The sequence below is a fragment of the Paracoccus aerius genome (assembly GCF_014656455.1).
GTDB lineage: Bacteria > Pseudomonadota > Alphaproteobacteria > Rhodobacterales > Rhodobacteraceae > Paracoccus > Paracoccus aerius.
Map to the genome: position 1 here is coordinate 55632 of NZ_BNCL01000002.1, position 224586 is coordinate 280217.

The 224586-nt window shown below is 66.4% G+C and carries 222 protein-coding genes, 1 tRNA gene and 1 riboswitch (1 of these 224 cut by a window edge); of the genes, 109 read left to right on the plus strand and 114 right to left on the minus strand.

What is annotated here, in order from left to right; all coding sequences use genetic code 11:
- Positions 1-288, plus strand: the end of a protein-coding gene (locus IE224_RS02425; protein ID WP_191307791.1) for an ABC transporter ATP-binding protein. It extends 633 nt beyond the left edge of the window; the window shows 288 of its 921 coding nt (coding positions 634-921); its start codon lies beyond the left edge, outside the window; the stop codon is at positions 286-288.
- Complete coding sequence (locus IE224_RS02430) at positions 285-1019, plus strand: ABC transporter permease (protein ID WP_191307794.1); 735 nt, start codon at positions 285-287, stop codon at positions 1017-1019. The genes IE224_RS02425 and IE224_RS02430 overlap by 4 nt, the downstream gene beginning before the upstream one ends.
- A 16-nt stretch (positions 1020-1035) precedes the next feature.
- Here the strand turns inward: IE224_RS02430 and IE224_RS02435 are convergent, their stop codons facing one another.
- From IE224_RS02435 to IE224_RS02455, 5 genes are all read right to left on the minus strand, one after another.
- Positions 1036-3420 (minus strand): glycogen/starch/alpha-glucan phosphorylase, encoded by a 2385-nt coding sequence (locus IE224_RS02435; RefSeq protein WP_191307796.1) that lies wholly within the window; start codon positions 3418-3420, stop codon positions 1036-1038.
- 161 nt (positions 3421-3581) lie between these two features.
- Positions 3582-5666 carry a glycogen debranching protein GlgX gene (glgX, locus tag IE224_RS02440; RefSeq protein WP_191307798.1) on the minus strand — a complete coding sequence of 695 codons (2085 nt, stop codon included), beginning with the start codon at positions 5664-5666 and terminating at the stop codon, positions 3582-3584.
- Complete coding sequence (gene glgA / locus IE224_RS02445) at positions 5663-7090, minus strand: glycogen synthase GlgA (protein ID WP_191307800.1); 1428 nt, start codon at positions 7088-7090, stop codon at positions 5663-5665. The genes glgX and glgA overlap by 4 nt, the downstream gene beginning before the upstream one ends.
- Positions 7087-8343, minus strand: coding sequence for a glucose-1-phosphate adenylyltransferase (glgC, locus tag IE224_RS02450; RefSeq protein ID WP_370528920.1), 1257 nt, complete (start codon positions 8341-8343; stop codon positions 7087-7089). The genes glgA and glgC overlap by 4 nt, the downstream gene beginning before the upstream one ends.
- Entirely contained in the window at positions 8343-8573 is a 231-nt protein-coding gene (locus IE224_RS02455) for a hypothetical protein (protein ID WP_191307802.1), read from the minus strand. Before IE224_RS02455 ends, glgC begins: the two co-directional genes overlap by 1 nt.
- A gap of 120 nt (positions 8574-8693) precedes the next feature.
- Here IE224_RS02455 and IE224_RS02460 point away from each other — a divergent pair, with 120 nt between their 5' ends.
- The gene (locus tag IE224_RS02460; protein WP_191307805.1) at positions 8694-10295 is read left to right on the plus strand and encodes an alpha-glucosidase; all 1602 of its coding nucleotides are present in this window, start codon (positions 8694-8696) and stop codon (positions 10293-10295) included.
- Between the two features lies 1 nt (position 10296).
- Here the strand turns inward: IE224_RS02460 and IE224_RS02465 are convergent, their stop codons facing one another.
- Positions 10297-10479 (minus strand): hypothetical protein, encoded by a 183-nt coding sequence (locus tag IE224_RS02465; protein WP_191307807.1) that lies wholly within the window; start codon positions 10477-10479, stop codon positions 10297-10299.
- A gap of 66 nt (positions 10480-10545) precedes the next feature.
- Entirely contained in the window at positions 10546-11442 is an 897-nt protein-coding gene (locus tag IE224_RS02470) for a LysR family transcriptional regulator (protein WP_191307809.1), read from the minus strand.
- Positions 11443-11565: 123 nt separating this feature from the next.
- Between IE224_RS02470 and IE224_RS02475 the strand changes: the two genes are divergently transcribed.
- The 3 genes from IE224_RS02475 to IE224_RS02485 all read left to right on the plus strand — a co-directional run bounded on the left by IE224_RS02475 (position 11566) and on the right by IE224_RS02485 (position 13977).
- On the plus strand, positions 11566-12507 hold the full coding sequence (locus IE224_RS02475) for a ring-cleaving dioxygenase (RefSeq protein WP_191307811.1): 942 nt from the start codon (positions 11566-11568) through the stop codon (positions 12505-12507).
- A 48-nt stretch (positions 12508-12555) separates the two neighbouring features.
- Positions 12556-13095: an NADPH-dependent FMN reductase gene (locus tag IE224_RS02480; protein ID WP_167623177.1), complete on the plus strand. Its 540-nt coding sequence runs from the start codon at positions 12556-12558 to the stop codon at positions 13093-13095.
- A 120-nt stretch (positions 13096-13215) separates the two neighbouring features.
- Positions 13216-13977, plus strand: coding sequence for a VOC family protein (locus IE224_RS02485; protein WP_229849219.1), 762 nt, complete (start codon positions 13216-13218; stop codon positions 13975-13977).
- A 54-nt stretch (positions 13978-14031) separates the two neighbouring features.
- Here the strand turns inward: IE224_RS02485 and IE224_RS02490 are convergent, their stop codons facing one another.
- Positions 14032-14340 (minus strand): GNAT family N-acetyltransferase, encoded by a 309-nt coding sequence (locus tag IE224_RS02490; RefSeq protein WP_191307814.1) that lies wholly within the window; start codon positions 14338-14340, stop codon positions 14032-14034.
- The gene (locus IE224_RS02495) at positions 14333-15856 is read right to left on the minus strand and encodes a VOC family protein (RefSeq protein WP_191307816.1); all 1524 of its coding nucleotides are present in this window, start codon (positions 15854-15856) and stop codon (positions 14333-14335) included. The genes IE224_RS02490 and IE224_RS02495 overlap by 8 nt, the downstream gene beginning before the upstream one ends.
- 165 nt (positions 15857-16021) lie before the next feature.
- Between IE224_RS02495 and IE224_RS02500 the strand changes: the two genes are divergently transcribed.
- The 5 genes from IE224_RS02500 (at position 16022) to IE224_RS02520 (ending at position 19270) form a co-directional block, all read left to right on the plus strand.
- A complete protein-coding gene (locus tag IE224_RS02500) occupies positions 16022-16963 on the plus strand; it encodes a pirin family protein (protein ID WP_191307819.1) in 942 nt (313 codons plus the stop codon).
- A gap of 3 nt (positions 16964-16966) precedes the next feature.
- Positions 16967-17512, plus strand: coding sequence for a DUF924 family protein (locus IE224_RS02505; RefSeq protein ID WP_191307821.1), 546 nt, complete (start codon positions 16967-16969; stop codon positions 17510-17512).
- 39 nt (positions 17513-17551) lie between these two features.
- Complete coding sequence (locus tag IE224_RS02510) at positions 17552-18175, plus strand: GntR family transcriptional regulator (protein ID WP_191307824.1); 624 nt, start codon at positions 17552-17554, stop codon at positions 18173-18175.
- Positions 18176-18263: 88 nt separating this feature from the next.
- Positions 18264-18827 carry a biotin transporter BioY gene (locus IE224_RS02515; protein WP_191307826.1) on the plus strand — a complete coding sequence of 188 codons (564 nt, stop codon included), beginning with the start codon at positions 18264-18266 and terminating at the stop codon, positions 18825-18827.
- On the plus strand, positions 18824-19270 hold the full coding sequence (locus IE224_RS02520; protein ID WP_191307829.1) for a DUF1284 domain-containing protein: 447 nt from the start codon (positions 18824-18826) through the stop codon (positions 19268-19270). Before IE224_RS02515 ends, IE224_RS02520 begins: the two co-directional genes overlap by 4 nt.
- Here IE224_RS02520 and IE224_RS02525 read toward each other — a convergent pair.
- Positions 19246-20868 carry an acyl-CoA synthetase gene (locus IE224_RS02525; RefSeq protein ID WP_191307831.1) on the minus strand — a complete coding sequence of 541 codons (1623 nt, stop codon included), beginning with the start codon at positions 20866-20868 and terminating at the stop codon, positions 19246-19248. The genes IE224_RS02520 and IE224_RS02525 overlap by 25 nt on opposite strands.
- 22 nt (positions 20869-20890) lie before the next feature.
- The gene (hmuQ, locus tag IE224_RS02530; protein WP_103172507.1) at positions 20891-21211 is read right to left on the minus strand and encodes a heme-degrading protein HmuQ; all 321 of its coding nucleotides are present in this window, start codon (positions 21209-21211) and stop codon (positions 20891-20893) included.
- 138 nt (positions 21212-21349) lie between these two features.
- Here hmuQ and IE224_RS02535 point away from each other — a divergent pair, with 138 nt between their 5' ends.
- Positions 21350-22165 (plus strand): MBL fold metallo-hydrolase, encoded by an 816-nt coding sequence (locus IE224_RS02535; RefSeq protein ID WP_191307834.1) that lies wholly within the window; start codon positions 21350-21352, stop codon positions 22163-22165.
- A gap of 54 nt (positions 22166-22219) precedes the next feature.
- Positions 22220-22909 carry a fumarylacetoacetate hydrolase family protein gene (locus tag IE224_RS02540; RefSeq protein ID WP_191307837.1) on the plus strand — a complete coding sequence of 230 codons (690 nt, stop codon included), beginning with the start codon at positions 22220-22222 and terminating at the stop codon, positions 22907-22909.
- 78 nt (positions 22910-22987) lie between these two features.
- Here the strand turns inward: IE224_RS02540 and IE224_RS02545 are convergent, their stop codons facing one another.
- Genes IE224_RS02545 through IE224_RS02555 form a run of 3 tightly spaced genes read right to left on the minus strand, consistent with a single transcriptional unit; the run spans position 22988 to position 28678 of the window.
- On the minus strand, positions 22988-24340 hold the full coding sequence (locus tag IE224_RS02545) for an efflux transporter outer membrane subunit (RefSeq protein ID WP_191307839.1): 1353 nt from the start codon (positions 24338-24340) through the stop codon (positions 22988-22990).
- Positions 24337-27447 (minus strand): efflux RND transporter permease subunit, encoded by a 3111-nt coding sequence (locus IE224_RS02550; RefSeq protein WP_191307842.1) that lies wholly within the window; start codon positions 27445-27447, stop codon positions 24337-24339. The genes IE224_RS02545 and IE224_RS02550 overlap by 4 nt, the downstream gene beginning before the upstream one ends.
- Positions 27448-27451: 4 nt before the next feature.
- Positions 27452-28678, minus strand: coding sequence for an efflux RND transporter periplasmic adaptor subunit (locus IE224_RS02555; protein WP_191307845.1), 1227 nt, complete (start codon positions 28676-28678; stop codon positions 27452-27454).
- A 107-nt stretch (positions 28679-28785) separates the two neighbouring features.
- On the opposite strand from IE224_RS02555, the gene IE224_RS02560 reads away from it, so the two are divergent.
- Positions 28786-29379: a TetR/AcrR family transcriptional regulator gene (locus IE224_RS02560; RefSeq protein ID WP_191307848.1), complete on the plus strand. Its 594-nt coding sequence runs from the start codon at positions 28786-28788 to the stop codon at positions 29377-29379.
- 21 nt (positions 29380-29400) lie between these two features.
- Here IE224_RS02560 and IE224_RS02565 read toward each other — a convergent pair whose 3' ends face one another.
- The 3 genes from IE224_RS02565 to IE224_RS02575 form a co-directional block, all read right to left on the minus strand.
- A complete protein-coding gene (locus IE224_RS02565) occupies positions 29401-29544 on the minus strand; it encodes a hypothetical protein (RefSeq protein WP_191307851.1) in 144 nt (47 codons plus the stop codon).
- Positions 29545-29633: 89 nt separating this feature from the next.
- Positions 29634-30233, minus strand: coding sequence for an RBBP9/YdeN family alpha/beta hydrolase (locus IE224_RS02570; RefSeq protein WP_191307853.1), 600 nt, complete (start codon positions 30231-30233; stop codon positions 29634-29636).
- 93 nt (positions 30234-30326) lie between these two features.
- Entirely contained in the window at positions 30327-30800 is a 474-nt protein-coding gene (locus tag IE224_RS02575) for an Lrp/AsnC family transcriptional regulator (protein ID WP_167623194.1), read from the minus strand.
- 141 nt (positions 30801-30941) lie between these two features.
- Here IE224_RS02575 and IE224_RS02580 point away from each other — a divergent pair, with 141 nt between their 5' ends.
- Positions 30942-31394: an RrF2 family transcriptional regulator gene (locus tag IE224_RS02580; RefSeq protein WP_167623195.1), complete on the plus strand. Its 453-nt coding sequence runs from the start codon at positions 30942-30944 to the stop codon at positions 31392-31394.
- On the opposite strand, the gene IE224_RS02585 is transcribed toward IE224_RS02580, so the two are convergent.
- The 4 genes from IE224_RS02585 to msrC are packed head-to-tail and all read right to left on the minus strand — an operon-like array spanning position 31391 to position 33483.
- On the minus strand, positions 31391-32041 hold the full coding sequence (locus IE224_RS02585; RefSeq protein WP_167623196.1) for a pseudouridine synthase: 651 nt from the start codon (positions 32039-32041) through the stop codon (positions 31391-31393). The two genes, IE224_RS02580 and IE224_RS02585, sit on opposite strands and share 4 nt — an antisense overlap.
- On the minus strand, positions 32038-32664 hold the full coding sequence (locus tag IE224_RS02590) for a LysE family translocator (protein WP_191307856.1): 627 nt from the start codon (positions 32662-32664) through the stop codon (positions 32038-32040). The genes IE224_RS02585 and IE224_RS02590 overlap by 4 nt, the downstream gene beginning before the upstream one ends.
- Positions 32661-33038 carry a GFA family protein gene (locus IE224_RS02595; RefSeq protein WP_191307858.1) on the minus strand — a complete coding sequence of 126 codons (378 nt, stop codon included), beginning with the start codon at positions 33036-33038 and terminating at the stop codon, positions 32661-32663. The genes IE224_RS02590 and IE224_RS02595 overlap by 4 nt, the downstream gene beginning before the upstream one ends.
- Complete coding sequence (msrC, locus tag IE224_RS02600; protein WP_191307861.1) at positions 33031-33483, minus strand: free L-methionine (R)-S-oxide reductase MsrC; 453 nt, start codon at positions 33481-33483, stop codon at positions 33031-33033. Before msrC ends, IE224_RS02595 begins: the two co-directional genes overlap by 8 nt.
- An 86-nt stretch (positions 33484-33569) precedes the next feature.
- On the opposite strand from msrC, the gene IE224_RS02605 reads away from it, so the two are divergent.
- From IE224_RS02605 to IE224_RS02625, 5 genes are read left to right on the plus strand one after another with little or no spacing between them, the layout of a single operon-like run.
- Positions 33570-34892: an ATP-binding protein gene (locus IE224_RS02605; RefSeq protein WP_191307863.1), complete on the plus strand. Its 1323-nt coding sequence runs from the start codon at positions 33570-33572 to the stop codon at positions 34890-34892.
- Between the two features lie 13 nt (positions 34893-34905).
- Positions 34906-35529, plus strand: coding sequence for a response regulator (locus IE224_RS02610; RefSeq protein ID WP_167623201.1), 624 nt, complete (start codon positions 34906-34908; stop codon positions 35527-35529).
- 5 nt (positions 35530-35534) lie between these two features.
- Entirely contained in the window at positions 35535-36047 is a 513-nt protein-coding gene (locus tag IE224_RS02615) for a DUF2478 domain-containing protein (protein WP_191307866.1), read from the plus strand.
- Positions 36044-36322: a sulfurtransferase TusA family protein gene (locus tag IE224_RS02620; protein ID WP_308434835.1), complete on the plus strand. Its 279-nt coding sequence runs from the start codon at positions 36044-36046 to the stop codon at positions 36320-36322. The genes IE224_RS02615 and IE224_RS02620 overlap by 4 nt, the downstream gene beginning before the upstream one ends.
- 9 nt (positions 36323-36331) lie before the next feature.
- A complete protein-coding gene (locus tag IE224_RS02625) occupies positions 36332-37258 on the plus strand; it encodes an AEC family transporter (protein WP_191307871.1) in 927 nt (308 codons plus the stop codon).
- Between the two features lie 18 nt (positions 37259-37276).
- Here the strand turns inward: IE224_RS02625 and IE224_RS02630 are convergent.
- The 3 genes from IE224_RS02630 to leuB all read right to left on the minus strand — a co-directional run bounded on the left by IE224_RS02630 (position 37277) and on the right by leuB (position 39484).
- Positions 37277-37353, minus strand: a tRNA-Pro gene (locus tag IE224_RS02630).
- A gap of 47 nt (positions 37354-37400) precedes the next feature.
- Positions 37401-38360 (minus strand): DMT family transporter, encoded by a 960-nt coding sequence (locus IE224_RS02635; RefSeq protein ID WP_191307874.1) that lies wholly within the window; start codon positions 38358-38360, stop codon positions 37401-37403.
- The gene (leuB, locus tag IE224_RS02640) at positions 38360-39484 is read right to left on the minus strand and encodes a 3-isopropylmalate dehydrogenase (protein WP_191307877.1); all 1125 of its coding nucleotides are present in this window, start codon (positions 39482-39484) and stop codon (positions 38360-38362) included. The genes IE224_RS02635 and leuB overlap by 1 nt, the downstream gene beginning before the upstream one ends.
- 151 nt (positions 39485-39635) lie before the next feature.
- On the opposite strand from leuB, the gene IE224_RS02645 reads away from it, so the two are divergent.
- From IE224_RS02645 to IE224_RS02655, 3 genes are read left to right on the plus strand one after another with little or no spacing between them, the layout of a single operon-like run.
- Complete coding sequence (locus tag IE224_RS02645; protein WP_191307879.1) at positions 39636-40826, plus strand: MFS transporter; 1191 nt, start codon at positions 39636-39638, stop codon at positions 40824-40826.
- Positions 40827-40830: 4 nt separating this feature from the next.
- Positions 40831-41868 (plus strand): glycosyltransferase family 4 protein, encoded by a 1038-nt coding sequence (locus IE224_RS02650; RefSeq protein ID WP_191307880.1) that lies wholly within the window; start codon positions 40831-40833, stop codon positions 41866-41868.
- Positions 41865-42479, plus strand: coding sequence for a glycosyltransferase family 29 protein (locus IE224_RS02655; RefSeq protein WP_191307881.1), 615 nt, complete (start codon positions 41865-41867; stop codon positions 42477-42479). The genes IE224_RS02650 and IE224_RS02655 overlap by 4 nt, the downstream gene beginning before the upstream one ends.
- Here the strand turns inward: IE224_RS02655 and IE224_RS02660 are convergent.
- Both IE224_RS02660 and IE224_RS02665 read right to left on the minus strand, forming a co-directional pair.
- Positions 42476-42943: a DUF6644 family protein gene (locus IE224_RS02660; protein ID WP_229849221.1), complete on the minus strand. Its 468-nt coding sequence runs from the start codon at positions 42941-42943 to the stop codon at positions 42476-42478. The genes IE224_RS02655 and IE224_RS02660 overlap by 4 nt on opposite strands.
- Positions 42944-42949: 6 nt before the next feature.
- Positions 42950-43333 carry a DUF6152 family protein gene (locus IE224_RS02665; protein WP_191307883.1) on the minus strand — a complete coding sequence of 128 codons (384 nt, stop codon included), beginning with the start codon at positions 43331-43333 and terminating at the stop codon, positions 42950-42952.
- Between the two features lie 166 nt (positions 43334-43499).
- Here IE224_RS02665 and IE224_RS02670 point away from each other — a divergent pair, with 166 nt between their 5' ends.
- Together IE224_RS02670 and IE224_RS02675 are read left to right on the plus strand one after the other, a co-directional pair.
- Positions 43500-44522 (plus strand): aspartate-semialdehyde dehydrogenase, encoded by a 1023-nt coding sequence (locus IE224_RS02670; protein WP_167623212.1) that lies wholly within the window; start codon positions 43500-43502, stop codon positions 44520-44522.
- 4 nt (positions 44523-44526) lie between these two features.
- On the plus strand, positions 44527-45126 hold the full coding sequence (locus IE224_RS02675; protein ID WP_191307884.1) for a DedA family protein: 600 nt from the start codon (positions 44527-44529) through the stop codon (positions 45124-45126).
- A gap of 26 nt (positions 45127-45152) precedes the next feature.
- Here IE224_RS02675 and IE224_RS02680 read toward each other — a convergent pair whose 3' ends face one another.
- Positions 45153-45800, minus strand: coding sequence for a carbonic anhydrase (locus IE224_RS02680; protein ID WP_167623214.1), 648 nt, complete (start codon positions 45798-45800; stop codon positions 45153-45155).
- 141 nt (positions 45801-45941) lie between these two features.
- Here IE224_RS02680 and IE224_RS02685 point away from each other — a divergent pair, with 141 nt between their 5' ends.
- The 4 genes from IE224_RS02685 (at position 45942) to serB (ending at position 49489) form a co-directional block, all read left to right on the plus strand.
- Positions 45942-46319 (plus strand): hypothetical protein, encoded by a 378-nt coding sequence (locus IE224_RS02685; RefSeq protein WP_191307885.1) that lies wholly within the window; start codon positions 45942-45944, stop codon positions 46317-46319.
- A gap of 61 nt (positions 46320-46380) precedes the next feature.
- Positions 46381-47745, plus strand: coding sequence for a leucyl aminopeptidase family protein (locus IE224_RS02690; protein WP_191307886.1), 1365 nt, complete (start codon positions 46381-46383; stop codon positions 47743-47745).
- Positions 47742-48584 carry a C40 family peptidase gene (locus IE224_RS02695; RefSeq protein ID WP_191307887.1) on the plus strand — a complete coding sequence of 281 codons (843 nt, stop codon included), beginning with the start codon at positions 47742-47744 and terminating at the stop codon, positions 48582-48584. Before IE224_RS02690 ends, IE224_RS02695 begins: the two co-directional genes overlap by 4 nt.
- A 26-nt stretch (positions 48585-48610) precedes the next feature.
- On the plus strand, positions 48611-49489 hold the full coding sequence (gene serB, locus IE224_RS02700; RefSeq protein ID WP_191307888.1) for a phosphoserine phosphatase SerB: 879 nt from the start codon (positions 48611-48613) through the stop codon (positions 49487-49489).
- Here serB and IE224_RS02705 read toward each other — a convergent pair.
- Positions 49479-50480: an NAD(P)H-dependent flavin oxidoreductase gene (locus IE224_RS02705; RefSeq protein ID WP_191307889.1), complete on the minus strand. Its 1002-nt coding sequence runs from the start codon at positions 50478-50480 to the stop codon at positions 49479-49481. The two genes, serB and IE224_RS02705, sit on opposite strands and share 11 nt — an antisense overlap.
- A gap of 99 nt (positions 50481-50579) precedes the next feature.
- Between IE224_RS02705 and IE224_RS02710 the strand changes: the two genes are divergently transcribed.
- Complete coding sequence (locus IE224_RS02710) at positions 50580-51338, plus strand: TSUP family transporter (protein ID WP_191307890.1); 759 nt, start codon at positions 50580-50582, stop codon at positions 51336-51338.
- Here the strand turns inward: IE224_RS02710 and IE224_RS02715 are convergent.
- Positions 51335-52321 carry an asparaginase gene (locus IE224_RS02715; RefSeq protein ID WP_191307891.1) on the minus strand — a complete coding sequence of 329 codons (987 nt, stop codon included), beginning with the start codon at positions 52319-52321 and terminating at the stop codon, positions 51335-51337. The genes IE224_RS02710 and IE224_RS02715 overlap by 4 nt on opposite strands.
- Positions 52322-52476: 155 nt before the next feature.
- Between IE224_RS02715 and IE224_RS02720 the strand changes: the two genes are divergently transcribed.
- The 3 genes from IE224_RS02720 (at position 52477) to IE224_RS02730 (ending at position 55266) form a co-directional block, all read left to right on the plus strand.
- Positions 52477-53001 (plus strand): invasion associated locus B family protein, encoded by a 525-nt coding sequence (locus IE224_RS02720; protein ID WP_167623221.1) that lies wholly within the window; start codon positions 52477-52479, stop codon positions 52999-53001.
- A gap of 189 nt (positions 53002-53190) precedes the next feature.
- Positions 53191-54363, plus strand: a complete 1173-nt coding sequence (rlmN, locus tag IE224_RS02725; protein ID WP_191307893.1) for a dual-specificity RNA methyltransferase RlmN — start codon at positions 53191-53193, stop codon at positions 54361-54363.
- Between the two features lie 180 nt (positions 54364-54543).
- Positions 54544-55266, plus strand: coding sequence for a TylF/MycF/NovP-related O-methyltransferase (locus IE224_RS02730; RefSeq protein ID WP_191307895.1), 723 nt, complete (start codon positions 54544-54546; stop codon positions 55264-55266).
- 42 nt (positions 55267-55308) lie between these two features.
- Here the strand turns inward: IE224_RS02730 and IE224_RS02735 are convergent, their stop codons facing one another.
- Positions 55309-56145, minus strand: coding sequence for an LOG family protein (locus IE224_RS02735; protein ID WP_191307897.1), 837 nt, complete (start codon positions 56143-56145; stop codon positions 55309-55311).
- 86 nt (positions 56146-56231) lie between these two features.
- Here IE224_RS02735 and dapD point away from each other — a divergent pair, with 86 nt between their 5' ends.
- The 3 genes from dapD to carB all read left to right on the plus strand — a co-directional run bounded on the left by dapD (position 56232) and on the right by carB (position 61110).
- Positions 56232-57053 carry a 2,3,4,5-tetrahydropyridine-2,6-dicarboxylate N-succinyltransferase gene (gene dapD / locus IE224_RS02740; RefSeq protein WP_191307899.1) on the plus strand — a complete coding sequence of 274 codons (822 nt, stop codon included), beginning with the start codon at positions 56232-56234 and terminating at the stop codon, positions 57051-57053.
- On the plus strand, positions 57050-57502 hold the full coding sequence (locus IE224_RS02745; protein ID WP_191307901.1) for a YaiI/YqxD family protein: 453 nt from the start codon (positions 57050-57052) through the stop codon (positions 57500-57502). Before dapD ends, IE224_RS02745 begins: the two co-directional genes overlap by 4 nt.
- Positions 57503-57771: 269 nt before the next feature.
- Positions 57772-61110 carry a carbamoyl-phosphate synthase large subunit gene (carB, locus tag IE224_RS02750; RefSeq protein ID WP_191307903.1) on the plus strand — a complete coding sequence of 1113 codons (3339 nt, stop codon included), beginning with the start codon at positions 57772-57774 and terminating at the stop codon, positions 61108-61110.
- Positions 61111-61362: 252 nt separating this feature from the next.
- Here carB and IE224_RS02755 read toward each other — a convergent pair whose 3' ends face one another.
- The 6 genes from IE224_RS02755 to IE224_RS20940 all read right to left on the minus strand — a co-directional run bounded on the left by IE224_RS02755 (position 61363) and on the right by IE224_RS20940 (position 64577).
- On the minus strand, positions 61363-62139 hold the full coding sequence (locus IE224_RS02755; RefSeq protein WP_191307906.1) for a DUF1217 domain-containing protein: 777 nt from the start codon (positions 62137-62139) through the stop codon (positions 61363-61365).
- Between the two features lie 7 nt (positions 62140-62146).
- Complete coding sequence (locus IE224_RS02760; RefSeq protein ID WP_191307908.1) at positions 62147-62551, minus strand: flagellar biosynthesis repressor FlbT; 405 nt, start codon at positions 62549-62551, stop codon at positions 62147-62149.
- The gene (flaF, locus tag IE224_RS02765; protein ID WP_191307910.1) at positions 62548-62910 is read right to left on the minus strand and encodes a flagellar biosynthesis regulator FlaF; all 363 of its coding nucleotides are present in this window, start codon (positions 62908-62910) and stop codon (positions 62548-62550) included. The genes IE224_RS02760 and flaF overlap by 4 nt, the downstream gene beginning before the upstream one ends.
- Before the next feature lie 68 nt (positions 62911-62978).
- Positions 62979-63821: a flagellin N-terminal helical domain-containing protein gene (locus IE224_RS02770; RefSeq protein ID WP_191307912.1), complete on the minus strand. Its 843-nt coding sequence runs from the start codon at positions 63819-63821 to the stop codon at positions 62979-62981.
- Positions 63822-63993: 172 nt separating this feature from the next.
- Positions 63994-64311 carry a hypothetical protein gene (locus IE224_RS02775; protein WP_167623232.1) on the minus strand — a complete coding sequence of 106 codons (318 nt, stop codon included), beginning with the start codon at positions 64309-64311 and terminating at the stop codon, positions 63994-63996.
- A complete protein-coding gene (locus tag IE224_RS20940) occupies positions 64308-64577 on the minus strand; it encodes a rod-binding protein (RefSeq protein ID WP_229849222.1) in 270 nt (89 codons plus the stop codon). Before IE224_RS20940 ends, IE224_RS02775 begins: the two co-directional genes overlap by 4 nt.
- A gap of 356 nt (positions 64578-64933) precedes the next feature.
- Between IE224_RS20940 and IE224_RS02785 the strand changes: the two genes are divergently transcribed.
- The 3 genes from IE224_RS02785 (at position 64934) to rpe (ending at position 67369) form a co-directional block, all read left to right on the plus strand.
- Positions 64934-65560: a flagellar hook-length control protein FliK gene (locus tag IE224_RS02785; protein ID WP_191307915.1), complete on the plus strand. Its 627-nt coding sequence runs from the start codon at positions 64934-64936 to the stop codon at positions 65558-65560.
- A gap of 12 nt (positions 65561-65572) precedes the next feature.
- Positions 65573-66241: a flagellar hook capping FlgD N-terminal domain-containing protein gene (locus IE224_RS02790; protein ID WP_229849223.1), complete on the plus strand. Its 669-nt coding sequence runs from the start codon at positions 65573-65575 to the stop codon at positions 66239-66241.
- Positions 66242-66670: 429 nt separating this feature from the next.
- Positions 66671-67369, plus strand: a complete 699-nt coding sequence (gene rpe / locus IE224_RS02800) for a ribulose-phosphate 3-epimerase (RefSeq protein WP_191307918.1) — start codon at positions 66671-66673, stop codon at positions 67367-67369.
- Here the strand turns inward: rpe and IE224_RS02805 are convergent, their stop codons facing one another.
- On the minus strand, positions 67370-68284 hold the full coding sequence (locus IE224_RS02805) for an HNH endonuclease (RefSeq protein WP_191307920.1): 915 nt from the start codon (positions 68282-68284) through the stop codon (positions 67370-67372).
- Between the two features lie 155 nt (positions 68285-68439).
- Between IE224_RS02805 and IE224_RS02810 the strand changes: the two genes are divergently transcribed.
- Positions 68440-69219 (plus strand): SDR family oxidoreductase, encoded by a 780-nt coding sequence (locus IE224_RS02810; RefSeq protein WP_167623237.1) that lies wholly within the window; start codon positions 68440-68442, stop codon positions 69217-69219.
- Here IE224_RS02810 and IE224_RS02815 read toward each other — a convergent pair.
- Positions 69216-70904 (minus strand): glycosyl transferase family 90, encoded by a 1689-nt coding sequence (locus tag IE224_RS02815; RefSeq protein WP_191307922.1) that lies wholly within the window; start codon positions 70902-70904, stop codon positions 69216-69218. The two genes, IE224_RS02810 and IE224_RS02815, sit on opposite strands and share 4 nt — an antisense overlap.
- A 118-nt stretch (positions 70905-71022) precedes the next feature.
- Positions 71023-71112: riboswitch (glycine riboswitch) on the plus strand.
- A gap of 142 nt (positions 71113-71254) precedes the next feature.
- Here IE224_RS02815 and gcvT point away from each other — a divergent pair.
- The 3 genes from gcvT (at position 71255) to gcvP (ending at position 75660) form a co-directional block, all read left to right on the plus strand.
- On the plus strand, positions 71255-72394 hold the full coding sequence (gcvT, locus tag IE224_RS02820) for a glycine cleavage system aminomethyltransferase GcvT (protein ID WP_191307924.1): 1140 nt from the start codon (positions 71255-71257) through the stop codon (positions 72392-72394).
- Between the two features lie 7 nt (positions 72395-72401).
- Positions 72402-72761, plus strand: coding sequence for a glycine cleavage system protein GcvH (gcvH, locus tag IE224_RS02825; RefSeq protein WP_191307927.1), 360 nt, complete (start codon positions 72402-72404; stop codon positions 72759-72761).
- Between the two features lie 64 nt (positions 72762-72825).
- Positions 72826-75660 carry an aminomethyl-transferring glycine dehydrogenase gene (gcvP, locus tag IE224_RS02830; RefSeq protein ID WP_191307929.1) on the plus strand — a complete coding sequence of 945 codons (2835 nt, stop codon included), beginning with the start codon at positions 72826-72828 and terminating at the stop codon, positions 75658-75660.
- A gap of 40 nt (positions 75661-75700) precedes the next feature.
- Here gcvP and argC read toward each other — a convergent pair whose 3' ends face one another.
- From argC to IE224_RS02890, 12 genes are all read right to left on the minus strand, one after another.
- Complete coding sequence (gene argC, locus IE224_RS02835; protein WP_191307931.1) at positions 75701-76612, minus strand: N-acetyl-gamma-glutamyl-phosphate reductase; 912 nt, start codon at positions 76610-76612, stop codon at positions 75701-75703.
- A gap of 68 nt (positions 76613-76680) precedes the next feature.
- On the minus strand, positions 76681-77010 hold the full coding sequence (locus IE224_RS02840) for a DUF779 domain-containing protein (RefSeq protein ID WP_167623242.1): 330 nt from the start codon (positions 77008-77010) through the stop codon (positions 76681-76683).
- Positions 77007-78065 (minus strand): DNA topoisomerase IB, encoded by a 1059-nt coding sequence (locus IE224_RS02845; RefSeq protein WP_191307934.1) that lies wholly within the window; start codon positions 78063-78065, stop codon positions 77007-77009. The genes IE224_RS02840 and IE224_RS02845 overlap by 4 nt, the downstream gene beginning before the upstream one ends.
- A gap of 105 nt (positions 78066-78170) precedes the next feature.
- Positions 78171-79697, minus strand: a complete 1527-nt coding sequence (gene adh, locus IE224_RS02850) for an aldehyde dehydrogenase (protein WP_191307936.1) — start codon at positions 79695-79697, stop codon at positions 78171-78173.
- A 130-nt stretch (positions 79698-79827) separates the two neighbouring features.
- Positions 79828-80775: a GAF domain-containing protein gene (locus tag IE224_RS02855; RefSeq protein ID WP_191307938.1), complete on the minus strand. Its 948-nt coding sequence runs from the start codon at positions 80773-80775 to the stop codon at positions 79828-79830.
- 67 nt (positions 80776-80842) lie between these two features.
- Positions 80843-83293: a membrane-bound PQQ-dependent dehydrogenase, glucose/quinate/shikimate family gene (locus IE224_RS02860; protein WP_202380080.1), complete on the minus strand. Its 2451-nt coding sequence runs from the start codon at positions 83291-83293 to the stop codon at positions 80843-80845.
- A gap of 78 nt (positions 83294-83371) precedes the next feature.
- Entirely contained in the window at positions 83372-84520 is a 1149-nt protein-coding gene (locus IE224_RS02865; protein WP_167623247.1) for an ABC transporter ATP-binding protein, read from the minus strand.
- Positions 84521-84541: 21 nt separating this feature from the next.
- Positions 84542-86077, minus strand: a complete 1536-nt coding sequence (locus IE224_RS02870) for an alpha-amylase family glycosyl hydrolase (RefSeq protein WP_191307942.1) — start codon at positions 86075-86077, stop codon at positions 84542-84544.
- 3 nt (positions 86078-86080) lie between these two features.
- Complete coding sequence (locus IE224_RS02875; RefSeq protein ID WP_167623249.1) at positions 86081-87214, minus strand: carbohydrate ABC transporter permease; 1134 nt, start codon at positions 87212-87214, stop codon at positions 86081-86083.
- A complete protein-coding gene (locus tag IE224_RS02880) occupies positions 87214-88209 on the minus strand; it encodes a carbohydrate ABC transporter permease (protein WP_167623250.1) in 996 nt (331 codons plus the stop codon). The genes IE224_RS02875 and IE224_RS02880 overlap by 1 nt, the downstream gene beginning before the upstream one ends.
- A 53-nt stretch (positions 88210-88262) precedes the next feature.
- On the minus strand, positions 88263-89618 hold the full coding sequence (locus IE224_RS02885; protein WP_191307944.1) for an ABC transporter substrate-binding protein: 1356 nt from the start codon (positions 89616-89618) through the stop codon (positions 88263-88265).
- Positions 89619-89702: 84 nt separating this feature from the next.
- Positions 89703-90755 carry a quinoprotein relay system zinc metallohydrolase 2 gene (locus IE224_RS02890; RefSeq protein ID WP_191307946.1) on the minus strand — a complete coding sequence of 351 codons (1053 nt, stop codon included), beginning with the start codon at positions 90753-90755 and terminating at the stop codon, positions 89703-89705.
- Positions 90756-90893: 138 nt separating this feature from the next.
- Between IE224_RS02890 and pqqA the strand changes: the two genes are divergently transcribed.
- The 12 genes from pqqA to IE224_RS02950 all read left to right on the plus strand — a co-directional run bounded on the left by pqqA (position 90894) and on the right by IE224_RS02950 (position 99838).
- Positions 90894-90986: a pyrroloquinoline quinone precursor peptide PqqA gene (gene pqqA, locus IE224_RS02895; protein ID WP_076522366.1), complete on the plus strand. Its 93-nt coding sequence runs from the start codon at positions 90894-90896 to the stop codon at positions 90984-90986.
- A gap of 72 nt (positions 90987-91058) precedes the next feature.
- A complete protein-coding gene (gene pqqB, locus IE224_RS02900) occupies positions 91059-91940 on the plus strand; it encodes a pyrroloquinoline quinone biosynthesis protein PqqB (protein ID WP_191307948.1) in 882 nt (293 codons plus the stop codon).
- Positions 91937-92689, plus strand: coding sequence for a pyrroloquinoline-quinone synthase PqqC (pqqC, locus tag IE224_RS02905; protein WP_103172591.1), 753 nt, complete (start codon positions 91937-91939; stop codon positions 92687-92689). The genes pqqB and pqqC overlap by 4 nt, the downstream gene beginning before the upstream one ends.
- Entirely contained in the window at positions 92686-93003 is a 318-nt protein-coding gene (gene pqqD, locus IE224_RS02910; protein WP_191307950.1) for a pyrroloquinoline quinone biosynthesis peptide chaperone PqqD, read from the plus strand. The genes pqqC and pqqD overlap by 4 nt, the downstream gene beginning before the upstream one ends.
- Complete coding sequence (gene pqqE / locus IE224_RS02915; protein WP_191307952.1) at positions 93000-94136, plus strand: pyrroloquinoline quinone biosynthesis protein PqqE; 1137 nt, start codon at positions 93000-93002, stop codon at positions 94134-94136. The genes pqqD and pqqE overlap by 4 nt, the downstream gene beginning before the upstream one ends.
- A 2-nt stretch (positions 94137-94138) precedes the next feature.
- Complete coding sequence (locus IE224_RS02920) at positions 94139-94915, plus strand: quinoprotein dehydrogenase-associated SoxYZ-like carrier (RefSeq protein WP_191307954.1); 777 nt, start codon at positions 94139-94141, stop codon at positions 94913-94915.
- Between the two features lie 10 nt (positions 94916-94925).
- Positions 94926-95486: a cysteine hydrolase family protein gene (locus tag IE224_RS02925; RefSeq protein WP_191307956.1), complete on the plus strand. Its 561-nt coding sequence runs from the start codon at positions 94926-94928 to the stop codon at positions 95484-95486.
- A gap of 109 nt (positions 95487-95595) precedes the next feature.
- Positions 95596-96303: a response regulator gene (locus IE224_RS02930; RefSeq protein ID WP_191307958.1), complete on the plus strand. Its 708-nt coding sequence runs from the start codon at positions 95596-95598 to the stop codon at positions 96301-96303.
- The gene (locus IE224_RS02935) at positions 96303-97466 is read left to right on the plus strand and encodes an FIST N-terminal domain-containing protein (protein WP_191307960.1); all 1164 of its coding nucleotides are present in this window, start codon (positions 96303-96305) and stop codon (positions 97464-97466) included. Before IE224_RS02930 ends, IE224_RS02935 begins: the two co-directional genes overlap by 1 nt.
- A gap of 5 nt (positions 97467-97471) precedes the next feature.
- On the plus strand, positions 97472-98794 hold the full coding sequence (locus IE224_RS02940) for an ATP-binding response regulator (protein ID WP_191307962.1): 1323 nt from the start codon (positions 97472-97474) through the stop codon (positions 98792-98794).
- 85 nt (positions 98795-98879) lie between these two features.
- Positions 98880-99500 (plus strand): hypothetical protein, encoded by a 621-nt coding sequence (locus IE224_RS02945; RefSeq protein WP_229849224.1) that lies wholly within the window; start codon positions 98880-98882, stop codon positions 99498-99500.
- A complete protein-coding gene (locus tag IE224_RS02950) occupies positions 99497-99838 on the plus strand; it encodes a hypothetical protein (RefSeq protein ID WP_167623261.1) in 342 nt (113 codons plus the stop codon). Before IE224_RS02945 ends, IE224_RS02950 begins: the two co-directional genes overlap by 4 nt.
- Positions 99839-99950: 112 nt before the next feature.
- Here IE224_RS02950 and ubiB read toward each other — a convergent pair whose 3' ends face one another.
- The gene (gene ubiB / locus IE224_RS02955) at positions 99951-101489 is read right to left on the minus strand and encodes a 2-polyprenylphenol 6-hydroxylase (protein WP_191307966.1); all 1539 of its coding nucleotides are present in this window, start codon (positions 101487-101489) and stop codon (positions 99951-99953) included.
- Positions 101489-102235 (minus strand): bifunctional demethylmenaquinone methyltransferase/2-methoxy-6-polyprenyl-1,4-benzoquinol methylase UbiE, encoded by a 747-nt coding sequence (gene ubiE / locus IE224_RS02960; RefSeq protein ID WP_167623263.1) that lies wholly within the window; start codon positions 102233-102235, stop codon positions 101489-101491. Before ubiE ends, ubiB begins: the two co-directional genes overlap by 1 nt.
- A gap of 75 nt (positions 102236-102310) precedes the next feature.
- Here ubiE and mutM point away from each other — a divergent pair, with 75 nt between their 5' ends.
- From mutM to IE224_RS03000, 8 genes are all read left to right on the plus strand, one after another.
- The gene (gene mutM, locus IE224_RS02965) at positions 102311-103156 is read left to right on the plus strand and encodes a bifunctional DNA-formamidopyrimidine glycosylase/DNA-(apurinic or apyrimidinic site) lyase (protein ID WP_191307968.1); all 846 of its coding nucleotides are present in this window, start codon (positions 102311-102313) and stop codon (positions 103154-103156) included.
- Positions 103157-103224: 68 nt separating this feature from the next.
- The gene (locus IE224_RS02970; RefSeq protein WP_167623265.1) at positions 103225-104001 is read left to right on the plus strand and encodes an enoyl-CoA hydratase; all 777 of its coding nucleotides are present in this window, start codon (positions 103225-103227) and stop codon (positions 103999-104001) included.
- A gap of 170 nt (positions 104002-104171) precedes the next feature.
- Entirely contained in the window at positions 104172-104441 is a 270-nt protein-coding gene (gene rpsT / locus IE224_RS02975) for a 30S ribosomal protein S20 (protein WP_167623266.1), read from the plus strand.
- 564 nt (positions 104442-105005) lie between these two features.
- Positions 105006-106391, plus strand: a complete 1386-nt coding sequence (dnaA, locus tag IE224_RS02980; protein ID WP_167623267.1) for a chromosomal replication initiator protein DnaA — start codon at positions 105006-105008, stop codon at positions 106389-106391.
- Positions 106392-106864: 473 nt separating this feature from the next.
- Positions 106865-107983: a DNA polymerase III subunit beta gene (gene dnaN, locus IE224_RS02985; RefSeq protein ID WP_167623268.1), complete on the plus strand. Its 1119-nt coding sequence runs from the start codon at positions 106865-106867 to the stop codon at positions 107981-107983.
- Positions 107980-109056: a DNA replication/repair protein RecF gene (gene recF, locus IE224_RS02990; RefSeq protein WP_191307970.1), complete on the plus strand. Its 1077-nt coding sequence runs from the start codon at positions 107980-107982 to the stop codon at positions 109054-109056. The genes dnaN and recF overlap by 4 nt, the downstream gene beginning before the upstream one ends.
- Before the next feature lie 94 nt (positions 109057-109150).
- Positions 109151-111589: a DNA topoisomerase (ATP-hydrolyzing) subunit B gene (gene gyrB / locus IE224_RS02995; protein ID WP_191307972.1), complete on the plus strand. Its 2439-nt coding sequence runs from the start codon at positions 109151-109153 to the stop codon at positions 111587-111589.
- 156 nt (positions 111590-111745) lie between these two features.
- Positions 111746-112495: an outer membrane protein gene (locus IE224_RS03000; protein ID WP_191307973.1), complete on the plus strand. Its 750-nt coding sequence runs from the start codon at positions 111746-111748 to the stop codon at positions 112493-112495.
- A 53-nt stretch (positions 112496-112548) separates the two neighbouring features.
- Here IE224_RS03000 and pdeM read toward each other — a convergent pair whose 3' ends face one another.
- The 7 genes from pdeM to IE224_RS03035 form a co-directional block, all read right to left on the minus strand.
- Complete coding sequence (gene pdeM / locus IE224_RS03005; RefSeq protein ID WP_167623272.1) at positions 112549-113223, minus strand: ligase-associated DNA damage response endonuclease PdeM; 675 nt, start codon at positions 113221-113223, stop codon at positions 112549-112551.
- Positions 113220-115592: a ligase-associated DNA damage response DEXH box helicase gene (locus tag IE224_RS03010; protein ID WP_191307975.1), complete on the minus strand. Its 2373-nt coding sequence runs from the start codon at positions 115590-115592 to the stop codon at positions 113220-113222. Before IE224_RS03010 ends, pdeM begins: the two co-directional genes overlap by 4 nt.
- Complete coding sequence (locus IE224_RS03015; protein ID WP_191307977.1) at positions 115589-117139, minus strand: cisplatin damage response ATP-dependent DNA ligase; 1551 nt, start codon at positions 117137-117139, stop codon at positions 115589-115591. Before IE224_RS03015 ends, IE224_RS03010 begins: the two co-directional genes overlap by 4 nt.
- A complete protein-coding gene (locus IE224_RS03020; RefSeq protein ID WP_191307979.1) occupies positions 117136-118128 on the minus strand; it encodes a ligase-associated DNA damage response exonuclease in 993 nt (330 codons plus the stop codon). Before IE224_RS03020 ends, IE224_RS03015 begins: the two co-directional genes overlap by 4 nt.
- Positions 118129-118192: 64 nt before the next feature.
- Positions 118193-119098, minus strand: coding sequence for a DMT family transporter (locus tag IE224_RS03025; RefSeq protein WP_191307981.1), 906 nt, complete (start codon positions 119096-119098; stop codon positions 118193-118195).
- Between the two features lie 120 nt (positions 119099-119218).
- Positions 119219-119518, minus strand: a complete 300-nt coding sequence (locus tag IE224_RS03030; RefSeq protein ID WP_167623277.1) for an HU family DNA-binding protein — start codon at positions 119516-119518, stop codon at positions 119219-119221.
- Positions 119519-119667: 149 nt separating this feature from the next.
- On the minus strand, positions 119668-121146 hold the full coding sequence (locus tag IE224_RS03035) for an AMP nucleosidase (protein WP_167623278.1): 1479 nt from the start codon (positions 121144-121146) through the stop codon (positions 119668-119670).
- A 93-nt stretch (positions 121147-121239) separates the two neighbouring features.
- Between IE224_RS03035 and IE224_RS03040 the strand changes: the two genes are divergently transcribed.
- Both IE224_RS03040 and IE224_RS03045 read left to right on the plus strand, forming a co-directional pair.
- Entirely contained in the window at positions 121240-122151 is a 912-nt protein-coding gene (locus tag IE224_RS03040) for an SDR family oxidoreductase (protein WP_191307983.1), read from the plus strand.
- Positions 122144-123364, plus strand: a complete 1221-nt coding sequence (locus tag IE224_RS03045; RefSeq protein ID WP_229849225.1) for a UbiH/UbiF/VisC/COQ6 family ubiquinone biosynthesis hydroxylase — start codon at positions 122144-122146, stop codon at positions 123362-123364. Before IE224_RS03040 ends, IE224_RS03045 begins: the two co-directional genes overlap by 8 nt.
- Before the next feature lie 41 nt (positions 123365-123405).
- Here the strand turns inward: IE224_RS03045 and IE224_RS03050 are convergent, their stop codons facing one another.
- Positions 123406-124815, minus strand: coding sequence for a UdgX family uracil-DNA binding protein (locus IE224_RS03050; RefSeq protein WP_191307985.1), 1410 nt, complete (start codon positions 124813-124815; stop codon positions 123406-123408).
- Positions 124812-126044 (minus strand): putative DNA modification/repair radical SAM protein, encoded by a 1233-nt coding sequence (locus tag IE224_RS03055; protein ID WP_191307987.1) that lies wholly within the window; start codon positions 126042-126044, stop codon positions 124812-124814. The genes IE224_RS03050 and IE224_RS03055 overlap by 4 nt, the downstream gene beginning before the upstream one ends.
- 137 nt (positions 126045-126181) lie before the next feature.
- Between IE224_RS03055 and IE224_RS03060 the strand changes: the two genes are divergently transcribed.
- The 3 genes from IE224_RS03060 (at position 126182) to IE224_RS03070 (ending at position 128883) form a co-directional block, all read left to right on the plus strand.
- Positions 126182-126775 (plus strand): LolA family protein, encoded by a 594-nt coding sequence (locus tag IE224_RS03060; protein ID WP_167623282.1) that lies wholly within the window; start codon positions 126182-126184, stop codon positions 126773-126775.
- 116 nt (positions 126776-126891) lie between these two features.
- Positions 126892-128139: an MFS transporter gene (locus IE224_RS03065; RefSeq protein ID WP_191308270.1), complete on the plus strand. Its 1248-nt coding sequence runs from the start codon at positions 126892-126894 to the stop codon at positions 128137-128139.
- Between the two features lie 54 nt (positions 128140-128193).
- Positions 128194-128883, plus strand: coding sequence for an HAD family acid phosphatase (locus IE224_RS03070; protein WP_191307989.1), 690 nt, complete (start codon positions 128194-128196; stop codon positions 128881-128883).
- On the opposite strand, the gene IE224_RS03075 is transcribed toward IE224_RS03070, so the two are convergent.
- The 6 genes from IE224_RS03075 to pedA1 all read right to left on the minus strand — a co-directional run bounded on the left by IE224_RS03075 (position 128880) and on the right by pedA1 (position 133888).
- A complete protein-coding gene (locus IE224_RS03075; RefSeq protein WP_167623284.1) occupies positions 128880-129473 on the minus strand; it encodes a hypothetical protein in 594 nt (197 codons plus the stop codon). The two genes, IE224_RS03070 and IE224_RS03075, sit on opposite strands and share 4 nt — an antisense overlap.
- Entirely contained in the window at positions 129470-130291 is an 822-nt protein-coding gene (gene pedC / locus IE224_RS03080; protein ID WP_191307991.1) for a lanthanide ABC transporter permease protein PedC, read from the minus strand. The genes IE224_RS03075 and pedC overlap by 4 nt, the downstream gene beginning before the upstream one ends.
- Positions 130288-131007, minus strand: a complete 720-nt coding sequence (gene pedB / locus IE224_RS03085) for a lanthanide ABC transporter ATP-binding protein PedB/LutE (RefSeq protein ID WP_191307993.1) — start codon at positions 131005-131007, stop codon at positions 130288-130290. The genes pedC and pedB overlap by 4 nt, the downstream gene beginning before the upstream one ends.
- Before the next feature lie 101 nt (positions 131008-131108).
- On the minus strand, positions 131109-131675 hold the full coding sequence (locus tag IE224_RS03090; protein WP_191307994.1) for a cupredoxin domain-containing protein: 567 nt from the start codon (positions 131673-131675) through the stop codon (positions 131109-131111).
- A gap of 36 nt (positions 131676-131711) precedes the next feature.
- Positions 131712-132677 carry a YVTN family beta-propeller repeat protein gene (locus IE224_RS03095; RefSeq protein ID WP_191307996.1) on the minus strand — a complete coding sequence of 322 codons (966 nt, stop codon included), beginning with the start codon at positions 132675-132677 and terminating at the stop codon, positions 131712-131714.
- Between the two features lie 17 nt (positions 132678-132694).
- Positions 132695-133888, minus strand: coding sequence for a lanthanide ABC transporter ABC transporter substrate-binding protein PedA1 (gene pedA1, locus IE224_RS03100; protein WP_202380079.1), 1194 nt, complete (start codon positions 133886-133888; stop codon positions 132695-132697).
- A 163-nt stretch (positions 133889-134051) separates the two neighbouring features.
- Between pedA1 and IE224_RS03105 the strand changes: the two genes are divergently transcribed.
- Together IE224_RS03105 and IE224_RS03110 are read left to right on the plus strand one after the other, a co-directional pair.
- Positions 134052-134606 (plus strand): SRPBCC family protein, encoded by a 555-nt coding sequence (locus IE224_RS03105; RefSeq protein WP_191308274.1) that lies wholly within the window; start codon positions 134052-134054, stop codon positions 134604-134606.
- Positions 134603-135535, plus strand: a complete 933-nt coding sequence (locus IE224_RS03110) for a YncE family protein (protein ID WP_191307998.1) — start codon at positions 134603-134605, stop codon at positions 135533-135535. The genes IE224_RS03105 and IE224_RS03110 overlap by 4 nt, the downstream gene beginning before the upstream one ends.
- On the opposite strand, the gene IE224_RS03115 is transcribed toward IE224_RS03110, so the two are convergent.
- The 11 genes from IE224_RS03115 to hrcA all read right to left on the minus strand — a co-directional run bounded on the left by IE224_RS03115 (position 135510) and on the right by hrcA (position 145261).
- Positions 135510-136040, minus strand: a complete 531-nt coding sequence (locus tag IE224_RS03115; protein WP_191308000.1) for a PQQ-dependent catabolism-associated CXXCW motif protein — start codon at positions 136038-136040, stop codon at positions 135510-135512. The two genes, IE224_RS03110 and IE224_RS03115, sit on opposite strands and share 26 nt — an antisense overlap.
- Entirely contained in the window at positions 136037-136849 is an 813-nt protein-coding gene (locus tag IE224_RS03120; RefSeq protein ID WP_167623291.1) for a substrate-binding domain-containing protein, read from the minus strand. Before IE224_RS03120 ends, IE224_RS03115 begins: the two co-directional genes overlap by 4 nt.
- A gap of 1 nt (position 136850) precedes the next feature.
- Positions 136851-137513, minus strand: a complete 663-nt coding sequence (locus IE224_RS03125) for a c-type cytochrome, methanol metabolism-related (RefSeq protein WP_191308002.1) — start codon at positions 137511-137513, stop codon at positions 136851-136853.
- 115 nt (positions 137514-137628) lie between these two features.
- Entirely contained in the window at positions 137629-139506 is a 1878-nt protein-coding gene (locus IE224_RS03130; RefSeq protein ID WP_167623293.1) for a methanol/ethanol family PQQ-dependent dehydrogenase, read from the minus strand.
- A gap of 168 nt (positions 139507-139674) precedes the next feature.
- Positions 139675-140508: an S-formylglutathione hydrolase gene (gene fghA, locus IE224_RS03135; protein ID WP_167623294.1), complete on the minus strand. Its 834-nt coding sequence runs from the start codon at positions 140506-140508 to the stop codon at positions 139675-139677.
- On the minus strand, positions 140498-141016 hold the full coding sequence (locus IE224_RS03140) for a GNAT family N-acetyltransferase (protein ID WP_167623295.1): 519 nt from the start codon (positions 141014-141016) through the stop codon (positions 140498-140500). Before IE224_RS03140 ends, fghA begins: the two co-directional genes overlap by 11 nt.
- Positions 141013-141651 carry an ATP-dependent Clp protease proteolytic subunit gene (locus tag IE224_RS03145; protein WP_167623296.1) on the minus strand — a complete coding sequence of 213 codons (639 nt, stop codon included), beginning with the start codon at positions 141649-141651 and terminating at the stop codon, positions 141013-141015. The genes IE224_RS03140 and IE224_RS03145 overlap by 4 nt, the downstream gene beginning before the upstream one ends.
- A 76-nt stretch (positions 141652-141727) precedes the next feature.
- The gene (locus IE224_RS03150; protein WP_191308004.1) at positions 141728-142858 is read right to left on the minus strand and encodes an S-(hydroxymethyl)glutathione dehydrogenase/class III alcohol dehydrogenase; all 1131 of its coding nucleotides are present in this window, start codon (positions 142856-142858) and stop codon (positions 141728-141730) included.
- 103 nt (positions 142859-142961) lie between these two features.
- Complete coding sequence (gfa, locus tag IE224_RS03155; protein ID WP_191308006.1) at positions 142962-143546, minus strand: S-(hydroxymethyl)glutathione synthase; 585 nt, start codon at positions 143544-143546, stop codon at positions 142962-142964.
- A 122-nt stretch (positions 143547-143668) separates the two neighbouring features.
- Complete coding sequence (locus IE224_RS03160; RefSeq protein WP_167623299.1) at positions 143669-144199, minus strand: nucleotide exchange factor GrpE; 531 nt, start codon at positions 144197-144199, stop codon at positions 143669-143671.
- Positions 144200-144205: 6 nt separating this feature from the next.
- Positions 144206-145261, minus strand: coding sequence for a heat-inducible transcriptional repressor HrcA (gene hrcA / locus IE224_RS03165; protein ID WP_191308008.1), 1056 nt, complete (start codon positions 145259-145261; stop codon positions 144206-144208).
- 70 nt (positions 145262-145331) lie between these two features.
- Here hrcA and rph point away from each other — a divergent pair, with 70 nt between their 5' ends.
- The 6 genes from rph to IE224_RS03195 are packed head-to-tail and all read left to right on the plus strand — an operon-like array spanning position 145332 to position 149118.
- Positions 145332-146045, plus strand: a complete 714-nt coding sequence (rph, locus tag IE224_RS03170; RefSeq protein WP_191308010.1) for a ribonuclease PH — start codon at positions 145332-145334, stop codon at positions 146043-146045.
- A complete protein-coding gene (locus IE224_RS03175; RefSeq protein WP_167623302.1) occupies positions 146042-146650 on the plus strand; it encodes a non-canonical purine NTP pyrophosphatase in 609 nt (202 codons plus the stop codon). Before rph ends, IE224_RS03175 begins: the two co-directional genes overlap by 4 nt.
- On the plus strand, positions 146643-147017 hold the full coding sequence (locus IE224_RS03180; RefSeq protein ID WP_202380078.1) for a RidA family protein: 375 nt from the start codon (positions 146643-146645) through the stop codon (positions 147015-147017). The genes IE224_RS03175 and IE224_RS03180 overlap by 8 nt, the downstream gene beginning before the upstream one ends.
- Positions 147014-148198 (plus strand): radical SAM family heme chaperone HemW, encoded by a 1185-nt coding sequence (hemW, locus tag IE224_RS03185; RefSeq protein ID WP_229849226.1) that lies wholly within the window; start codon positions 147014-147016, stop codon positions 148196-148198. Before IE224_RS03180 ends, hemW begins: the two co-directional genes overlap by 4 nt.
- A gap of 1 nt (position 148199) precedes the next feature.
- Positions 148200-148553 (plus strand): YbaN family protein, encoded by a 354-nt coding sequence (locus IE224_RS03190; protein WP_191308012.1) that lies wholly within the window; start codon positions 148200-148202, stop codon positions 148551-148553.
- A 37-nt stretch (positions 148554-148590) separates the two neighbouring features.
- Entirely contained in the window at positions 148591-149118 is a 528-nt protein-coding gene (locus IE224_RS03195; RefSeq protein ID WP_373305502.1) for a DNA-3-methyladenine glycosylase, read from the plus strand.
- Here the strand turns inward: IE224_RS03195 and tpa are convergent.
- Positions 149115-150494, minus strand: a complete 1380-nt coding sequence (gene tpa / locus IE224_RS03200) for a hypotaurine--pyruvate aminotransferase Tpa (protein ID WP_191308016.1) — start codon at positions 150492-150494, stop codon at positions 149115-149117. The two genes, IE224_RS03195 and tpa, sit on opposite strands and share 4 nt — an antisense overlap.
- A 173-nt stretch (positions 150495-150667) precedes the next feature.
- Between tpa and IE224_RS03205 the strand changes: the two genes are divergently transcribed.
- Entirely contained in the window at positions 150668-151237 is a 570-nt protein-coding gene (locus tag IE224_RS03205) for a cupin domain-containing protein (protein WP_167623305.1), read from the plus strand.
- Positions 151238-151245: 8 nt separating this feature from the next.
- Here the strand turns inward: IE224_RS03205 and IE224_RS03210 are convergent, their stop codons facing one another.
- The 4 genes from IE224_RS03210 to IE224_RS03225 all read right to left on the minus strand — a co-directional run bounded on the left by IE224_RS03210 (position 151246) and on the right by IE224_RS03225 (position 153815).
- Positions 151246-151893 (minus strand): phosphoribosyltransferase, encoded by a 648-nt coding sequence (locus IE224_RS03210; RefSeq protein WP_191308018.1) that lies wholly within the window; start codon positions 151891-151893, stop codon positions 151246-151248.
- A gap of 2 nt (positions 151894-151895) precedes the next feature.
- Positions 151896-153203 carry an erythromycin esterase family protein gene (locus IE224_RS03215; RefSeq protein ID WP_191308020.1) on the minus strand — a complete coding sequence of 436 codons (1308 nt, stop codon included), beginning with the start codon at positions 153201-153203 and terminating at the stop codon, positions 151896-151898.
- A 3-nt stretch (positions 153204-153206) separates the two neighbouring features.
- Positions 153207-153362 carry a hypothetical protein gene (locus IE224_RS03220; RefSeq protein ID WP_167623308.1) on the minus strand — a complete coding sequence of 52 codons (156 nt, stop codon included), beginning with the start codon at positions 153360-153362 and terminating at the stop codon, positions 153207-153209.
- 207 nt (positions 153363-153569) lie between these two features.
- Entirely contained in the window at positions 153570-153815 is a 246-nt protein-coding gene (locus IE224_RS03225; protein WP_167623310.1) for a hypothetical protein, read from the minus strand.
- A gap of 123 nt (positions 153816-153938) precedes the next feature.
- Here IE224_RS03225 and IE224_RS03230 point away from each other — a divergent pair, with 123 nt between their 5' ends.
- Both IE224_RS03230 and IE224_RS03235 read left to right on the plus strand, forming a co-directional pair.
- Positions 153939-154562 (plus strand): phosphatase PAP2 family protein, encoded by a 624-nt coding sequence (locus tag IE224_RS03230; protein WP_191308022.1) that lies wholly within the window; start codon positions 153939-153941, stop codon positions 154560-154562.
- The gene (locus IE224_RS03235) at positions 154552-154857 is read left to right on the plus strand and encodes a hypothetical protein (RefSeq protein ID WP_191308024.1); all 306 of its coding nucleotides are present in this window, start codon (positions 154552-154554) and stop codon (positions 154855-154857) included. Before IE224_RS03230 ends, IE224_RS03235 begins: the two co-directional genes overlap by 11 nt.
- 3 nt (positions 154858-154860) lie before the next feature.
- Here IE224_RS03235 and IE224_RS03240 read toward each other — a convergent pair whose 3' ends face one another.
- Positions 154861-155124 carry a hypothetical protein gene (locus tag IE224_RS03240; protein WP_167623313.1) on the minus strand — a complete coding sequence of 88 codons (264 nt, stop codon included), beginning with the start codon at positions 155122-155124 and terminating at the stop codon, positions 154861-154863.
- Positions 155125-155285: 161 nt separating this feature from the next.
- Here IE224_RS03240 and IE224_RS03245 point away from each other — a divergent pair, with 161 nt between their 5' ends.
- From IE224_RS03245 to IE224_RS03265, 5 genes are read left to right on the plus strand one after another with little or no spacing between them, the layout of a single operon-like run.
- Entirely contained in the window at positions 155286-155810 is a 525-nt protein-coding gene (locus tag IE224_RS03245; protein WP_191308025.1) for a 2Fe-2S iron-sulfur cluster-binding protein, read from the plus strand.
- On the plus strand, positions 155807-156775 hold the full coding sequence (locus IE224_RS03250) for an FAD binding domain-containing protein (RefSeq protein ID WP_191308027.1): 969 nt from the start codon (positions 155807-155809) through the stop codon (positions 156773-156775). Before IE224_RS03245 ends, IE224_RS03250 begins: the two co-directional genes overlap by 4 nt.
- 2 nt (positions 156776-156777) lie before the next feature.
- On the plus strand, positions 156778-158952 hold the full coding sequence (locus IE224_RS03255) for a xanthine dehydrogenase family protein molybdopterin-binding subunit (protein ID WP_191308280.1): 2175 nt from the start codon (positions 156778-156780) through the stop codon (positions 158950-158952).
- Positions 158952-159875: an XdhC family protein gene (locus IE224_RS03260; RefSeq protein WP_191308029.1), complete on the plus strand. Its 924-nt coding sequence runs from the start codon at positions 158952-158954 to the stop codon at positions 159873-159875. The genes IE224_RS03255 and IE224_RS03260 overlap by 1 nt, the downstream gene beginning before the upstream one ends.
- Positions 159872-160393: a nucleotidyltransferase family protein gene (locus IE224_RS03265; protein ID WP_191308031.1), complete on the plus strand. Its 522-nt coding sequence runs from the start codon at positions 159872-159874 to the stop codon at positions 160391-160393. Before IE224_RS03260 ends, IE224_RS03265 begins: the two co-directional genes overlap by 4 nt.
- Positions 160394-160411: 18 nt before the next feature.
- Here the strand turns inward: IE224_RS03265 and IE224_RS03270 are convergent, their stop codons facing one another.
- The 7 genes from IE224_RS03270 to IE224_RS03300 all read right to left on the minus strand — a co-directional run bounded on the left by IE224_RS03270 (position 160412) and on the right by IE224_RS03300 (position 167651).
- Positions 160412-161302 (minus strand): ParB/RepB/Spo0J family partition protein, encoded by an 891-nt coding sequence (locus IE224_RS03270; protein ID WP_191308033.1) that lies wholly within the window; start codon positions 161300-161302, stop codon positions 160412-160414.
- The gene (locus tag IE224_RS03275; protein WP_167623320.1) at positions 161302-162084 is read right to left on the minus strand and encodes a ParA family protein; all 783 of its coding nucleotides are present in this window, start codon (positions 162082-162084) and stop codon (positions 161302-161304) included. The genes IE224_RS03270 and IE224_RS03275 overlap by 1 nt, the downstream gene beginning before the upstream one ends.
- The gene (rsmG, locus tag IE224_RS03280) at positions 162074-162667 is read right to left on the minus strand and encodes a 16S rRNA (guanine(527)-N(7))-methyltransferase RsmG (RefSeq protein WP_191308035.1); all 594 of its coding nucleotides are present in this window, start codon (positions 162665-162667) and stop codon (positions 162074-162076) included. Before rsmG ends, IE224_RS03275 begins: the two co-directional genes overlap by 11 nt.
- A complete protein-coding gene (mnmG, locus tag IE224_RS03285) occupies positions 162664-164532 on the minus strand; it encodes a tRNA uridine-5-carboxymethylaminomethyl(34) synthesis enzyme MnmG (protein WP_191308037.1) in 1869 nt (622 codons plus the stop codon). Before mnmG ends, rsmG begins: the two co-directional genes overlap by 4 nt.
- Positions 164533-165798, minus strand: coding sequence for a tRNA uridine-5-carboxymethylaminomethyl(34) synthesis GTPase MnmE (gene mnmE, locus IE224_RS03290; RefSeq protein WP_191308039.1), 1266 nt, complete (start codon positions 165796-165798; stop codon positions 164533-164535). It abuts the gene before it with no gap.
- Positions 165799-165808: 10 nt separating this feature from the next.
- Positions 165809-167080 carry a transcription termination factor Rho gene (gene rho, locus IE224_RS03295; protein WP_126153462.1) on the minus strand — a complete coding sequence of 424 codons (1272 nt, stop codon included), beginning with the start codon at positions 167078-167080 and terminating at the stop codon, positions 165809-165811.
- 127 nt (positions 167081-167207) lie between these two features.
- Entirely contained in the window at positions 167208-167651 is a 444-nt protein-coding gene (locus tag IE224_RS03300; RefSeq protein ID WP_167623324.1) for a CopD family protein, read from the minus strand.
- A 462-nt stretch (positions 167652-168113) separates the two neighbouring features.
- On the opposite strand from IE224_RS03300, the gene IE224_RS03305 reads away from it, so the two are divergent.
- From IE224_RS03305 to IE224_RS03320, 4 genes are read left to right on the plus strand one after another with little or no spacing between them, the layout of a single operon-like run.
- Positions 168114-168965: a shikimate dehydrogenase gene (locus IE224_RS03305; RefSeq protein WP_191308041.1), complete on the plus strand. Its 852-nt coding sequence runs from the start codon at positions 168114-168116 to the stop codon at positions 168963-168965.
- Positions 168962-169549: a dephospho-CoA kinase gene (gene coaE, locus IE224_RS03310; RefSeq protein ID WP_191308043.1), complete on the plus strand. Its 588-nt coding sequence runs from the start codon at positions 168962-168964 to the stop codon at positions 169547-169549. The genes IE224_RS03305 and coaE overlap by 4 nt, the downstream gene beginning before the upstream one ends.
- Positions 169542-170243: a DNA polymerase III subunit epsilon gene (gene dnaQ / locus IE224_RS03315; RefSeq protein ID WP_191308045.1), complete on the plus strand. Its 702-nt coding sequence runs from the start codon at positions 169542-169544 to the stop codon at positions 170241-170243. Before coaE ends, dnaQ begins: the two co-directional genes overlap by 8 nt.
- Before the next feature lie 59 nt (positions 170244-170302).
- Entirely contained in the window at positions 170303-171193 is an 891-nt protein-coding gene (locus IE224_RS03320; protein WP_167623325.1) for a YihY/virulence factor BrkB family protein, read from the plus strand.
- A 33-nt stretch (positions 171194-171226) separates the two neighbouring features.
- On the opposite strand, the gene IE224_RS03325 is transcribed toward IE224_RS03320, so the two are convergent.
- Positions 171227-172033 (minus strand): response regulator, encoded by an 807-nt coding sequence (locus IE224_RS03325; RefSeq protein ID WP_167620781.1) that lies wholly within the window; start codon positions 172031-172033, stop codon positions 171227-171229.
- 97 nt (positions 172034-172130) lie between these two features.
- Here IE224_RS03325 and IE224_RS03330 point away from each other — a divergent pair, with 97 nt between their 5' ends.
- Genes IE224_RS03330 through IE224_RS03360 form a run of 7 tightly spaced genes read left to right on the plus strand, consistent with a single transcriptional unit; the run spans position 172131 to position 178748 of the window.
- On the plus strand, positions 172131-172277 hold the full coding sequence (locus IE224_RS03330) for a NepR family anti-sigma factor (protein ID WP_167620782.1): 147 nt from the start codon (positions 172131-172133) through the stop codon (positions 172275-172277).
- 44 nt (positions 172278-172321) lie between these two features.
- Positions 172322-172888: an RNA polymerase sigma factor gene (locus IE224_RS03335; protein WP_167620783.1), complete on the plus strand. Its 567-nt coding sequence runs from the start codon at positions 172322-172324 to the stop codon at positions 172886-172888.
- A 9-nt stretch (positions 172889-172897) separates the two neighbouring features.
- Positions 172898-174679 carry a sensor histidine kinase gene (locus IE224_RS03340; RefSeq protein ID WP_167620784.1) on the plus strand — a complete coding sequence of 594 codons (1782 nt, stop codon included), beginning with the start codon at positions 172898-172900 and terminating at the stop codon, positions 174677-174679.
- 39 nt (positions 174680-174718) lie between these two features.
- Positions 174719-175396, plus strand: coding sequence for a paraquat-inducible protein A (locus tag IE224_RS03345; RefSeq protein WP_191308282.1), 678 nt, complete (start codon positions 174719-174721; stop codon positions 175394-175396).
- 5 nt (positions 175397-175401) lie between these two features.
- The gene (locus tag IE224_RS03350; protein ID WP_167623326.1) at positions 175402-176064 is read left to right on the plus strand and encodes a paraquat-inducible protein A; all 663 of its coding nucleotides are present in this window, start codon (positions 175402-175404) and stop codon (positions 176062-176064) included.
- A 7-nt stretch (positions 176065-176071) separates the two neighbouring features.
- Positions 176072-178114: a PqiB family protein gene (locus IE224_RS03355; RefSeq protein ID WP_191308047.1), complete on the plus strand. Its 2043-nt coding sequence runs from the start codon at positions 176072-176074 to the stop codon at positions 178112-178114.
- Between the two features lies 1 nt (position 178115).
- The gene (locus IE224_RS03360) at positions 178116-178748 is read left to right on the plus strand and encodes a PqiC family protein (protein ID WP_191308050.1); all 633 of its coding nucleotides are present in this window, start codon (positions 178116-178118) and stop codon (positions 178746-178748) included.
- A gap of 66 nt (positions 178749-178814) precedes the next feature.
- Here IE224_RS03360 and IE224_RS03365 read toward each other — a convergent pair whose 3' ends face one another.
- The 4 genes from IE224_RS03365 to IE224_RS03380 form a co-directional block, all read right to left on the minus strand.
- Positions 178815-179279: a hypothetical protein gene (locus IE224_RS03365; RefSeq protein WP_191308052.1), complete on the minus strand. Its 465-nt coding sequence runs from the start codon at positions 179277-179279 to the stop codon at positions 178815-178817.
- A 339-nt stretch (positions 179280-179618) separates the two neighbouring features.
- Positions 179619-180398, minus strand: coding sequence for an inositol monophosphatase family protein (locus tag IE224_RS03370; protein ID WP_191308054.1), 780 nt, complete (start codon positions 180396-180398; stop codon positions 179619-179621).
- Positions 180385-181734, minus strand: coding sequence for a TldD/PmbA family protein (locus IE224_RS03375; protein WP_191308056.1), 1350 nt, complete (start codon positions 181732-181734; stop codon positions 180385-180387). Before IE224_RS03375 ends, IE224_RS03370 begins: the two co-directional genes overlap by 14 nt.
- A 71-nt stretch (positions 181735-181805) precedes the next feature.
- Positions 181806-183407 (minus strand): DUF2125 domain-containing protein, encoded by a 1602-nt coding sequence (locus IE224_RS03380; RefSeq protein ID WP_191308058.1) that lies wholly within the window; start codon positions 183405-183407, stop codon positions 181806-181808.
- Between the two features lie 76 nt (positions 183408-183483).
- Here IE224_RS03380 and IE224_RS03385 point away from each other — a divergent pair, with 76 nt between their 5' ends.
- Positions 183484-184098, plus strand: coding sequence for an enoyl-CoA hydratase/isomerase family protein (locus IE224_RS03385; protein ID WP_373305493.1), 615 nt, complete (start codon positions 183484-183486; stop codon positions 184096-184098).
- Here the strand turns inward: IE224_RS03385 and IE224_RS03390 are convergent.
- The 3 genes from IE224_RS03390 to IE224_RS03400 are packed head-to-tail and all read right to left on the minus strand — an operon-like array spanning position 184095 to position 186841.
- The gene (locus tag IE224_RS03390) at positions 184095-185384 is read right to left on the minus strand and encodes a TRAP transporter large permease (RefSeq protein WP_191308062.1); all 1290 of its coding nucleotides are present in this window, start codon (positions 185382-185384) and stop codon (positions 184095-184097) included. The two genes, IE224_RS03385 and IE224_RS03390, sit on opposite strands and share 4 nt — an antisense overlap.
- Positions 185377-185871: a TRAP transporter small permease gene (locus tag IE224_RS03395; RefSeq protein ID WP_167620794.1), complete on the minus strand. Its 495-nt coding sequence runs from the start codon at positions 185869-185871 to the stop codon at positions 185377-185379. The genes IE224_RS03390 and IE224_RS03395 overlap by 8 nt, the downstream gene beginning before the upstream one ends.
- 4 nt (positions 185872-185875) lie before the next feature.
- On the minus strand, positions 185876-186841 hold the full coding sequence (locus tag IE224_RS03400; RefSeq protein WP_191308064.1) for a TRAP transporter substrate-binding protein: 966 nt from the start codon (positions 186839-186841) through the stop codon (positions 185876-185878).
- Positions 186842-187100: 259 nt separating this feature from the next.
- Here IE224_RS03400 and IE224_RS03405 point away from each other — a divergent pair, with 259 nt between their 5' ends.
- From IE224_RS03405 to IE224_RS03415, 3 genes are read left to right on the plus strand one after another with little or no spacing between them, the layout of a single operon-like run.
- Positions 187101-187862, plus strand: coding sequence for an amino acid ABC transporter substrate-binding protein (locus IE224_RS03405; RefSeq protein WP_167620796.1), 762 nt, complete (start codon positions 187101-187103; stop codon positions 187860-187862).
- The gene (locus IE224_RS03410) at positions 187859-188533 is read left to right on the plus strand and encodes an amino acid ABC transporter permease (protein ID WP_167620797.1); all 675 of its coding nucleotides are present in this window, start codon (positions 187859-187861) and stop codon (positions 188531-188533) included. Before IE224_RS03405 ends, IE224_RS03410 begins: the two co-directional genes overlap by 4 nt.
- Positions 188530-189270: an amino acid ABC transporter ATP-binding protein gene (locus IE224_RS03415; RefSeq protein ID WP_191308066.1), complete on the plus strand. Its 741-nt coding sequence runs from the start codon at positions 188530-188532 to the stop codon at positions 189268-189270. The genes IE224_RS03410 and IE224_RS03415 overlap by 4 nt, the downstream gene beginning before the upstream one ends.
- Here the strand turns inward: IE224_RS03415 and IE224_RS03420 are convergent.
- Positions 189267-189698, minus strand: coding sequence for a hypothetical protein (locus tag IE224_RS03420; RefSeq protein WP_167620799.1), 432 nt, complete (start codon positions 189696-189698; stop codon positions 189267-189269). The two genes, IE224_RS03415 and IE224_RS03420, sit on opposite strands and share 4 nt — an antisense overlap.
- A gap of 153 nt (positions 189699-189851) precedes the next feature.
- Between IE224_RS03420 and IE224_RS03425 the strand changes: the two genes are divergently transcribed.
- From IE224_RS03425 to IE224_RS03440, 4 genes are all read left to right on the plus strand, one after another.
- Positions 189852-190778, plus strand: a complete 927-nt coding sequence (locus IE224_RS03425) for a glucokinase (RefSeq protein ID WP_191308069.1) — start codon at positions 189852-189854, stop codon at positions 190776-190778.
- A 112-nt stretch (positions 190779-190890) separates the two neighbouring features.
- Positions 190891-192753, plus strand: coding sequence for an autotransporter assembly complex protein TamA (locus IE224_RS03430; RefSeq protein ID WP_167620801.1), 1863 nt, complete (start codon positions 190891-190893; stop codon positions 192751-192753).
- Entirely contained in the window at positions 192753-197237 is a 4485-nt protein-coding gene (locus IE224_RS03435) for a translocation/assembly module TamB domain-containing protein (RefSeq protein ID WP_191308071.1), read from the plus strand. Before IE224_RS03430 ends, IE224_RS03435 begins: the two co-directional genes overlap by 1 nt.
- 220 nt (positions 197238-197457) lie before the next feature.
- On the plus strand, positions 197458-198714 hold the full coding sequence (locus tag IE224_RS03440; protein WP_191308074.1) for a CAP domain-containing protein: 1257 nt from the start codon (positions 197458-197460) through the stop codon (positions 198712-198714).
- A 294-nt stretch (positions 198715-199008) separates the two neighbouring features.
- Here IE224_RS03440 and cysN read toward each other — a convergent pair whose 3' ends face one another.
- The 3 genes from cysN to IE224_RS03455 all read right to left on the minus strand — a co-directional run bounded on the left by cysN (position 199009) and on the right by IE224_RS03455 (position 203223).
- Positions 199009-200928 (minus strand): sulfate adenylyltransferase subunit CysN, encoded by a 1920-nt coding sequence (gene cysN / locus IE224_RS03445; protein ID WP_167620804.1) that lies wholly within the window; start codon positions 200926-200928, stop codon positions 199009-199011.
- Between the two features lies 1 nt (position 200929).
- Entirely contained in the window at positions 200930-201856 is a 927-nt protein-coding gene (gene cysD, locus IE224_RS03450) for a sulfate adenylyltransferase subunit CysD (protein WP_167620805.1), read from the minus strand.
- A 131-nt stretch (positions 201857-201987) separates the two neighbouring features.
- A complete protein-coding gene (locus IE224_RS03455; protein WP_191308076.1) occupies positions 201988-203223 on the minus strand; it encodes an Hsp70 family protein in 1236 nt (411 codons plus the stop codon).
- Positions 203224-203404: 181 nt separating this feature from the next.
- On the opposite strand from IE224_RS03455, the gene IE224_RS03460 reads away from it, so the two are divergent.
- Together IE224_RS03460 and nhaA are read left to right on the plus strand one after the other, a co-directional pair.
- The gene (locus IE224_RS03460; protein WP_229849236.1) at positions 203405-204499 is read left to right on the plus strand and encodes an AI-2E family transporter; all 1095 of its coding nucleotides are present in this window, start codon (positions 203405-203407) and stop codon (positions 204497-204499) included.
- 113 nt (positions 204500-204612) lie between these two features.
- On the plus strand, positions 204613-205800 hold the full coding sequence (nhaA, locus tag IE224_RS03465; RefSeq protein WP_191308078.1) for a Na+/H+ antiporter NhaA: 1188 nt from the start codon (positions 204613-204615) through the stop codon (positions 205798-205800).
- Here the strand turns inward: nhaA and IE224_RS03470 are convergent, their stop codons facing one another.
- From IE224_RS03470 to IE224_RS03490, 5 genes are all read right to left on the minus strand, one after another.
- On the minus strand, positions 205801-207576 hold the full coding sequence (locus tag IE224_RS03470) for an SLC13 family permease (protein WP_191308080.1): 1776 nt from the start codon (positions 207574-207576) through the stop codon (positions 205801-205803).
- Positions 207577-207732: 156 nt separating this feature from the next.
- A complete protein-coding gene (locus IE224_RS03475; RefSeq protein WP_191308082.1) occupies positions 207733-208536 on the minus strand; it encodes an ABC transporter ATP-binding protein in 804 nt (267 codons plus the stop codon).
- Positions 208533-209561, minus strand: a complete 1029-nt coding sequence (locus tag IE224_RS03480; RefSeq protein WP_191308085.1) for a FecCD family ABC transporter permease — start codon at positions 209559-209561, stop codon at positions 208533-208535. Before IE224_RS03480 ends, IE224_RS03475 begins: the two co-directional genes overlap by 4 nt.
- Positions 209558-210580, minus strand: coding sequence for a FecCD family ABC transporter permease (locus IE224_RS03485; protein ID WP_191308087.1), 1023 nt, complete (start codon positions 210578-210580; stop codon positions 209558-209560). Before IE224_RS03485 ends, IE224_RS03480 begins: the two co-directional genes overlap by 4 nt.
- On the minus strand, positions 210577-211563 hold the full coding sequence (locus IE224_RS03490) for an iron-siderophore ABC transporter substrate-binding protein (protein ID WP_191308089.1): 987 nt from the start codon (positions 211561-211563) through the stop codon (positions 210577-210579). Before IE224_RS03490 ends, IE224_RS03485 begins: the two co-directional genes overlap by 4 nt.
- Positions 211564-211849: 286 nt before the next feature.
- Here IE224_RS03490 and IE224_RS03495 point away from each other — a divergent pair, with 286 nt between their 5' ends.
- Entirely contained in the window at positions 211850-214006 is a 2157-nt protein-coding gene (locus tag IE224_RS03495; RefSeq protein ID WP_191308091.1) for a TonB-dependent siderophore receptor, read from the plus strand.
- Between the two features lie 6 nt (positions 214007-214012).
- On the opposite strand, the gene IE224_RS03500 is transcribed toward IE224_RS03495, so the two are convergent.
- Positions 214013-214906: a helix-turn-helix domain-containing protein gene (locus tag IE224_RS03500; protein ID WP_191308093.1), complete on the minus strand. Its 894-nt coding sequence runs from the start codon at positions 214904-214906 to the stop codon at positions 214013-214015.
- 108 nt (positions 214907-215014) lie between these two features.
- Between IE224_RS03500 and IE224_RS03505 the strand changes: the two genes are divergently transcribed.
- Positions 215015-215986, plus strand: a complete 972-nt coding sequence (locus tag IE224_RS03505) for a siderophore-interacting protein (RefSeq protein ID WP_191308094.1) — start codon at positions 215015-215017, stop codon at positions 215984-215986.
- A gap of 84 nt (positions 215987-216070) precedes the next feature.
- On the opposite strand, the gene IE224_RS03510 is transcribed toward IE224_RS03505, so the two are convergent.
- The 5 genes from IE224_RS03510 to IE224_RS03530 form a co-directional block, all read right to left on the minus strand.
- Entirely contained in the window at positions 216071-216559 is a 489-nt protein-coding gene (locus IE224_RS03510; protein ID WP_191308097.1) for a hypothetical protein, read from the minus strand.
- A gap of 171 nt (positions 216560-216730) precedes the next feature.
- Positions 216731-218431 carry an ABC transporter ATP-binding protein gene (locus IE224_RS03515; protein WP_191308099.1) on the minus strand — a complete coding sequence of 567 codons (1701 nt, stop codon included), beginning with the start codon at positions 218429-218431 and terminating at the stop codon, positions 216731-216733.
- Between the two features lie 117 nt (positions 218432-218548).
- Positions 218549-219847 carry a glycolate oxidase subunit GlcF gene (glcF, locus tag IE224_RS03520; RefSeq protein WP_191308101.1) on the minus strand — a complete coding sequence of 433 codons (1299 nt, stop codon included), beginning with the start codon at positions 219845-219847 and terminating at the stop codon, positions 218549-218551.
- Between the two features lies 1 nt (position 219848).
- Positions 219849-220943: an FAD-binding protein gene (locus IE224_RS03525; RefSeq protein WP_191308103.1), complete on the minus strand. Its 1095-nt coding sequence runs from the start codon at positions 220941-220943 to the stop codon at positions 219849-219851.
- Positions 220940-222382 carry an FAD-linked oxidase C-terminal domain-containing protein gene (locus IE224_RS03530; protein WP_202380083.1) on the minus strand — a complete coding sequence of 481 codons (1443 nt, stop codon included), beginning with the start codon at positions 222380-222382 and terminating at the stop codon, positions 220940-220942. Before IE224_RS03530 ends, IE224_RS03525 begins: the two co-directional genes overlap by 4 nt.
- Positions 222383-222482: 100 nt before the next feature.
- On the opposite strand from IE224_RS03530, the gene IE224_RS03535 reads away from it, so the two are divergent.
- Together IE224_RS03535 and IE224_RS03540 are read left to right on the plus strand one after the other, a co-directional pair.
- On the plus strand, positions 222483-223262 hold the full coding sequence (locus tag IE224_RS03535; protein ID WP_191308107.1) for a FadR/GntR family transcriptional regulator: 780 nt from the start codon (positions 222483-222485) through the stop codon (positions 223260-223262).
- A complete protein-coding gene (locus IE224_RS03540; RefSeq protein WP_191308110.1) occupies positions 223259-224530 on the plus strand; it encodes a glycerate kinase type-2 family protein in 1272 nt (423 codons plus the stop codon). Before IE224_RS03535 ends, IE224_RS03540 begins: the two co-directional genes overlap by 4 nt.
- The last annotated feature ends 56 nt before the right edge of the window (positions 224531-224586 follow it).

Sequence of the window (224586 nt, forward strand, 5' to 3'; positions counted from 1 at the left end):
GGCAAGCTGCTGCAATACGACGCGCCCGCCCGCATCCTGACCGACCCTGCGACGCCCTTCGTGCGCGACCTGATCGGCACGGCGGACCGGGCGCTGCGGCTGCTGTCACTGGCCCGCGTCGGCGACATCGCCGCCCCTGGCCAGGCCGAGGGCCCCGCCATCGCCCCCGGCGCATCCCTGCGCGACGCGCTGGCCGAATGCCTGTGGAGCGGGCGGGACGCCCTGCCCGTCGAAGGCGGAGGCATTGTCACGCTGAACGCGCTGCGGGCAAAGGCCCGGCCGCGATGACCGGCCGCATCCTTCTGGGGCTGGCGGGGCTGGTCCTGCTGGCCTTCCTGGCCGCGCCCTCTGCCTTTGCGCCGCTGTTCCAGCCCTTCACCCGCAACAATGCGCCCGCGATCTATACCCAGACCAGCCTTCTGTCGCTGACCCTGTCGCATCTGGCGATCGTGGCGGTGGCGGTCGCGGCCTCGACCCTGGTGGGGCTGGTGCTGGCGGTCCTGGTCACGCGCGGTGCGGGGCGCGAGTTCCTGCCCCTGGCGCGCACGGTGACTGCCGTGGGCCAGACCTTTCCGCCGGTCGCCGTGCTGGCGCTTGCCGTGCCGGTGATGGGCTTCGGCACCGGCCCGACGCTGGTGGCGCTGTTCCTTTACGGCCTGCTGCCTGTCTTCGAAAACGCGCTTGCGGGCCTGACCGGCCAGACCGCGCAGGTCACCGAGGCCGCGCGCGGCATGGGCCTGACGCCCCGGCAGCGGCTGTGGCAGATCGACCTGCCGCTGTCCCTGCCGCTGCTGCTGGCGGGAATGCGGCTGACGGCCGTGATCTCGCTGGGGACGGCCACCATCGGCTCGACCGTGGCCGCCCGCACCTTGGGCGAGGTGATCATCGCGGGGCTGCTGTCATCAAACACCGCCTTTGTCCTGCAGGGCGGGCTGGTGGTCGGCATCCTTGCGGTGCTGATCCACCAGGGCTTCCAGGCCTTGGAACGGCGCATCCGCGGGCGGATGGGCCTGGCCTAGCGTTTAGGCCCCACCCTCAGATCGCCACGGGCCGCACCTGCCAGATGTCGTTCATATAGCCCCGGATCGTCCGGTCGGACGAAAAGAAGCCCGACCGCGCGATGTTGAGCGCCGCCATCCGGTCCCAGGTCGCGCTGTCGCGATAGGCCGCGTCGATACGCCTCTGCGTGGCGAAGTAATCGTCGAAATCGCTGGCGACCAGGAAGGGGTCGTCGTTCCAGGTCCGGTCCAGCAGCGCGTAATAGGACTCGGCCCGCCCGAAGCGCCCTTCCGAGATCAGGTGCAGCGCGTTCTTCAGATCCTGGCTTGCCTCGATCGCGCGGCGGGCATGGCCGGGGGTCGCGGCCTCGGTCGCGGCGCGGCCGGCGGTCAGGCCGAACAGGAAGAAGTTCTCGGGGCCGACCAGATCGCGGATTTCGACATTGGCCCCGTCCAGCGTGCCGATGGTCAAGGCGCCGTTCATGGTGAACTTCATGTTGCCGGTGCCCGAGGCTTCCTTGCCGGCCGTGCTGATCTGCTCGGAGAGATCCGCGGCGGGGATCAGATCCTCGGCCATCGAGACGTTGTAGTTGGGCGGATAGGCGATCTGCAGAAAGCGCCGGGTCACCGGGTCGTTGTTGATCGTGGCCGCGACGTCGTTGATCAGGTGGACCACCGATTTCGCCAGCCAGTATCCCGGCGCGGCCTTGCCGCCGAAAATCTTGACCCGCGGGGTCCAGTCGCCGTTCGGATCGTCGTGGATGCGCTGCCACAGCGCGATGGCTTCCAGGATGTTCAGAAGCTGGCGCTTGTATTCGTGGATCCGCTTGACCTGGATGTCGAAGATCGCGTCGGGATCGGCCTTCACCCCCAGATCGGCCAGTAGCCCGTCGGCCAGCCAGACCTTGTTCGCGCGCTTGACCTCGCCCAGCTTCTCGCGGAAGGCCGCGTCATCGGCATGGGGTTCCAGCCGGCGAAGCTGTTCCAGATCCGTGGTCCAGCCCTCGCCGATGCTGTCGTCCAGAAGCTGCGCCAGGCCGGGGTTCGACATGCGCAGCCAGCGGCGCGGCGTCACCCCGTTTGTCTGGTTCACGATCCGGTCCGGGTGCAGCCGGTGCAGGTCGGCGAAGACCGTGTCCTTGACAAGGTCGGTGTGCAGCGCCGACACGCCGTTCACCTTGCTGGCCATGATGAAGGCCAGTTCCCCCATCTGGACCTGGTCGTGCTGCACGATCCCCACATGGGGCGGTCGGCCCGTGGCCCTGCGGTGATCTTCGTCGATCATCTGGATGATCTGCATGTGGCGCGGCAGCACGCCCCCCATCAGCCAGGTGGACCAGCGTTCCAAGGCCTCGGGCATGAGGGTGTGGTTGGTATAGTTCAGCGTCCCCCGTGCCAGGTCGCGCGCCTCCTCGAAGGGCAGGCCGTGGTCGTCCATCAGCAGGCGGATCAGTTCCGGCCCGGCGATGGCGGGATGGGTGTCGTTCAACTGCATCGCCACCTTTTCCGGCAGCAGCCGCAGGTCGCCATGTTCCTGGAGGAACCGGCGCAGGATGTCCTGAAGCGATGCCGAGGTCAGGAAATATTCCTGCTTCAGCCGCAGTTCCTTGCCGGCATCGGTCGTATCGTCGGGATAAAGGACGCGCGACAGGGTCCGGGCCAGCGCCTCGGGCTCGGCCGCGGCGGTGTGGTCGCCCGCGTTGAAGCGGTGCAGGTCCAGAAGCGTCGTCGGATGCGCCCCCCACAAGCGCAGGGTATTGGCCCAGTTGCCGCCCCAGCCGATCACCGGCGTGTCATAGGCCCGCGCGATCACGCTTTCGCCGGGACGCCAGACGGCCTTGCCGTCCACGGTCTCGACATGGCCCTTGAAACCGATCGTATAGCTGTAATCGACCTTCACGAACTCCCAGGGATGGGGCTGGTTCAGCCAGTCCTCGGGGGTTTCGACCTGCTGGCCGCCTTCGAACCGCTGGCGGAACAGCCCGTGCTCGTAGCGGATGCCATAGCCGAAGGCTGGGCAGCTCAGCGAGGACAGCGATTCCATGAAGCAGGCCGCCAGACGCCCCAGCCCGCCATTGCCAAGGGCGGCATCGGGTTCGTTGTCCAGGATCTGCTGCTTGTCCAGGCCCAGCATCTGCAGCGCCTGGTCCATCGGCTGTTCCAGGCGCAGGTTGATGATCGCGTCGCCCAGCATCCGCCCGATCAGGAACTCCATCGACAGATAGCAGACCCGCTTGGCCCCCTGGTCGCGGGCCGCGCGGAAAGCATCCACCCAGGTGCCCGCCATCAGGTCGCGCACGGCATAGCTTATGGCCATCCGCCAGTCGAAGGGCGTGGCGAATTCCGGGCCGCGTCCCTGGCTGTGGGTCAGGTGGTGAAGAATCTGGTCATGCAAGTCTTGGGCCGAGGGAATGTTCTGCAACGTCGAGCCTCTTGGGGCTGTGAGAAATGGGAATCACCCTCGGGCTGCAGGAATACCGCCCGCGGTTGATTTCTGTTGCCAGCTTTCAAGGGGGTTGAAAAGGGCTGGCCCCCCGTGCTGGCAGGCAATGATGCCGCGATGCCCACCCGGCAGGCGCGGGATCAGCCTTTCGCGTGACAGCAAAGCACGAAGGCCACGACGCTTTCGGCCGCGATCGGTTCGACCGCCGCGGCGGGATGGTCGGGCGTCCGATCCTGCGCGCTGTCAAGTCGCCTGCGCCAGTGCCCGCCCTGTGTCGGCTGCGGCAGGGCCACGGCGCTGTCCGCGCCATTGTTGAAGACCAGAAAGACCGCCCCCGGCAGCGCCGCGTAGGTGGGTGTCCCCGAGGCCATGCGCATTTCGGCCGCGAGAAGGCGCAGATGGGGATCGGACCAATCCTCGGGCTCCATCGGCCGGCCGTCGGCGCGGCGCCAGAACAGGTCGGGCAACCCGTCCTCGTCCCGCGGCTGGCTGTGCAGGAACCGGCGCTGCCGCAGGATCGGATGGGCCTTGCGAAAGGCGATCACCCGGCGGCAGAAATCCAGGAAACCGGGATCCGCGCCGTCCCATCGCACCCAGCCGATGGGATTGTCCTGGCAATAGGCATTGTTGTTGCCGTCCTGCGAATTGCCCAGTTCATCCCCTGCCAGCAGCATGGGCGTGCCCTGGCTCAGCATCAGGGTGGCGATCAGGTTGCGGCGGCGGCGGTCGCGGCGGGCGGTGATGGCCGGATCATCCGTCGGCCCCTCGACGCCCATGTTGTCCGAGATGTTGTGGTCATGGCCGTCGCGGTTGCCTTCGCCATTCGCCTCGTTGTGCTTGTGGTCGAAGCTGACGCTGTCCATCAGCGTGAAGCCGTCATGGGCCGCGACGAAATTGACGCTGGACGTTGCGGCCCGACCGTCGTGGTCGAACCGCGCCGCCGATCCGGCGATGCGCTTGGCCAGGCGGCCGACATGGCCCGCATCCTCCCGCCAGAAGCCGCGCACCCCGTCGCGGAAGCGGTCGTTCCATTCGCAGAAGGGCGCGGGATAGGCACCCAGCTGATAGCCGCCCCGGCCCAGATCCCAGGGCTCGGCAATCAGCTTGATGCGGTTCAGCACCGGATCCTGCTGGACCACGCGGAAGAACGGCCCGTTGCGGTCAAACATCCCGCGCGTTCGGCCCAGGACGGAACACAGGTCGAAGCGGAAGCCGTCCACATGCATCGCCTCGACCCAGTATCGCAGGCTGTCCATCACCAGCCGAAGGGCAAAGGGGCTGTCCAGGTCCAGCACATTGCCCGTGCCCGCGTCGTTCACATAGAAGCGGCGATCCTCGGCCAGGCGGTAATAGGAGGCGTTGTCGATGCCGCGCAGGGACAGGGTCGGCCCCAATTCGTCCCCCTCGGCGGTGTGGTTGTAGACCACGTCCAGGATCACCTCGATCCCGGCCTTGTGGAAGCGGGCGACCATCTGCTGGAACTCGGCGATGTCGCCCTCTTGCAGATAGCGCGGGTCGGGCGCGAAAAAGCCATAGGACATGTAGCCCCAGTAGTTCGACAACCCCCGCCGCGCCAGGAAGCGGTCGTCGGCAAAGGCATGGACGGGCAGCAGTTCCACGGCGGTGACGCCCAGCCGGTTCAGGTGGTCCAGGATCGGGTCCGAGGCCATCGCAAGAAAGCTGCCGGGCCGGTCCACCCCCGGATGCAGCATGGTCAGGCCCTTCACATGCGCTTCGTAGATGACGGTATCCGTCAGGGGGCGACGCAGGGGGCGGTCATCGCCCCAGTCGAAGACAGGGTCCGCCGCCACCACGCAGCGCGGCATGAAGGGGGCGCTGTCGCGGCGGTCGAAGGACAGGTCCGCATCGGCATGGCCCGCCCGGTATCCCAGCAGCGCGTCATGGATGCGGGGGCTCCCGGTCAGGCTGCGGGCATAGGGGTCGACCAGCAGCTTGTTGGTGTTGAAGCGGTGCCCGTCGCGGGGGCGATAGGGGCCCTGCACGCGGTAGCCGTACCGCTGCCCCGGCCCCAGTCCGGCGATGTGGCCGTGCCAGACATAGCCTTCGCGTTCGGGCAGGGGGATCCGCGTCTCGCGGCCCGCCTCGTCGAACAGGCACAGCAGCACCTGTTCGGCGTGCCGGGAAAAGAGGGCGAAGTTGACGCCGTCCCCGGCGACACTGGCGCCCAGGGGAAAAGGATGCCCGGCCGACAGCGGATAGGTCATCGGCCCGTCGAAAGCCTTGCGTAAAGCGCGGCATAGGCCCGGGCCGACTGGTCCCAGCCGACCGGGTGGGACATCCCGTTCGCCACAAGGCGCGACCATGTGTCCCCGTCCCGGTAAAGCTGGCAGAGGCGCGTCAGCGCGCCGCGCAAGGCCTCGGCCGTCACGGGCGAGAACTGCACCCCCGTCGCCGCCCCGCGCGCAAGCGCCGCGGGCGAGGCGTTGATGACCGTGTCGGCCAGCCCCCCGGTCAGCGCCACCACCGGCACCGTGCCATAGCGAAGCCCATACATCTGCGTCAGCCCGCAGGGTTCGAACCGCGACGGCACCAGGATGGCGTCGCCTCCGGCGATCATCCGGTGCGACAGCCCCTCGTCATAGCCGATGCGGACGGCGACGTGCGGGTTCTGGTCGGCCGCCTGGCGGAAGGCCTGTTCCAGCCCCGGATCGCCCGATCCCAGCACCGCTAGTTGCCCGCCGTGATCCAGAAGCGCGAGCAAGGCCTCCAGCACCAGATCCAGCCCCTTCTGGTGGCTCATCCGGGACACGATCACGCAAAGCGGGCCATCGGTGTCGGGCAGGCCCATCTCCGCCCGCAGGGCGGCCTTGTTCGCGCCCTTTCCTTCCTGATCGCGATAAGGCCGGATGGCCGGATCCGCGCCGGGATCCCAGGCATCCGCGTCGATGCCGTTCAGGATCCCCGTCAGCGCCTCGCGCCGATGGCGGATGACCCCGTCCAGGCCCATGCCATATTCGGGCGTCATCAGTTCGGCGGCATAGGTGGGTGACACGGTGGTCAGCGCATCCGCCCCCATCAGCCCGGACTTCAGGGCCGAGATGCCGCCATAGAATTCATAGCCTTCGGGGTGGAAATGCCAGGGATCCAGGCGCAGTGACTGCACCCGCCCCGGATCCGTGGATCCGGTAAAGGCGATGTTGTGGATGGTCAGCACCGTGGCCGGGCCACCGCCCATCTGGCGCAGGTATTGCGGCACGAAGCCCGCCTGCCAGTCATGGCCATGCAGCACCTGCGGATGCCAGCCCGCCACGCCGTGGATGCCCAGATGCGCGCCGATCCAGGACAGCGCGGCAAAGCGTTCGGGATTGTCCGGCCAGTCGCGCCCGTCCGGCGCCATGTAAGGCGACCCTGCCCGCGCATAAAGATGCGGCGCGTCGATCACCACCAGATCCAGGCCCGCGGCCCGGCCCGACAGGATCCATGCCTGGCCGCCGAACAGGTCATGGAAATGCGCGACTTCGGCCCGGTCATGCAGCGCATCCATCACCGCCGGATAGCCGGGCAGCAGGGTCCGCATCTGCACCCCCTGGGCCCCAAGCGCGGCGGGCAGCGCGCCCGCCACATCGGCCAGCCCGCCGGTCTTGACCAGCGGCGCGCATTCGGATGCGATCGACAGAACCCGCGTCAAAGGCTTGCCGCCCGCCTGTCAAGCATGTCCTGGGTGATCAAGGTGATGCCTCCTTCGCTGACGCGGAACCACTTGGCGTCTTCCTGCGGATCCTCGCCCACGACAAGGCCATCGGGAATGACCACGCCCCGGTCGATGACCGCGCGGGTCAGCCGCGCCCTCCGGTTCACCGTCACATAAGGCAGCGCCACGACATGATCCAGCGATGCATAGCTGTTCGTATGCACCTGCGTGAACAGCAGCGAATTGCGGATTTCCGTCCCCGAGATGATGCATCCCCCCGACACCATCGAGGATATCGCGATCCCGCGCCGGTCCTTCTCGTCATGGATGAACTTGGCGGGCGGGGCGCTTTCGGAATAGGTCCAGATCGGCCATTCCTGGTCCCACAGGTTCAATTCCGGGGTGAAATCGGTCAGGTCGATATTGGCCTTCCAGAAGGCATCCACCGTTCCCACGTCCTTCCAATAGGCGGGGGCGCCCGCGTCCCGCACGCAGGACACGTCGAAGCGGTGCGCCATCGCCTTGCCGTTGCGAACGATCTCGGGGATCAGGTCATGACCGAAGTCATGGCTGGAATTGGGATCCTGGGCATCCCGCAGCAGCAGATCGCGCAGGAAGGGCCAGCTGAAGACATAGATCCCCATGGATGCCAGCGCGCTGTCGGGATCATCGGGCATTCCCGGCGGATCGGCGGGCTTTTCCAGGAACGAGGTGATGCGCCCGGTTTCATCGACCGCCATCACGCCAAAGGCGGTTGCGTCCATCCGGGGCACGGTCAGGCAGCCGATGGTCACGTCGGCGCGGCTTTCGCAATGCTCGCGCAGCATGATCTCGTAATCCATCTTGTAGATGTGGTCGCCCGCCAGGATCACGATGTAATCCACGTCATAGCTGTCCACGATGTCGATGTTCTGGGTCACCGCATCTGCCGTGCCGCGATACCAGTGGTCTTCCGACATCCGCTGGCTGGCGGGCAGGATGTCCATGAACTCGTTGCGCTCGGCGCGAAAGAAGTTCCAGCCCCGCTGCACGTGGCGGATCAGGCTGTGGGCCTTGTATTGCGTGGCGACCGCGATCTTGCGGATGCCCGAATTCATCGCATTCGACAGGGCAAAGTCGATGATGCGGGTCTTGCCACCGAAATAGACCGCCGGCTTCACCCGGCGGTCGGTCAGTTCCCTCAATCGGCTTCCGCGTCCTCCGGCCAGAACAAAGGCCATCGCGCGCCGGGTCAATCTCAGTTCGCTCATCAACCATCCTCCCCCATATCACCATCGCCTGCGACAAGGATCACCGCCGACTTGCGCAACGGATTGATGCCCCGCGCCAACCGCCTCCTGGCCCCTGCGGCGCCACCGCCGACGCGGACGGTCATCCAGCTGTCATTGAATTGCGGAATGCCCGGCCCGCTGCCTCGTCCCCCGACCAGGGCCGGGATTTCGTCATTCGTCAGTGATGACACATCAGGCACCTGTCCCATGATCCCACTCTAGCCCGCCGTTTGATCAGGGCAATCCATCACTTAACGCCCGAACCGCCTTTATGTTGCCCGCCCGGATGTGTTCTATCGCCCCGAAGCCCGACCAAGCAGGAGAGTCTCATGACGGAATGGTGGCGCGACGCGGTGATCTATCAGATCTATCCCCGCAGCTTTCAGGACAGCAATGGCGACGGGATCGGCGACCTGCCGGGCATCACCCGGCGGCTGGACCATGTGGCCTCGCTGGGGGTGGACGCGATCTGGCTGTCGCCCATCTTCACCTCGCCCATGAAGGACATGGGCTATGACGTCAGCGACTATTGCGACATCGACCCGCTGTTCGGCACGCTGGACGATTTCGACGCAATGGTGGCGCGCGCGCATGAATTGGGGCTGAAGGTCATCATCGACCAGGTCATCAGCCATTCCAGCGACCGCCACCCCTGGTTCGCCGAAAGCCGCGCCAGCCGCGACAACGACAAGGCCGACTGGTATGTCTGGGCCGACCCGAATCCCGACGGCACGCCCCCCAACAACTGGCCTTCCGTCTTTGGCGGCCCCGCTTGGGAATGGGAACCGCAGCGGCGGCAATATTACCTGCACAACTTCCTGATCGAGCAGCCCGACCTGAACCTGTGGAACCGCGAGGTGCAGGACGCGCTTCTGGGCACCATGCGCTTCTGGCTGGAACGCGGCGTGGACGGCTTCCGGCTGGACACCGTCAACTTCTATTTCCACGACGCCCGGCTGCGGGACAACCCGCCCAATCCCGACAGCACCGCCCCCGACACCTACAACATGCAACGTCATGTCTATTCCAAGAACCGTCCCGAAAACATCGCCTTCCTCAGGCGGATGCGCAGGCTGACCGACGAATACGACGCCCGCATGATGGTGGGCGAGGTGGGCGAAAGCGGCGACACCTCGATCCGGATCATGGCCGAATACACGGCGGGCAGCGACCGGCTGCACATGTGCTACAGCTTCGAGATGCTGAGCCACGATTTCACCGCCCGGCATTTCCGCCACACGATCGAGGGCGTCCACAAGGGCGCGCCCGATGCCCATGCCTGCTGGTCCTTTTCCAACCACGACGTGTTCCGGCACGTGACCCGGTGGATGCCCCATGCCGAAGCGTCCGAAGCCCTTGCCCGGCAGGCGGCGGCGATGCTGCTGTCCTTTCCCGGCACCATCTGCCTTTACCAGGGCGAGGAACTGGGCCAGACGGAAACCGAACTGGTCTATGACGAACTGACCGACCCCCCGGCGCTGCGCTTCTGGCCCCAGATCAAGGGCCGCGACGGCTGCCGCACGCCGATGGTCTGGGACGACAGCCCAAACGCGGGCTTTTCCGCGGCAAAGCCCTGGCTGCCGGTCAAGGAACCCCAGGCCGCCCGCCATGTCGCGGGCCAGCAGGGCGACAATGACAGCGTGCTGTCGGCCTATCGCGCCACTCTGGCCTTTCGCAAGGCGCAGATGCCGCTGCGGCGGGGCGAGACCTCGTTCCTGGACCTGCCCGAACCGATCCTGGCCTTTCATCGCGGCATCGGGGGCGAGGCGCTGACCTGCGTCTTCAACCTATCGCCCAAACCCGCGCGGCTGACCCTGTCGGACGACGCGGCGCTTGCCGGGCCGTCGCGGGGTTCGCTGAATGGCAGGGTGCTGGACCTGCCGCCCAACGGCTTTGCCTGGCTGGACCGCGCGGTCCGCCTGTCGCTCTAGGTCAGTCCGGCTTGCGGCGCAGGAACAGCTCGAAGGCCAGGTAAAGCCCGGCAGCCCCCGAGATCGCCGCCCAGAAGGGGTTGCCGGTGTAAAGCTCGACCCCGGCCCAGGCCAGGGGAACGATCACGCACAGGATCCGCACCCAAAGGTGGCGGAAGAAGGGGGCGTTCGGGTCAACCAGCATGTCCTGCCTCGTGTCTTTCGCTTTGGTCCAAATATCCCGGGGTCCGGGGCAGCGCCCCGGCCTTGCCTACAACCCCGCAAGCCAGGGCGGCTCTCCGGCGAAGGCGGCGGCGACATGGTCGATGAAGGCGCGGGTCTTGCGCGGCATCGGGCGGATCGGCGGCCAGACCAGGCTGACCGGCAGCGGATCCTGCGGCAAGTGGGGCAGCAGCCGCACCAGCCGCCGGTCGCGCAGCGCGTCATGGACGATGAACATCGGCAGCAGCGCCAGCCCCAGCCCGCCGATCGCCATGTCGCGCATCGCCTCGCCATTGTTGGCGGTGATGCGGCCCAGGGGCGGCTGCGCCACCCCCGCAAAGGGCCAGATGTCGCCAAGCCGCGCGTTCAGATAGCCGATGGCGCTGTGGCGCGCCAAGTCGGCCGGGTCGTCAAGGCCTCCATGCACCGCCAGATAATCCGGGCTCGCCACAAGGGCGCGCGGATCGGCGCAGACCCGGCGGGCCATCAGGCTGCTGTCGCGCATCTGCCCGATCCGCAACCCCACGTCGAAACCCGCCCGGCCCAGGTCAGTCAGTTGGTCGTCGTAGTCCAGCACCACCTCCAGTCCCGGATGGGCGCGGGCGAAACCTGCGATCACCGGGCCCATGTGACGGATGCCGAAGCTCATCGGCGCGGCGATGGCCAGCCGCCCGCGCAGATCGGCCTGCCCGCCCAGGCTTTCGGTCGCGGCCACCAGTTCGGCCAGGGCGGGCCGCACGCGGTCGGCCAGGGCCAGGGCGTTGTCCGTGGGGGCGATGCGGCCCGCGTGACGGGTGAACAGGGCCACGCCCAAGGCGGCCTCGAAATCGCTGATCCGCTTACTGACCACGGATTTTGACAAATCCGCCCGCGCCGCGGCGCCGGAGATGCTGCCCGCATCCAGCACCGCCAGAAATGTCCGAATGTCGCTGATCGACCAATCCATTCCGCGACCATAGCCAAGGGCCGGCCGTTCGCAAGAACCGAACGCCGCATTGCCCGCACGGCGGGTGCCACGAACGGTCGCCTTGGGCCATATTGTCGGCAAGCAAGGAAAGGATCGGCACCCATGCAACTGACCGGCATTCACCACCTGACCGCGATCACCGCCGACGCGGCAGGCAACAACCGCTTCTACACCGACACGCTGGGCCTTCGCCGCGTGAAGAAGACCGTGAACCAGGACGACACCTCGGCCTATCACCTGTTCTTCGCCGATGGCGCGGGCACGCCCGGCACCGACATCACCTTCTTCGACTGGCCCGCCCCGCGTGAACGTCGCGGCACCCATTCCATCAGCCGCACCGGGCTGCGGGTGTCCGGGGACAGCCTTGACTGGTGGGCCGCGCGCCTCTCCGACCTGGGGGTGTCGACCGGGCGGATCGAAACGCTGGACGGCCGCGCCAGCCTCGATCTCGAGGATCCCGAAGGGCAGCGCCTGCGCCTAGTCGCGGCACCCGAACCCGCGGGCCAGCCCTGGGATCAAAGCCCGGTTCCCGCGCCGCACCAGATCCACGGCCTTGGCCCGATCACGATCTCGGTCCCCGAACTGGCCCCGACCCAGGCCGTGCTGACGCAGGTCATGAACATGGCGAAGGTGCGCGACTATGCCAGCCCAGACGGGCAGGGCCAGGTCCATGTCTTTCAGATGGGTGAAGGCGGGGCGGCGGCCGAACTGCATGTCGCGGTCCAGCCCGGCCTGCCCGCCGCCCAGCAGGGCGCGGGCGGGGTCCATCACGTGGCCTTCCGCGTGCCCGACACCGCCGCGCTGACGGAATGGACAAACCGCGTGCGAGGCTTCCGCGTCCCGAACTCGGGCGAGGTGGAGCGCTTCTACTTCCGCTCGCTTTACTTCCGCGAACCGGGCGGCAACCTGTTCGAACTGGCGACCGACGGTCCCGGCTTCGACGTGGACGAACCGCGCGACACGATGGGCCAAGGCCTGTCGCTGCCGCCCTTCCTGGAACCCCGCCGCGCCGCGATCGAGGCCGGGCTGAAACCTCTGGACTAGGCGACACGCCGGGGGCACCCTGCCCCCGGTTCTTCCACGGAGATGCGCATGACCACCATCCTCGGCCTGTCGGGCAGCCTGCGCCGCGCCTCGATCAACGGCGGCCTGCTGCGCGCCGCCCGCGACACCGCGCCCCAAGGCGTGACGGTCGTGATCGGCGATATCGCGGACGTGCCGCTGTATAACGGAGATGACGAGGCCGCGCACGGCACGCCGCCTGCCGTCGCGCAGCTGAACCAGCAACTGGCCGCGGCCGACGGGCTGCTGCTGGTGACGCCTGAATACAACAACGGCATCCCCGGCGTCTTCAAGAATGCCATCGACTGGATGTCGCGGGGCGAAGGTCTGGGGCTGTTTGTCGGCAAGCCGGTCGCGGTCATGGGCGCCTCCCCCGGCGGCTTCGGGACGACCCAGGCGCAAAGCCATTGGTGGCCCGTCCTGCGGACGCTGAAGATGCGCCCCTGGTGGGACGGGCGGCTGATGGTGTCGCGCGCGGGCGGGCTGTTCGACAGGGACGGCAACCTGACCGACAACAAGACCCGGCAGGCGGTGGCCGATTTCATGTCAGGATTTGCAGCCAGCCTTTGACGATCGTGCATCTGCGCACAGAGCCCCTGCGCCGGCGGGGCTTTTCGTAAGGCGGGCGGGGCTCCATCTTGAGCCCAAAGGGGGGCGGCACGCCCGACCCTGAAGGAAAGGACCGGCCCCGTGACCGACAAGACCATCGACCATGTCGCGCTGACGGTGCGCGACCTGCCCGGCATGACCGGCTTTTACCGTGACGCGATCGGGCTGGACCACCTGGGCGGCGACGGCGAGACCGCGCGCCTTGGCGCGGGGAACCGCCCCCTTCTGGAATTGCGCCGCGACAGTGCCGCCCGCCCGCGCGATCCTCGCCAGGCCGGGCTGTTCCACACCGCCTTCCTGTTGCCCCGCCGCGCCGATCTGGCCCGCTGGCTGCGCCACGCCGCCGACACGGGCACGCGCTTGACCGGCGCCAGCGACCACGGCGTCAGCGAGGCCCTGTATCTGGACGATCCCGAAGGAAACGGCATCGAGATCTATTGGGACCGTGCGCCCGACCGGTGGACCCGCAACGGCGACCGGATCGAGATGTTCACCCGCCGCCTGAACCTGGATGACCTGCTGTCGATGGCCGATGGCCCGTGGCAGGGCGCGCCCGATGGTAGCAGCCTGGGCCATGTCCACCTGCAGGTGGGCGACCTGGATCAGGCTGATGCTTTCCTTGTGGGCGAGTTGGGCCTGACCCAGACCTTCGACGCGCCTGGCGGGGCCTGGTACGGCTGGAACGGCTATCACCACCACCTGGCGGGGAACACCTGGAACAGCCGGGGCGCGGGGATGCGCGAAAAAGGAATGACGGGCCTGGCCGAGGTGGTGATCCGGGACCTTGGCCGGGCAAGCCAGACCATAACCGATCCGTGGGGAACACCGTTCCGGTTCCTGTAGGGTGCGTGCTTGCACGCACCAAGCTGCCTGCCAAGGTGCGTGCAAGCACGCACCCTACGGGCGTTCGACCGCAAAGGCATCCGCCCAGTCGGGGTTCTTCGCCAGCCGGTCCGCGACATAGGAACAGGCCGGGATGATCCGGAAGCCTTCCTTGCGCGCATCCGCCACCATCGCCTCGACCAGGGCGGCCGCCGCGCCGGTGCCGCGCAGGGCATGGGGGGCACCGGTATGGTCGGCGCTGACCCGGTCATTGCCCCGGCGGGTGAAGGTCAGTTCGGCCTCGGCGTCGATGCCCGCGATCCGCGCCACATAGCGGCCGTGGCGCGGGTCGGCCTGTTCCCTTGTGATGGTGATCTCAGCCATTTGTCCTCTCCTTCATCCAGTCGATCGCGGCCGCCAGGTCGTCGGCGGTCAGGTCATGTCCCGCCTGCACGACCCGCGCATCCAGGTCCGCCCCCTGGCGGGCCAGCCAGTCGTTCAGGCGCGGCGCGTGAGGGCCGTATGGATCGCGCGCGCCGGTCAGCGTCAGCACCGACAGGCCGGACAGGTCAGGTGCGGGCAGATCCTCCAGCACGGCCATCGGCCGCATCAGGATCGCGCGCCGGATCAGCCCGGGATGCAGGCCCATCACGGCGGCGGCGAAGTTCGCGCCGTTGCTGTAGCCCATCACCGTGATCCGCGCCGGTTCCAGCCCATAGGCGGCAACCGCGCCCTGCCAGAAGGCCGCAAAGGCCCCGGCCTCGGCCCGGATGTCGTCCTGGTCGAAGCTGGTCATCGAGGTGCGGCGGAAGAACCGCGCCACTCCTTCCTCGGTTGACCGGCCGCGCAGGCCCAGAAGCGTCGCATGGGGCGCGATGCGATGGGCCAGGGGCATCAGGTCGGCTTCGTTGCCGCCGGTGCCGTGCAGCAGCAGCATGGTCTGGCCGTCGGGTTTGTCGGGCTGGCGCAGGCGGTGAACGAAGGGCAGATCTCTCATCACGGTCCTTTCCTCGCCCGGCCGGGCGAATTGCGGCAGAAGCAGGGGCAGGTCCCCGGTCTCCGCGACATGCGGGGGAAACATCAGCACCCGGCCCAGGGCATCGGCGGGTTCGTCAATGGCCATGCCAGGGCCATCCGTCGCCAGTTCGATCAGCGTATCGCCCGGCTCGCGGACGTAAAGCGAGGCGAAATACGTGCGGTCGTGAACCGTCACATCGCCCGCATTTCGCCGCGCCAGGGACTGGTGATGGTCCTGCAGTGCCGCAAGATCGGGCAGCCGCAGCGCCACATGGTCGATGACCCCCGTCCCCGGGATGCCCGGCACGAAGCCCGATGCGTCGCGGATGTCGACGGCGTCCGTGTCCGACACGAGCCGCGTCAGGCCCCCCTCGGTCCCGCCGTGCCGATAGCCGAAGGGGACAAGGAAGGCCGCAGTCTGTTCGGGCACCGCGGACCAGATCGTCACGGCGCGCAGGCGGGCGGGCGCGGCGGGCCAGCCGGTATCGGGCGCGTCCGTGCCCACCAGCTTGACGATGATGCCGTCGGGATCCTTCAGCCGCAGCACAGGCTCGGCCCATTCGCGCACCGGCCCCTCGACCCGCAAGCCGCGCTGCATGGCGCGGGTCAGCCAGTCGCCGATCCGGGCACGCGGCACGGCCAGGGCAATTTCAGCCACACGGCCATGGCCGACCCGTCCCGGCGCGCCGTCCTGCCACACAAGGAAGCTGACAAGGCTGCCGGGGCTGCCCTGTGGGTCGCCATAGAACAGGTGCAGTTGCTCGGCATCCTCGAAGCCCGCCGTCTGCTTGACCAGGGACAGGCCCAAAAAGCCCATCCAGAAGTCGACATTGGCCTGCACGTCGCGGGTGATCGCCGTCACATGATGGATTCCGCTGGTCATCGCGCACCTCTGGGTCGTGAAACATCTGGCTGGAAGATGCGGTTCCTGCACCGCCTGGGCCAGCCGGCGGCCAGTCAATCCGGCGTTCGCAATTCCAGAACGCCTTTTGTCTTTGCGTTCGGCCCGGGCAGACATACCCTTTCAGCCAGCAACAGGAGGAACACTATGAGTTGGAACCCCGCCCTTGCGCCCGGCTGCCCCGACGAGATCGGCCCGGACGCCATCGAGACGCTGATCATCCCCCGCGCCCGCGACCTTGGCGGGTTCGAGGTGCGCCGCGCCCTGCCCGCGCCCAAGCGCCAGATGGTCGGTCCCTTCATCTTCTTCGACCAGATGGGCCCGGCCGAGTTCCTGACGAACCAGGGGATCGACGTGCGTCCCCATCCCCATATCGGGCTGGGCACGGTCACCTATCTGTATCGCGGCAGCTTCCAGCATCGTGACAGCACCGGCGCCGACCAGATCATCACGCCTGGCGCGCTGAACTGGATGGTCGCCGGACGCGGCGTCACCCATTCCGAGCGCAGCCCCGAGGCGGTGCGCCAGGGGCCCAGCAGCCTTCTGGGCATCCAGACCTGGATCGCCCTGCCCGACAGCCACGAGGACATGGCACCGGCCTTCGAGCATCACGGCAAGGATGCGCTGCCCGTGATCCGCGACACAGGCATCGAGGCCCGGCTGATCCTGGGCCGCGCCTATGGCGAAACCGCGCCCGCGACGATGTATTCGGACACCTTCTACCTGGACGTGACGCTGGACCCCCGCGCCCGCTTTCCCCTGCCCGCCGATCACGAGGATCGCGGCATCTATGTCACCGAAGGCTCCATCCGCATCGCGGGCCAGGACTTCGAGGCCGGGCAGATGATGGTCTTCCGCCCCGGCGACGCGATCACCGTGCAGGCGGGCGACCGGGGCGCGCGGCTGATGGCCCTGGGGGGCGAGACCCTGAACGGGCCGCGCCATATCTGGTGGAACTTCGTGGCCTCCTCGCGCGAGCGCATCGAAGAGGCGAAACGCCAATGGCAGGCGGAACGTTGGGGCCAGGGGTGGTTCGACCTGCCGCCCACGGACCGGGCCGAACACATCCCCTTGCCCGAAAGGAACTGACCCATGACGATCAAGACCGCGCAGGACGTGCTGGACTTCTGGTTCTCGCCGCAGATGGAGCCGATGTGGTTCGCCAAGTCCGACGACGTGGATGCCCAGATCCGCGACCAGTTTGCCGCCACCTACGAGGCCGCGCACCGTCGCGAGTTCGACGACTGGGCCGAAACCGCCGAAGGCGCGCTTGCCTTGGTGATCGTGCTGGACCAGTTCCCGCGCAACCTGTTCCGCGGCAGCGGCCGGGCCTTCGAATCGAATGATCTGGCCTTGGAGCACGCCCGGGCCTCGTTGGACGCCGGATTCGACACCCAGGTCGATCCGCAGCGGCGGCAGTTCTTCTATCTGCCCTTCATGCACAGCGAGGATCTGCCCGACCAGACCCGCTCGGTCGAGCTTTACGAGGCCCTGGGCAACGATAACAGCCTGCGCTTCGCGATCGCGCATCGCGACATCATCCAGCAGTTCGGCCGATTTCCGCACCGCAACGCGGCCCTGGACCGGCCCAATACGCCGGACGAGGCCGAGTTCCTGAAGACGCACAAGGGTTTCTGAACGCTGGACCTTTGGGGGCGGTCGGATTATCTACAATCCATGCCGCCCGAACCCCTTGCCCATCGCATCAGCCGCGAACTTGCCGCGCGCATCGTTTCCGGCCGGATCGCGCCGGGCGAGCGGCTGCGGCAGGATCACGTCGCCGCCGAATTCGGCGCAAGCCATGTTCCCGTGCGCGAGGCGTTTCGCCACCTGGAAAGCCGCGGCCTTGCCGTCAGCGAACCCCGCCGCGGCTTTCGTGTGGCGGGATTCTCGCTGGCCGAGGTGCGCGAGGTGGCCGAGATGCGCGCCGCGCTGGAGGTGCTGGCCCTGCGCCATGCCGCGCCCCATCTAACCCCTGCGATCATGGACCGGGCCGAGGAAGCGACGCGGGCAGGCGACTGCGCGGGCGATGTGGAAACCTGGGAAGAGGCCAACCGCCACTTCCACCGCCTGATCCTCGATCCCTGCGGGATGCCGCGCCTGCTGAAATCCATCGCCGATCTGCATACCGCAAGCGCCCGCTTCCTGTTTTCGGGCTGGCGCGCGGAATGGGAGGCGCCGACCGACCGCGACCACCGCGCGATCCTGCACGCGCTGCGGTCGGGCGATCTGGACCGCGCCTGCGCCGTGCTGGCGCGGCATGTCCAATTCAGCGGCCAACGGCCCCGGACGCGGCGCTAAACGATCCCACTTGATCCGATAGATAATTCATGGACTATCCTCGCACGACGAATCCATAATTATCTATAATTCAGGATAGGGACGATCAATGACGCCAACTCCAGCCTTCAGCCCCGTGAACCCGCACAGCCTGTCCCTGCCCATCCGCCTGCTGGCGGTCGCTTTCGGCACGGTCCTGCTGGCCATTTCCTCGCGGATCGAGGTGCCGATGGTGCCGGTGCCAGTCACCATGCAGACCTTCACTGTGGCGATGATCGGCGCGCTTTACGGCTGGCGGCTGGGGACGCTGACGGTGCTGGCTTGGCTGGGACAGGCGGCCTTGGGCCTGCCGGTGCTGGCGGGCGGCGCGGGGGGCCTTGCCCATTTCGCGGGACCGACCGGCGGCTACCTGGTAGCTTTCGCGGTCATGGCCACGCAGATCGGCTGGCTGGCGGAACGCGGCTGGAACGGCGACAGGGCCGGGCTGGCCTTCCTATCGATGCTGGCGGGCAACCTGATCTGCCTGGCCATGGGCGCGGCCTGGCTGTCGCGCGGCATCGGCTGGGATGCGGCGATCGTCCACGGCGTCACCCCCTTCCTGATCGGCGCGGTCTTGAAATCCGCCGTGGGCGCGCTTGCGCTGCGCCAGCTGGGCCGCCCGCGCCGGGCATGACGATCCGCCTTCGCGCGCATCACCTGCTTTGCCTGCTGACTTGGGCGGGCAAGGGCTACAGCCCCGCCTTCACGGCGGGGTTCACCGCCATCGCGGGCCGTATCGCTGCGGGCGAGGCGGTGGCGATGGTCGAAGGCCCCGACGATGTCTGCGTGCCGATGCTGGCCGATCCCGGCTGCCATTGCCGGGGCGGCAGCGTCGCCCGTCGCGACGCGCAGGCCGCCCGCGACCTGGCCGCGCTTCTGGGCCGCCCGCTGGCGCCGGGGCAGCGGCTGGTGCTGGACCCCGCGACCCTGGCCCGGATGCGCCGCGCCTTCGCGGGCGGGGCGATCCGGACGGCCTGCGCAGGCTGCGAATGGTCCGGCCTGTGCCGCGACATCGCCGATGACGGCTTTGCCGGGACGGTGCTGCCCGCCCCTCAGCCGGGCAGGCTGCGGGCCTGATCGCGCAGCACGAACTTCTGGATCTTCCCGGTCGAGGTCTTGGGCAGCGGCCCGAAGACCACCGTCTTCGGCGCCTTGTAATGGGCCATGTGGTCGCGGCAGAAGGCGATGATATCGGCCTCGGACGCGTCCTTGCCGGGCCGCAGGTCCACGAAGGCGCAGGGGGTTTCGCCCCATTTCGCATCCGGTCGCGCGACCACCGCCGCCTCGTTCACCGCCGGGTGGCGGTACAGCACATCCTCGATCTCCACCGACGAGATGTTTTCCCCGCCCGAGATGATGATGTCCTTGCTGCGGTCCTTGATCTCGACATAGCCGTCGGGATGCATCACGCCCAGATCGCCCGTGGCGAACCAGCCGCCGCGAAAGGCCTTGGCGGTGGCCTCGGGGTTCTTGAGGTAGCCGCGCATCACGTTGTTGCCGCGCATGAAGATCTCGCCCAGCGTCTGCCCGTCATGGGGGACGGGGGCCAGCGTCTGGGGATCGGCCACCATCAGCCCGCCAAGCGCCGCGTTGCGCACCCCCTGCCGCGCCTTCAGACGCGCCCTTCGATCCGGCGGCAGTTCGTTCCATTCCGGCTTCCAGACGCAGACGACCGAGGGGCCATAAACCTCGGTCAGGCCATAGACATGGGTGACCTCGACGCCCATGTCCTCCATCGCCTGGATCACCGCGGCGGGGGGCGAGGCGCCGGCGGTCATCACCTTCACCGGGTGGTCGAAGCGTTTCAGATGCGCGTTCTGGGCCAGCATGTTCAGCACGATGGGCGCGCCGCAGAAATGCGTGACGCCTTCGCCCGCGATCAGTTCGAAGATCGGCTCGGCCCGCACCGCGCGCAGGCAGACCGAGGTGCCGGCATTCGCGGCCATGGCCCAAGGGAAGCACCAGCCGTTGCAGTGAAACATCGGCAGCGTCCACAGATAGACCGAATGCGCGGGCATCCCCCAGTCCTGCAGCTGAGAGATTGCGTTCAGCGCCGCCCCCCGGTGGTGATAGACCACGCCCTTGGGATTGCCGGTTGTCCCCGAGGTATAGTTCAGCGCGATCGCGTCCCATTCGTCGGCGGGCGGCTGCCAATCGAATGCGGGATCGCCTTCGTCCAGCAGGGCCTCGTAATCCAGGTGGCCTATGGGATCGCCATGGGTGATCGTGGGGTCCAGAATGTCCACGACCAATCCGATGTCGCATCCCTTCAGCGCCTCTCGCGCAAGGGGGGCGAATTCGCTGTCCACCAGCAGGGCCTTGGCCTCTCCATGCTGCAGGATGAAGCGCACGGTGTCCGCGTCCAGCCGCGTGTTGATCGCGTTCAGCACCGCCCCCAGCATGGGGATGCCGAAATGTGCCTCGTAAAGCTCGGGGATGTTGGGGGCGATCACCGCCACCGTGTCGCCCCGCCCGATCCCGCGCGCCGACAGCGCGCTTGCCAGCCGGCGACAGCGATCCTGGGTTTCCGCCCAAGTCCTGCGGACCGGGCCGTGGACCAGGGCCAGCCGGTCGGGATGGATCGTCGCCGTGCGGGCCAGGAAGTCCAAGGGCGTCAATTGCGCGAAATTGGCCGCGCAGGCGTCAAGGCCCTGGTCGTAGATCGTGTTCGTCATGTCCCCCTCCCCTTTTTCGCGATCAGCCGGCCCGGCCGATATGCTGGATCGCGGTGAAGCCTTCGAAGCGGGGGCCGCCTTCGTACAGCTTCTTCGTCTCGCCCGCCCTCGCATGGGCGTCGCGGAACTGCTGGCTGCGGGTCCAGCCGATGAAGTGATCCTCGGACTCCCAGACCGTGTGCGAGGCATAAAGCCGCCGCCCGTTCTCCTCGGGGCCCTTCAGCATGTGAAATTCGACAAAGCCCGGCAGGCTGTCCAGCTTGCTGTCGCGCGACAGCCACAGGGCCTCGAACTCGGCGGCGTTTTCGACGGGGACGGTGAAACGGTTCATGGCGATGAACATGGCGCAACTCCTCTTTGCCGGCGATCCTGCCGATCCTGCAGCCATGGATAAGCCCCGGCCCGCCCCCTGTCACGCGCTTGTGACGGGGGTTCCGGGCGTTCCGGGTTACGCTTCCGCCGATCTTTCCGGGGGACGACCATGCGCCTTGCCCTTGCCACCGCCGTGATCGCCGTTCTGCCGCTGGCCGCGCAGGGCCAGGAACGCAGGCCCAGCCATTGTATCGCCATCGCGGGCGGACCCGAACGCATCCAGCAGGCCGCTTGGTCCGACCCGGTGCCGGAACGGTCGGTCAGGCTGTCCTTTCTGGGACATGCCATGTTCCTGATACAGACGCCGGGGGGCCTGGACATCGTCACCGACTTCAACGGCAACCTGCATCCCGACGCGCCGGTGCCGGACGTGGTGACCATGAACCGCGCCCATTCCAGCCACTGGACCGAGCGGGTGGACGGGATCCCCCATGTCCTGCGCGGCTGGTCCGAACAGTTCGGGGTTGCTGCCGACCACTACCTGACGCTGGGCGACGCGCTGATCCGCAACGTGCCGACCGACATCCGGTCCTTCGGCACGGTCGAGGAAAGCGGCAATTCCATCTTCGTCTTCGAGGCGGGCGGCCTTTGCATCGCGCATCTGGGCCACCTGCATCACGAACCCACCGACGAGGATTACGCCCGCCTGGGCCGCGTTGACGTGCTGCTGGTCCCGGTCGACGGCAGCTACACGATGGAGCAGGCAGCGATGATGCGGGTGGTCAGCCGCCTGAACAGTTCGGTGGTGATCCCCATGCACTGGTTCGGCCCCGCCCGGCTGGAGGCCTTCCTGACCGGCATGTCGGGCCAGTTCGACATCCAGCGGCCGGGTGGCAGCGAATATCTGGCGTCCTTGCGGGGGCTGCCGGACCGGCCGACGGTGGTGGTGCTGGAACCGGCCTCGATGGGGCGAAGCTGGCCTTGACGGGGCATTGCGGGCGCGGGACAGTCCGCCGCAACCCAGCGAAAGCCCCCTCCCATGTCCGACTTCGTCATCCCGCCCGCTGCCCTTCCGTCCCTGCCCGTGGTAGGCGACAGCCGCCGCTTCCCGGTGCGGCGCATCTATTGCGTCGGCCGCAACTATGCCGACCACGCGCGAGAGATGGGACATGACCCTGACCGCGAACCGCCCTTCTTCTTTTCAAAGCCCGCCGACACGCTGCTGGCGGGGGATGCCGACCTACCCTATCCGCCGCAGACCGGGGATCTGCATTTCGAGGCCGAACTGGTCGTGGCCCTTGGCGCGGGCGGCACGGACATCGCGCCCGCCGACGCGCAGGGTCTGATCTGGGGCTATGCCACCGGCAACGACTTCACCCGGCGCGACCTGCAGGCGGCGGCGAAGAAGGCAGGGCGGCCCTGGGATCTGGCCAAGGGCTTCGACCTGTCGGCGGCCTGCGGGCTGCTGCATCCGGTCGGCCAGACCGGCCCGCTGAACGCAGGCCGGATCGCGCTGTCGGTCGACGGCGCGTTGCGCCAGGAAGCGGATCTGTCGCAGATGATCTGGCCTGTGGCCGATGTCATCGCCCATCTGTCGCAATCGGTGCGGCTTCAGCCGGGCGACCTGATCTTCACTGGCACCCCGGCAGGGGTTGGCGCGGTCACACGCGGGCAGGCCGTGACGGTCGAGATCGAGGGGCTGACGCCGCTGGTGACGCGGATCGTCTGACGGGCGGGCGCAGGGTGCGTGCAAGCACGCATCCTACGGTCGTGGCGGCGTAGGGTGCGTGTTCACACGCACCATGCCTTACCGCGATCCTGCCCCCGTGGCGATCTGCAGCGTCGCCCATTCCTTGGCGGCAGCATTCCGGGCCTGGGCGGCGGCAAGCCGGGCGCTTGCACGGGACCGGTCAGCCTCCAGCAAATCAACCAATGCCAGGGCGCCTGCCTCGAAGTTCTGGCGGGCCAGCGCATAGGCGCGGTCATACGACGCCGCAGCCCCTTCCAGGGTCGCGGCCCGCTGGCGGAAGCGGCGCAGGTTCGACTGGGCGGTCTGCACATCCTCGACCGCCGCGGCGATGGCGGATTTCCAGGCGATCTCGGCCCCGCGCGCTTCGGACAGGCGGCGGGACCGGGTGGCCTGCAGCGCGCCTTGGTTCAGGACCGGCAGCGACAGGCCGGGGCCGAAACCCCAGGCGGTGGCCCCGCCCTGGTCCGTGACCCGCCCGGTCAGCGAGATCGCGGGCAGCAGGTCGGCCGTAGCCACCCCCACCGCCGCAAGCGCGGCCGCATAGTCGGCCTGGGCCACGCGGATGTCGGGGCGCGAGCGCAGCAGGTCGGCGGGAACGCCGGTGCCGGGACCGGGGGGCGTGCGCAACTGGGCCGATCCACCGCGCATCTGCCCCATCAGCGGCGCGGCCTGCAGGTTCAGCAGCGTGGACAGGCGATAAACCTGGGCGTTGAACTGCGCTTCGTAATTCGGAAGGTCTGCGCGGGCCGTTTGCAGCAGCGCCTCGGTCTGGGCCACGTCATATTCGGTGGCGATGCCCACCGACTGGCTGTTGCGCGTCACGTCCAGCGTGCCTTCGCGCGTGCGGATCGTGTCGCGGGTCAGGGCCAGGGCCTGCTGGAAGAAGCGCGCGTCGGCATAGGCGGCGATCACCTCGGCCAGCCAGGCCAGGCGGACGGTCTGGGCTTGGGCCTCGGCCGACTGCAAGCCGGCCGCTGCGCCTTCCCGGGCGCGCCGCGCGCCGCCAAACAGGTCGAAGACGAAGCTGGCCGACAGGGCGGCGGTGTTGGCGGTGCCGGCGGCGATGCCGTCGCCGCCCGTGCGTTCCCGCCCGGCCGTGGTGGTGCCGCCGATCTGGGAAGCCCAAGGCTGGGCCGCCCGCACATCGGCCTGAGCCGCGCGGATGCGTTCGTTGGCGGCCATGATGTCGAAGCTTTGGCCCATGCCCTGGCCGATCAGGCGGTTCAGTGTGGCGTCGTTGTAGCCCGACCAGAAGGCGGTTTGCGCAGGCGTCGCCGCCCCCTCGCTCTCGTCGAAACCGGCAGGGACGGCGGGGGTCGGCAGGGCGTTCGGATCAGGTCCGACCGCCGCGCAGGCCCCAAGCGCCAGAACGGAACCAAGCATCGCGCGGCGGTGCAATCGGAAACTCATGCGGGTTTTCCCCTTCTTTTCTTGACCAGCTCGACCGCCTTCAGCACGGCCACATAGAAGACCGGCACCAGGAAGATCCCGATCACGGCCGACGAGGCCATGCCGCCCAGAACCCCGATCCCGATCGAGTTCTGCGCCCCCGCCCCCGCGCCGCTGGCAATGGCCAGGGGCAGCACGCCCAGCATGAAGGCGAAGGTGGTCATCAGGATCGGGCGCAGGCGCATCTTGGAGGCCTCGATTGCGGCTTCCAGAAGCGGACGGCCCTGCGCCACCAGCGATTGCGCGAATTCCACGATCAGGATGGCGTTCCGCGCGGCCAGGCCGATGGTCGTCAGCAGGCCCACCTTGAAATAGACATCGTTCGTCTGCTCGAAGAACAGCGCGGCAGCCAAGGCCCCCAGAATGCCCACCGGCACGGTCATCATGACCGCCAGGGGAACGGTCCAGCTTTCGTAAAGCGCGGCAAGGGCCAGGAACACGACCAGGGCCGACAGCGCGAACAGCAGGGGCGCCTGGTTGCCTGACAGCCGTTCCTGGTATGACAGGCCCGTCCAGGCGCTGCCATAGCCGCCCGGCAGTTCGGCCACCATCTCCTCCATCGCGTCCATGCCGGCACCCGACGACAGGCCCTGGGCCGCGGCGCCCGACAGTTCCAGCGCGCGGGTGCCGCCATAGCGGGCCAGGGCCTGCGGCTCCTGGTCCCAGACGCGGGTGGTGAAGGCGCCGAAATTGACCATGTCGCCTTCGGCATTGCGGGCAAACCAGCGGTCGATATCCTCGGGCTGGGACCGGGCATCGGCCTCGCCCTGGACGATCACAGGACGCAGTTCCGTGCCAAGCGCAAAGTCGTTCACGTCGCGCCCCGAGAAGATCACCGACAGCATCGCGTTCACCTCGGATATCGACAGGCCGAAGGCCGCTGCCTTCTGCTGGTCGATGTCCAGCCGCAGCGAGGTCTCGAAGGGCGCATCGTTGCCGCGCAGGTTGGTGACGCGGCCGTCTTCCTGCGCGGTGGCGACAAGCTGGTCGGCTGCGGCCGTCAGCGCCTCTTGCCCGCGGCCCGACTGGTCCACGAGATACATCGAGAAGCCCGAGGACGCGCCCATGCCGGGAATGGCCGGCGGTTGCAGGAAATAGGCCTGGCCTGCCCGATTGTTCATGAAGAAATAGCCGTTGGCGCGCGTAACCAGGGACGCCACGTCCAGGTCCGGCCGTTCGTCATATTCGCGCAGCTTGGCAAACAGCATGGCCTGGTTCTGGCCCGAGCCGCCGAAGCTGAAGCCCAGGACCGAGAAGGTCGATTCCACCGTCTCGGCTTCCTGGACGCGCAGGTATTCCTCGACCTTCTCGACCAGGGCCTGGGTCTGGGCGGTGGTCGATCCCTCGGGGGTTTCGATCATCACCAGCATCACGCCCTGATCCTCGTCGGGCAGAAAGGATCCGGGCAGGCGTTCGTACAGCGCGGCGGCGCCGAAGCCGATCGCCACCAGCACGATCAGCATGCGGAACGGACGGCGCACCAGCCGGGCCACTGCATTGCCATAGCCGTTGGTGGCGCGGTCCAGGTTGCGGTTGAACCAGCGGGCGGGCGCGATCCCGTCGCCATGCTTGCGCGGCCGCAGAAGGCTTGCGCACATGGCGGGGGTCAGGATCACGGCCACGCCCAGCGACAGGACCATCGCCGTGATGATCGTCAGCGAGAACTGTCGATAGATCACCCCCGTCGCGCCCGACATGAAGGCCATGGGCAAGAACACCGCCGACAGCACCATGACGATGCCGACCAGGGCCGAGGTGATTTCCCCCATGCTCTTCTCGGTCGCTTCGACAGGGCCGAGGCCCTCCTCCTCCATCACGCGTTCCACGTTTTCGACCACCACGATGGCGTCATCGACCAGCAGGCCGATGGCCAAGACCAGGGCGAACATGGTCAGCGTGTTGATGGAAAAGCCCGCCGCCGCCAGCACGCCAAAGGTGCCCAGCAGCACGACCGGGATGGCGACGACCGGGATGATGGTCGCACGCCAGCTTTGCAGGAAGGCCAGGATCACCAGGAAGACCAGTACCACGGCCTCGGCCAGGGTGTGGTAAACCTGGTTGATCGATTCCTCGACAAAGGGGGCCGTGTCATAGGGATAGACAACCTCGACGCCCGCAGGCAGCGAGGGCGCGATGCCGTCGATGACCTCGCGCACGGCATGGGCGGTATCGACGGCATTGGCCCCCGTCGCCAGGTTCACGCCAAAGCCCGCCGCCGGATTGCCGTTATAGCGCGCGGCCCCGCCATAGGATTCCTGCCCGATCTCGATGCGGGCGACATCGCCCAGGAAGACCGTCGAACCGTCCGGGTCCACCCGCAGCAGGATCCGCTCGAACTCGGGGACCGAGGAGAACTGCGACTGCGCCGACAGGGTCAGGGTCAGCCGCTGGCCTTCGGCACTGGGTTCGGCACCCAGATCGCCCACCGTGACGTTGGTGTTCTGTTCGGACACGGCGGCGGTCACGTCGGCGGGCGTGACCTGGTATTGCGCCATCTTCATCGGATCCAGCCAGATGCGCATCGCGTAGCCCGACCCGAAGGTGTTGATGGATCCCACGCCGGGCGTCCGCTTGACCGGATCCTCGATCATCTGGGACACCAGGTCGCCCAGCTCCACGGTCGAATGGCTGCCGTCGCTGCTGGTGAGCGCCCCCACCAGCAGGATCGAGGAGGTGGACCGCGAGACGTTCACGCCCTGCTGCTGCACGATGTTGGGCAATTGGCTGGTCACCAGTTGCAGCTTGTTCTGCACCTGCACCTGCGCGATGTCGGCATCCACCGTGTCGTCGAAGGTCAGCGAGATCGAGGCCGAACCCGGCGTCGAGTTCGAGGTCATGTATATCAGCCCGTCGATCCCGGTCATCGCGTCCTCGATGACGGTGGTGACCGAGTTCTCGACGATCTCGGCCGAGGCGCCTGTATAGGTCGCGCTGATGCGGACGGTGGTGGGGGCGATCTGGGGATATTGCTCGATCGCCAGGGTCTGCAGGCCAAGGCCGCCGACCAGCATGGTCACGAAGGCCAGAACCCAGGCGAAGACGGGGCGGTGGATGAAGAAACGGGCCATGCGCTTACTCGGCCGGGGCGGCGTCGGCGGGGGCCGGATCGGCCCCGGTTGCGGCGTCTGGTCCGGCGTCTGGTCCGGCGGCAGTTTCGGCGGGCTGTTCGCGCACCACGCCGTTCTCGTCCAGCGTGACGGGCACGGTTGTCACCGTCGCGCCGTCGGACAGCGCCGCAAGGTTGTCCACTGCCAGCAGCTCGCCCGGTTCCAGCCCGTCGGTCACGATCCAGTGGTTCTGATAGGTGCCGTCATCGACCAGATCCACCTGCGTGGCCTTGCCGTCGCGGATCACCCAGGCCGTCAACTGGCCGGTCTTGCTTCGGGTCGCGGCGTTCTGGGTGACCAGGAAAGCCTCGGTCGTGCCCAGGTCGATCTGGCCGCGCAGGAACATTCCGGGCAGGATCAGGCGGCGCGGGTTGTCAAAGCGGAAGCGCGTGTCCACCGCCCCGGTCGAGGTCGAGACGGTGAAGCCGGGCGCCACCAGTTCGCCCGTGGCGGCATAGGTTTCGCCCGTTTCCAGCGTCAGCGTGGCCTGCAGGGTTTCCTTCAACTGCAACCGGCCCTCGCTGATGTCGTCGCGCAGGGACAGCAGGCGGGCCGAAGGCTCGTACATGTCCACGTCGATGGGATCCAGTTGCGTCACGGTCGCCAGCGGGTCGGCCTGCCCCGCCGTCACCAGATCGCCTATCGACACGGCCGCCACGCTGGCCAGGCCGTTGATGGGGCTGGTCACGGTGGTCCAGTCCAGTTCGGATTGCGCCAGGGTCAGCGCGGCCTCGGCCGATTGCAGGGCGGCCTCGGCCTGTTCAAGGGCGGCGCGCGATTCGTCGACCTGCGCCTGGGTGGTCCCCGATCCCAGCAGCCGTTCCGTCCGGCCGAACGAGGTGCGCGCCTGGGTCAGGGCCGCATGGGCCGAAGTGACCTGGGCTTGGGCGCTTTTCAGGTTCGCCTCGTAGGTGGTGGGATCGATGCGGAACATCGGCGCACCGACATCAAGCGCCGCACCCGGTTCATAGAGGATCTCGGTCACCAGGCCGGTCACGCGGGGCCTGATCGCGGCTTCGGACTGCGCAATGGCGCGTCCGGGCAAGGTCACGATGCGCGGGACGGACTGCGGCTGCAGCGTGACGACGCCCACCTTGGGCGGCGGCATCTGCGCGTCCTGGGACAAGGCAGGCAAGGACAGGAACCAGAGCGCCAGAAAAGACAGGCACACCACCGGGCGAATACGATACATCAGAGATTCCTACAAAGATGGCCGCCGGGACGACGGTGCTTGGCAGGCTTGTTGCACAATAATGCATTCTGTGCAATATTTGCTTGTAATGAATTGCGAGGGCTGACATGGCTTTGAAATCAACGCTTCGTGACCGCAGGCGACTGCAAACCTCGCGAGAGATCCAGCGGGCTGCCCTGTCTCTGGCGCTGAGCCAAGGCTACGAGGGCTTGACGACCGAGATGATCGCGGCCGAGGCCGGGATCAGCCAGCGGACCTTCTTCAACTATTTCCTGAACAAGGAAGCCGCGATCATCGGCGAGACGGTATCCTTCGACGAGGAAACCGTGGCCTGGTTCCGCGAATCGTCGGGGCCGCTTGTGCCGGACCTTCTGCAGGCGCTGCGCAGGCTGTTGTGCAGCAGCGACCTGGACCGGGGGATGTCGCAACTGATCGACCGGCTGCTGAACAAGGCGCCCGAACTGGTGCCGATCTTCTATGGCTCGCTGAAGCGGCTGTCGGATCAGTTGTCGGACCTGGCCGTGCTGCGCTTGGGCCAGGACGCCCGCGCCGACGCGGATCTGCTGGCCGAGGCGATCTCGCACGCCTTGGCGGACACGTTCCGCATCTGGGCCAATGACGACGCCATGGCGCCCGACAGCATCGTGGACGTGACAACCGCGCGGCTTCTGGTTCTGCGCGGCTTTCTTGATCAGCTTTGACGGTCAGGCCAGCCTTGATCGTCAGGTCAGCGCGGCGGCAAGCAGGGCCAGGCCCGTTACATTGGCCAGGACCAGCAGCATCCGGCCGTGGCCGGGCCGGGCGCCGCAAGCCTGGTCGTCCCGGCCCGCGCGACGCAAGTGCATTTCAGTCTGAAGATCGAACATGCAGGGCACTCCGAAATCAATGATCGGGCAGGGTTCGGTCCGCTGATCGGCGCTGCGGCCGGATCCGCGTCCAAAGCCGGGGGCGGGCATCACGCGCCTGGCCGCCGCGCGGCCGGGGTCTGCCCCAACAGCCTGCGCAGGATCGACGGGCGCGCGGTCTGGTCCATCAGCCGGTCGCGGATGACCTTGCCGCCGGGCCAAGGCCCGAAGCCCGAGGCGACGTTGATATGGCCCGCATGGCCCATGTCGATCAGGTCGGCACCCAGATCCTCGGCCAGGATCTGGCTGCGGTCAAAGGACATCCAGGGGTCGTTCCGGCTGGCTACAAGCACTGCCGGCACGTCCAGGGGCCGGTCCGGCAGGCGGCCGAACCGCCGGATGCGGTGGCAGTCGCCGGTCGAGGCCTGGGGATCGGCCGGGGCCACCAGAACGGCACCGCGCACCCGCAGGCCGGTCCAATGGGTCAGCATCTGCGCGATCAGAACCGCGCCCAGCGAATGGCCCACAAGGATGCTGTTCGGATGGCGCAGGATCATCACCGCCAGGGCGGCCTCCCATGCCTCGCGGACAGGGCGGCGCGGATCGGGCAGGTCGACCAGCATGGCCTCGGGATCGGTCCGCGCCCACCAGTCCTGCCAGTGGGGCGCGGGGGATCCGTCCAGGCCGGGAACGATCAGGGTCTTCGACATGTTGCGATTCCTTTTCCTTCTGTTCCGATAACACTACTAGGTTAGTCGTGATTTAGTTCCCAAAGATCCCCGTTGCAGGAGAAGATCAATCTCTCAGCGGTCACGGGTATTGATGGGATAGGCCGTGGTGTGGCGCAGCCGCTCCATCGCGAAATGCGAGGTCAGGTTCTTGATCGGCACGGCGTCGGTCAGGCGGCGGTAGAAGTCGTCATAGGCTGCCATGTCGGGCACCGCGACGTGCAGCAGGTAATCCATCTCTCCGGCCATGCGATAGGCTTCCATGATCTCGGGAAAGCTGCGGATCGCGGCCATGAAGGCGTCGCGCCAGGTCGCGCCGTGATCCGCAGCCTCGATCCCGACGAAGACGGTCAGGCCGAATCCCAGCTTGGCGGGATCGGCCAGGGCCACGCGCCCGGTCAGAACGCCCGCCGCTTCCAGCTTCTGGATGCGTTTCCAGCACGGGGTCTGCGACAGGCCCACGCGGTCCGCGATCTGCGCGATCGGCTGGGTCGCATCCTGCATCAGGGCGGCGACGATCTTTCGGTCGATCAGGTCCAGGGTGGTCATGCATGTCCTCGAAAGCAGTTCCCGCATCCAGAGTGACAGATAAACAGCAAATGTCCACCGTCTTAGTCGTATATATTGGAACGGCCGGCTTGCCTTAAATCTCGACCTTGATGTGGGTATTTTACCAGCATAGGGTGGGCCATGATCACGCAGAAGATGAAATACGCGCTGAAAGCGATGCTGGTGCTGGGGGACGAGGCTGCCCAGCCCAACCCCGAGGCCTTGACCATCGAAAAGATCGCCCGGCGGTCGGACACGCCGAAACGCTTTCTGGAACAGATTCTTCTGGAGATCCGCAACGCGGGCATGGTCAGTTCGATCCGCGGCCGGTCGGGCGGCTATCTGCTGATCAAGCGGCCCAGCGACATCTCCATATCGGAACTGCTGCGTCTGATCGACGGCCCGATTGCCCCCCTGCCCTGCCTGTCGCGCCGCGCCTATCAACGCTGCGAGGACTGCCGGGACGAGGCGTCCTGCCGCATCCGCAAGGTCTTCGCCGAAATCTTCTGGTCCTACCTCATCCTAATCGAATCGCTGACGCTCGAGGACATGCTGCGGTCCGAACAGGTCGCCGAACAGGTGATCGGCGCCTAGAACGGCGCGGGCTGGCTGAAGGTGACCTGCACGCCGCTGTCGGGATGGCGCAGGCGCAGGCTTTCTGCGTGCAGCATCAGGCGCGGATGATCGGCGGCGGCACCGGTCGCGTAAAGCGGATCGCCCAGGATCGGATGGCCGGTTTCGGCCATGTGGACGCGCAACTGGTGGCTGCGGCCGGTCAGCGGGAACAGCCGGACCCGCGTTTCGGCGTCCGTGGCGCGGATCACCCGCCAGTCAGTCTGCGCCGGGCGGCCCTGCTCGTGGTCGACTTTCTGGCGCGGCCGGTTCGGCCAATCGACGATCAGCGGCAGATCGACGGTGCCGGCCTTGGGTTCCAGCCGTCCGGCCAACCGGGCGAGATAGGCCTTCTTGACGCGGCGTTCCTCGAACTGCCGGGACAGGGTCCGCTGCGCGTGGGGCGTCAGCCCGAAGACCATCACGCCCGAGGTGTCCTGGTCCAGCCGATGGACCAGCAGCACGGTCGGGAAGGCGCCGCGCAACCGGTTGATCAGGCAGTCGTCCTTGCCCTCGCCCCGGCCCGGCACGGACAGAAGGCCGGCGGGCTTGTCGACCACCAGGATCTCGTGGTCGGCGTGCAGGACCTTCGGTGCCTCGGACGGCGGGGCATAGGGAAAATCGCTCACTTCGCGACCAGCCGGAACGCCAGGCCCGCGAACATCACCGCGGCGATCTTGTTGATCAGCCCCAGGCGCTTGCCGATCACGTGGCCCGCATAGCCCGCGACGATGCCATAGCCCATCGTGACCAGCGTGCCGGTAAAGGTGAAGATCAGCCCCAAGCCCAGGATCTGCTGCCAGACCGGGCCCCAGGCGGGATTGGTGAACTGCGGCAGGAAGGCCAGCAGGAACAGCACCGGCTTGGGGTTCAGCGCATTGGACAGGAAGCCGCGCCGGATGATGGTCCAGGGCCGGACGCTGCCCCGCGCCGAAGGATCCGCCGGACCCGCCCGCCAGCTTCTCCAGGCCAGCCACAGCAGATAGGCCGCGCCTGCATACTTGACTGCCAGCAGCGCCTCGGGATGGGCGGCGACGACCGCGCCCAGGCCCACGGTCGCCAGCGTCACATGCATCAGGACGCCCAGGCCCACGCCAAAGCCCGCAAGAGCGCCCGCCCGCGGCCCGCCCTGGATGCCGCAGGCACTGGCGAAGAACACGTCCTGCCCCGGCGCCACGTTCAGCATCAGCCCGCCCGCGACAAAGGTCGCCAGTTGCGCCAGGGGGATGTTCGCGACGGTGTCCCAGATCATCCCTGCGGATCCTGCGGCAATCCGTCGGCAATGTCGTAGTAGTCGCCCTTGTCGGCAACGAAGATATGCCCCGCCATCCGCAGGCCGGTGGGGCTGTCCACGGCGCCCGGCGCGACCTCGATCCCGCCGCGGTCCCGCCTGCGCCAGAACAGGCTGCTGCCGCATTCGGGGCAGAAGCCGCGCTCGGCCTCCTCCGAGGATCGGAACCACTTCACCTCGCCCCGGATCGTCAGGTCGGCGGTCTCGGCCGCGGCCCAGACATGGCCCGACCAGCGGCGGCACTGGCTGCAATGGCAGGCGCGCAGGTCATCGCCGCCCCAGCGGCCCGCAAAGGTGACGGCGCCGCACAGGCAGCGCCCGGTGAAGTCAGACATGGGCAAAGACCTCCTCCAGGATGGCGGCCAGACGGGCGGCGTCTTCGTCGGTGAAGGCGTCCGGCTGGTCGCTGTCGATGTCCAGCACGCCGATCAGCCGCCCGTCCTTGCCCCAGAAGGGCAGCACGATCTCGGACCGGGTGGAACTGGCGCAGGCGATATGACCGGGAAAGGCGTCCACGTCGGGGACAAGCTGCACCTGACCCGTGCGCGCCGCAGCCCCGCAGACCCCGCGCGAGAAGGGGATCACCAGGCAGCCGTGGCCGCCCTGGTAGGGACCGATCTTCAGCAACTCGGGCGCGACCACGCGATAGAAGCCGGTCCAGTCGAAGCGGTCGTCGGACTGGTGGATTTCGCAGGCCAGCGTGGCCATCAGCGCGACCTCGTCGGTCTCGCCTTCGGTCAGGGCGCGGATTCGGGCGGCAAGGGCGTCGTAGTCGGTCATGGCTTCCTTCTATGCCGGGCGCGCGGGCGCGAAAAGCGGCGATTGCGGCATTTACGCGACCGGGCCGCTCGGCCAATCTGCGCGCCATGAACCGGCTTTCCCTGACGCAGCGCATTCTTCTGGTGATCCTGGCCGTGCAGGCGGCGCTGTTCGCGGCGCTTGCCGCGGCCAGCCTGGAAGGCGCGCGCCGCGACATCGCCACGGAAACCCGGCTGGCGGTGGACACGGCGCGCGCCCTGGTGCTGGCGACGGTCGGGACCATGCATGGCGCCGTGCCGCCCGACCGGATCATGCAGCTTCTGCCCGAACGCCTGGTCGTGCCCCGCCACGTGACCCTGGGCACGGTGGACATCCTGGACGGCGTCGTGCGCCGCGCCCCCGCGCCCGCCGCCGCGCATCGGTCGGCGCCGGGATGGTTCGCCCTGCTGGTTGCGCCGGATCTGCTGGAAACGCGGCTGCCGGTGGTGATCCAGGGCCGCCCGCGTGGCTATGTCTTCATCGCCACGGACCCCGCCGAGGAGATCGCCCTGGCCTGGCGCAACCTGTCGGCCTTCCTGGGGTTGGCCGCACTGGCATCCGTGGTGCAAGGGCTGCTGATCCTGCTGGCGACGCGGCAGGCGCTGCGCCCGGTCATGGCCATCGCCAGCCGCTTGGCCGACCTGCGCCGCGGAGACCTTGCGGCGCGCGTGGGGCCGGTGGCACAGCGCGACCTGACCCCCATCGCGGCAGGTGTGGACGACCTGGCGCAGGCCTTGCAACAGGCGCAGGCCGACCGCGCCCGGCTGCAGCGCCGCGTGGTGACGCGCGGCGACGAGGAACGCAAGGCGGTCGCCCGCGACCTTCATGACGAGATGGGCCCCTGCCTGTTCGGCCTGCGGGTCGAGGCCGACGCCCTGCGCCAAGCCGCAACCACGCCCGCCATCGAGGCCCATGCCCAGGCCATTGCCCAGATCGCCGAGGAAATCGCCCGCGTGAACCGCGCCCTGCTGGGCGACCTGCGGCCGATGGCGATCGGGCAGTTGCCGCTGGCCACGGTCCTGGGGGATTACGTGGCCGACCTGGGGCGGCGCTTCCCGGATCTGGATATCGACCTGGACCTGGCCCCCGGCATGCCCGAACCGGATGAGGCGACTGCCCTGACCCTGTTCCGCATCCTGCAGGAAGGCACCACCAACGCCCTGCGCCATGCCGGGGCGGAACGCGTCATCGTACGGTTGTGGACAGATCCCGCGCATTGGCGGATGGTGCTGTCCGACGACGGCCGTGGCATGGCGCCGGGCAGCCGCGAAGGCACCGGCTTGACCGGGATGCGCGAACGCATCACCCTGCTGGGCGGCGATTTGACCTTGTCCTCGGGGGCGGGGGGAACCACCATCAGCGCCAGCCTGCCCCTGCCGCAGGCGGAATGAAGGCCAAGACCAGATGAAATCCGCGCTTGTCATCGACGACCACCCGATCACCCACCTGGGCGCGAACCGCCTTTTGCGCGACCTGGGATACGACCGGATCGGCCAGGCCATGTCGGGCGAGGATGCCCTTGCACAACTGTCGGACGGCGAGGCGCCGGACCTGATCGTCCTGGACATCAGCCTGCCGGGGGCGGGGGGGCTGGACCTGGTGACGCCCTTGCGCGACGCCGCGCCCGATGCGCGGATCCTGATCTTCTCGATGAACGACCAGACCGGCTTTGCAGCCCGTGCCCTGCAGGCCGGCGCGCAGGGTTTCCTGTCCAAGAACGCGCCCCCCGCCGATTTCCGCGAGGCGGTGCGGGTTCTGGAAACGGGTGAATTCTATCTGTCGCCCAAGCACGCGATGGCGCTTGCCACGCTGCGGGCGGGGGCCTCGGCCGATCCGCTGGGGGCGTTGTCGGACCGCGAGCGGCAGGTTCTGGCGCTGATCGGCCGGGGCTTCAGCCTGCAGGCCATCGCGGACGAGCTGGAGGTCAGCTACAAGACGGCAGCCAATACCTCGTCGGCGCTGAAGAAGAAGCTGGGCGTGGACGGTATCAACGGGCTGATGAAATTCGCCCTGGACAGCGGGGTATGACGGCCATGCTGGGATGGTTCAGCCTTGAAGACGACGCCCCGCCCGGCGAGGCCGACCGGATCCTCGCCCGCCTGACCGCCAGCCTTGCCGATGCGGGGCTGCGGCTGGCCGGGGCCGTGCAGGTAAACACGGATCGTGGCGCCGACTGCGCCTGCGACATGGACGTGCTTGTCATCGGCGAGGAGGACATGCCGATCCGCATATCCCAGTCACTGGGGGGCGGGTCCAGCGGTTGCCGGCTGGATCCCGGTGCGCTGGAAGTGGCAGCGGCGCGAGTCTCGGTCCGGCTAGCGGGGGCGGAACTGCTGATCCTGCCCAAGTTCGGCCGGCAAGAGGCCATCGGCCGCGGCTTTCGCAGCGTGATCGCGCAGGCCGTGGCACAGGACGTGCCGGTCCTGCTGCATGTGCCCCCTGAACAGCGCGAGGATTTCGCCCGCTTTTGCGACGGGATGGGCCAGCATGTCGCCCCGGGGGCCCTGGCTGAATGGTGCCTGGATCAGGTCACGGGCGTGCAGTGACCGAAGACCCGGTGATCGATGCGCGCGGGCTGTTGTGCCCGCTGCCGGTGCTGCGGCTGCGCAAGCTGCTGCTGGACCAGCCGCCGGGGGCACGGGTGCGGCTGTGGGCCACCGATGCCATGGCGCAGGTCGATGTTCCGCATTTCTGCGACACCGGCGGGCACCGTCTGGTCAGTCAGAGCGACATCGGCGGCGGCGTTCGCGAATTCACCGTGGAAAGGGGGACTTCCGCCCCCGCGGCTGCCGTGGCGGCCTCACCCCCCGAGGATGTTTAGGCACAGAAGATGCTGGCGGTCTTTCTGAAAACCCTGCCCTTCTTCGGGCTGATCGGGCTGGGCTGGCTGGCCGCCCGCACGCGGTTCTTTCCGCAGGAAGGCGCGGCATGGCTGACGAAGTTCGTCTTCTATTTCGCGCTGTCGGCGATGCTGTTCCGCTTTGGCGCCCGGCTGGATCTGGCGGCGCTGTTCGACGGGCGGTTCGTCCTGGCCTATCTGGGGGGGTCGCTTGCGGTCTGGATGATCGGCCTGGCCGCCGCCCGGGCCCGCGGCCTGCCCGTGGCCGAGGCGGCGATGGAGGCGCAGTGCTGCATGATCGGCAACACCGGCTTTCTGGGGGTGCCGATGCTGGTGGTGCTGCTGGGCGAACAGGCCGTCGGGCCGGTCCTGATGGTGCTGACCATCGACATGCTGGTCTTTTCCACCCTGATCACCCTGATCATCCATGCCGGCCGCAGCGGCGGGCTGCGTTTGGCGACGGTGATCCCGATCCTGCGGGGCATCGTCGCCAACCCGATGATCCTGTCGATGGTTGCGGGCCTGGCTTGGGCGCAGATGCGCCTGCCCCTGCCCGTCCCCCTGGACGAGTTCCTGGCCATGCTGGGTGCTGCGGCCACGCCCGGCGCGCTGTTCGCCATCGGCGCCAGCCTGGCGGGGCGGCGGATCGGGCGACTTGCGGCCTCGGCCTGGCTAAGCGGAGCCAAGCTGGTCCTGCATCCGCTGGCCGTGGGACTGGCAGCCTGGGCGCTGCGCGTCGAGCCGGTGGCGGCAGGCGTCATGGTCGCGGCGGCGGCCCTGCCGGTGGCGGGCAATGTCTATATCCTGGCGCAGTATTTCGGCGTGGCCCAGCAGAGGGTATCGGCGGCAATCCTGATTTCGACCGCAGCCAGCATCGTGACGATACCGCTGGTGATGCTGCTGATCGGGCAGGCCTGAGGGGATTATCGGGATAAATGGTCGGAGCGAGAGGATTCGAACCTCCGACCCCCTGCTCCCGAAGCAGGTGCGCTACCAGGCTGCGCTACGCTCCGACCGTGACGGGGCAGGTAGCGCGGGGCCGGGCGGATTGCAAGCCCCGTCAGGGCCGCGGCGGCCATATTCTTTGCAGAAGCGTCGTGCGTGGCGCCGTTACCGTTTCCGCCCGGATGCGCGAGGCGATTACCGGGCGGTTGGCCGAATTGCCGCCGCGCCCCTCGCGCCAGACGATATAGATGCCCGATGCGATGATGATGGTGGCGCCCCCGAAGGTGGGCAGGTCCAGAACCTCGTTGAAGAAGATCCAGCCATAGGCGGTGGCCCAGAGGATCTGGGAATACTGCATCGGCGCGACGATCGCGGCCTCTCCGGCCCGGTAGGCCAGGATCAGCAGGAAGCCCGCGACAAGGCCAAGGCAGGCGATCACCCCTGCAAGCGCCAGATGCGCCAGTTCCATCGGCCGGTAATCAACCGCAAGCGAGGCGCCGGTGGCCAGGAAGTTGCCCAGCATCGGCCACATCAACAGCACCAGCGGGCGTTCCGACCGGCCCAGCTTGCGCAGGATCACCGCCGTCGTGGCCGAAGCGATGGCCGAGGCGAGCGCCGCAAGGTGGCCCCATTCCAGCGGCTGTGCGCCCGGGCGCAGCACGACCAGCACCCCCAGAAGGCCGATCACCACCGCCGCCCAGCGATGCAGGCCAACCTTTTCCCCCAGGATCGGGATCGACAGGATCGTGACCAGCAGCGGCGCCGCGAACAGGATCGAATAAACCTGCGCCAATGGCAGTCGGGAAAAGGCGAAGAAGCTGCCCATCCCGGCGATCACCCCCACCACCGTGCGCACCGCGACCCAGCCGGGATTGGCGGGACGCAGCGTGCCGGGCGTCGGGTCGCGCATGATGATGACCATCACCAGCGGGAAGGACAGCAGGGACGAAAAGAACAGCACCTGCAGCGCAGGATACTGCGCCCCAAGCACCTTGATGACCACGTCATGCGTCGCATAGATGCCCATCGCCAGCAGGGCCAGGGCCGCGCCGCGGACGTTGGACGCGGTTTCCATCAGGCTTGCGACAGGGCCGCGACGATCCGGTCGCCCATCTCGGCGGTGGACACGGGCGTGCCGCCTTCCGGTCCCATCAGGTCTGCGGTCCGCACGCCGTCGGCCAGCACCTTTTCCACCGCCCGTTCCAGATCAGAGGCGGCCTGGCCCTGGTCGAAGGAATAGCGCAGCGCCATGGCGAAGGACAGGATGCAGGCGATGGGGTTGGCCTTGCCCTGGCCCGCGATGTCGGGGGCGGATCCGTGGACGGGTTCGTACATCGCCTTGGGCCGGCCATTCGCCATCGGCGCGCCCAATGATGCCGAGGGCAGCATTCCCAGGCTGCCGGTCAGCATGGCGGCGGCATCCGACAGAAGGTCGCCGAACAGGTTGTCGGTCACGATCACGTCGAACTGGCGCGGGTTGCGCACCAGCTGCATCGCGCCGTTGTCGGCATACATGTGGGTCAGGTCCACGTCGGGATATTCGTTGTCATGGACCCACTGCACCTCCTCGCGCCAGAGGATGCCGGATTCCATCACATTGGCCTTCTCCATCGAGCAGACCTTGTTGTTGCGGCGCCGCGCGAGTTCAAAGGCCGAACGGGCCACGCGGCGGATTTCGCCGGATGTGTAACGCTGGGTGTTGATGCCGACGCGGCCGCCCTCGTTGTCGGGATTGTTGTCATCGGAATGGATGCCGCGCGGTTCGCCGAAATAGACGCCCGAAGTCAGTTCCCGCACGATCAGGATGTCGAGGCCCGCCACCACCTCGCGCTTGAGGCTGCTGAAATCGGCAAGCGCGTCAAAGCACTGGGCGGGGCGCAGGTTGGCGTAAAGGTCCATTTCCTTGCGCAGGCGCAAAAGGCCGCGTTCGGGTTTGACGCTGAAATCCAGCAGGTCGTATTTCGGCCCGCCGACCGCGCCCAGCAGCACCGCGTCCACCACCTGCGCCTTGACCATCGTCTCGTCCGTCAGGGGCGTTCCATGCGCGTCGTACGAGGCGCCGCCGACCAGGCCTTCGCTGATGTCGAAGGACATGCCGCGATTGGCCCCGAACCAGTCGATGACCTTTACGACCTCGGCCATGACTTCGGGGCCGATCCCGTCGCCGGGCAGGATGAGAAGCGAATAGCTGTCGGACATGGTTCCTCCGGTCCTTGGTCGCGCCGTCGCGTTTGGTGCTAGTCCGCTGGCCGGGGCTGGTCAAGTTGACGCGCGGGGACGATTGCACATCTTGCACCTTTTGCGGCGATCGCACAGCCTGCGCCCGAAACGCGAGCGGAGAGCGCAAAGAATGCCGGTCCTATCCCTGGGCATCGTCAGCCTGGTGCTGGCCTATGTCCTCAGCCAGTTCTACCGCGCCTTCCTGGCGGTCCTGACGCCGGTCCTTGGCGTGGAACTGGGGGCCAGGCCGGGGGATCTGGCGCTGTCGTCGGGGCTGTGGTTCGCGGCCTTTGCGGCCATGCAGATCCCGGTGGGGCGGATGCTGGATCGGATCGGGCCGCGCCTGACGGTGGCCCTGCTGCTGGGCGGGGCGGGCGGCGCAGGGGCAGCGGTCTTTGCCCTGGCCCAGGCGCCGTGGCACCTGCATCTGGCGATGGCGCTGCTGGGCGTGGGTTGCGCCCCGGCGCTGATGGGGTCCTATTACATCGTCGCGCGGGAATATCCGGCCTCGGCCTTTGGGGCGATGGCGGGGATGATCGTGGGCTTCGGCTCGCTGGGCAACATCCTGGGCGCGACGCCGCTGGTCTGGGCAATCGACACGCTGGGCTGGCGCGCCAGCATCGCGGGCCTTGGCCTTGCCACAGTCGGCGTGGCGCTGCTGATCCTGGCAACCGTGCGCGATCCTGCGAAGCTGGGCGCCGGTCATCCGCAGGGGTCGCTGGCCGAGGTGCTGCGCCTGCGCGCCCTGTGGTTCATCCTGCCGCTGTTCTTCGTGAACTACGCGGCTTCGGGCGCGATCCGGGGGCTTTGGGCGGCACCCTACCTGGAACGGGTCTTCGACGCGGATGCGATCCTGATCGGGCGGGCGACGCTGGCCATGGGCGTGGCGATGATCCTGGGCAATTTCCTGGTGGCCCCGGCCGTGCGGCTGGTGGGCAGCCTGCGCCGGACGGTGCTGATCTTCACCGGCTGCACGCTGGCGGTGATGGGGTTCCTGGTCATGAACCCCGATCCGGGGCTGGGGCTTGCGGTGGTGATGCTGGCGCTGATCGGGCTGTCGGGGGCGGGCTATGTGCTGCTGATGGCGCATGGGCGGTCCTTCCTGCCGGATCACCTTGTGGGGCGGGGGGTGACCTTCCTGAACATGATCTCGATCGGCGGCGTCGGCGTGATGCAGTTCGCTTCCCGGCCCGTGTTCCAGGCAGCCGCTGCGGCCTATGCCCCGCCGCAGGCTTTCGCTATGCTGTTCGGGTTCTTCGCGGTCCCGCTTGCCATCGGGTTCGCCCTGTACTTCCTGACGCCCGAGGCCCGGAATGCCTGATCCGATGACGGACCCGCTGGTCGTCGCCCCCAACCTCAAGCGCCGCCTGTCGGGCGTCACCGCGACCGTGGTCCGGCTGATCCCGGTGCAGGCCCGCACCATCGCGATCCGCGCCACCGGCCCCGGCCTTCCGCCCGAGGTGCCGCACATCCCCCTGGCCCGCGCCGCACTGATGCCGCGCGACCGCTGGCGGGTCTGGCACGCGCGGCGCAACACGGAAATGGCGCTTGGCCTGATCCTGCGCCACCTGCTGCGGCGCAAATACCGGCTGCTGTTCACATCCGCCGCGCAGCGCCGCCATACGGGCTTCACCAAATGGCTGCTCCGCCGGCAGGACGCGCTTGTCGCGACATCGGACAAGGCGGCCAGCTATCTGGACCGGCCCGCGACGGTGGTCATGCACGGGGTGGATACCACGGTCTTCCAGCCACCCGCCGACAAGGCCGCGCTGCGGCGCGAACTGGGCCTTGACCCCGATGCGGTGCTGATCGGCTGCTTCGGCCGGGTGCGCGCGCAGAAGGGCGTGGATCTTCTGGTCCGCGCGGGGCTGCGGCTGCTGCCGGACCGCCCGCGCGTGAAGATCGTCTTCACCGGCCGCATCACGCCCGACAACCGCGCCTTCGCCGACGAATTGCTAAGTGAAATCCGCGCGGCGGGGCTGGAAGACCGCATCCGCTTCCTGGGCGAACTTCCCTGGGACCAGGTGGTGCGCCATTACCAGGCGCTCGACCTGTTCGCGGCCCCCGCCCGGTGGGAGGGCTTCGGCCTGACGCCCCTGGAGGCAATGGCCTGCGGCGTGCCCGCGGTCGCCGCCCGCGTCGGCGCCTACGAGACGCTGATCCGCGACGGCGTGACCGGCAGCCTTGTGCCGCCGGACGATCTGGATGCGCTGACAGAAGCACTGCAGCACTGGCTGGATGACGAGGGCGCGCGTCAGGCGGCGGGCCGCGCCACCCGTGAGCATGTCGCCACCAACCACGCGATCGAAGGCGAGGCCCGTGCCCTGGTGGCAATCTACAACGATTTGCTGGCCCGGCCATGAACAAGCTGTTCTTCTATTCCGCCCGCCTGATGCGCGATGAAACCGCGCTGCAATCCCTGTCGGTCCCGCAGGGCAACCTGCTGGCGGATCTGGAAGGCAAGCGGGTCGCGCTGATCGGCAATGCCCGGTCTCTGGCGCAAACCCGTCACGGCGCGGCCATCGATGCCGTGGATCTGGTGATCCGCATCAACCGTGCGCCGATGCCCGGCCCCGACAGCCACGGCACCCGCACCGACTGGCTGGCCCTGGCGGTCCGCCTGGCGGACGAGGATCGCACCCGGCTGAACCCCTCGCGCCTGTTGTGGATGTCGCCCAAGCGCAAGAGGCTGGGCTGGCAGGTCGCCAGCAGCCCCGGTTTCTATCTGCATCCCCTGCCCGACTATCACGCGCTGAAGGACAGGCTGGCCGCGCCGCCCACCACGGGGGCGATGCTGATCGACCTGCTGCTGCGGTCGTCGCTGGCAAGCCTGACCCTTTACGGCTTCGATTTCTTCGCCAGCCAAAGCCTGTCGGGCCGGCGCACCGCCGATCAGGTGCCCCACGACTTCGGCGCCGAAGCCGCCTGGGTCGCGGATCTGCGCCGCAGAGACGCCCGCCTGACGCTGGCCTAAAGAAACCCGATCCAGCGACCCGCCAGCAGCACCGACAGCCAAAGCCCCGCCGAGATCCCGGCCAGCACCCGCATGGCCGTGTCGGCAACCCCGGTGACCACGACCCTTTGCCAGCCCAGCCGGTGCAGCAGGGCGACATTGCCAAGCGCCGCCACCAGCAGGACCAGCTTCCAGCGGAAGGCGGCGTTGCCCAAGTATTCCGTCGCGCCGACCGACCACAGGCAGAACCCCGTCAGCATCGCCAGGCCAAGCCCCGCGCCCGCCATGCGCGACAGGAAGGGGCCGATCACGGCCAGGGACGGCCCGCGCAGCACGCCCAGCATCCGCAGGTCCAGCGGCAGGATCGCGCCCAGCAGCAGCCCGATCCCCAGGATATGCGTGGCGTTCAGGACCATGTAGACGGTGCCGGACCCGCGCAGCATCCGGGCCAGGCTTGACGCCTCGATCCAGGCCGCAAGCTCCATCACCCGTCAGTCAGACCGGATGCGTTCGGGATACATGTCATAGTTCCGGCCGTCGATGACGATGCGGACGGCCTTGATATGCGCCTCGGCCCGGTCGCGGTCGCGGTTGCCGATCACGGTGACGGCGTCGCCCACGGCGGCGGTGTCCGGCCCGAAACCCGACCGCGTCGTCCGGCCCGGATTGCCCAGTTCCACGAACCAGACGGTGCCGTCGGCCGCCCTGACCCGCAGGCTGGGATGGGGCGGAGCCATCGAGATCTCCTCGATCACCCCTTCCAGGCGCGATTGCTCGGGCTCGGCCCAGGACCAGCCGTGATGGGCCAAGGCTGGGTGCGCCGCAGGAACCATGACCGCAAGGGCCAGAAGCGCGGGGCGAAGGATGCTGAACATGAGCCGGCCTTTCCCGTTTGACCGGCCAAGGATAGCGCGCCCTGCCCGGCCGGCGGATGACATTGGCGTGACCCCGGCGCCGGTCCGGCTGCCGGGCCTTTCCCCTTTCCTTGCACCCCCCCATGCGCTAAACGCAGCCGACCGCCAGAAAAGGAGTCCCAAGGAGATGGGCTACAAAGTCGTCGTCGCCGGCGCCACGGGGAATGTGGGCCGCGAAATGCTGAACATCCTCGAGGAACGCATGTTCCCGGTGGACGAGATTGCCGCACTGGCCTCGCGCCGGTCGCAGGGCACCGAAGTCAGCTTTGGCGACAAGACCATCAAGGTGAAGGACATCGAGCAGTTCGACTTCACCGGCTGGGACATCGCGCTGTTCGCGATCGGATCGGACGCGACCAAGGTCCATGCCCCCCGCGCCGCCCAGGCCGGCTGCGTGGTGATCGACAACTCGTCGCTGTATCGCTATGACCCGCAGATCCCGCTGATCGTGCCCGAGGTGAACCCCGACGCGATCCACGACTACAAGAACAAGATGATCATCGCGAACCCCAACTGCTCGACCGCGCAGATGGTGGTGGCGCTGAAGCCGCTGCACGATCGCGCGCGCATCAAGCGTGTCGTCGTGTCCACCTACCAGTCCGTGTCCGGCGCCGGCAAGGAGGGCATGGACGAGCTGTGGGACCAGACCAAGGGCATGTATGTCCCGGGCCAGGAAGTCGCGGCCAAGAAGTTCCAGAAGCAGATCGCCTTCAACGTCATCCCGCAGATCGACGTCTTCCTGGACAGCGGCGACACCAAGGAAGAATGGAAGATGACGGCCGAGACGAAGAAGATCCTCGACCCGTCCATCAAGGTCACCGCGACCTGCGTGCGCGTCCCGGTCTTCGTCGGCCATTCTGAATCCATCAACGTCGAGTTCGAGGATTTCCTGGACGAGGACGAGGCCCGCGACATCCTGCGCGAGGCGCCGGGCATCCTGGTCGTCGACAAGCGCGAGCCGGGCGGCTACACGACGCCGGTCGAATGCGTGGGTGATTTCGCCACCTTCGTCAGCCGCATCCGGCAGGACGTGACGGTCGAAAACGGCCTGAACCTGTGGTGCGTCAGCGACAACCTGCGCAAGGGCGCGGCGCTGAACGCGGTGCAGATCGCCGAACTGCTGGGCAACCGCGTCCTGAAGAAGGGCTGACCCGGTGTTCGACTGGATCACCAGTTTTCTGGACAGCGGCGGGGCCCTGGCCATCGCCGCGCTGATGCTGCTGGAAAACGTCTTTCCGCCGATCCCGTCGGAACTGATCATGCCGCTGGCGGGCTTCAACGCCGCGCGCGGCGGCACGCCCTTGTGGCTGGCGATCCTGGCCGGTGGCCTGGGATCGCTGGCGGGCGCCTATTTCTGGTACCTGGCGGGCCGCGCCTTTGGCGCCCACCGGCTGCGCCGCCTGATCGCAAGCCACGGCCGCTGGCTGACCCTGACCCTGTCCGAGTTTGAGGCGGCCGAGGGCTGGTTTCAGCGCCACGGTCGCGCGGTCGTCTTCTTCGGCCGCTTCATCCCGACGGTGCGCACGCTGATCTCGATCCCCGCCGGGATCGAACGGATGCCGCAGGGTCAGTTCCTGCTGTTCACCGCGCTTGGCAGCTTCATCTGGTCGGGCGGGCTGGCGCTTGCAGGCTATCTGCTGGAAGACCAGTACGAAAGCGTGGAACACTGGATCGACCCGCTGTCCACGGCGGTGGTGATCGGGATCATCGCGCTTTATCTGTGGCGCGTGATCCGCTGGAAGCCCGACGCCTGAAGGGCGCCGGGCGACCTTCTTCCCGATCAGACTTCCACCCAGTTGCGGCCGCCTTCGACGGCCTGGACCAGGGTGCCTTCGCTGATGTCGTGGACAAGCCCGTGAATCGACATTTGGCCGGATTCGACCGCCTGCTTCACGAAGGGGAAGGTCATCAGGTTCTCGATCGAGACCAGCACCGCCTCGCGTTCCAGGGCCGCGACCTGCTGGTCCTCGGGCAGGTCCTTCACGCGGTCATAGCCGGGGCGCAGCACATCCATCCAGCGGCCGACGAAGCTGGTCTTCTCCTCCAGCTCGGGGGCGCGGCCCGAACACATCGCGTGGCATCCCGCCACGCCACCGCAGCTGGTATGGCCCACCACGATCAGATGGGCGACCTTCAGCGCCGTCACCGCATATTCGACCGCAGCCGAGGTGCCGTGCTGCAACCCGTCGGGCGCATAGGGCGGCACCAGGTTGGCGATGTTGCGGTGGATGAAGAACTCGCCCGAATCCGCGCCGAAGATGCTGGTGACATGGACGCGGCTGTCGCAGCAGGAAATCACCATGGCCCGCGGCCTCTGGCCGTCGGTCGCCAGGCGGCGATACCAGGCGCTGTTTTCCGAATAGGACGTGGCCCGCCAGCCGTGAAAGCGGCCAACAAGATATTGCGGCAGAGGACGGATGTTGTGCATGTCTCACCCCTTTGATCCCGCGTTTGATAGGCGGAGATTGAGATAAATTCGAGAGGTTTCTTTCGGCGCCATCAAGGCTTTTTTCACGGCAAAAGGCCATCTTGCCGGGACTGGACGTGCAAGAAGGCAAGGGTAAGGCAGATGGCACAGATCATGGCGTTGGCCGTATCGGAACCGGTCCGGGTGGATTCCCGCCGGCTGGGCGACATCGTCACCGAATTGGGCGAAACCGCGGCGCAGAACGTCATTGGCCTGGCCCTGGAACAGTTGGCCACGGCACTGACCCTGGCCGACAACGCAATCCGCGCGAACAACCTGCCCGAGGCCGTGCGGCAATGCGACCTGCTTGCGCGGCTGGCCTGGCAGATCGGGCTTCTGTCGCTGGCCGGGGTGGCGATGGATCTGGGCTTCTGCGCCGAACGGGGCCAAGCCGTGCCGATCGGGGCGGTCCATGCGCGGCTGATGCGGGTAGGCAATCGCTCGCTGACGGCGATCTGGGACCGCAGCCAGTTGGCCTGAGGCCGGGGTTGCGGGTGAGCATCCAGCCTGTAATCTCGGCCCGACAGATCAAGGACAGGCCATGACACCCGATTTCGCGCCCGATTCACCCGATGCCCTGCCGCTCTGGGCGGTGTGGAAAGGCGATCCGCTGGCCGAACAAGCCGGCCCCTGGCCCGCGGCCAGCGGCTTTTCGGGCAAGCTGGGGGAAATCTGCCTGCTGCCCGATGCGTCGGGCGGGCTGTCCGGGGCGCTTCTGGGCCTGGGGGACCGGGCGCAGGCCAGCCGCCACCGCTTCGCGATGGCCCATGCGGCAGGCCTGCCCAAGGGCCTGTGGCGGCCATTCCTTCCGGACGACCTGGACCCGGACGAGGCCGCGCTCGCCCTGCTGCTGGGTCAGTACCGCTTCACCCGCTACAAGGGCACGCCCCATGACGGGGCGCGTTTCATCTGCCCCCAGGGCGCCGACGCGCACAGGATCGCGGCCCAGGCGGCAGGAGAGTTCCTGACCCGTGACCTGATCAACACCCCGGCCAATGACATGGGCCCCGACGCCCTGGAAGCCGCAGCCCGCGCCCTGGCAGGAGAAGCGGGCGCCAGCGTCGCCGTCACGACCGGCGGGGATCTGCTGGACGCGAACCTGCCGATGATCCATGCCGTGGGGCGGGCGGCGGAACAGGCCCCGCGCCTGATCGACATCCGGCTGGGCGATGCCGGGCCGCGGCTGACCATCGTCGGAAAGGGGGTCTGCTTCGACACGGGCGGGCTGGACATCAAGCCCTCGGCGTCCATGCTGCTGATGAAGAAGGACATGGGCGGCGCGGCGACCGCGCTTGGCCTGCTGAAGATGCTGGCCCTGACTGGCGCAGCGGACCGGATGCGGATTCGCGTGCTGCTGCCGGTGGTCGAGAACAGCGTCGCGGGCAACGCCTTCCGACCGGGCGACGTGCTGACCAGCCGCAAGGGCCTGACGGTCGAGGTGAACAACACCGATGCCGAAGGCCGCCTGATCCTGGCCGATGCCCTGACCCTGGGGGCCGAGGAATCGCCCGACCTGATGATCTCGCTTGCGACGCTGACGGGGGCTGCGCGGGTGGCGCTTGGGCCCGATCTGCCGCCCTTCTATTGCGACGACGATGCGACGGCGGATGCCCTGTCCCGCGCCGCGATGGCCGCGCGCGATCCCCTGTGGCGGATGCCCTTCTGGGACGGCTACGAATCGCAGATCGAGCCGCCGATCGCGGATCTCGACAACGCCCCCTCGGGCGGGATGGCAGGGTCGATCACCGCCGCGCTGTTCCTGCGCCGCTTTGCCCAAGGCGCCGGGCGCTATGTCCACATGGACATCTACGGCTGGCAGCCGGTCCTGGCCCCAGGCCGTCCCAAGGGGGGCCTGGGCCAGGGCGCGCGCGCGATCCTGGCCGCCCTGCCCCGGATCCTCGCATGACGCTGGACCGCCGCCTGACCCCTGCGACCGACCGCGTTGCGCTTGAATGCCTGGCGGGCGTGCTGGAACGTCCCGCCTACACGCCGGGCCATGCCGCGCGGCTGACCGTGCCGCTGGCCGACCTGATGACCGCCCCCGAGGGCCGCCGCGACCGGCAGGTCAATTTCGGCGCCGACGTGACTGTGATCGAGACCCGGGGCGACTGGTGCTTCGTGCAGGCAGCCCTTGACGGCTATTGCGGCTGGCTGCCCGCAGCGTCTCTGGGCCGGGACCTGCCGCCGATCACCCACCGCGTCACCGCCCCCGCCACCCATGTCTATCCTGCACCGGACATGAAGCAGCGGGAACTGGCCAGCCTGTCCATCGGCGCGCGCCTGTCCGTGACGGGGGCCGAGGGGCGCTTTGCCCGCCTGGCCACCGGCGGCTTCGTCCCCGCCCAGCATGTGGGCGACGGACCCGCCACGGACCCAGTACCCGTCGCCGAAAGCCTGCTGGGCACGCCCTATCTGTGGGGTGGCAACGGCCGCTGGGGGATCGATTGTTCGGGCCTCGTGCAGGCCGCGCTGACCGCCTGTGGCATCCCCTGCCCCGGCGACAGCGATCTGCAGCGCGATGCCTTCCCTGCGGCGGATGACATCCGGCGCGGCGACCTGCTGTTCTGGCCGGGCCATGTCGCGCTTGCGATGTCGCCCGACCGGATGATCCACGCGACGGCCTTCGCCATGGCGGTGATCGCGGAACCCATCGCGGGCGCCCTCGCCCGGATCGACGCGGGCGGCGACGGGCCCTTCCTGGGCATCCGCCGCCCGCCTCTGGCGCAGCCTGCCGCCTTGGCCTAGACCCCGCCGAAAAGGAGGCCCGGCCCATGTTCACCGTTTCGCTGATCGCATCGCCCCTGCGCGCCAACCTGGCCCGGGATGTGGCGCAAGCCCTGGCCGATCGCTGGGGCGGCGGGCCGCTGCGGTGGCTGAACCCCGGCGTCGCGGCCGAATTCGACGTCGAAGCCCGTCCAGCCGATACCGAAGCCGCCTGGGCTGCGCTTCAGCAGCAGACGCTGGATCTGGCGGTCCAGCCCGCGCAGGACCGGCGCAAGCGGATCCTGCTGGCGGACATGGATTCGACCATGATCGGCCAGGAATGCATTGATGAACTGGCCGACATGGCGGGCGTCGGTCCCCGCGTGGCCGATATCACCGCCCGCGCCATGAACGGCGAACTGGACTTCAACGGCGCCCTGACGGAACGCGTCTCGCTGCTGGCCGGGCTGAAGGACAGCGTGATCGCGGATGTGCTGGCGTCGCGCATCACCATGGCATCGGGCGGCGCTGAACTGGTGGCGACGATGCGGGCGAATGGCGGCTATGCCGCGCTTGTGTCGGGCGGCTTCACCGCCTTCACGGAAGCCGTGGCCGCCCGCCTGGGCTTCGACGAACACCGCGCCAATACCCTGCTGGCCGAAGGGGGCCTGCTGACCGGGCAGGTGGCGCTGCCGATCCTGGGTCGCGAGGCCAAAGTCGAGGCGCTGATCCAGATCGCCATGGCACGCGGCCTGACGCCGTCGGATGTCATTGCCGTGGGCGACGGGGCCAATGACCTGGGGATGATCCAGATGGCCGGAACCGGCGTCGCGCTGCACGCCAAGCCCGCCGTCGCCGCGCAGGCGCCCATCCGCATCAACCACGGCGACCTGACCGCGCTTCTATATCTTCAGGGCTATTCCGCCGCCGAATTCGTCACGGGCTGATCGCCAGAACCGTGTCCGCCGCAGGCCGCGCGAGGCTGGCCGCGGCACCCGTCCCGGCCCAGAAGGCGCCGTATCCGTGATGCCCTTGTGCCGATGCGGCAGCGTGCAGCGCCTTGCCGATGCCATAGGCGACCGGATAATCTGCGGCCGCCGCATCCGCGATGGCCGTAAAATCGTTGACCAGGCATCGCGCAGGACGTCCCGAAATCGCGCGCGTCATCACGGTCCGGCCGCCCGACAGCGCGGCGCGATGCGCCGGGGGCGTTGCGGCCTCGGGCGCGCGCAGGAAGGCGGTGCCGCATTGCACGGCCGCCGCGCCCGCATCCATCGCCGCCCGCGCCGCGCCGCGGTCCATGATCCCTCCCGCCGCCACGACCGGAAGTCCCAGCGGCAGCAGCGCCCGCGCCAGGGCCAGATGACCCAGCCGTTCGTCCGGGCCATCCGGTTCGAAGATGCCCCGATGCCCGCCCGCCTCGAAGCCCTGCGCCACGATCACGTCGAAGCCCGCATCGACGATCGCCTTCCCCTCGGCCAGCGAGGTTGCCGTCGCCCAAAGCGCGCAGCCCGCAGCCTTTAGCGCCACGATCTGGTCGGGGCCGGGCAGCCCGAAGTGACAGCCAACGATGGCAGGCCGTTCGGCCAGCAGGACCGACAGCATCGCGTCATTACCACGGAAGCTGGGGTAAATCTCGGCCAGTTCACGCGGCGGGCTGGCGCCGAACCGGGCGAATTCCGGTTCAAGGGTCTGAATCCAGGTCGCTTCGCGCGCAGCATCGCGGCGGGCAGGGGCATGGCAGAACAGGTTGACGCCAAAGTCCCTTTCCGTGCCCTGCCGAACGGCGCGGATTGCCTTGGCCGCGCCCACAGCATCCAGGGCACCCAAAGCCAGAAAGCCAAGCCCGCCCGCTTCGCAGACCGCCACCGCCATCTCCGGCGTCGAGGTTCCCGCCATGGGCGCCTGCACCACGCGATGCGTCAGGGTGTTTAACATCGGCCGCCTCCATCTTCTGTGCGCAAGTATCCCACGGGGGTCCGGGGGTGTGATACCCCCAGCTTTACAAACGCCTGCCAAAGGCGCATGGCGCGGATCATGCTGAACCTTTCCCTTGAGCTTGTTGTTCTTCTGGCCGCCGCGGGCTTTGCGGCGGGCTTCATCGACTCCATCGCGGGCGGCGGCGGGCTGATCACCCTGCCCGCGCTGATGCTTGCCGGCATTCCGCCTGCACAGGCCCTGGCCACGAACAAGGTCCAGGGGGTCTTCGGGGCCGCCACGGCGGCGATCAGCTATGCCTCGCGCGGGCTGGTGGATCTGCGCAGCCAGTGGAAATCCGCATTGATCGCGGGGGCTGCCGGGGCAGCAGGGGCAGGCCTTGTCAGCTTTTTGCCGACCGACCAGTTGCGGCTGGTCCTGCCGGTGATCCTGATCGGCATCGCCGCCTTTTTCGCGCTGAAGCCGGGCCTGAACGACCTCGACCGCGTCCAGAGGGTCGCGCCCGCGGTTTTCGCGGCAACAGCCGTTCCACTGGTCGGCTTCTATGACGGCGTCCTGGGGCCGGGTGCGGGATCGTTCTACATGATCGCCTTCGTGACCCTGGCGGGCTACGGCGTGCTGAAGGCGACCGCCCATACGAAGCTTCTGAACTTCGCCTCGAACCTGGGCGGCCTGCTGGCCTTCGCGCTTGTGGGCCAGCCCCTTTGGGTGGTGGGGATCGTGATGGGCGCCGCGCAGATCGCCGGGGCGACGCTGGGGTCGCGGCTGGCCTCGCGGATCGGGGCGCGGCTGATCAAGCCGCTGCTGGTCGTCACCTCGACCGCGCTTGCGCTGCGGCTGATCTGGCAGATGATCTAGGCGGGAAAGCCGGGCGAGGTCCGCATCTCTCCGGTGACGATGCCGCGCCAGTTGCGGATCGGGTCCGTCAGGAAGCGGCCGACCGCGGGGTCGTTGTCGCCCAGCACGCCCAGATGGACCAGCAGCGCGGTGATCGCGGCCTCGGCGGCGCGGGTGCCGCCGTCACGGATCTTCAGCGCGACGCCCAGGCCCTGGTCGGGAAGGATGGCGACGAAGACCGCCTCGGCCCCGGTCTTGGCGGCGACGCGGCCGCCCATGGCACGCATCAGGATCGTGCAGGCCCGCCCTTCGCCCGCGACCATCTCGGGATGGGTGCGCATGGCATCCACCAGCCGCCGCATCGCCTGGCCGCGCCGATCCTGGCCCGGATCGGCAAAAGCCGCCATCGCCCGGCCAAGCCCCGCCAGCGAACAGGACCAGTTCGGGGCCGAACAGCCGTCGATGCCGTAGCCGGGGCTGACTTCACCCGTGACTTCCTCGAAGGCGGCCTTCACGGCGGTCTGGACCGGATGGTCCGGCTCCACGTATTCCGGCCCGCCCTGCAGATGCCGGTTCAGCGTCAGGAAGCCAGCGTGCTTGCCCGAGCAGTTGTTGTGCAACTGGCAGGGGCTTTCGTCGCCGCAGGTCAGGCGGCGGTTTTCATCCGCGTCGCGGGGCATGTGGCAGCCGCAGCGCAGGTCAGGCTCGCCCAGATCCAGCCCGCGCAGCCACTGGTCCACCGCATCGACATGGATCCGCGCGCCGCTGTGGCTGGCGCAGGCAAGGGCAAGCTGGCGGTCGGTCAGCCCCGCCGCGTCGGCCGCGCCGCTTTCGATCAAGGGCAGCGCCTGGATCATCTTGCAGGACGATCGCGGAAAGACGATCCGGTCGGGCCTGCCCCAGGCTTCGACCACGCCCTTGGTGTCGCAGATCACCGCATCGCCGCGGTGCAGGCTTTCGCGCTGACCGCCGCGCCACAGTTCGATCAACTCGGCTGAACGCATCGCCTGTCCTTCCCCTGACAATTGCGCGATTTCCTGCCTTGCGCTCTTTCTCGCGCAATGATTTTGGCTATCCTGACCGCAGAAGGTTGAAAAGACCACAGCAATCGGGAACAACGCCCGCAGATGAGGCGAAACCCATGGCAGGAGGCCAGAGCATGACCAACACCACGCTGCGCGGCATGACCGCCGCCCTTGTCCTGATGGCCGGACTGGGGACAGCAGTGGCGCAGGAATCCACCAACGTCGTCGCGACCGAAGGCGACTGGACCGTCTTTGCCGCCGAAAATCCCAAGGAATGCTGGGCCGTGTCGCCGCCCAAGGCCACGCAGAACACCGACGCCAATGGCGCCCCGCGCGAGGTGACGCGCGGCGACATCCGCCTGTATGTGGCCTATCGCCCCGGCCAGAACGGCGAGGTCAGCTTCAGCGGCGGCTATCCCTTCGCTCCTGACAGCACGGTCGAGGTCGATATCGGCGGCAACAAGTTCAACCTGTTCACCGAAGGCGAAAGCGCCTGGACCGGCAGCGCATCCGATGACGAACGCCTGATCACGGCCCTGCGCGGCGGATCGAATGCGGTCATTACCGGGCGGTCGTCGCGCGGCACCGTGACCAAGGATACGTTCAGCCTGGCGGGCATCACCGCGGCCACCAATACGGCCCGGTCGCGCTGCCAGTAAGGCATGGGGGCGCTGCCCCCGTCCCTTCGCTGGGCTTCGCCCGTTCATCCCTGAAAAAAGGTCCCCTGGACCTTTTTCCTGGTGCTCCTCACCCCGGGATATTTGAACACAGAAGATGCAGCGGGGCCGGGTTGATTTTCGGCCTCGTTTCGCTTATCTGCGGGTCTTTCGCCCCAGATCGGTAATGCCATGAATGCGCCCATCACGCAGGACGTCCTGACCCTTCCCCGCAAGCTGCCCGACAGCGGGCGGGTGAACATCGTCGGGCTGACGCGCGACCAGTTGCGCCAGGCGCTGATCGACGCGGGCACGCCCGAGAAGCAGGCCAAGATGCGGGTGGGCCAGGTCTGGCAGTGGGTTTATCACTGGGGCGTGCGCGATTTCGCGCAGATGTCGAACCTTGCCAAGGATTACCGCGCGCTGCTGGCCGACAGGTTCGAGATCACCCTGCCCGAGATCGTCACCCGCCAGATCAGCAGCGACGGCACCCGCAAGTACCTGGTCCGCATTGCCGGGGGCCACGAGGTCGAGACCGTCTATATTCCCGAGGAAGGGCGCGGCACGCTGTGCGTGTCCAGCCAGGTCGGCTGCACGCTGACCTGTTCCTTCTGCCACACCGGGACGCAGAAGCTGGTGCGCAACCTGACCGCCGGGGAAATCGTCGGCCAGTTGATGCTGGCGCGCGACGACCTGGGCGAATGGCCCGAGCCCGGCGCGCCGAAGGACGAGACCCGCCTTGTCAGCAACATCGTCCTGATGGGCATGGGCGAGCCCCTCTACAACTTCGACGCCGTGCGCGACGCGATGCGCGTCTGCATGGACAACGAGGGGCTGTCGCTTTCGCGCCGCCGCATCACCCTGTCCACCAGCGGCGTGGTCCCCGAGATCGCGCGGACGGCCGAGGAGATCGGCTGCCAGCTTGCCGTCAGCTTCCACGCCACCACCGACGAGGTTCGCAACATCCTGGTGCCGATCAACAAGCGCTGGAACATCGCAACGCTGCTTGACGCGCTGCGCGATTATCCGCGGCTGTCCAACAGCGAGCGGATCACCTTCGAATATGTGATGCTGGCCGGCGTGAACGACAGCGACGAGGACGCGCATCGCCTGGTGGATCTGATCCGCGGCATCCCCGCCAAGATCAACCTGATCCCCTTCAATGAATGGCCCGGCGCGCCCTACAAGCGATCCAGCAACAACCGCATCCACGCCTTTGCCGACATCATCTACAAGGCGGGCTATGCCAGCCCGATCCGCACGCCCCGGGGCGAGGACATCATGGCCGCCTGCGGGCAGTTGAAGTCGGCGACGGAGCGGGGGCGCAAGTCGCGGGCCGAGATCGCGGCAGAGGCGGCGGGCTGATCGGGTTTCCATTTCCCGTCCACTAGCTCGGCGCCGCCGAGCCTTGGGATCGTCATGACCTGGTCCCTTGGCCAGGAAGCCATTTCCTCGGCCGTTTGGCCATGTTGACAGGTTCGCGACCGTCGGCAACCCTCGTCCAGTCTGATTTCAAGGACCGGGGTCCGGCGGGACGTGGGCAACATGAACATCCTGAGGTCTGCACGCCTTCATGCGTCCCGGATCCGGTCCGCCGCGAAGCTCCGCTCGACCGACCGACTGGATGTGGTCCCAAAAGTCAGGAAGAGGCGCCTGAGCTATCTGGCCGATGACAAGCTGAGGAACCTGATCTCTTCGCTGGACGAGATCGGAAGGAAAGGTGTCCAGGGGCAGGTGATCGAAGCCGGTTGCGCGCTTGGCGGATCGCTCGTGGTCATCGCGGCCTATGCCCAAGGCAGGATCATCAACGAATACGACACGTTCGAGATGATCCCGCCTCCGGGTCCGGAGGATCCGCCGGATGTTCACGAACGCTACGCGATCATCGCAAGCGGCAACAGCAAGGGCATCGGCGGCGACGAATATTACGGCTACAGGCAGGATCTGCTGGCATTCGTCAGGTCGCAGGTCGCCGAGATCCTGGGCGACGAGGCGCTGGACAGCATCCTGTTCCACAAGGGCCTGTTGCAGGACACCATGAAGATCGACGGCCCGGTCGCCTTCGCCCATATCGACGTCGACTGGTACGATCCCGTAAGCTTCAGTATTTCCAGGATCTGGCCCGTCCTCTCGACCGGCGGCATCCTCATCTTCGACGATTACTTCGACTGGGGTGGATGCAGGAAGGCCGTTGATGAGTTTTTCGGTTCGAGAACGGATTGCCGCCTCGAGACGGCCTGCGGGCACCTGAAGGTCACCAAGATCTAGCGCCTTCGCTGCCTTTGCGCAAACCGCCCGGAACGCTGGGTATCAGCGCGGCTTTTCCCACCCGTCGATGATCTCCACCGCCTCCTGCGCCGTTTCGACGTAATGGATCAGGCCAAGGTCTTCTTCCGAGATCGTGCCCGACTCGGCCAGGGCCTTCCAGTTGATGATGCTGTCCCAGAACTCGGCCCCGAACATCAGGAAGGGGACGCGGGCCATGCGGCCGGTCTGGATCAGGGTCAGGGCCTCGAAGGTTTCGTCCAGGGTACCGAAGCCGCCGGGGAAGATGGTGATGGCCCGCGCTCGCATCAGGAAATGCATCTTGCGGATCGCGAAATAGTGGAAGTTGAAGCAAAGCTCGGGCGTCACATAAAGGTTCGGCGCCTGTTCGTGGGGCAGCACGATGCCCAGGCCGATGGACTTGCCGCCGACCTCGTGCGCGCCCAGGTTGCCGGCCTCCATCACGCCCGGGCCTCCGCCGGTGGTGATGACGAAGTCGCGCCCGCCGGTTTCCAGGCTGCGCCGGGTCATCTCTCGCGCGAAGAGGCGCGCTTCCTCGTAATAGGCGGACAGCTTGGCCAGCGCCGGGGTGCGGGCGGTCGCGGCGTTTTCCGGCGAAGGGATGCGCGCGCCGCCGAACATCACCACCGTCGATTCCACCCCCGCTTCGTCCAGCAGCATCTGCGGCTTCAGCAGTTCCAGTTGCAGGCGGACCGGGCGCAGTTCCTCCCTCAGCAGGAAATCGCGGTCGGTGAAGGCCAGCTGGTAGGAAGGCGATCGGGTCTGGGGCGTGTCGGGGATCTGGCTCGCGCGCGCCGCGTCCTCGTCACTGTGCGGAAAGGGATGGGCGCGGTCTTCGGCGGTCTTGCTGGCGTCGTTCATCGGATCCTCTGATTGCACGGGCCTTGTCCCAGGCTTATAGCCCCGGGGTGACAGTTTCCACCCGCCGCAGTGATCCAGGAGAGGCCATGACCCAAGCACTTGAGACCGCCATCGAGGCCGCGTGGGAGGCCCGCGCCGATATCGACAGCGCCACGACCGGCTTCGTGCGCGAGGCGGTCGAGGAAACCTTGGCGCAATTGGACAGCGGCGCCCTGCGCGTGGCCGAAAAGCGCGGCACCGACTGGCACGTGAACCAGTGGGCGAAAAAGGCTGTGCTGCTGTCCTTCCGCCTGAACGACATGGAACAGATGTCGGGCGGCCCGCAGGGGTCCAACTGGTGGGACAAGGTGCCGACCAAGTTCGAAGGCTGGGGCGACAACCAGTGGCGCGCGGCCGGCTTCCGCGCCGTGCCGGGCGCCATTGTCCGCCGGTCCGCCTTTATCGGCAAGGGGGCGGTGCTGATGCCCTCTTTCGTGAACTTGGGCGCCCATGTGGGCGAGGGCACGATGGTCGATACCTGGGCCACCGTCGGCTCTTGCGCGCAGATCGGAAAGAACGTCCACCTGTCGGGCGGCGTGGGCATCGGCGGCGTGCTGGAACCCCTGCAGGCCGGCCCCACCATCATCGAGGACAACTGCTTCATCGGCGCCCGGTCAGAGGTGGTCGAAGGCTGCATCATCCGCGAGGGTTCGGTCCTGGGGATGGGCGTCTTCATCGGCCAGTCCACCAAGATCGTCGATCGCGAGACCGGCGAGGTGATGTATGGCGAGGTTCCGGCCGGATCGGTCGTCGTCGCGGGGTCGATGCCGTCCAAGAACGGCGTCAGCCTGTATTGCGCGGTGATCGTCAAGCGGGTGGATGCGCAGACGCGGTCCAAGACCTCGATCAACGAACTGTTGCGGGATTGACGACGCTTTATATCGACGCCGACGCCTGCCCGGTCAAGGCCGAGGCCGAGCGCGTGGCGACGCGCCTGCGGGTGCCGATGGTGCTGGTGTGCAACGGCGGGCTGCGGCCGCCAGCCAATCCGCTGGTCACGCTGAAGGTCGTCGCCGAAGGCCCGGACGAGGCCGACAAGTGGATCGCCGAACAATGCGGGCCGGGCGATGTGGTGGTGACGGCCGACCTGCCACTGGCCGACCGCTGCCTCAAGGCCGGGGCGCGGGTCGTCACCCATGACGGCGAGGTGCTGAGCGTCGCCAATATCGGCCCCCGGCTGGCCACGCGCGACCTGATGGCGGATCTGCGGGCCTCGAACCCCTTCATGCAGGGCGGGGGCGCGGGCTTCTCGAAGGCTGACCGGTCGCGGTTCCTGCAGGTGCTGGACCGCGAACTGGGCGCTGCCCTGCGCGGCTAGGCACCGGGGATCCGGGTGCTGTGGTCGATCCGCTGACGCCCCTGCCCTCCACGTCCCTTGCAGAAACCACGGCCGGCCTTCCGGCAGCGGAATGCCTGTCGGGGCGGGTTGTCCACCCGTCAGGGATTTGCCATCCTGCTGTCGATTGGCTGCGGCCTGTTCTGGTTTCTGCAACAAACGGGCAAAAGCCCGTTGTCTTGCCTTGCGGTCCCACCGCGCATGGCTATAACCCCGGACGATTTGCAAGCCGCCAGCCCCGAGGGACCACCATGCCGAAAAGAACCGATATCAAGTCGATCCTGATCATCGGCGCAGGCCCCATCGTGATCGGCCAGGCCTGCGAGTTCGATTATTCCGGCGCCCAGGCCTGCAAGGCCCTGCGCGAGGAAGGTTACCGGGTGATCCTGGTCAACTCGAACCCCGCGACCATCATGACCGACCCGGAAATGGCCGACGCGACCTATATCGAGCCGATCACCCCTGAAATCGTCGAAAAGATCATCGCCAAGGAACGCCCCGACGCGCTGCTGCCCACGATGGGCGGGCAGACCGGGTTGAACACGGCCCTGGCCCTGGCCGACATGGGCGTGCTGAACCGCTATGGCGTCGAACTGATCGGCGCGCAGCGTGCCGCCATCGAGATGGCCGAGGATCGCAAGCTGTTCCGCGAGGCGATGGACCGGATCGGGCTGGAAAACCCCAAGGCCACCATCGTCGCCGCGCCGAAGCTGCCCAGCGGCAAATACGACGTCAACGCGGGCGTCCAGCAGGCGATGGACGCGTTGGAGGAAATCGGCCTGCCCGCGATCATCCGTCCCGCCTTTACCTTGGGCGGGACCGGCGGCGGCGTCGCCTATAACCGCGACGATTACGAACGGATCGTGCGTTCGGGCCTGGATGCCAGCCCTGTGGCACAGGTTCTGGTCGATGAAAGCCTGCTGGGCTGGAAGGAATACGAGATGGAGGTGGTGCGGGATCGCAACGACAATGCCATCATCGTCTGCTCCATCGAGAACGTGGATCCGATGGGCGTTCATACGGGCGATTCCATCACCGTGGCCCCGGCGCTGACCCTGACCGACCGCGAATACCAGATCATGCGCAACGGAAGCATCGCCGTGCTGCGCGAGATCGGCGTGGAAACCGGCGGATCGAACGTGCAATGGGCGATCAACCCGGCTGACGGCCGCATGGTCGTGATCGAGATGAACCCGCGGGTGTCGCGGTCCTCGGCCCTTGCATCCAAGGCCACCGGCTTCCCCATCGCCAAGATCGCCGCCAAACTGGCCGTCGGCTATACGCTGGACGAGCTGGACAACGACATCACGAAGGTCACGCCCGCCTCGTTCGAGCCGTCCATCGACTATGTCGTCACCAAGATCCCGCGCTTTGCATTTGAGAAGTTCCCCGGCTCCAAGCCCGAACTGACCACGGCCATGAAATCGGTGGGCGAGGTGATGGCGATCGGCCGCAGCTTCCACGAATCGCTGCAAAAGGCGCTGACCTCGATGGAGAACGGCCTGACGGGGCTGGACGAGATCGCCATCGAGGGGGCGGCCGAACAAGGCAAGCCCGCCGTGATCGCCGCGCTGTCCCGCGCCACCCCGGACCGCATCCGCATCATCGCCGAGGCCATGCGCTTTGGCATGAGCAATGACGAAATCCAACGCGTCACCAGCTTCGACCCCTGGTTCCTTGCGCGGATCCGCGAGATCGTCGATGCCGAGCATGAGGTCCGTCACCAAGGGCTGCCCACCGATCCCGAGGGGCTTCGCCGTCTGAAAATGATGGGCTTCACCGACGCCCGGCTGGCCCATCTGACCGGGCGCGACGAGGCCGAAATCCGCCGCGCCCGCCGCAATGCCGGCATCTTGCCGGTCTTCAAGCGCATCGACACCTGCGCCGCAGAATTCGAGGCTCAGACCCCCTATATGTATTCCACCTATGAAGCCCCGGCGATGGGCGACGTAGAATGCGAATCGCGCCCAACGGCGGCCAGGAAGGTCGTCATCCTGGGCGGCGGGCCGAACCGCATCGGCCAGGGGATCGAGTTCGACTATTGCTGCTGCCATGCCTGCTTTGCCCTGACCGAGGCGGGCTATGAAACCATCATGGTCAACTGCAACCCGGAGACGGTCTCGACCGACTATGACACTTCGGACCGTCTCTACTTCGAGCCGCTGACCCTGGAGCATGTTCTGGAAATCCTGCGCGTCGAGCAGGAGAACGGCACCCTGCATGGCGTGATCGTGCAGTTCGGCGGCCAGACGCCCTTGAAGCTGGCCAATGCATTGGAAGCCGAAGGTATCCCGATCCTGGGCACGACCCCCGACGCCATCGACCTGGCCGAGGATCGCGAGCGGTTCCAGAAACTGCTGAACGACCTTGAATTGAAGCAGCCGATCAATGGCATCGCCAGCAGCGACGAACAGGCCATCCGGATCGCCGAGCGCATCGGCTTTCCGCTGGTCATTCGCCCCTCCTATGTGCTGGGCGGGCGCGCGATGGAGATCGTGCGCGACATGGACCACCTGCGCCGCTACATCACGGACGCGGTCAGCGTTTCCGGCAAGAATCCCGTCCTGCTGGACAGCTATCTGTCCGGCGCGATCGAAGTCGATGTGGACGCGCTGTCGGATGGCGAGAATGTCCATGTCGCCGGCATCATGGAACATATCGAGGAGGCTGGCGTCCATTCGGGCGATTCGGCCTGCTCACTGCCTCCGCACACGCTGGATGCCGCCACCATCGAGGATCTGAAACGCCAGACGGTCGCAATGGCCCGGGCGCTGAGGGTCAAGGGCCTGATGAACGTGCAGTTCGCGCTGAAGGACGGCGCGATCTATGTGCTCGAGGTGAACCCGCGCGCGTCGCGCACCGTGCCCTTCGTCGCCAAGGCCACCGACAGCGCCATCGCCAGCATCGCAGCACGGCTGATGGCGGGGGAACCCTTGTCGAACTTCCCGCTGCGCGATCCTTATCCCGCGGGCGTCGGCCCCGAAACCGACCTGCCATTCGCCGATCCGCTGACGCTGGCAGATCCGATCACACCCTGGTTCTCGGTCAAGGAGGCGGTGCTGCCCTTCGCGCGCTTCCCCGGCGTCGATACGCTGCTGGGCCCGGAGATGCGTTCGACGGGCGAGGTCATGGGCTGGGACCGCAACTTCGCCCGCGCCTTCCTCAAGGCGCAGATGGGGGCGGGCACGCAACTGCCCTCCGAAGGCCGGGTGTTCATCTCGGTCAAGGATACCGACAAGACCGCCGCCCTGGCCGATGCCGCCCGCGATCTTGTCGCCATGGGCTTCACCCTGGTCGCGACCAGCGGCACCGCCGATTTCCTGGCCGACGCCGGTGTCGCGGCTGTGCGCGTGAACAAGGTCTATGAAGGCCGTCCGAACATCGTCGACCGTCTGAAGAATGGCGATATAGCGATGGTCCTCAACACGACCGAAGGCGCCCAGGCGATCGCCGACTCGCGGGAAATCCGTGCCGTAGCCTTGTACGACAAGATCCCTTACTTCACGACCGCAGCCGGCAGCATCGCCGCCGTTGCCGCGATCAAGTCGCGCGAGGAAGGGGAAGTGGGGGTCCGCAGCCTCCAAGCCTGACGGGCCAGAGGGCGGTCTGCTTGTTCAGGTCGCCTCCGCCATATTCAGCCCTGGACCATCGCGGGGTCCGAGTTGACCAGGTCAGACTCGGACGTTTCCTCGCGCGGGACCACCTGCCCAAATCACTGGCGGCCGCCGCCCAGCCGCCACCCGCGGCTTGGGGCATCTACAGTTCGCCCTTGCAGTGCCGATGCCTGACAGGGGAAGCGAAGTCCTGCTGGCAGACATTTCGTTCCTGCCACCGTCGTTCCATCATCTTTGACGGGACAACAATGTCATGGCAGCGGCATAGCGGTTGCTGGAGGTATTGGCCTGTACCTGGGACAGGGCAAGATAGCGCGTCACCAGCTTGTCAATCGAGGCCTCGTCGGCGATCTTGGAAAAGCTGCTGCTTCCGAGCACCCGCTCTGATGCCGACATGAACAGTTCCAGTTGCCGATCAACGGGAAGGTTGGCGACCGCCTTGTTCAGGCCGAAGGCCCCGGCAAACACCGTCCGCAAAGGTTCGTTGCCCAAAACCTCGAACCACATTGTCCGGTCGCTGGACGCGCGAGCAGCAAAGGCCTTCACCTCATTGCGGGCGTTCAGCGCCAGGCGATATGTTTCATTACCCTCGCCTACCCGCTTTTCGAACTGCCGCTGGACATAGGCCTCGGCTATGGCTTGGCTTGCTGCCCCTGCGTTGCTGCGGCCTTGGAAAGCCTTGGCAAGCTTGAGGTATCGCTTGTCCCCCAGACGATTGGCAAGGGACGCCGTATCGGCCAAGTCGGATTCCAGGACCTTCCGAATGAAGGCCTTGTTCGCGGCGTCCTTGTCCAACCCGAAAGCGCCCAGGGCGACCTGCAGCATCTTGTAGTCGCCCACAAGATCCTCGGCCGAGGTCGCGGCAGTCAGGTTTTCGCGGAAATAGCCGGTGGCTCGCTGGACAAGGGGATCCTTTGCCGTGGTTTCGACATGCCGCGCCTCCATTCGCTGCAGGACACGCCAACCGGCCAGCCCCCCCAATCCCACCGCGATCGCTGCGCTCATGATGTTCTCATGAGCGGCGCGCCTGGATCAGCAGATCTTCCTGCGGCAGCAGATCGCGCAGCCTTCGCAAAGCCGGATAGATTGCGCCGTCTTCGGCATAGCTGCGGGCTTCCTGCAGGATGGCATGGCTGGGGCCATCCGCGAAAACCATTGAAAGCTGGGCCATCGACAGCAGCAACTGGCGTTTGCCCTCGGCCAGATCGGCATCGCCGGACAGGATCAACTGGGCGATATAGCAGGCCCTGCCGACAGGGGTATTTGCCCGGTCCGGATGGATCGCATCCTTGAGCCGAAGGACATTTGCATTGGGCGTGCGAATGGCAATCTTGGTCCGACGATCGCCGTTTTCGACGACTGCACCATTGATAAGCACCCGCTCGTTCGGGGCCAGCTTCAACACAAGGCCGCTCATGTCGCAGCCTCTTGGCGCAAGCCGCGCATGACGGCCAGGTTGATGTCGATCAGCGGGGCAAGTTCCGCGCCGTTCGCCAAGGCGCGGTGGCCGTGACGCAACGCAAATCCGGCAAGCGACAGCAGCCCGGCGCGAAGCTGGTCAGGCAGGCTGTTCCCGTCGCTGGCCAGGTCCGAGGCCAGAATGGTCCAAAGTTCATTGTTCTTGTGGACGGCCTGGATCAGGTCGGTGTGACTTCCCCCTGCTGCATGGCGCAGCATCCGGGTGACACGAGAGAAGACGTCATATTCCGCATCCCGCGCAGTGCGAAGGATGCCGTTTCCATATCGGGGGGTGGAAAAAGACGAAACCGCGTTCAAGGTGGATCATCCTGATCTGAAGGCAAGCAAGCAGGGGCGCCGCCAGGGCGCCCCCATGAGCCGGTCGATTAGCGGAACAGGCTGAGGATCGCCGAAGGCGCCTGGTTGGCGATCGACAGCGCCTGGATGCCCAGCTGCTGCTGGGTCTGCAGGGCCTGCAGGCGGGCCGAGGCTTCCTCCATGTCGGCATCGACCAGCGAACCGATACCCTGCTTGAGCGAGTCCGCAAGCTTTCCGACGAAGTTCGACTGGTCAGCGATCCGCTTTCCGGCCGCGCCGAGGGCCGCAGCTCCGACTACTGCGACGTTGATCAAGGCTTCGATCTCGCCCAAAGCCGTAGCGGCCGACGCCCGGTCGGTTACTGCGGTGACGGTCGCCGCCTCGATCGAAACTTCAAAACCTGCCGACGCTACCTCGATGTTGTTTTTCGAGGTAGCAACAGTGCCGTTCGTGCGGTCCAGCGAACCCAGCACGGTGAAGTTGGTCTGGCCCGGAACAGGGTTCGTCTTAAGCAGTTGGACACCGTTCATCTGCGTCCCGTCGATGATCGCCGTGATCTGGTTCTTCTTGTTGACAATGTCGGTGTTGATCTTGGCGAAGTCGGCGCTATCGCTGTCAGCGCCAATGGCTAGGGTCTTCATCTCGTTCAGAAGCTTCGTGATCTCCTCCGCGCCAACCCGTGCCGTGGCCACGGTGGCCTCGGCGACGTTCAGCCCGGCCTGGATTGCCTTGAAGGACGACTGGTCAGTTTCCATGATCTTGGAAACAGCCCAGATCGCGGCATTGTCCTGGGCGTTGTTGATCGACTTGCCGGTCGAAATCTCCGACTGCGCCTTGTTCAGGCTGGAGTTCACGTTCTTCAGGGTCTGCAGGGCAACAATGGCGCCGTTGTTGGTCAGAATACTGGACATCTTATCCTCGTGAATAATGGATGCTTTGCATCCGTGATTGTGACGATCGGCCTTCTGACCTTGGGCGTTTATCCCTGTGCCGCTTTTGGCATGACCACAGTCCTAGCAGTCGGTGATTTACGGATAGTGAATATCGCCCCCTGCCTCAAATCCTTAGAACAAAGGATTTTATCTAAAACCGTTGCGGCAGCACGGCATTGGTTGGCGTGCTTTGGCGATGTCCCGCATGGTCATAGGTCTGCAGGCTGCGCGCGTTCCGCACGATCTCGCGGATCTGGTCGATGGCCCGCTGCGTGCCGCGTGCCGAATCCTGGGCCAAGCGCAGCAGGTGTTGCAAGGATTGGTCGATCTGGGCCTTGGCGTCGGCGTCCAGGCCGTCACGCTCGAATCGTTTGGCAAGGGCGTCGATCCGGCCAAGGGCCAGGCCGCCGTCGCCCGCGATGATCGCCTGGCCGATGCCATCCAGCAGTTCACGATGCCTGGGTTTCATTGACTTACCCATTTCCCGAAGCCCAGGTCGATCCGGCTGGCGAGGGCCGCCGCCTGTTCCTGGATCATGAAGGAAGAAAACTGATCCTCGCCGATGCCACCGCCGAACGACCCAGAAAGCGACTTGGGGCCGCAATACTTCAACATCTCCTCGAGAAACGCCTGCTCCAGCTGTTTGCCGGGTGAAGGCGGGACCGGAGCCGGAGTGCTCACCGTAAATCTTGAATTAACCTGCATGAATGTTTTCCCAATGGCGATGATTTCCACTGCTATCCGTTTGCGGTAAATAATTCGTAATGACTTCCCTTTATTTATGCGGTCATCACGAGGGGAATCGGGATATGTCAGAAAGTTTTTGTTTACCGATTGCAGGCATGGTTCATGCCGCAATTCCCGCCGAACCCGTTCAGGAGGGGGAGGAGGCGGGCACAGAATTCACGATCGAGGAGGAACCGGACATACTGGTTGCAGAGGATGTCGCACCCGACCTGCCGGTCGAAGCGCGCGCGCAACCGGACCGGCTGCAGATGTTGATCGAAGAGTTGTCAGGGATCACGAGTGCCGTGGCTCCGTCGCCGCAGACTGGGCCCAAGGCAACGCCGGCGACCCTGCCGGAGCCTCGCATGGTTGCAGAAGCAAAGGCCGCGGTCACCACGGCCATTCCCGCCGAGCCCGCCACTACGCCGGCTGCATTGCCTGCATCGCCCGCCCCCATCCCCTTGCCCGACCCGGGCCTTGCTGCGGATCCGGGCGCCATCCAGATCGACATGCCGGTTTCAGACCCGGCACCCCCCCTGCCCATTGCGGCGCGCGAGGCGAATGGCGCCCCGCCGGACCAGCCGGTCCGCAGGGTTCCCGTGGCGGCCATCGTGCGCCAGATCGCCGAGGCAGTGGTCACCGCGCGCGAGGACCGGATCGAGATCGCCCTCGCCCCTGAGGAACTTGGCCGGATCCGCATGGTGATGTCCGGTCCCGATCACAATCCGCATGTGGTGATCTGGGCCGAACGGCCCGAGGTGCTGGACCAGTTGCGCCGCAATTCGGCGTTCCTGCAGGAATGCCTGGGCGATGCCGGCATGGCCGAGGCTTCGTTCGAGTTTCAAGGCGACGGCGGGACCGGAACCGGACCGGACGACCGGCAGCGCCTGCCTGATTCGGCCGGGCCCGGCGCCGATATCACCGACATGATCCCCGCACCGCCAACCTGGACGCCCCTAGCGATCCCGGCCCGGCTGGACATCCGCATCTGAAAGGAAAGCACCTTGGTTTCATCAATCGGCAACATGCCGGCCACCAACGCCACTGCGGCCTTCGGCTCACCGGCCTCGGCTGCCGGGGCTGCGGCCTCGGCAAATTTTGACACCTTCCTGAAGATGCTGACCACGCAGCTGAAAAGCCAGGATCCCTTGAACCCGATGGAGGGCAGCGACTTCGCGGTCCAGCTTGCGACCTTTTCCGGGGTCGAACAGCAGGCCCAGACGAACAAGCTGCTGGAAATGATGATCATGCAGACCGGCAGCAGCCTGGGCCAGGTCGCCGACTGGATCGGGAAAGAGGTTCGCACCGCCCGTCCCGTCTGGTTCGGCGACAAGCCCCTGACGCTGGACATCGCCCCCGACAGCCGCGCCGACAGCGTCACGCTGGTCACGCTGAACGAATCGGGCCGAGAGGTCCTGCGAGAGGAGATCGGCACCGGGGAAGGGCAGATCGACTGGCTGGGCCGCGACGACATGGGGCAAAAGCTGGCCGATGGCCGCTATTCCTTCGTGATCGAAAGCAGCCGCGCGGGCGAGGTCATCGCCAAGGCGCCCGTGGGCGCCTATGTCCGCGTGGCCGAAGCCGAAGTCGGGCCCATGGGGATCGAGCTGATCTTCCAGGGCGGCGGCTCGGCCTTGGCCAGCGAGATCGAGGCGCTGCGCGACCCGGGCTAGGACTGCCCGCCGCCGAAACAGGCGCTGGATGTTTGGAAGGTCGTGTCCTTCAACCATGCCTCGGCCGACGCTCCCTCTTCGCGCCCGGCTCGCGGTGTCGATGCGAAACTGAAAGAACATCCCCATGAAACTGGGCCAAGGACAGTTCAGCTTTCTTCCGGATCTTTCGGATGACGACGTCCGCGGGCAGGCCCACTTTGCTAGCGACAAGGGCCGGGTGGTATCCGTGGAACGCCCGGACGACCCGCATCCCCGGAACACCTGTGGAAATCGCCTGTTCAACGAAGCCACAGGCCGACCGCATGTCCCTGATCTCTGACCCCGGCATCAACGCCAGCCGCGTCTTGCGGGAAGTCTGGATGTGGACAGGCTTGACGGACGGAACGCAAAGCGCCAATCCGCTGCCGAATGATTGGGAAAGGGACTGCCATGACCTTCGACCGCAGCATCAAGATCGCACCGTCGATCCTGTCCGCCGACTTCGCCGATTTCGGGCGAGAGATCCGGGCGATCGAGGATCAGGGCGCAGACTGGGTCCATGTCGATGTGATGGACGGGCATTTCGTGCCGAACCTGACCTTCGGCCCCCCCGCCGTGAAGGCCTTCCGCCCGCATGTAAAGACCTTCATGGACGTTCACCTGATGATCGCACCCGTGGATCCCTATATCGAGGCCTATGCCGAGGCCGGCGCCGACATGATCACCGCCCATGTCGAAGCCGGGCCGCATCCCCACCGCACCTTGCAGGCCATCCGCGCGACAGGGAAGAAGGCCGGCATCGCGCTGAATCCTGGCACCCCGGTGGAAGCTGTCGAATACCTGCTGGATCTGGCCGACATGGTGCTGGTGATGACCGTGAACCCCGGCTTCGGCGGGCAGAAGTTCATCCATTCCCAGGTAGACAAGATCGCCCGCCTGCGCGGCATGATCGGCGACCGGCCCATCCATATCCAGGTGGACGGCGGCGTGGATCCCAGGACCGCGCCCATCGTGGCGAAAGCCGGGGCCGATGTGCTGGTGGCGGGATCGGCGGTGTTCAAGGGCGGGTCGGTCGGGCAGCCGGGGGTCTATGGCAGCAACATCCGCGCCATCCGCGAGGCGGCACAGGGGCTGGCGCTGTCTGCCTGATCACCAAGCCACGTCGCCCGGTGCGGTTTGGCCAAAGATGTTTTCCCGATGCCAGCGCAGGTTTTCGGGATGGGGCGCATCTGTTGGGTCGCGAGGCGGAATCAACTTGCCGCCGGGCAAGAGCAATCGGTCGACAACATCGGCCGGAACCTTGTTGCGCGAGACAAGGATGGAACAGTCTTCCGCAACAGAAATCAGACCGCGGTCGAACATCCAGTGCAGCGTCCCGGACAGGGCAAGTCCGTTGCGAACGGAATCGCTCCCCCCATGCTCGACAGGACGGATATGGGCCGCCTGAACCTCGGGTCGGCCGCCGCCGTTGCGCAGCCGCAACCCCGAAATGGCGCAGCGATAGTCATAGGCGTCGCGAACCTTACGGCGGAAGGCGATGTCCCGATAGGATCTGCGCAACAGACGCTCGACCACCGGGCGCTCGAACGCTTGGGCGCCTTCGGCCATGTCGAAGGAACGGGGATCGTAGCGCCTGGCCTCGATCTCCTCGAGTTGCTGCGGCAGGCCAAGGTCGACTATCCTTGCAAAGTCTGGTTCGGGAATGCGGCGGACAGCCGACTGGTCAAGCCCTCCCGTTAGCGGCGTTCCGTCAAGGGCTGTCAATGCCGACTCCAGCGGGCTACCGTCAAGCAGCCGCGGCACCTCTCTGTCGAAAGGCAAAAAGCTGCCGGGGCGGATCAGTGCAAGAAAGCGCCCGTCCTGATCCGGCTTCGGAATGACCCGGTCGATCTGCGCGGTGGCAAAATAGCCGCGTGGTCCCGCCTTCACCGGCTCGTAGTAAACGATCCAGTCGCCAACAGCCTCTTTCATGGCCTTAAGATACTGCCGCGGGAAATCGTAAACCTGGTCGGGCAGATCGTCATAGATCGACCCCGCCTTGTGCATCAGGACCAGCTTGACCATTCTTCCCCCCGCGCCAGCCTCGCAGCCCGTCCCTGAACCGCCGCTTTCCAGAAGACAGGGGACGAGGCGACGGGATGCCACTCAACCCTTATGGCGGGCAATGTTTGACATTCCCCATTCCACGCGCATCCTGCGGCCAGCAACAGGAGATGGCAATGGATCTGGGCATCAGAGGAAAACGCGGGCTGGTCTGCGCGGCGTCGAAGGGCTTGGGACGCGGCTGCGCCGAAGCGCTGGCCGAGGCAGGCGTGGATCTGGTCATCAACAGCCGGACCGAGGCTGACATCACCCGCACCGCCGATGAAATCGCGGCAAGATACGGCGTCAGCGTTACCCCCGTCGCCGCCGACATCACCACGGACGAAGGCCGCGCCAGGGTGCTGGAGGCGGTAGGCCAGGCCGATATCCTGGTGACGAACGCAGGCGGCCCGCCGCCGGGCGACTGGCGCGACTGGAACCGCGACGACTTCATCCGCGCCATCGACGCCAACATGCTGTCGGCCGTGGCCCTGATGCAGGCGCTTGTGCCGGGCATGATGGACCGGGGCTGGGGCCGGGTGGTCAACATCACTTCGCAATCCGTCCGCTCTCCCATCGCGGTGCTGGGGCTGTCAAACACGGCGCGGGCCGGGCTGACCGGCTTTGTCGCCGGCATGTCGCGGCAGGTGGCGGGGCACGGGGTTTGCGTGAACAACATCCTGCCCGGCATTCACGCCACTGACCGGGCTGACAGCCTGGACAAGGGCGTGTCGGACAAGCAGGGCATCAGCATCGAGGATGCACGCCGCCAGCGGCAGGCGGGCATTCCCACCGGCACCTATGGCACGGCCGGCGATTTCGGCGCGACCTGTGCCTTCCTGTGCAGCCAGCAGGCCCGTTTCATCGTGGGCCAGAACATCCTGCTGGACGGCGGCGCCCTGAACGTGACGATCTAGGCCCCCTGCCCGGTCGCCAGGCGATAATGGCGCAGGATCCGCGCAAGCTGGTCCTGCCGCGCCCGGCGGTCGCCCAGCAGCCTGCACAGCGCCCGGGCGCGGGCAGAGATTTGCTGGCATTCGCCAGGGTTTGCCCGCGCCCAGGCCAGCCTTTCGGGCAAATCGCCCCCACCTGGGCGCAGGGGGATGTAATGCTGCCAGGGCTTGAACAGTGCCCGGGAAAACATCTCCCACCCGTCCTCCTCCAGCAGGACGACAGAATGGCTGTTGGCAAGCGGCAGGAAATCCTCGGGGCCCGAGGTCGCGCCCAAGCAGACCAGATAGCGGTGCGACAGCAGGAAATCGTCGCCCCCGCGGGCTGCGATCAGATGCGACAGGCCCGCGCGATGCATCGCCCTTTCCCCGCGTGCGTCGGGGGTCAGGCCGATGTCGATATCCGCCGCCCCTGCATGGCGCAGGGCCAAGGCCACCCGCGTCACCGCGCGCAGATCGGCTTTCGATGCGCCTGCCAACACGTCCCCCACTACCTCATGCGCGGGCCGCAATGGCTGGCCTTCGGGATCAAGCGCATACCCCGACAAGCCGCCGCGAAAGACCGCGCGATCCTGCTTTGCGGGGAAGGGCGGATCTGCGCGGCCGGGGCGACCCAGATGCCCGTCATTGCCCAGCCGGTGGATCCAGGGCATTGGACACAGGAAGACATTGGCAGCGCCCGCCCGGCGGCATCCTGCCAGCAGCGGCCCATCCTGATCGCCCGGAAAGCCCGGCGTCATGTCGATGTGGTAGATGCCCCGGTCCGCAGCCTGCGCAATGTCGTTGGCGGCGGTCGCGATCCGCAACAGGCGCGGGAACGCGGGATCGGCATGGAAGAAGCCGTCAGGACCCCGCCGCAGCGGCAGGGCCGCGCCGCCCGGATCACGGACCTCGTCCCGGTCGAGATCGACCACCGCTGCCTGGGGCGAGGCATGGCGATGCACCGCCGCGGCAAGGCGCGCCGGACAGGCGGCCGCGACCACCGCGTCGGACATCGCGTCACGCTCGTCCGCCGCGATTGCGGGTTCGTCGGCGGTCAGCATCCTCGCCAGCCCCGGCAGATAGGACGCGCGGTTGGCGCGCGCTTTGGCGTCGGGCCGCGGCGGGCATTGCGGCAGGTGGAACCAGGGCGCAAGCGCGTCACGATAATCGCCGGGGGCAGCGCGGTCGATGTCGATTTCGACGAACTCGGCCCGGCCCGCGAAATAGGTCCGGCAATCAGCCAGGTGACTTTCCCATTCCGCGGCCCAGATGTCGGCAAGATCGCCCAGGGCCACGCCGCGGATCTGGGCCTGAGCGCGGGCATAGCTGCCGCCGCGGTGACTGTAGCGGCTGATGATCCAGTCCTCGACACGGCGTGTGTTGAGCAGGAAGACCGAGCCCGGATAGCTTTCGTCAAGCAGGCGGAACTCTCGGAAGCCCTGGACGATGGGCATGTTCAGGTAGCGCACCGATTCCATGTCGGTAAAGGCCACCGTGTCGCCGGCCCAGGGTTGCAAGGGCTTGCGCCCGACCAGCTTGGAATAGCCGATGTCCTCGGCCAGGGCGCCCTCGGCCCAGTGGACAGCAGAATAGCCGTTCATCTGGAACAGTTTGGCGATAAAGGTCGTGCCGCATTTGTTGAAGCCGATCTGAAAGAATTTCCGCGCCACGCCGCCCCCCTTGCTGCGCGGCGACCCTGCGGCGGGTGCGGCGGGCTGTCAATCGCGCCAAGGTTGCCGGCTACGACAAAAGGCTTGCCTTGGAATCGGCGCCCGGATAGCTGTCAGCCATCGGAACTCGGGAGAAGCTGGCCCCGCGCCAGTGCCGAAGGAGCAGCCGCCCCGGCGAACTCTCAGGCAGAAGGACCGTTTTCCGTCAGAACTCTGGAGAGTGGCCGATCCGGCCCGCCGAAGGGATAACGATCTCAGGCGCCCCGCGGGGGCAGGGACAGAGGGGGCATCGAACGGGCATCCGCCCGCAATCCGATGCCGGCTGTCCGGCTGTTTGAGAAGGAGGTCACATGACCGACGATCCGCGCCGGACCGAGAGCCGCAAGACAGGGCTTTACGATCTGCATGTTTCGCTGGGGGCCCGCATGGTGCCCTTTGCGGGTTGGGACATGCCGGTGCAGTTTCCGATGGGCGTCATGGCCGAGCATCTGCACACCCGCGCCCAGGCCGGGTTGTTCGACGTCAGCCACATGGGACAGGTGCTGGTCACGCCCAGGGACGGCAACCTGGAAACTGCCGCCCTGGCCCTGGAAAGCCTGATCCCCGCCGATGTGCTGGGCTTGCCGGAGGGGCGGCAGCGATACGGGCTGTTCACCAATGATGCCGGCGGGATTCTGGACGACCTGATGTTCGCCAACCGGGGCGATCATTTCCTGCTGGTGGTGAATGCGGCCTGCGCAGACCAGGACATCGCGCATCTGCAGACGATGGAGGGGGTCGTGGTGACGCCGGTGACCGACCGCGGCCTGCTGGCGCTTCAAGGCCCCCTTGCGGCTGAAGTGCTGGCGCGACTGGTGCCTGCCGTGGCCGACATGCGCTTCATGGACAGCCAGATCCACGGCTGGGACGGGGCCGAACTGTGGATTTCGCGGTCCGGCTATACGGGTGAGGACGGGTTCGAGATCTCGGTCCCCGAGGCGCGGCTTGCGGATTTTGTCCGGGCGCTTCTGGACCAGCCGGAAGTGGCCCCCATCGGCCTTGGCGCCCGCGACAGCCTGCGGCTGGAGGCGGGGATGCCGCTTTACGGGCATGACATGGACGCGGCCGTGACCCCGGCGCAGGCCGCGCTTGGTTGGTCCATTCCCAAGGCCCGCCGCACGGGTGGCGCGCGCGCGGGCGGCTTTCCCGGTGCCGATGCGGTGCTGGCGGAACTGGCTGCTGGGCCTGCAACGACACGGCGCGGACTGCGCCCCGAGGGTCGCGCGCCCATCCGCGAAGGCGTCGCGATCTATGCCGAGGCCGCGGGCGGCGCATCTATCGGCCAGGTGTCGTCGGGCGGCTTCGGCCCCTCGGTCGGCGGTCCCGTCGCCATGGCGCGCCTGCCCGCCGATCTGCCGGAAGGCGCGACCGTTTATGCCGAGCTGCGTGGCAAGCGCGTTCCCGTCGCCATAGCCGCCCTGCCCTTCGTCACCCCGTCCTACAAACGCTGAGGATCCCATGCTGAAATATACCGAAGACCATGAATGGCTGCGCGCCGAGGGTGACGAGATCGTCGTCGGCATCACCCCCCATGCCAGCGAGCAACTGGGCGATGTTGTATTCATCGAACTGCCCGACGAGGGCCGCGAGGTCGAGGCGGGCGAGGAGGTCGTGGTGATCGAATCGGTCAAGGCCGCATCCGACATTTCCGCACCGATCGCGGGCGTCATCACGGCGGTCAATGCGGCCCTGGCCGATGCGCCGGGCAGCGTGAACGACGACCCCCAAGCCGCCTGGTTCTTCCGCATCAAGCCCGCCGATCCGAAGGCCATCGAGGGCTTCATGGATGAGGCCGCCTATCAGGCGCTGATCGGCTGATGTCGCCCGGGGGCTGTCTGCCCCCGGACCCCCGAGGATATTTTAAACAGAAGATGTGGCGCGCATGACCCGCTGGAAACCGACCGATTATAACCCCGACGATTTCGCGAACCGCCGCCATATCGGCCCTTCGCCCGCCGAGATGGCCGAGATGCTGAAGGTCGTGGGCGCCCCAAGCCTGGACGCGCTGATCGACCAGACCGTGCCCGCCGCGATCCGGCAGGACAGCAGCCTGGACTGGCCCGCGCTGTCTGAAGCGGCGCTGCTGGACCGGATGCGGCAGGTGGCCGCCAAGAACACCGTGATGACCAGCCTGATCGGCCAGGGCTATTACGGCACGGTGACGCCGCCCGCCATCCAACGCAACATCCTGGAAAACCCGGCCTGGTACACGGCCTATACCCCCTACCAGCCCGAGATTGCCCAAGGACGGCTGGAGGCTTTGCTGAACTACCAGACCATGGTGGCAGACCTGACCGGGCTGCCGGTTGCCAACGCGTCCCTGCTGGACGAGGCGACTGCGGCGGCCGAGGCGATGGCGATGGTCCGGCGGCAGTCGAAATCCAAGGCCGACGCCTTCTTCGTGGCCCATGACCTTCATCCCCAGACCATTGCCGTGATCGAGACGCGGGCCGCGCCGCTGGGCATCCGCATCGTCAAGGCCTCCATCGACGATCTTCAGGCCGATCAGGTCTTCGGCGCGATCTTCCAGTATCCGGGCACCTATGGCCACATCCGCGACCTGACGCCCGAGATCGAGGCGCTGCACGCGGCAGGCGCGCTTGCCGTCGTGGCCACCGACCTGCTGGCCCTGTGCCTGCTGAAGGAGCCGGGCGCGATGGGCGCCGATATCGCTGTGGGATCGGCGCAGCGTTTCGGCGTGCCGATGGGTTATGGCGGGCCACACGCGGCCTTCATGTCCTGCCGGGACGAGTTGAAGCGGGCCATGCCGGGCCGCATCGTCGGCGTGTCGATCGACGCAAAGGGCAACATGGCCTATCGCCTGTCGCTGCAGACGCGCGAACAGCATATCCGGCGCGAGAAGGCCACATCCAACGTCTGCACGGCGCAGGCGCTGCTGGCGGTGATGGCGTCCTTCTATGCCGTCTTCCACGGGCCGGTTGGCCTGCGCGCTATTGCGCAGCGGGTGCATCTGCACGCGGTCACCATTGCCGATGCACTGCGCGCGGCGGGGGCCGAGGTTGCACCCGAGGCGTTCTTCGACACGATCACCGTCAAGGTGGGCGTGGGACAGGCGGGCATCATGGCCGCCGCGCGCCATCGCGGCATCAACCTGCGCAAGGTGGGCCGCGACCGGGTCGGCATCAGCGTGGACGAGACCACAGATGCAGGCGTCATCGCGCGGCTGCTGGACGCCTTCGGCATAACCGAGGCGGCGGCTGCCGCGACCGGCCCGGCGATTCCCGATGACTTGCTGCGGGAAAGCGACTACCTGACCCACCCGGTCTTCCACATGAACCGCGCGGAATCCGAGATGATGCGCTACATGCGCCGCCTGTCGGACCGGGACCTGGCGCTTGACCGGGCGATGATCCCGCTGGGGTCCTGCACCATGAAGCTGAACGCGGCGGCCGAGATGATGCCGATCACCTGGCCAGAATTCGGCGCGCTGCATCCTTTCGCGCCCGCCGACCAGGCCGCAGGCTATGCAGAAGCGATCGGCGATCTGACCGACAAGCTGTGCCAGATCACCGGCTATGACGCGTTCTCCATGCAGCCCAACAGCGGCGCGCAGGGGGAATATGCAGGGCTTCTGACGATTGCCGCCTATCACAGGTCGCGCGGCGAGGATCGCGATGTCTGCCTGATCCCGGTTAGTGCCCACGGCACCAACCCGGCCTCGGCGCAGATGTGCGGGATGAAGGTGGTCGTGGTCAAATCGGCCCCGAACGGCGACATCGACCTCGAGGATTTCGCGGACAAGGCGGCCAAGGCCGGTGACAAGCTGGCGGCGGTGATGATCACCTATCCTTCCACCCACGGCGTCTTCGAGGATACCGTGCGCGAGGTTTGCGACATCACCCACAAGCACGGCGGCCAGGTCTATATCGACGGGGCCAACATGAATGCGCTTGTCGGGCTGGTGAAACCGGGCGAGATCGGCGGCGATGTCAGCCACCTGAACCTGCACAAGACCTTTGCCATCCCGCATGGCGGCGGCGGTCCGGGCATGGGGCCGATCGGGGTCAAGGCGCATCTGGCGCCCTTCCTGCCGGGCGACCCGCAGACGGGCGAGGGCGCGGTTTCGGCGGCGCCCTATGGCAGCGCCTCGATCCTGCTGATCTCCTGGGCCTATTGCCTGATGATGGGTGGGGCGGGGCTGACGCAGGCGACGCGGGTGGCGATCCTGAACGCGAACTATATCGCGTCGCGCCTGGCCGGGGCCTATCCGATCCTGTTCATGGGCAATCGGGGCCGGGTGGCGCATGAATGCATCATCGACACGCGGCCCTTTGCCGATCACGGCGTGACGGTGGACGACATCGCCAAGCGGCTGATCGACAACGGCTTCCATGCGCCGACCATGAGCTGGCCGGTCGCGGGCACGCTGATGGTGGAACCCACGGAATCGGAAACCAAGGCCGAGATCGATCGCTTCATCACCGCCCTGCTGGCAATCCGGGACGAGATCACGGACGTGGCCGAAGGACGCATCGCCGCCACCGACAGCCCGCTGCGCCATGCGCCGCACACGGTCGAGGATCTGGTGGCCGATTGGGACCGCCCCTATTCGCGCGAACAGGGCTGCTTCCCGGCGGGTGCCTTCCGCGTGGACAAGTACTGGCCGCCGGTGGGCCGGGTTGACAATGCCTATGGCGACCGCAACCTGATCTGCACCTGCCCGCCCCTGGAAAGCTATGCCGAGGCGGCGGAATAAGATGGCAGGCACCGGCGTTCAGCCGGTGCCGCCTTGGGCATTACAGGCTGAGGCCTTCGTCCACGCCCAGCATGATGTTGAGGTTCTGGACCGCCGCGCCTGACGCACCCTTGCCCAGGTTGTCCAGCACCGCCACCACCGTCGCGCAGCCGTTCTGGGCATCGCCCTGCACGGTGATGCGCAGGCAGTTTGTGTTGTTCAGATCCGTCGGCACGATGCGTGCGCCAGATCCCTGCGCCACCTCCACGAAGCGCTGCCCGGCATAGTGGTCATCGAGGGCGGCGGTCAGGCCGTCAATCGTGCGGCGTTCGTTCAGGAACAGCGGCACCTGCACGGCCATGCCTTGCGCGAAATTGCCCACCGCGGGCGCGAAGATCGGCTGCCGGTCCAGGCCCGCATGGACCATGATTTCCGGGATGTGCTTGTGCCGCTGGGTCAGGCCATAGACGAAATGCGCCGGAGCCTCGCCACTGTCGTATTCCGCGATCAGAGCCTTGCCGCCGCCGGTATAGCCGCTGACGGCGTTGATCGTCAGTCCCTCGTCCGGCGCGATCAGGCCGGCGGCGACCAGGGGCGCAATGATGGCGATGGCGCCGGTCGAATAGCAGCCGGGATTGCTGACCAGCTTCGCCCCGGCAATGCGGTCGCGCGCGCCAGCATTCAGTTCCGGAAAGCCGAAGGCCCAATCGGGATCCACCCGGTGCGCGGTGGACGCGTCGATGATCCGCGTGTCCAGATCCTGCGCCAGGGCCACGGCCTCGCGCGCGGCGTCGTCGGGCAGGCACAGGATCGCGACGTCGGCCGCGGCAAAGGCTTCGCACCGGGCATCGGCATCCTTGCGTCGTGCCGGGTCGATCCCGATCAGGCGGATGTCGCCGCGCGTTTCCAGCCGCTCGCGGATCTGCAGGCCCGTTGTGCCTGCCTCGCCATCGATGAAAACGCTGTATGCCATGGTCCTGTCCTCTGCAGAATGTGCAGGGGTTATAGGGGAGCCCTGGCCCCCTGCCAATCGGCGCGGAGTCAGATCTGGCAGATTTCCGACCGGGTGAGGAAGCGCTTTTCGCGCCCGTTGTCCAGGCTGAACATGCCGCCGCGCCCCGGCACCACGTCGATGATCAGGTCGGTATGGGCCCATGCCGCGGCCTGCGATGCGCTGATATAGAAGGGCGCGCCGCCGATCTCGCCCAACTTCACGTCGCGCTCGCCCACCCGGAAATCGCCCTGCGGATAGCACATGGGCGAGGATCCGTCGCAGCAGCCGCCGGACTGGTGGAACAGGACGGGGCCGTGATCGGCCACGATCTCGGCGATCAGGTCCAGGGCGGCGGGGGTGGCGGAAACCGTGCTCATGCCTTCAACCTCTTTTTCAGGAACTCCAGCACCTGCCGTTCCTCGGGACGCAGGCCGGATCGTTGCAGATCGTCCTCGATTTCTTCGCGCAATTCCAGCTTCAACTCGTCGGCCAGATAGGCGTCGATCACCTGCGGGTGGACATAGCATTTGCGGCAGATCGTGGGGGTGTTGCCCAAGCGGCTGGCGACGCGTTCGATCGCCTCGCGGATGTTTCGCTTGGCGGCGGCCTGGCTGTCGCATTTCTCGTATTCCATCAGCGCCAGCGCCGCCAGCACGGTCCCCGTCCAGGTTCGGAAATCCTTGGCGGTGACGTTCCGGCCCGAGATTTCGCGCAGATAGGCGTTCACCTCGGTCGAGGTGACCTTCTGCCGCTGCCCCTCGTCATCCAGATACTGGAACAGGTGCTGGCCCGGAATGTCCTGGGCCGCGCGCACGATCCCGGCGACGCGGCGGTCGCGCAGTCCCAGCTTCCATTCCTTGCCGGACTTGCCCTTGAAGCGGAACCGGACCTCGTTGCCTTCAAAGGTCACGTGGCGGTCGCGCAGCGTGGTCAGCCCGTGGGACTTGTTCTGCTTGACGTAATCGGCATTACCCACGCGGATCATGGTGTTTTCCAGCAGATGGACAACGGTGGCCACGACCTTTTCGGCGGGCATTCCGCGCCGCGACATGTCCTGGTCCACCCGTTCGCGGATCTGCGGCAGCACATGGGCAAATTCCAGCATGTGGTCGTATTTGGCACTGTCGCGGACCGCGCGGAAGTCGGGGTGATAGCGGTATTGCTTGCGCCCCTTGTCGTCGCGCCCCGTGGCCTGGATATGGCCGCGCGGATCGGGGCAGATCCAGACGTCGGTGTAGGCCGGCGGGATCGCGAGGGATGCCAGGCGCTGGCGTTCGGCCTTGTTGGTGATCGCGCGCCCGTCGGGGCCGCGATAGGAAAAGCCCTTGCCCGATTTCCTGCGCGTGATGCCCGGCATGTCGTCGTTGACATAGACCAGCCCTGCCTCCTTGGCGGCGTCGCGCGGGTCCGAGATGACGGCATCCTTGGGCATGATGGCTGTTCCGAAAGCGGGATGGGCTTTGGGATCAACGCTGCAGGCGGTGGTTGGTTGCGCGGACGGGGCGGGCCTCGGCGGCCCGCCCCTGCTTGTGCCGGATCAGAAGAAGCCCAGCTTCTTCGGGCTATAGCTGACCAGCATGTTCTTGGTCTGCTGATAATGGTCCAGCATCATCTTGTGGTTCTCGCGCCCGATGCCCGACTGCTTGTAGCCGCCAAAGGCCGCATGGGCCGGATAGGCGTGATAGCAGTTGGTCCAGACCCGGCCCGCCTTGATCGCGCGGCCGAAGCGGTAGCAGGTATTGGCCTCGCGCGACCAGACGCCCGCGCCCAGGCCGTAAAGCGTGTCATTGGCGATCGACAGCGCCTCGTCCTGGTCCTTGAAGGTGGTCACCGACACCACGGGGCCAAAGATTTCCTCTTGGAAGACGCGCATCTTGTTGTTGCCGCGGAACACGGTCGGCTTGATGTAATAGCCGTTTGACAATTCTCCGCCGTGATCCGCAGCCTCGCCGCCGATCAGAACCTCGGCGCCTTCCTTGCGGCCGATGTCGAAGTAGGAAAGGATCTTTTCCTTCTGTTCCGACGACGCCTGCGCGCCGACCATGGTCGCGGCGTCGCGCGGGTCGCCCAGCTTGATCGCCTCGACGCGCTTGAGTGCGCGTTCCATGAAGCGGTCATAGATCGATTCGTGGATCAGCGCGCGCGACGGGCAGGTGCAGACCTCGCCCTGGTTCAGCGCGAACATCACAAAGCCCTCGATCGCCTTGTCGAAGAAATCGTCGTCCTCGCGAACGACATCCTCGAAGAAGATGTTGGGGGACTTGCCGCCCAGTTCCAGCGTGACCGGGATCAGGTTTTCCGACGCGTACTGCATGATCAGCCGGCCGGTGGTGGTTTCCCCGGTGAAGGCGATCTTGGCGATGCGCGGATTGCTGGCCAGCGGCTTGCCGGCCTCAAGGCCGAAGCCGTTGACGACGTTCAGCACACCCGGCGGCAAGAGGTCGGCGATCAGGTTCACGAAGACCATGATGCTGGCCGGCGTCTGCTCGGCGGGCTTCAGCACCACGCAGTTGCCGGCGGCAAGCGCAGGCGCCAGCTTCCACACCGCCATCAGCAGCGGGAAGTTCCAGGGGATGATCTGGCCCACCACGCCCAGCGGTTCGTGGAAGTGATAGGCGATGGTGTCGTGGTCGATTTCCGAGATGCCGCCTTCCTGCGCCCGCAGGACACCGGCGAAGTAACGGAAATGGTCGATGCCCAGCGGCAGGTCGGCTGCCATCGTCTCGCGGATGGGCTTCCCGTTGTCCCAGGTCTCCGCCGTCGCCAGCAGTTCCAGGTTCTGCTCCATCCGGTCGGCGATGCGCAGCAGGACCAGCGAGCGTTCGGCGGCCGAGGTGCGGCCCCACTTGTCCTTGGCGGCATGGGCCGCGTCAAGGGCAGCCTCGATGTCGTCGGCGTTCGACCGGGCAATCTCGCCGATGGCGGCGCCGGTGATGGGGGTCGTGTTGGTGAAGTACCTGCCCGATTTCGGCGCAGTCCACTGCCCGCCGATGAAGTTGTCGTAGCGCTTGGCAAAGGGCATCACGCCCACGCCCTTGAACTCGTGCGTCTGGTCGTTCGGCATCGTTTCCTCCTCTGGATAGACCCCGGAGTCTCTCCCTCTCCGGGCATGGAAGAAAGCTTGGCAAGCGCGCGATTCGTTGCAACAGGGCTTCGCCGCGCCCGGCCTTCACACTGTCTCACGTTTGAGACAGTCAGCCGGATTTTTCGGCCAGACCCAGCTTCGCCATGCGCCGATACAGCGTCGCGCGCCCGATCCGCAGCGCCCGCGCGGCGGCCGAGACGTTACCATCTGCCCGCGCAAGCGCCCGCGCCACGGCGGCGCGTTCCGCATTGTCGAAACCCGTCAGGTCGTCGTCGCGGCCCAGCAGGTCGGCGGCCGGGCGCGGGCGGATCGCGCCCTCGCGTTCCAGGCCCAAGGCGCGGCGGGCGGCGCGGGTCGCGCCGATGGCCAGGTCGTCCTTGTCCACCGCCAGCAGCACCGTCGCGTCGCAATTGTCCTCGGAGGCGACGATGATCCGCGCCTCGGGGAAGCTGGCGCGGAAGAACACCGCCTCGATGGCACGGGCGGTCTGGGCTACCTGGGCGCCGATCAGGCGGTTGTAACGCTCGGTCTGGTCGGCGCGGGCCGAACTGACATCAAGCGCCGCCAGCAGCCGCCCGTCCGGTCCCCAGATCGGCGCGTCCATGCAGGACATGGCGGTGTTTCGGGTGTGGAAATGTTCGTCGCGGTGGATCGTCACCTGCCGACCTTCAGCCAGGCAGGTGCCGATGCCGTTGGTGCCCTGCGCGGCCTCGGACCAGTTGGCCCCCTGCCAAAGGCCCCAGTCCCGAAACTGCTCGGCATCGGCGCCGTTCACCCGCTGGTCCAGGACCACCCCGTCGGCATCGGTCAGCAGGACATTGCATCCCGACAGGCCGACCAGGCTGAACAACTGGTCCAGCTGCGGGCCGGCCACGCGCAGGAACTGCTCCATCGCCTGGCGGCGGCGGGCAAGTTCCTCGAAGGTCAGGCGTTCGGGGCGACGCCCGTCCGACGGGTCCAGCCCGTGCTTCAGAAGCGATCGCCGCCATGACGCGGCAAGGGCAGAGGTCGCGGAATTGGACTGCGACTCTCTGGCGACGTGATCTGCGTGACGCATACCGGGCCGGCTCCTCCTCGGTCGGTAGCTGGCACTATAGCACGCGTCAGTGCAATTCGACCAAGGGCTAATTGGCCCCCCTGGCATCAGGCAGCCGCCAGGCCAGCACGTGATCGCCCAGATCCGTTCCTATGGACCCGTGACCCCCCGCCACCAGCACGACCATCTGGCGCCCCTGGCTGTCCAAATAGGTCATCGGCGTCGCCTGCCCGCCAGCCGGCAGGCGGCCGCGCCAAAGTTCCTGTCCAGTGGTCAGGTCATAGGCGCGGAGGTAGTTGTCCACCGCGGCCGCCATGAAGACCACGCCCGATCCGGTGATGATCGGCCCGCCGATCCCGGGCATCCCCAAGGGCAGCGGCAGGGGCAGCGGCGTCATGTCCATGGTCGTGCCGTTGCGGTGCTTCCAGGCGATTTCGCCCGTGCGCAGGTCCGCGCCCGCCACGAAACCCCAAGGCGGCTGCTGGCATGGGACGCCCAGGGGCGACAGGAACGGCCCCATCTCGATCGCATAGGGCGCCCCCGCGTTCGAATTGAGCCCCTGTTCGCCCGAGTTCGTGGCGCGGCCGGCGATCTCCTCGGCCGGAACAAGCCGAGAGGTGAAGGCCAATTGCAGCGGCATCCCGAACATCACCTGCCGGCGCGGATCGACAGCGATGCCGCCCCAGTTGAAGACGCCGAAATTGCCGGGATGGACAAGCGTGCCTTCCAGCGACGGCGGGGTATAGCGCCCTTCATAGCGCAACTGGCGGAACTGGATCCGGCACATCATCTGGTCGATCAGCGTGGCGCCCCACATCTGCGATTCGGTCAGCGGCTCGGGTTCGAAGGACAATGCGGACACGGGCTGGGTCGGTGCCGCGAAATCCTCGGGGATGGTGCCCTGGGGCGCGGGACGTTCCGTGATGGGCAGGATCGGCTCGCCGGTTTCGCGGTTCAGGACGTAGATGTCGCCCTGCTTGGTAGGAACCACCAGGGCCGGCACGCGGCCTCCCGGCATGTCCAGGTCCAGCAGCGTCGGCTGTGCAGGCGTGTCCATGTCCCACAGGTCGTGGTGGACGAACTGCTGGACCCAGCGGGCCTGGCCCGTCGCCGCATCCAGGGCCACGACGGAACTGGCATAGGTTTCCTCGGCCTCGTTGCGGAACATGCCAAGCTGGTCCGGCGTGCGGTTGCCCATCGGCACATAGACCAGCCCCAGGCCGGGATCGGCCGACAGCGGCGCCCAGCTGTTGGGCGAGGAGGGCGTGTAGGTCTGGTTCGGGTCGTTCACGTCGAAAGGTTCGGTGGCCTCGGGATTGCCGGAATCCCAGTTCCACAGCAGCCGCCCGTCCCGCACGTCATAGGCGCGGATCACGCCCGACGGTGCGTTGACGCTGTAATTGTCGTTGACCGCGCCGCCGACGACCAAGGCGTTGCCGACGATCACCGGGGGCGAGGTGGAATAATAGAACCCTTCCTGCCGGAAGGGCATGTTGTGGATCAGGTTCAGGATGCCGTTGTCGGCGAAGTCGCTGCACAACTGGCCCGTCTGCGGGTTGACCGCCAGCATATGCGCGTCCGAGGTCGGCATGAAGATCCGGTCGGTGCAGGGCCCCGAGGACTGGGTGTCCGCGCTGACGGCGGGGCTTTGGGGGTGCTCGGTGTCGGCAGGCAGCACGGCCGGGGCCGGTGCTGGCGCAGGGGGTGCGGCAGGGGCGGCATCGGGGGCCGCGGGAACGGCGGCCTGCGCCGCAGCCGGGGCCGCGCCCTCGCCGGGCCAATAGCTGACGCCGCGGCAGGTCTGGTGCTGACGCTGGGCCAGCGGGCCGATGGCGGCCTTGTAGACCCAGCGTTCCGCCCCCGTGTCGGCATCAAGCGCCACCAGCCAGTTGTGCGGCGTGCAAAGGTAAAGGGTGTTGCCGACCTTGATCGGGGTAGCCTGATAGGTTGTCTCGTCCGTGTCTTCTGGCAGACGGACGTCGCCCGTCTGATAGGTCCAGGCCGCCTCGAGCGAGGAGACGTTCTCGGCCGTGATCTGGTCTACGGGCGAAAAGCGTTGGCCGAAGCTGGTCCGGCCATAGGCCAGCCAGTCCTCGGGGCCGCCGGGCGGACCCATGGCGGGTTCGGCATTGGCGACCTGTTCGGGAAGCGCGCCCTCGATCCGGTGCGGGTCGGTGGTGATGCTGCCCAAAAGGGCCAGGCCGGTGACCGCCGTTACGGCGAACAGGCCCAGCCGGCTGGATCGCTGGTTCCGCGCCCCGAAGGGCAGAAGCAGCAGCAGGCCCAGGACGAGGAACAGCCCCATGCGCGAGGCAAGCGCCCACCAGTCGTATCCGGCATCAAGCCAGGACCAGACCGCCAGGACGACCAGGAAGGCCGCATAGATCCAGCGCGCCACCGGGTTGCGCCGGAAGACCAGCACCGCGACCGCCAGCAGGGCCAGACCCGAAAATCCGAAAAAGAGGCTTCCGCCAAGGGTCGCCAGATAAACCCCGCCCCCCAGCAAAACGGCCCCGATGATGCCAAACAGCAAGGTCATGAAAATGCGCATGGTCCTGTCCCCTTTCGGTCACCGAACCGTGTGCGGTCAGCATTGTTCCCCGAAAACGCCTTGGGGCTATGCCGGAAGGCGCGCAGCCTGCCCGGCGACGCGGGGTTGATAGGGCGGCAGGTCGACCCCTGCCCGATAAAGCAGCGACTGCCCGTCGTGGAACAGGTGCAGCGCCGCGGGGTCGGCCGTCAGGCGGACTGACCGGCCGTCCAGGCCCGGATGGATGCCCGGCAGCTTGGCGATCACAGGGGCCTTCTCGCCCCGCGTGCCGAAATACAGCAGCGTGACCTCGCCCAGGGCCTCGGTCAGGTCAACCGTCCCCTCGAAGATCGCTGGACCGTCGGTTTCGCGCATATCCTCGGGGCGGACGCCCAGGTTGACGCGCATCCCCTCGTCCCCGGGGCGGGTCGGTATGGCAACCTGGGCGCTGCCGCCGCCCGCCAGCTCGACCGTTGTCACCGGGCCGATGCCGGTGACGCGTCCGGGCAGCAGGTTCATGGCGGGGCTGCCGATGAACTGGGCCACGAATTCGTTGACGGGCCGTTCGTAAAGCTCCAGCGGCGCGCCGACCTGGGCGATGCCCCCGCCCGCCAGCACGACGATGCGGTCGGCCAGGGTCATCGCCTCGGTCTGGTCATGGGTCACATAGATCATCGTGCGGTCGGGCATCGCGGCCTTCAGTTGCGCGATCTCGATCCGGGTCGCCACGCGCAGCGCGGCGTCCAGGTTCGACAGGGGTTCGTCGAACAGATAGACCTTGGGATCGCGCACGATGGCCCGGCCGATGGCGACCCGCTGGCGCTGCCCGCCCGACAGGGCCTTGGGCAGGCGGTCCAGATAAGGGGTCAGTTGCAGCATCCGGCCCGCGCGGTCGGTGGCCTCCTGCACCTCGGCCTTGGACTTGCCGGCGATCTTCAGGGCAAAGGCCATGTTGTCGCGCACCGTCATGTGCGGGTACAGCGCATAGGACTGGAACACCATCGCGATGCCTCGCTGGCTGGGCGGGATGTCGTTCATCCGTTGCCCGTCGATCTCCAGCGTGCCGCCGCTGATCCGTTCCAGCCCCGCGATCATCCGCAGCAGCGTCGACTTGCCACACCCCGAGGGGCCGACGAAGACGATGAACTCGCCGGACCGGATATCCAGGTTGATGTCCCGAAGCACGTTCACCTCGCCATAGGACTTGGCGACATCGGTCAGTTTCAGATCGGCCATCGGCGTCCCCCCTGTTGAACCCTATCCCTCGATGATCTGCACCTGCCAGGGGCGGAGGCCCCCTGCCTCTTCGGCCGACAGGTTTGCCCGGATCTGCAGCGATTGCTGGCTGTCGGCGCGGTTGAAGGTCAGGACCGGCCCTTCGGCATGGATGTCGGTCATGTCGCCCCCGCGCAGCGCCGAATGCTTGCGCCGCAGCCCGATGGCCCACCGGTAATGGTGCAGCATCGACTGCGCGTCGGCTTCCTGGCCCACGACGGTGCGTTGCAGATGGGCATGGGGCACCGGCAGCCAGGGCTTGGCCGTCGAGAAGCCGCCGTTCACGCCCATGTCCCAGACCATCGGCGTCCGGCAGCCGTCGCGGCCCTTGAACTCGGGCCAGAACTCCTTGCCATAGGGATCTTGCAGATCATCATAGGAAATGTCTGCCTCGGGCAGGCCCAGTTCCTCGCCCTGGTACAGGCAGACGGACCCCTTCAGGCACAAAAGCACCGTGGCATAGGCCTTGGCGGCCTGGTCGGTCAGGTTCCAGCGGCTGATATGGCGCACGACGTCGTGGTTCGACATCGCCCAGCAGGGCCAGGAATTGGGCGCCACCGCGTGCAGGCTGTCGAAGACCTCGCTGATGCGGGCTGCGGCCAGGTCGTTGCCGGACAGGAAGTCGAAGACATAGGACATCTGCATCCGGCCCGCGACGCCGGTATATTCCTCCAGCAGCTCCAGCGATCGTTCGCTGTCGCCGATCTCGCCGATGACGGCGGCGCCATATTGGCGCAGCAGCGCCGCGAAGCGTTCAAGGAAGGCGATGTTCTCGGGCTGCGACTTGTCGTATCTGTGGCTTTGGTGGTTGTAGGGGTTCACGGCAGGCGCGGTGTCCGCCTTGCGCAATTCCCTGGGCAGGGGCGGGTTGTCGCGCAACTGAGCGTCGTGGAAATAGAAGTTGACCGTGTCCAGGCGGAACCCGTCCACGCCCCGGTCCAGCCAGAAGCGCGCCATCTCCAGCAGCTCGTCCTGAACGGCCGGGTTGTGGAAGTTGAGGTCGGGCTGCGAGGCCAGGAAGTTGTGCAGGTAATACTGTTCCCGCCGCGCATCCCATTGCCAGGCCGGTCCGCCAAAGATCGACAGCCAGTTCGTGGGCGGCGTGCCGTCCGGTTTCGGGTCGGCCCAGACATACCAGTCGGCCTTGGGGTTGTCGCGGCTGGCGCGGCTTTCGACGAACCAGGGGTGCTGGTCCGAGGAATGCGACATCACCAGGTCGATCATCACCTTCAGGCCCAGTTCATGGGCACGGGCGATCAGGGCGTCGAAATCCTCCATGTCGCCGAACAGCGGGTCGATCCCGCGGTAATCGGACACGTCATAGCCGAAATCCTTCATCGGCGACGTGAAGAAGGGCGAGATCCAGACTGCATCCACGCCCAGCGACGCGACATAGGGCAGGCGCTGCGTGATGCCCGGCAGGTCGCCGATGCCATCGCCCGTCGTGTCCTGGAAACTGCGCGGATAGATCTGATAGATGACCCCACCCTTCCACCAGTCGATTTTCACTTCCGTCAAGTCTCATCCACCTTTCACGGACCCGGCCAAAAGGCCGCGGACCAGATATTTCTGCATCGCGAAGAACACGATCAGCGGCACCGCGATGGAAATGAAGGCCGAGGTGGCAAGGATTTCCCATTCACCGCCCTTGGATCCCATCAACTCGCGCAAGACGCCGGTCATGACCAACTGTTCGCGTGTATTGCCAAGGAACACGGTCGCGACAAGCAGGTCGTTCCAGACCCAAAGGAACTGGAAGATGGCGAAACTGGCCAGGGCCGGGAAGGACAACGGCAGGATGATCTTGCGGAAGATCTGGAACTCGGTCGCGCCGTCCACGCGGGCGCTCTCGATCACCTCGCGCGGCAGGCCGACCATGTAGTTGCGCAGCAGGTAGATTGCCAAGGGCAGGCCGAAGCCCGTATGGGCCAGCCAGATCCCCAGATATCCCTTGCCGATGCCCAGTTCGTTGTGCAGCCGCAACAGCGGAATCAGCGCCACCTGCAAGGGCACGACCAAGAGGCCAACCACGGCGGCCGTCAGCAGGGCACGCCCCGGAAACTCCATCCAGGCCAGGGCATAGGCCGCGAAGGCCGCGATCAGGATCGGGATCACGGTGGCGGGGATGGTCACGGTCATGGTGTTCATGAAGGCCCGGCCTAACCCCTCGGCGGTCAGGACGCGGTTGTAGTTTTCCGTGGTCAACCGGGCGGGCGCGCCGGTCGTGACGAAGATCCGCTCTCCCCTCCGCATCTCGAAGGGCGTGTCCGAGGTCAGGCGATAGCTGCCGTCCTCGGCCACGGTCAGTTGCCAGCCGTCCTCGATCTCGGTCGTCTCGCCGGGCTGGAAGGCGGCCGGTTCACGGGCGCGGATGCCCCAGCCGATCAGGCTCTGGCCTTCCTCCAAGACGGTGCCCTCGATGACATACTGGCCGTCCTCTTGGACCGCGTCGTCGCCGGTGCCGGTGCGCACGAAGCCCGTCGCCTCTTGCGCGGAAAAGGATTGCCACCAGCCCGAGGTCAGGATCTGGTCGCGGTCGCGGAAGGACGACACAAGAAGCCCCAGCGTCGGGATCGTCCACAGCAGCACCAGCAGGAAGGCGGCGATGTTGACCGCCCAGACCAGCGAGGATTTCTGTCCGGCCATGCCTTCCATCAGCGAACCTCTCGACGCGCGTTGACGATGTTCCAGATCATGATGGGGGTGACCAGCAGCATCAGGATGATGGCGATGGCCGATCCGCGGCCATAGTCGGGCGTGCCGCGGAACATCCAGTCATACATCAGGTTCGCCAGCACCTGCGTCCCCCACTGCCCGTTGGTCATCACGAAGACGATGTCGAAGACCTTCAGGACCACGATGGTGATGGTGGTCCAGACCACCGCGATGGTGCCCATGATCTGCGGCACCTTGATCTTGAAGAACACCTGCCAGGGGGATGCGCCGTCCAGGATCGCGGCCTCGATGGTTTCCTCGGGGATGCCGCGCAGGGCGGCGGACAGGATGACCATGGCAAACCCTGTCTGGATCCAGACCAGCACGATCATCAGGAAGAAGTTGTTCCAGGGAATCAGCGTCAGCCACAGTTGCGGATCGCCGCCAAGCGCCTGCACGATGGCGTTCAGAAGCCCGATCTGTTCTTCGCCGGGCGCGCGGTATTCATAAATGAACTTCCAGATTACGCCAGCGCCCACAAAGCTGATCGCCATGGGCATGAAGATCAGCGACTTGCCGATATTGCCCCATTTCAGCCGGTCGGTCAGCTGCGCCGCGATCAGCCCGAACAGCGTGGACAGGGCCGGTACCACCAGCAGCCACAGCATGTTGTTGCGCATGGATTCGCGGAACTTGCCGTCGCCCATGTGCCAGGCATAGTTCGACAGGCCCACGAATTCGCTGCCCCTTGCGTTATGCATGGACCGCCACAGGCTGTCGAAGATCGGATAGACCAGGTAAACGCCCAAAAACAGGATCGCCGGCCCCAGGAACAGCCAGGGCCGGATCTGGTTGGCCTTGCGGATATTGTCGCCCGCGTTGGGGCCGCGCGGCGGATAGACGCGGTCCAGGATCATGTTCGATCCCCAGAACCACGCCACGCAGCCGAAGACGCCGACGACGATCGTGCCGATGGCCAGCCAGAACAGTTCCATCCTCACCCCTCACCCATGATGGAAGGCGGCGGAAGATCCGCCGCGCCCGGCCGTCAGTTCAGCGCAGCCCAGGTTTCCTGGACGCGATCGGCGACATCCTGTGCCGAGGCGCCGCCCACGAAATCCACCATGGCCGTCCAGAAGGCGCCCGCGCCGATGGCGCCCGGCATCAGGTCGGACCCGTCAAAGCGGAAGGTCGTGGCATCCAGCAGGATCTGGCCCATCTTGCGGCGGGTGTCGTCGGCATAGGCCTCCATGTTCACGCCGGTATGGGGCGTGGTAAATCCCGACTGCGCCATCCACAATTCATGCGCGGCGGGCGTCTTCAGGAACTCGATAAAGGCCGTGGCGACCGGATTTTCCGAAAAGACCGCGAACAGCGTGCCCCCGCCCAGGACCGGCTGGCCCAGGCTGCCATCGGCCGGCGCCGGGAAATAGAAGAAGTCGAAATCCTCGCCCACCATCATGTCTTCGGGGAAGAAGGACGGGATGAAGCTGGCCTGCCGGTGCATGTAGCAGGCGGGCGGGCTTTCAAAGAGACCGTTCGGGCTTTCGCGGAAATCGGTCGAGGAGACCGAGGCCGGCCCGCCCGCCACGTAGTCCTCGTTCTTGGCGAACCAGCCGAACTCCTCGATGGCGGCCACCACCTTGGGGTCGTTGAAGGGCAGCGCGTTGGTGGTCCAGGCGTCGTAATCCTCGGGGCTGTTCAGGCGCAGCATCAGGTCCTCGACCCAGTCGGTCGCGGGCCAGCCGGTCGCGCCGCCCGACCCCAGGCCGATGCACCAGGGGGTTTCCCCGTCGGCAGCGATCTGTTCGGTCAGTGCCTTCAGATCCTCGTAGGTTTCGGGGATCTCGTAGCCCGCATCCTCGAAGTTTTCGGGGACATACCAGACCAGCGACTTCACGTCGGCCTTGTAGGGGAAGGCGAAGAACTTGTCGGCCCCGTCTGCGCCTGCATAGGTGCCAAGCTCGGCCCAGCTGTCGCCTGCCGCGTAATTGTCGCGCACCCATTGCGCGGTTTCCTCGCCCAAGTCGCGCAGATGGCCCTTGGCGGCCAGTTCCGCCGCCAGGCCCGGCTGCGGCAGGACGGCGATATCGGGGGGCGACCCGGCCTCGCTGTCGATGACGATCTGCTGTTCGAAACTGTCCGACCCGGAATAATTGACGGTCGCGCCCGTCGCGTCCTCGAAATAGGCGATGATCGAGGCGAAAAGCTCCTGGTCCGCGCCCAGCCAGGGGCCCAGGATGGTGACGCTCTGGCCGTCGATATCGGCATGGGCCGCCCCGAAATCCTCGAGGCTTTGCCAGTTGATGCGGTCGTCGCTGCCTTTTTCGATCACAAGCTGGGCCTGCGCAGATCCCGCCAGCAACGCGGCCAAGGCCACGGTCGTGTGGAAAATTGCCTTCACCTTCTCCCCCCTTCCATCTGCCCGCAACCTTTGTGCGAGCCTTGGTTGCAATGGTCGCCTGACTAGGCGCGATCTGTCAAACCCTTACTCCCATTCCAGTTCCTTGAAGGCTGCAGTGGCATTGCGCGCCGCCGAGTCCGGAAAGGAAGCCCAATTGCCCGCAAAGGGTTGCAGGGCCTCGACAATGGCCGGCACCGCCTGGGACATCGGCAGGCCATCGCGGATCGCCTTTCGGGTCTCCTCGGCCAGCGTCGTCAGAAAATCCCGCTGGGCCGCAACAGCCTCGGACCAGCTTGCGGCGACGGGGCCGTGGCCGGGAACCACGGGACCCCCGGCCTGCGGCACCGCCATCCAGTCCAGCCAGCCGGGCAGCGACCCGTCCACGATCGGCGTCAGGCCGCGAAACACCAGATCGCCCGCGAAGAAGGTGCCGGTTGCCTGGTCCAGCACCGTCAGGTCGTTGTCGCTATGGGCGGTGGCCACGGCCTTCAGCGTCAGGATCCGCCCACCCAGGTCAATGTCCAGGCTGTCCGCGACCGCGACATCCGGCAGGACGATCCGCGTCCCCGCCATTGCAGCGGCGCCGTAAAGCTGCGTCAGGTTTTCCAGATAGGCCGGTCCCCGCGCCTGCAAGGCGTCGGCCAAGCCTTCATGCCCGACGATCGTCGCGCCCGCTTCGCGGAAGACCTCGGCCCCGAAGGCGTGGTCGGGATGCATATGCGTGACGATCAGGTGGCTGATCGGCTTGTCGCTGACCCGGCGGATTGCCGCAAACAGCGCCTCGCCCTGCCGGCGCGAGGCGCCTGCGTCGATCACCGCGATGCTGTCCTGCCCGACCACGAAGCCCAGATTGGCGATCCAGCCGTCGGGGCTGTCCTCGAACTGGGCGATCTGGCCGATATGGACATGAACGCCGTCCGCGACAGACTGGACCGGCAGAATGAGAAGGTCGTCCAGCGTCGAGCAGGCCAGGCCGTCCAAGGTCCAGGGGGACTGGTCGCCAAGCCAGTCGCGGGCGATTCGCGGGGCGGCGGCCTTGCAGTCGGCTTGGGTTGCAAAAGCATGGCCGACCGGCGTCACCGTCCCGCAGGACCGGGAATCCGCCGCAAGACAGATGGTCAAAATGGCATAAAGCATTGCCGAAACTTCCCAAAGCATCCGCCAGACGGCCAACTTTTCGTGACCTTGCGACCTTAGTCGTGTTGAAAGGCGTTGTCTCTCCTCTAACATGACAAACAGTCGCCGTGATGGCGGCCGTGGATTTGGAGGAAATGCATGGCTTGGACGAAACCGACCCTGAAAGAAATCGCCTGCGGCATGGAAATCAACATGTACGCCCCGGCCGAGGACGAACCGGTCCTGTTCTGAGGCGCCACGCCTCGGGCATCATGAACGGCCCCGTCCGACACGATCGGGCGGGGCCTTTTCGTCAGGGACATCATGAAGATCATTCTGCTGGGTGCCGCAGCCGGCGGGGGCCTGCCGCAATGGAACTGCGGCTGCGACAACTGCCATGCCGCACGGGCCGGGCGCATCCCGGCGATGACGCAAAGCTCGATCGCGGTCAGCGCGGATGGGCAGGATTGGGCCGTGCTGAATGCCTCGCCCGATATCCGGGTGCAACTGGCGGCCACGCCCGCGCTGCATCCGACCGGGTTGCGCGACATGCCGCTGCGATCGGTGCTGTTGACGAATGGCGATATCGACCATGTGGCGGGCCTGCTGACGCTGCGGGAAAGCCAGCCCTTCACCCTGTTCGCGACACCCGCGATCCACGAGGTGCTGGCCCAGAACCCGATGCTGACGGCCCTGCGCGCCGATCTGGTGGCGCGGCAGCCGGTGGCCTTGGACCAAGGGGTCGAGATCGCGCCGGGCCTGATGGCGACCCTGTTCGCAGTGCCCGGCAAGGTGCCGCTGTATCAGGAAGGCGATATGGTCGAGACCGAATTGGTCGGCGAGACGACGGTGGGGGTCGAGCTGTCCGCGAACGGGCGGCGCGCGCTGTATATCCCCGGCTGCGCCAAGCTGCCGGACTGGCTGTCGGGCCGCATTGCCGGTGCCGATCTGCTGATGTTCGACGGAACGCTGTGGGAGGATGACGAGATGATCCGCATGGGCCTGGGCCAGAAGACCGGCCGCCGCATGGGCCACATGCCCGTGGTGGAAACCATGGCCGCGATGCGCGACCTGCCGGTCGGCCAGAGGGTCTTCGTCCACATGAACAATTCCAACCCGCTGGTCGATCCGGCCAGCACCCAGACGCGCGAGGCGGAAGCCAGCGGCTGGCAGGTCGGCCGCGACGGAATGGAGATCACGCTGTGAAAGATGTGCAGGAACAGGCGCAATCGCGCGAGGATTTCGAGGCCCGGCTGCGCGCCATCGGCGCCCAACGCTATCACGACCGCCACCCGTTCCACGAACGCCTGCATGGCGGCCATTGCACCCCGGACGAGGTTCGCGCCTGGGTCATCAACCGCTGGATGTACCAGTCCCGCATCCCCATGAAGGACGCGGCCTTCATGAGCCGGGTCGAGGATCCCGACCTGCGCCGCGCCTGGCGCAAGCGGATCGAGGACCACGACGGGGGCGTGACCGAAGGCGGCGGCATCCGGCGCTGGCTGGCGCTTGCACAGGCGGTGGGGCTGGACCCGGATTACGTCGCCAGCGGCGTGGGCATCATGCCCGCCACACGGTTCGCGGTGGATGCCTATGTCCGCTTCGTGCGCGACATGCCTCTGCTGGACGCGGTGGCGGCCAGCCTGACGGAACTGTTCGCGCCCAAGATCCACGCCCAGCGGATCGAAGGCCTGCTGGCCCATTACGATTTCGCCGACGACAGCAGCTTGTCTTATTTCAAGAAACGCCTGACCGAGGCGCCCGAGGATGTGAAGTTCGGCCTGGATTATGTGCTGACCAACGCCGACACCAAGGAAAAGCAGGACGCCGCGGCGGCGGCCCTGACCTTCAAGACAGACGTGCTGTGGGCGCAGCTCGACGCACTGTGGCACGGCTATGTCGAGGGCAACATCCCGCCGGGCGCCTGGCGGCCGGGCGAAGGAATGGCCCCATGAACGCCCAGCCAGCCGCCATTCGGCCAGCCGCCCTGATCCGTCCCCATGACATTCCCTATCTGCCGCGCGGGGTGCGGCTGCAGGATGACCGCGTGCGCGGCATCCGCGTGCTGCAAGCCCCCGAACGGGCGATGCAACTGGATGCCATCGGCGACGCGATCCTGGGCGAACTGGACGGCAGCCGCAGCATGGCGGCCATCGTCAGCACCCTTGCCGCGCGTTATAATGCGCCCGAAGACCAGATCGCGGGCGACGTGCGCGATTTCCTGACCGGGCTGATCGAACGCCGCATGGTCTTTGTGAGGCAGCCATGAAGGACCAGCAACACCAACCCCGCGACCTGGACGGCAACGCCGTCACCCCCGGCCTGCCCATGGCCATGCTGGCCGAGGTGACGCATCGCTGTCCCTTGGCCTGCCCCTATTGCTCGAATCCCGTGGAACTGACCCGGGCCGCCCAGGAACTGACGGCCGACGACTGGGGCCGCGTCTTCCGACAGGCCGCCGATCTGGGCGTCTTGCAGGTCCATATCTCGGGCGGGGAACCCGGCGCTCGGCGCGATCTGGCGCAGATCGTGGCCCATGCGCGGGATGCGGGGCTGTATGTGAACCTGATCACATCGGGGATCGGCATCACCCGCGACCGGCTGGAGGAACTGGACCGCGCGGGCGTGGATCACGTCCAGCTTTCGTTGCAGGGCATCCGCCCCGACATGGCCGACCGGATCAGCGGCCATCCGGGATCCTGGGACAAGAAGATGCACTTCGCCGACTGGGTGAAGGACATCGGCTTTCCCCTGACCATCAACGCCGTGGTCCACCGCCAGAACCTGGAACGCCTGCCCGAGATGATCGAGCTGGCGGAAACGCTTGGCGCCCGCCGGATCGAGGTCGCGACCGTGCAGTTCCACGGCTGGGCTGACCTGAACCGCAAGGCCCTGATGCCCACGCGGGAACAGGCGGCATTCGCCCGGCAGGTGGTTAACGACGCGCGGGTCCGGCTGCGGGGCCGCATGGTCATCGACTATGTTCCCGCCGACCACCATGCGGTCTTCCCCAAGGCCTGCATGGGCGGTTGGGGCTCGACCGGGCTGAACGTCGGGCCAGACGGGACCGTGCTGCCCTGCCATGCCGCGCAGACCATCACCTGGATGCGCTTTGAAAACGTCCGCGACCGCGACCTGGGCGACATCTGGCAGAACTCTGACAGCTTCAACGCCTTCCGCGGCACCGCCTGGATGCCGGAACCCTGCCAGTCCTGCGACCGCAAGACCGTGGATTTCGGCGGCTGCCGCTGCCAGGCCATGGCCCTTGCCGGGGATGCGCGGGCGACCGACCCGGTCTGCTCGCTGTCGCCGCTGCACCCGCAGGTGGTGGCGCGTGCCGAAGCCGATGCCGGCGCGGACACCGCCGACCTGATCTATCGCCGCATGAGGAAAGGAGACTAGCCATGAAGGAATACATCCTTGCCGCGCTGCTTCTGGCCACGCCCGTGGCGGCGCAGGACAACCCCCTGCAGAATTCCCCCACATGGGAGGATCTGCGCGCCTCGGTCCTGGGGATCGAGGCCGAGGTGCCGCTGGACGAGGCCGTCCTGGATCTGGACGCCCCCATCCGCGCGCATGAGGCAGCGATCGTGCCCATCCGCCTGACCCAGCCCGCCGATGCGCCACCCGTGCAGGCGGTGACGATGGTCATCGACGAAAACCCCGCCCCCGTGGCCGCCGAATACAGCTTTGGTCCCGCGATGATGCCGCTGGACTTCGAGTTCCGCGTCCGCGTGGACAGCTATTCCGACGTCCGCGCCATCGCCGATACGGGCAACGGCAACCGCGTCATGGCGGGCCGCTTCGTCAAGGCCTCGGGCGGCTGCTCGGCCCCCGCGGGCAAGGACATGGCCGAGGTCGAATCAACGATGGGCCAGATGCGGTGGAAAAGCGACAGCCAGGACGGCCGCACGGTCGGCACGCTGATGATCCGGCACCCGAACTTCTCGGGGCTGCAGCGCGACCAGGTGACGCTTCTGAACATCCCCGCCCATTTCATCGACCGGCTCGAGGTTCGGCAGGGGGACGAACTGCTGTTCACCATGCAGGCCGGGATCTCGGTCAGCGAGGATCCCGTGTTCCGCTTTGCCTACGCGCCCAACGGCCAGCCGATCCATGTCCGGGCCGAGGATACCGAGGGGAACCGCTGGGACCAGACCTTCGAAGCCGTCAACGGATAGGGAAACGATCATGTCCAAACGCGCCACCATTGCCGTCGATATCCAGAACGACTATTTCCCCGGCGGCAGGTTTCCGCTGGAAGGAATGGAACAGGCCGCCGCCAATGCGCGTGCCGTTCTGGATGCCGCCCGCGAACGCGGCGACCTGATCGTCCATGTGCGCCATGAATTCGCTGATGCCTCGGCCCCCTTCTTCCATCCCGGCAGCCCTGGCGCCGACATCAACCCCGCTGCCGCACCCCAAGGCGACGAGGTCGTGCTGACCAAGAACAACGTCAACGCCTTCAAGGACACCGACCTGCAGCGGATTCTGGACGACAACGGCATCACCGACGTGGTGATCGTCGGCGCCATGAGCCACATGTGCATCGACGCCGCCACCCGCGCCGCATCCGACCTGGGCTACAGGACCACGGTCATCGCCGACGCCTGCGCGACCCGCGACCTTGAATTCCAGGGCACCACCGTCCCCGCGGCCCAGGTCCATGCCGCGATGATGAGCGGGCTGGCCTTCGGCTATGCCACCGTGACCGACGCACGGGACTGGATCGGCAACCCCCCGGCAGCCTGACGCACCCGACCTTGGTCGCAGATGCGGGCTTGCTTTGCGGGGACAGAGGCCTAAACTCGGATGGATTGCCGCGGAGGGGAGATCGCGGCACCATCCGAGGAGGAGACCCATGACAGCCGCAGCCATGCAGGCCAAAGCGCCGCAGACGCCACGGCAAAGCGCCGATCAGGTGCGCGAAATCCTTATTGTCGATGACCATCCGCTGATGTGCGATGCACTTGCGCTGACGCTGAAGATCAGCTTCGGCCTCAAGAACGTCCGCACGGCCCGAAGCCTGGGCGCGGCCCTGGAAGGGATCAAGGCACAGGGCGCGCCCGACGCGGTGATCCTGGACCTGAACCTGCCCGACGCGCGCGGCGCCGAAGGCATCGTGACCCTGCGCCGGCAACTGCCCGACGTGCCGATCACGATGATTTCCGCCGACCTGGACAGCGCCATGATCTCGGCCGCGATGGCGGCGGGGGCGCAGGGCTATATCAGCAAGTCGCTGAGCCGCGAGGCCCTGGTGGACAGCCTGCGCCGCATGTGGGAGGGCGAGCATGTCACGCCCGAGGGCTATGCCCCCGACCAGGCCTGCGCCGAGGACGAGGCCAAGGCGGAACTGGCCCGCCGCTTCGCCACCCTGACCCCACAGCAGATGAAGATCCTGCGGCTGATCTGCCAGGGCAAGGCGAACAAGGAAATCAGCTATGACCTGTCCATCGCCGAGGCGACGGTGAAGACCCATATCACCGCGATCATGTCCAAGATCAACGCGCGGCGGCGCACCCAGGCGGTGCTGCTTGCCAACACGGTCCGGCTGTTCGAGGCGGGCTGATGGATACCGGCCCGGTCGCGAAGGAGGGCGCCATCGGGCCGGTGGCCGTGCAGGCCGACCGCGGAGAGGCCGATCCCGGCCGGATCCTGCTGGACGGCCTGCGCGGAGCCGACCCGGGCCTTGTCCTGGTCTTCGGCGCGGACGGTTCCGAACTGGCCGCGCTTGACGCAGCCCTCCGCGCGGGCCTGCCCGAGGGCTGCGTCATCGCCGGCTGTTCCTCGGCGGGCGAGATCGGGCCGCGGGGCTATGCCTCGGGCAGCATCGTGGCGATCGGCTTTCCGGCCGCGCATTTCCGGGCCTCGACCCTGGTGCTGCCGCGGCTGGACGCGCTTCCGGTGTCGGACTGGATGGCGGCGCTGCGCCGGTTGCAGGCGGGCTTTGGTCCCGATCCGCAGCGGTCGCTGTTCGGGCTGCTGCTGGTGGACGGGCTGGCGGGGCAGGAAGACGCGCTTGTGGCCACCATCGATGCGGCCCTGCCCTCGGTCCCGACGCTGGGCGGATCGGCGGGCGACGGGCTGTCCTTCAAGCAGACCTGGCTTCTGGCCAACGGGCAGGTCGTCACCAATGCCGCGATCTTCCTGCTGGTGGAAACCGACCTTTCGGTCAGCGAGGTGACCTTTGCCCATTTCAGCCCTACGGCGACCCGGGTCGTGGTGACCGCCGCGATCCCCGAAAAGCGCCGCATCCTGGAACTGAACGCCGAACCCGCGGCCGAGGAATATGCCCGCCTGACCGGCATCGCCACCGACGCCCTGACGCCCAGCGAATTCGCCCGCCACCCGCTGCTGCTGCGGATGGGCCGGCATCACCATGTCCGCGCCATCAGTGCCCAGACCGAGGATGGGGGCCTGTCGCTGATGTCGGCCATCGACACCGGCACCGTCCTGACCCTTGGCCGGGCCGAGGACATGACGCAGGGCTTTGCCGAGGCCCTGGCCGCCCTGCCCCGACCGCCGCTGATGGTGCTGGGTTTCGACTGCATCCTGCGCCGCCTGGCCCTGGAACGCGAAGGGCTGCGCGACCAGATGTCGGAACTGTTGACCCGCTATCGCGTGGCCGGGTTCAACACCTATGGCGAACAGCACAGCGGAATGCATGTGAACCAGACCTTCGTGGGCCTGGCCTTCATGCCCAATGCCGATGCGGCGCCCGATGCCGCGTGATCCCCATGCTGCGTGACGACGACGGTCCAGAACGGCGGGTCGAAAAGCTGGCCCGCATCAACCAGGTCCTGATCGACCGCATCGACAGGCTTGAGGAATCGCGCGGCTCGGCCTGGTCGATGTTCCAGGCCGCCGTGGCCCTGGAACAAGAGGTGATGGTCCGCACCCGCGACCTGGAACGCGCGCTGGCCGACCTGTCGCAGCGCAACCGCGAACTGGCCGTGGCCCGTGCCGGCGCCGAGGAAGCGAACCGGTCCAAGACCCGCTTCCTGCGCGCGGCCAGCCATGACCTGCTGCAACCGCTTTCGGCCGCGCGGCTGTTTTTGTCCGCGCTTGCCGACACGCAACTGGACGACCAGCAGCGCGAACTGACCGACCGGCTTTCGGGTGCCTTCGAATCGGTGGAACAACTGATGCACGCCGTTCTGGACATCTCGCGCCTGGACAGCCAACGGATCGAGTTCCACCGCCAGCCGGTCCCCTTGGGCGAATTGTTCCGCAGGCTGGCCATCGAATACGCGCCCCTGGCCGAGGCCAAAGGGCTGCGGTTGTCCTTTGTGCCGACCGATGCCGTGGTCGAAAGCGACCCGGTCTTTCTTCGCCGCATCGCTCAGAACCTCGTCTCGAACGCGATCAAGTACACCCATCGCGGCGGCGTGGTGGTGGGTGCGCGCAAGCGGGGCGGGATGTGCTGGCTATGCGTCTACGACACCGGCGTCGGCATCCCGGCGGTGGACCGCAATCGCATCTTCGATGAGTTCCAGCGGCTGTCCCACGACACCGCCACTCCTGGCATGGGGCTGGGCCTGTCGATCGTGCGCCGCGCCTGCGCCAAGCTGAACCACCCGATCCGCCTTGATTCCGAGGCCATGCGCGGCACCGTCTTCCGTGTGGGCCTGCCCGTCGTGGACCAGGAACAGGTCGGTGCGCCGCCCCGGCCCGAAAACTCGCTTCTGCCTTTGCGCGGACGCGTGGCCCTGGTGGTCGAGAATGACCAGGGGATGCGCCGGGGATACGAAATGATCCTGCGCGACCGGCTAGGCATGGTGGCCCGCCTTGCCGGCGGCACGGCCGAGGCCTTGGCGACGATGGGCGACGATCCGCCCGACGTGATCCTGGCCGACTACCACCTGGAGAACGGCGATACTGGCGTTCACGCCATCGCGGCCCTGCGGCAAGGGGCGGGGCAGCCGATCCCCGCAGTGATGATCACCGCCCATCGCGATCCCCAGATCGCCCGCAGTTGCGCGGCCATGCAGGTGCATCTGATGGAAAAGCCCGTGCGCCCAACCGAGTTGGCCGAGATGCTGGGCGGGATTCTGGCATGATCTGCGACCAAAGGCCGATGCACCGGGGGGCGGGCTTGTCCTTGGCCGCGGGCGGCGCAACTCTGACCCCTGGAGTGGGAGGAACATGATGAGAAAAGCCATTGCCGCGGCTTTGTGGCTGGGCCTGTCGATTTTGGGCGCGGGCCATGCCCATGCCGGCGAGGCGGGGGACGCGGTCTTCGCCGAACGCGGCCCCTGGTCGCTGGACGGAAAGGAACTTCGCTGGACGGTCCATGTCGAGGGACCGGAACAGCCCGGCTTCCTGCCCATCGACAACGGCAGCGTCACCTTGGCGGAAACGATCGATCCGTCAGACCAGCAGCCGGTTCTTCAACTGACCCAGAAGACCGACCGACGCACCCGGCAGATCGGGCCGTTCCCCATCTCGGGCGGGGATCCGGTGCTGACCTTCTTCCTGGAACAGACGGCCCGCGACATGGCCGGCCTGACCGGAGGAAGCCCCTTCTATATCCGCAACCGCATCAAGGACGCCTTGTTCCGCGGCGGCCAGATCACCCAGCAGGGCCAGCAGTCGGTCGCCAGCTTCACGCCCTTTGCCGACGACCCGAACGGCGCGCGGATGGGCGGGTTCCAGACGCTGACGCTGACCTTCGTGCTGGGCGATCCCAAGCAGCCCATCCGCGAATTCCGGGCGGAAACCCAAGGGGCGGAACCCGGCTATCTGAACAGGATGACGCTGCAATGAGGGGGGTCTTGATCGGCGTAGCGGCGGCCCTGGTTGCGGGGGCGCCGGTCCATGCGCAGGCGGTCAACGATTATCCGACCAATGCGCGGGCCGAATATGTCTTTGCCTGCATGGCCAGCAACGGCCAGACCCGGGACATGCTGGACCGCTGTTCCTGCTCGATCGACCAGATCGCCGAAGTCCTGCCGTTCGAGCAATATGTCGAGGCAGAGACCGTTCTGCGGATGCAGCAGATGAACGGCGAACGGGCCGGCATGTTCAAGAGCATGGCCCAGATGACCGAGATCGTGGCCCAGTTGAAACGCGCCGAGGCCGAAGCCGAGATCCTGTGCTTCTGACGCCGGCAAAGGGGGGCAGGCGCGAGCGGGGCGCGTGACGCCCTGCCCCATCCGGCCAATCGGCCCATCTTGGCGGGCGGACGCCGGGCCGGGCGCCTTGGACGACAAGGCGTCAGACCAGCGACATCCCAAGCGCGGCCCCGGCGCCAAGCGCCAGCACGACCGTCAGCCAGCCCGGCGCGCCGCGCCTGATAAAGACCGGCTGGGCCGGCCGCGCATCTTCGGGATGGGCGCGTTCCCACAGCGCCTGTTCCACGATGCGCGGCAGCAGCGGGCCATAGCGTCCCACGGTCTGGGCCACGCGGGCCATGTCGCCAGCCAGCGCCTTGGGCCCGATATTCGACCGGATGTAGTCTGACACAACGGGCTTTGCCGCGTCCCAGATGTTCAGGTTCGGATCGACCGACCGGGCCACGCCCTCGACCACGACCATGGTGCGCTGCAGCAGGATCAGCTGGGTCTGGGTCTGCATCCCGAAGCGTTCGGTCACCTCGAACAGATAGGCCAGCAGGTTCGCCATCGAGATCTGGCTGGCATTGACCCCGAAGATCGGCTCGCCCACGGCGCGCAGGGCGCGGGCGAACTGCGCCTCGTCGCGGTCGCGGGGGACATAGCCTGCCTCGAAATGGACGCGGGCGACGCGGCGGTAGTCCCGCTGGATGAAGCCATAGAGGATCTCGGCATAGATGCGGCGGGTATATTCGTCGATCTCGCCCATGATGCCGAAGTCATAGGCCAGCACGTCGCCATTCGCCCCGACCTTCAGGTTGCCGTGATGCATGTCGGCATGGAAGAAGCCGTCGCGCAGGGCGTGCTGCAGGAAAAGCTGGATCACCCGGGCGGCGATGCGGCCGGTGTCGTGCCCCGCCGCCACCAAGGCGGCCCGGTCGCCCATCGGCAGCCCTTCCACCCAGTCCGAGGTCAGCACCCGGCGCGAGGACAGGTGCCACAATGGCTGCGGAATGGAAAAGCCTGCATCGCCCTTGGTGTTTTCCGCGAACTCGGACGCGTTGGCGGCTTCCAGCCGCATGTCCTGTTCGGCGGTGACAGTCGCCTCGAAGTGGTGCACCACCTCGCGCGGGCGAAGGCGGCGGCTGCCCGGCGACAGCATCTCGATGATCCCGGCGGCAAAGTGGAAGGCGTCGATATCGCGGCGGAAGGCCGCGCCGATGCCGGGGCGCAGCACCTTGACGGCGACCTCGCGCCCGGTGGCGCGGACCCGTGCACGGTGGACCTGGGCGATGGACGCCGCCGCCACGGGTTCCGAGAATTCGGAAAACAGAAGATCCACCGGCTGGCGCAGGTCGGCCTGGATGATCTCCTTGGCCGTCTCGGCCGGGAAGGCTGGCAAGCGGTCCTGCAGCATCCGCAACTGGTTGGCCATCCCGATGCCCACGACATCGGCCCGGGTCGACAGGATCTGTCCGAACTTGATGTAGGCCGGTCCAAGCGCGGTGATTGCGCGGGTGATCGGCGGCAGGTTCGGGTCGCCCTTGTAGCCCAGCCAGCGGAAGGGCCAGCCCAGCACGCGGGCGGCGATGCGCAGGCGCGGCGGCGCCTCGACCGCGTCCAGCACCGCGCTCATGGCGCCCGTGCGCTCGAACGTGGCGCCCGTGCGGATCAGGCGCAAAAGATTGTGCGGACCCCGCATTACAGCTTCCAGCCGGAATGCAGCGCCGCAATGCCCATCGACAGGTTGCGATACTGCACGCGCCCGAAGCCCGCCGCCCGGATCATGTCGGCGAAGGTGTCCTGGTCGGGGAACTTGCGGATCGATTCGACCAGGTATTGATAACTGTCGCGATCACCCGTCACCGCCTGGCCCATCGCCGGGATGACATTGAAGGAATAACGGTCGTAGGCCCATTGCATCGCGGGCACCGGGATCTGGCTGAACTCCAGCACCATCAGCCGCCCGCCGGGTTTCAGGACCCGGTAAGCCTCGGCCAGGGCGTCGGGGATGCGGGTGACGTTGCGGATGCCGAAGCTGATCGTGTAGCGGTCGAAGCTGGCATCGGCAAAGGGCAGCGCCATCGCATCGCCCGTGACCCAGGCCAGCCGGTCGCCCTTTTCCACCGCGTCGGCGCGCTTTCGCCCTTCGACCAGCATGGATTCGGTCATGTCGCAGACGGTGACGCGCCCACCCGGCGCGCGATCCAGGAAGCGGAAGGCCACGTCGCCCGTGCCGCCCGCCACGTCCAGCAGGTGCTGGCCGTCGCGCGGGGCCAGCCAGTCCATCATGGCGTTCTTCCAGACGCGGTGGATGCCCGCGCTCATCAGGTCGTTCATCAAGTCGTAGCGCGACGCGACGCTGGAAAAGACGCCGTGGACCATGCTGGCCTTGGCATCTTCGTCCACGGTCCGGAAACCGAAATGGGTCTGCTTCTTGTCGCTCATCCGCTTGCCGATCCGCTGTTTCATCGCCAGATAAGCCCGGCCCGCGCGGCGCACAATGGATCGAAAGGGACCAGATTGCCAGAACTGCCCGAAGTCGAAACCGTCCGCCGCGGCCTGTTGCCGCACCTGGAAGGACAACGCATTGCGCGCGCCGAGGTTCGCCGCCCCGACCTGCGATGGCCGATGCCGGTGGATCTTGTGCAGGTCCTGACGGGCGCCACGGTCACCGCCCTGCGGCGCCGGTCGAAGTACCTGCTGGCCGACTTGGACCGGGGCGGCACGCTGCTGATGCATCTGGGCATGTCCGGGCGGATGCTGGTCCAGGGGGGGTCATTGGGCGATTTCCACCGCGACCCGGCGATCCTGCCGCGTCACGATCATGTGGTGCTGGTGACGGACGGGGGCAGCACGATCACCTTCAACGATGCGCGCCGTTTCGGCATGGTGGATCTGATCCGCGAGGGGTCGGCCCATCCGCTGCTGGACCACCTGGGGCCGGAACCCTTCGACGAGGCCTTCACGCCCGCCTATCTGGCTGGTGCCTTCGCGGGCCGCAGGGTGCCGGTCAAGCAGGCGCTGCTGGACCAGCGGATCGTCGCGGGCCTGGGCAACATCTATGTCTCCGAGGCGCTGCACCGCGCGGGCATCGACCCGCGTCGGGCGGCGGGGCGCATCGGGGCCGCGCGGATCGCCGCGCTTGTGGGCCATATCCGCGACGTGCTGACGGACGCCATCGCAGCGGGAGGGTCGTCCCTGCGCGACCACCGGCAGGCCAGCGGCGAACTGGGCTATTTCCAGCACAGCTTCCGCGTCTATGACCGCGAAGGCGCGCCCTGCCCCACCCCGGGCTGCGCGGGCACGATCCGGCGGATCGTGCAGGGCGGGCGATCCAGCTTCTTCTGCCCCGGCTGCCAGCGGTAGCGCGCTTGGCTTTCCCGCCGCAGGTTTGATAGGGTCCGGCAAAACGCTTTTGCAACGGGACGCTGCCCATGGCCTATGAAACCATCATCGTCGAGATCGAGGACAGCGTCGCCCTGATCCGGCTGAACCGCCCCGAGGCGCTGAACGCGCTGAACACCGCCCTGATCACCGAACTGGGCCAGGCCCTGGCGGACGCCGACCGCAACGACAAGATCCGCTGCGTCGTGCTGACCGGCAGCGAAAAGGCCTTCGCCGCCGGCGCCGACATCAAGGAAATGGCGACCAAGACCTTTGTCGACGCCTATGACGAGGATCTGTTCGGCGCCCGGATCGACGCCATCACCCGCATCCGCAAGCCGATCATCGCCGCCGTCAGCGGCTATGCCCTGGGCGGCGGCTGCGAGCTGGCGATGATCTGCGACTTCATCATCGCATCCGACACCGCCAAGTTCGGCCAGCCGGAAATCAACCTGGGCGTCATCGCGGGGATCGGCGGCACGCAGCGCCTGACCCGCTTCGTGGGCAAGTCCAAGGCCATGGACATGCACCTGACCGGCCGCTTCATGGACGCCGCCGAGGCCGAGCGGTCGGGCCTGGTCAGCCGCGTGGTCCCCGCCGCCAAGCTGATCCCCGAGGCCATGGCGGCCGCCCGCAAGATCGCCGAGAAATCCCAGATCTCGGTCAAGGCGGCAAAGGAATCCGTCAACCGCGCCTATGAGACCAGCATGACCGAAGGTATCCTGTTTGAGCGGCGCAACTTCCAGGCGCTGTTCTCGACCGAGGATCAGAAGGAAGGCATGGCCGCATTCCTGGAAAAGCGCGAAGCCCAGTTCCGGGACCGCTGATTCAAGCCGTTCTTTTCGGTCTTTCCTTTTCGGGTGCCATGCCCTATACGCCCCGGCTTACATGCGCGTGGGCCCGCTTAGGCAAGAATCATGACCGTCTTTTCCGGAAGGCGGGGTCTTGGGTCTTTTGCGCGATCGAAACGCTGAAAGACCGATAGGATCAAGAACCCATGGCCAATACGCCCCAGTCCAAGAAACGCGCCCGCCAGATCGAGCGCCGCACCGACGTGAACAAGGCCCGCCGCTCGCGCATCCGGACCTTCCTGCGCAAGGTGGAAGAAGCCATCGCCTCGGGCAATGCCGATGAAGCCAAGGCGGCGCTTCAGGCGGCCCAGCCCGAACTCATGCGCGGCGTGACCAAGGGCGTGGTCCACAAGAATACTGCATCGCGGAAAATCTCGCGCCTCGCGTCGCGCGTGAAGGCCCTTTCCGCGGTCTGATTCCAGGGCCGGATCCGGCCCGGATCTTGCTGGAATCGCGGGTCCTGCGGGGTCCCAAATGATGCTCGGGCGGGGATGAAAATCCGCGCCCGTTTTTTGTTTCTGCATCTGCAAATGTTGCAAAAATGCCTACATATCAAGGCGTTCAGGATTCTTTCCTTATGAGTCAAAGGCCTTGCCAGATTCGTTTGGGCAAAGCTTCTGTCAAGCAGATAGTTCGGTTGCAGCAGCCGCCGCGCCATTGCTAACGTCATGGGGCGATTCACGTCGCAGCGTTGGGGGACGGGCCGGTTGCCCGCGAATCCGAAAGGGCTCGCAGAACCGGTCGGGCCAGAAGGCAACAGGCGCCTTTTTCATGGCCCTCGGGTTTCTTGCAGACGGCTGCCACCGGCTGCGCGGATGCCCGTGTCTTGGATGGGATCTTGGGCGAAAGCCCCGTCAGGCGGCCCGCTGGGGCCGCAGGGTGGGGTGTTGCCGCAGTTCCGCCGTTCCGATGCGCGTCGCGGATCCTGTTTCGCCGGAAGGTCCGGCGAAGGCTGGGGACAGGATAGATAGGGCAAGACCATGGACGAGATCTGGGGACAGGCATGCGCCGCGCTTGAGACAAGCGTGGGGCCGAACAACTTCAACCACTGGATCAAGCCCCTGCGCCTGACGGGCGTGGACGAGGGCATCGCCCATTTCGCCAGCCCCACGCGCTTCATCTCGGACTGGGTGAACCGCCATTTCGCCAAGGACATCCTGGGCGAACTCAGCCGCCACGGCGCCCCCGTAGAACGCCTGCGCTTCGAGGTGGTGCCGCAGACCGCCCCCGGCCGTGCCCGCGCCGCAGCCCCTGCCGCCCCGGCAAAGCCGGCCCGACCCGTGGCATCGGCCGCAGCCCCGGCCACGGCCCGCGTGGGTCGCACCGACCTGGGCGCCCCGTTGGATCCCCGCTATACCTTTGGCAATTTCGTCGTGGGCAAGCCCAACGAACTGGCCCATGCCGCCGCGCGCCGCGTGGCCGAGGGCGGTCCCGTTGGCTTCAACCCGCTGTTCCTGTATGGCGGCGTGGGCCTGGGCAAGACCCACCTGATGCACGCCATCGCCCATGAATATCACCGCCGCCACCCGATGGCGCAGGTGCTGTATCTCTCTGCCGAACAGTTCATGTACCGCTTCGTCCAGGCGCTGCGCGAAAGCACGATCATGGATTTCAAGGGCATGTTCCGCAACGTGAACATGCTGATGGTCGACGACGTGCAGTTCATCGCCGGCAAGGACAGCACGCAGGAAGAATTCTTTCATACCTTCAATGCCCTGGTCGATCAGGGCAAGCAGATCGTCATTTCCGCCGACCGGGCGCCTGCCGAGATCAAGGGCCTCGAGGAACGCATCAAGTCGCGCCTGTCTTCGGGCCTGATCGTGGACGTGCATCCCACGACCTACGAACTGCGCCTGGGCATCCTGCAATCCAAGACCGAGGTGTTCCGCACCCAGCAGCCTGACCTGGAGATCGGCGCGGGCGTGCTGGAATTCCTGGCGCACCGTATCACCACCAACGTCCGCGTGCTGGAAGGCGCGCTGCAGCGCCTGTTCGCTCATGCCAGCCTTCTGCGCCGCGAGATCACGCTGGAAGTCGCGCAGGAATGCCTGGCCGACATCCTGCGCACCAACGACCGCAAGATCTCCATCGACGACATCCAGCGCAAGGTTGCCGAACACTACAACATCCGCCTGGCCGACATGGTGGGCCCCAAGCGCGCCCGAAACGTCGCCCGTCCGCGCCAGATCGCCATGTATCTGTCCAAGCAGCTGACCAGCCGCAGCCTGCCGGAAATCGGCCGCCGCTTCGGCGGGCGCGACCACACCACGATCATGCACGGCATCCGCAAGGTCGAGGAGCTGGTGACCGAGGATCACGCTCTGGCCGAGGATGTCGCCCTGCTGAAGCGCCTGCTGGAAGCCTGACACAGGAAACGCTTGTGAGCATCCGCAGGGCTAGATACTTTGAGGTGTCGGCAGCTTATCGGCCGGTGACGCAGCCTCTCAAGGTCTTGGCCGGGCAGTAAGCTTAGAAACCCGAGATGCATGCAGAAAGGAGAGGCAATGACGTATGAAGACGCCATGCTGATCCTGATGATCGCGCAGCTTTTCGTCGCGGTCGCGGCATTGGGTCGTTGACCTGATGCTGATGGCGAGACGCTATGACTTCGCTGCCGAAGTCAAAGAACGCCCCGCAACGCGCCAACGTTACGGGGCAACCTTTTGAAGGTTCGTCGATAGACAAAGCCATCCTACAGGACAGAAACCGATATGTAACCCCGGGAATCATCTCGGGGTTACACAATTCAGAATGACGAAACCCTTGTGAGCATCCGCAGGGCTGGTTACAAATCAGGTCCGTTTACGGGCCGGGATGGCCACAGGCACAGGGAAATGCGATGAAATTCTCGATCGAGCGCGCGGTTCTGGTCAAGGCCGTCTCTCAGGCCCAGTCGGTTGTGGAACGTCGCAACACCATCCCGATCCTGGCAAACGTCCTGATCGAGGCCACGCCCGACGGCGTCAGCTTCCGGGCCACCGACCTGGACACCGAGGTCGTGGATCAAGCCCCTGCCCAGGTGGAACGCCCCGGCGCCACCACCGTCAGCGCGGTCATGCTGAACGAGATCGCGCGCAAGCTGCCGGACGGCGCCCTGGTGCAGATCAGCAGCGACGATGCGGCCGGACGGCTGTCGGTGCAGGCGGGGCGGTCCAGCTTCAGCCTGGCCACGCTGCCGCGCGAGGATTTCCCCGTCATGGCGTCGTCCGAATACAGCGCCAATTTCAAGGCCAAGGCCGACATGCTGCGCCGGCTGTTCGACAAGGCCAAGTTCGCGATATCGACCGAGGAAACGCGCTATTACCTGAACGGCGTCTACATGCATGTGGCCCAGGTTGACGGCCAGCCGATGCTGCGCTGCGTGGCGACCGACGGGCACCGCCTGGCGCGGATCGACGCGCCCCTGCCGGTGGGCGCGGACGAAATGCCGGGCGTGATCGTGCCGCGCAAGACCGTGGCCGAATTGCGCAAGCTGCTGGACGACGACGATACCGATATCGCGGTGTCGGTCAGCGAGACCAAGGTGCGCTTCGCCACGCCCACGCTGACGCTGACCTCGAAGGTGATCGACGGGACATTCCCCGATTACTCGCGCGTGATCCCCCTGAACAACAGCCGCAAGCTGGAGGTCGATGCGACCGACTTTGCCCGCGCGGTGGACAGGGTGGCGACGGTCAGCAGCGAACGGTCGCGCGCGGTCAAGCTGGCCCTTGACCAGGACCGGCTGATCCTGTCGGTCAATGCCCCCGATGCGGGCGCGGCCGAGGAGGAACTGATCGTGGCCTATGCCGATGACCCGCTGGAGATCGGCTTCAACGCCAAGTACCTGCAGGAAATCGCCAGCCAGGTGGATCGCGACAATGCGGTGTTCATGTTCAACGGCTCGGGCGATGCCGCGCTGATCCGCGAAGGCGGGGACCAGAGCGCGGTTTATGTCGTCATGCCGATGCGCGTGTGACGCTGAGGCAGGTTTCGCTGGCGCAGTTCCGGTCATGGTCCCGGCTTGACCTGGACCTGAACGATCAGCCGCTGGCGATCTTTGGCCCGAACGGATCGGGCAAGACGAATATTCTGGAAGCCGTGTCCATGCTGGCCCCCGGCCGCGGCTTGCGCGCGGCCCCTGCCCCCGAACAGGCGCGGCAGGGCCCCGGCGCGGGCTGGCGGATCCACGCGGCCCTGGGCGATCACGCCATTGAAACGCAGGCACCGCCCGGCCAGCCGCGCGGCGTTGCAATCGACGACAAGCCGGTGGCGCAGACCGCGCTTGGCCGCCTGCTGCGCATCATCTGGCTGGTTCCCGCGATGGACCGGCTGTGGTCCGACCCGCCCGAGGCGCGGCGGCGCTTTCTGGACCGCGTGACGCTGTCGCTGTTTCCCGACCATGCGGATCTGGCGCTGACCTATGACAAAGCGATGCGCGAACGCAACCGCCTGCTGAAGGACCAGATCGCGGATCCGGGCTGGTATCGTGCGTTGGAAGCCCAGATGGGCGATGCGGGCGCGGCCCTGACCCGCAATCGCCAAGGGGCACTGACGGCGATCATGGCCGCGCAGGACGATGGCGATTTTCCCGCCGCGACCCTGCTGCTGCTGCCGGGCGAAGGTCAGGCCAACGACCCCGACCCCGACAGCATCGCCGATCGCCTGTCCGCCATGCGTTCGCGCGACATGGCGGCGGGCCGCAGCCTGTCCGGGCCGCACCGCGCCGACCTGGGCGCGCATTGGGGACCGCAGGACATGCCTGCCGCGCTGTCCTCGACCGGGGAACAGAAAGCGCTGCTCTTGTCGCTGGTGCTGGCCAATGCCCGCGCGCTGTCTGGCCAGCCGGTCGTGCTGCTGCTGGACGAGGTCGCGGCCCATCTGGATGCCGACCGGCGCGCGGCGCTTTACGACCGCATCTGCGGCCTGCCCGCGCAAAGCCTGCTGACCGGGACCGGCCCCGAACTTTTCGACGCCTTCGGACCCCGTGCCCGCCGGTTGGGGGTGGCAAAGACGGACGGGTTGTCCGCGGCCCGCGAAATTGCCGGCTGAACCCTGCCGGAATCGCAATAAAATCCCGTCTTTCCCGTGACTTTCCCCTGCCGGATGCTTATATCGGCTGCACAGGAACAGGACAATTTCACCCATGGCCGACACGATCCCGCAGACCGCCGAATACGGCGCTGATTCCATCAAGGTTCTCAAAGGGTTGGAAGCCGTCAGGAAGCGGCCCGGCATGTATATCGGCGATACCGATGACGGGTCGGGCCTGCATCACATGGTCTACGAGGTCGTCGACAACGGCATCGACGAGGCTTTGGCCGGCCATGCTGATTATGTGAAGGTGAAAATCCACGCCGACAGCAGCGTCTCGGTCCGGGACAACGGCCGCGGCATTCCCACCGACATCCATGCCGGCGAAGGCGTTTCCGCGGCCGAGGTCATCATGACCCAGCTTCACGCGGGCGGGAAGTTCGACCAGAACAGCTACAAGGTCTCGGGCGGGTTGCACGGGGTGGGCGTGTCGGTCGTGAACGCGCTGTCGGACTGGCTGGAACTGCGCGTGTGGCGCAACGGCAAGGAACATTACGCGCGCTTCGAACATGGCGACACGGTCGAGCATCTGCGCGTGGTGGGCGATGCCGCGCCGGGCGAGAAGGGCACCGAGGTGCGGTTCCTGGCATCGGCCAAGACCAACGATCCGGCCGGCACGTTCAGCAACCTCGATTATGTCTACAAGACGCTGGAAAACCGTCTGCGGGAACTGGCCTTCCTGAACAGCGGCGTCCGCATCATCCTGGAAGACGAGCGTCATGCCGAGGTCCAGAAGACCGAGCTTTTCTACGAAGGCGGCGTGCGGGAATTCGTGAAGTTCCTCGACCGCTCCAAGACCGCCGTCATGCCCGAGCCGATCTTCATGGCCGGCGAGCGCAACGGCATCGGGGTCGAGGTCGCGATGTGGTGGAACGACAGCTACCACGAAACCGTGCTGCCCTTCACCAACAACATTCCTCAGCGCGACGGCGGCACGCATCTGGCGGGCTTCCGCGGCGCGTTGACGCGCGTGATCGGCAAATACGCTCAGGACAGCGGCATCGCGAAACGGGAAAAGGTGGACTTCACCGGCGACGACGCGCGCGAAGGCCTGACCTGCGTGCTGTCCGTGAAGGTGCCCGATCCCAAGTTCTCCAGCCAGACCAAGGACAAGCTGGTCTCCAGCGAGGTGCGCCCGGCGGTCGAGAACCTGGTGGGCGAAAAGCTGGCCGAGTGGTTCGAGGAAAACCCGACCGAGGCCAAGTCCATCGTCGGCAAGATCATCGAGGCCGCCCTGGCCCGCGAAGCCGCCCGCAAGGCCCGCGAACTGACGCGCCGCAAGACGGCGATGGACGTGGCCTCGCTGCCCGGCAAGCTGGCCGATTGCCAGGAAAAGGATCCGGCGCTGTCGGAACTGTTCATCGTCGAGGGTGACTCGGCCGGTGGGTCCGCCAAGCAGGGCCGGTCGCGCCAGAACCAGGCGGTGCTGCCCCTGCGAGGCAAGATCCTGAACGTGGAACGGGCGCGATTCGACCGGATGCTGTCGTCCGAAATGATCGGCACGCTGATCACCGCGCTTGGCACGGGGATCGGGCGGGACGAATTCAACCTGAACAAGCTGCGCTACCACAAGATCGTCATCATGACCGATGCCGACGTCGACGGCGCGCATATCCGCACGCTGCTGCTGACCTTCTTCTTCCGGCAGATGCCGGAACTGATCGACGCGGGCCACCTGTATATCGCGCAGCCGCCGCTGTATAAGGTGTCGCGCGGCCGGTCCGAAGTTTACCTCAAGGACGAAGCCGCGCTCGAGGATTACCTGATCCAGCAGGGGGTCGAGGGCGCGGCGCTGAAGCTTGGTTCGGGTGAAGAAATCGTGGGCGCCGACCTGGCCCGCGTTGTCGGCGAGGCGCGGATCGCCCGTCGCCTGCTGCGCGCCTATCCCACGCATTATCCGCCCCATGTCACCGAGCAGGCAGCCATCGCCGGTGCCCTGCTGCCGGGTCGCGTCGATCAGGACGCGCAAGGCGCAGCCGATGCGGTGGCCGCCCGGCTGGACCTTATCGCCGAGGAATACGAACGCGGCTGGACTGGCCGTCCCACACAGGATGCAGGGATCCGCCTGACGCGCACCCTGCGCGGGGTCGAGGAAAGCCGGACCCTGGACGGGCAGATGCTGCGCAGCGCCGAAAGCCGCCGCCTGGGCGAGATGACGCAGGCCCTGCAGGACATCTATGGCCAGCCCGCCCGCCTGGTGCGCAAGGACCGCGACCAGCCGATCTTCGGGCCGCTGGGGCTGCTGCAGGCGATCTTCCTGGAAGGCGAAAAGGGCCTGTCGCTGCAACGCTACAAGGGCCTGGGCGAGATGAACCCCGAGCAGTTGTGGGAAACCACGCTTGATCCGGTCGCGCGCACCATGCTGCAGGTCCGGGTCGAGGACGTGGCCGAGGCCGAGGATCTGTTCACCAAGCTGATGGGCGACGTGGTCGAACCACGGCGCGAGTTCATCCAGCAGAACGCGCTGAGCGTCGAGAACCTGGACACCTGACGCTGTTGCGGAAATGCCGCGCCTTTGTTCAAGGCGCGGGGTTCCGGTCCACACGTATAGGATGTATGATCGCGTGACAGACAAATTGCGCTAAACCCCTTGTTCGACGGGGCGATCGGTGCTGCGATTGGGATTTCCTGAAAGAAGGAGCATCAGATGCGTCATTCCTCGTTCCTGGCGATTTCCGCCCTCGGCCTGATGTCAGGCACATCGGGCGCCCTTGCCGGGGGCTATATCGCCCCTGTTGCCGATCCGGTGGTGGCTGCCCCGGTCATCGAAGCAACGCCTGTCGGCACCTGGGCTGGAGGATATGCCGGCGGTTCGATCGGCTACGCCTTCGGCGGCGACGATGAGATCGGGCTGGACCTGATCGAAGGCGGAACCTTGATCGAGCGCGCGAACGACCTGGGCAATGTCGACCTCAAGGGGCTGAACGCAGGCCTTCATGCGGGCTATCGCTGGCAGCGCGGCAACTGGGTCTTCGGTCCCGAACTGTGGGTCGAGGGCGGCAGCATCGATGCTTCGGACCGGGTCAGCGTGGACGGTGTCGGCATCGATGTCGAATCTTCGGTCAACTACATCGCCGGCTTGCAGTTCAAGACGGGCTACAGCGTCGATCCGCAAACCCTGGTCTATGGGACGGCGGGGATCGTTCATGGCGACTTCGACTACAAGTTGGGCGGATCGGACGACAGCATCACTGAAAGCTATTCCGACACCGGCTACTCGCTTGGTCTTGGGGTCGAGCGGAAGTTGCGCGACAACCTGTCGATCTTTGCGGAATGGCAGTATCGCAACTTCGGCAAGACCGAGGTCAGCTATGATGTTCCTGGCGACCAGACGATCGTGACGCGCGCCACGCCCGAGCATCACAACGTCAAGGTCGGCGTGAACTTCAGCTTCTGACACCGGTCCTGTCCACGGATGAAAAGCCGGGCGCCCGCGGCGGCCCGGCTTTTTCATGACCTGCGGCGCGATGTTCCGCTGCGCATCGGGTGGCCCACAGGCACCGCCAGGGCGCGGTTGCCGCAGGCTATGGCAATGCCTTGCGGAACCAGGCCCGCCAGCACGGGACTGTCGATGGCAAGACCGCCGGTATAGGCGCCGAAGGCGGGCAGGATCAGGTGGTTGCGCCCGACAAGGAAACAGCGCCGCCGTTCGCCGGCCAGCCTGACACAGGGGTGGAAATGGCCCGACACATCCGGCCCCTGCCCCGCCTGGTGGCGCAGGGTCAGGCCGTCGGCCAATTCGTCCACCGTCTCTCCGGGCAGGCGCGGGCAGACCGGGGAAGGATCATGATTGCCGCTGACCCAGATCCAGCGGCGGTTCCAAGCCATGCCGCGCAGCCGGTCGCATAGCATGTCGGGCAGCGCAAGCGCGGCGGCATCGTCGTCGAAGCCGTCGCCCAGGCTGATGATCGCTTCGGGATCGGTTGCCGCAATCTCGGCCTCCAGACGGTCCAACGTGGCCAGAACCTCATAGGGGGGCAACAGCGATCCGCCCCGCCGGGCCATCCGTTCGGACTTGCCCAGGTGCAGGTCGGCCACGACCAGCCAGCGGCGTTCAGGCCAGAACAGGGCGCCGGACGGCCGCGCCTCGAGCGCGTGGCCTGCAAAGTCGAAGGCGTGGGTCACGCCAGCCCCGCCTCGGCCATCAGGGCCTGGGCCTCGGCCTCGGCCATGCGGTCGCGGCCCGCGCCGGTGATCGGCACGCGGCCGTATTCCAGCAGCAAGGGCGCGGCCAGCGGCGTGACGCGGCCGGTCATGCGGTGGTCGTGATGTGGCGAATGGTCCAGCATCTCCTCGATCCGGTCGAAGTCGACAAGGCCCCGCCGCGCCTCGTCCGCGGTGATGCGCAGCAGCAGGTGGTCGGGGTCATAGCGGCGCAAGGTATCGTAAAGAATGTCGCTGGAAAAGGTCGCCTGCTTGCCCGACTTGCGCTGCCCCGGCATGTTCCGCTGGATCAGGCCCGAGATCACGGCGACATTCTTGAAGGTCCGCTTCATCACGGCATTGCCCCCCAGCCAGTCGCCCAAGCCCGCGCGCAGCGCTTCGCGATCCAGCAAGGGCGCGGGATCGGTCACTGCATCCAACGACCAGATCAGCAGCGCATAGTCGGTCGCGATGAAGCCAAGGGGGCCAAGGCCCGCATCCTCCATCGTCTTCGTCATCAGCAGGCTCAGCGTCTGCAGCGCGTTGCGCCCGGCGAAGCCATAAAGGGCGAAGTGCCACTTGCCCTGGAAGGGAAAGCTTTCGCTCAGCAGCACGCCGGGCTGCGGCAGCGTGCTGATCTTTTCCTGCAGCGCCAGCCAGTCGGCGGTGTCGGGGGGCAGAACCCAGTGGCGCGACCGGTCGCCGACCAGCGCCTGGACCCGGTGCGACAATTGCGTGGATGTCGCCAGCTTCATTCCGGAATACAGCGCGATCCGTGGTTGCCGGGTCGGCTGCTTCGTCACCTCGACCACCATCTCGCGCAGGGCGTCGTACCTGACGGTCTGCCCGCCGATCAGGAAGGTGTCGCCGGGCACCAGGGTCGCGGCAAAGCCTTCCTCGACCTCGCCCAGCAGGCCGCCGCCGCGCCGGAACCGGACCTTCAGCATTTCAGCCTCGACGATGGTGCCCACGTTCATGCGCAACTCGCGCACGGCGCGCGGATCGCGCAGCCGCCATAGACCGTCGCGCTGCATCAGCCGCTGCCAGCGGTCATAGGCGCGCAGCGCGTATCCCCCGGTTGCCGCGAAATCCAGGCAGTCGTCGAACTGCGCCCGCGTCAGCCCGCGATAAGGTCCGGCGGTGCGTACCTCGGCCAGCAGTGCGTCGGCATCGAAGGGTCCCGCGCAGGCCGTCAGCAGGATATGCTGGCACAGCACGTCCAAGGGGCCGGGGCCGCGCGGATCGCCGTCAAGATCATGCTCGTGGACGGCTTCAAGGGCCGCGATGCATTCGACCACCTCGAAGCGGTTGGCCGGCACGATGCGCGCGCGCGAGGGCGCGTTATAGCGGTGGTTCGCCCGCCCGATCCGCTGGACCAGCCGCTTGACGTTCTTGGGCGCGCCGACCTGGATCACCAGATCGACCGCGCCCCAGTCGATGCCCAGATCCAGACTGCCCGTCGCGACAACGGCGCGCAGTTCCCCTGCGGCCATCGCGGCCTCGACCCGTTGCCGCGCCTCGCGGGCAAGGCTTCCGTGGTGCAACCCGATGGGCAGGTTGTCGTCATTGGCGGCCCACAGGGCCTGGAAGAACAGTTCGGCCTGGGCGCGGGTGTTGATGAAGATGATGGTGGTGCGGGCCTGCCTGATCTCGGCCAGAACCTCGGGGACGGCGTAATGGCCGCCTCCGCCGGACCAAGGCGCGGGGCGGGCGGTGGCCAGCATGGCAATGTCGGGTTCAGGGCCGGGATCGGCATGGATAATCGCCGCGCCGCCCATGAAATCGGCCAAGGCGCGCGGATCCTCGACCGTGGCGGACAGGCCGGTGGCGGTCAGGCCGGGGGCCAGGCTCCGCAGCCGCGCCAGGCACAGCATCAACTGGTCGCCGCGCTTGTTTTCCGCAAGCGCGTGCAATTCGTCCAGCACCACGCGGCGCAAACTGCCGAAGATCTGCGGCGCCTGCTCATAGGACAGCATCAAGGCCAGCGATTCCGGCGTGGTCAGCAGGATCTGCGGCGGATCGACCCGTTGGCGCGCGCGTTGCGAGGATCGGGTGTCGCCTGTCCGATCCTCGACCCTGACTGGCAGGTTCAGCTCGGCCACCGGGCGCGCCAGGTTGCGCGCGATATCCGCCGTCAGCGCTTTCAGGGGCGAGACATAGAGCGTGTGCAGCCCCTTGTGCCCGTCCTTCAGGTCGACCAGCGAGGGCAGGAAGCCTGCCAGCGTCTTGCCGCCCCCGGTCGGCGCGATCAGCAGCGTGTCGCCCTGGGCCGCCAGAAGGTCCAGTTGGTGCGGATGGGGCTGCCAGCCCTGGGCTGCGAACCAGTCCTGGAATTCGGGCGGAAGGGTCACGGGATCATGGCCTTCAGCGTGGACAAGTGATCGGCCTCGGACGCGGGCTTGTCCCAGCGGATGCGGCTGATGCGGGGAAAGCGCATGGCGACGCCCGACTTGTGGCGGCCGGATGCGTTCAGCCCCTCGAAGGCGACCTCAAGCACCAGCTTGGGCGCGACTGACCGGACCGGGCCAAAGCGTTCGGTGGTGTTGTTCCTCACAAAGCGGTCCAGTTCGCGCAGTTCCTCGTCGGTGAAGCCGAAATAGGCCTTGCCGACCGGGACAAGCTGGTCCGCCTCCCACAGGCCGAAGGTGAAATCGCTGTAGAAGCCCGACCGCTTGCCATGGCCGCGCTGCGCATAAAGCAGGACGGCGTCGACCACATGAGGATCGCGCTTCCACTTGAACCACGGCCCGCGCGGGCGCCCGCCGACGTAAGGGCTGTCGCGGCGCTTGATCATCACGCCCTCGATCACCGCCGCCGGGGGATCGGCGCGCAGGGCCGCCAGATCGTCCCAGGTGGTGAAATCCAGCAGGGGCGACACGTCGATGCGGTTGCTGCCGAAATCCGCGCCTTCCAGCACGGCGCGTCGTTCCATCAGCGGCAGTTCACGAAGATCGCGGCCCTGCCAGATCATCAGGTCATAAACGCGCAGACCGGCAGGGTGGCTTTCCAGCATCCCGCGTCCCACCTGCTTGCGGCCAAGCCGCTTTTGCAGGTCGCCGAAGACCGCGACATCCTCGCCGCGCCTGACCAACAGTTCACCGTCCACAGTGCCGTCGAAGTTCAGCGCCTCGATCAGGTCGGGAAAGCTGTTGCTGATATCCTCTCCGGTGCGGGAATAGAGCCTGCGCACCCCGCCGTCGTTGATCGCCTGCACGCGGATGCCGTCCCATTTCCATTCCGCGACATAATCGGCGGGATCGAAGGCCCCAAGCTGGTCCAGATCGACCGGCGTGGACAGCATCACCGGGCGGAAAGGCGCACGGGCGGCATGTTCGGGACGCGTGCCGCCCGCGATCCAGTCGAACAAGGGCTGATAGGGCGGGGTCAGCCCGTGCCAGATCTCCTCGATCTGGGCCACGTCGGGATCGCCCATATCCGCCAAGGCCATGCGCGCCATGCGGGCCGACAGGCCGATGCGCATGTTGCCCGTGGCAAGCTTCAGGAAGGCAAGGCGCTGCGACGGACCCAGCCGGTCCAGCATCGTGGCGATGGCCGCGGGCAGGCCCGCCTTGCCGGTTTCCGACAGCAGCGCCACCGCCTGGGTCAAGGGCACGTCCTCGTTCCGGTCCGTGTCCCACAACAAGGCGATGGTTTCGGCCAGATCGCCCACAAAATCATAGGACATCGCGAAAAGCTGTTCGTCCACGCGTTCCACCATCAGCCCGCGCAACAGGCCGGGCGTCACGGTGCGCAGCTTCAGATCGCCCGTCAGGGCGGCCAGGGCATAGCCCCGATCGGGGTCGGGCGTCTGTTCCAGGTAATGCCGCAGAAGCCGCAGCTTGGCATTGCGCGCGGGCGTGAAGGCCAGGCGTTCCAGAAGATTCGCGAAGGCTCTCATTCCGGCTCGTCCTCGTATCCGACAAGGCGCAGCGGGCGGGCCGGGATTCCCTGCAATTCGCACCACCGCATCAGCCCGTCCTCGGCCCCGTGGGTGATCCAGACTTCCTGGGGGGCCAGTTCACGGATGGTTCGCGTCACCTGCGGCCAGTCCACATGGTCGCTGATCACCAGGGGAAGTTCGACGCCCCTTTGCCTGGCACGCGCCCGCACCGCCATCCAGCCGGACGCAAAGCCGATGACGGGGTCGCGGAACCGCTGCACCCAAGCGGATGCAAAGGCCGAAGGCGGCGCGATCACCAGTTGCGCGTCCACCTGTTTCGCGGTGGCGGGGACCAGGGGGCCAAGGTCGATGCCCTGTTCCAGATGGTAATCGCACAAGCGTTGCAGCGCGCCGTGGATCGCGATAGGTCCGTCGATCCCCGCCTGCCGCGCCAGCATGATCAGCCGCTGCGCCTTGCCCAGGGCATAGGCGCCGATCAGGTGGTGGCGTTCGGGAAACTCGGCCATGCTCGCCAGCAGGCGGGTCATCTCGCCCGCCGGGTCGGGATGGCGAAAAACCGGCAGGCCAAAGGTCGCCTCGGTCACGAAGATGTCGCAGGGCACGGGTTCATAAGGCGCGCTGACCGGATTCGGGTGGCGGCAGTAATCGCCCGAAACGACGATTTTGGGGCCGCGGTCCGGCTGCACGGCGATCTGCGCTGATCCAAGGATATGGCCCGCCGGGTGGAAGCTGACGGTGGTGTCGCCGATCCTCAGCGGCTCGTCCGCCGCCTGACGCTGACCCGCGAAATCCTCGCCATAGCGGATCGCCATGATCTCCAGCGTCTGGCGGGTGGCAAGGACCGCGCCGTGCCCCGACCGGGCATGGTCGCCATGGCCATGAGTGATCAGCGCGCGATGCACCGGACGGACCGGGTCGATGTAGAAGTCACCGGGGGGGCAATAAAGACCGGCCGGGGTGGGGTGCAGGATCTGATCGGCGCGCATGGGTCCTAGATGGTGAACATTCCATGAAAATCAACGCCGCAGCGGGGTTGGCCGTTCCCGCGCCTCAGGCGGGGGGCGGGCGCCGGACGGGCACCACCGGGGCAGGCGCCTTGGACAGTTGCACCGCCAGGATGCCTGCCATGATGACCCCCACGCCGATCACGTCGCCCGCCGCCAGTTCCTCGCCCAAGAGCAGCGCGCCGGTCGCGACGCCGAAGAAGGGCGTCAGGAAATGAAAGGTCGCCGCACGGACCGCGCCGATGCGGCCCACCAGCTTGAACCAGATCCAGGTCGCAACCAGCCCCGGCACGATCACCGTATAAAGAAAGGCCCAGACCAGCCGCGGATGAAGATCGACCCGGAAATCCTCGACCAAGGGCGCGACGATCCACAGGGTCGCGGACCCGACCAGCATCTGCAGGCCCACGATCATCATCACGTTGCCGCCGGAACTGGCGCCGCGCACCGTCAGCGTGGCCACGGCCAGCGCCAGGGCCGCGGCAAAGCACATCACGATGCCGACCGGATCGCTGCCCCCGCCCTGCAGCCGCGCGCCCATGATGATCGCCACGCCCGCCAGCCCCAGGGCCAAGCCCAGGACGCCCATTGGCCGCAGCCTTTCGCCGAACAGGGACCAGCCCAGCATCGCCACGATCAGCGGCATGGTGGCTGCGATGATCGAGGCCAGTCCCGCCTCGATCCACTGCATCGCCACCCAGTTCAGCCCCAGGTAAAGCGCGTTCTGGCACAGGCCCAGGATCACCACGGCCCGCCATTGGGCGCGGGTCAGGGCCCGCCAGGTCTCGCCCATCGCGAGGGCGATGACGAAGGCCGCCGCCCCGGACATGGCGAAACGCAGGGCAAGGGCGAACAGCGGCGGCGCCTCGGTCACGATCATGCGGGTCGAGGTGAAGGCCGAGGCCCACATCACCGCGAAGAACACCCCCATGAGGATTGCGCGAATGTCCATTCCGGCCCCATTTGCAGATGATGCAGAAGGGCTAGCAGAGACGGATTGTCGCAGGAAGGCCAAAACAGAAAAGAGCCGCGCCCTATGGCGCGGCCCCGTTTCCTTGACCGGAAAGGTCGATCAGCTGTTGACGCTGTCCTTCAGCGCCTTGGCGACCGTGACCTTGACCTGCTTGTCGGCAGGCTTGGTCATCATTTCCTGGGTCTGCGGGTTGCGGACCTGGCGTTCCGGACGGGCGCGGCAGGCGATCTTGCCAATGCCGGGGATCGTGACCGAGCCGCCGGCGGCGACTTCACGGGCGACGACAGCGGCGATCGCGTCCAGTGCGGCCGAAGCCGATTTCTTGTCCGAACCCATTTCCTCGGCCAGGGTGGCAACGAGCTGGGTCTTGGTCATCGGTTTCGCGGATGGCGTTGCCATGAATCTGTCTCCTCTTGCCCGGTTCTGCGGGGGCTGCGAATTGCGCCTTTGGCGGCATATCGCCTGCTACACACGGTTTTGCCCAACAGATCAAGAGTTTTTCGCCGTTTCCTGGGAAAGCGGGCGCAGGCCAGCCGGTTGACGCAAGGTCAAAGAAAGGCCGTCTCGTGGAATGACCGCAATTTGCGCGAATGGATCCGTTCCAGCGGCATCTCTCGCAGCTTTTCCATGGCGCGGATGCCGATCAGCAGGTGGTTGGCGACCTGGCTGCGATAGAAGTCGGTGGCCATGCCCGGCAGCTTCAGTTCACCATGCAGCGGCTTGTCGCTGACACACAGCAGCGTGCCATAGGGCACCCGGAAGCGGAAGCCGTTGGCGGCGATGGTCGCGCTTTCCATGTCAAGCGCCACGGCCCGCGCCAGGGACAGCCGGTGGATCGGCGTGTCGCGCAATTCCCAGTTGCGGTTGTCGATGGTGGCGACGGTGCCGGTGCGCATGATGCGCTTCAGCTCGTAGCCTTCCAGCTGCGTAACCTCGGCCACGGCTTCCTGAAGGGCGACCTGCACCTCGGACAGGGTGGGCAGCGGGACCCAGACCGGCAGGTCGGCGTCCAGGACGTGATCCTCGCGCAGGTAGGCGTGGGCCAGCACAAAGTCGCCCAGCCGCTGGCTGTTGCGCAGGCCCGCGCAATGGCCGACCATCAGCCAGGCATGGGGGCGCAGAACCGCGATGTGGTCGGTCGCCGTCTTGGCGTTCGACGGGCCGACGCCGATATTGACTAGCGTGATCCCCTGCCCGTTCGCCCGCTTGAGGTGATAGGCGGGCATCTGCGGCAGCTTGGCCAATGCGGCCAGGGGCGCTTCGGGATCGGTGATCTCCTGGTTGCCGGGGGCGACGAAGCTGTCATAGCCCAGCGAAGGGTCGCCCAGGACGCGGCGGGCGAAGGCCTCGAACTCGTCCACGTAGAACTGGTAGTTGGTGAACAGGATGAAGTTCTGGAAATGCTCGGCCGCCGTTGCCGTGTAGTGCTGCAGCCGCGCCAGGGAATAATCGATGCGCTGCGCCGTGAAGGCCGCCAGGTGCTGCGATCCGTCGGGCATGGGACCCGCCACACCGTTCACGATGTCGTCGTTCATGGTGTTCAGATCCGGCACGTCGAAGACATCGCGGAGCGAGAAGTCCAGCACCCCTTCCTGCGGCACGGCCAGGTCGCTTTGATGCGCAACGGCGAAATGCACGGGCATCGGCGTCTCGCTGACGCCAACGGTCACCGGGACGCCGTGGTTGCGGATCAGCAGCCCGATCTGTTCGCGCAGGTAGTTGCCGAACAGGTCGGGCCGGGTGACCGTGGCGGAATAGCTGCCGGGGGCCACGACATGGCCAAAGGCCAGCCGCGAATCGACCGAAGGATGCGAGGTCACGGTCAGGCGCAGTTCCGGATAAAAGGCGCGATAGCGGGCCGTGGGCTTTTCACCTTCAAGCGCCCGGGTGAAGCGATCCAGCAGGAAGCCCGTTGATTGCGTGTAAAGCGCCTTCAGATGCGCAACCGCGGCGCCGGCATCGGTGAATTGCTGGCGTCCCGGGGCCGCCGGAGTGTCAACCGGAAGATAGCGGGTATCCGTGTCCATTCGTCTTGTCCTTGCTTTCCCTCGACCCTGCCAGCGACGCCCGCCGCAGGCAAGCGTCTGGCGTCCGGCAGAACGGGCCGTTACGGTGCGGTCATGAAGATGCTGGTTTTCGGTCATGGCTATTCCGCTGGCTTCCTGACGCCCCTGCTGCGGGCGCGGGGCTGGCAGGTTCTTGGCACGACGCGGAACAATCCCCGCCGCGTCGCGTCCGCAGGGGCCGAGCCGGTCCTGTGGCCGGGCGAGGAAGAACGGCTGCGCAGCGAAATCGCCGCGGCGGACGCGATCCTGGTGTCGGCCGCGCCGGGGCCCCAGGGCGATCCTGTGCTGGCGACGTTCCAAGACGATCTGGCCCGGGCGCGGCCCCGGTGGCTGGGTTATCTGTCCACCACCGGCGTTTATGGTGACCGCGACGGCGGTTGGGTCACCGAGGACAGCCCGCTGGACGCCACCGGCCCTCGCGGCCAGGCCCGCATCCGGGCCGAGGGCGACTGGCGCGCCCTGGCCGACCGGGCCGGGCTGCCCCTGCACATCTTTCGGCTGGCGGGTATCTATGGCCCGGGACGCGGCCCGTTCGAGAAGGTCCGGAACGGCACTGCCCGGCGGATCATCAAGCCGGGCCAGGTCTTTTCCCGCATCCATGCCCAGGACATCGCCCAGGTCCTGCTGGCCTCGATCGACCGGCCCGCGCCGGGCCGGGCCTATAACCTCTGCGACGACGATCCGGCCCCGCCGCAGGACGTGCTGGCCCATGCCGCGGCCCTGCTGGACCTTCCGCCGCCGCCCCAGGTGGCCTTCGAGGATGCCGAGATGACGCCAATGGCGCGGTCCTTCTACGAAGACAACAAGCGCGTCTCGAACCGGCGCATCAAGGAGGAACTGGGGGTCACGCTGCTTTACCCCGACTATCGCAGCGGCCTTGACGCGATCCTGGCCACCGAAGGGGGCGGGGGCGGATCGCCGCATGGACTTCGCGCCCGGCCCGTGCATGATCGCGGCCATGAGTGATGTGGATGTCCTGATCGCTGGCGGCGGGCTGAATGGCCCTACCCTGGCCCTGGCCCTGGCCCAAGCTGGGCTGCGTGTGGCGGTGGTCGATCCGCGCCCGGCCGATGCGCGGGCGGGCGACAACTTTGACGGGCGGGCCTATGCGCTTGCCGTGGCCTCGCAACGGCTGCTGAAGGCGCTTGGGCTGTGGGACGGGCTGGCGGGCGACAGCCAGCCGATCCGGCAGGTCAAGGCGTCCCAAGGCCGGCCCGGCGAAGGCGCCGCGCCCTTCTTCCTGCATTTCGACAGCGCCGAGATCGAGGAAGGGCCGGTGGGCTTCATGCTCGAGGATCGGTTCTTGTATCGCGCCCTGCTGCGGGCGATGCAGGACCGCGTGCAGCACCTGACCGGCCTGTCGGTCACGGACCATCAGGCCACCGGCGCGGGCGTCGAGGCCGTGCTGTCCGACGGGCGCCGCATCCGCGCCCGGCTCATGGTGGGCGCCGACGGGCGTGGGTCGGGCGTGGCCGCGCGCGCGGGGATCCGGCGGCAGGGCTGGGATTACGGCCAGACCGCGCTTGTCACAGCGATCGCCCATGACCGCCCGCACGAGGGCATCGCGCAGCAGTATTTCATGGCGACCGGCCCGCTGGCGATCCTGCCCCTGCCTGGCAACCGCAGCAGCGTCGTCTGGTCCGAAACCCATGACAATGCCCGCGCCATCGCCGCCCTGGATGACGAGGCCTTCCTGGACGTGCTGCGCCCGCGTTTCGGCGACTACCTGGGCCGGATTTCCCTGGCCGGGGCGCGCTTCACCTATCCCCTCAGCCTGTCGCTGGCCGAACGCTACGCCGCCGACCGGGTGGCCCTGGTGGGCGATGCGGCCCATGGCGTCCATCCCATCGCCGGACAGGGCCTGAACCTGGGCCTGCGCGATGTCGCGGCCCTGGCCGAGGTGCTGGTCGATGCCGCCCGGCGCGGCGAGGATATCGGGTCCGAACTGGTGCTGGAACGATACCAGGGCTGGCGGCGCTTCGACGCGACCGCCCTGGCGCTTGGCATGGACGGGGTGAACCGGCTGTTCGGCAGCGACAATCCGCTGCTGTCGGCGGCGCGCGGCATCGGGATGGGGCTGGTTACGGCCGTGCCTGCGCTGCGGCGTGGCTTCATGCGGCAGGCGGCGGGGCTGGCGGTCGAACCGATGCCGAGGCTGCTGACGGGGCAGCCTTTGTAAAGGGCCTGCAGTTCCACCCTGGCTGAACAAGGAAACAGGCTTCAGGCCGCGATCATCTGGCGGGCCTGCGCCAGATCCTGCGCGAACTGTTTCTGCGCCTCGGCCGCGCGGTCGCCGTCAAGCCGCAGGATCAGGCTGGGGTGCCAGGTCAGCAGCACCGGCCCGCCATCGAGCGCCCGTTCCACCTGCCCGCGCCGCGGCGTCAGCGGCCGGTTGTTTCCCGTCAGCGCAAAGGCCGCTGTGGCCCCCATTGCCAGCGTCAGCCGGGGCTGCACGAAGCCGCGTTCCAGATCCAGCCACCAGCGGCAGTGCTTGATCTCGGATACGTTGGGGGTCTGGTGGATGCGGCGCTTGCCGCGCGGTGTGAACTTGAAGTGCTTGACCGCATTGGTCATCCAGACTCGCCTGGCGTCCAGCCCAGCCTGTTCCATCGTCCGGTGCAGAAGCTGGCCTGCCGGTCCGACAAAGGGAAGGCCCTGCAGATCCTCCTGATCGCCGGGCGCCTCGCCCACGATCATCAGGGGCGCGGCGGGATCGCCCTTGCCCCAGACCGTTTGCGTGGCCGCATGGCACAGGTCGCAGCGCGTGCAGCGGCTTGCCTGCCGGCCGGCGCTGTCCATGTCTTGCGGCATGCTTTCGTCGGGCGCCTGGCGGATCCGCGCCGTGACCTTGGCCGCGAAACCCGGCGCGGTCGAGGCTCCGGCATCCCGCATCGCCTGCACCCGGCGCGGCGCATCGGCCAGCATCTGAGCGATCAGCCCGGTTTCCGGCAGGTTCTTCCAGTATTTCACCGGCATTTCCGACCGCATGGCCTGGGTCTTGATCCGGGCGGGGTTGAAGATGTTGGCGAAATAGGTCTGCCACAAATCGTGGCTGGCGTCCTCGGGCAGGTTTGGGCGGTCTGCAGGCGGGTCATAGGTGATCGTCCCGTCAAAGCGGGCAGTGCCTTCGGGCGTGGCGATCAGCCAGTCCATGTCGGCAAACCGTTTGACGAAGAACGGCGTCGCGGCCTCGAGGATCGGATGTTCCGGTTCGAACCAGGCGCCGAAGCTGCGGCGCGGACCCTGGGCCGGCAGTTCGTGGAACCGGACAAAGGCGTGCATCTTGTGGATGTCGCGGCGCACCGACTTGGCCATGCGCCCCAGCCGGTCGGTCAACGGATCGGCGGGGTTGGCGATGAAGCCGCGGTCGTCCTGCAGGCGCATCAGCGCGGTGTACAGCAAGGCCCAGCGTTCAGGATCGGAATGGCTGGCGACCGAGCGGGCGAGGTCCAGGAAATCCTTGCTGGCGGTGACCGGCTGCGGACCGGGCGGCGGCACGGGATCGGACCCGAACAGGCCCCCGTCGTCCCAGGTCACGTCGGTCGGGCTGACGCGGTTCGATGCAAGCTGCCGCGCCGCGTCGCGCCAGGCCTGGAACCGGCCGAAACGGGGCAGGTCGACGCGGATCACAGCAGTTGCAACTGCTCGGGCGGAGGGGCAAAGCGCGCCCGCAGCGAGGCGCTGTCGGTCAGGGCACCCGGATGCCAGTCGGGCAGCGTCACGAAGGCCCTGGCCTTGGACATGATCGCGCCCATCCGAAGCAGGTCGGCATAGCGCACCGGGCCGTTCCGACGCGCGGCGAGGATGCGCTGCACCGTCTTGGTGCCGAAGCCAGGAACCCGCAGCAGCATCTCCTTGGTCGCACGCGCGACCTCCACAGGGAAATGCGCCCGGTTCGCAAGCGCCCAGGCCAATTTGGGGTCGATCGACAGGTCGAGGTTGCCTGACGGATGGGCCGCGCCGATCTCGTCGGCCTCGAACCCATAGAAGCGCATCAGCCAATCGGCCTGGTACAGCCGGTGTTCCCGGATCAAGGGCGGCTTGACCAGCGGCAGAATGGCCGAGGAATCGGGGATCGGGCTGAAGGCCGAATAATAGACCCGCTTCAGGTCATAGCCGGAATACAGGTTCGCCGAGGTCTTCAGGATGTCGCGGTCGGTGGTCGCGTCCGCGCCGATGATCATCTGCGTGGACTGGCCCGCGGGGGCGAAGCGCGCCGCGCGGCGCCCGGTATGGGTCTTTTCCTTCGCGGCCTCCCTGCCCAGGCGCACGTCCGCCATGGCGGCACGGATCGTCTCGGGGCGCTTTTCGGGGGCCAGCTCGCGGATACTGGCATCCTGCGGCAGTTCGATGTTCACAGACAACCGGTCGGCGTAAAGCCCCGCCTCGGCCACCAGTTCGGGCGAGGCGTCGGGAATGGTCTTCAGATGGATATAGCCCTTGAAACCGTGATCGACCCGCAGCATCCGCGCAATGCGGACCATGTCGCCCATCGTCTGGTCGGGGCTGCGGATGATGCCCGACGACAGGAACAACCCCTCGATCATGTTGCGGCGATAGAACTCCAGCGTCAGCGTCACGACCTCTTCTGGGGAAAAGCGGGCGCGTTCCACGTTGCTGCTGACGCGGTTGATGCAATAGGCGCAGTCATAGATGCAGAAGTTCGTCATCAGGATCTTCAGCAGGCTGATGCAGCGCCCGTCCGGCGTATAGGCGTGGCAGATGCCCGACCCGCCTGCCGACCCGATGCCGCCGCTGCGCGAATCGCGCCGCGTCGTCCCGCTGCTGGCGCAAGAGGCGTCGTATTTTGCGGCGTCCGACAGGATCGCCAGCTTCTGCTGAAGGGTTCGCTGTGCCATGTCGGGAATATATGTTCCCGGTGCGTTCCGTTCAACGTCTACGAGATCGGAACCCTCACATACACGAGAGCGTTCGCCGCCTGCGCATCCGCCAGTCGTGATGTGCAACCGGCATCAGGAAGGATATGATCGGCGCCATGAACATCAGATCGCTCGCCCTTGCGCCCGCCCTTGTCCTTGGCCTTGCCTTTCCGGCCTTGGCCGAGAAGATTCCGCTGAACGAATTGTCGCGTTACCTGAACCGGATGACGACAGCGACGTCCGAGTTCACGCAGGTCAATCCCGACGGCTCGATCTCGACCGGGACGGTCTTTATCCAGCGGCCGGGCCGGGTGCGCTTCGAATACAACAACGACAACACGCTGGTGCTGGCCTCGGGCGGCAACGTCGCGGTGTTCGATCCCAAGTCGAGCGGCCCGCAGCAATATCCGCTGTCGCAGACGCCCCTGTCGATCATCCTGGACGCCAACGTGAACCTGGGCCGCGCCAATATGGTCACGGCGCATACGGAATCAAAGAACGCCACTGTGGTGACCGCGCAGGATCCGCAAAACCCGCAATACGGCAACATCCAGATGGTCTTTACCGCGGGCCCCACGCAATTGCGCCAGTGGATCGTGACCGACGACAGCGGCCAGAAGACCACCGTCATCCTTGGCGAGATGCGCGAGGGTGGCTCGATTCCCGCGTCGAAATTCTCGATCAACAACGAGTTGGCGCGGCGCAACTGATCGAAGCGGGCCTTTCCATCAGCCCGCTTGATGAAAGGCATCACGCCGACAGGGCTTGATCTTGGGGCATGACAGGTTCAACGCTGGCCGCGACACATGGCCGCGCGGGTTCCGTCATGCCCTCTTCTCGTCTCTTCACACCCATCCTGATCGGCGGATCGCTGATCCTGCTGATCAACTTTGCCCTCCGGGCCAGTTTCGGCGTCTTCCAGATCCCCATCGCCGCCGATTTCGGCTGGCCACGCGCCGAATTTTCGCTGGCCATCGCCATCCAGAACTTGGCCTGGGGGATCGGACAGCCGATCTTCGGGGCGCTTGCCGAACGCTGGGGCGACCGCTGGGCGATCATCCTGGGGGCCATCCTGTATTCGGCAGGCCTGATCCTGACCGCCTTCGCAACCTCGCCTGCCACCATGCAATTGCTTGAGGTGATGGTGGGCTTTGGCATCGCGGGCACGGGCTTCGGCGTGATCCTGGCGGTCGTCGGTCGTGCCGCCAGCGACGAGAACCGCAGCCTTGCCCTGGGCATCGCCACCGCCGCCGGGTCAGCGGGCCAGGTCTTCGGCGCCCCCTTGGCCGAGGTTCTGCTGGGCTTCTACAGCTGGCAGATGGTGTTCGTCATCTTCGGGGTGATCGTGCTGGCCTGCATGGCCTTCCTGCCGATGCTGGGCGACGGCAAGCCCGCCAGCCGCCACGAGCTTGAGGAAAGCCTGGGCAGCGTCCTGGGCCGCGCCTTTCGCGACCCGTCCTTCCTGATGATCTTCGTCGGCTTCTTTTCCTGCGGCTATCAGCTTGGCTTCATCACCGCCCATTTCCCCGCCATGATCACCGAGATGTGCGGGCCGATCAATCCGATGGGCACGCTGGCCAGCATCGGCATCACCACGACCTCGGCCCTGGGGGCGGTGGCGATCAGCCTGATCGGATTGGCCAATATCGCGGGCTCGATCATGGCGGGCTGGCTGGGCAAGAGATACACGAAAAAATACCTGCTGGCGGGCATTTATACCCTGCGCACCATCGCCGCCGCCGCCTTCATCCTGCTGCCCATCACGCCCGCAAGCGTGGTGATCTTCTCGCTGGTGATGGGGGCGCTGTGGCTGGCCACCGTGCCGCTGACCTCGGGGTTGATCGCCTATATCTATGGGCTGCGCTACATGGGCACGCTTTACGGCTTCGTGTTCCTGTCCCACCAGATCGGATCCTTCCTGGGCGTCTGGCTGGGCGGCAAGCTGTACGACCTGCACGGCGACTACACAATGGTCTGGTGGGTCGGCGTGGGGGTCGGGGCGCTGAGCGCGCTGATCCACCTGCCCGTGCGCGAGGCGCCGTCCCGCCTGCCAGCAGCCGTTCCGGCGGTTTGACCTGGGGCGGGCGCGGCCCTAGGGTCCGGCCCGCGCCCAGGACAGGATTCGCCCATGACAAGCCCGCCCCGCCACCACCCTTCGGAACGCGCCATTGCGATCCGCTATCAGCAACTGTCGGCCGAGGTGAAGGCCCTGCAACGCCAATGCTATGCGCTGGCGACGCTGCGCCTGCGCGCGGCGGTTGACGCCAGTGGCACCGGCAAGGGCCTGGCCGTGGTCAGCGACATCGACGAGACGATCCTGGACAATACCGCCGTCATGGCCCATGCCATGACCCTGGGCGAACATCTGGACGGGTTCGAGACCTGGAAGATGTGGGAACGCGAGGGCACGCCGCATCTGCTGCCGGGCGCGAGCGATTTCTTCCACCTGGCCGACAGGCTGGGCGTGACGATCTTCTATGTCTCGGACCGGTTCGAGGAAAACAAGCTGGCGACCATCGCCACCCTGTCCCGCCTGGGCCTGCCGCAGGTCCATGCGGACCAGGTCCTGCTGTTCGGCCCGCCCAAGGCCGAACGCCGCGCTGCCGTGGAACGCGACCACCGCATTATCCTGCACCTGGGCGACACGCTGCACGATTTCCACGGCTGCTTCGCGGGCGTCACGCTGGAAGAGCAGCACCAACTTGCCAGTGACCACGCCGACCGCTTTGGCGAAGACTGGATAGTCTTCCCCAACGCGGCCCACGGCACCTGGATGGAGGCCGAACTGCGCCCGTGGGAGGCGCCCAAGCCCCGCTAGTCGCCCAGGTGACCTGCGATGGCGCGACCCAGGGCGAAGGCGCGCTGTTCCAGGATCACCGGCGTTTCGCAGACATAGGTCAGCGATTGCTGGCGTTCGGTGAAGATGCGCTGATCCCAGTCAAGCGCCTCTTCGGCGGCGTCGATGGCGTCGAAGTCGGGATCGGCGGCGGCTTCAAGTTCCGCCATCTGCGCGCGGCGTTCCTCGATCCGCTGGGACAGCGAAACCTGGCTGCGCCCGTATCGGGCGATGCCGTCGATCAAGGCGGACCGGTCAGGCTCGATCTTGTTGAAGATCGCGACCATCAGCGCGGTCAGGCGGGCATCGTCGGCCCCTGCGGCAAAGTCGGCGATGGCGGCCTCGGCCTCCTCGATTGGCAGGCGGCGCTGTTCCAGCCGGGCGGCAAGCGCGTCGATCTGCGGGTCGCGGGCCAGTTCGGCGATCCGGTCGTCGGGCACGGGACCCGTCCAGACTTGGCCCAGCGACAGATGCGGCTGCTTCCGCTGGATGCAGGGCCATTCGGGATCGGTCCCGGTGGCCGCGAAAGCGGGCGCGGCGGCGAGGATCGCCAGTGCGACAAGGTATTTCATCCCCTCTCCTTCCTTCTGGCCCACAGGCCCTTGGCGGGATCATACATGAAGACGGCGCCCCCGAAGAAGACCGCAAGGCAGCCCGCGACGATCTCCAGGGCCTGCCAGTTGATCTGCAGGTACAGCGCGAAGCGGATCAGTTCGACCGCATAGGTGAAGGGATTGGCCGCGCAGATGTCGTGCAGCAGGGGCGAGCTTTCCTGCATCCGCCACAGCGGATAAAGCGCCGATGACGCGAAGAACATCGGGAAGATCACGAAGTTCATCACGCCCGCAAAATTTTCCAACTGCCGGATCGCGGATGACAGGAACAGCCCCAACGCGCCCAGCATCAGCCCCGACAGGACCAGGGCTGGCAGCACCGCGACATAGCCCCAGGCAGGCGGCCGGATGTCCCAGAACCAGGCGATCAGCAGAAAGGCATAGGCCTGGATGATCGAAACGATCACCCCCGCCATCAGCTTCGATCCCAGCAGGAACCAGCGGGGAAAGGGGCTGACCAGCAGCGTCCGCATCGCCCCGGTCTCGCGGTCATAGACCATCGACAGCGATGACTGCATCCCGTTGAACAGCTGGATCATCGCGACCAGCCCGGGGGTCACATAGACCTCGTAGAGGACATAGGTCTGGTAGGGCGGCGTGATCGACAGGCCCAGCACGGCGCGGAAACCGGCCGCGAAGATGAACAGCCAGACCAGCGGACGCACCAGGGCCGCCAGGAACCGGCCGCGCTGCTGGACGAAGCGCAGCGTCTCGCGCCAGGCGATGCCGCGGAAGGCGGTGGCCCAGGCGGATGCGGGAAAACGGCGTTCCGTCATGCGGCGGTTCCCGTCAGGGCAAGGAAGGACTGGGTCAGGCCCGAGGGTCCGGCAATCGAGGATGCCTTGCCCTGGCTGAGGACGCGTCCCTTGTGCAGGATCACCAGGTCGTCGTCGGGCTGGATCTCGTCCATGATATGGGTGGCCCACAATGCCGACACGCCCTCGGCTGCGATCAGGCGGCGGGTCAGGGCCAGGACCTCGGCCCGCGACTTCACGTCCAGGCCCACCGTCGCCTCGTCCAGCAGCAGCAGGTCAGGGCGGTGCATCAGCGCGCGCGCGATCTCGGCCCGGCGCTGCTGGCCGCCTGACAGGGCCGAGACCCGGTCATCGGCCCGCGCCTCAAGCCCCACCTGGGCCAGGACCTGCCGGGTCCGGTCGCGGGCGGCGCGGCGGGCGATGCCGTGCAGGGCGGCGTGATAGGCCAGGTTCTGCGCGACCGTCAGGTCCGCATCCAAGGCGCGGCTCTGGAAGACGACGCCCAGCCGGGCCATCGCCTGCGCAGGCTGGCGGCGCAGGTCGTGGCCGGCAACCTCGATGCTGCCCGAGACATTGCTGTAGAGCCGCGTCACCAGCGAGAACAGCGTGGTCTTGCCCGCGCCGTTCACCCCAAGAAGCGCGGTGAAGCTGCCGCGCGGAACGGTCAGCGACACGTCCGACAATGCCTGGACGCTGCCGAAATTGTGCGACAGGCCGGTGATGCGAAGCGCGTCCATGGGGGTCCTGTATTGCTGTCGGGGCGGATTTGACATCCGCCCCTGCGCACCTCGTCAGGCGGGACCTGCGCTGTCAAGTCGGCGCATGGTCCCGGATCGGGTCATTGGATGTTGAAGACGGCCTGCTGGCTTTCGCCCGACGACCCCGGGATCGACAGCGTATAGCGGCCCGGCGTGATCGCCACAAAGCTGATCACGGCGGTTCCGGCATTGTCGAACTCGATGCTGTGGACACCCATCGGGCGGATCTCGATGTCGTTGATGACGATCTCGTTGATCCAGATCGACCGGAAGAAGTCGCCCCCCGACAGCGCAAGCTCCTGGCTGCCGTCGGCATTGATGGCGATGCGGTAGAAACCGCCCGATTTCAGCGTGTATTCGTCCCCCGCGACTGGCGAACCCGATGCCAGAGTCAGCGGCGCCAGGTCGGTGCGGTTGTCCCGCGCCATGATGCCCGAGAAGCCATAATCGAACTTGCCCTGGGCATCATAGGTGGCGGCCGCCTCGCCGCCCGCTTCCTCCTCCTCTTCCTCTTCTTCGTCTTCCTCGGGTGCGGCATCGGGCGCGGCTTCGGTCGCAGCGGCGCCTTCGTTGGCGGCGGCGTCCTGCGCGGCGGCGGGGACGGACAGGCCGGCCATGATCATCAGAACGGTCAGCAAACGGGTCATGTTTTATCCTTTGTTGATGAATCTGTTGGGACCGGATCAGTTGGGCGCGACCACCACGCCCCAGGGCTGCTGGCCCACCTGGACGGACTTGATCACCTCCTCGGCGGCGACATCGATGACCGACACGTCGTTCGAGTTGCCGTTGGTGGTGAACAGGTATTTCTCGTCCGGGGTGAAGGCCATCTGCCAAACCCGCTGGCCGACCAGAAGGTAATCCTTGACCTCGTCCGTCTCGCCGTCGATCACGGCCACGCGGTTCGACGGCCCAAGCGCCACGAAGACCTTCTTGCCGTCATTCGTCACCCGCACGCCGACCGGCTGGATCGCCTCGGGCAGCACGCCGGGCACCTCGAAGGTGATCTTCTTCGTGATCTCCTGCGTGGCGGGGTCGATCACGCTGATCGTGCCGCCGATTTCCGCGCTGACATACAGCTTCGTGCCGTCATGGTTGAACTCGGCAAAGCGGGGGCGGGAATCGACCAGGACATTGGCCACGATCTCGAATGTGTCGGTGTCGATGAAATGCGCCATGTTCGTCGTTTCCGACGTGTTGATGACGATCTTGCCGTCGGGGCTGACGCCCATTCCCTCGGGTTCGACGCCCACGGGGATTTCGGCCAGCACCTGCTTGGACTTCACGTCCACGACGGTGACGAGGTTGTCATCCTCGTTGGCGATATAGAGCGGGTTGCCGGACGGGTGCAGCACGAACAGTTCCGGGTCGGGGCCGGACGGCAGGGTATGCATCTCCTCCATCGTGTTCGGATCGAAGACCCGGACCAGGTTGTCGTCGGACGCGCAGACGTAAAGCTCGGTCCCGTCGGGGGAAATGGTGATGCCGCGCGGCCGGTTGCCGACGGGATAGGTGCCGATCACCTCCAGCGTCTCGCTGTCCAGAACGGTGACGTCGTTGCCCTTTTCGTTGGAGACGAAGACGCGGTTGGCAAGCGCGGGTTCGGCCAGCAGAACCATTGCGGGGGCCAGGACCAGAAGTCGCTTCATGGAACGCATGGAACCTCTCAGAATGAACATTCGGTTTCGGGACGGTCGATCCCCAGCGTGTCAAGCGCACTGGTCTGGTGCAGATACTGGTCCTGCGGGCTGACCGAGGTGGTCAGAAGCCCGGTGGTCAGCAGGATCGGCTGGCGGACCTGGTGGTCCCAGTCCCGCACGGTCAGCTTTTGCCCCTTGAAGCCCGCCACGTCGAACTGCGGGGACAGGATGAAGGCGCGCAGTTCGGCGGGATCGGCGGACTGGGTGCGGGTCGCGGCCTCGCCCACGATGCGCAACGCCAGCCAAGCTTGGTAATCTTCCTCTCGGATGGGGCGGTTCGCCAGGCGCTCGAAGCGGTTCTGGAACTGCATCCCGCCCCAGGCCTCCATCGCCGGGTGCCAACTGCGCGGAACCAGCCCCGCCGATCCGGCCACCGGGCGCGGATCCCAGGTCAGATAGGGCAGATAGGGCGCGAAGACGTCGCTTTCGTCCGTGGCGATCAGCACGTCGTAGTCGGGCGCGCGCTGCGTGAAGACGGGCATTTGCGCCTGAACCTGGACATGGCCGGAATCGGTGCTGCGGGCGCCGCCGGTATCCTCGAACACGCGTTCCTCGACGATCCTTGCGCCGAACTTAGCGGCCGCGCGGCGATAGGCGGCGGCAAGGGCCTCGTCCTCGGGGTGGCTGCCGGTGACCAGCAGCCAGTCGGGCCAGTTCTTCCACATCAGGAACTGCGCCAGCCCGTCGGCCAGCATGGCGTGGCTGGGCGCGACGTGGATGGTGTTGAAGCGGCAGTCGGCCCCGCGCAGGTTGTCCCCCCGCGCGCGGGCGTTCAGCAGCATCGCGCGGTCGCCCGCCTGGTCGGCAAGGGCCAGCGTGGTCCGGTCATCGGCCAGAAGAACGACGAACTGGATGCCCTCGGCCAGAAGCTTGTCCAGCTCGGCCCCCGCGGTGTCGGGGCTGGCGATGACCTCGACGGCCTCGAAGTCCTGCCCCATGAAGCGGCCGGTCGTGTCGTTGTCCTCGATCGCCAGGCGCGCGCCCGCGAATCCTTGATCCTCGACCGGCAGGTCGAGACGCGAGATGGGGGGCAATCTTTCCTCGTCAACGCGCAGGACGGCAGCCCGGATCAGCTGCATCTCGGGCTGGGGCTGCTGGGCCAATGCGGCCCCGGCCAGTGCCGAGGCACCAACCAAAAGTCCTATGATTCCCTTGAACATTTTACGTCTCCCTTGGATCATGTTGGGATGCGGCCGGCCCTGCGGCAAGACGGTTTTTGTTCCCGCGGCGGCCGGGAAGATTTGGATCAGTCTTAGGTCTTATGGACGGGCGGGGGCGGTCGTCGCATGGTCGACGGGGATTGGAAGGAAAGCGGAACAGATGATGCACAAGATCCTGGGCCTGGCCGTCGCCGCGACGCTGGCCCTGACCGTCACCGCCGAGGCGCACGGACCCTCTCGCCTGAAGACCGAGAAGTCGGTCGTCCTGAACGCCACCCCCGACGAGGTGTGGGAGGCCATCGGCAAGTTCGACGACATGAGCTGGCACCCTGCGGTTGACCGCACCGAAATGACGCCCGAAGGCGCCGCCGCCGATGTTCCCGACGAATCGACGCGGATCCTGCACCTGAAGGCCGAAAGCGGCGACCCGACTATCACTGAACAGCTGATGGCGATCGACCCTGAAAAGCGGCAATACAAGTACATGATCACCGATGTCGCGGTCGAGGTCTTGCCGGTGACGAACTATTCCTCGACCCTTCAGGTCAAGGACAAGGACGGCAAGGCCGAGGTGATCTGGAAGGGCGGCTTCTATCGCGGCTATCCCAACAACGATCCGCCGGCCAATCTGAACGACGATACGGCCATGGCCGCCGTGGACGGCATCTATCAGGCGGGCCTCGACGCCTTGGCCGAACGCTTCGGCAAGGCCGAGTGAGGCGCACGGTCCTTGCCCTGATCCTGTCGGCATCCCCCGCATTCGCGGGGGATTTGGCTTTCGTGACCAGCCAGAACGCCGAAATGGTGACACTGGTGGATCTGCAATCGGGCGAGGTTCTGGCCCAGACGCCGGTGGCGGGAAAGCCCGCGGCGGTGGCCTATGACCCCGTTGCGGCACGGGCTTATGTAATGGCCGCCGATACCGGGCGGCTTTACGTGCTGGACGAACGCGGCGGGGTGAAGGCCAGCCGCAACCTGGGCGAAGGGGCCTTCGGGCTGGCTGCAGCGCCGCAAGGCGGGCTGTTCGTCACCGACTGGTTCGCGGCGCGACTGATCCACCTGGACCGGAACCTGCAAAAGGCGTGGGAGGTCCCGACCGGCGCCGCACCCGCCGGGGTCGCGGCCAGCGCGGACGGCGCCCTGGTCGCCACCGCGGATCGCGACGACGATCAGGTCAGCATCTTCGACGGGCGGACCGGTGCCCTGCTCCACCGCGTCAAGACTGCCGGCCCCCATCCCTTCGGCATCACCTGGCACGACGGGCGGTTCTGGACGGCGGATGTGCAGGGCAACAGCCTGTCCGTGATCGACCCGGTGGCGGGGATGCTTGCGGGACAGGTTGCCACCGGCAGCCATCCCTATGCCGTGGCCTTTGCGGGGGGACGGGGTTTCGTGACCAACCAGTATGACGGCACGCTGACGGTCTTCGACCCGGCCACCTTGACGGTGCAGGATGAAATCGCCGTCGGCGACTATCCCGAAGGCATCGGCGCGCTGCCGGATGGCGACGGCGTGGTGGTCGCCAATTGGGAATCCGACACGCTGGTCGTGGTCGATGCCGAAACCCTGGCCATCACCGCCGAGATCGGTCTGCCATCCGGTCCCCGCGCCTTTGGGCAATTCACGGGTCGGCAGGTGTCGCCCTGACCAGCGGCGCGCCACCGGCCTGCTGCCACCCCTCGATCCCGCCCGGGAACCAGTGGACGGCGGTATAGCCCAAGGCAACCGCCCGGCGGGCGGCATTCCAGCTCATCCAGCAGTCGCTGCGGCAAAAGATCACCAGTGGCCGGGCGCGATCGCCCCCCGTCGCCTGTTCCAGCCCGCGTTCCAGCCGCGCCTGTTCGGCCGGGGCCAGAGCCTCCCATCCGGTATCGGACAGCCAGATGGCTCCGGGGATGGTGTCATGCGGCGGTTCGCGCCAGATCGTGCCCTCGGGCAGGCCTTCGGGTCGCTTCTTGCGCGGCAGGACGTCCAGGAACGGCACGCCTTCCGCGTGCAGGCGCAAGGCCTGGGCTGCATCCACGACAGTCGCGCCCTGCAGCGTTTCGGGCACGGGGGCCCGGTAGGGCTCGCCCCGGTAGCTGTCCGGTTCGGGCACCTGGGCGGCGGCCGGTCCCGCCAGCAGCAAGGCTAGCAGGACCGCACGGATCATTGGATCAGTTCCTTGCCATAGTCGTCGACAAGTGGCACGCCAGCCTCGGTCAGGATGGCGTTGATCTCGTCCTGGTGGCGGCGGATCAGGCTGTTCAGTTCCCGCTTCCATTCCTGTTCCGGCAGACGCACCCCCATCGTGATCCGATAGAACATCTTCGGCCCCGCGGTTTCCTTCAACAGCGGCGTGAACTGCAATTCGGGATCGGCCTTGACCCGGGGGCCCGCCAGCGGACCCCACAGCACGGCCGCGTCCAGCGTGCCGTCCTTGACGCCTGCAATCAGGTCGCCCACCGGATCCTCGACCCGACGGTCCACGAACAGGTCGGCGCCCCGCATGTCCTTGGCAAGCCCCGCCCGCGCCATGATCGAGGCGGGCGGCGATCCGGCGATCACGCCGATCGGATGGCCCTTCAGCGCCGGGTCGGACAAGTGGTCGACGCCCGCCAGGTCGCTGTCCTTGCGGGTGATGATGCCAAAGACCGAGGTGTAGTAATGGTTGGTGTTCTGCACCAGTTCGTCGCCCTGGGCATAGCCCATGACCACGTCGCATTCCCCCGCCCGCAAGGTCTTGGCGATGAAGCCCATGCCCGACGGGAACCAGGTATAGGCGACCGGCAGGCCCAGCCATTCACCGAAAGCCTCGGCCAGCTTGTTCTCGAACCCAGACCCGTCGCGCGTCGACATGGGCGCATTGGCGGGGTCCGCGCAGACGCGGAACTGCGTCGTCGAACGCAGATCCGCAACCTGGGCCGTGGCCGGAGCCGCGCCCAGGGCCAATGCCACCATCAGCCAGCGGATGACAGCCATCTTACATCGACATGCAGGAATCTTCCTGCGCCGTGTATTCCTCGGACTTGTCGGCGCGTTCCGCCGGCCGACCGCGCGGGATTTCGCCTGTCCCATGGGCCAGGAGATAGACATAGATGTCGTCGACATAGCACCAGACGTTCTTGTTGGTCCCGAAGGCCGGCATGACCGAGTTGGTGCCCTGCCTGCCCGATGCCACCACTTCCTGGAACTCGTAATAATCCATCCGCAGCACCGAATTCTTCAAGGCGGGCGCATAGGTCGAGCCTTCGCCGTCGGGTCCGTGGCAGACATGGCATTCCGCGTGATAGCGGCGGAAGCCGTTGAAGGTGGCGAAATCGACCACGCCGTTCTCGATCTTGAAGGTCGGAATGCCTTCGGCATTGTACCAGCGGCCGTTTTCCTGCGTGACAGCGGTGACGTCCATGCCGTTCGGCAGGGTGGTTTCACCTTCGGCCATCTCGACGGGCGCGTCGTTTCCGCCGGCCGTATCCCCGGCCTCGGCCGCAGGTTCCGCCGCCGGGGCAGCGCCAGAGGTCGCGGCAGCCGCGCCTGCGCCTGCCTCGGCGGCCGGCGGGGTCTGGGTTGTCGTGTCCTGCGCCAGGGCGGTCGTTGCCACCGTTGTGACAAGAACCAGCGACACAAGGCTGGTGATGGCTTTCATGCTGTCTTTCCTCCCAAAGTCCAATTTACCCGTCCTCTTCAGGCAAAATTCCCCCCGAGATTAACCTCGGGGGGAATGTTGGATAGCGCAACTTTACGTTAGCGGGCCGAAAGTATTAGCCGCTGGTGCCGCCTTCCGCCGGGGCCGGTTCCGCTGCAGGGTCGGCAGCAGGCGCGGCCGAGGCCGAGGCTTCGCCGGGCAGTTCGAACACGGTCAGCTGGCCGCCGAGTTCGGTATAGTCCGACAGCGCCGCATAGCCGCCAACGGCGCCCAGGCCTTCGTTCGGGTTGGTCAGACCAGCCGCAAGGCCGATGCCCGCCCAACCACCGACGCCCGACAGGATGCCGATATACTGCTTGCCGCCATGGACATAGGTCATCACGTTGCCGATGATCCCGGACGGGGTCTTGAAGCGGTAAAGCTCCTCGCCCGTTTCGGCATCGATCGCCTTCAGGTGGCCTTCAAGCGTGCCGTAGAAGACCACGTCGCCAGCCGTCGCAAGGGCGCCGGACCAGACCGAGAACTTCTCGGGCAGGGACCACTTGATCTTGCCCTCGACGTTGTCCCAGGCGATGAAGTTGCCCATGCCGCCATGGCTGTCGGGCGCCGGATACATCGACAGCGTGGCGCCGACATAGGGCTGGCCCGCAGTATAGGCGACGCGGAAGGGTTCGTAGTCCATGCAGACGTGGTTCGTCGGCACGTAGAAGGTCTGGGTCTTGGGCGAATAGGCCGCCGGCTGCTGGTCCTTGGTGCCAAGGGCCGCGGGGCAGATGCCGGTGGTGTTCGTGTCCTCGCCGTTCTGGGCGGTCGAGTATTCGGCCACGACCTGCGGACGGCCATAGGTTTCCGAGTTCGGATCCATGTCCACGCCGGTGGTCCAGTTCACCGCCGGGTCATACTTCTCGGCCACCAGCAGTTCGCCGGTTTCGCGGTCCAGCGTATAGGCCAGGCCGTTGCGGTCGAAATGGGTCAGCAGCTTGCGCGGCTGGCCGTCGATTTCTTGATCCGTCAGGATCATCTCGTTGACGCCGTCGTAATCCCACTCGTCATGGGGCGTCATCTGGTAGAACCACTTGGCCATGCCGGTATCGGCATCGCGGGCCATGATGGTCATCGACCACTTGTTGTCGCCCGGCCGCTGCGACGGGTTCCAGGTCGAGGGGTTGCCGGTCCCGTAATAGATCAGGTTCAGGTCCGGGTCATAGGAATACCAGCCCCAGGTGGTGCCGCCACCGATCTTCCACTGGTCGCCTTCCCAGCTGTTGAGGCTGCTGTCGGCGCCGATCGGCTTGCCCAGATGGGTCGTGTTTTCGGGGTCGACCAGCATTTCCGCGTCCGGGCCGGTCGAATAGGCCTTCCAGACCTCGGATCCGTCGGCCAGGCTATAGGCGGTGACGCGGCCACGCACGCCGTATTCGCCGCCCGAGACGCCGACGATCACCTTGTCCTTGACCGGCAGGACGGTCGCGGTGTTCGTCTCGCCGATGGCCGGATCGCCGGTCTTGACCTGCCACTTCACTTCCCCCGTCTTGGCGTCAAGGGCGACAAGCGTCGTGTCCGCCTGGTGCGACAGGATCAGCCCGTCGGCATAGGCCACGCCACGGAACACGGTGTCGCAGCACATGACCGCGATGACTTCGGGATCCTGCTGCGGCTCGTAGCGCCACAGGATCCTGCCCTCATTGGCCAGGTCCAGGGCGAAAATGTTGTTCGGGAAGGGCGTGTGGACATACATGATGTCCCCGATCACAAGGGGGCTGCCCTCGTGCCCGCGCAGCACGCCGGTCGAGAAGGTCCAGGCCACCCGCAGATCGCCCACGTTGTCGCGGTTGATCTGGTCCAATTCGGAATAGCGCGTGTTGGCATAGTTGCCGGTCTGGATCGCCCATTGTTCCGGCTTGGCGGTTTCGGCCAGGACGCTGTCATTGGCCCAGCCTGCCGTGCCCGTCAGAAGCAGCACGGCAACCGTGCTGTTCAGCAATCTTTTCATGGATGTGTTCCTCCGCTGTTGGAAGCGTGCGACGGGTTCCCTCCTCCCATCGCCGTCCTGGAGGTAGTCTTTGGTGGACAATGCCTTGCGTCAATCAGCCGTCCCGGCAATTGCCCCTAAAGTCTTAGGTCTGAATTGCCAGGACGGACGGGAAACTTCGGCAAGCTTTTACAGCAGCCTTTCGGCGTGCCACATCACATGATCGGCCATGAAGGACTGGACAAAGAAATAGCTGTGGTCATAGCCCGGCTGCATCCGGAACTGCCCCGGCTGGCGGCGTGCCATCATGGCCTGGGCCAGCGATTCGGGCCGCAGCTTGTCCAGGAACTGATCCGCGCTGCCCTGGTCGATCAGCACCTCGCCGGGGTAGCCGCGTTCCGTCATCAGGATCGTCGCGTCATGGGCGCGCCAGGAGCTGCGGTCATCGCCAAGATAGGCCGAAAGCTGCTTCTGGCCCCAGTCGGATTCGGTGGGGTTTGCGATGGGCGCGAAAGCCGAGACGGACCGGAAGCGTTCGGGATGGGTCATGGCGATGGTCAGCGCGCCGTGCCCGCCCATCGAATGGCCGGTGATGCCCATCGCCTCGGCGTCGATGGCGAAGTTGCCGGCGACCAGCTCGGGCAGTTCGTGGACGATGTATTGCCACATCTGGAAATGCGGGGCCCAGGGATCCTGCGTCGCGTTGACATAGAAGCCTGCACCCTTGCCCAGGTCATAGGCCTCGTCATCGGCCACGCCGTCGCCGCGGGGCGAGGTGTCGGGGAAGACGATGGCGATCCCCGCCTCGGCGCACCACTGCTGGGCGGCGGCCTTGGTCATGGCGTTTTCATGGGTGCAGGTCAGGCCCGACAGATACCACAGCACCGGCACGCGTTCATGCGCCACCAGTTCCGGCATGAAGACCGCAAAGGTCATGTCCGTGCCGGTCGATTGCGAACGGTGGCGGTAAACGCCCTGCGTGCCGCCGAAGCTGCGGTTTTCCGAAAGGGTTTCAAGCGTCATGCGACACCTCCAGTTTTTGAAACATGACCAGGCCGTCGACCGGCCCCAGGCTGGGGTGAAGAAACGCCCCCGGCAGGCGGCCGACAATGGCAAATCCGGCCTTCTGCCACAAATGGAGGGCGTCGGCATTGGTCGAGACGACGAAGTTGAACTGCATCGCGGCAAAGCCCTGCGCGGCGGCCCAGGACTTGGCATGATCGACCAGGGCGCGGGCGATGCCCTTGCCGCGCGCGTCTGGATGCGTGGCGAAGGACGCGTTGGCGACGTGGGATCCGCCGCCCGGCCGGTTCGCGCCGACATGGCTGGTGCCCAGGATCCGGCCGTCGGCCAAGGCCACGAAGGCCGTGAAGGGCTTGCCGAACCAGTCGGCCAGGGCGTCATCGCGGGAAATGTCGCGCGGGATGCAATAGGTTTCACCCGCGCGATAGACCGGTTCCAGGATCGCCCAGATGGCGTCTTGGTCGGCACTGGCGGCGGGGCGGATGGTGATTCCGCCCTGCCCCGTCATTTCAATTCGTCCACGCTGCGGATGACCTTGCCCAGCAGGCCATAGTCCAGTGCTTCCTGGGTGTTCAACCAGAAGTCACGCTGCGTGTCCTTCTCGATCCGCTCGACCGTCTGGCCGGTCGCGTCGGCGAAGATCTGGTTCAGCCGGTCGCGCATCAGGCGCACCTGTTCCGCCTGGATCATCATGTCCGACGACGTGCCGCCGATCCCGCCCGAGGGCTGATGGATCAGGAAGCGCGTGTTGGGCAGGCAATAGCGGTTTTCCTGCTTTGCCGCGACGAAGATCAGCGCGCCGGCGCTGGCGACCCAGCCGGATCCGATGGTGCGCACGGTGGGACGGATGAACTTGATCACGTCATGGATCATGTCGCCCGATTCCACATGCCCGCCGGGCGAGGAGATCAGCATGTTGATCGGCTTGTCGCTGTCCTCGGCCAGGGCCAGCAGATGGGCCACGGTGCGCTGCGCCAGCTTGTCATTGATCGTGCCCGCGACAATCACCGTGCGCGACTTGAAGTACAGCTTGCCGATCTTGTCGCCTTCGGGAAGGCCCAGGCCGCCGTCCTTCTCGCCCTCGTGGCGGCGGTCGTCCTCTTCCGGTTCGTCGTCGTCATCGTCCAGCCACTGGTGACGCATCGGCCTGCTCCTTTTATCTCATGGCGACGGCGGGACCATGGCCCCGCCGTTCTTTTACCTAAGCAGCCCTGAAGGATCAGTAAAGGACGACCGAGCGGATCGACTCGCCCTTGTGCATCAGGTCGAAGCCCTTGTTGATGTCGTCCAGCGGCATGGTGTGGGTGATCATCGGGTCGATCTCGATCTTGCCGTCCATGTACCAGTCGACGATCTTCGGCACATCGGTGCGCCCGCGCGCGCCGCCGAAGGCAGTGCCTTTCCAGACCCGGCCGGTGACCAGTTGGAACGGACGCGTGCTGATTTCCGCGCCTGCGGCCGCCACGCCGATGATGACCGACTGTCCCCAGCCGCGATGGGTGCATTCCAGCGCGTCGCGCATCACCTTGGTGCTGCCGGTCGCGTCGAAGGAATAATCCGCGCCGCCGATCTGGTCGAAGGGCGTCTTCGTCATCTCGACGATGTGCTGGACGATGCTACCGTCGATTTCCTTGGGGTTGACGAAGTGGGTCATGCCGAAGCGTTCGGCCATTTCCTTCTTGTCGTTGTTCAGGTCGACGCCGATGATCATGTCCGCGCCCGCCAGACGCAGGCCCTGGATCACGTTCAGCCCAATCCCGCCCAGGCCAAAGACCACCGCCTTGGCGCCGATCTCGACCTTGGCGGTATTGATGACCGCGCCGATGCCGGTGGTGACGCCGCAGCCGATATAGCAGATCTTGTCGAAGGGCGCGTCCTCGCGGACCTTGGCCACCGCGATTTCGGGCAGCACCGTGAAGTTCGAGAAGGTCGAGCAGCCCATGTAGTGGTGGATCGGCGTGCCATCCAGCATCGAGAACCGGCTGGTCCCATCCGGCATCAGGCCCTGGCCCTGGGTCGCGCGGATCCGGGTGCAGAGGTTGGTCTTGCCCGACAGGCAGGACGGGCATTCGCGGCATTCGGGCGTGTAAAGCGGGATCACGTGGTCGCCCGGCTTGACCGACTTCACGCCGGGGCCGACCTCGACCACCACGCCCGCGCCTTCATGGCCCAGGATCGCCGGGAACAGACCTTCCGGATCGTCGCCAGACCGGGTGAATTCGTCGGTGTGGCAGATGCCGGTAGCCTTGATCTCGATCATCACCTCGCCCTCTTTCGGGCCTTCGAGGTTGACTTCCATCACTTCCAGCGGCTTGCCAGCCTCAAGGGCCACGGCTGCACGGGTTCTCATTGTCTGTCTCCTGTTCGTTCGGGCGTCCCGTGGTGCCACGGGCGGTCAAGGCCGAAGGGGCCGCGTCGCGGCCCCCTGGTTTTGTTCAGGGATCTGCGGTCCGTCAAGCAGCCAGGGCGCCGGAACGCTTGGCCAGATGGGTCGCGATGGCGTCCATCAGGGGCGGCGAGAGCGCGTCATAGGGTTCCAGCCCCAGTTCGCGCAGCCGCGCCCGAATGCCGTCCATGCGCGACGGATCGACGCCGGACTCGATGACGGAACTGACAAAGGCCGCGAATTCGGGGGCCGACCAGCCGGGCTCGTCCGACAGTTCGGTATGGACGAAATCAAGGCCGTAGAAGGGATGGTCCTTGTTCTCGATCCGGCCATACATGTGAACGCCGCAGCCAGTGCAGGCGTAACGCTGGATCGGCGCGTCCTTGTTGACGACACGCAGCTTGTCGCCATTCTCCAGAACCTGGATCGCGTCGCGCGACACGACCGCCACCATGCTGAAGATCGCCCCATCGGGCTTCCAGCACTTGGTGCAGCCGCAAACATGGTTATGGGCGGTCTGGGCGCCGACCCGGACCTTCACGGGGTTCGTGGCGCATTTGCAGGTCAGCGTGCCGCCCGCAAAACTGGAATTGCCTTGCTTTATGCCGTGATCCACGGCGGGGTGTATCTTTACCCCATCAGTGCTGGCCATGGTCCTTCCCTCCCGATGAACCGAACGTCTTCCCAACGTCGCGCCATCGGGACATTTCGGCAAGTCAGATGAAGGTTGTAGCGCCCCGGCGGCCGGGGCGCCCCGATGGCCAGCTTGCCGGATCAGCTTGCGGGGGTCGAGGAAACGCCGACCTTGGCCGGGCGCAGCAGCCGGTCATGCAGGCGGAAGCCATTGTCCATCACCTGGATGATCTCTCCGGCGATGGTGCCGGGAACGGCAGCCTCGAACATGGCCTCGTGTTCGCTGGGGTCGAACTTGTCGCCCGCCGCGGGGGTGATGACGGTGATGCCGTGCTTGGCGAAGACGTTGGACAGTTCGCGCAGGGTCAGCTCGACCCCCTCGATGAGGGCGGCGGCCGCGGCGCGCTGTTCGTCGCCGGCCGCATCCAAGGCGCGTGTCAAAGCGTCGTGGACCGGCAGCAGGTCGCGGGCCAGGCGCGATCCGCCATACTGCTCGGCGTCGCGGCGGTCCTTGTCGGCGCGCTTGCGCGAGTTCTCGGCATCGGCCAGGGCGCGCATCCACTTGTCGCGCAATTCGTCGCGCTCGGCGGTCAGGGCCGCGATCTCGCCCGCCGGATCGGCCAGCGGATCCGCCAGGATGTCGTCAATGGGCTGTTCGTTCTGCTCGTTCATCGTCTTTCATCCTTTCCGGCCGGACAGCACCCGCCCGACCAGCTGCGCGGTATAATCGACAATCGGCACGATGCGGCCATAGTTCAGCCGCGTCGGTCCGATGACGCCAACCGCGCCTACAATCTTTCGGTCGGCATTCATATAGGGTGAAACCACCAGAGCGGAACCCGAAAGCGAAAAAAGCTTGTTTTCCGACCCGATGAAGATCCGCACCCCGTCGCCCTTTTCCGCCAGTTCCAGGAACTCGACGATGTCGCGCTTGCGTTCCAGGTCGTCGAACAGCACGCGGATGCGGTCAAGATCCGCGGCCTCCTGGTCCAGAAGGTTCGCGCGCCCTCGCACGATCAAGCGCGGATCGTGGGATTCGGTGTCCCACAGCGCCAGCCCCGACTGCACCAGTTCGGCGGCCAGCACGTCCAGTTCCTGCCGGCGCGAGGCAATTTCCCGGCCGATATGGCCGCGCAGTTCGGACAGGGTCTTTCCCTCGGCCATGGCGTTCAGGAAATTGCCCGCCTCGCGCATCGACGACGGAGTCTGGCCCACGGGGGGCGTGAACAGGCGGTTTTCCACATGGCCGTCGGCAAAGACCAGCACCACAAGCGCCCGGTCCGCCCCCAGGCTGACAAACTCGATATGGCGGATCGGCGCCTCGTGCTTGGGCATCAGAACCAGCGATGCGCCGCGCGTGATCGAGGACAGGGCGGTGCTGACCCGGTCCAGCAGCACGCCGGTTTCCGGGTCGTCGTTGCCCAGCGTCTGGTCGATGGCGGCGCGGTCGGTGGCGTTGACGGTATCGACCTCCATCATGCCGTCCACGAACAGCCGCAGCCCCTGCTGCGAGGGCATCCGCCCGGCGGATACATGGGGACTGTCCAGAAGCCCCATCAGTTCCAGATCCTGCATCACGTTCCTAACGGTCGCCGCGCTGAGCCGTTCGGACAAGGCACGTGTCAGGGTGCGCGAACCCACCGGCTCGCCGGTTTCCAGATAGATCTCGACCACGCGGCGGAAGATCTCGCGCGATCGGTCGTTCATGTCCTGCAAGGGTGTCTTCTGGTCCATGTCCCTCGAAGGGTTGCGTGATGGGCCGCCGGGGCGGTATGGGGCGGCATCTTCGCGAAAGGAATGAACCATGCGCCCGTCTGGCCGGAATCTAAGCCAAATGCGTCCGATTTCAATCGAAACCGGCGTCATGGCCCATGCCGAAGGGTCGTGCCTGATCCGCGTCGGCAATACCCATGTGCTGTGCACTGCCTCGCTGGAGGAAACGCCGCCGCGCTTCCTGAAGGGCACGGGACTGGGCTGGGTCACGGCGGAATACGGGATGCTACCGCGCGCCACCAACACCCGCAACCGGCGCGAAGCCGCGGCGGGCAAGCAATCGGGCCGCACCCAGGAAATCCAGCGGCTGATCGGCCGGTCCCTGCGGGCAGGCGTGGATCGCAGCGCCTTGGGCGAACGCCAGATCACCATCGACTGCGACGTGATCCAGGCCGATGGCGGCACGCGCTGCGCGTCGATCACCGGGGGCTGGGTCGCGCTGCGGCTGGCAGTGAACAAGCTGCTGAAGGCGGGCGCGATCACCAGCGACCCGATCATGGACCATGTGGCGGCCGTGTCCTGCGGGATCTATGCCGGCCAGGCGGTTCTGGATCTGGATTACGCCGAGGACAGCGAGGCCGGGACCGACGGCAATTTCGTCCTGACCGGCGCGGGTCGTCTGATCGAGGTGCAGATGTCGGCCGAGGGCGCCACGTTCAGCCGCGACCAGATGGGCCAGCTTCTGGATCTGGCCGAAGGCGGCATGGCCGAACTGGTCGCAGCCCAGAAGGCCGCCGTCGCATGAGGCGGTTCGACGGCAAGCGCCTGCTGGTTGCCACCCACAACGCGGGCAAGCTGGACGAGATGCGCGCCCTTCTGGCGCCCTATGGCGTCGAGGTCATGGGCGCCGCCGAGGCAGGCCTTCCCGAACCCGCCGAGACCGAGACCACCTTTGTCGGCAATGCCCGCATCAAGGCCCGTGCCGCCGTCCAGGCGACGGGCCTGCCGGCGCTGTCCGACGACAGCGGCATCTGCGTCGATGCGCTTGACGGCGCGCCGGGCGTGCATACCGCCGACTGGGCCGAAACCGGCAATGGCCGCGATTTCCGCATGGCCATGCAGCGCACCTGGGACGAGTTGGAAGCGAGGGGCGCCCCTAGCCCCAGGGCCGCGCAATTCCGCTGCACCTTGGTCCTGATGTGGCCCGACGGCCATGACGAGGTCTTCGAGGGCGTGCTGCCCGGCCAGGTCGTCTGGCCGCCGCGCGGGGTTGAAGGCCACGGCTATGACCCCATCTTCATGCCGGACGGGCATGACGTGACCCTTGGGGAAATGCCGCCCGACATGAAGAACAGCCTCAGCCACCGGGCGCGGGCGGTGGAACAGATGATAAGGGGCAGCTTTGCATAGGATCTCGACCGGATCGCCCTTCGAGGCGGCCATGGGATACAGTCGCGCCGTGGTGAAGGGCGACTGGTGCTTCGTGTCGGGCACAACCGGCTACGACTATGCGACCATGACCATGCCCGACGATCCCTGCGAACAGGCGCGCAACTGCTTTCGCACGATCTTCTCGGCCCTGGCCGAAGCGGGCTTCGCCCCCGCGGACATCGTGCGCGTGCAATACACCGTCACCGACCCAACCGTGATGGAGGCGATTACCCCCGCCCTGGGCGAGGCCCTGGGCGAGATCCGCCCTGCCGCCACCATGGTCATCGCGGGCCTGATCCGGCCCGAGATGAAGGTCGAGGTCGAAGTCACGGCGATGCGCGGATGATGATGCCGGGGCCCGACAGCTTCGCGGATGCCGACTGGCGGGCGGGGGGCTTTGGCCTTTATGTCCACTGGCCCTTCTGCCAGGCGAAGTGCCCCTATTGCGACTTCAATAGCCATGTTGTGCCTGCCGTGGATCAGGCCCGCTGGGCTGCCGCGCTGTCGTCGGAGATCGCCCGGCTTGGCGCGGAACTGCCCGGCCGTCACCTGGGCAGCATCTTCTTCGGCGGCGGCACGCCCTCGCTGATGCAGCCGGAAACCGTGGATGCCGTCCTGCGCGCCGCCCGCGCCGCCTGGGGCTTTGCCAACGACATCGAGATCACGCTGGAGGCCAACCCCACCAGCGTCGAACGCAATCGCTTCCAGGGCTTTGCCGATGCGGGCGTCAACCGCCTGTCCATGGGCATCCAGGCGCTGAACGATCCCGACCTGCGCCGCCTTGGCCGGATGCATTCAGTGGCCGAGGCGCGGGCGGCCTTTGACGTGGCGCGGTCCTGCTTCGACCGGGTCAGCTTCGACCTGATCTATGCCCGCCAGGGCCAGACGCGCGAGGCTTGGCGGGCGGAACTGGCCCAGGCCCTGTCCATGGCCGTGGACCACCTGTCGCTGTACCAGTTGACCATCGAGCCAGGCACCGCATTTGGCGCCCGCGCGGCCGCGGGCAAGCTGCGCGACCTGCCTGACGACGACCTGGCCGCCGACATGTATCTGGAAACGCAGGACATCTGCGAGGCGGCCGGCATGGCGGGCTATGAGACCTCGAACCACGCCCGCCCCGGTTCGGAAAGCCGCCACAACCTTGTCTATTGGCGGCAGGGGGATTGGGCGGCGGTCGGTCCCGGTGCGCATGGCCGGATCACCCTGGCCGGCGGGCGCTTCGCGACCGAGGCGCACCGCGCCCCCGGAGCCTGGCTTCACGCTGTTGAAGGACGGGGAACGGGCGAGTCGCTGCGCGAGTTGGTGCCCATGGATGAACAGGCTACCGAGTATCTGCTGATGTCGCTGCGACTGACCGAGGGGCTGGACGAGGCCCGCTATGCCCGGCTGGCGGATGCTCCGCTGGACGAGGACGCGATCCGCCGGCTGGCCGATCTTGGCATGGTCGAACGTCGCGACGGCCGCCTGCGCACCACGCGCGAGGGCCGCCCGCTTCTGAACGCCGTCTTGCGCGAACTTGCGGCCTAGGATGCGCACGCTCTGGTACGGTCTTGGGCTGATCGCCCTGGGGCTGGGCATCGTGGGGATCGCCCTGCCCGTGGTGCCCACGGTTCCCTTTCTGCTGCTGGCGGCCGCCGCCTTTGCCCGGTCCAGCCCGCGGCTTGAACGGCGCATCATGAACCACCCGACCTATGGCCCGCCCGTGCGGGCCTGGCGCGAACGCGGCGCGATCAGCCGCCTGGCCAAGATCTGGGCGACGCTGGCCATGGCCTGCGGCGTGGGTTTCAGCCTGTTTCTCGGGATGCCGCTGTGGGTTGTCGTCACCCAGGCGATGATCTGCACCGCCATCGGCGCCTATGTCGTGACCCGTCCGGAATACTGACATGGCCCCTGGTTCCAACCGCGATCAGATCGCCGGCATGGGTGCCGTGGATCTGGCGCGGCGGCTGATCGGAGCGACTTTGCTGGTCCGCGGCGCGGGCGGGACCATCATCGAGACCGAGGCTTACGCCCGCGACGATCCCGCATCCCACAGCTTTCGCGGACCGACGGCGCGCAATGCCTCGATGTTCGGGCCGGCGGGCCACGCCTATGTCTATCGGTCCTACGGCATCCACCTGTGCCTGAACGTGGTGGCCCGCCCCGGCGAGGCCGTGCTGATCCGCGCCCTTGACCCCACCACCGGAATCCAGGCGATGGCCACGCGCCGCAACAGCGCGATGCTGTGCAATGGACCGGGGCGGCTGACCCAGGCGCTTGGCATCCGCCCCGAAGATGATGGCGCGCCCTTCGACGGGACGGACCTGTCGATCACCTTGTCCGGGGACCGGCCGGACCTGCTGGTCGGGCCGCGCATCGGCATCAGCCGTGCGCAGGATCTGCCCTGGCGCTTCGGGCTTGCGGGGGCCAAGGGCCTCAGCCGACCCTTTCCCCCGCACCCGGGCTAGGCCATCACCCGCGTCAGTGCGCCGTCGATGGCATCGGTGATGCGGTCGATATCGCTCTCGGTGGCGATCAGGGCGGGCGAGAGGCAGAGGGTGTTGTTCAGCCCCGGCAGGCTGCGGTTCGTGGCGCCGATGATGACACCCTGCGCCAGGCAGTCGGCCACCACCGCCTGCACGCGCTTTTCGTCCAAGGGTTCCTTGGTGGCGCGATCCGCGACCAGTTCAGCCCCGCAGAACAGGCCCTTGCCCCGGACATTGCCGATCACCGCGTGCTTGTCCTGCAGCGCCCGCAGGTTCGCCAGCACCCGCTCGCCCATGGCGATGGTGTTGTCCAGCAGCCCCTCGTCCTCGATGATGCGCATGTTTTCCAGCGCCGCGACCGGGCCTGCCGTGCAGCCCCCGAAGGTCGAGATGTCGCGGAAATAGCCCATCGGGTCAGAGGCATCGTCCTTGAACATCTCGAAGACGCGCTCGGAGGTGACGGTGCAGGAAATGGCCGCATAGCCCGAGGCAACCCCCTTGGCCATGGTCACGAAGTCGGGCTGGATGCCGTAATGCTGGTATCCGAACCAGGTGCCGGTCCGGCCCAGGCCGCAGACCACCTCGTCTATGTGCAGAAGGACGTTGTACTTGCGGCAGATTTCCTGCACGCGCTGCCAGTATCCCTCGGGCGGGGTAATGACGCCGCCGCCTGCGGTGACCGGCTCAAGCACGATCGCCCCCACGGTGTCGGGGCCTTCGCGCAGGATCACCTCCTCGATGGCGTCCGCCGCGCGTTCGCCATAGTTTTCCACGTCCCACTGCGCCCGGTATTCCAGGCAATGGGGCACGCGGACGAAGCCGTCGGGATAGGGGCCGTATTGCATCGCCCGTTGGTCCTGCCCGCTTGTCGCCAGCGTGCCGATGGTGGTGCCGTGATAATCGCGGTCGCGGTAGAGGATCTTCCACTTCTTGCCGCCGTGATGGCGCGCGGCGATCTGGCGGACCATCTTGTAGACCTTCTCGTTCGCCTCGGACCCCGAGTTCGAGTAATAGACCCGCGTCATCCCCGGCATCTTCTCGATCAGCCGCTGGGCGAACAGCGCGCCCGGCACGGTGCCCGCCGCGCCCGCATAGTAGTTCAGCTTGACCAGCTGGTCGCGCACCGCATCGGCGATGGAAGTCCGCCCGTAGCCGACATTGACCGTCCAGACGCCGCCCGACACGCCGTCCAGGTATTCGCGCCCGTTGGTGTCCCACAACCGCATCCCCTTGCCCTCGACGAAGACACGCGGATCCACGGTTTCGTACTGCTTGTGCTGGCTGAGGTGGTGCCAGACATGGGCGCGGTCGGCGGCGACGACATGGGACAGGTCGTTGACGGGATGGTCGAGGGACATGGGGCAGGCTCCGGCAAGGCCAGGCGGCACCAGGGCCGCGCAGGGGGCGACAAGATCGCCACCAGTGTCAGCCGATCACCCCGTTTCGGCAATGGTGATTTTCGGCCATCGGCCAGCTTGTTGATTTTGCGTGTTTCTGGCAGCATCCGCTTCGGATGGGAAGCAGGCGAGCGATGGCCCGACAGGACGATGACGAGGATCGGCTGGTGGCCATGCGCCTGCGCGTGGTGCGCCGGTCGGTGGGCCTGTCGCAGCGGGAACTGGCGCGCCGCGCGGGCGTGGGCAGCGGCACGATTTCCCAGATCGAGTCGCTGTCGCTGAAGCCCTCGGTCTCGGTCCTCAAGCGGATCCTGGACGCGGTGCCGATGGATCTGGCAACCTTCTTCAGCTTCGATCTATCGGCCGACCAGGCGCAGGTGTTTCGCCGGGCGGATCACGTGAATATCGGCGCGCCGGGCATCCGCTATCTGTTGCTGGCCGCGCAGCGTCCCGGCCGGGCGATCCAGATGCTGCACGAATTCTATGAGCCATCCACCAGTTCCGGACGCCATGTCCTGTCCCATGCGGGCGAGGAATGCGGTATCGTCGTCAGCGGCACGCTGGAGGTCACCATCGGCGACGAGGTGAATGTGCTTCATCCCGGGGACGGCTACTACTTCAACAGCAGCCTGCCCCACCGTTTCCGCAACATCGGCACCACCGTCTGCGAGGTTGTCAGCGCCTGCACGCCCCCCAGTTTCTGAGGAACGGCCTACCGACCTGCCAGGGCTGCCACGACCTCGGCATCGCTGACTTGGTCGAAATCGGCGTAATGCAGGCCCACGGCCAGGAACGGCCGGGGCATGTGCAGGCAAACGATCCGGTCCGCCGCATCCCGCAGCCGGGCCAGTGCCTCGTCCGCAGCCACGGGCACCGCGACGATGACCTGCGCGGGGTCCAGACGGGCCAGCCCGCGCAAGGCCGCCAGCATGGTGGCACCTGTCGCGATGCCGTCATCCACGACGACCACGATCCGCCCCTGAACCGGCATAGGCTGCCGCCCACCCAGATAGGCCTTCCGGCGGCGCCTGATCTCCTCCAGCAGCAGCGGCACCTGGCTGTCCACGTATCCGCCGGGCGCGGCAAGCGGGGCGGGAAGATCGTCGTTCAGCACGACCTGCGGATCCGCCCCGTCCACCACCGCACCGATGGCATATTCGGGATGATGGGGTGCGCCGATCTTGCGCACGAACAGCAGATCCAGCGGCGCATCCAAGGCCCAGGCGACGGGAAGCGCGACCGGCACCCCGCCGCGTGGCAAGGCCAGCACAACGCAATCCCTGCCCCGAAAATGCCCAAGGCGTTCCGCAAGCTGCCGCCCGGCATCGGTCCGGTCAGCGAAGAAGGCCGGACCCGTCATGGCTAGAGCCCGAAGGGCCATGTGTCGGGAAGCGCGCCGTCATTGCCGGCATCCTCGGCTGCAACAAGCGCGGTTGTTTCATCGAACCAGACCCAGGCATCATATTGCCTGCCCGGATCGGCCTGCATGTAATGGCTATAGCGTTCGCTGTCGGGACGATAGATGACGCCGATGAACCGCTGCAGCAGATCCTGCGACAAGCGGGGGACCAGATCGGGCCGATCGCGCAGATCCAGCAGGAAGCGGTCGATGCCGGTCGCGTGGCAATGGCCCTCGAAGCTGTCCGGGCGCGATGGCCGCACGGTCATGACCCTGCCGGGGCTGTCCCAGTCGTCGGCAGCCGTGACCGTTCCGTGGTCCGTTCCGAACCCGATCAGCGCGGCCTGTTCGCCCCAGCGTTCGCGGGCCAGTTGGCCCAGATTGTGTTCGCGCCGAAGCGAGCCCATCTCGGTCGCACGGGCGTCGCCGATATGAGAATTATGGGCCCAGACCACTGCCTTGGCATCCGGTCCGCCTGCCCGAAGCAGCAGATCCAGCGTATCGGCCATATGCGTGTCGCGCAGGTTCCACGATTCCGGACCGCCGCGATACATCACGCGGTAATAGCGTTCGGCCGAGGCGACCAGTTGCGCATTGGCTGCCGCATCCAGCAGGTCATGGCTTTGGCCATCCTCGAACCTTTTCGCCAGCAGGTCCCGGCATTGCTGGACCACGGCGCGTTCGCAATCCCTATAGCCCGATCCAGCGGCGCGGCCATAAACCTCGGGACTGTCGGCCCAGGGTTCCAGGCAGCCGTAACGCTGGCGGGCCAAGCGGGCGGCATCCGGATCGGTGCGATCCAGATAATCCAGCACCGCCCGCAACGAGGCATGGAGGTTGTAGAGGTCCAGCCCATAGAAGCCCGCCTGGTCTTCGGCAGGCCGGGTGCTGTTCCAGTTGCGCATCCAGGCCAGCAGGCTTGAGATCTGCGGGTTGCGCCACATCCAGCGGGGAAAGCGTTGGAAAGCCGGGGCCGTGCCGTCGGGCAAGGACATTCCCCGGACAAAGCGGTTCAGGACCGCGGCATCGGGCCAGTCGGCCTCGACCGCGACGATCCGGGTACCGTGCCGTTCGATCATCCGCCGGGTGATGGCGGCACGGGCGGCGTAGAATTCCGATGTCCCGTGGCTGGCCTCGCCCAGCATCAGGACGCGGTGCCGGGCCCAACGGTCGAAGGGGTCTGAAAAAGCGTCGTCCTGTGGTGACGCCAGCCGCTCGCAGCTTTCCGCCATGGTCCGGGCAAGGCCGGGATCCCCCGCCCGGCTCTTCATGGCCTATTCCCCGCCCCGGCCGGAATCGTCTTTCCGGGCCTCGCGCTGTTCCGAGGCCTTCAGGTCGGGCCCGGGATCGAAATCGGGGCCTGCATCGGTGGTGTCCACCTTTTTCTGGATGATGCGCTGCTGCTGGTCATGGGTCTTCTTGCCGACCATGTCCGCCTCCTATCGGTTGGTGCGCCCGCGCTGATCGGGATCAATCCCGCCCTGCGGGTTGGTATCGTTCAGCACGTCGCCTTCGAAGGTATTGTCGCCCCCGATCTGGGGATCGTCCCGGCCGGCGCCCTTGGACCGGCCGATGCCCGGATCCTGGTCCAGATCCTTGTCGGTCGGGTGGTCCGTCTTGGGATGCTTGCCTATGGATCAGCCCTGCCCTTCTTCGCCGTCGTCATCGTCCTGGCGATTGGCGGCATGATCGTGAAGCTGCTCGTTCTGGACGTTGCGGGAATCCAGCCCGCGCTGATCGGAATGGCGGGATTTGTCCCGGTTCGACAGGACCTGGTTCTCGGACAGTTCGTCCATGGTGTCGGGGGACATGCCGCCGGTTCCGTCGCCCTTGCCCTGGTCCTGCTGGCCTGCGCCGAACTTCTTGCTGCTTGCATTCGCCATTCTCGATCCTCCTTCTGCGTATCGGTGGTGGCATGGGGTGAACCGGCGGCCTGCCCTTATGTTCCACTCGGGCCGTTCCCAAACTGTCAGGGAACCGCGCTTCCTGCGCGCCGTTACCAAGCCATGTCGCATCATCATGATCACCAGGACCATCCCGCCCCCGATACCGAGGGGCTCGAGCGGATGGATGTCGAGGCGGCCGCATCCGCAGCCAGGCATCGTCATCACCCGGTCATCAAGATGCTGGGCGCCACCAGCGAGATGGCCGACCAGATTCCCCTGGCCGTCATCTGCGGCGCGGTGATGGCTGCCGGTCTGGCCAGCGGGCGCCCGCAGGTCATGCAAACCGGGGCCCGCATGATGGCGGCCCATGTGCTGGCCAATGTCGTCAAGCGGCGGATCAAGAACCGCCTGCGCCGTACCCGTCCCGAGGAAGTCGTCAGGAAAGGCGACTATGCCTTCGAACTGGGCGAAAGCGAAGGCGGGCACGAAACGTCCTTTCCATCGGGCCATACGGCCGGCGCGGTGGCGGTGGCGGCGATCGTCGCGCGCGACATGCCCTCGCTTGCGGTGCCAGCGCTCGGGATCGCCGCGCTGATGTCCGGCGTGCAGGTCCCCCGGGCAAGGCACTATCCCGTCGATGTCGCGGCGGGTGCAGCCTTGGGCCTTGCCGCCGCCTGGCTGGTCAGCGCGATGCTGCCGGCCCCCCAAGAATCCCGACCCAAGGAGGAAAACCATGTCGGATAACGCCACCAAGACCATCTCGGCCGTCTTCGAAACCCGAGAGGCCGCGGATTACGCCATCGAGCATCTGGTCCAGCAGCACGGCCTGAACCGCGCCGATATCTTTGCCGAGCCGCAGGGTGACCAGAATACCGCCGGCAACCGCGTCTCGGGCGGGGATGCCAACAAGGGCGACATGCCGTCCCAGCCCGCCTTGCAGGGTGGGATCAAGGTTTCGGTGGATGCCGCGCAGGACGGCGCGGATTTTGTCCGGACCACCTTCCAGGAGATGGGCGGCCAGGACATCACCTCGCGCTGAGGCCTATTTTCCCGACACGAACTTGTTGAAGCGGCTGGTGTCTCCGCCGGCCGTCTTGTCCTGATATAGGAATTCCAGCCCGTTATCGTCGAAGATCCGGAAGAACTCGTCCCAGTCGATCCGGGTGAGGTTTTCTTCCGGTTCGCCGAAGTCGATGCGCAGGATGCCGCCCTTGCCGCCGGTATCGACCTTGGCGGGATGACCGTCGCGGGCCTCGGCCCAGGTGCGGATTGTGTCGTGGTCGCGGGTGGTGTGGGACTGGGACATGGCAGGCTCCGTTGGTTTCGGGCGGCAGGGTTGCGGGGTCGGAACGCCTGCCGGCAGCCTCTGTTCCGTGGCGGAAAGAGACGGGGCAATGGAACGCCCCGGCGCGCCGGTGGTTGAGGGCCTGCCACCAGCCAGCATCAAGGCCAGCATCAGGGGGATCCATGCAGATCAGACTTCACGTGAACGGCGACGCCCATGACCTGGATCTGGACCCGCGCACCTCGCTTCTGGACGCGCTGCGCCACCACCTTGGCCTGACCGGCACCAAGAAGGGCTGCGACCACGGCCAATGCGGCGCCTGCACAGTCCTGATGGACGGGCGCCGGATCAACGCCTGCCTGACCCTGGCCTGCATGGCCGATGACGTGCAAATCACCACCATCGAGGGCCTTGGCACCCCCGACCGGCTGTCCCCCCTGCAGCAGCAGTTCCTGGACCATGATGGGTTCCAGTGCGGCTATTGCACACCCGGCCAGATCTGCTCGGCCACCGGGATGCTCGAGGAGATTGCGGCGGGCTGGCCCAGCCACGTGTCCGACAACCTCGAGGGGCCGTTTGCCCCAAGCCACGCCGAGATCGCCGAACGGATGAGCGGCAACCTGTGCCGCTGCGCCGCCTATACCCATATCGTCGCCGCCATCCAGCAGGCCGCGATGGCCGGCAGCCAGCGCGAGGACGCGGCATGAGGGAATTCACCTATCTTCGCGCCAACTCGGTGGCCGATGTGCCCGCTGGCGCCACGATCATCGCGGGCGGCACCAACCTGCTGGACCTGATGAAGCTGGAAGTGATGGCCCCCGACGCCCTGGTGGACATCACCCGCCTGGACCTGAACCGGATCGAGCCGCACGAGGGCGGCCTGCGCATCGGCGCCCTTGTCCGGAACAGCGACCTTGCCGCCGACCCCGTGGTGCGGCGCGATTACCCGGTCCTGTCCCGCGCCTTGCTGGCGGGTGCAAGCGGGCAGTTGCGCAATATGGCAACGACCGGCGGCAACCTGATGCAGCGCACCCGTTGCCCTTACTTCTACGACCGCCGCATGGCCTGCAACAAGCGCGATCCCGGAACAGGCTGCGCGGCGCAAGGCGGCGTGACGCGGCACCATGCGATCCTTGGCGCCTCGGACCGGTGCATCGCCACCTATCCGGGCGACATGGCGGTGGCGCTGCTGGCGCTTGATGCCGTGGTCCAGATCGACGGCCCCGCGCCCCGCGAGGTGCCGCTGGCCGATTTCCACCTGCTGCCGGGTGAGACGCCGCATGTCGAAACCGTCCTGAAACCGGGCGAGGTCATCACCGGCGTCACCCTGCCCGCCCCCGTCGGCGGAGAGCAGCGTTACCGCAAGGTCCGGGATCGGGCGTCCTATGCCTTCGCGCTTGTGTCCATCGCGGCCGTGATCCGCATGGAGCAGGGCCAGATCAGCCACGCGGCCCTGGCCTTCGGCGGGGTCGCCGCCAAGCCCTGGCGCGACGGGGACGCCGAAGCCGTGCTGCTGGGCCGGGAACCATCGGACGCCTTGTTCGCGCAGGCGGCCGACATCCTGCTGAAGCCCGCCCGGGCCTTCGGCGATCATGCATTCAAGATACCCCTGCTGCGTCGCACGCTGATGGCGACGCTGCGCGATGCGACGGGGCTGGAGGCCACAGCATGACCCTGACACGTCACCTGCGGGTCGATGGCCCGAACCACGACGACCGGCTGGACCTCATGGCGCAGGGTGTGCTGGGCCAGCCCCTGAACCGCCTGGAAGGACCGCTGAAGGTCACGGGCCGCGCCACCTATGCCGCCGAGGCGCGGCCCCGGAACATGGCCTATGGCGTGCTGGTCCAGGCGACCGTGCCCGCCGGCAAGGTGCTGGAGATCGGCGATGCGCCGGGCGCCCTGGCCGTGATCCAGGACAAGCGGATGGTGCGCTATGCCGCACAAGGCATGGACGAGAAGGGGCCGACCTCGGGTCCGGACCGGATCGAATACATGGGCCAGTCCATCGCCCTTGTGGTGGCGGAAAGCTTCGAGGCCGCGCGCCATGCGGCCCAGAACATCGCCGTCCGCTACAAGTCCGAAGACGTGCCGGTCCTGCCGGACGCGGTGGCCCCGGAACTGCCGCCGAAAAAGCAGTCTGCGGTGGGCGACGTGGACAAGGCCATGCGCGATGCAGCCGTGACGTTGGATCAGGTCTGGCACACGCCCTCGCAGATGTCGGCGGCGATGGAGCCTCATGCCGCGATCGCGGAATGGGACGGGGACCAGGTGACGATCCGTGCCGCCCTGCAGATGCTGTCGTCCAACCGCAAGCAGATGGCCGATGCCCTGGGGATCAAGGAAAAGAACCTGCGGCTGCTGGCCCCCTATGTCGGCGGCGGCTTCGGATCCAAGTTGGGCATCAATGCCGAGGCGGTGGCCGCGGCCATTGCCGCCAAGCAGCTGGGACGGCCGGTCATGGTCGCCATGACGCGCCAGCAGGTCTTCGACCTGGCGCATCGCCGGTCCGAAACCCGTCAGCGAATCCGGCTTGCCCTTGATGGGGACGGCCGGCTGACCGGGATCGGGCATGACGTCCTGGTGTCGAACCTGCCCAGCAGCGAGTTCACCGAACCTGTCGCCCAGGCCACGCCCTTCACCTATCAGGCGGCGCAGCGCCAGGTGGTCCATGCCGTGGCCCGCATCCATCGCGGATGCGCCGGATCGGTCCGCGCCCCGGGCGAGGCCGTGGGCGTCACGGTCTTCGAATGCGCCATGGATGAACTGGCCGAGGCTGCGGGAATCGATCCGGTCGAACTGCGCCTGCGCAACATCCCCGATGTAGAACCCACCACCGAGCGTCCCTTTTCAAGCCACATGCTGGCCGAGGCCTTGCAGGAAGGCGCCCGCCTGTTCGGCTGGTCCGGCCGCAAATCCGTAGGCCAGCGGGTCGAGGGCGAATGGATGATCGGGATGGGCATGGCTGCAGCGGTGCGCGTCAACATGCTGATCGAATCGCGTGCCCGCGTCACCCTGTTGCAGGACGGCCATGCCATCGTCGAGACCGACATGACCGATATCGGCACCGGCACCTATACCATCCTCGGCCAGCTTGCCGCCGAGATGTTGGGCCTTCCGGCGGAACGGGTCGAGGTCAGGCTGGGCGATACGGACTTCCCGCCTGCATCGGGTTCGGGCGGATCCTTCGGCGCTGCGTCCAGCGGCAATTCCGTTTATCTGGCCTGCGAAGAAATCCGCAGCCAGATCGCCACCGTCATGGGCTGCAACGAGGCCGACCTGACCTTGCAGGACGGCGTTGCGCGCGCAGGCAATGTCTCAAGGCCGCTGTCCGAACTGATCACGGGCCAGGTTACCGCCGATGGCCATCTGCAGCCCGGCAAAACGGAAAAATCCCACCGTCAGGCCACCTGGGGCAGCCATTGGGCCGAGGTTGCCGTGAACCGCTGGACCGGGGAAGTGCGTGTCCGCCGCATGATGGGTGTCTTTGCCTGCGGACGGGTGCTGAACGAAAAGACCGCCCGGTCGCAATGCCTGGGGGGCATGAGCTTCGGCATCGGCATTGCCCTGACCGAGGCGATGGAACATGATCCGCGTGACGGTCATGCGGTCAGCCGCGACCTGGCGGAATACCATGTCCCGACCCATGCGGACGTGCCCGCGCTAGAGGTTCATTTCCTGCCGGAACGCGACGCCTATGTGGGACCGCTGCAGGCGAAGGGATTGGGAGAATTGGGCATCTGCGGGGCCGGCGCCGCTGTCCTCAACGCGATCCACAACGCTTGCGGCGTTCGTGTCCGCGATCTTCCGGCGACACCCGACAAGATCATCGCTGGGCTGGGCGGCTGATGCTGGCAGATCCCGTATCCGACTGCCCTGCCCCGGATGACGATGATCCGCTGGCTGCCGCCCTGGCCTGTCCGGATGCCGTTCTGGCCATCATAACTGGCATCACGGGTCCGTCCTATCGGCCGTTGGGAGCGATGATGGCCTTTTGCGGCGACCGCCAGGTTGGGTCGCTCAGTTCGGGATGCATCGAAAAGGATCTGGCCTCTCATGCAGCACACTGTCTGCAGGAAGGCCCCCGGCAGGTCCGCTATGGAGAAGGCTCGCCATGGTTCGACCTACGCCTGCCCTGCGGCGGAGGATTGGAGATCACCCTGATCCCTCGCCCCTGCCCCCGCTTGCTTGCGGATGTCCTGACAAGTCGGGCGTCGCGCCTGGACAGTGCCTTGCGCATCACGGCCGCCCAACGGCTGGAACCATGCGAACCCGGACCGACAGGACCGGATGGCAAGGGCTTCCGGATTGCCGTCCTGCCTCCGCCCCGCTTCCTGGTCTTCGGCCAGGGTGAGGAAGCGACCGTCTTCGCGGGTCTTGTTCGCGCGGCGGGCTATCCCCATCTGCTTCTTTCGCCTGATCCCACCACACTGGCGAAAGCAAGGTCGGGCGGGATGGACACGCGCCAATTGCACTGGCCGGCGCTGCCCACCGACCTTCAGATCGATGGGCGGAGCGCCGTGGTGCTGTTCTTCCACGATCACGACTGGGAACCACCCATCTTGGCGAAAGCCCTGGATTCGCCGGCATTCTATATCGGTGCGCAGGGATCCCTGCGCGCAAGGGACGTTCGCCTGGCGCGGTTGGGCCAGCTTGGGGTCACGGACGGGCTCGATCGCCTGCACGGGCCAATCGGACTGATCCGCTCGGCGCGCGATCCCAAGGTTCTGGCGGTTTCGGTTATGGCCGAGATTCTGGACCAGGTGCCGTGACGACGGCACTTTTGCTGGCCGCAGGGTCATCCCGTCGGTTCGGCCCGACGTGCAAATTGCAGGCGATATACCAAGGAAAGCCGTTGGTCCGGCATCCGGCCGACGCGATCCTGCAAGCAGGTCTGCAGGCTGTTGCCGTTGTCGCCGATCCCGCGGTCGAGGCCTTGTTGCCCGAGTTCCGCATCGTCCGCGTTTATCCGGGCCCGCAGTCCCAGTCCCTTCGCGCCGGCCTGGACATGATCACCGACGACCGCGCCTTGGTGGTGCTGGGCGACATGCCGCATCTGGACGCGGCTCTGCTGCTTCGCATCGCATCCGCACCTGCGCCGGCGGCGGCCTTTGACGGAAGCCGGATCATGCCCCCTGCCAGCATCCCGGTCACCATGTTCCCCGAGGTCACTGGCTTGACGGGGGATCGCGGTGCTGCGTCCTTGCTGCAGACCCGGGCCGACCTGTGCAAAATCCGGGTCTCGCGCCATGTCCTGAAGGACGTCGACCTGCTTTCGGATCTAGAGTGAAATCCAAGCCACGCGGTGTTACCTTGCAAGAGCCTGGCAGAGCCTGTCCAACTGCTCGAGGTTCTTATAGGCAATGCTGATGGTCCCGCCACCGTTCTTGCCGTGGTCGATGGTGACCTGCATCTTGAGCTGTGCAGAAAGATCGGCCTCCAGGGCGCGTGTATCCGCGTCCTTATTCCCGTCCCGCACCGCGCGATTTTTTTGGCTATCCTTGGTAGCCTCTGTCTTTCGGCGCACCAAATCTTCGGTTTCCCGCACGGAAAGTCCGCTGTCGATCACGCGGCGCGCAAGGGCGGCAGGATTATCGGCAGTAATCAACGCGCGGGCATGGCCTGCCGTCAGCTTCCCGTCCTTCACATAATCCTGGATCTGGTCCGGCAGCGTCAAAAGGCGCAGCAGGTTGGCGATGTGGCTGCGACTCTTGTTCAGCGCCTCGGCCAGCTTTTCCTGGGTATGGCCGAAACGGTCCATCAGCTGCCGAAACGACGCGGCCTCTTCGATGGCGTTCAAATCGGCGCGCTGAATGTTTTCGATGATCGCGACTTCCAGAACCTCGGTATCGGAAAGGTCGCGGATGATCACGGGCAACTCGTGCAGCTGCGCCATCTGGGCTGCACGCCAGCGTCTCTCACCGGCGACGATCTGGTAGAGGCTGTCGTCCTTGGGATGCTTGCGCACGATCAGCGGCTGCAGGACGCCCCGCTGTCGCAGGGAATCTGCCAATTCCTGCAAGGCCGCAGGTTCAAAATGACGACGCGGCTGATCGGGATTTGCAGTGATCTGTTCGATGGGGACCATCAGGCGTTCACGGATCGGCTTGGCCTCGACAGCACCGTCAAGGTCCAGGTCGGCCATCAGGGCGGACAGCCCGCGTCCAAGGCCGCGCTTTGCAAGCTTGCTTTCGGACATCAGGCTTCCTCCTTGACCAGTTTCAGACGCGCTGCGAACTCGGCAGCAAATTGGCGATAAGCGCCGCTTCCCTTTGATGTGGGATCGTAAAGCAGGACCGGTTGTGCAAAGGATGGTGCCTCGGACACCCGCACGTTTCGTGGGATGACGGTGGTGAAAACAAGCTCTCCAAGCGTCGCCCTTGCGTCAGCCTCGACCTGTTGGGACAGGTTGTTGCGGTAGTCGGACATGGTCAGCAGGACGCCATTGACCCGCAGGTCAGGGTTGCCACTTTGCCTGACCTTCTTGACGGTCGAGAGCAGCTGGGACAGGCCTTCCAGGGCATAGAATTCAGCCTGGAGAGGGACAAGAACCGCGTCAGCCGCGACCATGGCATTGACCGTCAAAAGGCCCAGGGCTGGCGGACAGTCGATCAGGACGATGCTGTCATCCTCACCCTCCTCCAGCTTTCGCCGCAGAAGCCGCGTCCGCTCTTTCGTCTGAGCAAGGTCAACATCGGCCGACGACAGGTCCGAGGTAGCAGGGACAAGCGACAGGTTGGGAATGTCAGTCTCGACAAGGCATTCCTTGAGCGACTCGGGTCCGGCAAGCAGATCGTAGACGGTCTTGTGCCGCTGACCGACTTCCACGCCCAACCCCGTCGATGCATTCCCCTGCGGGTCCAGATCGATCAGCAGCGTGTTATGGCCGTCAAGGGCAAGTGCCGCACCAAGATTGATGGCGGTCGTCGTCTTGCCAACACCGCCCTTCTGATTGGCGATGGCGATGATGCTACGCGCCATGTCGGACCCCGCTTACTTCCAGGATTGCAGCACCCGGCTCAGTCCGGCTCGGATGGGCAACATAGTCAAAATTCCAAGTTTTCCTTGCCTCCTCGACTTCGGATGTCCACTGGCGTCCCTTCATCAGAAACGCCTTCCCCGAAGCCGTAAGGTGCAACTCCAGATATGACATAAGTCTGGGAAGTGGGGCAAGAGCACGCGTGCTGATGCAGTCTGCGTTCAACGCTGGCACGGCCTCGATCCGCTTGTTGAGGACCTTGACCCGGTTCAGACCCGTTTCCCGGATCACTGTCCGCAGAAATGCTGCTTTGCGTTGGTCACTCTCGACCAGGATGAATGAGATGGGACGTTCGGCATGGGCAATGGCGACGACAATGCCTGGCAATCCGCCGCCACTTCCAATGTCTGCCCAGGATCCTTGTTCAGGACCTTGTAATCTTGCAACCTGGAGGCAGTCTTCGATGTGCCGTTGTCCTATATTCGCGACAGTCGACGGCGCAACGAGATTGATTTTCGGGTTCCACAACTTGATCAGGCTTTGGTAGATGCCGAGGCGTTCTGTTGTTTCACGTGAAACAATCATGCTCGGCGTTTGCCTTTGGACCGCGTTGCCGCGAGAATCAGTGTCAGTGCTGCAGGGGTCATTCCTTCAATCCGTGCGGCCGCAGCCAGGGTTTCAGGCCGAAGCTGAACGAGCTTACTTCGCAACTCTGACGACAGGCCCACCAGCGAGCCATAGTCAAACTCGGACGGTAGGCTGACAACTTCATCGTTCCGAAGCGCTTCCGCGTCCCGAGCCTGACGGTCCGCATACTGATGATACAGCGCGTCATTTCGGATCTGCTGCAACGTCGTCGTGTCAATGTCCGACAACCCTGGATACAGATCGACCAGTTGGTCTTGGTCGACCTCTGTTTGCGACAGCAACTGAAAGATTGACCTGCTTTGTCCATCCAGACGGACGGTAATGCCTGCCTTGGCTAAGGCAGTCGGCGTGAAAGTTGCAGCCTCGAGTTTTTGCCGCGCCGCCTCGTATTGTTCTTGCCTGTTGAGGAAGGCCACTCTCCTCTCCTCTCCAATACAACCAAGCTCAAGGCCCGTCGGCGTCAGTCGCTGATCGGCGTTATCGGCACGAAGAGTCAGGCGAAATTCGGCGCGAGAGGTGAACATCCTGTATGGTTCTGTCACGCCCCTTGTTGTCAGATCATCAATCATCACGCCGATGTAGCTGTTCGTCCGGCTGAAGACGACAGGCTCCCGATCGGCAGCGGCCGATGCCGCGTTCAAACCAGCAACCAAGCCTTGCGCTGCAGCTTCTTCGTAACCTGTCGTCCCGTTGATCTGGCCCGCGAGATACAACCCCTCGACCGCCTTCAATCTTAGGGCGGAGGTGAGTGCACGGGGGTCTACATAGTCGTATTCAACAGCATAGCCTGGCTGAAGAATATCGGCAGCTTCCAGACCCAAGATAGACCGCACATATTCAACCTGAACATCCGCAGGCAGCGATGTGGAGATACCGTTGGGGTAAACTGTATGGCTAGTCAAACCTTCCGGCTCTAGGAAGATTTGGTGCGAGTCCTTGTCAGCGAAACGGACGATCTTGTCTTCAATTGATGGACAATATCGTGGCCCCTTCCCCGAAATATGCCCGCCATACATCGCGGACCGCGACAAGTTCCGGGCGATGATTTCATGGGTGGTCGAGTTCGTGTGGGTGATGCCGCACGAAATCTGGGGGGCCAACGGCAGCCGGCTCAGATACGAGAACATCACCGGTTCCTGATCACCAGGCTGATGTTCAAGAACATCCCAGTTGATCGTTCGCCCATCTAGACGCGGCGGTGTGCCTGTCTTCAGTCGACCGAGCGGCAGCGCATACCTCAGCAGAGAATCCGCCAGCCGGTTTGAAGCCTGGTCCCCCCACCGACCCGCCGGACGGCTGACATCTCCGATATGGATCACGCCGTTCAAGAAGGTTCCGGTGGTCAGGACGACCGCCCGAGCGGGCAGAACCGTCCCATCGGCAAGCTCTATGCCGCAGACCCTGTTGTCATCCCCAACAAGGGAGGCAACTTCCGCAAAAAGCAGTTCAAGGTTTGGCTGGGTGGAAACAGCTTCAAAGGCAGCCGCACGATATAGATCGCGGTCCATTTGTGCGCGGGGACCTTGGACCGCCGCACCCTTCTTGCGGTTCAAGAGGCGGAACTGGATCCCGGCCTGGTCAGCAAGGCGGCCCATCAGCCCGTCCAAGGCGTCGACCTCTCGGACGAGATGGCCTTTTCCCAATCCGCCGATAGCGGGATTGCAAGACAGTGTCCCGATATCTTCCCGCCGCATCGTGACAAGCAGCGTTTTTGCCCCCATCCGAGCCGAGGCAGAGGCTGCTTCCAGACCCGCGTGACCGGCACCAATAACAATGACATCATGCTGTTTCACGTGAAACACCTATTTCCCGATGCAGAAGGAAGTGAAGATTACGTCCAGATAATCCTCGGCGCCGATTCTGCCAAGCAAACGATCCAGCGACAGCGCCGCATGCCTGATCGACTCTGCAACCAGTTCGGCAGGAAGTTCAGCCACACCGTCCAACGCGGCCCGAGCGTCAAGCAAAGCCTTCAGCTGTCGTTCATGACTGACCAAGGCTGCCCCTGCCGTTCGTTCAGAAAGAACGTCGAACATGGTATCAAGGAGTCGGTCCAGGCCTTCGCCTGTCAAGGCGGACACTGACAGGTCCGACGCAGCATCACCAAGGTCAGCCTTGCTGGTCACCACCAGGTCACCATCTACCCACAGTGCATTGTCCCGCTCCCCCATCGGCGACAGATGTATCCGCAGATCTGCCGCTTCTGCCCGGGAACGCGCACGGTCAATTCCTAGCCGTTCCACGGTGTCCTCAACATCCCGCAGACCGGCCGTATCCATCAGTGTGACTGCCAAGCCCTTTAGGTCCAGCCTGACTTCGATGATGTCCCGCGTGGTGCCGGCAACATCCGACACCAAAGCTACGTCACGCCTTGCAATCCTGTTGATCAGGCTCGATTTTCCGGCATTAGGCGGGCCGATGATGGCAACTTCGAAGCCGTTCCTTATCCTTTCGGCTGCAGAATAGCCGGCAATCTGATCGTCCAGTTCACGTCGAAACTGGGCCAGAAGCGTAAAGACTTCAGCCGGCACCTCATCGGGGACGTCCTCATCTGCGAAATCCACACTGCTTTCGACCAAAGCCCCCGCCCGCACCAGAAGCGTCCGCCACGTATCGGCTTTTCGGGTCAATTCGCCGCTGCTGACACGAACGGCCATGCGGCGTTGAGATTCGGTTTCCGCCACCAGAAGATCGCCAAGACCCTCGATTTCGGAAAGGTCCATCCTGCCATTGATGAAAGCCCGGCGCGTGAACTCTCCTGCTTCTGCCAGGCGTGCTCCGCCTTGCGACAGAACTTGTCCAAGACGTCGAACGATCACCGGCGCGCCATGCGATTGAATTTCTGCGACTTCCTCGCCGGTGAAGCTGTGGCCGGCCTTGAACCAGATGACCAAGGCCTGATCCAGGGTTTCTCCATCCATCTGGATGTCGCGAAGATAGGCCTGCCGCGGACAAGGCAAGGGACCAACCAGTTTCTCGACAGCCGCGCGGGCGCCATCGCCGCTTAGGCGAATGACTGAAACGCCACCCCGCCCTGGCGGAGTGGCTTCTGCGTAGATCAGATCCATGGTTGCCCCGTCAGGCGTTCATCGAGTCGAAGAATTCCGAGTTTGACTTGGTCTGCTTCAGTTTCGAGATCAGGAACTCGATCGCATCGGTCGTGCCCATCGGGTTCAGGATCCGCCGCAGCAGATACGTCTTCTGCAAGTCCTTGGAGTCGACTAGCAATTCTTCCTTCCGGGTGCCGGACTTCAGGATATCCATGGCCGGGAAGACCCGCTTGTCGGCGACCTTGCGGTCCAGCACGATCTCGCTGTTGCCAGTGCCCTTGAACTCTTCGAAGATCACCTCGTCCATCCGCGAGCCGGTATCGATCAGCGCAGTCGCAATGATGGTCAGCGAGCCGCCTTCTTCGATGTTCCGCGCCGCGCCGAAGAACCGCTTCGGCCGCTGCAGCGCATTCGCATCGACGCCACCGGTCAGAACCTTGCCAGAACTCGGCACGACGGTGTTGAACGCCCTACCAAGTCTTGTGATAGAATCCAGTAGAATCACAACATCTCGTTTATGTTCAACCAGGCGCTTGGCCTTCTCGATCACCATCTCGGACACGGCGACATGCCGGCTGGCCGGTTCGTCGAAGGTCGACGACACGACCTCGCCCTTGACCGAACGCTGCATATCGGTCACCTCCTCGGGGCGTTCGTCGATCAGCAGCACGATCAGGTAACATTCCGGATGGTTGCGCTCGATCGAATGGGCGATGTTCTGCAACAGCACCGTCTTGCCGGTCCGCGGGGGCGCCACGATCAGCGACCGCTGCCCCTTGCCGATCGGCGCAACCAGGTCGATGATCCGGGCCGAGCGATCCTTCAGTGTCGGATCCTCGATCTCCATCTTCAGCCGCTCATTGGGATAAAGCGGCGTCAGGTTGTCGAAGGCCACCTTGTGGCGGGCCTTCTCGGGATCCTCGAAATTGATGCGCTCGACCTTGGTGAGGGCGAAGTAACGCTCGTTCTCGCCAGGGGCGCGGATCACGCCTTCGACCGTGTCGCCGGTGCGCAGGCTGTGCTGGCGGATCATGTCGGGGCTGACATAGATGTCGTCGGGACCGGGCAGATAGTTCGCGGCCGTCGACCGCAGGAAGCCGAAGCCATCCTGGACCACCTCGAGCACTCCATCGCCGCCGATGTCGAACCCTTCCTCGGCATGTTCCTTGAGGATCGAGAACATCATCTCGCCCTTGCGCATGGTCGAGGCGTTCTCGATCTCCCACTCTTCGGCCAAGGAGAGAAGTTCGGCCGGGCTCTTGGCCTTGAGTTCGGACAGGTTCAAGCGTTCTTCGGACATGATGGCACCGCAATCCCGCGCGGCAGATCCGCACGGCTGGTCAGAATGTGGATCGGGAATCCCCAGGCCGGACGGCCGGGCTTGCGCCTGACATAGACAGGGACGCCGTCAGAGTCAATCTGGACCTTCAGAACTTGACGATGACCGACAGGACGATGCCGATCATCAAAAGCGTCGGCACCTCGTTCATGATGCGATAGCGGCGTCCCGGAAGCCCCTGGGCGGCCTTCAGGGAACGGCGCTGACCCGCACACCACATGTGAAACCAGGTCATCGCCAGGACGCAGCCCGCCTTGGTCCAGGGCCAGACCATCGACCAGTCGACGATGCCCGGCGTCATCACCAGGAACAGGCCGCTGATCCAGGTCGCGATCATCGCCGGATTCATGATCAGGCGAAGAAGCTTTTCCTCCATGATGACAAAGCTGCCGGCCGGCTCGGGCGCAGCGCCGCGTTCGGCATGATAGACGAACAGCCTTGGCAGGTAGAACAGCCCTGCCATCCAGGAAATCACGGCCATGACGTGAAATGCCTTGGCATAGGGATAAAGGGTCGAAAGGCCGTCCAGCATCGCCGTGCTTCTTCTTAAATATAAGGAAAAGATAAAGGATGATGTTGATGTAGGCCCTGTGGAGAAAAGGATAAAGGGAAAATCCCAAGCCTTTTCCCCGGAAGCGACGCTTGTGGATATATTCTGTAAAGAGCAGGGTCTATGAATAAAAACGTAAAAAATACAGCGACTTGATATGTGGATAAATCTGTGGAGACCGGTGCCGACGACGCTTTCTCCACAGATGCACGATCCCGACCCCGGAAGTTATCCACCTGTGTGTGTCCCGCAGCCGTTCAAGGGATGTTCCGGGCCGGAATCCGGGGCGTGACGCAAATCTTCCACCCACCCCCATGATTCGACCCGATTCCCCCCGGATCTTATCCACAAACAGGACGGCCACACCTGGCAGGGCTTTGCAAAACGACGCTTTTTTTCGTCCCCTCATGGGCTTAGGCTGATGGCAAGCCAAGGGATGCCACCATGATCGACGACCAGCCCAGCCGTCCTGCCCATGTTCCGCTTGCCGGAGTGATCGGGATGCCCGTCGCGCATTCCCGGTCTCCGCGGCTGCACGGCCACTGGTTGCGGCGCTATGGCATCGAAGGTCATTACATTCCCATGCCTGTCATGCCCGAGCATCTGGCCGAGGCATTGCGCGCCCTGCCCCGCCTGGGCTTTGTCGGCATCAACGTGACGCTCCCGCACAAGGAGGCCGTTCTGACGCTGGCCGATGCCGTTACCGATCGCGCGGCGCTGATTGGGGCTGCGAACACGCTGATCTTCCGCCCCGATGGAAAGATCCATGCCGACAATACCGACGGCTACGGCTTTATCGCCAATCTGCGCCAGAACGCACCGGGCTGGCAGCCCGAGGCAGGACCGGCGGCGATAATCGGTGCGGGCGGGGCCGCGCGGGCGGTGGTCGCATCGCTTCTGGACAGCGGCGTCAAGGAATTGCGGATCACAAACCGCACCCGCATCCGGTCCGAACAGATCAAGGCGGAATTCGGCGCACGGCTGGTCGTTTATGACTGGGCGCAGGCTGGCAACATGCTGGAAGGGGCCACCACGGTCGTGAATGCGACCTCGCTGGGTATGGAGGGCAAGCAGCCCCTGCGCCTGCCGCTGGATGCGCTGTCGCCCGACGCACTTGTGACCGATCTGGTCTACACGCCCCTCATGACGCCCTTCCTGTTGGACGCGCAGGCCCGCGGCTGCCGGGTGGTGGATGGGCTGGGGATGCTGCTGCACCAGGCCGCGCCGGGTTTCGAACGCTGGTTCGGGCACCGTCCCGAAGTCGACGACGAGACCCGCAGGGTCGTTCTGGAATGACCTTCCTGCTGGGCCTGACCGGCAGCATCGGCATGGGCAAGTCCACCACCGCGCAAATCTTCCGCGACCTGGGCCATCCTGTCTGGGATGCCGACCAGGCCGTTCATCGTCTTTACACGCCGGGCGGCGCGGGTGTCGGGCCGGTGGCCGCCGCCTTTCCCGGCGCGATGCGAGAGGGAGGTATCGACCGCGGGCCGCTCAAGGCCCTGATCGCCGATGATCCGGGTGCGCTGGACCGGCTGTCGGCCATCGTCCATCCCCTTGTCGCGGCCGATCGAGAGGACTTCATCGCCCGTCACCCCGATGCCGTGCTGGTGGTCCTGGATATTCCGTTGCTTTACGAAAACGGCTATGAGGCCTGGATGGATGGCGTGGCCGTCGTCTCGACCGATGCGGCGATCCAGCGGCAGCGGGTCATGGCGCGGCCGGGCATGACCCAGGATCTGCTGGCGCTGATCCTGTCGCGGCAGATGCCCGATGCGGAAAAGCGGGCGCGTGCCGACTGGATCATCCCGACCGACAGTCCCGGCGCCGCGCGCCAGGCCGTGGAAGATATCGTGAAGGAGATTGCCGCCCGTGCGTGAAATTGTGATGGATACCGAAACCACGGGTTTCGATGCCGACAAGGACGACCGCATCGTCGAGATCGGCGGGATCGAGCTGCTGAACCACCTGCCGACCGGGCGGACCTTCCATGTCTATATCAACCCCGAACGCCCCATGCCCAAGGATGCCTTCGAGGTGCATGGCCTGGGCGACGACTTCCTGCGCGACAAGCCGAGATTCGCGGACATTGTTCAGGGCTTCATCGACTTCATCGGCGACGACGCCCGCCTGGTGATCCACAATGCCAGCTTCGACATGAAGTTCCTGAATGCCGAATTGCGCCGCCTCGGGCGGCCCGCCCTGCCCTGGTCCCGTGCGCTGGATACCCTGGCCATTGCGCGCGAGAAGTTTCCCGGCGCCCCCGCCTCGCTGGACGCGCTGTGCCGCCGCTTTGGCATCGACAACTCGAACCGGCAGTTGCACGGCGCGCTTCTGGACAGCGAACTTCTGGCCGAGGTTTATCTGGAACTGATCGGCGGCAGGCAGCCGGACCTGGTGCTGGACCAGCCCGCGCGGGGCGGAGCCGTCGTCGGACAGCAGGGCAACGGGGGGCCGCGCCATCCCCGCCCTGTGCCCCTGCCGCCCCGCCTGACGGCGGCCGAAGCTGCCGCCCATGCCGAATTTGTCGCACGAATGGGGGAAAGCGCGGTCTGGGCACGGTATCGTGGTTGACAGATCACCCGGCCAATGACGCCATAAGATCGGACCGATCACCAAGGGCATAGGTGCCGATGCTGACCATCCTGCGCGAAATCTGGGCCTTCATCTCGGCCGTCTTCGAACGGATGGACAAGATCCACATGGGCCTGATCGCGGCGGGCGTGGCCTTCTACGCCATGTTCGCCGTCTTTCCCGGCCTTGCCGCGATCATGGCGCTGTGGAGCCTGTGGTTCGACCCCGCCGTGGTCATGACCTATCTCGATGTGGCCCACGAGTTCCTGCCCGAGGACGCCGCCGACCTGATCGACGCGCAGATCATGTCGCTGGCCTCGACCGGGCGGACGTCGGTCGGCTGGGCATCGTTCCTGTCCTTCATGGTGGCGACCATCGCCGCCCGCGCGGGGGTCGAGGCGGTCGTGGGGGGCCTGAACGCCGCCTATGGCGTCAGGGGCCATTCCACGATCTTCAGCTTCGTCCTGGCCTATGCCCTGACGCTGGCCATTGTCGGGATTTCGCTGGCAGGGCTTGCGACCATCGTGATCGTGCCGGTTCTGCTGAACTTCCAGGTCTTCGACCAGGTGCGTGGTTGGCTGGTCGCCGGCCTGCCCTGGGGGGCGATGTTCCTGCTGGTGATCCTGGGGATCGGCATCCTTTACCGCTACGGCCCCAACGTGAAGACGCCCCGCACCCCGATCTTCACCTGGGGGGCCTTCTTCGCGGCCCTTCTCTGGGCGCTCGCCTCGGTGGCATTTTCCGCCTATCTCAGCAGCTTCAACAGCTACAACCGCATCTACGGGTCCATCGGCACCGTGGTCGCGCTGCTGATGTGGTTCTATCTGGCCGGGTTTTCGGTCCTGCTGGGGGCGCTGATCAATGTCGAACTGGCCCGCCGCCGCCGCGTCCGCGCCGCCCGCGAGGCCCGCGCATCCCTGGTGGCGGATGTGAAAAAGGCGGCGGAATGATCCGCCGCCCCCTTGTCTGCTGGCCGGATGGCCTCAGGCGGCGTCCAGCCCTTCGGTCGACGAAAAGAACATCGCCTGGCTGACGGCCGAGCGGACCTGTTCCTCGGTATAGGGCTTCGAGATCAGGAAGGCCGGCTCGGGCCGCTCGCCCGTCAGCAGCCGTTCCGGGAAGGCCGTGATGAAGATCACGGGGATGTCGCCCATGTCGCGCAAAAGCTCGTTCACGGCCTCGATGCCCGAGGAGCCGTCGGCCAGCTGGATGTCGGCCAGGATCAGGTCGGGACGGCCCTGGCCCGCAAGCTCGATCGCGGCGGTATGGGTGCGGGCGACGCCCGTGACCTCGTGACCCATCGCCTGGACGATGCCTTTCAGGTCCATGGCGATGATCATCTCGTCCTCGATCACCATGACCTTGCCGCGCAGCGTCACGCTCATCTCGTTCAGGGCGATCTGGACCAGTTCCTCGGCCTCGGCCTGGTCGATCTGCATCACGCGGGCGATCTGGTCATAGCGCAATTCCTCGATCGTGCGCAAAAGCAGCGCTTCGCGGGAATTGGCGGTCAGGTTGCGCAGGTGGTCCTGTGCCCGCGATTCGCGTGCCGTCCGCTCGCCCTCCTCGACCGGCTGGCCCGAGCTTTGCCAGATCGCGTGGAAGGTCCGGAACAGGCCGATGCGGGTATCGTCCTCGGCTTCCAGCACGGAACGATCGGACAGGATGGCCTCCAGCGTGGCTGCGGCATAGTTGTCACCAGCACGCTGGCTGCCGGTCAGCGCACGCGCGTAACGCCGCAGATAGGGCAGTTCGCGCCCAATGGACTGGGCGAGGTCGGCAGACGACATGTTTCACATCCTTCGAATTTCACATATTGTGCGGAACCTGTGCTAACCCCTACAGGTTGGTCAGCGTGCGCACAAGATTACCGGGACTAACAAAAACATGACACCGAAGCGGGATGACCGCCGCAAGGCGGCAGTCGAGAAACAGATCGACGAAAATTTGCGTCGCGCCTTTGAACAGGACACAAGCGAAAACATTCCCGATCGCTTTCTCGCTCTTCTCGAACAACTGCGCGAGCAGAAGTGACCTATTTCAAAAAGCGACGACATGCGACGGTGGACGGTGACAGAATGAAGACATCCGCGACGACGGATCCGCGCGACCAGTTGGTGGATCATCTGCCCGCACTGCGCGCCTTTGCCTTGTCGCTGACCCGCGAAGGGGCTGCTGCCGACGACTTGGTGCAGGACACCATCGTCAAGGCATGGACGAACATGGACAAGTTCCAGGCAGGCACCAATCTGCGGGCCTGGCTGTTCACCATCCTGCGCAACACCTTCTATTCCGCCCGCCGCAAGACCAAGCGCGAGGTCAGCGACACCGACGGCATTCACGCAGCCCGGCAGGCGACCCGGCCCGATCATGACGGGCGACTGGCGCTCAAGGATTTCCGGGTGGCCTTCCAGCAATTGCCTGACGAACAGCGCGAAGCGCTTATCCTGGTCGGCGCATCGGGCTTTTCCTACGAGGAAGCGGCCGACATGACCGGCGTGGCGATCGGCACCGTCAAGTCGCGGGCCAACCGGGGCCGCCGCAAGCTGGCCGAACTGCTGCACATGGAAAACGGTGAGGATCTGGACATGACCGATCAGGCGACCTTGGCCGTCATGGCGTCCAGCCACACCATCGCCCGATAAGGCGGGCCGGTGCTCCGGCGGATCAGCGATCGGCTGGACTTCACGCGCAAGCTGGGATTCCGGCTGGGCGCCTTGTTGTCGGTCGCCATCCTGCCCTTGGGCCTGATTTCCCTGATCCAGAACTTCAACCTGGTCCGGGAAGCCGAACGGGGGGTCGAGCTTGCGCTTCTGGGCCGGACATCCTCGGCCGCGGCGGGGGAACGCGCGCTTCTGCAAAGCGCCCTTGGTTCTGCGGATGCGCTTGGTCCCGCCGTGCTGGATTCGCTGGACCGGCCCGGGGTCTGCGCCGACCTGATGCGCAACTTCATCGAACGAAGCGCGACCTATGTCTTTGCGGGCTTCGTGCCCCTGGACGGGATCAGCACCTGCAATTCCTCGGGGCGCAGCGATCCTGTCGATTTCACCGGCTCGGAGGGATACCAGCGTTTCATGGCCGAGCCTGGGACGCTTGTCACTTCGCTGGACAGCGGCCCGGTGATCCAGCGGCCGATCGTGGTGGTCATGCAGCCCCTGTATCGCAACCGCGAGATGCTGGGCTATATCAGCTTGTCGCTGACGACCGAACTGCTGCGGTCCACCCATAACCTGACCTTCGGGACCGACGGCGCGCGGATCGTGTCCTTCAACCACCGAGGAGAGATCCTGACCTCGGACACGGATGCCCAGACATCGACCGAGGATATCCTGCCGCGGAACATGAACCTGGTCGATCTGCTGTCCCGGTCCGAGACGACCTTCAAGGCGCGGGCGGGCAACGGGCAGACGCGCATGTTCACGGTGGTGCCTGCGGTGCCGGGGCTGGTCTATGCCCTGGGAAGCTGGTCTCCCAAGACGGCCAGCGTCGGACTGTTCCAGATTTCCCGCCTTGGCGCGGTGACGATTCCCATGGCCTTGTGGATCGTGTCCCTTGCCGTGGCCTATTTCGCGGTGTTCCGCATGGTGCTGCGCCACATCACCGTGCTGCGCGGCCAGATGCGCCGCTTTGCCATCGGCAACCGGTCCGAGCCACCGCCCGTCCTCTCGGACGCGCCGGCCGAGATCTGCGATGTCAGCCAGACCTTTCACAACATGGCACGGATCCTGATCCGGGATGAGGAACAGATGGAAGAGGCTGTCGCCGAAAAGACCGTCCTGCTGAAAGAGGTCCATCACCGGGTCAAGAACAACCTGCAACTGATCGCCTCGATCATCAACATGCAAAGCCGGGTGATCGACGATCCCGATGCAAGGCGCGTGCTGCGGTCGGTCCAGGACCGGGTGGCGGCGCTTGCCACGATCTACCGCAACCTTTACCAGGCCGAGCATCTGGACGCGGTCGAGGCGGGTCAGTTGATCCGCGACATCATCAACCAGATGGTCAGCGCCTCGGTGCCGCCGGGCGGCAACCTGCGGATCCAGATGAATATCGAGACCCTGATCCTGCTGCCCGACCAGGCGGTCCCCCTGTCCCTGCTGGCGACCGAGGCCTTCACCAATGCCCTGAAATACGCAGGCACCTCCTCGGGCGAGGAAGGGCCGTGGGTCAGGATCAGCCTGACCTCGCCCGAACCCGGGCGCGGCGTCCTCGAAATTGCCAACTCCATCGACCAGACCGACCAATCCGGCGGCACCGGCCTTGGCAGCCAATTGATCGAGGCCTTCACGACCCAGCTCGAAGGGCAGTCCACCACCGGCATCCGGGACAACAGCTTCGTGCTGCGACTGGAATTCGCGGTCGAGAGCGGAAACATGACGCCCGAAGGACGGAATGTGGTCCTGACCTCGGCCGCGCGGGCAGGGGCGCGGCACTGAAGGCTTGCGCAGGCAGGCCGGGATATTATCTTGTCAGGCATGGACGCGCCCGAAACCTTTGACCTGACGACCGGCAGGGGCCTGATGGCCTGTCCGCGCTGCGACGCGCTGCACATCGAGGAGGAACTGGAGCCGGGCGAAACGGCCCGCTGCGTCCGCTGCGGCGGCGTTCTGGCGAAGCCGCGCGGTGGGGCCTTCATCCAGTTGATCGCGCTGTCCTTCACCACGGTCGTTCTTATGATGGGCGCCATCTTCTTCCCATTTCTGGAAATCTCGCGCATGGGCTTTGGCAATGCCACCTCGCTGTTCGGGGTGGGCATGGCCTTCGCCGACGGGGTCCTGCTGCCGCTGGTGCTGGCGGTGATGGCGATGATCGTGGGCCTGCCCGTGCTGCGGGCCTTTCTGCTGGTCTATACCCTGTCCCCGCTGGCGCAGGGGCGGGCGCCTTATCGTCACGCGGCCCGGGCCTTTCGCTGGTCGGAACTGCTGCGCCCCTGGTCCATGGCCGAAATCTTCGTGATCGGCACCGCCGTGGCCCTGGTCAAGGTGGCGGGCATCGCCACGGTTCATCTGGGTCCGGCCTTCTGGGCCTTCTGCGCGCTGATCCTGGTCAACTTCGCCTCGCGCGGGTTCATGTGCCAGACGACCATCTGGGACGCGATCGAGGATGCGGGCATGAAGACAGACGGTCGCGAAATGGTCAAAGGCCGCGCATGATGAACATGGAAGGCCACGACGGGCCGATCATGACCGCCCATCGCGCGGGATTGCTGGGCTGCCGGTCCTGCGGCAGGGTCTGGCCCGAGGATCAGGAAACCTGCGACCGTTGCGGCGCCGATCTGGTGCCGCCCGACCGGCGCGGGCTGCAAAAGGTCTGGGCCTGGTGGATCGCGGGCCTGGTCATGTATGTCCCCGCGAACCTGTTCCCGATGATGCGCACCCAGACCTTTGCCGGTCTGCAAGGCAGTTCCGAGGCCACGATCCTGGAAGGCGTGGTCGAGCTGATGCACTATGGCAACTATGACATCGCCATCATCGTCTTCGTGGCATCGGTCATCGTGCCGGTGGCCAAGTTCCTGGCGATCGCCTGGCTTGCGACCGTTGCCGGGCGCCCGGCCACGGTCGAACAGGCCCATACAAGGCTGAAGATCTATGAAGTGGTGGAATTCATCGGCCGCTGGTCGATGATCGACGTCTTCGTGGTGGCGATCCTGTCGGCGCTTGTGCAGCTTGGCTTTGTCGCATCGGTTCATCCCGGACCCGCTGCCGTGTCCTTTGCGCTGTCGGTTGCCTTCACCATGCTTTCCGCGCAAAGCTTTGATCCAAGACTGATCTGGCGCGGCCTGCCGCTGCGGAACCGGACAGGGATCGAGGGGCAGGACTGACACCGCAATGACCGACACGCCGCCGCCGCCGAGACCGGCAAGCCCCGTGCGCAACACGGCCGCGCGCGCCGCGCAGGCCGGGATCAACGTGATCTGGCTTGTGCCCATCATCGCCCTGATCGTGACCCTGGGCATCGCGTGGAACGCCTATTCCAGCCGCGGCGCCGTGATCGAGGTCGAGTTCGCGGACGCAACCGGCGTGACGCCTGGCGAAACCACCCTGCGCTTTCGCGAGATCACCGTGGGGCAGGTGGAATCGGTCAGCTTCACCCCGGATCTGTCCCGCGTTGTCGTCAGCATCCGGGTCGACAAGGACGTGGCGCCCTATATCGACAGCGAAGCCTCGTTCTGGATCGTCCGGCCGCAGGTTTCGGCCCAGGGCGTGACCCGCCTTGACACCGTGCTGACCGGCGCCTTCATCGAAGGCTATTGGGATGCCAGCATCTCGGCCGAACAGAACCGCTTCGTCGGCCAGGACCGCCCGCCGCTGATCCGCGAGGATACGCCCGGCACGCTGGTCACCCTGGCCATGGAGAACGCCGACGGCATCACCGAAGGCGCGCCCGTCCTGTACCGCGGGGTCCAGGTCGGACGGATGGAGAATATCCGCCTGGCCGACACCGAAGACCAGGTCATCGCCGACGCCTTTATCGAGGCGCCCCATGACAAGCGGCTGACGACCTCGACCGTGTTCTGGGACACCTCGGGTTTTTCGCTGTCGCTGGGGGCGTCGGGCGTGTCCTTCAACGTCAATTCCCTGTCCTCGGTCCTGCAGGGCGGGGTGGCCTTTGACACCTTGATCAGCGGCGGCCGGCCTGTCGAACGTGGCCATATCTATACGCTGCAGCCCGACGAGGAGACTGCGCGCAACGACATCCTGGCCAGCGACAATGCCGAACCGCTGCGCCTGGCCATGCTGATCGACGATTCCCTGCGCGGGCTGGCGAAGGGCGCCGACGTGCAGTTCCAGGGCCTGCGTGTGGGCCAGGTCACGGATCTGGCCGTTTCGCTGGACGAACCGAGAGGGGAGATCAGGCAGGTCGTGACCATGGCGATCTCGCCCGCGCGTCTGGGCCTGCCCGAGGATGCCACGCCCGAGGATGCCCTGGCCTTCCTGCAGGAAGCCGTGGAAGACGGCCTGCGCGCCCGCGTCGCCAGTGCCGGTTTCCTTGGAACCTCGCTGATGGTCGAGCTTGTGGAAATCCCGGGCGCTGAACCGGCAAGGATCAACACCGATGCCCAGCCGAACGCGATCATTCCTTCGGTCCCCGGCGACCTGGATGATTTCAGCGCAAGCGCCCAGGGGTTCCTGTCGCGCATCGGCAACCTGCCGCTGGAAGACGTGCTGCAATCGGCGACGGACATGATGAACAGCATCACGGCCCTTGCCAGTTCCGAAGATACCCGCGCGATCCCCGAAAGCCTGCGCCAGACCCTGGACCAGACCCGCAATGCCGCCACCGATATCGGCGGCATGGCACGCGACCTGCGCGAAGGCGGCGCCGCCCAGAACCTTGCCCGCCTTGTCGAGGAAGCCGCCGCCGCGGCCGAAGCCGTCAGGCTTGCCGCAGCCGACGTGCCCGAGATGGTGGACCAGATCGACGCCGCCGCCGCCGCCGTGGAAGAGTTCGGCTTCGCCGAGATCAGCGCCCAGGCCGAAGGCATCCTAGCCGACCTGCGCGCCATGCTGGGCAGCGAGGATGCCGAGCAGCTGCCCCGCAACCTGTCGGAAACGCTGGAAGCGGCGTCCGGCCTCTTGAACGACCTGCGCGACGGCGATGCGGCAGGCAGCCTGAACGACGCGCTGGACAGCGCCAGCACGGCGGCGGACGAGATCGCCACATCGGTCCAGCGGCTGCCGCAACTGATCCAGCGGCTGGAAGCGACGGCCGCAAGGGCGGATTCGGTGCTGGCTTCCTATGGCGACCGTTCGGCCTTCAACACCGAGGCCGTCAACATGCTGCGCGAACTGCGCCGTGCGACCGAGGCTTTCGGATCGCTGGCCCGCCTGATCGAACGCAACCCCCGTGCCTTTATCCTGGGACGATGACATGACCCACCGCCTGCCACTTGCCGTCGCGTGCCTTGGTTTCCTGGGGCTGTCCGCCTGTTCCGACCCCGAGGACACGGCGCGCTATATCATCGATCCGCCGGTGACGGGGGGGCAGGTCCCCAATCGTCTGGGAAGCGCGGAACTGAAGGACGTGTCGCTGCCGGAATATGCCTCGGGGCAGGAAGTGGCCTTCCAGACCGAAGATGGCGCTGTCAGGTCCAATCCCGACAACCTTTGGGCCGACAATCCGCAGCGGGCCTTTACCATGTCGCTGGCCCGCGCCATCTCGGATGCCTCTGGCGCGACCGTCATCAGCGAGCCCTGGCCCCTGGCTGAGCCGCCGCAGCGCGTGCTGGAGGTGCGGGTCGAACGGGCCCTGGCCCAGGCCAACGGCATCTATCGCCTGCAGGGCCGCTATTTCGTCGCGGACGAGGGCAGCAACGGCGCAAACCATGCCCGCAGCTTCGACATCGCGGTGCCGATGGGCAGCACGGGGCCTGCGGCATCGGCTGCGGCCGCGTCATCGGCGATCGCGCTGCTGGCCCAGCAGATCGCGACCCTTTCGGGGCCGGGCCGCACCATCGCCACCACGGCCCCCGCCGATCCCTTTGCCCTTGATCCCTTGTTCTGACGAAACAAGATGGCGGATGGCCGAAACCATCCGCCAGAAAACCCCGCAGGCAACAAAGGCTACTGGTCAAACAGATGCACTTGGCGGGCTGCCCTTGTCCCGGTAATCGCCGGGATCGGACAAGGAATCCTCGTCCAGGTCGGCACGACCCATGACGCGGACGATGACCGGCAGCACGAACTGGTCGAAGCATCCCCGGTCGGGCGCGAAGGCACCGGGACGCCCGATGCCTCCGCAGTCCTCGCAATCCTCGATCCTGCCCCAGCAATTCGGGCAGGCACCAAGGGCGCAGGCCAGCATCTCGATCCGATCGATCAGAAGCTGGTTCTCCTGCTCGAGCCGCCGGAACGCGGCCCAGGTCGGGCGATCGTCATCGGTGAGAGGAGCACCGAAGCCCAACCGCCCCGAGATTGCCGCCAGCAGGTCTTTCGTGGCGGGAACCGGCACATTCTGCACACCCCCCGGTCCACTGCCCAAAAGCTGAAGTGCGGCGATTACGTCATTGAAATTCCGCATTGTGTCACCCGGCATGTCCGTTATCCCTCCTGCTTCTGCCAAGCGAGGCGTCACCCCGTGCGACCGATCATCGCTTTCAATACTGACCTTATCCCCTGGGGCCGTGAATCCGACGTGAAAAATCGGCCCGCAGATCGCCCCGCCGCGTGAATAATGGACGAAAGACACAGGTTTTTCGGAAAATTGCCCGGATGGTCGGGGTTGGCGACCCTGTGGAATGGCTCTGGCAGTCGGTCTGCCATACCGGCGAATCACTGCAGGGCGGTTCAGGACGCGACGCCGATGGGCCTGCCGGTTCGTTTATTCGATCAGCAATTTGGCGAATCCCAGGGATCATCCCCGGCATGGCGCGCCCTATGTCATCGCCACGCGCATGTCCCGGTGCAGCCGTGGCCCGGCGACGACCATGCCGTCGATCATGGCGCGCGGGCTGTTGAAGCGCATCGGCTGCCCGTGCCGGTCCGTGGCAATGGCGCCCGCGCGTTCCGCGATCAGGCTGCCCGCGGCGATGTCCCATTCCCAGACATGGCGCACAGACAGGGCCGCGTCGAAACGCCCCTCGGCTACAAGGCACAGCCGCCAGGCCAAGGACGGGCGGAACTCGCGGCGGAAAGGGGGCACCCGTCCGCCTTTCCAATGCTCGGGATCTGTTGCGGACTTGTAGGTCAGCACGCGGGCGCCGCCGATCCCGGCGCCGCTTGGCCGGATCGGCTGGCCATTCAGCAGCGCGGGGCCATCGGCATGGGCGGTGAAGGTCAGGTCCATGGCGGGCAGATGCACCACCGCCGCGATGATCCGGTGGCCTTCGGCCACGGCAAGCGAATGGGCGAAACCAGCCTGGCCTGCGATAAAGGCACGGGTGCCGTCGATCGGGTCGATGATGAAGCAGCGCCGGGCGTCCAGGCGGGATGCGTCCGCCTCGCTTTCCTCGGACAGCCAGCCATAGCTGGGCCGGGCACCCATCAGCGTGCTGTGAAGGGCATCGTTGACGGCCAGATCCGCCTCGGTCACGGGACCGGCGTCGTCGGGTTTTTCCCAAGCCTCGGGCTCGGCCTTCCAGAAGGACAGGGCGATGGGGCCCACCTTCCGGGCGGCCTCGGTCAAAAGGGCCAGATCCTCGTCAGGCCCCCGCAACGGTCATTCCCCCCACCAGAAGGCTTGGCACCTCGACCGCCCGCCAGGGCAGGGCGTCGTTCGCGGCTTGCAGCGTCATCAGCATGTCGCGCAGGTTACCGGCGATGGTGCATTCGTTGACCGGATAGGCGATGCGGCCACCCTCGACCCAGAACCCGGCCGCCCCGCGCGAATAATCCCCCGTCGTCCCATTGATCGACGCCCCCAGCATCGAGGTGACGACCAGCCCCGTCCCCATCCGGGTGATCAGGTCGTCCTGCGTCACCTCGCCCTGGGTCAGGATGACATTGCTGTTGGTAGGCGATGGGGCCGAGGACATGCCCCGGGCGGCAGATGCGGTGCTGTCCATTCCCAGTTTGCGCCCCGTCGCCAGATCCAGCGTCCAGCCGTGCAGCACCCCGCCCCTGACGATGTCGCGCCGCCGCGTCGCCAGCCCTTCGGCATCGAAGGGGCGGGATGAGGGATAACGCGGCCGCAGCGGATCCTCGGTCAAGTCGAACCCCTCGGGCAGGACCGGCTGGCCCAGGTCATTGCGCAGCCAGCTTGCCCCGCGCGCGACGGCGCTGCCGTTCACCGCAGACAGCAGGTGGCCGATCAGGGACGACGCGACGCGCCGGTCGTACAGGATCGGGAAGGCCCCGGTCGGCGGCTTGCGAGATCCCGCGCGGGCCAGCGTACGTTCGGCGGCCAGGCGGCCGATCTCCTCGGGGGCGGGCAGATCCTCGGGCCAGACGCGGGATTCGCCGGCATAGTCGCGTTCCATCCCCAGCCCTTCGCCGGTGATGGCGACGGCCGAGATGGCATGGGTCGTGCGCGCATAGCCGCCCGAAAACCCGTTCGAGGCAGCAAGCCACAACTGGCGCCGGCTGAAGCCCGCATTGGCCGATTCCACCTGCGAGATGCCCGGCACATCGCGCGCCGCAGCCTCGGCCCGCAGCGCCAGGTCCTGGAGGTGGTCGGGCGACGGATCGGGCCGGTCGTCGGCGATCTGCAGCCCGTTCGCGTCACGCTGCCGGGCAAGCTGGTCGGGATCGGCCAGGCCAAGCATGTCGTCCACCGGGGCTTCCCGGGCCATGGCGACGGCACGTTCGGCCATGTTCGCAATGGTGGCGGGGCTGTGGTCGGATGCTGAAACGCAGGCCTGCCGCCCGCCGACCAGAACGCGCAGGCCGATCTCGACCCCTTCGGCCCGGTCGGCCTGTTCCAGCGTGCCGCCGCGCATGTCGATGCTGATCGACTGGCCGCTGCTGGTCAGCGCGTCGGCCCCGTCCGCCCCCGCGCGCCGCGCCGCATCGACCAGCTGTTCGGCCAGCGACTGCAAATCCACGGGTGACATCGGCTGTTCTCCTTGCCTGCGAATGAAAAAGGCCGGGACCGAGGCCCCGGCCAAGGCCCGTTCGGCCCGGCCTACTTGACCTGCTGGCCGTTGGCGAAGATCTGCCCGCCTTCGCGGAACTCGATTTCCGAGGTCAGCTGGTCGGGATTGCCCTCGGCGGGCTTGGCGAACATCGCCAGCATCATGCGCATTCCCATCATCTGTTCCTCGGGGACCAGTCCCATGGCGACGACCTTGTCCATCAGCCCGTTCACACCTTGGAAGGTGCCGTTCAGGGTGCCGACCGGCTCGTTGGGATTGTCGCCGAAGGCCAGCGATCCGGTGATCTCGGCCTTGGCGCCCACCGCATCAAGCGCGACCCGGTTGACGGCCAGGTTCCGCGGGGCGAAGGGCGTCTGTTCGACGGGCATCCCGTTCTCGTCCGTCTGCAACTGCGGCTGGGTCTGGTCGAACAGATCCTGGTTCAGCACCGCGTCGCCGGACAGATCGACCGTCAGGCTGGCCGGATCGCGCGGCAACTGGTTCTGGGGATCGAACAGGTTCCAGATCGCATCTGCGAAGGTCAGGCCTTCCAGGGCATAGGCCAGCTTGAACGGCTGGGCGCTGTCGCCCTTTGTCACCGGGATCTGCAACTCGGCCGAGATTTGCTCGACCGCATAGCTGATGGGGAAGGGCAGGGTGCCCAGCGTCATCTCGGCCTTGGCATCCGCGCTGCTGGCCTTGTAGCCCATCCCTTGGCCGGACAGGCTGAAGCTAAGGTCGCTGGCGCCGGTGGCGAAGCTGCCCTGGCCGGTCTGGTCCTGGCCGATTTCATCCTTGCCCGTGACATCGAATCGGCCTTCAAGGCTTTCATAGGTCAGGGTGGTGTCCAGCGTCAGCCCGGCAGCCAAGGCCTCGGCCATCTGGGTGCCCAGGTCGAAGGTCTGGCCGGGGGTCTTGCCGCTGCCCTGGCTGGCCAGGTTGTTCAGCGCAATCTGGAAATCCATGGTGCCACCGCCCGCACCGGCCTCGTCAGCGGGCATGGTGGCCGCGACCTGCACCTCGGCCCGCGCGGCCGTCAGGTCATAGGTCGTGTTCGTGCCGCCATCGGCCTGGGCATTGCGCTGCGATCCAGCCAGGTCGGTGATCGTCCCGGTCACGGGGATCGTCGCGTCCTGCCCCGGTTCCGCCGGCAACGAGAAGTCGAAGGCCAGCGTCGGATAGGTATATTCGTAAAGCATGTCCTCGGGCGTGCCCGAGACGACCATTTCGTTGCCCGGCACCTTGATCGTCCCGGTTACCGCCATTTCCACCATCTCCGGGGCTTCGGCTTCCGGCGCGGGATCCGTGCCCTCGGCCATGTCCTCGGCCTCGGCTGGGGCGGGGACCGAGAAGCGGCTGTCCACCGCCACGTCGCCCTCGACCACGACGCGGACCTTGGCGTCGCCGGTTTCCTGGAAGGTCATCTGCGGAAAGGTCAGCGAGGTCTTGCCGTCTTCGTTCGTCATCGAGAAGACCGCGTCGGTGACGGTCAGCGTGCCGCCCGCGTCATCGACATTGCCGGAAACGACATAGCCATAGTCGGTGCTGTATTTCTGCAGATTTTCCCAGACCTGCGCGGGGGTGACCTCGGCCAGGACGGGGACCGCGCCAAGGATCAGCGCCAGGGCGGAGGTTGCAAGGGGGCGGACCATGCCAAAGACCTTTCGGAAAAACATTGCTTGTGGGATTTGTGGCACAGTGTCCCCCGGACTCCAAGGGAGCAATCGCGTGATCCATTCCGTGACCGAAGACGGCCTTGCCATCGTCACCATCGACCGGCCGGACAAGGCCAATTCCCTGACGGCCGGGATGCTGCGCGACCTGACCGACGCCTTCGACCGGATCGCCGCGACGGGCTGCCGGGCGGCGGTGCTGACCGCAACGGGACGGGTCTTCTCGGCCGGGGCCGACCTGGACGAAGCGAAGGCCGGGCTTGCGCTGTCGCCGGAATGGGAACGGCTGTCGGGCCGCGTCGCCAGCCTGTCCTGCCTGACGATTGCCGCCTTGAATGGCACGCTGGCGGGCGGGGCCTTCGGCATGGCGCTTGCCTGCGACCTGCGCATCGCGGTCCCCGAGGCGCGGTTCTTTTATCCGGTGATGCGACTGGGCTTTTTGCCGCAGCGCTCGGATCCCTTCCGGCTGGCGCGGCTGGTCGGACCGGCGCGGGCGAAGATGATCCTGATGGCGGGCCAGCGGATCGAGGCGCCCGAGGCGCTTGCCTGGGGGCTGATCGACCGCATTGTCCCGCCGACTGATCTGATGGACGCGGCCCGTGCCCTGGCCGGCGACGCGCTGTCGGCGGCACCGGATCATGTCGCGGCGATCAAGGCCATGGTGGTCTAGGGCGCGAAGCCGCTGAGCCGGGGCAGCCAGGTCGAGAGCCCCGGCACGAAGGTCAGGATCATCAGCGCGGCCAGGGCGGCCAGAAAGAAGGGCGGCAACTCGCGGATCAGGGCCGAGGGGCGCTGCTTGGTGGCAGACGCCACAACGAAGATCAGGCTCCCCACCGGCGGCGTCATCAGGCCGAAGGTCAGGTTCACGATGACCACGATCGCGAAATGATCGGCGGCGATCCCCAGGCTGTGGGCGATGGGCGCCAGGATCGGCACCAGGATCATCACGCCGGGCAGGGGGTCCATGAACATCCCGAAGACCAGCAGCAGCAGGTTCACCATCAGCAGGAAGGCCAGTGGCGACAGATCCATGGCAATCACCGCATCGGCCATGGCCTGCGGCACGCCCTCGATGATCAACACCCAGGCGAAGGCGCGGGCTGCGGCCAGGATCATCAGCACCGCCACCGACATGATAGCGGATCGCAGGAATGCGCCCCACAGATCCGCCCAGGAGAACCCGCGATACACGACGGCGCTGACGACGATGGCATAGAAGACGGCGACGACCGATGCCTCGGTCGGGGTGAAAAGCCCGCCCCGGATGCCGCCGACGATCAGCACGATCAGCAGAAGCGCGGGCAGGGCAGCGATGCTGTTGCGGACCATTTGCGCAGCGGGCGGGCGGGGATCGCCGCTGCGATAACCGCGCTTGCGGCTGATCCACCAGTTGACGCCCGCCAGCAGCGCCGCGATCAGCAGGCCGGGCAGGATCCCGGCCATGAACAGCGAGCCAACCGAGACATTGCGGTCCTGCAGCGCATAGATGATCATCGTGATCGAGGGCGGGATGATCGGATCGATCACCGCAACCGAAATCGTCAGCGCCCCGGCATAGGGCTTGGCATAGCCGCTGCGCTCCATCATCCGCGACATCATCGCGCCGGGCCCCGCGGCCGAGGCCAGGGCCGAGCCCGAGATCCCCGCGAACAGCGTGCCGGACAGGATATTGGCATAGCCCAGGCCCCCGCGCAGATGGCCCACGAACTGCGCCGCGAACCGCAGCAGCATCCGCGAGATGGCGCCGGTGGACATAATCTCGGCCGCAAGGATGAAGAAGGGCACCGCCAGCAGCGGAAAGCTGTCAAGGCCGGTGAACATTTCCTTGACGACGACCACCATGGGATAGCGCCCCGACAGCGCCACCGCCGCGAATGTCGCCATCGCAAGCGCGAAGGCGATGGGCACGCCCATGGCCATCAGCACCAGGAAGGCAATGCCCAGAACCTCAACCAAGGGCGGCCTCGTCCGATTGCTGAAGGCCCGCCCGCCAATAGCGGGGCGCGATCAGGGCCAGATGGACGATCATCAGCGCGAAACCGACCGGCATCGCCGCATAGATCCATTTCATCGGCACGCGCAGCGCCGCCGATCTCTGGACCGCCATCCGGTTCATGTAGTCGACGCCGACCCAGACCATGAAGGCGAAGAAGGAAAACAGCACGACCAGGATCAGCGCGCGCAAGGCCCGCTGTCCGCCAGTCGGCAGGGCATCCTGGGCATTGGTGATGGCCGCGTGCGCGCCTTCGCGCAGGGCCAGGCCGCTGCCCAGGAAGGTCAGCCAGATCATCGAATAGCGCGCCACCTCGTCAGCCCAGGTCAGCGAGTTGCCGGTCAGATAGCGACCGGCGACGTTCCACCCCAGGATCAGCGCCATGCCCATCAGGACCAGCACAAGGATCGCCCCGTTCAGGGCGACAAAGGCGCGCTCGATGCGGGCCATGGGCTTATTCGACCGCCTGGATCCGTGCCATCAGGTCGGCGCCGAACTGCGCCTCGTAGGCTTTGTAGGGTTCGGCCAGGGCATCGCGGAAGGCTGCCTTCTGTTCGGGGGTCAGCTCGTTGACCTCCATCCCCGCGGCCTTCATCGCCTCGACCCCCGAAGCGTCCACTTCGTCGACAAAGGCGCGCATCGCCACGACCGCATCGTCGGCGGCCTTTTCGAAGGCGGCCTTTTGGGTGTCGTCCAACTGGCCCCAGAGCGACGGGGAAACCAGGATGATGGTGGACGAATAGACATGGCCGTCCAGTGTCAGGTATTCCTGCACCTCGTTCAGCTTGGCCGAGACGATCACCGACAGCGGGTTTTCCTGCCCGTCGATGGCGCCCTGCTGCAATGCGCCGATCACCTCGGGCCAGGCCATCGGCGTGGGGGCGGCGCCAAGGGCGCGGAAGGCCTCGATATGGACCGGGTTTTCCATCGTGCGGATCTTCAGCCCGTCCAGGTCGGCAGGCGCCTGGATGGCGCCGCGATTGCTGGTGATGTGGCGGAACCCTTGTTCGCCCCAGGCCAAGGCGTGCAGGCCCGCGTCCTCGAACTTGGCCAGCATCTCCTCGCCGATCTCTCCGTCCAGGACCTTGCGGGCGTGATCCTTGTCGCGCAGCAGGAAAGGAATGCCCAGAACGCCCACTTCGGGAACGAAATTGGTCAGCGTGCCGTCGGATGCGATGGTCATTTCCACCGTGCCCAGTTGCAGCCCTTCCAGCACCTCGCGTTCGCCGCCCAGGCCGGACGAGGGGAAATGCCGGAAGGTGAACTGCTCGCCCAGGGATTCCTTAAGGGATTCCTCGAAGGCCTTGGCGCCCGCGCCGTAATGGCTGTCCTCGGCCAAGGCATAGCCGATCTTGATTTCCTGCGCGGAAACGGGCGCGGCGAAGGCTGCGCACAAAAGCGCGGCATAGACATGTTTCATGAAGATCCCTCATCCCTGGATGCCAGGGATTTAGCGCAACCAGACAGGATTGTGCAATCCCGCGGCCCGTTTTGAAATCCTGTTGCTTGGGCGATGATTGCGGTGCGGAACATTGTTCCTGCCCAGCCGTTTTCCCGCAACTGTCGTCCCAAAGGCCTGCCAGCCGTCGCGCATCTTGTCCCTTTCTGCAGGCGGGGGACTTGCGGCCGATCATCCCTCGGCGCATCTCAAGGCCCAGTAGAATAAGGAGATTTTCCTCATGCGCAGCATCATCCTGTCCGCCGCCCTGGCGCTTTCCACCGCCCTGCCCGCCGCCGCGGAAACGATCCGCGTCGGCATGTCGGGGGGCTATTTTCCCTTTACCTTCACACGCGCCGACGAATTGCAGGGCTTCGAGGTGGACCTGATGAACGCCGTGGGCGAGATCACCGGCGACGACATCGAATTCGTCACCATGTCCTTTTCCGGCCTGATCGGTGCCCTGGAATCCGGCCGCATCGACACCGTCGCGAACCAGATCACCATTACCCCCGAACGCGAGGCGAAGTTCGCCTTCACCCAGCCCTATGTCTATGACGGCGCGCAGGTCGTGGTGAAGGCCGGCAACGAGGGCGAGATCACCGGCCCCGAAAGCCTCAAGGGCAAGTCGGTCGCGGTGAACCTGGGCTCGAATTACGAGCAATTGCTGCGTGAACTGCCCTATGCCTCGGAAATCGACATCCGCACCTATGAAAGCAATATCGAACAGGACACCGCCCTGGGCCGGGTCGATGCCTTTGTCATGGACCGCGTCTCCTCGGCCCAGGTAATCAAGGAAAGCCCGCTGCCCCTGGCCCTGGCCGGCCAGCCCTTCAGCGAGATCCGGAACGCCCTGCCCTTCCGCAACGACGAGGCAGGGCTGGCGATGCGCGACAAGGTGGATGCCGCCATCACCCAGCTCAAGGAGAACGGCACCCTGGCCGAGATCTCGCGGAAATGGCTGGATGCCGATGTGACCAAGCCCGCGGCCGCCGCTGAATGAGGCCACTTGATACCGCCTATATGTGGGATCTGGTGCCGATCATCCTCGGCTATGTCCCGCTGACATTGGGAATGGCGCTTGTCGCGATGGCGGCGGCGCTGATCCTGGCCGCGCTGCTTGCGATCGTGCGCGTCCTGCGCGTGCCGGTCGCGGACGGCGTGGTGGCGGTGTTCATCAGCTTCTTCCGGGGCACGCCGCTGCTGGTGCAGCTGTTCCTGTTTTACTACGGGCTGCCGCAGCTTGTGCCCGCGCTGACCAATATCGACGGGGTCACGGCGGCGGTCATCGGCCTGACGCTGCATTTCGCGGCCTATATGGCGGAAAGCATCCGCGGCGCGATCCTTGGCGTGGACCGCAGCCAATGGGAGGCCGCGCAATCGATCGGGATGACGCAGGGCCAGCTTCTGCGCCGGATCGTCCTGCCGCAGGCGTCCCGCGTTGCTGCGCCGACGTTGATGAACTATTTCATCGACCTGATCAAAAGCACCTCGCTTGCCTTTACCCTCGGCGTGACCGAGATGATGGGCGCCGCGCAAAAGGAAGCGGCCGGCAGCTTCCTGTATCTGGAAGCCTTCCTGGTCGTCGCGGTGATCTACTGGATCATGGTCGAGGCGCTGTCGGTCGGGCAACGCTGGATGGAACGCCGGCTGGGAAAGGCGGTTGCACGATGACATGCGAGATCGACATTGCCGGCCTGGTCAAGCGGTTCGGGACGAACATTGTCCTGGACGGCATCGACCTGTGCCTGAAACCCGGTGAGCGGGTGGCGATCATCGGCCCCTCCGGCACCGGCAAATCGACGCTTCTGCGCTGCATGAACTGGCTGGATGCGCCCGATGTGGGGCGGATCACGGTTGGCGATCTGTCGGTTGATGCCGCGCGCGCGTCGCGGGCGGACATCCTGGCGCTGCGGCGCAGGACGGGCTTTGTGTTCCAGAACTATGCGCTGTTCGCCAACAAGACCGCTCGGCAGAACATCATGGAAGGGCTGACCACCGTCCGCGGCTGGTCCAAGGCCCGCGCCGCCGCGCGCGCCGACGAGATTCTGGGCCAGATCGGCCTGGGCGATCGCGGCGACAGCTATCCATCCGCCATGTCGGGCGGACAGCAGCAGCGCGTGGGCATCGGCCGGGCGATGGCATTGGACGCCGACCTGCTGCTGTTCGACGAACCGACCAGTGCGCTTGATCCCGAATGGGTGGGCGAGGTTCTGGACCTGATCCGGTCGATCGCCGATGGCCGGCAGACCATCCTGATCGTCACGCACGAGATGCAGTTCGCGCGCGAGATCGCCGACCGGATCGTCTTCATGGAAGGCGGGCGCATCGTCGAACAGGGACCGCCCGCGCAGATCTTCGGCGATCCGCAGGACGACCGCACCCGCGCCTTCCTGCGCCGGGTCAGTTAGCGCAGGCCTGCCGTCTGGTAGTAGACATCCACGTCCCGTGCCTGGTCATAACCGATGCCCGAGGCGATGATGCAGCTTGTGTCATCGCGGCGTGGCGCGACCAGCGTCCAAGTGCCCATCTGGTCCGAGGCCCACAACTCGGTCGCGGCATGGCCGTCGCCGGGCACGGGCGTCTCGTTGAAGTCATGGCGCAGGGTCTGCTGGATCTCGGCATCGGCGGCGCAATAGGGCTGGTCGCCCACCGCCATGTCGGACGTGGGCAGGTCCTGGGCCTGTTCCAGCAGGGTCGCGGTATCGACCCCCGCCATTGCCGGCCATGCCTGCACGGGCTGGTCGGGCCTGGTCGCGGAAATGGCTGGCATGGCCATCAGCGCCGCGACGCTGCCGGCCACGCCAAGGCGGACGATGCGGGTTGCGATGCGGGACATGACAGGGCCTTTCTTCAGTGTTTGCTGGGGAAAAACGTATCGGCGGCGCGGTGGGTTCCGCTTTTTGGCGCGACGCGGCGTTGCGTTGGCTGTCGAAACCGGCAATTGTCCTGCGTTGTAAAGGGCTAAGGCGACAGGAAGGACGGTCCCCGAATGGCGATACTTCTGGGCGATGTGGGGGGCACGAACGCTCGTTTGGCCATTGCGCGAAACGGCGTCATCGACCGGCAGTCGGTGACCCGCTTTCGCGGCGACGACTATGCCAGCTTCGATGACGTGGTGCGCCAGTTCCTGCAGGAACAGGACCAGCCCCGCATCACCGGCGTCTGCGTGGCGGTGGCAGGTCCGGTCAGCAACGGGCGGGCGCGGCTGACCAACCGGCCCTGGGACTTTTCCGAGGATCGGCTGGCGCGGCTGACCGATGCGGACCATGTCCGGCTGATCAACGACCTGACCGCGATGGGCTATGCCACGCCGGTTCTGGCAGGCGACGGGCTGGCCACGCTGCGCAGCGCGCCGTCCGGCCGACCCCGCAATGGGCAGTCGCTGGTCGTGAACCTGGGCACCGGCTTCAACGTCTGCGCGGTCCGCAGCCTGCCCGGCGGGGCCATCGCCGCGCTCGAGGCCGAGGAAGGCCATACCAGCCTGCCCGCCAACATCTATCTTCGCCTGCTGGACGCCGTCGGCCCCGAGGCGATGGCGGGCTTCATCTCGACCGAGGAAGCCTTTGCCGGGCGCGGGTTGTCGCGCCTTCATGCCGCGCTGACACAAACGACGCCCGTGCCGGGCGAGCAGATCGACCGGGCAGCGGATGCGGGCGATCCCGTCGCCAATGCGACCTATGACCTGTTCACCGACCTGGTGGGTCTGCTGTGCCGGGAACTGGCGCTGCGCTTCATGCCGCTGGAAGGGATGTTCCTGGCGGGCAGCGTCGGGCGCAGCATCTCGGACCGGATGGATCGGTTCGAGGCGTCCTTCCTGGCCGAGCCCTATATGCGCCACATCCCCGAAAACACGCCGATCTTCCTGATCCGCGACGACATGGCCGCCTTGCACGGCTGTCTGGCCGCCCTGTCCTGACCGCGCCGGGTGGCGGAATCCCGTCCGCCGCCCCGGTTTCTGCCGATGAATCGCTTGGATTCACCCGGGCGTCCTGTTCATATGAGGCAAAGCAAGAACGGCAGGGCAGGACATGCGGGCATATCTTCGGGCGGCGCTTCTGGCATCCACGGTCATGGGCCTTGGAGGAATGGCCTGGGCGCAATCCGCATCCTCGCCCTTTTCCGGCCTGTTCGGGGGACGCACGGACGAAGGCCCGGTGGACCTGCAGTTCCGCATCCAGGGCGCCGACGACCTGGAACAGCCGCTGCGCAACGGCTCGCTGATCTCGGGCGCGCTGTCAGAAGGCCGGACCACGGGACAGGACGTGCTGGCGGCGGCGCGGGGCGATTACGCCCGGATCCTGGGCAACCTTTATGACCGGGGCTACTACTCGGCCATCATCAACATAACCCTGGACGGGGTCGAGGCGGCCGAGGTCGCGCCGCTGGACGCGCCCGAGGTCGTGCGACAGGTGGTCGTCAGCGTGCAGACCGGCCCGCGCTTCCGCTTTTCGCGCGCGGCCATTGCGCCTGTCGCCCCCCGAACCGACCTGCCCGCCGAATACCGCCAGGGCGAGGTCGCGGGCACCGGCACGATCCGGGGCGCCGCACGGGCCGGCGTCGCGGGCTGGCGCGAGGTCGGCCACGCCAAGGCCGAGGTCGCGGGACAAGAGATCACGGCGGATCACAACACCAACACCGTGGACAGCCAGATCGGCCTGGCACCCGGACCCGCCGTCACTTTCGGGCGGCTGAACATGCGCGGATACGACCGCATGAACCCCCGCAGGCTGCACAAGATCGCGGGCCTGCCCGAAGGCGCGCGCTTCGATCCAGACGAGGTCGAGGATGTCAGGAAGCGCCTGCGCCGGACCGGCGTCTTTTCCGCCATCACCCTGGAAGAGGCGGAAACCCTGAACCCCGACGGCAGCATGGACATCAACCTGACGGTGGTCGAACAGAAGCCCCGCCGGATCGGCGCGGGCTTCGAGATTTCCTCGACCGACGGGGCGATGGTGTCGGCCTACTGGATGCATCGCAACCTTCTGGGCGGGGCCGAACGCCTGCGGATCGAGGGCGAGGTCAAGGACATGGGATCCGACAGCAGCGGCCGGGACGAACGCATCACCCTGCGCATCGACAGGCCTGCCACCATCACGCCTGATACCACGGCCTATGTCCTGACCAGCCTGACCCGGATGCGAGAGGAAGACTACGACGAGGATACCGGCATCATCGGCCTGGGCTTCAACTATATCTTCAGCGACCGCTTCACCTTCGACACGGCGATCCAGTACCAGTTTTCCCGCGTTTACGACGAGGGCGGCGAGGAAACCGACTTCAAGGTCCTGGCCCTGCCCACAAGCGTCCTGTGGGACGCGCGCGACAACGAAAACAACGCCAAGCGCGGCTATTACCTGCAGGGCGACGCCACGCCCTTCAAGGGCTTCGACGGCACCGATTCAGGCATCCGCATCCTGGGCGAGGGCCGCGTCTTCCGTTCCTTCGGCACGGACGACCGCTTCACCCTGGCGGGCCGCGCCCGCATCGGCAGCGTCCTGGGCAGCGAAATCCAGAACACGCCGCGCAACTACCTGTTCTTCTCGGGCGGGGGCGGCACCGTGCGAGGGCAGCCTTACCAGTCGCTGGGGGTCGAGGAGATCGAGAACGAAGCAGGCGACACGATCAAGACCGGCGGGATGAGCGTGGCAACCCTGTCGGCCGAGGTCCGCTGGCAGGTCCGCGAAAGGATCGGCGTCGTGGCATTCGCCGATTACGGCGAGGTCTGGGCGGAAGATGGCTGGAACGGCGGAAGCGAATGGCACTCGGGGGCGGGGATCGGCGTTCGCTATAACACGCCCATCGGGCCGCTGCGTTTCGACGTGGCCGGACCTACCGGGGGGGACACTGGCGAGGGCGTGCAACTGTATCTTGGACTGGGGCAGGCTTTCTAATGCGCAAACTCTGGCTGATCCTTTTCGCGATCCTGTTCCCGCTGTCAGTCATGGCGCAAAGCGCGGCCGAGATCTCCCAGCAGGAAAGCGACGACCGCGGCTTCCTGACCCGGCTTCTGGAACGCAACCTGTCCAGTGCCGGCCGCGAGGTCGTGATCGACGGCTTCCAAGGCGCGCTCTCGTCACGCGCGACCTTTGACCGGATCACCATCGCCGACCGCGACGGCGTCTGGCTGACGCTGAACGATGGCGCGATCCAGTGGAACCGCTCGGCCCTGCTGCGCGGCCGGATCGAGATCGCGGAACTGTCGGCCCGCGAGATCCTGCTGCCCCGCCTGCCGGTGGGCGAGGCACAGGCCCCCACCGCCGAAGCGCGCGAATTCGAATTCGCCCTGCCCGAGTTGCCCGTCGCCCTGAATATCGAGCAGATCCGGGCCGAGCGGGTGGAACTGGGCGAACCCGTCATCGGCCTTGCGGCCGCTATCTCCCTGACCGGCGGCATGAGCCTTGAGGGCGGCGAGGGCCAGGCCCGGCTTGCGATCCAGCGGCTGGACGGTCCGCGCGGCAACTTCAACCTGGATGCCGGCTTTTCCAACGAAACGCAGGTCCTGCGCGTGAACCTGACGCTTGACGAGGCTGCCGACGGGCTGCTGGTCAACCTGATAGACCTTTACGACAAGCCCTCGGTCGTGGCGGAAATCAGCGGCGAGGGCCAGATCCGCGACTTTGGCGTCGACATCCGGCTGGCGACCGACGGGCTGCCGCGGGTGACGGGCCGCGTCAGCGCATCAGGCGCCCCCGGCCCCGCCGGCGATCCCGGGACCAATTTCGCGTTGCAACTGGGTGGCGATGTAGCCTCCCTGCTGGCGCCGCAGAACCGCGCCTTCTTCGGCAACCAGGTCCAGCTTCGCGCCGAAGGCTGGCGAGGCGAGGACGGACGGCTGGAAATCCCCACCCTGAACCTTGTGACCGAGGCACTGTCGCTGGACGGCTCGCTTGCCGTCAATGCCCAGGGCGCGCCGCAGAATGCCGAATTGCTGATCGCGCTTGGATCGGACGCGGGCGCCGCGCAGGTGCCGGTTCCCCTGCCCTTCGCGGGCGAGAACTCGACCGTGGAAAGCGGGCGGCTGGAACTGCAATATGACACGGCGCAGGGCCAGGGCTGGACCCTGAACGGCCGTGTCGGCGCGCTTGACCTGGGCGATGTGCTGCTGGGCGAATTGCAACTGGACGGGTCGGGCGCGGTGGTGCTGGAAGGGGGCAGCTTTGCGTCCCTGAACGGCGGCATCCGCTTCGGGTCGCGGCAGATGGTCTTTGCCGATGCGGGTCTGGCCCAGGCCATCGGTCCCGAAATCACCGGCAGCACCAGCTTCGACTTCACGCCCGGCAACGCGGTCGAGTTTTCCGACCTGACGGTCACCGGTCCCGACTATGGCCTGGACGGGCTTGTGCTGCTGTCGGGCCTGGGCAGCGGCTTCGTCCTGTCGGTCGATGCCGATGCCCGTTACGAGGATCTGGCCCGTCTATCGACGCTGGCCGGGCGGGATATTCAGGGCAGGGCCGATGCCAGCCTGCGCGGCTATTACCGCTTTCTCAACCGCAGCTTCGACATCGACGCCAGCGTGACCGGCACCGATATCGCACTGGACCAACCGCAGCTTGACCGCCTGCTGGAAGGGCAGTCCACCATCACCCTGGACGCCCGCCGTGACGAAACCGGGATCGAGATCGAGGATCTGTCCGTCAACGCGCAGCGCCTGACCGCGCAGGCGCAGGGCTATGTCAACAGCCTGTCCAGCGATCTGACCGCGACGATCTCGATGCCCTCGCTGCAGGATGCCGACCCGAACTTCTCGGGCGCGCTTCAGGCCGAGGCTAAGCTGTCGGGCGCAGCCGGTTCGCGCCAGTTGACCGTCAGCGGCGAGGCCGAGGATCTGCGCATCGGCATCGAGGCCCTGGACAACGCGCTTGAAGGCCAGACCACCCTGACCCTGCTGGCCGCCGAAAAGCCCGCGGGTTACGAGGTCGAGGTGTTTCGCCTGGCCAACCCCCAGATCCGCGCCGAAGGACGGGGCAGCTTTGCCCAAGGCGCGCTTGACGCCAATCTGGATCTGTCCGTGCCGGATCTGTCCGCGATCCGCGAAGGCTGGACCGGCGGCTTTGATGCCATGGCCCGGCTGACCGAACAGGACGGCACGCGCTTCATCGACATGACGGGATCGGGGCAGAACCTGTCCTTCGGCGTGGGGAACGCCGATGCCGCCCTGACCGGCACAACCCGCCTGCGGGTGCAGGCCGAGGAACGGGACGGCACCGTCACCCTGCGCGACGTGGAACTGGTCAACGACCAGATGAACGCGACCGCCCAAGGGGTCTATGGCCCCGGCGTCACCGATATCTCGGCCGATGTTCAGGTGGCCTCGCTTGCGCCCTTCGGCCCTGGCTGGCGCGGTGCCCTGAACCTGACCGGCAGCTTCCGCGAGGCAGGCGACGGCATCCGGCGGCTGGAGGTCACCGGCACGGGGCGCGACCTTGCCTTTGGACAAGCGCAGGTCGATGGCGCGCTTGCCGGCGAAACGCGCCTCGCCGTGACCGGCACCGAACAAAACGGCGTCTTCACCATTGAACAGGCCCGGGTCGAAAATCCGCGCCTGAATGCGACCGCCAGCGGCACGGTCGGGGGCAACCGGACGGATGTGACGGCGCAGGTGAATGCGCAGGATCTGCGCTTCCTGGGCAACGGCATCAGCGGCGCGCTGAACGCCGATGCGCGGCTGGTCCAAGACGGCGCCGTTCGTCGCATCACCGCGACCGGTACCGCCTCGGGCCTGTCGGTGGGCCAGCCCCGCGTCGATCCGCTGCTGCGGGGCCAGACCAGCTTCGACATCGCCGCCACGCAAGCACCGGCGGGGCTGTCCTTCCAGCGGCTGAACGTCCAAAACCCGCAGCTGCAAATCCAGGCCGAGGGCGACACCGCCAGCGGCATGACCGTCAGCGCGCGCCTGACCGATCTGGGTCTGCTGCAACCTGAATTTCCCGGCCCCGTGCAGGTCAACGGCACCATTCGCGAAGAGGGGGCAAGATTCGTCGTTGACCTGACGATCACCGCGCCGGGGAGCACCCAGGTGCAGGTCGAAGGGACCGTCGCGCGCGATTTCTCGACCATGGACCTGTCCATCACCGGCTCCAGCAATGCGTCGATCGCCAATACCTTTATCCGCACCCGCAGCGTCGAAGGGCCGCTGTCGCTGAACCTGACCGTCAACGGCCCGCCTTCGCTGCAATCGGTCAGCGGCCGGGTGCAACTGACCAACGGCCAGATCGTCGATCCGGGCGTCGGGATCCGGCTGGAAGACGTGAATGCCACGGCCGATCTCGCGGGCGGGCGCATCAGCGTCGATGCCGGCGCCAATGTCGCGGCGGGCGGTCGCGTGCAGGTCAGCGGGCCGGTTGACCTGCAGGCCGGGACGCTGGACCTGTCCATCGTGCTGGACCGGGTCATCGCACGCGACCCGAACCTGTACCAGACCGAGATCAGCGGCAACCTGCGCATGTCGGGCAGCAATGCCGACGGGCCGCTGATATCCGGTGTCGTCAACCTGGGCGAGACCGAGATCCGCATCCCATCGACCGGCCTTGGCGGAGCAAGGGCGATCCCGGACATCAACCATGTCGGCGATACGCGGCCTGTCCGGTCCACCCGCGCCAAGGCCGGGCTTGAAGGCTATCCCAGTCAGGCCGCGCGCGATGCGGGCATGGCCGGGCCGCCCTCGACCCCGCCATCGGCGCCGCCGCGGCTGGATCTGGTCATCAACGCGCCGAACCAGGTCTTCGTGCGCGGACGCGGCGTCGATGCGGAACTGGGCGGGTCGCTGCAGGTCCAGGGAACCACCCGCAACGCCATCCCCATCGGCTTCCTGGAACTGATCCGGGGCCGGGTGGACCTGCTGGGCCGCCGGTTCGACCTGACCGAGGGGCTGGTCGAACTGCAGGGCAGCCTGATCCCGGTGATCCGCCTTGTGGCTGAAACCGACCGGGACGGCATCACCACCCGCATCATCATAGACGGAGAGGTCCGCGACCCCGAGATCACGTTCGAATCCTCGCCCGAACTGCCCGAGGAGGAGGTGCTGTCCCAACTGCTGTTCGGGCGCGGACTGGACAATATCAGTCCGCTGCAGGCAGCCCAGCTTGCCAACGCCATCGCCGTCCTGGCGGGCAGGGGGGGCGAGGGGATCATCGGCAACCTGCGCAACCAGGTTGGACTGGACGACTTGGATCTGGCAACCGACGATGACGGGAATGTCCAGGTCCGCGCGGGCAAGTATCTGTCGGACAACCTGTATACCGATGTCGCGGTGGGGGCCGACGGGCGAAGCACGCTGAACCTGAACCTGGACGTCACCGATTCCCTGACCGCGCGCGGATCCGTCGGGACCGAGGGCGGCAGCACCCTGGGCATCTATTTCGAGCGTGACTACTAGGACCGGGGGGATTGCGGGCTGTCCTCTGGCAGTCTGCAATCCGTAAAGCCTCGGCTTGCGCCGCTATCGCGCATTTCGTGACGCCGGGTGCCCTGATCTGGGGAAAATCGCCGACCGGGCGCCAGCCGTCGGCGATAGTTCGCATTTGACATATCTTAAGCGAACTTTTCATACCTGACACGCTATGGTTGAGGAACCGTCCCCATCCTTGGACCGTCACATGTCCTATGCCACCGCAAACGAACGCTACTTCGCCAGCCTCGTCAACCAGGCCCGCAAGGACAGAGGGCTGCCGCCCCTGACCCTGGAAAAACGGCTGAACGATTCGGCAGATGCGCATAGTCGCTGGCTGCTGGACAAGGACGTGTTTTCCCATACGGGGCAGGGCGGTTCATCCCCTCGCCAGCGGATCGAGGCCGCGGGCTTCGATCTGGCCGGCAGTTGGGCAACGGCCGAGAATATCGCCTATGTCAGCATCCAGGGCGCGTCGGATCTGCGCGATGAGATCCGTCACCTGCACCAGAACCTGATGGACAGCCCCGGCCATTACGCCAACATCATGGGCGCCACCTCGTATCTGGGGATCGGCCTGCAGACCGGCACGATGCGGGTCAACGGATACGATTACCCGGTGCTGATGGTGACGCAGAACTTTGCCCGCACCGATGGGCAGGTCCGGCCGGATACGGGGAGCTTCCAGAAGGTCGCCCAGCCCAGCGTCAACGGCACGATGCAAAGCCGTGCGGACTGGCTGGACAGCGCGTCCGGCGTCCGGCTGGCCGCTGCAGGACCGGGTGCCGGGAATGACGACCTGGGGCTGACCAACCGCAACGACACTGTCGACGCAGGCGCTGGCGATGATTGGGTCAGTGGTGCGGGCGGCCATGACCGCCTGCTGGGCCAGGCAGGCCATGACCGGCTGATTGGCGGTGCGGGTGCGGACAGCCTGGACGGTGGCCTTGGCAATGACACGCTGCAGGGCGGCGTCGGCAACGACCTTCTGGCAGGGATGGATGGCCATGACATGCTGCGCGGCGAAGCGGGGCATGACACGCTGCGCGGGGCGGCTGGCAATGACCGGCTTTGGGGCGGCGACGGCAATGACCTGATGGCAGGCGATGCCGGAAACGACTGGCTGATCGGCGAAAGGGGCGCGGACAGCCTGTCGGGCGGTGCGGGGAACGACACGCTGAGCGGGGGCATCGGCAATGACCTGCTGAATGGCGGGGCAGGGGCAGATACCTTTGTCTTTGCCCGCGGGGGCGGCTTTGACACGATCCAGGGCTTTGACCACGATGCCGACCGCCTGCTGATCCCGCGGATCCTGCTGGACGCCGACCCTGCGGCATTCATGCGCGACCACATGACAAGAACTTCCGCTGGGGTTGTAATCGATCTTGGGGATGGGGACCGTATTCTTGTTCGCGATCCAAACCTTACGCCCGCACAGCTTGCGGATGACATCTTCGGTTATTGATCAACCGATCAACCAGAGGGTGAAACAAGACCGAAAAATGCCCGCCGAAAAGGGCGGGCATACTCGTTAAGTCATTGCAAAAATAGCAGATCAACTACGGCGTTTTAACATTTATAAACCCGAGAGGTTCCTGACATCCGGCTTATTTTTCTGCATGTGCGAAGGTCCGCCCATGCAGAGCGACGTGATCGGCAGGCTGCAGAGCCGGGTTGGCAAAGGCACAGCCAAAGCCCGCGTCCGCAAAGGGGCAGAGGCCGGCTGATGACCGTAGCAGGATCGGCTGTCCGGGACCGGTCAGCCTTGCGACAGGATCGCCGCGATCACCCGGTCGGCGGCTTCCTCGGCTGTCAGGGCCACGGTGTTGACCACCAATTCGGCCTGTTCGGGTGCCTCGTAGGGGCTGTCGATGCCGGTGAAGTTCTTCAACTGGCCCGACCGCGCCTTCTTGTAGAGACCTTTCACATCGCGCGCCTCGGCCACGTCCAGCGGGGTATCGACATAAACCTCGAGGAACTCGCCCGCGGCCATCATGTCGCGGACCATCCGCCGTTCCGACCGGAAGGGCGAGATGAACGCGGTCAGCACGATCAAGCCGGCATCGGTCATCAGCTTGGCGACCTCGCCCACGCGGCGGACGTTTTCCACGCGGTCGGCATCGGTGAAGCCCAGGTCGCGATTCAGCCCGTGGCGCACGTTGTCGCCGTCCAGCAGGAAGGTATGCTTGCCCATCGCGTGCAGCTTGCGTTCCACGATATTCGCGATTGTGGACTTGCCCGAACCTGACAGGCCGGTGAACCAGACGACCTTGGCCCTCTGGTTCTTCTGCGCGGCATGGGCGTCACGGTTGATGTCGGTCGATTGCCAGTGGATGTTCTGCGACCGGCGCAGCGCGAAATGCAGCATCCCGGCGGCGATGGTGGCGTTCGTCATCCGGTCGATCAGGATGAAGCCGCCAAGGTCCGGGTTGTCGGCATAGGCTTCAAAGGGCACTGGCCGGTCGGTCGAGATATTGACCACGCCGATGGCATTCAAGCCCAGCGTCCTGCTGGCGAGATGCTCCATCGTATTGACGTTCACCTCGTATTTCGGCTCGGTGATGGTGGCGCTGACGGTCTGGGTGCCGATCTTCAGCAGATAGGGCCGGCCCGGCAGCATTTCCTGCTCGGCCATCCAGACCAGGGTCGCCTCGAACTGATCGGCCACCTCGCAGGGGGCGTCGGCGCGCACGATCACGTCGCCGCGCGAACAGTCGATCTCATCGGCGAAGGTCAGGGTGACGGACTGGCCCGCGACGGCCTGGTGCAGGTCGCCGTCGAAGGTCACGATGGACTTGACGGTGGTGGTCTTGCCCGAGGGCAGGACGCGCACCGGATCGCCGGGATGGACGGCGCCCGCGCTGATCTGGCCCGCGAAGCCGCGGAAATCCAGATGCGGGCGGTTCACCCATTGCACCGCCATGCGGAAGGGGGCGTCCTGCATGGCCGTGTCGCTGACAGGCGCTTCCTCAAGATGGCCCAGAAGGGTCGGCCCCTGGTACCAGGGCATTTCCGGGCTTCTGGAAACGATATTGTCGCCCTTCAGCCCTGAAATCGGGATCGGCAGGAAGCTGTCCATGCCGATCTGCTTGGCGAAATGCGAGTAATCGCTGACGATCTCGTAGAAGCGTTCGGCCGAGTAATCGACAAGGTCCATCTTGTTGACGGCCAGCACGATGTTCTTGATGCCCAGCAGGTTCACCAGATAGCTGTGCCGACGCGTCTGGGTCAGCACGCCCTGGCGCGCGTCGATCAGGATGACGGCCAGATCGGCAGTGGATGCGCCGGTGACCATGTTGCGGGTGTATTGTTCATGCCCCGGCGTATCGGCCACGATGAACTTGCGCTTGTCGGTCGCGAAGAAGCGATAGGCCACGTCGATGGTGATGCCCTGTTCGCGTTCGGCGGCCAGGCCGTCGACCAGCAGGGCAAAGTCGATCTCTCCGCCCTGGGTGCCCGACACCTTGCTGTCGGCTTCCAGGGACGCAAGCTGATCCTCGAAGATCATCTTGCTGTCGTAAAGCAGGCGGCCGATCAGCGTGGACTTGCCGTCGTCGACTGATCCGCAGGTGATGAAGCGCAGCATGGTCTTGTGCTGGTGCTTCAGCAGATAGGCGTCGATGTCCTGCGAAATCAGGGCATCGGTCACATAGACGGGATCCTGGGTGTGCGCGGTCATCTCAGAAATACCCTTCCTGCTTCTTCTTCTCCATGGAGGCGGCCTGATCCTTGTCGATGGCCCGGCCCTGCCGTTCGGACGTGGTGGTCAGCAGCATTTCCTGGATCACCTCGGGCAGGGTGCGGGCGTTGGATTCGACGGCGCCGGTCAGGGGATAGCAGCCCAGCGTGCGGAAGCGGACCGACCGCATCTGCGGGGTTTCGCCATTCAGCGGGAAGCGGTCGTCATCGACCATGATCAGCAGCCCGTCGCGTTCCACGACCGGGCGCGGTTCGCTGAAATACAGCGGCACGATCTCGATGTTTTCGAGGTGGATGTATTGCCAGATGTCCAGCTCGGTCCAGTTCGACAGCGGGAAGACGCGGATCGATTCGTCCTTGGACTTGCGGGTGTTGTACAGCTTCCACAGTTCGGGCCGCTGGTTCTTGGGATCCCAGCGATGGTTGGCCGAACGGAAGGAAAAGATCCGTTCCTTGGCGCGGGACTTTTCCTCGTCGCGGCGCGCGCCGCCGAAGGCCACGTCGAAGTTGTATTTCGTCAGCGCCTGCTTCAGCCCCTCGGTCTTCCACATGTCGGTGTGAAGGGGGCCGTGGTCGAAGGGGTTGATGCCCTGTTCCTTGGCCTCGGGGTTCTGGTGGACGATCAGATCCATGCCCGCGGCCTTGGCGGCCCGGTCGCGCAATTCATACATCGCCTGGAATTTCCAGGTCGTGTCCACATGCAGCAACGGGAAAGGGGGCGGCGCGGGATAAAAGGCCTTGCGCGCCAGATGCAACATGCAGGCCGAATCCTTGCCCACTGAATACAGCATCACCGGGTTTTCGGCATTCGCCACCACCTCGCGCATGATGTGGATGCTTTCGGCTTCCAGGCGTTGCAGATGCGTCAATGTCGCCGGAGCGAGAGGGGTTTCGGCTTGGCTGTTCATGGGATCGGCTCTTGTTTCGTCGGGGCGGCATCGTCCTTGTCAGGAACGATATCCTTCAGTGCCGCCCCTTATGCAAGTTTGCCGGACAGGAAAAACCAGTGTTTCCTGTCTTTGCCGCATTTGCAGGAACGCTATTCCCCGTTGCTGGCCAAAGCCAGACCGTCGCCCACGGCGGTGAATGCCTCGGATCGGTGAAGCCGCGCCGCCGGAAGATTCTGCGCCACCAGATCCGTCACCAGACCCATCAGGCTGGAGCCGCCGACCAGCACGACATCGCCGATATCCTGCGCGGCCAGGCCTGCCCGATCCAGCGTCAGCGCCACCGCCGCCCCAAGATCCGTGCGATAATCCCGCAGCGCCGCCTGCAGCGAGGCGCCGTCGATGGGCGCGGCAAGGCGAGGCTGGATGAAGCCCATGTCGATCCGGGCGTCGCCGCCCCTGTTGGCGGCGATCTTGCCGCGTTCGACGGCGAAGGCAAGGTCGTGGCCCAGTTCGTCCGTCAGCACCGTCACCAGCCGGTCCATCCGCGCGGAATCGACCGCAAGCCGGGCCATCTGCCGGGCCAGCCTGCGGTTCTCGGGCGAATAGACAAAGGGGATATGCGCCCAAGTCGCCAGGTCAAGATAGATCGCGTTGGGCACCGGCAGCAGGCCCGGCCCCATCTCTCGCCGCAACTGGGTTCCGTGGCCCAGAAGGGGCATGGCATGGGACAGCGAGATCGCCTGGTCGAAATCCGTGCCGCCCAGCCGGATGCCATGGCTGGCAAGGATCCGGACCCGTCCATGCTCGGCCCGGTAAACCGAGAAATCCGAGGTGCCGCCGCCGATGTCCACGATCAGCCCCGTCCGCCCCTCGGTGCCCATGCCGTGGCAGGCCAGGGCCGCGGCCTCGGGTTCCGGCATGAAATCGACATGGTCGAAGCCTGCGGCGTGATAGCAGGCGCGCAGGTCGGCCTCGGCCGCCGCGTCGCGGGCGGGATCGGGGTGGAAATGGACGGGGCGGCCGGACAGGACACGGGTCTGCGGCCTGCCCGTGGCGGCCTCGGCCTTGTGGCGCAGCGCCACCAGGAAGGCCGTGATCACATCAGCCAGCGTCCGCCGCCTTCCGGCGATCAGCCGCGATTCGTGCAGCAGGGGCGTTCCCAGCACGCTTTTCAGCGCCCGCATGTAGCGGCCCTCCTCGCCCGCAATCAGCGCCTGCGCCGCGGCCTCGCCGATCCGCATGGCGCCGCCGCCCGCAGGAAAGAACACGGCGGTGGGCAGGGTGTCGGACGCCCCCTCGACCGGGATGCGCCTGACCCGGCCCGCATCAAGGATCGTGACGGCGGTGTTCGAGGTGCCGAAGTCGATCGCGAGGGTGCTGGTCATGGCCTTGGCCTTTTGGATTGAAAGGCGCCGTGGCTAGCCGATGCGACAGATTCCCGCAAGCACAAGGCCCGAAAGACGGGTTGACGCGGCGATCAACAATGCAACAGTCATGGCAAGCGGAATACCGAAAGGCAGGCGCGAGCGCATGAACGACCCACAGCAGGCAACGCCTCGGCCCCAGATGGTGGTGCAAGACGACCCGGCGACGCCTTTTCCGCTGATCAGCGACATCTCGGCCGCCCGCTGGCTGCTGGTCTTCATCATCGCCGCCGCGATCTATTTCTTCCACGGCTTCCTGGTGCCGGTGCTGGCCGCGACGATCATCGCCTTTGCCAGCTGGCCCTTGTCGCGCAGCGTGCAGCGGGGCCTGGGCATCCACCGCACCACCACGGCGGCGCTGTTCGTGCTGGTGATCGTGCTGTTTCTGGTGGTTCCGATCACCATGGCGCTGCTTTACGCCTTTCGCGAATTGCAGCAATGGATCTATTGGGTGTTCGAGGTGAACGCCAATGGCGCGCCCGCGCCCGAATGGATGACCGCCCTGCCCCGGATCGGCGACTGGATCGACGAACAATGGTCCCGTCATGTCGGCCAGCCCGGCGCGATCGCGGAACTGGTGCAACTGACCAGCGGCAACACCATCGCCTCGATCTATCGCAGCGTCCTGGCGGCGGGGAACATCGCCTTCCACCTGGCGCTGAACCTTCTGTTCATGCTGATCGCGCTGTTCGTGTTCTATCGCGACGGGCACAAGATCGCGGGCCAGATCGACATCGTGGGCGCGCGCATCCTGCCCCGCCGATGGGAACGGCTGTCGCGCGTGGTGCCGCTGACGATCAGCGCCACCGTCACCGGCATGACCCTGATCGCCATCGGCGAGGGCGTCATCCTGGGCATCGCCTACTGGATCGCGGGCGTGCCCTCGCCGGTGACGCTGGGGGTCATCACGGGGATCATGGCGCTGATCCCGGGGGGCGCGCCGCTGTCCTTCACGCTGGTCTCGATCTATCTGGTGGCAAGCGGGTCGCCGCTGGCAGGGGTGCTGCTGTTCCTCTGGGGTTCGGTCGAACTGTTCATCGTGGACAAGACGATCCGGCCCGTTCTGGTCGGCGGGCCGGTCAAGATGCCCTTCCTGCCGACGTTCTTCGGGCTGGTGGGCGGCGTCAAGACGATGGGCATCGTCGGCCTGTTCGTGGGCCCGGTGCTGATGGCCCTGCTGGTGGCGATCTGGCGCGAATGGCTGCGGGAAATCCGTGAACATCCGCAAAGCCCTTGATCCTCGGGCCTTGCTGAATAATATCCCGCCGAATGGCGTGTCCTGCGTGCGCCCAGGGACGACCCCTGAATACGGAGACCGGTTGAACCGTTTCTGACAAGGGGGACCGTGCATTGGCAGGCCGCATTCAAAACACCATCCGCAGGTTCCTGGACAGCGAATCGTCGGGGGGCATCCTGTTGATGGGATCGGCCGTCCTGGCGCTGATCGTCGCCAATTCCCCCTGGTCCGAGGCCTATTTCCACGCGCTCCACGTCTATCTGGGGCCGCTGTCCCTTCAGCACTGGATCAACGACGCCCTGATGGCGCTGTTCTTCCTGATGGTCGGGCTTGAAATCAAGCGAGAGATGGTGGACGGCCACCTGTCGTCCTGGCCGCGCCGGATCCTGCCCGGGGTCGCCGCGGCGGCGGGCATGGCGGTTCCGGCGCTTGTTTATCTGTTCTTCACGGCGGGCACGGGCGCCACGCACGGCTGGGCCATCCCGTCTGCCACCGACATCGCCTTCGCGCTTGGGGTGATCTCGCTTCTGGGGTCGCGGGTGCCGACCTCGCTCAAGGTGTTCCTGGCGGCCCTTGCGATCATTGACGATCTGGGCGCGGTCGTGGTGATCGGCCTGTTCTACACCAGCGGCCTGTCGCCCGCGGACCTGGCGATCGCCGCGCTGATCCTGATGGCCCTGGTGGGACTGAACCAGTCGGGGGTGATGCGGCTGTGGCCCTATCTGCTGCTTGGCGCCGTCCTGTGGTTCTTCGTCTGGCGGTCCGGCATCCACGCCACCATCGCGGGCGTGCTGCTGGCGCTGACGATCCCGCTGAAGCGCACGCCCGCCACGCCCGAGGCGCGCCCGGCCGAAAGCCCGCTGCACCGGCTGGAACATGCGCTGATCGCGCCGGTGGCCTATCTGATCATCCCGGTCTTCGGCTTTGCCAATGCAGGCGTCAGCTTTGCCGGCGTCGGAGCCGAGGCGCTGCTGGCGCCGGTCACGCTGGGCGTCGCGATGGGCCTGGCCCTTGGCAAGGTCGTGGGCATCTTCGGCGCGGTGGGCGTGCTGGTGCGGCTTGATTGGGCGGATCTGCCTGCCGGCGCAAGCTGGATGCAGATGTTCGGGACCGCGCTTCTGTGCGGGATCGGCTTCACCATGAGCCTGTTCATCTCGATCCTGGCCTTCGACCAGGTGCTGCTGCAGGACGAGGCCAAGATCGGCATCCTGTTGGGTTCGCTGGTATCCGGCATCGCTGGCTATACCGTCCTGCGCATCGCCAAGCGCGAGGCGCCGCGCCGGACTCAGCACGCGCGCTGATCAGACGGGCCAGACGGCCAGGATCAGCGGCACCCCGGTCAGCACGACCAGGATCGACAAGGGCAGGCCAAGACGGGGATAGTCGCTGAAGCGGTATCCCCCCGGTCCCATCACCAGCGTGTTGCACTGGTGACCGATGGGCGTCAGGAAATCGCAGCCCGCGCCCACGGCCACGGCCATTAGGAAGGCTTCGGGGGCATAGCCCAACGTGCCGGCAAAGGTCACGGCGATGGGGGCCATGACCAGCACCGTTGCCGCGTTGTTCAGGAAGGGCGTCACCGCCATGGCCGCCACCATGATCAGCGCCACCGCCCCCCAGACCGGCAGGCCGGTCGCGACATCGGACAGCCAGGCGCCGATCAGGTCGGTGCCGCCGGTGGTTTGCAAGGCCTCGCTGACGGGGATCAGCGACCCCAGCATGATCAGCAGCGGCCATTCCACCGCGTCATAGGCGCCTTCGGGGCTGATCGCGCCCGACAGGATCATCAGCACCGCCGCCCCGAAAAAGGCGATGGCCACGGGCAGGATGCCTGCGGCGGTCAGGCCCATGGCCGTCCCCAGGATCAGGATCGGCATCAGTTCCTTGCGGACGCTGCCGATGCGCAGGCTTCGTTCGGCCAGCGGCAACAGGCCCAAGCTGCGGATGCGTTCGGGCAGGATCTCGACCGGGCCCTGCAGCAGCAGCACGTCGCCGGCCTGCAGCCGGGTCTGGGACAGCCTCTCGGTCATGCGGTGGCCGGATCGGGACACGGCCAGAAGGCTGATGCCCTGTTCGTCGAACAGCCGGATGCTGCCCACGCTTTTCCCCACCAGGCTGGAGGTGACGGTTGTCACCGCCTCGATCACGCCGATCTTGCTGGCGGGCAGCTCCAGCCGGGACGCCGTGTCATGCCGCGTCATGGCCAGCCCGCCCTTGGCGACCGCGCGTTCCAGCCCGTCGGGCTCGCCCCGCAGCAGCAGGATGTCGCCTTCCTCGATCACGGTGTCGAACAAGACGACCTTGCGCCGTTCCCCGCCCCGGATCAGACCGGTCACGGTGATCTCTCCGTCCGCCATGCCGATCAGGGCGCCGATCGTGCGGCCGGCGGCGGCGGATCTTTCCGGCACCGTGGCCTCGGTGTTGTAGTCGCTGATCTTCACGGCCTCGCCCAGTGAGGCAGTGGCGCGGCGGTCCGACGGCAACAGCCGCCAGGCGAACATCAGGAAGGTGACGCCCACCGCCGACAGGCCCAGCCCCACCGGGGCAAAGTCGAACATGCGGAAGGGCTGGCCCGTCATTTCCTGCCTGACGCCCGAGACGATGATGTTGGGCGAGGTGCCGACAAGGGTGATCAGCCCGCCCAGAAGCGACCCGAAGGACATCGGCATCAGGTAAAGCGACGGCGACTGCCCCGACTTGCGCGCCATCTTCAGCGCGGCGGGCATCAGCATGGCAAGCGCGCCGATGTTCTTGACCAGCGAAGACAGCAGCGTGACCGTGCCGACCAGCACCAGAAGCTGCACCCCCATCGTGGTCAGCTTGCGCACCAGCCACCGCAGCCCGGCCTCGATGATGCCGGACCGCGACACGGCGGCGCTGACCACAAGGGCGCTGCCCACGATGATGACGATGTCGTCGGAAAAGCCGGTAAAGGCATGGTCGGGGGACACGGTCCCCGCCAGCAGCGATGCCAGCAGGGCCAGCATGGCCACCACGTCGTATCGAAGCCTGCCCCAGATGAACAACACCATCATCACGCCGACGATGGCGAAGGCAAGCACCTGCTGTGCGGTCATGAAAAGCCTTTCCCCTTCCCCTTGCAGCGAAGGGAACCACCGCAAAACCGATCCCACCCCAGATTGGTTGCCAGACTTGGTGGGCACGGTGGAAAGATTTATCCCGCGCCTGCTTCCCCCGTGGCAGAGGACCGCAACACCGAAAGCGGCTCGCCCTTATTCCGCCGCCATCCGGTGCCGGCCAATGGGCAGCATCATCGGCCGGCCCGAGGTCGGGTCTGCGATGATCCGGCTATCGAGCCCGAAGACGGCGCGCACCATCTCCTCCGTCAGCACATGATCCGGCGTGCCCTGGGCGTAAAGGTTGCCACCCGCCATCGCAACCAGGTGATCGGCATAGCGCGCGGCCAGGTTCAGGTCGTGCAGCACCATCACGACCGTCGTGCCGCGTCGGTGGTTCAGGTCGGTCAGCAGGTCCAGGACTTCGATCTGGTGGCTGATGTCCAGGAAGGTAGTGGGCTCGTCCAGCAGCAAAAGGTCCGTCTGCTGGGCCAGGGCCATGGCGATCCAGACCCGCTGGCGCTGCCCGCCGGACAGTTCATCCACCGCGCGTTCGGCCAGCTCCTGCGTTCCTGTTGCATCAAGCGCCTGGGCCACGGCCTCGTCATCCGCCCGCGACCAGCGGGACAGGATGCCATGATGCGGATGGCGGCCCCGGCTGACCAGATCGGCCACGGTGATGCCTTCGGGGGCGATGGGGGACTGCGGCAAAAGGCCCATCACCTGCGCGACGCGACGCGGCGACATGCGGTGAATCGCCTTGCCATCCACCAGGACACGGCCCGCGCGCGGCGCCAGCAGCCGCGACATGGACCGCAGCAGCGTCGATTTACCGCAGGCGTTGGCGCCGACGATCGCGGTGATGCGGCCCGGCAGCACGGCCAGATCCAGGCCCCGCAGGATCAGCCGGTCGCCATAGCCTGCGGAAAGGCCCTCGACGGTCAGGGAATGGCTGGTCACATCGAGTCTCCGGCGCGGTTCGCCCGCATGATCAGGTAAAGCAGATAAGGCGCGCCCAGGGCGCCGGTGACGACTCCGACGGGGAAGCGCGCGGGCAGAAGGAACTGGCCGATATAATCGCCGCCCAGCACCAGAACCGCGCCAACCAGGCCGGCCGGGATCAGCACCGATCCATTGGGCCCCAGGATCCGCGCGGCAATGGGGCCGGACAGGAAGGCCACAAAGGCAACCGGCCCGGTCACAGCGGTAGCGACCGCGATCAGCCCCACGGCCGCGACCACCACCAGCACCCGCGTCAGGGGAACATTCGTGCCAAGCGCGGCGGCAGCATCGTCACCCAGCCGAAGCGATTCGAGATCGCGGGCGCGGCTGACCAGCAGCCCGCCAAAGACCGCCAGCGACACCAGCAGCGGCAGGGCCTGGGACAGTTGCGCCCCGTTCACGCTGCCGGTCAGCCACCGCATCGCCTCGGCCAGGTCCCAGGACGGCGCACGGGACAGGACAAAGGCGATGATGCTGTCCAGCATGGCCGAGATCCCGATGCCTACCAAGATCAGCCGCGTCCCAGCCACGCCGCCCCGAAAGGACAGGGCATAGATGGCCAGGGCCACGCCCAGGCCCGCGATCACCGCAAGCACCGACACCATCGGGCCGTCCAGCCCCAGGACCACGATGGCCACAACCGCCGCAGCGCTGGCGCCCCTGCTGATGCCGATGATGTCGGGGCTGGCCAGGGGATTGCGCAGCATGATCTGGAAGGCCGCCCCGCCCAGCCCGAAGGACAGGCCCGCCAGGATCGCCAGCACGGCCCGGGGCAGGCGCAACTGCCCCACGGTGAACGACGCGCCGGCCACGTCCTGTCCCGCCAGGACGCGCAGGACATCGGCAGGTGGCACGAGGGACTGGCCCAGCATCAGCGTCAGCGCGAACCCCGCCAGCAGCAGGGCCAGCCCGCCACAAAGAACGCGGCTGCGGCGCAGGGCGCGGCGCCTGCGGCCTGCGGCGATCAGGGCTGCGGTGCTCATAGCTCCTTCACCCGCGCATGGCGCACGATCCAGATGAAGAAGGGCGCGCCGATAAAGGCTGTGACGATGCCCACGTCCAGTTCCGAGGGGCGGGCCAGGATGCGGCCCAGGATGTCGGACCCGACCAGCAGCGCAGCGCCCGCAAGCGCGGAAAAGGGCAGCAGCCAGCGGTGATCGACCCCGACCAGCAGCCGGCACAGATGCGGCACGACCAGCCCCACGAAGCCGATCGGTCCGCAGATCGCGGTGGTGGCGCCGCAGAGCAGGATCGCCCCCAGCGAGGCTATGGCGCGCACGACCGCCACCCGCTCGCCCAGGCCCGCCGCCATGTCGTCCCCCAAAGCCAGCGAGTTCAGCTTGCGGGCCGAGCCGAGGCCGATGGCAAGGCCAAGGGCCAGGAAGGGCAGAACGTGGACCATGCGGGCAAAGGTCGCCCCGCCCACGCCGCCGATCTGCCAGGCCTGCAATCCGCCCGCGATGTCGCCCCGCGACAGCATCACCGCCACCACCAGCGACGAAAACGCGACCGATGTCGCCATGCCCGCAAGCGCCAGCTTCAGCGGGGTCGGTCCGCCCCGTCCCAATGATCCGACCGCATAAACAAAGACCGCAGTTCCCCCCGCGCCCAGGATCGCGACCCAGATGAAGGCCTGGGCCGAGGCGATGCCGAACCAGGCGACCGCCACCGCGATGGCCAGCGACGCCCCCAGGTTCACCCCCAGGATGCCCGGATCGGCCAGGGGATTGCGCGTCACGCCCTGCATGATCGCGCCCGCCATGCCCAGCGACGCCCCCGCCAGTGCCGCCAGCACCGTGCGCGGGATGCGCGCGGCCACGGCGGCCTGTTCGATCGTGTCGACCTGGCCACGCAGGGCCGCGGCGATGTCGTCCAGCCCGACCTCTCGCGTGCCGATTGCGACCGACAGCGCGGCCAGCAGGACCAGCACCGCCATCAGGACGCCCAGCCACAGGACGCGCGGCGCGGCGTGGCGCGGGGCAGGGGCGGCAGCGTCGGTCATTCGGCCTTCCGCGCGGCCTCGGCCAGAAGGGCTGCGTAATCGTCAAGCACCCAGGGCAGCGACAGCGGCGTGGGATTGGCCGCGTTTCCCAGGGGATCGTTGCCCAGCAGGACGATGGCCTCGTTTGCGACGGCGGGCATATGGGCCATCAGGGGATCGGCCTTCATCGCCTGAAGCAGCAGGTCGCCGCCATAGGTCACGACAATGTCCACATCGTCAAAGGCGTCGATCCGCTCGGCGCTGACGGAACCGAAGAACTGTCCGGGCTGGGTCGCCTCGGTGACGCTGCGGGGCATGGACAGGCCCAGGTCGGCGAAGAACTTCACCCGCGTGTCATTGGCGCTGTAGAAATTGACGACCGACAGGTTCGTGCTGTCCAGATGGGTCACGAACATCGCCGTCTTGCCCTGCAGCTGCGGATGCTTGGCGACGGTATCGGCGATCTGCGCCTCCATCCGGTCGATCAGCGCCTCGCCCTCGGCTGCCATGCCCATGCCCGCGCTGTTCATGCGGATCATCTGGCGCCATTCGGTGGTCCAGGCGCTGTCAGGATAGGCCACCACCGGCGCGATCTGGCTCAGCGTGTCGTAATCCGCCTGCGTCAGCCCGGAATAGGCGGCAAGGATCACGTCGGGCTGCGAGGCCGCGACCGCCTCGAAGTCGATCCCGTCGCCTTCATCGAAAAGCGCCGGCGTCTCGGCGCCCAGTTCCTCAAGACGCTCGGCCACCCAGGGCAGGACGCCATCGCCGTCGTCATCGCCGTAGTTCGCCGCGGCCATGCCCACCGGCACCACGCCAAGCGCCAGAGGAACCTCGTGGTTGCCGGAATTGACGGTCGCCACCCGCTGCGGCTTTTCAGGGATCGTGGTCGTCCCGAAGGCATGGGGAATGGTGAGGGGAAAGGCAGCTTCCTGCGCCTGGACGGCACCCGCGGCCAGAATCCAGGCCAGCAAGGCGGCAAGCACGCGAAGAGGACTTTGCATGGGATCTCCAGTCGCTGTCAGATGCGGATTGCGCAATGCGGGGCTGCCTCGTCAAGGTCGCGGGACGGGGCCGTGCGGCGTGGGCGGCTATTTCCCATAGCTTCTGACAAAAAAAGTAGGATTATACAATACAGGCGCTGGGCATCTGTCCTAGAGGCGCTTTGTCGCTGCCTGGCTGCTTATTGCCGTGACCAGGCCAGTCCATCCATCAGCAAGCCATCCGGCGCAACTTCATCCCGCGCGGGCGGCCAGCATCTTTGCCCTGTAACACTGTGGAACACGACCCATGGCCATCAACAAGACTGCCGGAACAGCCAGGCACCGCTATCTGACCGCCTTGCTTCTAGGCTGCACCGCTCTGGCTCCGGCCAGCCTTCTGGCGCAAGAGGCAAGCCAGGACGTGACGGTTCTTGCACCGATCACCCTGGAGGGGGCGGGCGACAATGACGCGGACAGCGTCGTCGCCTATTCCACCACCGCGGGCAGCAAGCTGGTAACGCCGATTCTCGACACCCCTGCGTCGGTGTCGGTCGTGACATCCCGCGAGATCGAACAACGCGGCGCACGGACGGCCGAGGAGGTCCTGCGCTATACCACCGGCGTCGCGACGGACTTCTATGGCGGCGATGACCGGTTCGACTACTATAAGCTGCGAGGTTTCGACGCCTCGGTCTATCGTGACGGCCTGCCGCTGCAGAAGGCTTTCGGCGGGATCCGCGAGGATGCCTTTGCCTATGAGCGGGTCGAGATCGTCAAGGGCGGCAATTCCTCGGTCAACGGTCCCTCCGAACCGGGCGGCATCGTCAACTATGTCACGAAACTGCCCCGCGGCGAACGCTTCGGCCAAGCCTATGTGACAGGTGGATCCCACGGCCACGCCGAGGCGGGCCTGGACTTCGGCAACACGCTGACAGCGGACGGGACCTTGTCCTATCGCCTGACGGCGCGGGTGCAGGATTCCGAAAAGGAACTGGACTACAGCCGCGACGACGCCACGCTGGTCATGGGCGGGCTGAGCTGGCGGCCAAGCGACCAGACAACGCTCAGTGTCGTGGTCGATCATCTGGAACGGAAGGGATCCACGGGATCGGGTTGGCCGCTGGGCACCGATTTTGGGCGCGATGTGTTCTTCGGGGAACCGGATTTCGATTCTGTGACAAACGAACGCAACGCCGTCACCGCCATCCTGGACCACGACTTCGGCGGGGGCCTGAAGGTCAATGCCAAGGCACGCTACCAGGATGAGGATCGCGGCTTTGGCTATGCCTATGTGGCGGGCCTTGCCGGACCTACTGTCGCACGCCGCGAGTTGTTCGCAAGCGAAGGATCGGGCGAGGAGATTGATGCCGACGCCAATCTTCAATACGACACCCAACTGGGCTGGGCCGGAAGCCGCACTGTAGTCGGCCTAAGCTACCAACGGACCAAATCCGACAATGTGACACGATATGCGAACAACGTGGCCTACGACTTCGATGGCGACGGAGTGGGAGAAACGGTTCTTTATCCTTATCCTGCGGACCTGAACTACGACTGGGAAAATCCGCGCTATATCGGCGACATCGATCTGTCGCTGATCCCGGTCATCACGGACCAGGCAACAAGCTCGACCGTCAAGAGCCTTTACCTTCAGGAAGAATTGACCTTCTCGGACCGGTTCATCGCAAATGTCGGGCTGCGTCACGACTGGATCGACGGGCAGCAGACCAACCGGCTGGCGGGATCGGACACCAGAGGCGATTTCAGCAAGACCACGACCAGCCTTGGCCTGACCTGGAAGATCACCCAGGACCTTTCCGCCTATGCCAGCTATGCCGAATCGGTCCTGCCGGCCGCCCTGACGGTCGAGCCGGAAGAAGGCGAGCAGTTCGAGGTGGGGATGAAGTATCGTCCGGCAGGCATGAATGCCCTGTTCACGGCCGCCGTCTATGACCTGCGCAAGACGAACATCACTCGTACCGATTCCAGCACCAGCCCCCCGATTCCGCGGACCATCGGTGAAATCCGCGCCCGCGGGCTAGAGCTTGAAGCACGCGCCGAACTGACAGACGAGCTTGAGGTGATTGCGGCCTATTCCTATACGGATACCGAAATCATGGACCGTCTGTCACCCAACCAGGGCAACAGCCTGGGCAACGTTCCCAAACACTTGGCTTCGGTGTGGCTGGACTACACGCTGGCTGGCGAGGGCGCGCGTGGAGACATGACCTTCGGGATCGGGGCCCGCTACAAGGGCACCGCCTTCGGTGGCGACGACAATCTTGTGAAAAGCGAAGCCGCCGTCCTGGTCGATGCTGCCTACAGCTATGACGTGACAAGCGACACCACATTGGCCGTCAACGTGACGAACCTGCTGGATGAAAAGCACCGCGAGGCTGCCGGCGGGTCGATCACCTACAACCCCGGCCGCGAGGTCGCGGTCACCCTGCGCCGCACCTGGTAGTCCATGTCATCCTGCCATCTGCATCCGCCGCCATGCGGCGGGTGTCTCGCCCGCGATCTGGCGGAAGGCGCGGGTCAGGTGCGCCTGGTCGGAAAAGCCAAGCTGGGCCGCGACCTCGGCCACGGTCAGGTTGCTTTCCAGAAGCAGGCGCTTGGCCTGGACGATCCTTTGCGCAAGCTGCCATTGCAGGGGCGTCTGGCCGGTGGTCTGCTTGAAGACGGCGGCGAACCAGCTTTCGGAAAGGCCCACCGTGGCAGCCATCTCGGCCACGGTCATGCGCCGGTCCTGCCGCGCCGTCAGCGTGCCGGTCAGCCGGCGCATCTGCGCCGGCGTCAGCCCGCCCGAGACAGGGTCGCCACCTTCCACCGGCAGGTCAAGCAGGCCCGTGGCGATGCTGCCCACCAGGCTTTCCGCAAAGACGGGGTGATGGCGGGGTTGGGAAACCTCGGCTACCAGCAGATCGGCCAGGGCAGAAAGGGGGGCGGCATCCCCGGTCTCGACCGGACGGTTCAGGACGGACAGCGCCTCGGACGTTCCCAAGGACGGGGACAGCAGCCGCAGAAGCCGGTCGCGGTGAAGGTGCAGATCCAGGTGAGAGAAATGGTGCGCCCCGGCGAAGCTGGACCACAGCGGGACGCCCGGCGGGACGTAAAGCGCCCGCATCATCGGCCGGGCGTGACCGGGTATTCCATCCTCGCGGTTGGAAACGCGGATATGGGACGACACGTCGTTGAAGAAGAACACGATGCGCGGGTCGGGCGACAGGTAATAGCCGCGGGCGCCGGCTTCACCACGCGCCTGCCAGAACACCCCAACCATCCCGTCCAGGCTGCGCCAGCGGACCGGCAGCGTCGCATGGATCCCTTCGGTCCGGCAGGTCATCCTGTGAAGAAAGCTCATCCCGCGCCTTTCATCTTCCCCAGAAATCCGGCCGGGGCAGCCGTGTTTCATATTGTTGACTGAATTGCTTTACTATATCCACATCACGATCAGGGAAAGGCCTGCGTCATGTCGCATCTGCGTACCCATCGGAACTTTGGCATCATCCCCCGGGCCTCGGGCGCGGCGGCTGCTGCGCTGAAGGCACGGGCCGTGGCCTGGGACGTGCCCTTGGAAGAAACCGCCGATGCGCTGAGCCTGTTCGTCTGGGGGTGCGAGCTGCGGCTGATCCCGGGGGATGATGACGTGCGCGTCGAATTGTCTGCGCCCGAATCGCGGCTGATCGGCAATCTACAGGACAGCGCCACCGAACTGTTCGCGGAAGCCGGGCTGGACGTTCAATGGGACCGGGTGGATGCCGGCGCCCTTGCGCCGGGGCTGTCCTTGATGCGGGTGGCGTCGGTCAGGCAGCGCAGCCCGGGCTTTATCCGGGTTCGATTGGCCGGTCCCGATGCCGCGCGTTTCGGCACGGGCAGCCTTCATTTCCGCCTTTTGCTGCCGCCTGCGGGACGGGCGGCCCTTTGGCCGCGCATTGGCGCCTCGGGGCGCACGGAGTGGCCGACGGGCGCGGATGCCTTGCACCGGCCGGTCTATACCGTGGCGGAACAGGCCGCCGACTGGCTGGATTTCGACATCTTCCGCCACGCGGGCAGCCCGACCTGCGACTGGGCCTTGTCCGGTCCCGAAGGGGCCGAGGTGGGCATCATCGGTCCCGGGGGCGGCTGGTGCCCGGATGCCGATCGGCTGCACCTGTTTGGCGACGAAACCGCGCTTCCTGCCATCGCGCGGATGCTGGACCTGGCGCGGGGTCAGGTTTCAGCCCATGTCCGGGCCGATCTGCGCGACCTTGGTCCCCTGGTCGCCGATCCACGGGTGACGCCTTGCGACGATCTGCTGGCGGCCCTGGCCGAGGCCCGGTTGGAGCAAGGCAGCCATTTCTGGTTCGCGGGCGAGGCAGGCCAGGCCCGGCTTGCCCGGCAGCACCTGATCGCCCGCGGCATCGACCGCAAGGACTTCATGGCCGCCGCCTATTGGGGCTGATGCCGCCTGGCCTGCCCCGGCCGTTAAAAAGGGCCGGGATGCGAAGTGCAACCCGGCCTCTGGCTTGTCTGGCGGATCGGGTGTTCAGGCCGCGTTGCGCCGCCGCAGGAAAAGGGCGGACCCGATCGAGGCCGCCAGAAGCGGCAGGGTTCCCGGCAGGGGAACGGGCGCAGGATCATCGACCCGGTTCAGGCTGAGCGTGGCGTCGCCGCCAAGCGCGATGATCCCGGCGGCGAAGTCGACCCCGGCATCCAGAAAGCCAAGGTTGATGGACAGCCCGTCGAAGGCGACGAAGGTCATGCCCATCGTCACGCTGTCGAAGAACTCGTCGATGCCACCGTCGAACTCGGCAAAGGCATAGGCGGCCGTTCCCAGGAAATCCGGCGCGATCGGCCAGCGTCCCTCACCCGAAAAGTCGAGCGTGTAGTTCCCCGCAGTCTCGATCTCGTAAAGGAACCCCCGTGCCTGCAGCCAGGACGCGTCCACCGATGCGACTGTCGCCGCCTCGACAGCCGGTGCCACGCCCAGGGTCGTGAGGAAAAGGAATGCGGCAGCCTTCAAGGATGTATTCATGAACCACTCCATACCACTTGAACAAGAAAACCATGACTAGGTGATCGAAAGGCACCTGCGCACGCGAAGGGAAATATGCCCTATCGTTAACGAAAGATTAACACTTTTCTGCGGACCGGATGAAATTCGTCGTCCCCTGCCGCTATTTGCCGCAAACGGGTGCCCGTTCCTTCAGGCCGCCAGGCCCGCATAGATCCCGCCTTTGGCGATCAGGTCCGCATGGCTGCCGATTTCCGCAATCCTGCCCGCCTGCATGACCACGATGCGGTGGGCGTTGCGGATCGTGCCCAGCCGGTGGGCGATGACCAGCGTGGTGCGGCCCACGGCAAGCGCGTCCAGGGCCTGCTGGATTTCCCGTTCGGTCTGGCTGTCCAAGGCACTTGTCGCCTCGTCCAGGATCAGGATCGGCGGGTTCTTCAGGAAGGCGCGGGCGATGGCCACGCGCTGCTTCTGCCCGCCCGACAGCATCACGCCGCGTTCGCCCACGACCGTATCCAGCCCGTCGGGCAGCCCTTCGATCATCTGGGTCAGCTGCGCGCGCGCGGCGGCCTGCCGGATCTCGTCGTCGGTCGCGCCAAGGCGGCCATAGCCGATGTTTTCGCGCAGGGTGCCGCCGAACAGGAACACGTCCTGGCTGACCAACCCGATCTGGCGGCGCAGGCTGTTCAGCCGCAGGGCGGGCAGGGGCAGCCCGTCCACCGTGATCCGGCCGGCGGTCGGCTCGTAGAACCGCGGCAGCAGCGCCAGCAGTGTCGTCTTGCCCGCGCCAGAGGGGCCGACGAAGGCCACGGTTTCCCCCGCCTTCACGGTCAGGTCGATCCCGTCCAGGATGGGGCGGCCCGCGTCATAGGAAAAGCCCACATTCTCGAAGCGGATGTCGCCGCGCAGGGCGGGGGCCTCGACGGCGTCGGGAGCGTCAGAGATCTCGGGCTCGGTTGCCAGCAGTTCCTGGTAACGGCGGAAGCCCGCGATGCCGCGCGGATAGGTCTCGATCACGGCGGCGATCTTTTCCAGCGGGCGATAGAAGACGCCGACCAGCAACAGGAAGCCCACGAAGCCGCCGGTGGTCAGGTCGCCCGACAGCACGAAGCCCGCGCCCACCACCATGACGACCACCTGCACCAGGCGCAGGCCCATGTATTGCAGCGCGTTCGACGCCGCCATCACGCGATAGGCGTCCAGCTTGGCCTGGCGGTAGCGGGCGTTGTCGGCGGCGAACAGGTGGTTCTCATGCGCCTCGTTGCCGAAGGCCTGCACAACGCGGACGCCGCCCAGGGTTTCCTCGAGCCGGACATTGAAATCGCCCACGCGGGAATAGATGGCGCGCCAGGTCTGGGTCATGCGTCCGCCATAGACGATCACGATGGCCAGCATCGCCGGCACGATCAGCGCCACGATCACGGCAAGCTGCGGGTTGACCCAGAACATCAGCGCAAAGGCGCCCACGAAGGTCATGATGGCGATGAAGGCGTCCTCGGGGCCGTGATGGGCGACCTCTCCGATTTCTTCCAGGTCGCGGGTCACGCGGGCGACCAGCTTGCCGGTGCGCGCCCGGTCGTACCACCGCCAGGACAGCCGCGTCAGGTGGTCGAAGGCGCGGGCGCGCATTTCGGTCTCGATGTTGATGCCCAGCTTGTGGCCCCAATAGATCACCACCGTCAGCAGGCCCGCATTGACGGCATAAAGCACCAGAAGGCCCGCGGCGGCGGCAACGGTCAGCGTCCAGTCACCCTTCGGCAGCAGGTGGTCGATAAAGGCTGTGACGGCCAGCGGGAAGGCCAGTTCCAGCAGGCCCGACAGCACCGCGCAGCCGAAATCCAGCCAGAACAGCCCCATGAAGGGACGGTAATAGGAAAAGAACTGGCGCAGCATCGGGCGATTCCTTCAGGCGGGTCTTGCCCGGACGCGGCGGCGGCTTGTCATGCCCGGCGTCGGGGCGCGGCGATCTGCCTCTTGCCACAATGGTTGGCCAAGCGCCAGAACCCGGCCCTAGGCAAGGGCCTCGGACAGCGCCCGCGGCCTGGGCCCGCCGGTGGCCCAGTCCAGCAGTTCGGCGGTGTGGACGACCGGAACGCCCGTGCCGGACCCGATCTGCATCATGCAGCCGATATTGCCGGCGCTGATGACCTGGGGACGGATAGCCTCCAGTGTGGAGACCTTGCGGGACTTCAACTCGGCGCTGATGGCGGGCTGCATCAGGTTATAGGTTCCGGCCGATCCGCAGCAGATATGGCTGTCCTTCGGTTCCAGCACGGTGAAGCCGGCATCGGCCAGCAGTTCCTTGGGCGTGGCCTTGATCTGCTGCCCGTGCTGCAGCGAACAGGCGGCGTGATAGCCGACGCGCAGGGGCGCGGCATGGGTCGTGTCCTTCAGGCCCAGGTCGGCCATGACCTCGGTGATGTCCTTTGCCAAGGCCGCGACGCGCGTCGCGTCGGCTTCCAGCGGATCGCCCGCGAACATGTGGCCATAGTCCTTGACCGTGGTCCCGCAGCCCGAGGTGTTGATGACCACCGCGTCCAGGCCGCCGCCCTTCACCTCGGCCATGACCGCGCGGATGTTGGCCGCGGCCATGGCATGGCTTTCGTCGGTGCGGCCCATGTGATGGGTCAGCGCGCCGCAGCAGCCGAGGCCCTTGGGGACCACCACCTCGCAGCCGTGGCGGCGCAGCAGGCGGATCGTGGCGTCGTTGATGTCGGTGTTCAGCGCCCTCTGCGCGCAGCCCACCAGCAGCGCCACCCGCTTGCGGCGGGCGCCTTGGGCCGCGAAGACCTGGGGGCGGTCGTTCAGGCTGGGCGGCGGGATGTCGCGGGGGGCCATGTCCAGCATCGCGCGCAGCCGGGGGTCGGGCAGCAGGCGGCGGAAGGGACGGCCCAGTTTCGCGCCGCGCAGCGCCAGCCGGAAGCGTCCGGGATAGGGCAGGATCTTCGCCAGCATCCAGCGCAGCAGCCGGTCGGGCAGGGGGCGGCGATAGTTCGCCTCGATATATTCCCGCGCGTGATCGACCAGGTGCATGTAATGCACGCCCGACGGACAGGTCGTCATGCAGGACAGGCAGGACAGGCAGCGGTCGATATGCTGGACGGTCTTCGCATCGGGCACGCGGCTGTTTTCCAGCATGTCCTTGATGAGGTAGATGCGCCCGCGCGGGCTGTCCAACTCGTCCCCCAGCACCTTGTAGGTAGGACAGGTCGCCGTGCAGAAGCCGCAATGGACGCAGGTGCGCAGGATCTCGTTCGACCGCGCGGTCAGGGGATCGGCCAGTTGCTGGGCGGTGAAGGTGGTCTGCATGTCAGGCGTCCATCAGGCCGGGGTTGAGGATGCCCGCCGGATCGAAGCTGCGGCGCAGCCCGTCCTGAAGCCGCGCGACGGCAGGGGGCAGCGGCGGGAAGGCCGGGCCTTCCGCGCCTTCGCGGCGGACCAGCGTGGCATGGGGGGCAAGGGCACGCGGGTTGCCGGGGCCGCGATACCAGATCAGGCCGCCGCCCCAATCCAGCGAGCAGTCCCCGCCCATCGCTCGCAGCCCGTCGCAAAGGCCGGGCGCATCACTGGGCTTGCACAGGATTCGCCACAGCGGGCCGCCGCCGGCGAAATGCGCCACGTCGCGGATGGCTTGCCAAGGGGCATCGTCCAGAACCTCAGGGCGGTGGTCCGCCAGAAGCGCCAGCAGACGGTCGCGGCGATAGGCAAGCTGGCCTTCCAGCCCTTCGATGCGCAGATAGACCGTGCCGCCGACATGGGCCGCGCCCGAGACCTCGAAGGGGGTGGACAAAGCTGTCGTGAAGATGCGCAGGGCAATGTCCTCGGTCACGCCGAGAAAAGACAGCGTGGTGCGGGCGGGCAGCAGGGGCAGGGTCTTCAGCACCACCTCGGTCAGGACGGCGAGGGTGCCGTATGATCCGGCCAGCAGCTTGGACAGATCCAGGCCGGTGACGTTCTTCATCACCCGCCCGCCGTTCTTCATCACGCGGCCCCGGCCGTCGACGAATCGCACACCCAGCAGGTGATCGCGGCAGGCGCCCGCCAGCAACCGGCGCGGACCGCTGGCATTGGCCGCGACGGTGCCGCCCAGGGTAGGCGTGCCGTTGCCCCCTAGGACGGCGCCCATGTCGGGCGGCTCGAAAGCCAGGGCCTGGCCTTCGGCGGCCAGCATCTCTTCGATTTCCGGCAATGGCGTGCCGGGGCGGGCGATCAGCGTCATCTCGCCCGGCGAATAGGTCACCACGCCGGACAGGCGCGACAGCGACAGGGCTTCGCCCGCCACACGGTTTTCGGCCCGCGTGCCGCCGCCCATGATGCGCAGAGGCGCACGCCGGGCATGGTGGTCCGACAGGATTTCGGACAGTTCGGCCTCGGTCATGGGCGCCAGATCCGATGCCACGTTCATTCCGCAGCCATCCCGCGATGCGCGGCGCTGGCGTCCAGCGGAAAGACCTTGGCCGGATTCAGCAGCCATTGGGGATCGAAGACATCCTTCACCTGCATCTGGATCGCCAGATCTTCGGGCGCATACTGGTCCGACATCAGGTCGCGCTTTTCCACGCCCACCCCATGTTCGCCGGTCAGGCAGCCGCCCACCTCGACACAAAGGCGCAGGATGTCGGCGCCGAAGGCCTCGGCGCGCGCCAGGTCGCCGGGCTTGTTGGCGTTGAACAGGATCAGGGGATGCATGTTGCCGTCGCCCGCGTGGAAGACATTCGCGACCTCCAGCCCGTGCTGGCGCGACAGTTCGCCGATCCGGCGCAGGGTATAGGGCAACTGGCCCACAGGCACGGTGCCGTCCAGGCAGATGTAGTCGCCCAGGCGTCCCATCGCGCCGAAGGCCGACTTGCGGCCCTTCCAGATCGCCAGGGCTTCGTCGGCATTGCGGCTTTCGCGGAACTCGACCGGGTTCAGGGCGTCTGCGATGGCGCGGATGCGGGCGATCTGGTCGTCGATCTCGGCTCGCGATCCCTCGACCTCGACGATCAGGACGGCAGGGCAATCGGGGTATCCGGCCTTGGCGAAGGCCTCGACCGCGCGCAGGCAGGGTTCGTCCATGTATTCGATCGCAACCGGCAGCACGCCGGACCGGATGATGTTGGCCACGCATTCGCCCGCGACCTCGGGGGAACCGAAGCCGATCAGCACGGGCCGCGCGCCTTCCGGGCGGGGCAGGATGCGCAAGGTGGCCTCGGTCACGACGCCAAGCTGGCCTTCGGACCCACACAGCACGCCCAGCAGGTCCAGGCCCGCGGGGCCAAGTTCCGGCCCGCCCAGTTCAACGACCTCTCCGGTCGTCAGGACCACGGTCGCGCCCAGCAGGTTGTTGGTGGTGACCCCGTATTTCAGGCAATGCGCCCCACCCGAGTTCATCGCGATATTGCCCGCGATGGTGCAGGCCAGTTGCGAGGACGGGTCGGGCGCGTAGAAGAAGCCGTATGGTTCCAGTTCCGCGCTGACCGACAGGTTGGTCACGCCGGTCTGGACGCGGATGAAGCGGTTGTCGGTGTCGATCTGCAACACGTCGCGCAGGCGCATGGTGCCCAGGATCACGCAATCCGCGGTGGGCAACGCGCCGCCCGCCAAGGACGTCCCCGCCCCGCGCGGCACCACCGGCACACCCATCTGGCCGCAGATCTTCATCGTTGCCGCCACCTCTGCCGTCGTGCGCGGCAGGACCACGGCCAGCGGGGGGCAGCGGTATGCCGTCAGCGCGTCGCATTCATAGGCGCGGGTTTCCTGCGGGTCGTCGATCACAGCGTCCGGGGGCAGCACGGCGCGCAGGGCAGCCACGATCTGCGGGCCGCGCGCGATGATCCGCGGGTCGGGCGTCGGCATGGCGATGGACATGGCTCGGGCCTTTCTGTTCCGGCATCTTTGGTAAAATGATTTGACCAAGCCTGTCAATTGCGATGATATGGCCGCAGCGATAAGGGTGCCGCCCATGACCGAATTTCCGATCCGCCCCGAACGCGCCGCCGAGGCCGTGGCCCGCCATATCGAGACGCTGATCCTTGAAGGGTCACTGGCCCCCGATGAAGGGCTGCTGCCGGAACGTGACCTGGCGCAGCGGCTGAACGTGTCGCGCCCGACGCTGCGGGACGGGCTGAAGATGCTGCAGGATCGCGGGCTGCTGGTGGGCGAGAAGGGGCGCGGCCTGCGCGTGGCGCCGCTGGGGCAGGCGGCCTTCACGGACCCGCTGATCGCCCTTCTGGCCGATCACCCCGAGGTCGAGGACGACTATCTGGATTTCCGCGACGTGGTCGAAAGCCACGCGGCGGGTCTGGCCGCGCAGCGGGCCACGGAACTGGATCGCGACCGCATCGCCGCCGCGCTGGAGGCGATCGAGGCCGCCCATGCCGCCGCAACCCCCGCAGACGAGGCCGAGGCCGACGCTGCCCTGCACCAGGCAATCTACGAGGCCAGCCACAACCTGGTCCTTTTGCAGATCATGCGGGCGCTGTCGGGCCACCTGCGCAGCAACGTGGCGCGGAACCGGGGGCGGATGTTCACCCTGCCGCAGATGCGCGACCGGCTGCGCGACCAGCACCGCGCCATCGGGGCCGCGATCCTCGACCGCGACCCCGATGCAGCCCGCGCCGCGGCCCACGACCATCTGGACTATGTCCGCCAAGCCTCGCGCGACATTGCCGAGGCCGAGGCGCAACTGGAAACCGCCCGCCGCCGCCAGTCGGGCGGAGGCCTGGGCCAGCGTCGCCCATGACCGCGCCCGCCGCCGATCCAAGTGCCGACCCTGGCGCCTTCCTGCGCGCCCTGTTCGACCGCGCGGTCGAGGTGGCCGATCCCATGCGCTCGCTTGCAACCCATCTGCCGCCGCGGCCCGACGGGCGCGTGGTGGTGATCGGCGCGGGCAAGGCCAGTGCCCGCATGGCCGAGGCCGTGGAAGCCGCCTGGGGGTCATGCGAAGGCCTGGTCATCACCCGCTATGGCTATGGCCGCCCCTGCAAGGGGATCGAGATCGTCGAGGCCGCCCATCCGGTCCCGGATGAGGCCGGGGCCCAGGCCACGCTGCGGATGCTGGACCTGCTGGCCGGGCTTGACGAGGGGGATTTCGTTCTGGCGCTGATCTCGGGCGGGGCCTCGGCGCTGCTTTGCGCGCCGGTTCAGGGCGTGGGCCTTGCGGAAAAGCAGGCGGTGAATGCAGCGCTGCTGGCCTCGGGCGCGCCGATCGGGCAGATGAACGTGGTCCGCAAGCACCTGTCGCGCGTCAAGGGCGGCCAGCTGGCTGCAGCCGCCTGGCCCGCACGGATGCTGGCGCTGATGATCTCGGACGTGCCGGGGGACGATCCGGCGATGATCGGGTCTGGGCCGACGGTGGGCGACGCCAGCACCTCCGCCGATGCGCGGACGATCCTGGACCGCTGGGGGATCGCAGTCCCTGACAGCGTCACCCGCGCCCTGCAAGGCGGCAGCGGCGTCATTCCCCCCGGCGATCCGCGCCTGTCACGGGTCAAGAACCACATCATCGCCGCCCCTGCCCGATCGCTGGAGGCTGCGGCCGAAATGGCCCGCGCCGCCGGTTGCACCGTCGAGATCCTGGGTGATTCCCTGGAGGGCGAGGCGCGCGAGGTCGCGGCCCAGCATGCCCGCCTGGCCCTGTCGCGGCAGGCCGACGGCCATGGCAGCGGCCAGCCGCATCTCATCCTGTCGGGCGGCGAGCTGACTGTGACCCGGCGAGGCACAGGGATCGGCGGGCCTAATTCCGAATATTGCCTGGCCTTGGCCATTGCGCTTGCGGCGGCGCCGGGCATTCACGCACTGGCCTGCGACACGGATGGCGTCGATGGCGCGGCCGAGGTTGCGGGCGCGATCATCGGCCCCGGCACCTTGTCCGTTATGTCGCCGGACCTTGCGCGGCAGGCCTTGTCGGCGAACGATGCGCACGGCTTTTTCCAAGCCTGCGATGCTCAGGTCATTACTGGACCTACGCTGACGAACGTGAACGATTTCAGGGCGATCCTGACTTTATAGCTTTCAGATAATGCAATCGTCGCACCCGGCTGCGTTTTGTTAGGCCTTGTGTCGGC

Excerpts from the sequence above, each read along its gene's own strand:
- IE224_RS03335 (WP_167620783.1), top strand. The coding sequence starts at position 172,322 with ATGAAGACATCCGCGACGACGGATCCGCGCGACCAGTTGGTGGATCAT.
- IE224_RS02865 (WP_167623247.1), bottom strand. The coding sequence starts at position 84,520 with ATGGCCGATCTGAAACTGACCGATGTCGCCAAGTCCTATGGCGAGGTG.
- hemW (WP_229849226.1), top strand. The coding sequence starts at position 147,014 with ATGATGATGCCGGGGCCCGACAGCTTCGCGGATGCCGACTGGCGGGCG.
- IE224_RS03120 (WP_167623291.1), bottom strand. The coding sequence starts at position 136,849 with ATGGCTGTCATCCGCTGGCTGATGGTGGCATTGGCCCTGGGCGCGGCT.
- pqqB (WP_191307948.1), top strand. The coding sequence starts at position 91,059 with ATGAAGATCATTCTGCTGGGTGCCGCAGCCGGCGGGGGCCTGCCGCAA.
- IE224_RS02505 (WP_191307821.1), top strand. The coding sequence starts at position 16,967 with ATGACGATCAAGACCGCGCAGGACGTGCTGGACTTCTGGTTCTCGCCG.
- IE224_RS02460 (WP_191307805.1), top strand. The coding sequence starts at position 8,694 with ATGACGGAATGGTGGCGCGACGCGGTGATCTATCAGATCTATCCCCGC.
- dapD (WP_191307899.1), top strand. The coding sequence starts at position 56,232 with ATGACCCAAGCACTTGAGACCGCCATCGAGGCCGCGTGGGAGGCCCGC.
- IE224_RS03515 (WP_191308099.1), bottom strand. The coding sequence starts at position 218,431 with ATGCTGCGCCAGTTCTTTTCCTATTACCGTCCCTTCATGGGGCTGTTC.
- IE224_RS03195 (WP_373305502.1), top strand. The coding sequence starts at position 148,591 with ATGGGTGCCGTGGATCTGGCGCGGCGGCTGATCGGAGCGACTTTGCTG.
- IE224_RS02520 (WP_191307829.1), top strand. The coding sequence starts at position 18,824 with ATGACGATCCGCCTTCGCGCGCATCACCTGCTTTGCCTGCTGACTTGG.
- IE224_RS02555 (WP_191307845.1), bottom strand. The coding sequence starts at position 28,678 with ATGTATCGTATTCGCCCGGTGGTGTGCCTGTCTTTTCTGGCGCTCTGG.
- IE224_RS02880 (WP_167623250.1), bottom strand. The coding sequence starts at position 88,209 with ATGGAACTGTTCTGGCTGGCCATCGGCACGATCGTCGTCGGCGTCTTC.
- IE224_RS03115 (WP_191308000.1), bottom strand. The coding sequence starts at position 136,040 with ATGATCCGTGCGGTCCTGCTAGCCTTGCTGCTGGCGGGACCGGCCGCC.
- ubiE (WP_167623263.1), bottom strand. The coding sequence starts at position 102,235 with ATGAGCGACAAGAAGCAGACCCATTTCGGTTTCCGGACCGTGGACGAA.
- IE224_RS03330 (WP_167620782.1), top strand. The coding sequence starts at position 172,131 with ATGACACCGAAGCGGGATGACCGCCGCAAGGCGGCAGTCGAGAAACAG.
- IE224_RS03130 (WP_167623293.1), bottom strand. The coding sequence starts at position 139,506 with ATGAAAAGATTGCTGAACAGCACGGTTGCCGTGCTGCTTCTGACGGGC.
- IE224_RS03305 (WP_191308041.1), top strand. The coding sequence starts at position 168,114 with ATGATCGACGACCAGCCCAGCCGTCCTGCCCATGTTCCGCTTGCCGGA.
- IE224_RS02525 (WP_191307831.1), bottom strand. The coding sequence starts at position 20,868 with ATGACGAACACGATCTACGACCAGGGCCTTGACGCCTGCGCGGCCAAT.
- IE224_RS02565 (WP_191307851.1), bottom strand. The coding sequence starts at position 29,544 with ATGTTCGATCTTCAGACTGAAATGCACTTGCGTCGCGCGGGCCGGGAC.
- IE224_RS03125 (WP_191308002.1), bottom strand. The coding sequence starts at position 137,513 with ATGAAAGCCATCACCAGCCTTGTGTCGCTGGTTCTTGTCACAACGGTG.
- IE224_RS02625 (WP_191307871.1), top strand. The coding sequence starts at position 36,332 with ATGCTGGCGGTCTTTCTGAAAACCCTGCCCTTCTTCGGGCTGATCGGG.
- IE224_RS03215 (WP_191308020.1), bottom strand. The coding sequence starts at position 153,203 with ATGAAGAGCCGGGCGGGGGATCCCGGCCTTGCCCGGACCATGGCGGAA.
- IE224_RS03440 (WP_191308074.1), top strand. The coding sequence starts at position 197,458 with ATGTCCTATGCCACCGCAAACGAACGCTACTTCGCCAGCCTCGTCAAC.
- IE224_RS02645 (WP_191307879.1), top strand. The coding sequence starts at position 39,636 with ATGCCGGTCCTATCCCTGGGCATCGTCAGCCTGGTGCTGGCCTATGTC.
- dnaA (WP_167623267.1), top strand. The coding sequence starts at position 105,006 with ATGGACGAGATCTGGGGACAGGCATGCGCCGCGCTTGAGACAAGCGTG.
- IE224_RS02845 (WP_191307934.1), bottom strand. The coding sequence starts at position 78,065 with ATGCCCAAGGATGCCGTCATCTCGGACCCGCGCGACGCCGCCAAGGAG.
- IE224_RS02495 (WP_191307816.1), bottom strand. The coding sequence starts at position 15,856 with ATGACCAGCGGAATCCATCATGTGACGGCGATCACCCGCGACGTGCAG.
- ubiB (WP_191307966.1), bottom strand. The coding sequence starts at position 101,489 with ATGCGGGGTCCGCACAATCTTTTGCGCCTGATCCGCACGGGCGCCACG.
- dnaN (WP_167623268.1), top strand. The coding sequence starts at position 106,865 with ATGAAATTCTCGATCGAGCGCGCGGTTCTGGTCAAGGCCGTCTCTCAG.
- serB (WP_191307888.1), top strand. The coding sequence starts at position 48,611 with ATGTTCACCGTTTCGCTGATCGCATCGCCCCTGCGCGCCAACCTGGCC.
- gcvH (WP_191307927.1), top strand. The coding sequence starts at position 72,402 with ATGCTGAAATATACCGAAGACCATGAATGGCTGCGCGCCGAGGGTGAC.
- leuB (WP_191307877.1), bottom strand. The coding sequence starts at position 39,484 with ATGTCCGACAGCTATTCGCTTCTCATCCTGCCCGGCGACGGGATCGGC.
- fghA (WP_167623294.1), bottom strand. The coding sequence starts at position 140,508 with ATGACGCTTGAAACCCTTTCGGAAAACCGCAGCTTCGGCGGCACGCAG.
- IE224_RS02480 (WP_167623177.1), top strand. The coding sequence starts at position 12,556 with ATGACCACCATCCTCGGCCTGTCGGGCAGCCTGCGCCGCGCCTCGATC.
- IE224_RS03250 (WP_191308027.1), top strand. The coding sequence starts at position 155,807 with ATGAGGGAATTCACCTATCTTCGCGCCAACTCGGTGGCCGATGTGCCC.
- IE224_RS02680 (WP_167623214.1), bottom strand. The coding sequence starts at position 45,800 with ATGCACAACATCCGTCCTCTGCCGCAATATCTTGTTGGCCGCTTTCAC.
- pedB (WP_191307993.1), bottom strand. The coding sequence starts at position 131,007 with ATGGACGCGCTTCGCATCACCGGCCTGTCGCACAATTTCGGCAGCGTC.
- IE224_RS03470 (WP_191308080.1), bottom strand. The coding sequence starts at position 207,576 with ATGACCGCACAGCAGGTGCTTGCCTTCGCCATCGTCGGCGTGATGATG.
- rho (WP_126153462.1), bottom strand. The coding sequence starts at position 167,080 with ATGTCCGAAGAACGCTTGAACCTGTCCGAACTCAAGGCCAAGAGCCCG.
- IE224_RS03000 (WP_191307973.1), top strand. The coding sequence starts at position 111,746 with ATGCGTCATTCCTCGTTCCTGGCGATTTCCGCCCTCGGCCTGATGTCA.
- IE224_RS03105 (WP_191308274.1), top strand. The coding sequence starts at position 134,052 with ATGCACAAGATCCTGGGCCTGGCCGTCGCCGCGACGCTGGCCCTGACC.
- IE224_RS02695 (WP_191307887.1), top strand. The coding sequence starts at position 47,742 with ATGACGCTGGACCGCCGCCTGACCCCTGCGACCGACCGCGTTGCGCTT.
- IE224_RS02465 (WP_191307807.1), bottom strand. The coding sequence starts at position 10,479 with ATGCTGGTTGACCCGAACGCCCCCTTCTTCCGCCACCTTTGGGTGCGG.
- hmuQ (WP_103172507.1), bottom strand. The coding sequence starts at position 21,211 with ATGTTCATCGCCATGAACCGTTTCACCGTCCCCGTCGAAAACGCCGCC.
- IE224_RS02945 (WP_229849224.1), top strand. The coding sequence starts at position 98,880 with ATGATGAGAAAAGCCATTGCCGCGGCTTTGTGGCTGGGCCTGTCGATT.
- IE224_RS02510 (WP_191307824.1), top strand. The coding sequence starts at position 17,552 with ATGCCGCCCGAACCCCTTGCCCATCGCATCAGCCGCGAACTTGCCGCG.
- IE224_RS02455 (WP_191307802.1), bottom strand. The coding sequence starts at position 8,573 with ATGGGACAGGTGCCTGATGTGTCATCACTGACGAATGACGAAATCCCG.
- IE224_RS03375 (WP_191308056.1), bottom strand. The coding sequence starts at position 181,734 with ATGTCACCCGTGGATTTGCAGTCGCTGGCCGAACAGCTGGTCGATGCG.
- rpe (WP_191307918.1), top strand. The coding sequence starts at position 66,671 with ATGACCTTCGACCGCAGCATCAAGATCGCACCGTCGATCCTGTCCGCC.
- pqqD (WP_191307950.1), top strand. The coding sequence starts at position 92,686 with ATGAACGCCCAGCCAGCCGCCATTCGGCCAGCCGCCCTGATCCGTCCC.
- IE224_RS02590 (WP_191307856.1), bottom strand. The coding sequence starts at position 32,664 with ATGATCTGGGACACCGTCGCGAACATCCCCCTGGCGCAACTGGCGACC.
- IE224_RS02490 (WP_191307814.1), bottom strand. The coding sequence starts at position 14,340 with ATGGCTGAGATCACCATCACAAGGGAACAGGCCGACCCGCGCCACGGC.
- IE224_RS03455 (WP_191308076.1), bottom strand. The coding sequence starts at position 203,223 with ATGACCAGCACCCTCGCGATCGACTTCGGCACCTCGAACACCGCCGTC.
- IE224_RS03070 (WP_191307989.1), top strand. The coding sequence starts at position 128,194 with ATGACAAGCCCGCCCCGCCACCACCCTTCGGAACGCGCCATTGCGATC.
- IE224_RS02710 (WP_191307890.1), top strand. The coding sequence starts at position 50,580 with ATGCTGAACCTTTCCCTTGAGCTTGTTGTTCTTCTGGCCGCCGCGGGC.
- IE224_RS02515 (WP_191307826.1), top strand. The coding sequence starts at position 18,264 with ATGACGCCAACTCCAGCCTTCAGCCCCGTGAACCCGCACAGCCTGTCC.
- IE224_RS02715 (WP_191307891.1), bottom strand. The coding sequence starts at position 52,321 with ATGCGTTCAGCCGAGTTGATCGAACTGTGGCGCGGCGGTCAGCGCGAA.
- gyrB (WP_191307972.1), top strand. The coding sequence starts at position 109,151 with ATGGCCGACACGATCCCGCAGACCGCCGAATACGGCGCTGATTCCATC.
- IE224_RS02575 (WP_167623194.1), bottom strand. The coding sequence starts at position 30,800 with ATGACCACCCTGGACCTGATCGACCGAAAGATCGTCGCCGCCCTGATG.
- IE224_RS03240 (WP_167623313.1), bottom strand. The coding sequence starts at position 155,124 with ATGTCCCAGTCCCACACCACCCGCGACCACGACACAATCCGCACCTGG.
- IE224_RS03495 (WP_191308091.1), top strand. The coding sequence starts at position 211,850 with ATGGCCATCAACAAGACTGCCGGAACAGCCAGGCACCGCTATCTGACC.
- IE224_RS03260 (WP_191308029.1), top strand. The coding sequence starts at position 158,952 with ATGCTGGCAGATCCCGTATCCGACTGCCCTGCCCCGGATGACGATGAT.
- IE224_RS03030 (WP_167623277.1), bottom strand. The coding sequence starts at position 119,518 with ATGGCAACGCCATCCGCGAAACCGATGACCAAGACCCAGCTCGTTGCC.
- IE224_RS03400 (WP_191308064.1), bottom strand. The coding sequence starts at position 186,841 with ATGAAACATGTCTATGCCGCGCTTTTGTGCGCAGCCTTCGCCGCGCCC.
- IE224_RS02665 (WP_191307883.1), bottom strand. The coding sequence starts at position 43,333 with ATGTTCAGCATCCTTCGCCCCGCGCTTCTGGCCCTTGCGGTCATGGTT.
- IE224_RS03045 (WP_229849225.1), top strand. The coding sequence starts at position 122,144 with ATGAGTGATGTGGATGTCCTGATCGCTGGCGGCGGGCTGAATGGCCCT.
- IE224_RS02635 (WP_191307874.1), bottom strand. The coding sequence starts at position 38,360 with ATGGAAACCGCGTCCAACGTCCGCGGCGCGGCCCTGGCCCTGCTGGCG.
- IE224_RS03430 (WP_167620801.1), top strand. The coding sequence starts at position 190,891 with ATGCGGGCATATCTTCGGGCGGCGCTTCTGGCATCCACGGTCATGGGC.
- IE224_RS03205 (WP_167623305.1), top strand. The coding sequence starts at position 150,668 with ATGGCCCGACAGGACGATGACGAGGATCGGCTGGTGGCCATGCGCCTG.
- IE224_RS03395 (WP_167620794.1), bottom strand. The coding sequence starts at position 185,871 with ATGGCCCGCATCGAGCGCGCCTTTGTCGCCCTGAACGGGGCGATCCTT.
- IE224_RS03055 (WP_191307987.1), bottom strand. The coding sequence starts at position 126,044 with ATGGCACAGCGAACCCTTCAGCAGAAGCTGGCGATCCTGTCGGACGCC.
- IE224_RS03510 (WP_191308097.1), bottom strand. The coding sequence starts at position 216,559 with ATGAATACATCCTTGAAGGCTGCCGCATTCCTTTTCCTCACGACCCTG.
- glgC (WP_370528920.1), bottom strand. The coding sequence starts at position 8,343 with ATGAGCGAACTGAGATTGACCCGGCGCGCGATGGCCTTTGTTCTGGCC.
- IE224_RS03275 (WP_167623320.1), bottom strand. The coding sequence starts at position 162,084 with ATGGCGCGTAGCATCATCGCCATCGCCAATCAGAAGGGCGGTGTTGGC.
- IE224_RS03490 (WP_191308089.1), bottom strand. The coding sequence starts at position 211,563 with ATGCAAAGTCCTCTTCGCGTGCTTGCCGCCTTGCTGGCCTGGATTCTG.
- IE224_RS03075 (WP_167623284.1), bottom strand. The coding sequence starts at position 129,473 with ATGAAATACCTTGTCGCACTGGCGATCCTCGCCGCCGCGCCCGCTTTC.
- IE224_RS02550 (WP_191307842.1), bottom strand. The coding sequence starts at position 27,447 with ATGGCCCGTTTCTTCATCCACCGCCCCGTCTTCGCCTGGGTTCTGGCC.
- IE224_RS03225 (WP_167623310.1), bottom strand. The coding sequence starts at position 153,815 with ATGGCGAATGCAAGCAGCAAGAAGTTCGGCGCAGGCCAGCAGGACCAG.
- msrC (WP_191307861.1), bottom strand. The coding sequence starts at position 33,483 with ATGACCGACTACGACGCCCTTGCCGCCCGAATCCGCGCCCTGACCGAA.
- IE224_RS02785 (WP_191307915.1), top strand. The coding sequence starts at position 64,934 with ATGGTTGCAGAAGCAAAGGCCGCGGTCACCACGGCCATTCCCGCCGAG.
- IE224_RS02855 (WP_191307938.1), bottom strand. The coding sequence starts at position 80,775 with ATGCGTCACGCAGATCACGTCGCCAGAGAGTCGCAGTCCAATTCCGCG.
- IE224_RS03505 (WP_191308094.1), top strand. The coding sequence starts at position 215,015 with ATGTCGCATCTGCGTACCCATCGGAACTTTGGCATCATCCCCCGGGCC.
- IE224_RS03425 (WP_191308069.1), top strand. The coding sequence starts at position 189,852 with ATGGCGATACTTCTGGGCGATGTGGGGGGCACGAACGCTCGTTTGGCC.
- IE224_RS03140 (WP_167623295.1), bottom strand. The coding sequence starts at position 141,016 with ATGACGGGGCAGGGCGGAATCACCATCCGCCCCGCCGCCAGTGCCGAC.
- IE224_RS03190 (WP_191308012.1), top strand. The coding sequence starts at position 148,200 with ATGCGCACGCTCTGGTACGGTCTTGGGCTGATCGCCCTGGGGCTGGGC.
- IE224_RS02475 (WP_191307811.1), top strand. The coding sequence starts at position 11,566 with ATGCAACTGACCGGCATTCACCACCTGACCGCGATCACCGCCGACGCG.
- IE224_RS03235 (WP_191308024.1), top strand. The coding sequence starts at position 154,552 with ATGTCGGATAACGCCACCAAGACCATCTCGGCCGTCTTCGAAACCCGA.
- IE224_RS02940 (WP_191307962.1), top strand. The coding sequence starts at position 97,472 with ATGCTGCGTGACGACGACGGTCCAGAACGGCGGGTCGAAAAGCTGGCC.
- hrcA (WP_191308008.1), bottom strand. The coding sequence starts at position 145,261 with ATGGACCAGAAGACACCCTTGCAGGACATGAACGACCGATCGCGCGAG.
- IE224_RS03025 (WP_191307981.1), bottom strand. The coding sequence starts at position 119,098 with ATGGACATTCGCGCAATCCTCATGGGGGTGTTCTTCGCGGTGATGTGG.
- mnmE (WP_191308039.1), bottom strand. The coding sequence starts at position 165,798 with ATGGATCTGATCTACGCAGAAGCCACTCCGCCAGGGCGGGGTGGCGTT.
- pedA1 (WP_202380079.1), bottom strand. The coding sequence starts at position 133,888 with ATGTTCAAGGGAATCATAGGACTTTTGGTTGGTGCCTCGGCACTGGCC.
- IE224_RS03380 (WP_191308058.1), bottom strand. The coding sequence starts at position 183,407 with ATGGTCCGCCCCCTTGCAACCTCCGCCCTGGCGCTGATCCTTGGCGCG.
- IE224_RS03420 (WP_167620799.1), bottom strand. The coding sequence starts at position 189,698 with ATGTCCCGCATCGCAACCCGCATCGTCCGCCTTGGCGTGGCCGGCAGC.
- IE224_RS02560 (WP_191307848.1), top strand. The coding sequence starts at position 28,786 with ATGGCTTTGAAATCAACGCTTCGTGACCGCAGGCGACTGCAAACCTCG.
- glgX (WP_191307798.1), bottom strand. The coding sequence starts at position 5,666 with ATGACCTATCCGCTGTCGGCCGGGCATCCTTTTCCCCTGGGCGCCAGT.
- IE224_RS02470 (WP_191307809.1), bottom strand. The coding sequence starts at position 11,442 with ATGGATTGGTCGATCAGCGACATTCGGACATTTCTGGCGGTGCTGGAT.
- IE224_RS02930 (WP_191307958.1), top strand. The coding sequence starts at position 95,596 with ATGACAGCCGCAGCCATGCAGGCCAAAGCGCCGCAGACGCCACGGCAA.
- IE224_RS03460 (WP_229849236.1), top strand. The coding sequence starts at position 203,405 with ATGGTGGTGCAAGACGACCCGGCGACGCCTTTTCCGCTGATCAGCGAC.
- IE224_RS03230 (WP_191308022.1), top strand. The coding sequence starts at position 153,939 with ATGTCGCATCATCATGATCACCAGGACCATCCCGCCCCCGATACCGAG.
- IE224_RS02655 (WP_191307881.1), top strand. The coding sequence starts at position 41,865 with ATGAACAAGCTGTTCTTCTATTCCGCCCGCCTGATGCGCGATGAAACC.
- tpa (WP_191308016.1), bottom strand. The coding sequence starts at position 150,494 with ATGTCCCTCGACCATCCCGTCAACGACCTGTCCCATGTCGTCGCCGCC.
- IE224_RS03270 (WP_191308033.1), bottom strand. The coding sequence starts at position 161,302 with ATGTCCGAAAGCAAGCTTGCAAAGCGCGGCCTTGGACGCGGGCTGTCC.
- IE224_RS03350 (WP_167623326.1), top strand. The coding sequence starts at position 175,402 with ATGGAAGGCCACGACGGGCCGATCATGACCGCCCATCGCGCGGGATTG.
- pedC (WP_191307991.1), bottom strand. The coding sequence starts at position 130,291 with ATGACGGAACGCCGTTTTCCCGCATCCGCCTGGGCCACCGCCTTCCGC.
- IE224_RS02775 (WP_167623232.1), bottom strand. The coding sequence starts at position 64,311 with ATGAAACCCAGGCATCGTGAACTGCTGGATGGCATCGGCCAGGCGATC.
- gcvT (WP_191307924.1), top strand. The coding sequence starts at position 71,255 with ATGACCGACGATCCGCGCCGGACCGAGAGCCGCAAGACAGGGCTTTAC.
- IE224_RS02535 (WP_191307834.1), top strand. The coding sequence starts at position 21,350 with ATGCGCCTTGCCCTTGCCACCGCCGTGATCGCCGTTCTGCCGCTGGCC.
- IE224_RS02650 (WP_191307880.1), top strand. The coding sequence starts at position 40,831 with ATGACGGACCCGCTGGTCGTCGCCCCCAACCTCAAGCGCCGCCTGTCG.
- IE224_RS03095 (WP_191307996.1), bottom strand. The coding sequence starts at position 132,677 with ATGAAGCGACTTCTGGTCCTGGCCCCCGCAATGGTTCTGCTGGCCGAA.
- IE224_RS03040 (WP_191307983.1), top strand. The coding sequence starts at position 121,240 with ATGAAGATGCTGGTTTTCGGTCATGGCTATTCCGCTGGCTTCCTGACG.
- IE224_RS03410 (WP_167620797.1), top strand. The coding sequence starts at position 187,859 with ATGAGGCCACTTGATACCGCCTATATGTGGGATCTGGTGCCGATCATC.
- IE224_RS03035 (WP_167623278.1), bottom strand. The coding sequence starts at position 121,146 with ATGGACACGGATACCCGCTATCTTCCGGTTGACACTCCGGCGGCCCCG.
- IE224_RS02730 (WP_191307895.1), top strand. The coding sequence starts at position 54,544 with ATGAACATCCTGAGGTCTGCACGCCTTCATGCGTCCCGGATCCGGTCC.
- IE224_RS03485 (WP_191308087.1), bottom strand. The coding sequence starts at position 210,580 with ATGACCGACGCTGCCGCCCCTGCCCCGCGCCACGCCGCGCCGCGCGTC.
- pqqE (WP_191307952.1), top strand. The coding sequence starts at position 93,000 with ATGAAGGACCAGCAACACCAACCCCGCGACCTGGACGGCAACGCCGTC.
- IE224_RS02615 (WP_191307866.1), top strand. The coding sequence starts at position 35,535 with ATGCTGGGATGGTTCAGCCTTGAAGACGACGCCCCGCCCGGCGAGGCC.
- IE224_RS03090 (WP_191307994.1), bottom strand. The coding sequence starts at position 131,675 with ATGACCCGTTTGCTGACCGTTCTGATGATCATGGCCGGCCTGTCCGTC.
- IE224_RS02690 (WP_191307886.1), top strand. The coding sequence starts at position 46,381 with ATGACACCCGATTTCGCGCCCGATTCACCCGATGCCCTGCCGCTCTGG.
- rsmG (WP_191308035.1), bottom strand. The coding sequence starts at position 162,667 with ATGATTGTTTCACGTGAAACAACAGAACGCCTCGGCATCTACCAAAGC.
- IE224_RS03345 (WP_191308282.1), top strand. The coding sequence starts at position 174,719 with ATGGACGCGCCCGAAACCTTTGACCTGACGACCGGCAGGGGCCTGATG.
- IE224_RS02920 (WP_191307954.1), top strand. The coding sequence starts at position 94,139 with ATGAAGGAATACATCCTTGCCGCGCTGCTTCTGGCCACGCCCGTGGCG.
- IE224_RS03210 (WP_191308018.1), bottom strand. The coding sequence starts at position 151,893 with ATGACGGGTCCGGCCTTCTTCGCTGACCGGACCGATGCCGGGCGGCAG.
- cysN (WP_167620804.1), bottom strand. The coding sequence starts at position 200,928 with ATGACCGCGCACACCCAGGATCCCGTCTATGTGACCGATGCCCTGATT.
- pqqA (WP_076522366.1), top strand. The coding sequence starts at position 90,894 with ATGGCTTGGACGAAACCGACCCTGAAAGAAATCGCCTGCGGCATGGAA.
- IE224_RS03150 (WP_191308004.1), bottom strand. The coding sequence starts at position 142,858 with ATGAGAACCCGTGCAGCCGTGGCCCTTGAGGCTGGCAAGCCGCTGGAA.
- IE224_RS03320 (WP_167623325.1), top strand. The coding sequence starts at position 170,303 with ATGCTGACCATCCTGCGCGAAATCTGGGCCTTCATCTCGGCCGTCTTC.
- IE224_RS03015 (WP_191307977.1), bottom strand. The coding sequence starts at position 117,139 with ATGAGAGCCTTCGCGAATCTTCTGGAACGCCTGGCCTTCACGCCCGCG.
- IE224_RS03540 (WP_191308110.1), top strand. The coding sequence starts at position 223,259 with ATGACCGCGCCCGCCGCCGATCCAAGTGCCGACCCTGGCGCCTTCCTG.
- argC (WP_191307931.1), bottom strand. The coding sequence starts at position 76,612 with ATGGCATACAGCGTTTTCATCGATGGCGAGGCAGGCACAACGGGCCTG.
- IE224_RS02735 (WP_191307897.1), bottom strand. The coding sequence starts at position 56,145 with ATGAACGACGCCAGCAAGACCGCCGAAGACCGCGCCCATCCCTTTCCG.
- cysD (WP_167620805.1), bottom strand. The coding sequence starts at position 201,856 with ATGAACAGCCAAGCCGAAACCCCTCTCGCTCCGGCGACATTGACGCAT.
- coaE (WP_191308043.1), top strand. The coding sequence starts at position 168,962 with ATGACCTTCCTGCTGGGCCTGACCGGCAGCATCGGCATGGGCAAGTCC.
- IE224_RS03060 (WP_167623282.1), top strand. The coding sequence starts at position 126,182 with ATGAACATCAGATCGCTCGCCCTTGCGCCCGCCCTTGTCCTTGGCCTT.
- carB (WP_191307903.1), top strand. The coding sequence starts at position 57,772 with ATGCCGAAAAGAACCGATATCAAGTCGATCCTGATCATCGGCGCAGGC.
- IE224_RS02860 (WP_202380080.1), bottom strand. The coding sequence starts at position 83,293 with ATGACCTTGCTGTTTGGCATCATCGGGGCCGTTTTGCTGGGGGGCGGG.
- IE224_RS02580 (WP_167623195.1), top strand. The coding sequence starts at position 30,942 with ATGATCACGCAGAAGATGAAATACGCGCTGAAAGCGATGCTGGTGCTG.
- IE224_RS02685 (WP_191307885.1), top strand. The coding sequence starts at position 45,942 with ATGGCACAGATCATGGCGTTGGCCGTATCGGAACCGGTCCGGGTGGAT.
- adh (WP_191307936.1), bottom strand. The coding sequence starts at position 79,697 with ATGCCGAACGACCAGACGCACGAGTTCAAGGGCGTGGGCGTGATGCCC.
- IE224_RS02755 (WP_191307906.1), bottom strand. The coding sequence starts at position 62,139 with ATGAGCGCAGCGATCGCGGTGGGATTGGGGGGGCTGGCCGGTTGGCGT.
- IE224_RS02660 (WP_229849221.1), bottom strand. The coding sequence starts at position 42,943 with ATGGAGCTTGCGGCCTGGATCGAGGCGTCAAGCCTGGCCCGGATGCTG.
- glcF (WP_191308101.1), bottom strand. The coding sequence starts at position 219,847 with ATGCAGACCACCTTCACCGCCCAGCAACTGGCCGATCCCCTGACCGCG.
- IE224_RS03500 (WP_191308093.1), bottom strand. The coding sequence starts at position 214,906 with ATGAGCTTTCTTCACAGGATGACCTGCCGGACCGAAGGGATCCATGCG.
- IE224_RS03360 (WP_191308050.1), top strand. The coding sequence starts at position 178,116 with ATGACCCACCGCCTGCCACTTGCCGTCGCGTGCCTTGGTTTCCTGGGG.
- IE224_RS03480 (WP_191308085.1), bottom strand. The coding sequence starts at position 209,561 with ATGAGCACCGCAGCCCTGATCGCCGCAGGCCGCAGGCGCCGCGCCCTG.
- IE224_RS02595 (WP_191307858.1), bottom strand. The coding sequence starts at position 33,038 with ATGTCTGACTTCACCGGGCGCTGCCTGTGCGGCGCCGTCACCTTTGCG.
- IE224_RS03435 (WP_191308071.1), top strand. The coding sequence starts at position 192,753 with ATGCGCAAACTCTGGCTGATCCTTTTCGCGATCCTGTTCCCGCTGTCA.
- IE224_RS03535 (WP_191308107.1), top strand. The coding sequence starts at position 222,483 with ATGACCGAATTTCCGATCCGCCCCGAACGCGCCGCCGAGGCCGTGGCC.
- IE224_RS03365 (WP_191308052.1), bottom strand. The coding sequence starts at position 179,279 with ATGCCGGGTGACACAATGCGGAATTTCAATGACGTAATCGCCGCACTT.
- IE224_RS02545 (WP_191307839.1), bottom strand. The coding sequence starts at position 24,340 with ATGAGTTTCCGATTGCACCGCCGCGCGATGCTTGGTTCCGTTCTGGCG.
- IE224_RS03145 (WP_167623296.1), bottom strand. The coding sequence starts at position 141,651 with ATGCGTCACCAGTGGCTGGACGATGACGACGACGAACCGGAAGAGGAC.
- IE224_RS03175 (WP_167623302.1), top strand. The coding sequence starts at position 146,042 with ATGAGGCGGTTCGACGGCAAGCGCCTGCTGGTTGCCACCCACAACGCG.
- gcvP (WP_191307929.1), top strand. The coding sequence starts at position 72,826 with ATGACCCGCTGGAAACCGACCGATTATAACCCCGACGATTTCGCGAAC.
- IE224_RS02890 (WP_191307946.1), bottom strand. The coding sequence starts at position 90,755 with ATGCTTTATGCCATTTTGACCATCTGTCTTGCGGCGGATTCCCGGTCC.
- IE224_RS02705 (WP_191307889.1), bottom strand. The coding sequence starts at position 50,480 with ATGTTAAACACCCTGACGCATCGCGTGGTGCAGGCGCCCATGGCGGGA.
- IE224_RS02570 (WP_191307853.1), bottom strand. The coding sequence starts at position 30,233 with ATGTCGAAGACCCTGATCGTTCCCGGCCTGGACGGATCCCCCGCGCCC.
- IE224_RS02950 (WP_167623261.1), top strand. The coding sequence starts at position 99,497 with ATGAGGGGGGTCTTGATCGGCGTAGCGGCGGCCCTGGTTGCGGGGGCG.
- gfa (WP_191308006.1), bottom strand. The coding sequence starts at position 143,546 with ATGGCCAGCACTGATGGGGTAAAGATACACCCCGCCGTGGATCACGGC.
- IE224_RS02500 (WP_191307819.1), top strand. The coding sequence starts at position 16,022 with ATGAGTTGGAACCCCGCCCTTGCGCCCGGCTGCCCCGACGAGATCGGC.
- IE224_RS02540 (WP_191307837.1), top strand. The coding sequence starts at position 22,220 with ATGTCCGACTTCGTCATCCCGCCCGCTGCCCTTCCGTCCCTGCCCGTG.
- rpsT (WP_167623266.1), top strand. The coding sequence starts at position 104,172 with ATGGCCAATACGCCCCAGTCCAAGAAACGCGCCCGCCAGATCGAGCGC.
- IE224_RS03020 (WP_191307979.1), bottom strand. The coding sequence starts at position 118,128 with ATGCGCGCCGATCAGATCCTGCACCCCACCCCGGCCGGTCTTTATTGC.
- IE224_RS03245 (WP_191308025.1), top strand. The coding sequence starts at position 155,286 with ATGCAGATCAGACTTCACGTGAACGGCGACGCCCATGACCTGGATCTG.
- IE224_RS03325 (WP_167620781.1), bottom strand. The coding sequence starts at position 172,033 with ATGTCGTCTGCCGACCTCGCCCAGTCCATTGGGCGCGAACTGCCCTAT.
- IE224_RS02935 (WP_191307960.1), top strand. The coding sequence starts at position 96,303 with ATGGATACCGGCCCGGTCGCGAAGGAGGGCGCCATCGGGCCGGTGGCC.
- IE224_RS03300 (WP_167623324.1), bottom strand. The coding sequence starts at position 167,651 with ATGCTGGACGGCCTTTCGACCCTTTATCCCTATGCCAAGGCATTTCAC.
- IE224_RS02670 (WP_167623212.1), top strand. The coding sequence starts at position 43,500 with ATGGGCTACAAAGTCGTCGTCGCCGGCGCCACGGGGAATGTGGGCCGC.
- IE224_RS02610 (WP_167623201.1), top strand. The coding sequence starts at position 34,906 with ATGAAATCCGCGCTTGTCATCGACGACCACCCGATCACCCACCTGGGC.
- IE224_RS02770 (WP_191307912.1), bottom strand. The coding sequence starts at position 63,821 with ATGTCCAGTATTCTGACCAACAACGGCGCCATTGTTGCCCTGCAGACC.
- IE224_RS02430 (WP_191307794.1), top strand. The coding sequence starts at position 285 with ATGACCGGCCGCATCCTTCTGGGGCTGGCGGGGCTGGTCCTGCTGGCC.
- rph (WP_191308010.1), top strand. The coding sequence starts at position 145,332 with ATGCGCCCGTCTGGCCGGAATCTAAGCCAAATGCGTCCGATTTCAATC.
- IE224_RS02810 (WP_167623237.1), top strand. The coding sequence starts at position 68,440 with ATGGATCTGGGCATCAGAGGAAAACGCGGGCTGGTCTGCGCGGCGTCG.
- IE224_RS02760 (WP_191307908.1), bottom strand. The coding sequence starts at position 62,551 with ATGAGCGGCCTTGTGTTGAAGCTGGCCCCGAACGAGCGGGTGCTTATC.
- IE224_RS03415 (WP_191308066.1), top strand. The coding sequence starts at position 188,530 with ATGACATGCGAGATCGACATTGCCGGCCTGGTCAAGCGGTTCGGGACG.
- IE224_RS03525 (WP_191308103.1), bottom strand. The coding sequence starts at position 220,943 with ATGAACGTGGCATCGGATCTGGCGCCCATGACCGAGGCCGAACTGTCC.
- IE224_RS02840 (WP_167623242.1), bottom strand. The coding sequence starts at position 77,010 with ATGAGCACGGTTTCCGCCACCCCCGCCGCCCTGGACCTGATCGCCGAG.
- IE224_RS03220 (WP_167623308.1), bottom strand. The coding sequence starts at position 153,362 with ATGGTCGGCAAGAAGACCCATGACCAGCAGCAGCGCATCATCCAGAAA.
- IE224_RS03405 (WP_167620796.1), top strand. The coding sequence starts at position 187,101 with ATGCGCAGCATCATCCTGTCCGCCGCCCTGGCGCTTTCCACCGCCCTG.
- IE224_RS02605 (WP_191307863.1), top strand. The coding sequence starts at position 33,570 with ATGAACCGGCTTTCCCTGACGCAGCGCATTCTTCTGGTGATCCTGGCC.
- rlmN (WP_191307893.1), top strand. The coding sequence starts at position 53,191 with ATGAATGCGCCCATCACGCAGGACGTCCTGACCCTTCCCCGCAAGCTG.
- IE224_RS02925 (WP_191307956.1), top strand. The coding sequence starts at position 94,926 with ATGTCCAAACGCGCCACCATTGCCGTCGATATCCAGAACGACTATTTC.
- IE224_RS02720 (WP_167623221.1), top strand. The coding sequence starts at position 52,477 with ATGACCAACACCACGCTGCGCGGCATGACCGCCGCCCTTGTCCTGATG.
- IE224_RS03160 (WP_167623299.1), bottom strand. The coding sequence starts at position 144,199 with ATGAACGAGCAGAACGAACAGCCCATTGACGACATCCTGGCGGATCCG.
- IE224_RS02875 (WP_167623249.1), bottom strand. The coding sequence starts at position 87,214 with ATGGAAGGCATGGCCGGACAGAAATCCTCGCTGGTCTGGGCGGTCAAC.
- IE224_RS02805 (WP_191307920.1), bottom strand. The coding sequence starts at position 68,284 with ATGGTCAAGCTGGTCCTGATGCACAAGGCGGGGTCGATCTATGACGAT.
- IE224_RS03355 (WP_191308047.1), top strand. The coding sequence starts at position 176,072 with ATGACCGACACGCCGCCGCCGCCGAGACCGGCAAGCCCCGTGCGCAAC.
- IE224_RS03065 (WP_191308270.1), top strand. The coding sequence starts at position 126,892 with ATGCCCTCTTCTCGTCTCTTCACACCCATCCTGATCGGCGGATCGCTG.
- IE224_RS02970 (WP_167623265.1), top strand. The coding sequence starts at position 103,225 with ATGGCCTATGAAACCATCATCGTCGAGATCGAGGACAGCGTCGCCCTG.